168 protein-coding genes, 2 tRNA genes and 3 rRNA genes (2 of these 173 only partly in view) are annotated in these 230,686 nt (G+C 60.9%); 96 read left to right on the top strand and 77 right to left on the bottom strand.

Annotation, left to right across the window (positions count from 1 at the left end):
* Positions 1 to 303, bottom strand: the 5' end (the start) of a protein-coding gene (locus QMK54_RS22745) for a pyridoxal phosphate-dependent aminotransferase (protein ID WP_007973513.1). Its footprint begins 909 nt before the window's first position; 303 of the gene's 1,212 nt are visible here — the first part of the coding sequence; it begins with the start codon at positions 301 to 303; its stop codon lies off the left edge, out of view.
* A gap of 226 nt (positions 304 to 529) precedes the next feature.
* On the opposite strand from QMK54_RS22745, the gene msrB reads away from it, so the two are divergent.
* From msrB to QMK54_RS22730, 3 genes are all read left to right on the top strand, one after another.
* Complete coding sequence (gene msrB / locus QMK54_RS22740) at positions 530 to 925, top strand: peptide-methionine (R)-S-oxide reductase MsrB (RefSeq protein WP_110659423.1); 396 nt, start codon at positions 530 to 532, stop codon at positions 923 to 925.
* A gap of 192 nt (positions 926 to 1,117) precedes the next feature.
* Complete coding sequence (locus QMK54_RS22735) at positions 1,118 to 1,603, top strand: glutathione peroxidase (RefSeq protein WP_110659420.1); 486 nt, start codon at positions 1,118 to 1,120, stop codon at positions 1,601 to 1,603.
* On the top strand, positions 1,600 to 2,061 hold the full coding sequence (locus QMK54_RS22730; RefSeq protein ID WP_007983496.1) for a MarR family winged helix-turn-helix transcriptional regulator: 462 nt from the start codon (positions 1,600 to 1,602) through the stop codon (positions 2,059 to 2,061). Before QMK54_RS22735 ends, QMK54_RS22730 begins: the two co-directional genes overlap by 4 nt.
* Here QMK54_RS22730 and QMK54_RS22725 read toward each other — a convergent pair.
* The gene (locus QMK54_RS22725) at positions 2,045 to 4,408 is read right to left on the bottom strand and encodes a response regulator (RefSeq protein ID WP_413787345.1); all 2,364 of its coding nucleotides are present in this window, start codon (positions 4,406 to 4,408) and stop codon (positions 2,045 to 2,047) included. The genes QMK54_RS22730 and QMK54_RS22725 overlap by 17 nt on opposite strands.
* 123 nt (positions 4,409 to 4,531) lie before the next feature.
* Here QMK54_RS22725 and QMK54_RS22720 point away from each other — a divergent pair, with 123 nt between their 5' ends.
* Together QMK54_RS22720 and QMK54_RS22715 are read left to right on the top strand one after the other, a co-directional pair.
* Complete coding sequence (locus QMK54_RS22720) at positions 4,532 to 5,422, top strand: ATP-binding protein (protein WP_110663273.1); 891 nt, start codon at positions 4,532 to 4,534, stop codon at positions 5,420 to 5,422.
* Positions 5,419 to 5,901 (top strand): GAF domain-containing protein, encoded by a 483-nt coding sequence (locus QMK54_RS22715; RefSeq protein ID WP_110663191.1) that lies wholly within the window; start codon positions 5,419 to 5,421, stop codon positions 5,899 to 5,901. Before QMK54_RS22720 ends, QMK54_RS22715 begins: the two co-directional genes overlap by 4 nt.
* Here the strand turns inward: QMK54_RS22715 and QMK54_RS22710 are convergent, their stop codons facing one another.
* The 9 genes from QMK54_RS22710 to QMK54_RS22670 form a co-directional block, all read right to left on the bottom strand.
* Entirely contained in the window at positions 5,902 to 8,847 is a 2,946-nt protein-coding gene (locus QMK54_RS22710; RefSeq protein WP_223591078.1) for an HD domain-containing phosphohydrolase, read from the bottom strand.
* Between the two features lie 49 nt (positions 8,848 to 8,896).
* Positions 8,897 to 12,538: a transporter substrate-binding domain-containing protein gene (locus QMK54_RS22705; RefSeq protein WP_320401386.1), complete on the bottom strand. Its 3,642-nt coding sequence runs from the start codon at positions 12,536 to 12,538 to the stop codon at positions 8,897 to 8,899.
* Between the two features lie 8 nt (positions 12,539 to 12,546).
* Positions 12,547 to 13,173 carry a response regulator transcription factor gene (locus QMK54_RS22700; RefSeq protein WP_008002663.1) on the bottom strand — a complete coding sequence of 209 codons (627 nt, stop codon included), beginning with the start codon at positions 13,171 to 13,173 and terminating at the stop codon, positions 12,547 to 12,549.
* 201 nt (positions 13,174 to 13,374) lie between these two features.
* Complete coding sequence (locus QMK54_RS22695) at positions 13,375 to 13,812, bottom strand: response regulator (protein ID WP_110660605.1); 438 nt, start codon at positions 13,810 to 13,812, stop codon at positions 13,375 to 13,377.
* A 177-nt stretch (positions 13,813 to 13,989) separates the two neighbouring features.
* Positions 13,990 to 15,318, bottom strand: coding sequence for a deoxyguanosinetriphosphate triphosphohydrolase (locus tag QMK54_RS22690; RefSeq protein ID WP_110660604.1), 1,329 nt, complete (start codon positions 15,316 to 15,318; stop codon positions 13,990 to 13,992).
* Between the two features lie 68 nt (positions 15,319 to 15,386).
* On the bottom strand, positions 15,387 to 16,550 hold the full coding sequence (locus QMK54_RS22685) for an EAL domain-containing protein (RefSeq protein ID WP_320401385.1): 1,164 nt from the start codon (positions 16,548 to 16,550) through the stop codon (positions 15,387 to 15,389).
* A 126-nt stretch (positions 16,551 to 16,676) separates the two neighbouring features.
* A complete protein-coding gene (locus tag QMK54_RS22680) occupies positions 16,677 to 17,021 on the bottom strand; it encodes a hypothetical protein (protein ID WP_110657421.1) in 345 nt (114 codons plus the stop codon).
* Complete coding sequence (locus QMK54_RS22675) at positions 17,018 to 17,407, bottom strand: phage holin family protein (protein ID WP_223591045.1); 390 nt, start codon at positions 17,405 to 17,407, stop codon at positions 17,018 to 17,020. The genes QMK54_RS22680 and QMK54_RS22675 overlap by 4 nt, the downstream gene beginning before the upstream one ends.
* 1 nt (position 17,408) lies before the next feature.
* Positions 17,409 to 17,723, bottom strand: coding sequence for a DUF883 family protein (locus tag QMK54_RS22670; RefSeq protein ID WP_110657425.1), 315 nt, complete (start codon positions 17,721 to 17,723; stop codon positions 17,409 to 17,411).
* Between the two features lie 328 nt (positions 17,724 to 18,051).
* On the opposite strand from QMK54_RS22670, the gene QMK54_RS22665 reads away from it, so the two are divergent.
* From QMK54_RS22665 to QMK54_RS22650, 4 genes are all read left to right on the top strand, one after another.
* Entirely contained in the window at positions 18,052 to 19,260 is a 1,209-nt protein-coding gene (locus QMK54_RS22665; RefSeq protein WP_110657427.1) for an ammonium transporter, read from the top strand.
* Between the two features lie 105 nt (positions 19,261 to 19,365).
* Positions 19,366 to 19,602, top strand: coding sequence for a glutaredoxin family protein (locus QMK54_RS22660; RefSeq protein WP_110657429.1), 237 nt, complete (start codon positions 19,366 to 19,368; stop codon positions 19,600 to 19,602).
* A gap of 171 nt (positions 19,603 to 19,773) precedes the next feature.
* The gene (locus tag QMK54_RS22655) at positions 19,774 to 20,091 is read left to right on the top strand and encodes a transcriptional regulator (RefSeq protein ID WP_110657431.1); all 318 of its coding nucleotides are present in this window, start codon (positions 19,774 to 19,776) and stop codon (positions 20,089 to 20,091) included.
* A gap of 71 nt (positions 20,092 to 20,162) precedes the next feature.
* On the top strand, positions 20,163 to 21,053 hold the full coding sequence (locus QMK54_RS22650; RefSeq protein WP_110657433.1) for a pseudouridine synthase: 891 nt from the start codon (positions 20,163 to 20,165) through the stop codon (positions 21,051 to 21,053).
* 84 nt (positions 21,054 to 21,137) lie between these two features.
* On the opposite strand, the gene QMK54_RS22645 is transcribed toward QMK54_RS22650, so the two are convergent.
* Positions 21,138 to 21,359 (bottom strand): YgdI/YgdR family lipoprotein, encoded by a 222-nt coding sequence (locus tag QMK54_RS22645; protein WP_007994800.1) that lies wholly within the window; start codon positions 21,357 to 21,359, stop codon positions 21,138 to 21,140.
* A 78-nt stretch (positions 21,360 to 21,437) separates the two neighbouring features.
* Positions 21,438 to 22,040, bottom strand: a complete 603-nt coding sequence (gene mobA / locus QMK54_RS22640) for a molybdenum cofactor guanylyltransferase MobA (RefSeq protein WP_223591035.1) — start codon at positions 22,038 to 22,040, stop codon at positions 21,438 to 21,440.
* Positions 22,041 to 22,121: 81 nt separating this feature from the next.
* Between mobA and moaB the strand changes: the two genes are divergently transcribed.
* Positions 22,122 to 22,661, top strand: coding sequence for a molybdenum cofactor biosynthesis protein B (moaB, locus tag QMK54_RS22635; protein WP_085725009.1), 540 nt, complete (start codon positions 22,122 to 22,124; stop codon positions 22,659 to 22,661).
* Positions 22,645 to 23,871, top strand: a complete 1,227-nt coding sequence (glp, locus tag QMK54_RS22630; protein ID WP_320401384.1) for a gephyrin-like molybdotransferase Glp — start codon at positions 22,645 to 22,647, stop codon at positions 23,869 to 23,871. Before moaB ends, glp begins: the two co-directional genes overlap by 17 nt.
* A 64-nt stretch (positions 23,872 to 23,935) precedes the next feature.
* On the opposite strand, the gene QMK54_RS22625 is transcribed toward glp, so the two are convergent.
* The gene (locus QMK54_RS22625) at positions 23,936 to 24,250 is read right to left on the bottom strand and encodes a hypothetical protein (RefSeq protein WP_223591029.1); all 315 of its coding nucleotides are present in this window, start codon (positions 24,248 to 24,250) and stop codon (positions 23,936 to 23,938) included.
* Between the two features lie 205 nt (positions 24,251 to 24,455).
* Between QMK54_RS22625 and yegS the strand changes: the two genes are divergently transcribed.
* Positions 24,456 to 25,373 carry a lipid kinase YegS gene (gene yegS, locus QMK54_RS22620; RefSeq protein WP_223591027.1) on the top strand — a complete coding sequence of 306 codons (918 nt, stop codon included), beginning with the start codon at positions 24,456 to 24,458 and terminating at the stop codon, positions 25,371 to 25,373.
* Here the strand turns inward: yegS and QMK54_RS22615 are convergent.
* From QMK54_RS22615 to QMK54_RS22605, 3 genes are all read right to left on the bottom strand, one after another.
* On the bottom strand, positions 25,357 to 26,016 hold the full coding sequence (locus tag QMK54_RS22615) for a response regulator transcription factor (protein ID WP_320401383.1): 660 nt from the start codon (positions 26,014 to 26,016) through the stop codon (positions 25,357 to 25,359). The genes yegS and QMK54_RS22615 overlap by 17 nt on opposite strands.
* Positions 26,013 to 26,906: a sensor histidine kinase gene (locus tag QMK54_RS22610; RefSeq protein WP_110657445.1), complete on the bottom strand. Its 894-nt coding sequence runs from the start codon at positions 26,904 to 26,906 to the stop codon at positions 26,013 to 26,015. The genes QMK54_RS22615 and QMK54_RS22610 overlap by 4 nt, the downstream gene beginning before the upstream one ends.
* A 500-nt stretch (positions 26,907 to 27,406) precedes the next feature.
* Positions 27,407 to 27,877: a hypothetical protein gene (locus QMK54_RS22605; protein ID WP_110657447.1), complete on the bottom strand. Its 471-nt coding sequence runs from the start codon at positions 27,875 to 27,877 to the stop codon at positions 27,407 to 27,409.
* A gap of 464 nt (positions 27,878 to 28,341) precedes the next feature.
* Between QMK54_RS22605 and QMK54_RS22600 the strand changes: the two genes are divergently transcribed.
* Both QMK54_RS22600 and QMK54_RS22595 read left to right on the top strand, forming a co-directional pair.
* Positions 28,342 to 29,277 (top strand): chemotaxis protein CheV, encoded by a 936-nt coding sequence (locus tag QMK54_RS22600; RefSeq protein WP_110657449.1) that lies wholly within the window; start codon positions 28,342 to 28,344, stop codon positions 29,275 to 29,277.
* Positions 29,278 to 29,561: 284 nt separating this feature from the next.
* Positions 29,562 to 30,368 carry an MOSC domain-containing protein gene (locus QMK54_RS22595; protein ID WP_110657451.1) on the top strand — a complete coding sequence of 269 codons (807 nt, stop codon included), beginning with the start codon at positions 29,562 to 29,564 and terminating at the stop codon, positions 30,366 to 30,368.
* 84 nt (positions 30,369 to 30,452) lie between these two features.
* Here QMK54_RS22595 and QMK54_RS22590 read toward each other — a convergent pair whose 3' ends face one another.
* From QMK54_RS22590 to QMK54_RS22555, 8 genes are all read right to left on the bottom strand, one after another.
* Complete coding sequence (locus QMK54_RS22590; RefSeq protein ID WP_007940055.1) at positions 30,453 to 30,737, bottom strand: pyrimidine/purine nucleoside phosphorylase; 285 nt, start codon at positions 30,735 to 30,737, stop codon at positions 30,453 to 30,455.
* A 69-nt stretch (positions 30,738 to 30,806) separates the two neighbouring features.
* A complete protein-coding gene (locus QMK54_RS22585; RefSeq protein WP_110657453.1) occupies positions 30,807 to 31,349 on the bottom strand; it encodes an exonuclease domain-containing protein in 543 nt (180 codons plus the stop codon).
* Positions 31,350 to 31,419: 70 nt separating this feature from the next.
* Positions 31,420 to 33,381 carry an acetyl/propionyl/methylcrotonyl-CoA carboxylase subunit alpha gene (locus QMK54_RS22580; RefSeq protein WP_110657455.1) on the bottom strand — a complete coding sequence of 654 codons (1,962 nt, stop codon included), beginning with the start codon at positions 33,379 to 33,381 and terminating at the stop codon, positions 31,420 to 31,422.
* A gap of 109 nt (positions 33,382 to 33,490) precedes the next feature.
* Positions 33,491 to 34,288, bottom strand: coding sequence for an enoyl-CoA hydratase/isomerase family protein (locus QMK54_RS22575; RefSeq protein WP_110657457.1), 798 nt, complete (start codon positions 34,286 to 34,288; stop codon positions 33,491 to 33,493).
* On the bottom strand, positions 34,285 to 35,442 hold the full coding sequence (gene atuD, locus QMK54_RS22570) for a citronellyl-CoA dehydrogenase (protein WP_110657459.1): 1,158 nt from the start codon (positions 35,440 to 35,442) through the stop codon (positions 34,285 to 34,287). The genes QMK54_RS22575 and atuD overlap by 4 nt, the downstream gene beginning before the upstream one ends.
* A gap of 24 nt (positions 35,443 to 35,466) precedes the next feature.
* Entirely contained in the window at positions 35,467 to 37,083 is a 1,617-nt protein-coding gene (atuC, locus tag QMK54_RS22565; RefSeq protein WP_320401382.1) for a geranyl-CoA carboxylase subunit beta, read from the bottom strand.
* Positions 37,084 to 37,086: 3 nt separating this feature from the next.
* Positions 37,087 to 37,956, bottom strand: a complete 870-nt coding sequence (locus QMK54_RS22560) for an SDR family oxidoreductase (protein WP_320401381.1) — start codon at positions 37,954 to 37,956, stop codon at positions 37,087 to 37,089.
* A gap of 12 nt (positions 37,957 to 37,968) precedes the next feature.
* Positions 37,969 to 39,771, bottom strand: coding sequence for an acyclic terpene utilization AtuA family protein (locus QMK54_RS22555; RefSeq protein ID WP_320401380.1), 1,803 nt, complete (start codon positions 39,769 to 39,771; stop codon positions 37,969 to 37,971).
* 178 nt (positions 39,772 to 39,949) lie between these two features.
* On the opposite strand from QMK54_RS22555, the gene QMK54_RS22550 reads away from it, so the two are divergent.
* The 3 genes from QMK54_RS22550 to QMK54_RS22540 all read left to right on the top strand — a co-directional run bounded on the left by QMK54_RS22550 (position 39,950) and on the right by QMK54_RS22540 (position 42,577).
* Positions 39,950 to 40,576: a TetR/AcrR family transcriptional regulator gene (locus tag QMK54_RS22550; RefSeq protein WP_110657467.1), complete on the top strand. Its 627-nt coding sequence runs from the start codon at positions 39,950 to 39,952 to the stop codon at positions 40,574 to 40,576.
* 93 nt (positions 40,577 to 40,669) lie between these two features.
* Positions 40,670 to 41,488, top strand: coding sequence for a transporter substrate-binding domain-containing protein (locus QMK54_RS22545; protein ID WP_320401379.1), 819 nt, complete (start codon positions 40,670 to 40,672; stop codon positions 41,486 to 41,488).
* Positions 41,489 to 41,563: 75 nt separating this feature from the next.
* Positions 41,564 to 42,577 (top strand): GNAT family N-acetyltransferase, encoded by a 1,014-nt coding sequence (locus QMK54_RS22540; RefSeq protein ID WP_320401378.1) that lies wholly within the window; start codon positions 41,564 to 41,566, stop codon positions 42,575 to 42,577.
* Between the two features lie 127 nt (positions 42,578 to 42,704).
* Here the strand turns inward: QMK54_RS22540 and QMK54_RS22535 are convergent, their stop codons facing one another.
* Positions 42,705 to 43,253: an RNA polymerase factor sigma-70 gene (locus QMK54_RS22535; protein ID WP_095946262.1), complete on the bottom strand. Its 549-nt coding sequence runs from the start codon at positions 43,251 to 43,253 to the stop codon at positions 42,705 to 42,707.
* Positions 43,254 to 43,636: 383 nt separating this feature from the next.
* Here QMK54_RS22535 and QMK54_RS22525 point away from each other — a divergent pair, with 383 nt between their 5' ends.
* On the top strand, positions 43,637 to 56,635 hold the full coding sequence (locus tag QMK54_RS22525; RefSeq protein ID WP_320401377.1) for a non-ribosomal peptide synthetase: 12,999 nt from the start codon (positions 43,637 to 43,639) through the stop codon (positions 56,633 to 56,635).
* Positions 56,636 to 56,889: 254 nt separating this feature from the next.
* Here the strand turns inward: QMK54_RS22525 and QMK54_RS22520 are convergent, their stop codons facing one another.
* Positions 56,890 to 57,216, bottom strand: coding sequence for a helix-turn-helix domain-containing protein (locus QMK54_RS22520; protein WP_317851667.1), 327 nt, complete (start codon positions 57,214 to 57,216; stop codon positions 56,890 to 56,892).
* A 414-nt stretch (positions 57,217 to 57,630) separates the two neighbouring features.
* Here QMK54_RS22520 and QMK54_RS22515 point away from each other — a divergent pair, with 414 nt between their 5' ends.
* The 6 genes from QMK54_RS22515 (at position 57,631) to QMK54_RS22490 (ending at position 65,478) form a co-directional block, all read left to right on the top strand.
* Positions 57,631 to 58,455 carry a fibronectin type III domain-containing protein gene (locus tag QMK54_RS22515; RefSeq protein ID WP_320401376.1) on the top strand — a complete coding sequence of 275 codons (825 nt, stop codon included), beginning with the start codon at positions 57,631 to 57,633 and terminating at the stop codon, positions 58,453 to 58,455.
* Positions 58,456 to 59,001: 546 nt separating this feature from the next.
* Positions 59,002 to 59,490 (top strand): CS1 type fimbrial major subunit, encoded by a 489-nt coding sequence (locus tag QMK54_RS22510; protein WP_110658347.1) that lies wholly within the window; start codon positions 59,002 to 59,004, stop codon positions 59,488 to 59,490.
* A gap of 103 nt (positions 59,491 to 59,593) precedes the next feature.
* Positions 59,594 to 62,116, top strand: a complete 2,523-nt coding sequence (locus QMK54_RS22505; RefSeq protein ID WP_320401375.1) for a TcfC E-set like domain-containing protein — start codon at positions 59,594 to 59,596, stop codon at positions 62,114 to 62,116.
* 50 nt (positions 62,117 to 62,166) lie between these two features.
* Positions 62,167 to 63,387 (top strand): hypothetical protein, encoded by a 1,221-nt coding sequence (locus QMK54_RS22500; RefSeq protein ID WP_223590980.1) that lies wholly within the window; start codon positions 62,167 to 62,169, stop codon positions 63,385 to 63,387.
* 59 nt (positions 63,388 to 63,446) lie between these two features.
* Positions 63,447 to 64,184, top strand: a complete 738-nt coding sequence (locus tag QMK54_RS22495; protein WP_110658350.1) for a molecular chaperone — start codon at positions 63,447 to 63,449, stop codon at positions 64,182 to 64,184.
* A 481-nt stretch (positions 64,185 to 64,665) separates the two neighbouring features.
* Positions 64,666 to 65,478: an alpha/beta fold hydrolase gene (locus QMK54_RS22490; RefSeq protein WP_110658351.1), complete on the top strand. Its 813-nt coding sequence runs from the start codon at positions 64,666 to 64,668 to the stop codon at positions 65,476 to 65,478.
* 117 nt (positions 65,479 to 65,595) lie between these two features.
* On the opposite strand, the gene dsbG is transcribed toward QMK54_RS22490, so the two are convergent.
* From dsbG to dsbD, 3 genes are read right to left on the bottom strand one after another with little or no spacing between them, the layout of a single operon-like run.
* Positions 65,596 to 66,363, bottom strand: a complete 768-nt coding sequence (gene dsbG, locus QMK54_RS22485; protein ID WP_110658352.1) for a thiol:disulfide interchange protein DsbG — start codon at positions 66,361 to 66,363, stop codon at positions 65,596 to 65,598.
* Complete coding sequence (locus QMK54_RS22480) at positions 66,339 to 67,193, bottom strand: TlpA disulfide reductase family protein (RefSeq protein WP_110658353.1); 855 nt, start codon at positions 67,191 to 67,193, stop codon at positions 66,339 to 66,341. Before QMK54_RS22480 ends, dsbG begins: the two co-directional genes overlap by 25 nt.
* Entirely contained in the window at positions 67,193 to 68,929 is a 1,737-nt protein-coding gene (gene dsbD / locus QMK54_RS22475; RefSeq protein ID WP_110658354.1) for a protein-disulfide reductase DsbD, read from the bottom strand. The genes QMK54_RS22480 and dsbD overlap by 1 nt, the downstream gene beginning before the upstream one ends.
* A gap of 154 nt (positions 68,930 to 69,083) precedes the next feature.
* Here dsbD and QMK54_RS22470 point away from each other — a divergent pair, with 154 nt between their 5' ends.
* From QMK54_RS22470 to QMK54_RS22455, 4 genes are all read left to right on the top strand, one after another.
* The gene (locus tag QMK54_RS22470; protein WP_110658355.1) at positions 69,084 to 69,764 is read left to right on the top strand and encodes a response regulator; all 681 of its coding nucleotides are present in this window, start codon (positions 69,084 to 69,086) and stop codon (positions 69,762 to 69,764) included.
* Positions 69,761 to 71,086 (top strand): ATP-binding protein, encoded by a 1,326-nt coding sequence (locus QMK54_RS22465; RefSeq protein WP_223590974.1) that lies wholly within the window; start codon positions 69,761 to 69,763, stop codon positions 71,084 to 71,086. Before QMK54_RS22470 ends, QMK54_RS22465 begins: the two co-directional genes overlap by 4 nt.
* 199 nt (positions 71,087 to 71,285) lie before the next feature.
* A complete protein-coding gene (locus QMK54_RS22460) occupies positions 71,286 to 72,686 on the top strand; it encodes an aspartate aminotransferase family protein (RefSeq protein WP_110661987.1) in 1,401 nt (466 codons plus the stop codon).
* An 81-nt stretch (positions 72,687 to 72,767) separates the two neighbouring features.
* Entirely contained in the window at positions 72,768 to 72,995 is a 228-nt protein-coding gene (locus QMK54_RS22455) for an MbtH family protein (RefSeq protein ID WP_057713869.1), read from the top strand.
* 176 nt (positions 72,996 to 73,171) lie between these two features.
* Here QMK54_RS22455 and QMK54_RS22450 read toward each other — a convergent pair whose 3' ends face one another.
* The 11 genes from QMK54_RS22450 to soxR form a co-directional block, all read right to left on the bottom strand.
* Positions 73,172 to 74,074: a metal ABC transporter substrate-binding protein gene (locus QMK54_RS22450; protein ID WP_320401374.1), complete on the bottom strand. Its 903-nt coding sequence runs from the start codon at positions 74,072 to 74,074 to the stop codon at positions 73,172 to 73,174.
* A complete protein-coding gene (locus tag QMK54_RS22445; protein WP_056727050.1) occupies positions 74,075 to 74,974 on the bottom strand; it encodes a metal ABC transporter permease in 900 nt (299 codons plus the stop codon).
* Complete coding sequence (locus QMK54_RS22440; protein WP_223590960.1) at positions 74,974 to 75,735, bottom strand: metal ABC transporter ATP-binding protein; 762 nt, start codon at positions 75,733 to 75,735, stop codon at positions 74,974 to 74,976. Before QMK54_RS22440 ends, QMK54_RS22445 begins: the two co-directional genes overlap by 1 nt.
* Entirely contained in the window at positions 75,732 to 76,661 is a 930-nt protein-coding gene (locus tag QMK54_RS22435) for a metal ABC transporter substrate-binding protein (RefSeq protein WP_223590958.1), read from the bottom strand. The genes QMK54_RS22440 and QMK54_RS22435 overlap by 4 nt, the downstream gene beginning before the upstream one ends.
* A 34-nt stretch (positions 76,662 to 76,695) precedes the next feature.
* Entirely contained in the window at positions 76,696 to 77,268 is a 573-nt protein-coding gene (locus QMK54_RS22430) for a DUF6162 family protein (protein ID WP_110661843.1), read from the bottom strand.
* Positions 77,265 to 77,594 (bottom strand): hypothetical protein, encoded by a 330-nt coding sequence (locus QMK54_RS22425; protein ID WP_110661842.1) that lies wholly within the window; start codon positions 77,592 to 77,594, stop codon positions 77,265 to 77,267. Before QMK54_RS22425 ends, QMK54_RS22430 begins: the two co-directional genes overlap by 4 nt.
* The gene (locus tag QMK54_RS22420; RefSeq protein WP_320401373.1) at positions 77,591 to 78,133 is read right to left on the bottom strand and encodes a thiamine pyrophosphate-binding protein; all 543 of its coding nucleotides are present in this window, start codon (positions 78,131 to 78,133) and stop codon (positions 77,591 to 77,593) included. The genes QMK54_RS22425 and QMK54_RS22420 overlap by 4 nt, the downstream gene beginning before the upstream one ends.
* Positions 78,130 to 79,332 carry a PepSY domain-containing protein gene (locus tag QMK54_RS22415; protein ID WP_320401372.1) on the bottom strand — a complete coding sequence of 401 codons (1,203 nt, stop codon included), beginning with the start codon at positions 79,330 to 79,332 and terminating at the stop codon, positions 78,130 to 78,132. The genes QMK54_RS22420 and QMK54_RS22415 overlap by 4 nt, the downstream gene beginning before the upstream one ends.
* Before the next feature lie 292 nt (positions 79,333 to 79,624).
* A complete protein-coding gene (locus tag QMK54_RS22410; RefSeq protein ID WP_223590951.1) occupies positions 79,625 to 80,500 on the bottom strand; it encodes an alpha/beta fold hydrolase in 876 nt (291 codons plus the stop codon).
* Between the two features lie 156 nt (positions 80,501 to 80,656).
* The gene (locus QMK54_RS22405) at positions 80,657 to 81,115 is read right to left on the bottom strand and encodes a VOC family protein (RefSeq protein ID WP_110659940.1); all 459 of its coding nucleotides are present in this window, start codon (positions 81,113 to 81,115) and stop codon (positions 80,657 to 80,659) included.
* A gap of 126 nt (positions 81,116 to 81,241) precedes the next feature.
* A complete protein-coding gene (soxR, locus tag QMK54_RS22400) occupies positions 81,242 to 81,697 on the bottom strand; it encodes a redox-sensitive transcriptional activator SoxR (protein WP_110659941.1) in 456 nt (151 codons plus the stop codon).
* Between the two features lie 95 nt (positions 81,698 to 81,792).
* Here soxR and QMK54_RS22395 point away from each other — a divergent pair, with 95 nt between their 5' ends.
* The 5 genes from QMK54_RS22395 to QMK54_RS22375 all read left to right on the top strand — a co-directional run bounded on the left by QMK54_RS22395 (position 81,793) and on the right by QMK54_RS22375 (position 86,504).
* The gene (locus tag QMK54_RS22395) at positions 81,793 to 82,158 is read left to right on the top strand and encodes an antibiotic biosynthesis monooxygenase (RefSeq protein ID WP_223590949.1); all 366 of its coding nucleotides are present in this window, start codon (positions 81,793 to 81,795) and stop codon (positions 82,156 to 82,158) included.
* Positions 82,159 to 82,281: 123 nt separating this feature from the next.
* On the top strand, positions 82,282 to 82,551 hold the full coding sequence (locus QMK54_RS22390) for a hypothetical protein (protein ID WP_223590947.1): 270 nt from the start codon (positions 82,282 to 82,284) through the stop codon (positions 82,549 to 82,551).
* A gap of 101 nt (positions 82,552 to 82,652) precedes the next feature.
* The gene (locus QMK54_RS22385) at positions 82,653 to 83,267 is read left to right on the top strand and encodes a LysE family translocator (protein WP_110659943.1); all 615 of its coding nucleotides are present in this window, start codon (positions 82,653 to 82,655) and stop codon (positions 83,265 to 83,267) included.
* Positions 83,268 to 83,472: 205 nt separating this feature from the next.
* A complete protein-coding gene (locus QMK54_RS22380; protein WP_110659944.1) occupies positions 83,473 to 84,630 on the top strand; it encodes a cysteine desulfurase family protein in 1,158 nt (385 codons plus the stop codon).
* A gap of 65 nt (positions 84,631 to 84,695) precedes the next feature.
* Positions 84,696 to 86,504 carry an aminopeptidase P family protein gene (locus QMK54_RS22375; protein WP_320401371.1) on the top strand — a complete coding sequence of 603 codons (1,809 nt, stop codon included), beginning with the start codon at positions 84,696 to 84,698 and terminating at the stop codon, positions 86,502 to 86,504.
* On the opposite strand, the gene QMK54_RS22370 is transcribed toward QMK54_RS22375, so the two are convergent.
* Positions 86,497 to 87,414 carry a LysR family transcriptional regulator gene (locus QMK54_RS22370; RefSeq protein ID WP_320401370.1) on the bottom strand — a complete coding sequence of 306 codons (918 nt, stop codon included), beginning with the start codon at positions 87,412 to 87,414 and terminating at the stop codon, positions 86,497 to 86,499. The genes QMK54_RS22375 and QMK54_RS22370 overlap by 8 nt on opposite strands.
* A gap of 104 nt (positions 87,415 to 87,518) precedes the next feature.
* On the opposite strand from QMK54_RS22370, the gene QMK54_RS22365 reads away from it, so the two are divergent.
* Complete coding sequence (locus QMK54_RS22365; RefSeq protein WP_223591082.1) at positions 87,519 to 88,517, top strand: zinc-dependent alcohol dehydrogenase family protein; 999 nt, start codon at positions 87,519 to 87,521, stop codon at positions 88,515 to 88,517.
* On the opposite strand, the gene QMK54_RS22360 is transcribed toward QMK54_RS22365, so the two are convergent.
* The gene (locus QMK54_RS22360; protein WP_223590942.1) at positions 88,514 to 89,104 is read right to left on the bottom strand and encodes a 2-hydroxychromene-2-carboxylate isomerase; all 591 of its coding nucleotides are present in this window, start codon (positions 89,102 to 89,104) and stop codon (positions 88,514 to 88,516) included. The two genes, QMK54_RS22365 and QMK54_RS22360, sit on opposite strands and share 4 nt — an antisense overlap.
* Positions 89,105 to 89,141: 37 nt before the next feature.
* Entirely contained in the window at positions 89,142 to 89,870 is a 729-nt protein-coding gene (locus QMK54_RS22355) for an SDR family oxidoreductase (RefSeq protein WP_110659948.1), read from the bottom strand.
* Positions 89,871 to 89,963: 93 nt separating this feature from the next.
* Here QMK54_RS22355 and QMK54_RS22350 point away from each other — a divergent pair, with 93 nt between their 5' ends.
* Positions 89,964 to 90,524, top strand: a complete 561-nt coding sequence (locus QMK54_RS22350) for a TetR/AcrR family transcriptional regulator (protein WP_110659949.1) — start codon at positions 89,964 to 89,966, stop codon at positions 90,522 to 90,524.
* Between the two features lie 14 nt (positions 90,525 to 90,538).
* Here the strand turns inward: QMK54_RS22350 and QMK54_RS22345 are convergent, their stop codons facing one another.
* A complete protein-coding gene (locus tag QMK54_RS22345; RefSeq protein WP_110659950.1) occupies positions 90,539 to 90,820 on the bottom strand; it encodes a hypothetical protein in 282 nt (93 codons plus the stop codon).
* A gap of 169 nt (positions 90,821 to 90,989) precedes the next feature.
* Positions 90,990 to 91,877, bottom strand: coding sequence for a threonine/homoserine exporter RhtA (rhtA, locus tag QMK54_RS22340; protein ID WP_110659951.1), 888 nt, complete (start codon positions 91,875 to 91,877; stop codon positions 90,990 to 90,992).
* A gap of 614 nt (positions 91,878 to 92,491) precedes the next feature.
* On the opposite strand from rhtA, the gene QMK54_RS22335 reads away from it, so the two are divergent.
* The 6 genes from QMK54_RS22335 to mrdA all read left to right on the top strand — a co-directional run bounded on the left by QMK54_RS22335 (position 92,492) and on the right by mrdA (position 99,805).
* Positions 92,492 to 94,028 (top strand): 16S ribosomal RNA (locus tag QMK54_RS22335).
* A 121-nt stretch (positions 94,029 to 94,149) separates the two neighbouring features.
* A tRNA-Ile gene (locus QMK54_RS22330) sits at positions 94,150 to 94,226 on the top strand.
* A gap of 10 nt (positions 94,227 to 94,236) precedes the next feature.
* A tRNA-Ala gene (locus tag QMK54_RS22325) sits at positions 94,237 to 94,312 on the top strand.
* A gap of 239 nt (positions 94,313 to 94,551) precedes the next feature.
* Positions 94,552 to 97,443: ribosomal RNA gene (locus QMK54_RS22320) — 23S ribosomal RNA — on the top strand.
* 156 nt (positions 97,444 to 97,599) lie between these two features.
* Positions 97,600 to 97,715: ribosomal RNA gene (gene rrf, locus QMK54_RS22315) — 5S ribosomal RNA — on the top strand.
* Together the 16S, 23S and 5S rRNA genes with 2 tRNA genes alongside form the textbook arrangement of a ribosomal RNA operon.
* Positions 97,716 to 97,912: 197 nt before the next feature.
* Positions 97,913 to 99,805 carry a penicillin-binding protein 2 gene (gene mrdA, locus QMK54_RS22310; protein ID WP_320401369.1) on the top strand — a complete coding sequence of 631 codons (1,893 nt, stop codon included), beginning with the start codon at positions 97,913 to 97,915 and terminating at the stop codon, positions 99,803 to 99,805.
* Positions 99,806 to 99,817: 12 nt separating this feature from the next.
* On the opposite strand, the gene QMK54_RS22305 is transcribed toward mrdA, so the two are convergent.
* Positions 99,818 to 100,777 (bottom strand): LysR family transcriptional regulator, encoded by a 960-nt coding sequence (locus tag QMK54_RS22305; protein ID WP_110661558.1) that lies wholly within the window; start codon positions 100,775 to 100,777, stop codon positions 99,818 to 99,820.
* A gap of 151 nt (positions 100,778 to 100,928) precedes the next feature.
* On the opposite strand from QMK54_RS22305, the gene QMK54_RS22300 reads away from it, so the two are divergent.
* The 6 genes from QMK54_RS22300 (at position 100,929) to QMK54_RS22275 (ending at position 107,108) form a co-directional block, all read left to right on the top strand.
* The gene (locus tag QMK54_RS22300; RefSeq protein ID WP_110661560.1) at positions 100,929 to 102,230 is read left to right on the top strand and encodes an MFS transporter; all 1,302 of its coding nucleotides are present in this window, start codon (positions 100,929 to 100,931) and stop codon (positions 102,228 to 102,230) included.
* On the top strand, positions 102,227 to 102,982 hold the full coding sequence (locus QMK54_RS22295) for a class II aldolase/adducin family protein (protein ID WP_110661562.1): 756 nt from the start codon (positions 102,227 to 102,229) through the stop codon (positions 102,980 to 102,982). The genes QMK54_RS22300 and QMK54_RS22295 overlap by 4 nt, the downstream gene beginning before the upstream one ends.
* Positions 102,979 to 103,908, top strand: coding sequence for a 2-hydroxyacid dehydrogenase (locus QMK54_RS22290; RefSeq protein ID WP_110661564.1), 930 nt, complete (start codon positions 102,979 to 102,981; stop codon positions 103,906 to 103,908). The genes QMK54_RS22295 and QMK54_RS22290 overlap by 4 nt, the downstream gene beginning before the upstream one ends.
* Before the next feature lie 806 nt (positions 103,909 to 104,714).
* Positions 104,715 to 106,094, top strand: a complete 1,380-nt coding sequence (locus tag QMK54_RS22285) for an MFS transporter (RefSeq protein WP_320401368.1) — start codon at positions 104,715 to 104,717, stop codon at positions 106,092 to 106,094.
* A gap of 17 nt (positions 106,095 to 106,111) precedes the next feature.
* Positions 106,112 to 106,504, top strand: coding sequence for a RidA family protein (locus QMK54_RS22280; protein WP_223593373.1), 393 nt, complete (start codon positions 106,112 to 106,114; stop codon positions 106,502 to 106,504).
* On the top strand, positions 106,497 to 107,108 hold the full coding sequence (locus QMK54_RS22275; RefSeq protein WP_320401367.1) for an RraA family protein: 612 nt from the start codon (positions 106,497 to 106,499) through the stop codon (positions 107,106 to 107,108). Before QMK54_RS22280 ends, QMK54_RS22275 begins: the two co-directional genes overlap by 8 nt.
* Here the strand turns inward: QMK54_RS22275 and QMK54_RS22270 are convergent.
* The 9 genes from QMK54_RS22270 to QMK54_RS22230 form a co-directional block, all read right to left on the bottom strand.
* Complete coding sequence (locus QMK54_RS22270) at positions 107,105 to 108,022, bottom strand: LysR family transcriptional regulator (protein ID WP_110659464.1); 918 nt, start codon at positions 108,020 to 108,022, stop codon at positions 107,105 to 107,107. The genes QMK54_RS22275 and QMK54_RS22270 overlap by 4 nt on opposite strands.
* Positions 108,023 to 108,117: 95 nt before the next feature.
* Positions 108,118 to 109,248, bottom strand: a complete 1,131-nt coding sequence (locus QMK54_RS22265) for a glycosyltransferase family 4 protein (protein ID WP_223593379.1) — start codon at positions 109,246 to 109,248, stop codon at positions 108,118 to 108,120.
* A 1-nt stretch (position 109,249) separates the two neighbouring features.
* Positions 109,250 to 110,380: a glycosyltransferase family 4 protein gene (locus QMK54_RS22260; protein ID WP_110659466.1), complete on the bottom strand. Its 1,131-nt coding sequence runs from the start codon at positions 110,378 to 110,380 to the stop codon at positions 109,250 to 109,252.
* Complete coding sequence (locus tag QMK54_RS22255) at positions 110,364 to 111,731, bottom strand: glycosyltransferase family 1 protein (protein WP_320401366.1); 1,368 nt, start codon at positions 111,729 to 111,731, stop codon at positions 110,364 to 110,366. The genes QMK54_RS22260 and QMK54_RS22255 overlap by 17 nt, the downstream gene beginning before the upstream one ends.
* Complete coding sequence (locus QMK54_RS22250; protein WP_223593384.1) at positions 111,728 to 112,981, bottom strand: ABC transporter ATP-binding protein; 1,254 nt, start codon at positions 112,979 to 112,981, stop codon at positions 111,728 to 111,730. The genes QMK54_RS22255 and QMK54_RS22250 overlap by 4 nt, the downstream gene beginning before the upstream one ends.
* Positions 112,981 to 113,778: an ABC transporter permease gene (locus tag QMK54_RS22245; protein WP_110659469.1), complete on the bottom strand. Its 798-nt coding sequence runs from the start codon at positions 113,776 to 113,778 to the stop codon at positions 112,981 to 112,983. Before QMK54_RS22245 ends, QMK54_RS22250 begins: the two co-directional genes overlap by 1 nt.
* Positions 113,779 to 115,221: a mannose-1-phosphate guanylyltransferase/mannose-6-phosphate isomerase gene (locus tag QMK54_RS22240; protein WP_110659470.1), complete on the bottom strand. Its 1,443-nt coding sequence runs from the start codon at positions 115,219 to 115,221 to the stop codon at positions 113,779 to 113,781.
* Positions 115,222 to 115,224: 3 nt separating this feature from the next.
* Entirely contained in the window at positions 115,225 to 116,196 is a 972-nt protein-coding gene (gmd, locus tag QMK54_RS22235; RefSeq protein ID WP_056722724.1) for a GDP-mannose 4,6-dehydratase, read from the bottom strand.
* Positions 116,193 to 117,107: a GDP-mannose 4,6-dehydratase gene (locus QMK54_RS22230; RefSeq protein WP_110659471.1), complete on the bottom strand. Its 915-nt coding sequence runs from the start codon at positions 117,105 to 117,107 to the stop codon at positions 116,193 to 116,195. The genes gmd and QMK54_RS22230 overlap by 4 nt, the downstream gene beginning before the upstream one ends.
* A 423-nt stretch (positions 117,108 to 117,530) precedes the next feature.
* On the opposite strand from QMK54_RS22230, the gene QMK54_RS22225 reads away from it, so the two are divergent.
* The 6 genes from QMK54_RS22225 to QMK54_RS22200 all read left to right on the top strand — a co-directional run bounded on the left by QMK54_RS22225 (position 117,531) and on the right by QMK54_RS22200 (position 124,404).
* Positions 117,531 to 119,108 carry a glycosyltransferase gene (locus tag QMK54_RS22225; protein WP_223593386.1) on the top strand — a complete coding sequence of 526 codons (1,578 nt, stop codon included), beginning with the start codon at positions 117,531 to 117,533 and terminating at the stop codon, positions 119,106 to 119,108.
* Positions 119,102 to 120,397, top strand: a complete 1,296-nt coding sequence (locus QMK54_RS22220; RefSeq protein WP_320401365.1) for a glycosyltransferase — start codon at positions 119,102 to 119,104, stop codon at positions 120,395 to 120,397. Before QMK54_RS22225 ends, QMK54_RS22220 begins: the two co-directional genes overlap by 7 nt.
* Positions 120,394 to 121,278 carry a class I SAM-dependent methyltransferase gene (locus QMK54_RS22215; RefSeq protein WP_223593393.1) on the top strand — a complete coding sequence of 295 codons (885 nt, stop codon included), beginning with the start codon at positions 120,394 to 120,396 and terminating at the stop codon, positions 121,276 to 121,278. Before QMK54_RS22220 ends, QMK54_RS22215 begins: the two co-directional genes overlap by 4 nt.
* Positions 121,275 to 122,432 (top strand): acyltransferase family protein, encoded by a 1,158-nt coding sequence (locus tag QMK54_RS22210; RefSeq protein ID WP_223593395.1) that lies wholly within the window; start codon positions 121,275 to 121,277, stop codon positions 122,430 to 122,432. Before QMK54_RS22215 ends, QMK54_RS22210 begins: the two co-directional genes overlap by 4 nt.
* Positions 122,426 to 123,259, top strand: coding sequence for a class I SAM-dependent methyltransferase (locus QMK54_RS22205; protein ID WP_110659476.1), 834 nt, complete (start codon positions 122,426 to 122,428; stop codon positions 123,257 to 123,259). Before QMK54_RS22210 ends, QMK54_RS22205 begins: the two co-directional genes overlap by 7 nt.
* Before the next feature lie 449 nt (positions 123,260 to 123,708).
* Complete coding sequence (locus QMK54_RS22200; RefSeq protein WP_110659477.1) at positions 123,709 to 124,404, top strand: response regulator; 696 nt, start codon at positions 123,709 to 123,711, stop codon at positions 124,402 to 124,404.
* Between the two features lie 56 nt (positions 124,405 to 124,460).
* On the opposite strand, the gene QMK54_RS22195 is transcribed toward QMK54_RS22200, so the two are convergent.
* Positions 124,461 to 125,969: a sensor histidine kinase gene (locus QMK54_RS22195; protein ID WP_223593399.1), complete on the bottom strand. Its 1,509-nt coding sequence runs from the start codon at positions 125,967 to 125,969 to the stop codon at positions 124,461 to 124,463.
* A gap of 72 nt (positions 125,970 to 126,041) precedes the next feature.
* On the opposite strand from QMK54_RS22195, the gene QMK54_RS22190 reads away from it, so the two are divergent.
* Positions 126,042 to 126,383, top strand: a complete 342-nt coding sequence (locus QMK54_RS22190) for a hypothetical protein (RefSeq protein WP_223593401.1) — start codon at positions 126,042 to 126,044, stop codon at positions 126,381 to 126,383.
* Between the two features lie 135 nt (positions 126,384 to 126,518).
* On the opposite strand, the gene QMK54_RS22185 is transcribed toward QMK54_RS22190, so the two are convergent.
* Positions 126,519 to 126,707: a hypothetical protein gene (locus QMK54_RS22185; RefSeq protein WP_223593403.1), complete on the bottom strand. Its 189-nt coding sequence runs from the start codon at positions 126,705 to 126,707 to the stop codon at positions 126,519 to 126,521.
* Here QMK54_RS22185 and QMK54_RS22180 point away from each other — a divergent pair.
* From QMK54_RS22180 to QMK54_RS22140, 9 genes are all read left to right on the top strand, one after another.
* Positions 126,694 to 137,670, top strand: a complete 10,977-nt coding sequence (locus tag QMK54_RS22180; protein ID WP_320401364.1) for a peroxidase family protein — start codon at positions 126,694 to 126,696, stop codon at positions 137,668 to 137,670. The two genes, QMK54_RS22185 and QMK54_RS22180, sit on opposite strands and share 14 nt — an antisense overlap.
* Before the next feature lie 344 nt (positions 137,671 to 138,014).
* Positions 138,015 to 139,325, top strand: a complete 1,311-nt coding sequence (locus QMK54_RS22175; protein ID WP_320401363.1) for an MFS transporter — start codon at positions 138,015 to 138,017, stop codon at positions 139,323 to 139,325.
* Between the two features lie 126 nt (positions 139,326 to 139,451).
* Positions 139,452 to 140,681 carry a Zn-dependent hydrolase gene (locus QMK54_RS22170; protein WP_320401362.1) on the top strand — a complete coding sequence of 410 codons (1,230 nt, stop codon included), beginning with the start codon at positions 139,452 to 139,454 and terminating at the stop codon, positions 140,679 to 140,681.
* 153 nt (positions 140,682 to 140,834) lie between these two features.
* Entirely contained in the window at positions 140,835 to 141,860 is a 1,026-nt protein-coding gene (locus QMK54_RS22165; RefSeq protein ID WP_320401361.1) for a histone deacetylase family protein, read from the top strand.
* Positions 141,861 to 142,082: 222 nt separating this feature from the next.
* A complete protein-coding gene (locus tag QMK54_RS22160) occupies positions 142,083 to 143,987 on the top strand; it encodes a sigma-54-dependent Fis family transcriptional regulator (protein ID WP_110661056.1) in 1,905 nt (634 codons plus the stop codon).
* Complete coding sequence (locus tag QMK54_RS22155) at positions 143,987 to 145,705, top strand: ABC transporter ATP-binding protein (protein ID WP_223593411.1); 1,719 nt, start codon at positions 143,987 to 143,989, stop codon at positions 145,703 to 145,705. Before QMK54_RS22160 ends, QMK54_RS22155 begins: the two co-directional genes overlap by 1 nt.
* A complete protein-coding gene (locus tag QMK54_RS22150) occupies positions 145,695 to 146,372 on the top strand; it encodes a S8 family serine peptidase (RefSeq protein WP_320401360.1) in 678 nt (225 codons plus the stop codon). The genes QMK54_RS22155 and QMK54_RS22150 overlap by 11 nt, the downstream gene beginning before the upstream one ends.
* Entirely contained in the window at positions 146,369 to 147,664 is a 1,296-nt protein-coding gene (locus QMK54_RS22145) for an NAD(P)/FAD-dependent oxidoreductase (RefSeq protein ID WP_223593425.1), read from the top strand. The genes QMK54_RS22150 and QMK54_RS22145 overlap by 4 nt, the downstream gene beginning before the upstream one ends.
* 93 nt (positions 147,665 to 147,757) lie before the next feature.
* Positions 147,758 to 148,756 carry an acyltransferase gene (locus tag QMK54_RS22140; RefSeq protein ID WP_320401359.1) on the top strand — a complete coding sequence of 333 codons (999 nt, stop codon included), beginning with the start codon at positions 147,758 to 147,760 and terminating at the stop codon, positions 148,754 to 148,756.
* Positions 148,757 to 148,858: 102 nt separating this feature from the next.
* Here QMK54_RS22140 and QMK54_RS22135 read toward each other — a convergent pair whose 3' ends face one another.
* Positions 148,859 to 150,349 carry an aldehyde dehydrogenase family protein gene (locus QMK54_RS22135; RefSeq protein ID WP_223593429.1) on the bottom strand — a complete coding sequence of 497 codons (1,491 nt, stop codon included), beginning with the start codon at positions 150,347 to 150,349 and terminating at the stop codon, positions 148,859 to 148,861.
* A 550-nt stretch (positions 150,350 to 150,899) separates the two neighbouring features.
* Between QMK54_RS22135 and peaA the strand changes: the two genes are divergently transcribed.
* The 4 genes from peaA to peaD all read left to right on the top strand — a co-directional run bounded on the left by peaA (position 150,900) and on the right by peaD (position 155,461).
* A complete protein-coding gene (gene peaA, locus QMK54_RS22130; protein WP_223593432.1) occupies positions 150,900 to 152,480 on the top strand; it encodes a quinohemoprotein amine dehydrogenase subunit alpha in 1,581 nt (526 codons plus the stop codon).
* Between the two features lie 82 nt (positions 152,481 to 152,562).
* Positions 152,563 to 153,993 (top strand): quinohemoprotein amine dehydrogenase maturation protein, encoded by a 1,431-nt coding sequence (gene peaB, locus QMK54_RS22125; RefSeq protein ID WP_320401358.1) that lies wholly within the window; start codon positions 152,563 to 152,565, stop codon positions 153,991 to 153,993.
* Between the two features lies 1 nt (position 153,994).
* Positions 153,995 to 154,318, top strand: a complete 324-nt coding sequence (qhpC, locus tag QMK54_RS22120; RefSeq protein ID WP_008016081.1) for a quinohemoprotein amine dehydrogenase subunit gamma — start codon at positions 153,995 to 153,997, stop codon at positions 154,316 to 154,318.
* Positions 154,319 to 154,342: 24 nt separating this feature from the next.
* On the top strand, positions 154,343 to 155,461 hold the full coding sequence (gene peaD / locus QMK54_RS22115) for a quinohemoprotein amine dehydrogenase subunit beta (protein ID WP_110660860.1): 1,119 nt from the start codon (positions 154,343 to 154,345) through the stop codon (positions 155,459 to 155,461).
* Positions 155,462 to 155,598: 137 nt separating this feature from the next.
* Here the strand turns inward: peaD and QMK54_RS22110 are convergent, their stop codons facing one another.
* Entirely contained in the window at positions 155,599 to 156,003 is a 405-nt protein-coding gene (locus QMK54_RS22110) for a lysozyme inhibitor LprI family protein (protein ID WP_110660859.1), read from the bottom strand.
* 79 nt (positions 156,004 to 156,082) lie between these two features.
* Complete coding sequence (locus QMK54_RS22105; RefSeq protein WP_320401357.1) at positions 156,083 to 156,484, bottom strand: GFA family protein; 402 nt, start codon at positions 156,482 to 156,484, stop codon at positions 156,083 to 156,085.
* 198 nt (positions 156,485 to 156,682) lie between these two features.
* On the opposite strand from QMK54_RS22105, the gene QMK54_RS22100 reads away from it, so the two are divergent.
* Complete coding sequence (locus QMK54_RS22100; RefSeq protein ID WP_110660857.1) at positions 156,683 to 157,171, top strand: SRPBCC family protein; 489 nt, start codon at positions 156,683 to 156,685, stop codon at positions 157,169 to 157,171.
* A gap of 7 nt (positions 157,172 to 157,178) precedes the next feature.
* Positions 157,179 to 157,979: an aminoglycoside phosphotransferase family protein gene (locus tag QMK54_RS22095; protein ID WP_320402941.1), complete on the top strand. Its 801-nt coding sequence runs from the start codon at positions 157,179 to 157,181 to the stop codon at positions 157,977 to 157,979.
* A gap of 267 nt (positions 157,980 to 158,246) precedes the next feature.
* On the opposite strand, the gene inhA is transcribed toward QMK54_RS22095, so the two are convergent.
* Positions 158,247 to 158,933 (bottom strand): isonitrile hydratase, encoded by a 687-nt coding sequence (inhA, locus tag QMK54_RS22090; protein ID WP_320401356.1) that lies wholly within the window; start codon positions 158,931 to 158,933, stop codon positions 158,247 to 158,249.
* Positions 158,934 to 159,021: 88 nt separating this feature from the next.
* Here inhA and QMK54_RS22085 point away from each other — a divergent pair, with 88 nt between their 5' ends.
* Positions 159,022 to 160,005 carry a GlxA family transcriptional regulator gene (locus QMK54_RS22085; protein WP_320401355.1) on the top strand — a complete coding sequence of 328 codons (984 nt, stop codon included), beginning with the start codon at positions 159,022 to 159,024 and terminating at the stop codon, positions 160,003 to 160,005.
* Here the strand turns inward: QMK54_RS22085 and QMK54_RS22080 are convergent.
* The 3 genes from QMK54_RS22080 to QMK54_RS22070 form a co-directional block, all read right to left on the bottom strand.
* Complete coding sequence (locus QMK54_RS22080) at positions 159,974 to 160,873, bottom strand: alpha/beta fold hydrolase (RefSeq protein WP_223593449.1); 900 nt, start codon at positions 160,871 to 160,873, stop codon at positions 159,974 to 159,976. The two genes, QMK54_RS22085 and QMK54_RS22080, sit on opposite strands and share 32 nt — an antisense overlap.
* A 27-nt stretch (positions 160,874 to 160,900) precedes the next feature.
* Complete coding sequence (locus tag QMK54_RS22075; protein ID WP_223593451.1) at positions 160,901 to 161,245, bottom strand: hypothetical protein; 345 nt, start codon at positions 161,243 to 161,245, stop codon at positions 160,901 to 160,903.
* A 312-nt stretch (positions 161,246 to 161,557) separates the two neighbouring features.
* Complete coding sequence (locus QMK54_RS22070) at positions 161,558 to 163,381, bottom strand: glycoside hydrolase family 15 protein (protein ID WP_110662782.1); 1,824 nt, start codon at positions 163,379 to 163,381, stop codon at positions 161,558 to 161,560.
* A 256-nt stretch (positions 163,382 to 163,637) separates the two neighbouring features.
* Here QMK54_RS22070 and QMK54_RS22065 point away from each other — a divergent pair, with 256 nt between their 5' ends.
* The 7 genes from QMK54_RS22065 (at position 163,638) to QMK54_RS22035 (ending at position 192,477) form a co-directional block, all read left to right on the top strand.
* Positions 163,638 to 164,810, top strand: coding sequence for an MFS transporter (locus tag QMK54_RS22065; protein ID WP_320401354.1), 1,173 nt, complete (start codon positions 163,638 to 163,640; stop codon positions 164,808 to 164,810).
* A 198-nt stretch (positions 164,811 to 165,008) separates the two neighbouring features.
* Entirely contained in the window at positions 165,009 to 165,743 is a 735-nt protein-coding gene (locus tag QMK54_RS22060; RefSeq protein ID WP_110663293.1) for a thioesterase II family protein, read from the top strand.
* Positions 165,744 to 165,984: 241 nt separating this feature from the next.
* Complete coding sequence (locus QMK54_RS22055; RefSeq protein ID WP_320401353.1) at positions 165,985 to 175,218, top strand: non-ribosomal peptide synthetase; 9,234 nt, start codon at positions 165,985 to 165,987, stop codon at positions 175,216 to 175,218.
* A gap of 52 nt (positions 175,219 to 175,270) precedes the next feature.
* Positions 175,271 to 176,329: a TauD/TfdA family dioxygenase gene (locus QMK54_RS22050; RefSeq protein WP_320401352.1), complete on the top strand. Its 1,059-nt coding sequence runs from the start codon at positions 175,271 to 175,273 to the stop codon at positions 176,327 to 176,329.
* Between the two features lie 11 nt (positions 176,330 to 176,340).
* Positions 176,341 to 179,439 carry an amino acid adenylation domain-containing protein gene (locus tag QMK54_RS22045; protein ID WP_320401351.1) on the top strand — a complete coding sequence of 1,033 codons (3,099 nt, stop codon included), beginning with the start codon at positions 176,341 to 176,343 and terminating at the stop codon, positions 179,437 to 179,439.
* Positions 179,436 to 191,240, top strand: a complete 11,805-nt coding sequence (locus QMK54_RS22040; RefSeq protein ID WP_320401350.1) for a non-ribosomal peptide synthetase — start codon at positions 179,436 to 179,438, stop codon at positions 191,238 to 191,240. Before QMK54_RS22045 ends, QMK54_RS22040 begins: the two co-directional genes overlap by 4 nt.
* Before the next feature lie 271 nt (positions 191,241 to 191,511).
* Positions 191,512 to 192,477: an alpha/beta hydrolase gene (locus QMK54_RS22035; RefSeq protein ID WP_320401349.1), complete on the top strand. Its 966-nt coding sequence runs from the start codon at positions 191,512 to 191,514 to the stop codon at positions 192,475 to 192,477.
* A 192-nt stretch (positions 192,478 to 192,669) separates the two neighbouring features.
* Here the strand turns inward: QMK54_RS22035 and QMK54_RS22030 are convergent, their stop codons facing one another.
* Positions 192,670 to 193,017, bottom strand: coding sequence for a DUF6124 family protein (locus QMK54_RS22030; RefSeq protein ID WP_320401348.1), 348 nt, complete (start codon positions 193,015 to 193,017; stop codon positions 192,670 to 192,672).
* A 536-nt stretch (positions 193,018 to 193,553) separates the two neighbouring features.
* Here QMK54_RS22030 and QMK54_RS22025 point away from each other — a divergent pair.
* The 6 genes from QMK54_RS22025 (at position 193,554) to QMK54_RS22000 (ending at position 196,569) form a co-directional block, all read left to right on the top strand.
* Positions 193,554 to 193,754 (top strand): antitoxin, encoded by a 201-nt coding sequence (locus QMK54_RS22025; RefSeq protein ID WP_110663123.1) that lies wholly within the window; start codon positions 193,554 to 193,556, stop codon positions 193,752 to 193,754.
* Positions 193,732 to 194,181 (top strand): GNAT family N-acetyltransferase, encoded by a 450-nt coding sequence (locus tag QMK54_RS22020; protein WP_160387738.1) that lies wholly within the window; start codon positions 193,732 to 193,734, stop codon positions 194,179 to 194,181. Before QMK54_RS22025 ends, QMK54_RS22020 begins: the two co-directional genes overlap by 23 nt.
* Before the next feature lie 238 nt (positions 194,182 to 194,419).
* Positions 194,420 to 194,884 carry a hypothetical protein gene (locus QMK54_RS22015; protein ID WP_320401347.1) on the top strand — a complete coding sequence of 155 codons (465 nt, stop codon included), beginning with the start codon at positions 194,420 to 194,422 and terminating at the stop codon, positions 194,882 to 194,884.
* A 207-nt stretch (positions 194,885 to 195,091) separates the two neighbouring features.
* Positions 195,092 to 195,628: a glyoxalase superfamily protein gene (locus QMK54_RS22010; RefSeq protein WP_110660903.1), complete on the top strand. Its 537-nt coding sequence runs from the start codon at positions 195,092 to 195,094 to the stop codon at positions 195,626 to 195,628.
* A 66-nt stretch (positions 195,629 to 195,694) separates the two neighbouring features.
* On the top strand, positions 195,695 to 196,201 hold the full coding sequence (locus QMK54_RS22005) for a PaaI family thioesterase (RefSeq protein ID WP_320401346.1): 507 nt from the start codon (positions 195,695 to 195,697) through the stop codon (positions 196,199 to 196,201).
* A gap of 89 nt (positions 196,202 to 196,290) precedes the next feature.
* Entirely contained in the window at positions 196,291 to 196,569 is a 279-nt protein-coding gene (locus QMK54_RS22000; protein WP_320402940.1) for a hypothetical protein, read from the top strand.
* A gap of 29 nt (positions 196,570 to 196,598) precedes the next feature.
* On the opposite strand, the gene QMK54_RS21995 is transcribed toward QMK54_RS22000, so the two are convergent.
* From QMK54_RS21995 to pvdM, 6 genes are all read right to left on the bottom strand, one after another.
* Complete coding sequence (locus QMK54_RS21995) at positions 196,599 to 198,212, bottom strand: sensor domain-containing diguanylate cyclase (protein WP_320401345.1); 1,614 nt, start codon at positions 198,210 to 198,212, stop codon at positions 196,599 to 196,601.
* Positions 198,213 to 198,462: 250 nt separating this feature from the next.
* Positions 198,463 to 200,880, bottom strand: coding sequence for a TonB-dependent siderophore receptor (locus QMK54_RS21990; protein WP_320401344.1), 2,418 nt, complete (start codon positions 200,878 to 200,880; stop codon positions 198,463 to 198,465).
* 125 nt (positions 200,881 to 201,005) lie between these two features.
* Positions 201,006 to 202,655 carry a cyclic peptide export ABC transporter gene (locus tag QMK54_RS21985; RefSeq protein ID WP_320401343.1) on the bottom strand — a complete coding sequence of 550 codons (1,650 nt, stop codon included), beginning with the start codon at positions 202,653 to 202,655 and terminating at the stop codon, positions 201,006 to 201,008.
* Between the two features lie 214 nt (positions 202,656 to 202,869).
* A complete protein-coding gene (locus QMK54_RS21980; RefSeq protein ID WP_320401342.1) occupies positions 202,870 to 203,754 on the bottom strand; it encodes a formylglycine-generating enzyme family protein in 885 nt (294 codons plus the stop codon).
* A 30-nt stretch (positions 203,755 to 203,784) separates the two neighbouring features.
* Positions 203,785 to 205,065 (bottom strand): aminotransferase class V-fold PLP-dependent enzyme, encoded by a 1,281-nt coding sequence (locus QMK54_RS21975; RefSeq protein ID WP_110660309.1) that lies wholly within the window; start codon positions 205,063 to 205,065, stop codon positions 203,785 to 203,787.
* Positions 205,066 to 205,095: 30 nt separating this feature from the next.
* Positions 205,096 to 206,445, bottom strand: a complete 1,350-nt coding sequence (pvdM, locus tag QMK54_RS21970; RefSeq protein ID WP_320401341.1) for a pyoverdine-tailoring dipeptidase-like protein PvdM — start codon at positions 206,443 to 206,445, stop codon at positions 205,096 to 205,098.
* A 242-nt stretch (positions 206,446 to 206,687) separates the two neighbouring features.
* Here pvdM and QMK54_RS21965 point away from each other — a divergent pair, with 242 nt between their 5' ends.
* Complete coding sequence (locus tag QMK54_RS21965; protein WP_320401340.1) at positions 206,688 to 208,307, top strand: PvdJ/PvdD/PvdP-like protein; 1,620 nt, start codon at positions 206,688 to 206,690, stop codon at positions 208,305 to 208,307.
* A 216-nt stretch (positions 208,308 to 208,523) separates the two neighbouring features.
* Here the strand turns inward: QMK54_RS21965 and QMK54_RS21960 are convergent, their stop codons facing one another.
* Genes QMK54_RS21960 through QMK54_RS21950 form a run of 3 tightly spaced genes read right to left on the bottom strand, consistent with a single transcriptional unit; the run spans position 208,524 to position 213,072 of the window.
* Positions 208,524 to 209,918: an efflux transporter outer membrane subunit gene (locus QMK54_RS21960; RefSeq protein ID WP_320401339.1), complete on the bottom strand. Its 1,395-nt coding sequence runs from the start codon at positions 209,916 to 209,918 to the stop codon at positions 208,524 to 208,526.
* Between the two features lie 7 nt (positions 209,919 to 209,925).
* A complete protein-coding gene (locus tag QMK54_RS21955) occupies positions 209,926 to 211,899 on the bottom strand; it encodes a MacB family efflux pump subunit (RefSeq protein WP_320401338.1) in 1,974 nt (657 codons plus the stop codon).
* Complete coding sequence (locus tag QMK54_RS21950; protein ID WP_223592107.1) at positions 211,900 to 213,072, bottom strand: efflux RND transporter periplasmic adaptor subunit; 1,173 nt, start codon at positions 213,070 to 213,072, stop codon at positions 211,900 to 211,902.
* Between the two features lie 373 nt (positions 213,073 to 213,445).
* Between QMK54_RS21950 and QMK54_RS21945 the strand changes: the two genes are divergently transcribed.
* The 7 genes from QMK54_RS21945 to QMK54_RS21915 all read left to right on the top strand — a co-directional run bounded on the left by QMK54_RS21945 (position 213,446) and on the right by QMK54_RS21915 (position 224,053).
* The gene (locus QMK54_RS21945) at positions 213,446 to 213,928 is read left to right on the top strand and encodes a sigma-70 family RNA polymerase sigma factor (RefSeq protein ID WP_110662640.1); all 483 of its coding nucleotides are present in this window, start codon (positions 213,446 to 213,448) and stop codon (positions 213,926 to 213,928) included.
* 133 nt (positions 213,929 to 214,061) lie between these two features.
* Positions 214,062 to 215,399: a lysine N(6)-hydroxylase/L-ornithine N(5)-oxygenase family protein gene (locus tag QMK54_RS21940; protein ID WP_320401337.1), complete on the top strand. Its 1,338-nt coding sequence runs from the start codon at positions 214,062 to 214,064 to the stop codon at positions 215,397 to 215,399.
* 599 nt (positions 215,400 to 215,998) lie between these two features.
* On the top strand, positions 215,999 to 218,713 hold the full coding sequence (mgtA, locus tag QMK54_RS21935; protein ID WP_320401336.1) for a magnesium-translocating P-type ATPase: 2,715 nt from the start codon (positions 215,999 to 216,001) through the stop codon (positions 218,711 to 218,713).
* A 131-nt stretch (positions 218,714 to 218,844) separates the two neighbouring features.
* On the top strand, positions 218,845 to 219,561 hold the full coding sequence (locus tag QMK54_RS21930) for an MgtC/SapB family protein (RefSeq protein WP_110660419.1): 717 nt from the start codon (positions 218,845 to 218,847) through the stop codon (positions 219,559 to 219,561).
* A gap of 127 nt (positions 219,562 to 219,688) precedes the next feature.
* The gene (locus QMK54_RS21925; protein ID WP_320401335.1) at positions 219,689 to 220,090 is read left to right on the top strand and encodes a chemotaxis protein CheY; all 402 of its coding nucleotides are present in this window, start codon (positions 219,689 to 219,691) and stop codon (positions 220,088 to 220,090) included.
* Between the two features lie 108 nt (positions 220,091 to 220,198).
* Entirely contained in the window at positions 220,199 to 220,825 is a 627-nt protein-coding gene (locus QMK54_RS21920; protein WP_320401334.1) for a response regulator transcription factor, read from the top strand.
* The gene (locus tag QMK54_RS21915; protein ID WP_320401333.1) at positions 220,826 to 224,053 is read left to right on the top strand and encodes a transporter substrate-binding domain-containing protein; all 3,228 of its coding nucleotides are present in this window, start codon (positions 220,826 to 220,828) and stop codon (positions 224,051 to 224,053) included.
* A 3-nt stretch (positions 224,054 to 224,056) separates the two neighbouring features.
* Here the strand turns inward: QMK54_RS21915 and dkgB are convergent, their stop codons facing one another.
* The gene (dkgB, locus tag QMK54_RS21910; protein WP_110660416.1) at positions 224,057 to 224,860 is read right to left on the bottom strand and encodes a 2,5-didehydrogluconate reductase DkgB; all 804 of its coding nucleotides are present in this window, start codon (positions 224,858 to 224,860) and stop codon (positions 224,057 to 224,059) included.
* 271 nt (positions 224,861 to 225,131) lie between these two features.
* Complete coding sequence (locus QMK54_RS21905; protein WP_110660415.1) at positions 225,132 to 226,040, bottom strand: LysR family transcriptional regulator; 909 nt, start codon at positions 226,038 to 226,040, stop codon at positions 225,132 to 225,134.
* A gap of 104 nt (positions 226,041 to 226,144) precedes the next feature.
* Between QMK54_RS21905 and QMK54_RS21900 the strand changes: the two genes are divergently transcribed.
* The 5 genes from QMK54_RS21900 to QMK54_RS21880 form a co-directional block, all read left to right on the top strand.
* A complete protein-coding gene (locus QMK54_RS21900; RefSeq protein WP_110660414.1) occupies positions 226,145 to 227,011 on the top strand; it encodes a pirin family protein in 867 nt (288 codons plus the stop codon).
* Positions 227,012 to 227,104: 93 nt separating this feature from the next.
* Complete coding sequence (locus QMK54_RS21895) at positions 227,105 to 227,788, top strand: isochorismatase family protein (protein WP_110660420.1); 684 nt, start codon at positions 227,105 to 227,107, stop codon at positions 227,786 to 227,788.
* A 56-nt stretch (positions 227,789 to 227,844) separates the two neighbouring features.
* Entirely contained in the window at positions 227,845 to 228,471 is a 627-nt protein-coding gene (ycaC, locus tag QMK54_RS21890) for an isochorismate family cysteine hydrolase YcaC (protein WP_007977984.1), read from the top strand.
* A gap of 222 nt (positions 228,472 to 228,693) precedes the next feature.
* A complete protein-coding gene (locus QMK54_RS21885) occupies positions 228,694 to 230,136 on the top strand; it encodes a mechanosensitive ion channel domain-containing protein (protein WP_110661476.1) in 1,443 nt (480 codons plus the stop codon).
* A 242-nt stretch (positions 230,137 to 230,378) separates the two neighbouring features.
* Positions 230,379 to 230,686, top strand: partial view of a carboxymuconolactone decarboxylase family protein gene (locus tag QMK54_RS21880; RefSeq protein ID WP_046043133.1) — the 5' portion only. 133 nt of this gene lie beyond the right edge of the window; 308 of the gene's 441 nt are visible here — the first part of the coding sequence; its start codon is at positions 230,379 to 230,381; its stop codon lies beyond the right edge, outside the window.

The following is a 230,686-nucleotide window of genomic DNA, read 5'->3' as shown; positions in this document are numbered from 1 at the left end:
GTTACCCAGGTAGATGTCTTCAATGCCGACACCTTCTACCTGCTTTTGCTGGTAGTACTGCATCACGGCCTTGCGCGCGCTGAACAGGCCCTTGGAGTCGCTATAGCCCTGGGCGGTCGGCAGGTTGCGGATCACGTCCTGGAGGATTTCATCCGGTGCTTCGAAACCAAAAGGCGCCGGGTTGCCGATGTTCAGCTTGAGGATGCGATGGCCTTCCTCTTCCAGGCGCTTGGCGTGCTTGAGCACCGGGCCGCGAATGTCGTAGCAGACGTTGGCGAGCTTGTTCGATTTGCTGACCTGCATGGCGATGTGTTCCCGAAAATGAACGATCCAGTCGGCGTTTGGACAACCGTACTGGGAATCCTGCGTATTCACACAGGCCTGACGCCTTGAGATGCAGCACCCATATTTCCGTTTGAATGCGCGTGGTCTGGCTGCCAGACTGGCGTTTGACGAGGCGCAATCATACGTGCCGCCCGATCCGTGGAAAAGGTACAGATCGGGCTTTTTCAGCCGCTGAGGTGTGATGATGGAAAAGTTGGAAAAAACCCTGGAAGAATGGAAGGCGATGCTCGATCCAGAGCAGTACAACGTGTGTCGTCTCAAGGGCACCGAACGACCGTTTTCCGGCAAGTACAACGCCACCAAGACCGACGGTATCTACCACTGCATCTGCTGTAACGAGCCGCTGTTCGACTCAACGACCAAGTTCGACTCCGGTTGCGGCTGGCCGAGCTTCTATGCGCCGATCGGCGACAACGCCATGACCGAAATCCGGGATGTCAGCCACGGCATGATCCGCACCGAAGTGGTCTGCGCCAAATGCGATGCGCACCTGGGGCACGTATTCCCTGATGGTCCGCCGCCGACGGGCCTGCGGTATTGCATCAATTCGGTGTGTCTGGACCTCGTTCCACGCGAATAATCCGACGCCCCGCAATTCCCCTGTAGGAGCTGGCTTGCCAGCGATGGCGTCCTTGAATGCGATGCAATACTTGAGGGCCCCTTCGCTGGCAAGCCAGCTCCTACAGTTGATCGTCTGTGCAATTATTTAAATTGCACACAATTCAATTGCTCGCTATTTTGTTTTCTCTGGCATTCACTCGGAACCTCGAACATGAGCGACAACCTGCTGAGCATCCCTTGCACCACGATCAAGGGTGAGCAAAAGACTCTGGCGGATTTCGCCGGCAAAGCCGTGCTGGTGGTCAACACGGCCAGCAAGTGCGGTTTCACTCCGCAGTACAAAGGCCTGGAAGAGCTGTGGCAGACCTACAAGGACCAGGGGCTGGTGGTGCTCGGTTTTCCCTGCAATCAGTTCGGCAAGCAGGAGCCGGGCAATGAAGGGGCGATCTCCGAGTTCTGCGAGCTGAACTTCGGTGTCAGCTTCCCGCTGTTCAAAAAGATCGACGTCAACGGCGCCGACGCCCATCCGCTGTTCGTGCAGTTGAAAAAGCGCGCACCGGGTGTGTTGGGCTCCCAGGGCATCAAGTGGAACTTCACCAAGTTCCTGATCGGCAAGGACGGGCAACTGGTCAAGCGCTTCGCCCCGGCGACCAAGCCGCAGGACCTGACCCAAGAGATCGAAGCCCTGCTCAAATGAACACCTTGTCAGTCGATTCCCTGAAGCTCGACAGCCAGCTGTGTTTCAAGCTGTATGCGGCTTCCCGGGCGGTAATTCGGGCCTACAAGCCAATGCTCGATCAGTTGGGCCTGACCTACCCTCAATACCTGGCGATGCTGGTGTTGTGGGAGTGGCAGGAAGCGGCTCCGGAGCAACCGACCGTCAAGGCGTTGGGCGAGCGTCTGGCCCTGGATTCCGGCACGCTGACACCCTTGCTCAAGCGCCTCGAACAACTGCAACTGGTGCAGCGCCAGCGTTCGGCGCGCGATGAGCGTGAAGTGCACCTGAGCCTGTCGCCGGCTGGCATGGCCTTGCGCGATCAAGTCGGGCCACTCAAGGCGCGCCTGTTGTGCGACAGCGGGGTCGATCTGAATCGTCTCAACGACTTGCGCGACGGTCTCGATCACCTGTTGGGGCAGATCAAGGCGCTGTCGTAGCGGGAATCCACAAGTCCAGCAGGGCGGCCAGTTCTTCGCGCCGGAAGGGTTTGGCCAGGTAGTCGCTCATGCCGGCGGCACGACAGCGTTCGCGTTCCTCTGACATGGCGTTGGCCGTCAGGGCGACGATTGGCAGTTGGGGCCAGCGCCCGCTGCGGCGGATTTGCCGGCTGGCTTCGTAGCCGTCCATCACCGGCATGTTGCAGTCCATCAGCACCAGGTCGAAATCCCGTTGCTCGAGTTGATCCAGGGCCTCGCCACCATGGGACGCGGTGGTCACCTCGCAGCCGAGTTTGCCGAGCATGCCCTTGGCCACCAACTGGTTGACCGGGTTGTCTTCCACGAGCAGCACGCGCCCGCGGCATTGCGGGGATTGTGCGTCGGGCGGAGCATCGTTGATCGGGTGGGTTTGCGGTTGCAGGATCCGCCGCAAGGACTGATACAGCGTATTGCGGGCCAGGGGGCGGGCCTGTTGTTGCAGGGGCGCGAGGGCATTGACCTCTTCGCCGGGCATGAAGTTGCCATAAGCGGTGATCAGCAGGATCGGCGCGCTGAGGGCGGGGCGCAAATTGAACAGGCATTCGGGGCAGTCAGTGATGAGCACATCGGCTGCCAGGCCAAGCAGTGGGTCATCCATGGAGCGGCGTTCATAGTCCAGCCCCCAGCCAGGTAACAGACTGTTCAGCAGTTCGCCCAGCCCGCTGCTGGCGGCCGTGATGGCGATGACTTTGCCCTTGAGCAAAACGACAGGCATTGCACGGGTGTGGCTGGGCAATGGCAGATCCGCGTAGAACTGGCTGCCAAAACCCGGCTCGGAGCTGATCGTCAGGCGCCCTTGCATGGCTTCGCAAAGATTGTAGGTCAGCGCCAGGCCCAACCCGGTACCGCCAAATTGGCGGGTAATACCGGCGCCAGCCTGGGTGAACGGCTGGAAGATTTTGAACTGGGCATCCCGGGGGATGCCGATGCCGGTGTCGCAGACCTCGATTCTGACGCCGTCCTCGAAGGTCGACAGGCGCACGTCGACACGCCCGAAACGGGTGAACTTGAGGGCGTTGGACAGCAGGTTACTGACGATCTGTCGCACCCGGGTCGGATCGCCGAGCACCAGTGCCGGGAAGTGCGGATCGATCAGGCAGGTCAGTTCGACGCTGGGGGCGGCGTTCTGCGACAACAGGTTGGCGGTGTCCTCGATCAGCGAGCCGAGGTCGAAGGGGATGTGTTCGAGTTCGAGTTGACCGGCATCGAACTTCGACAAATCGAGAATATCGTTGAGCAGTTCCACCAGCACTTTGCCCGAGTCATGAGCGATCGACAGTTGCTGCTGTTGTTCGGCATTCAGTGGTCCATCGAGGGACAGTGCGATCATCCCGAGCAAGCCATTGAGGGGCGTGCGGATTTCATGGCTCATGTTGGCCAGGAACACCGATCGGGCTTCGGCCATGTCCAGTGCGGTACTGCGGGCGGCTTCCAGTTCCTCATTGGATTGGCTCAGTCGGGTATTGATCGCCTTGAGTTCGGCGGTGCGGGCCGAGACGATGTTTTCCAGTTGACCGAGGTACTCGGTCAGGCGATTTTCCGCGTTGCGCCGTTGCTGGATTTCGGTGGCGATGTTTTTGAACTGCTGGTTGGCAACCTTGACCAGCACGCCGATCTCATCGTTGGCATGCCCGGCGGGACATTCCAGCGACGTCGGCTCGGTACTGCTCGGGTCGCGGCCGCTGAGTTCACGGATGACCCGCACCAGAGGCTTGGTCAGCATCACATAGAACAGCGCCAGCAGGATGCCGGACAGCAGCAGGCTGCGGGCGAAACCGTTGAGCAGGGTCACTTCGGCCCGGCGCAGGAAGCGGTTGCCGAAGGCGTAGGTGTCGACGTTCAGCCGCAGTGTTCCCAGGGATTCGTTGGGTAAATGATCCAGGTAAAGCCGGTCTTCGAACTGTCGATTGGCGCCGAACAGGAAGTCACTGAACAGCCGGTAGCCGTTTTGCATGCCGGGTCGCTTGACGTTGGCCAGCACGGTGCCGTTGTTGTCGGTCAGTTTCACACCGATGATCGCCGGCGAGCGCAGCAGACCCTGGGTCAGTTCCTTGGCGAGTTCGGCGTCGATGTTGTAGGCGATTCGCGAAGCCGGGTTGTGGCTGATTTCAAGTAATGAAAGGATTTCACGATTGATGGAAGCGTCTTCACTGGCATAATCGATGCCTATTTGCAGCAGGCTGAGCAGCGTGCCCAAAATGAAACCGACCAGCACGGTAAGCCGGGCTTGCTTGAATGACAGCCGGTTGGTGAATTTGATGTCCATGGGGGGGTGAACCACTTCCGTTTCCTTTCGCTGCTCAAGCATAGTCGATCATGCCTGTCTGCTGATGCTCTCGTGAGGCCTGTACCGCGGGGGCAGCCACTTGTCTGACGCTGTGTTTCGTCGCTGTATCACCATCATTACTGTGAACGTGCCCGAGGAGAAGTCGTGGATTCCCGATTGAATGCTTTTCTTGAACGCGCCGATGCCGTTCTGGCCCGAATCGAGCCGTTGCTGCCGGCACCCAGGCCAGCCATCGACTGGACGCATTGCCTGGCCGCGCGCTGGCAGCGTGAGTCGCGCGGCGGTTATCTGATGCCGCTGGAGGTCAGCCTCGACATGCGCCTGTCGGACCTGATCGGCGTCGACCGGCAAGTCGAGCAGCTTGGGCGCAATACCCAACAATTCCTCGATGGCATGCCCGCCAACCACGCCTTGCTCTGGGGTTCACGCGGCACCGGCAAATCGTCGCTGGTGCGCGCCTTGTTGGCCGAACACGCTCACGCCGGTTTGCGTTTGATCGAGATTGAACGTGATCATCTGGCAGACCTGCCGCGAGTGGTCGAACAGATCGGCAAGCTTCCCCAGCGCTTCGTGCTGTTTTGCGATGACCTCTCGTTCGAGTCGGGCGAGGGCGATTACCGAGTGCTCAAAAGCGTCCTTGATGGCTCACTGGAACAGGCTCCGGACAACGTTTTGCTGTACGCCACGTCCAACCGTCGCCATCTGGTGCCGGAAAAGGAAAGTGACAACGAAAACTGGAAACGGGTCGACGGCGAACTGCATCCCAGCGAGGCGGTTGAAGACAAGATCGCGCTGTCGGACCGCTTCGGTTTGTGGCTGTCGTTCTATCCGTTTACCCAGGAACACTTCCTCAACGTCGTCGAGCACTGGATCGGCCAGTTGGCCGGCAAGGCCGGACTGGCGTGGCAGCGCAGCGAAGAACTGGACATTCTGGCGGTACGTTGGGCCACTGGCCGAGGCAATCGCAATGGACGTTGCGCCTATCAATTTGCCCGTTACTGGGTCGGGCTGAAACTGTTGGAGCACAAGGCATGATCGATTTACAAAAGAGCGGCCAGGGCCTCGAAGGCTACGGCATGCTGCATGCGCAACTGGAGTCCTTGCTGGCGGACGAGCGGGACTTCATCGCCAATGCCGCTCAGTTCTCGGCGTTTCTGTTCAATCAGCTCGAAGACCTGAACTGGGCCGGTTTTTACCTCAACCGCAATGAGGAACTGGTGCTGGGCCCGTTTCAGGGGCAGATCGCTTGCGTGCGGATTCCGTTCGGGCGTGGCGTCTGCGGAACCGCAGCCGCGACCTTGCAGACTCAGTTGGTCGAAGATGTGCACGCGTTCCCCGGTCACATTGCCTGCGACAGCGCATCGAACAGCGAACTGGTGGTGCCGTTGGTCAAGGATGGCCGATTGATCGGCGTGCTCGATCTCGACAGTCCGAAGCTCGCGCGTTTTACCGCGCAGGACCAGGCCGGAATCGAACAGCTGGCGGCAATTTTCCTGCGCCTGACCGACTGCTGATCAAGACGCCAGGCCTGCCTTGGCCAGCAGGCCCGACGCGTCTACCGTATCGATCTGCTGCGGGTCGAGAAAGCGTCTGGCGTATTGCAAATAGATCTGTGCCTTGATGAACAGGCCGAACAGCTCCGGGTCGATGTGGGCATCACGGCACATGAAGGCCATGATGCCCAGCGCCTCGCTCAAGGTCTTGGCTTTTTTGTAGGGGCGGTCGGCGGCCGTCAACGCTTCGAAAATATCGGCTATCGCCATCATCCGCGCCGGCAGGCTCATTTCTTCGCGTTTCAAACGTTTCGGGTAACCGCTGCCGTCCATTTTCTCGTGATGCCCACCGGCTATTTCCGCGACGTTGCGCAAGTGCGCGGGGAACGGCAGATGGTTGAGCATCAGGATCGTCTGGACGATGTGGTTATTGATGACATAACGCTCTTCGCTCGTCAGGGTGCCGCGGACAATGCTCAGGTTGTACAGCTCACCCCGGTTGTATTTGTGGGGCGGCACATCGAGTTTGAAGCCCAGGGGATTATCTTGCGGTATCACTTCGTGTTCACTGCGTTCGAACAGATGCTCAGGCTTGTCCGCCAGTAAGGGTTCACTGACGGGCAGGGTGGGGGCGGGTGTTCGGGCCTGACGCCGGTTCTCCTCCCAGGACACGCCCAGCCGGTCATCCAGGGTTCGGGTCCAGGTGCGTTCAGCCACGCTGCGCAGACGTTGCAGATCAGCGTCGGCCATGGCTTCGCCACCAAGATTGCAGCGGGCAACGAAGGCGAAATCATCATCCAGCCCGGCCAGGCTGGCATTGCGCAGTTCTGCCAGCGATTGCTCATCACCGCCCAGGGCGATGGCCTGCCAGTAGCTGATCCAGGCATCGCGCTTGAGTACCTCGAAGCGGGTGCGGATTTCGTGGATGCGATCGGTCAGGGTTTCCAGCTTCGTGGCTTTGTCGACGACGTATTCCGGCGTGGTGACCTTGCCGCAATCGTGCAGCCAGGCGGCGATGTGCAGTGCCTCCCATTCATCTTCGGTTGGCCGATAGGCGCTGAAGGCAGGCTCCTGGCTGGCCGCCGCCGCATGGGCGAGCATCAGGGTCAGTTCCGGCACGCGTTGGCAATGGCCGCCGGTGTAGGGACTTTTGGCGTCGATGGCGCCGGCCAGCAGTTGAATGAAGGCGTCCAGCAGTTGTTTTTGCCGGGCTTGCAGGCGCTGGCTTTCGATGCACACGGCAGCCGCGCCGGACACCGCCTGGAGAAACGCAATGCGGTCCGGTCGCAGTTTGTCCAGGTCGCTTTGCTCGCCACTGTCGGCCAGCAGCAGCACCAGCAGGCCCACGGTTTCGTTGTGACGATTGTGCAGGCGGATTCCGATCAGATGAACCCGGGGACTTTTCAGCGCGAGCAAGACTTTCTGCAGATCACCCGCCTGCTCGAACCCCAGGTTGCTGACGACATTGTCGACGATTGCCAGTTGCTGTAGCCATGTGGGGCTTTGCGGGTTCTCGAGCGAGTGTCCGCGAATGTCGAAGGATTGCAGGTCTTCGGCGGTGTCATTGATGACCAGGCCGTGGGGTTCCATTTGCTCACCATCACCTTCGCGCAGATAGATCAGGCCGGCCTGGGCCTGACCGATTTTCACGGTTTCAAACAACACCCGTTCCAGCAGCGGGGCGAAACGGGTTTCGGCGCTGAGGCTGTCAGTGATCTGGAAGAAACTCGCCAGTGTGTCCTTCATCCGTGCCATCGACACACTCAGCTGGTCGACTTCGAGCACCGGCGAGCGACGGGAAAGCGGGAAATTGAAATCGAAACTGCGAATCGCATCGGCCTCCTGCACCAGGGCGCGCAAGGGTTTGACCAGGACTCTTGATGTCAGCCAACCCAACGGCACGCATAACAACAGTGTTGCCAGGGTAATGAGCGCGCCTTGCCAGCGCATCCGGTAAGCGTCGACGAGCAACTCGTCTTCCGGTACCAGCAGAGCCAGTTGCAGGCCTTGGGGGCCGCCTTCCTGCATGCTGCTGCGGGCCACGATCCACTGTCGGCCGCTGGCGTTCAGGCGGTTGCCTTGAGACGGACTGTTGAGCAACGCGCCCAGGCTGGGGTTGAGGTCCGCTGCCTTGATCAGGCGGGAGGTCTGGTCATCGACGATCAGCCTGCGGCTATCGGGGTAGGCAATGGCATTGCCCTGCGCATCGAACAGCACGATTTCGGTATTGGGGGTCACGACATGCTTGGCCAGGGTCGCGCTGAGTTCGGCCAGGGTCAGGTCGGCGGCCAGGATTGCCTTGTCACCGCTGCGGCGTGCCAGCGTCGTGCCAATGTCGTGGGTGGAAAAAAAGATATAGGGTTCGGTCGTGATCTGGTCATTGTCGCCGCGGGCGCTGGTAAACCAGGCACGGTTACGTGGGTCGTACGTGTCGTTCAGGTTGTCCTGATGGCTGACCAGTGCCAGGTTCCGGTCGAAGAACAAAGACTGGGAACGGACCTGGCCGCTGCTGTTGTGTTCGATGCTCCAGACTTGATAAGCCGCGGTGTCCGGGGCCTTTACCAGGGCCTTGACCTCTGGGGTACGCAGCGGGCGGACCATGAAAAAGTCACCATTGTCGTAGCCCAGGTACAGCGAAGCCAGATTGGGGTTGTCCTCGAGTGACTGGCTGAACGGTTCGAGCAGTGCCAGGCGTTGTTCCAGATCAGTGGACTGGCCCGCCGGATTGAGTGCCAACAGGCTCAACAGATGACGAATGGGCTCATAGGTCGCATGCAGGTCCAGTCGGACATCCTGCTCAATGCGGTTGAAGAGTTTTTCACTGCTCGACAGTATGATTTGTGTGGTTTGCCGGTAGTTGAAAAGTCCCAGCACTACCCCGGTCAGCAACAACAAAAAGGTGAACATCACGCTGATATGGACATGCAGTGGAAACCGGCGTGGATCGGGGCGCAGTGGGTTAGGCATTGCGGGTTTCTCCATGATGGTCAACACACTGCCAAGGGGCCAAGCATAGTTAAGGCTCTGTCACTTTGCCTTCGTCGTAATGGTCAATCTGACGCAGTAACGCGTCGTCCAACTCAAGCATGGCGCACTCCATGGATTTGCAGCATCCAGCCACTTTTTCGCGATCGAAATCCTCATGGCAGGCAGCTTCAAGTGCCTCGCAGCTGTCGATCAAGCGAGAGGCCTGCACTATCCGGGCTGCGCCTTTGATTTTGTGGGCAATATCCTGCAGCGCCTGCCTATCCCCGGAACTGGATAGCGTCAACAGTGTTTGCAGATCCTGGCGGTTGCTGCTCACCAATTCGTTCAGCAATCGCCGGTTCAACATCGGATTGTCCCCGGTCAGCTGTTTCAACCCGCGGAGGCTGAACGCCGGGGTTGCATGGCTGGGTTCAATGCCTTCTACCCATAGACTCAAGGCGCCGAGGCTGAGGGGTTTGAACAGGCAGTCGTCCATTCCGGCTTGCTTGCAGCGTTGAACCTCTTCCGGTTGGGCATTGGCGGTAAAGCCGACAACGGTGCAGGGAGGACGATGGTTTTGTCTTTCATGCTGGCGAATGGCACGGGCCAGCTCGTAACCGTTCATGACGGGCATGTTGCAATCGGCAATCACCAGATCAAACGGGTGGTCTTTCCAGACCTCCAGTCCCTCCTGGCCATCGGCCGCGACGGAAAATCGATGCCCAAGAAACTCCAGTTGCTGGCACGTGAGCAAACGATTGGCCGAGTGATCGTCGACCACCAGGACATTTAATGGGGTTGTGGCGACGACGATTTGGGTTTCGGCCACCTGGGCTGACTGTTGCAGCGGCAACGTTTCCAGCTGCAGCAGCACCTCTACTTGAGTGCCGGCACCCGACTCGCTGCGCAATTGCAGACTACCGCCCATCATCTCGCAGAGATTGCGGCTGATCACCAGCCCCAGCCCCGCGCCTCCCCTGGCCGATTGCATGGTGTGGTCGGCCTGGGCGAAGGGTTCGAACAGGCGCTGTTGCTCCTGTTCGCTGATCCCGATACCACTGTCGTGAACCTGCACCCGCATCTGCGCATGATCGGGTTGTGTTGCCGGCTGCAGGTCGACAATGACCCGGACCTGGCCTTGCTCGGTAAATTTTATGGCATTGCTGATCAGGTTGGATAGCACCTGTTTGAAGCGCAAAGGGTCCAGCAACACATCGAAGGGCGGGTTGGCCGATGAAAACTCCAGCACCAGCTCGAGTTCCTTCTGTCGGGCCAGGCCATCGAAGATCCGCACGACCGAGGCCACGAGTTCACCCGGATTGACGCGCTCCGGGCTCAGGCTCAAGCGCCCTGATTCGATTCTGGCAATGTCGAGGATGTCGCCAATCAGCTCCAGCAAGCCTTTCGCCGAGTTATACGCGACATCGATGGCCGGACGCTCCGCGTGCTGATGATCAAGACGCTTGAGTGCCAGCTCAAGCATGCCGATGATTGCATTCATCGGTGTGCGGATCTCATGGCTCATCGTGGCCAGAAACGTGCTTTTGGCCCGGTTGGCGTTATCGGCGCGTTCTTTCGCGCAACGCAGATCATCGAGCAGTTGCCGCCGATCGCTGATGTCGATCCAGCCACCGATAATGCCTTGCACTTTCGCGCTGGAATCCCGATAGGGAAGAATCCAGTGATAGATCGTCAGCCGCCGGCCGCCAATGTGCAGTTCGCGATCGACGATCAACGGCCTGCCCTCGGTCACCACGCGTTGGTAGTCAGCCTGGTACTCCCGGGCTTCGAACACATTGCTCATCGCTCCCTGCATCACGCTTTTGCCGATGACATCTTCACGCCTGGCGCAGAACGCTTGCAGGTAACTGTCATTGCAACTTTGCAGTAGCCCCTGGCGATCACGTACATAGATCGGATGGGGCGTGCCATTGACCAGTGATCGCATGAACTCGAACTGATCGCTCAACGCACGCTCGGCAGCCTTGCGTTGCTTGATCTGGCGTCGCATGTAGTCGTTCCACGCAACGGAAATCAGCAACAGCACGCCAGCACCGATGACAATTTGGTAGAACAGTCTTTGATAATTGCGCCAGGTGCTTTGCGACGATGCCGAATAGCCGCGCCAGCGACTGTTGATGATACCCAGCTCCTCCGGCGAGATGCTCAGAAGCGCCTTGTCGAGAATGGCGTTCAACTCCTTGGCATTCCGAGCGGTGGCAAGGGAAAACGCCGCCTGCTCGGTGCCGATGGTGGTGCTGATTTGCAATGTGTGCTCGAAGAGACTCGATGAGGTGAAGTAGTTGGCAATGATCAGTGAATTCACCGAGCCGTCGGCCTGGCCTTCGGCGAGCATCTCTACGGCGCTGAAGGTGTCCGGGGTTTCGATCAGCTTGATACGGGGAAACTCTCTGCGCAGGTAATCCATGAGTGGATTGCCGCGGGCAATGGCCAGGCGCTTGTCCTGCAACTGCTCGAGGTTGGTCGGGCTGTCGGCGGCTTTACGGGTCAGTAGGACGTAGGAATTTTCCAGAAAGGGGCGGGTAAAGTTCAGTTGGGTTTGACGCTGGGCGCTGGGGAGTAGCGCGCCGATCACATCGGCCTGGTTGTCCCTGATCTGTTTGATCATCTCGTCATCGTTCCGACTGCGCTGGATGTCAAAGCGCAAGCCGGTGCGCAACCTGATCAGCTCAAGCAAATCCGCGCTGACCCCGCGAAAGTTGCCATTGCTATCGAAAAACGTCAGTGGCGCGAAGGCTTCGTTGACGACGACGCGCACTATCGGGTGGTGTGCCAGCCAGCGTTCTTCCCGGTCAGTGAGTTGCAGCTTTTGATCGGTTAGCAGAATGTCGCTGCCGGCGCTCCAGCGTTTGGCGATGTTTTCTCGTTCACTGGAGGGGATGGCCCTGATCATTGCGTTGATGATGCCGAGCAGCTCGGGGTTGTTCCTGTTAACGGCGAAGCTGAAACCAAAGGCTTCATGTTTGCCGAAGTTGGCCATGCGGATGTTGTTCAGGTACCCCTTGTTGATCATGTAGTGAGTTGAAATGGTGTCACCGAGAAACACGTCGGCCTGATCGAAAGCAACGGCATTGATCGCATTCTGGTAGGACGGATAGGACGTAATGATCGCCTTCGGGTACAACGCCTTGACTTCCGCCAGCGGCAAGTAGTGATACACCATGCTCAGGCGCAATCCGGCCAGGCCATCGGTGAGGGATCGGGTTTCCCCTTCGCGGGTCACCAGTACGGGTTGGTCGACGGCATAGGGTATGGACAGAGCAATGTCGGTATTGTCCGCTTCGAATCCATTGGCGGTGCCAAGCAGATCGACATCGCCGTTCTGCAGCGCGGCGATCGCGGCCCCTCGAGAGTCAAAACGCCGAACCTTGACAGACAATCCAGTCGCTTCTCCCAGAAGACCTGCGTAATCGGCGGTAAACCCTTCATAGTCCTGACCGCTGGTGGTCAGGTCGAAAGGGGGGTAGTCGGGGGCCGACGTACCGAGCGTCAGTTGATTTTTTTGGGTTAACCATTGTCGCTGGGTTTCATCCAGTCGAATCTCCAGCGTCCCGGCCTTCGAGCGGCTGAGCAGCGTGTAGTGTTCATTGCCCGGTGCCCCGAACAACGAGGTGCTCACGCATAGACCTGCGGTCACTTGAATCAGATAGACCTTCAAACGGCTGGGCATCCAGGTTCTCACACGAGTGCGTTACGTTTTGCCATCTCAATGAGTTCAACCAGGGATTTGGCTTTGAGTTTCTGCATGAGGCGCTTTTTGTAGGTGCTCACGGTCTTGTTGCTCAGAAACATGCCCTTGGCGATTTCCTTGTTTGTGCGACCTTGGGCAAAAAGTTGCAAGACCATCAACTCCCGGTCGTTTACGGATTTGAACAATTCCAGTTCGATGCAGCGTGTTTCATCTCCTCGGACGGGGTTCAGGGCCTCGCTCGGGAAATAGTTGTAACCGGCAAATACCGCTTTTATGGCGCTGACCAGTTCACTGATGTCCTCTTGTTTGCAGACATAGCCCGATGCACCGGATTGCATGCAACGAATGCCGAAAAGTGTCGGGCATTGTGCTGTCAGTACCAGCGTTTTAAGAGGGGTACTCATTGCGTTGAATCGGGATAGCACTTCCAGGCCATCAAGTTTTGGAATGCTGATGTCGAGAATCACCAGGTCCGGCATGCATTCGCGGACCATCTGCATGGCGTCGACCCCATTATCGGTTTCGCCGACGACTTTGTAACCTTCATGTTCCAGTAACATTCGAACGGCAAGGCGGATAACCGGGTGATCATCGACAATAAAAACGGAGTTCATAATAAAATCCCATGCGAGCTCAAACAAAGCGCGCACCTTAGCTCAGATACTTGGAGGGACGCATGAACTGACCGAGCTGTAGCCGCAATATAGGAAAAATCCTACACATTAAAAAGAATAGGACTACGTAGTAGTTGGGATTCTTATTAGGAAGGCCAAGAAAATTCGATGTCCGGATGAACTTTGGCGGCAGGTCTTTTATCAGTTTTTCATTGTATTTTTATTTGTTTTTATATGTGTTTTTTCCTGTGTTTGAGTTGTAGTCAACAACTCTCTGAATTCAGATTGTTTCAACGGTTTTATCAAATAGCCCAATAATGGCAACCCGTGTTCAGTGGCCGTTTTTACAAGTTCATCCAATTCAGACATCGTCAGGCTACTCAGGATGATCGCCCGTCTGATCAGCCCTCGCCGGCTGGCGAACCGGACCAGATCGAGCCCTGTCAGATCGGGCAGGCATTGATCGCATAAAAGGATGTCGAACGGCTGGTCGGCCCTGAGCATTTGCTGCATGGCGCCTTTGGCGCTGTCGGTGGTCGTCAGCCGAGTGAAGCCATAACTTTCCAGCAGGCATTGAGTCGCTATCAGTTGGAAGGGGTGGTCCTCCACCACGAGAATGCGTAGATCGTCTTCGGCCATGGGCGCACTTCAACTGTCAAACAGAAGGGAGGGCGATTGTTTCGCGAGAGTGTCAGGCAAGCGATCAGTTTGCTCGCCATGTGCTGTAGGGCGATTCGCCGATACTTGAGCGCTGTTGGATGTTGAAGGGGGGATCAGCCATAACGAATGTCGTAATGGCTGACCAATCGATACACCTCAGTGGCTAGCGCGTCCGGTCATCTCCAGGGCCATGTCGCTTGCATAGCTGTCGGTCATTCCGGCGATGAAATCAATCATGCGTAAAAACGAAGTGTGCAACGGGCCGTGTGGATCGGGTGCATTGTTGCCCAGCAGGTCAAGGATGCGACGGCTTTTGAACGACGGCGTACGTCCGTTGTGCTGCTCCAGCGCTGCACCACAAAAGGCGTTGAGCAGGATTTCCAGTGTGGTATAGGCTCCGATCTCGTGCAGGGTCTTGCGCTTGTCCTGGAAGATTTTCTTGCGGGCCATGTCCTTGGCGTTCAGCACGCAACGCTTGGCGGGCCCGTGCATATGCTCCACCAGATCGCCGGGCAAGGTACCAGCCAACAGCGCGTCCTGTTGCTCGACAAAGGCGCGGGCCGCGGCGTTGGTCAAGTGCTCGATGGCCTTGCCGCGCAGGATCGCCAGTTTGCGTCGGCGCGAATCACCGGGACCGAGCTGGCGATAGGTCTCCGGCAAGTCATCGCCCACCAGGTCCAGCAACAGGGACTCGACTTCAGCGTATTCCAGCAACTCCATTTCCAGGCCGTCTTCCAGGTCGATAAGCGCATAGCAGATGTCGTCGGCGGCCTCCATCAGGTACACCAGCGGATGCCGCGCCCAGCGTTGCTCCTCCAGTTGTGGCAGGCCGAGTTTATTCGCGATCTGCTCCAGTAGCGCAAGCTCGCTCTGATAGCAGCCGAACTTGTGTTTCTTGTAGCCCAGCGAGTCGGCGTGCCTGGCCGTCCATGGATACTTCAGGTACGTGCCCAGCGTTGCATAGGTCAGTCGGGTGCCGCCGTCGAACTGGTGATACTCGAGTTGCGTGAGTACCCGAAAGCCCTGGGCATTGCCTTCGAAATTCAGGAAGTCATTGCGCTCGGCTTCACTCATTGCATCCAGCCAGCCACGGCCGGCCGCTTGCTGGAACCAGTGACGGATCGCGTCTTCACCGGAATGGCCGAAAGGCGGGTTGCCGATGTCGTGTGCCAGGCAGGCCGATTGCACCACCATCCCCAGGTCGCTGGGTTCGCACCAGTCGGGCAGGGCGCTGCGGATGGTTTCGCCGACCCGCATGCCCAGTGAGCGACCCACGCAACTGACTTCCAGCGAGTGGGTCAGGCGCGTATGAATGTGATCATTGCTGGACACCGGATGGACCTGGGTCTTGCGCCCGAGGCGGCGGAAAGCCCCCGAGAAAATGATGCGGTCGTGGTCTTTGTGAAAAGGGCTGCGGCCGAGCTCTTCAGGGCTGTGCAGAGGCTTTCCGAGGCGTTCGCGGGTGAGCAGGGTGTGCCAATCCAAGGCGGGGTCTCTCCGTCAGGTGACTGATGGCCTAGCTTCCCGGTTCGCGCCATGACCTGCAAGCGGAACTACAAGCCGGCTGCGTCGATATCCATGAGTAGCAGGCGATCACCATTGTCGAAAAACTGCCCGGCGGTCAGGCAGTACTGGTTACTCGTGGCGTCGCGATAGATGTTGGACAGGGTCAGGCGGCGCTCTTCCAAGCCTTGCGCCAGCAGGTGATAAAAGTAGGGGCGCCAGGACCAGTTGTGGCCCAGGTAGCGAGTGTCGGCTTCCCAACGGTTATTGCGCCACTCAAGATTCGGGGTCAGTTGCGTGCCGTGTCGGTCGCACTGATAAAAGCGCAGCAGCCATGGGAAGGCGTTGAGCTGCGGCAGGGCATTGAGCGGTGCACGTGCCTCGGCCCAGGATTGTAGAATGGCCATCAGTTCGCTGAGCTGCTGGCGCATGATCATCAGGCGGCCATGCTCGGTGAGTTTCTGTTGAACGTAACGCTGGCGCAGTTGTGCGAATCGTTCGACAAAGGCGTCTGTGGCAAAGAACGCTTCTTGCGCCCGGGCGAACAGAAAGCCTTGTACGTAGCGCGAACCGCATTCCAGGGCAAAATTCAACTGAGCTTCGGTTTCCACGCCTTCGGCAATGATCCAGCAGCCGGTCTTTTCTGCCATCTGCGCCAGCGCCTTGACCACGTCGCTGCTTGGGCCTCCCAGTGCCGCGGCCTGGAACAGTCGCATGTCGAGCTTGAGAATGTCCGGCTGCAGGGCCAATACGCGATCGAGTTGCGAGTAACCAGCGCCGAAATCATCGATAGCTATCCGCGCGCCAGCTTGCCGGTAACGTGCCACCACCTGTGCCAGGCGCTGGGTGTCGCCACCCAACTCGGTGATTTCGAAAACGATGCGCCGTGGGTCGACAGCTTGCCGGCTCAATTGCTTGAGGCTCGGCAGCGGCTGCTCCGCACGCAAGCGACTGATCCAGCGCGGGGAGATGTTCAGGCTGAGAAACCAGTCGGATGGCGCCTCATGCAGGCGACTCAAGGCATCCTCGCGTACTTGTCGGTCCAGGCGACGAAGGGCGGCAGCGTTGGTGCGCGGGTTGGCAAACAGCGGCCCCACCGAGGCCAGTCGACCATCGGCCTGGCGCAAACGGCCCAGCGCCTCGACGCCGGCGATACGGCCGGTGGCGGTATCGATGAACGGCTGAAAACAGGCGAGCGGTTGCCCGTCGATCACGAGACCTCCTTGGTAGATCTTGTTTTTGGATGGTGCCTGTAGACCGGGTAGGCGCACAGGATTGCGCCCCTCGATAGAGGGGCGCATCCGGTCGACGTTGCAAGAATGCAGCCAGCTAGAAACCGATCAGTCTTTGCGTGAAGAACCTTGCATGATCAGTTTGATCAGCGGCACCAGTGTGGTGCCGAGGCGGATCATCCGGGTCAGGCTGCTGAGGCCACCCCCGTTTTTTGCCCCCTTGCCGGTCAGGAAGCCCAGCAAGGTGACGGCGGCCACGCCCCAGAGTGGAGCGTGCTTGATGCCGAAACCGTCCTGCAGGTTTTGCGTCATTCCACGTACCCGTTGCAAAGGTTGCAGCAGTTGCGCGGATTCGTGGCGGATTTCCTGACGATGCATTTCCATGCGCAGGCGGATCAGGGCCTTGCGCATTTCCGTGCGCGAGCTGTTGTGTGGCAGTTCAGGCAGGCTCATGGCAGCAGGCGCTCCCGATCGTTGGCCAGCTCTTCCAGCGTGCCGTGGAAGGGCGAGGACTCATCGAAAATCGCCGCTCTCAAGCGCATCGCGCAGAAGATGGCGGCGAGGGTATAGAACACACAGAGCCCGATGATGGCGGCCAGGCGATAGGTGTCCCAGAACACGATAAGCACCAGCGTCGACAGTCCTACCAACAGCAGCAACGCAAACACCAGCGCCAGACCGGCAAACAGCAACAGGCTGACGGTACGGGCTTTCTGTTCCTGCAATTCGATGCCGAACAATTCGACATGGCTGTGCAGCAACCCAAGGAAGGCAGCGCCCAGGCGCCGCGATGAGGAGCTGGTTCCCGCTACAGACGGGCCGGATTCGCCGATCGACATATCAGCGCCGGCTGGCCAGCAGGCCGATCAGGAAACCCACGCCGGCCGCGATCCCGACGGACTGCCAGGGGTTGGCCTGGACATAGTCTTCGGTGGCGGTCACAGCCGCCTGGCCGCGTTCACGCAGGGAGTCTTCGGTCAGTTTCAGCGTTTCACGGGCACGCAAGAGACTGTCGTGAATCTGCTCGCGCAACTCGTCGGCCTGGTCACCGGCCAGGGTCGCTGTGTGTTCCAGCAACCGTTCGGTGTCACTGACCAGTGTCTGAAAGTCGTTCATCAGGATTTCTTGAGCAGTCTTTGCCTGGGGGCGGGCCATGGTGGATCTCCTTAAGTGGCTTTCTGATGGGTTCGAGTATGAGCCTTCATCGAAGGTTCAGTACAAATGACTGGTACAACTTTTGCTGTGTCGTGGTGCGCCGGTCCGCACCATTGCGCTATAGCCGGGCATGATTTCAGTAAAACCGTAGGACCAACAATCAAAAACTCGCGTAAACGTCCCGGGCGCGTTTTTCCTGGACGGTGTCCGTGCGCCAAAACGGTTCAACAAGTTCAGCACGCTGATACTTCGAAGCCGCAACTTGGTGCATGGGCGCAAATAGCGAACTGCTTTGGTGCTTTTTTCTGCCATAAGGTCTGCCCATCCCATGGAAAACCTGCAAAGCGCTGTGGACACCCTGGTCCATAGCTCCAACACGCTGTTCATTCTGATCGGTGCGGTCATGGTTCTGGCCATGCACGCCGGTTTTGCCTTTCTCGAAGTCGGCACCGTGCGCCAGAAAAACCAGGTCAATGCGTTGTCGAAGATCCTCAGCGACTTCGCTGTTTCGACACTGGCCTACTTCTTTATAGGCTATTGGATTTCCTATGGCGTAACGTTCATGCAACCAGCGGCCGTGCTCAATGCCGACCACGGCTATGGACTGGTGAAGTTTTTCTTCCTGCTGACCTTTGCCGCGGCGATCCCGGCGATCATTTCCGGAGGGATCGCCGAGCGCGCCCGGTTTGTTCCGCAACTGTGCGCAACCGCGTTGATTGTCGCGTTCATCTATCCGTTCTTCGAAGGCATGGTCTGGAACGGCAACCTGGGTTTTCAGGCCTGGTTGCTGGAGCGCTTTGGCGCCGGTTTCCATGATTTCGCAGGCTCAGTGGTGGTGCATGCGATGGGCGGTTGGCTGGCACTGGCGGCCGTGCTGTTGCTCGGGCCGCGTAACGGCCGATATCGCGACGGTCGGCTGGTCGCGTTCGCGCCATCGAGCATCCCGTTTCTGGCGTTGGGCTCGTGGATCCTGATCGTCGGCTGGTTCGGCTTCAACGTCATGAGCGCGCAAACCCTGCAAGGTGTCAGCGGACTGGTGGCAGTGAACTCTCTGATGGCCATGGTTGGCGGTACGGTGGCGGCGTTGATTGTCGGGCGCAACGACCCCGGCTTTCTGCACAACGGCCCGTTGGCGGGGCTCGTGGCAATCTGTGCCGGGTCCGACCTGATGCATCCTGTGGGGGCGTTGGTCACTGGCGCCGTCGCGGGCGCCTTGTTTGTCTGGTGCTTTACCGCAGCCCAGGTCAAATGGCGCATCGACGATGTGTTGGGTGTGTGGCCATTGCATGGCTTGTGCGGTGTATGGGGCGGCATTGCCTGCGGCATCTTCGGCCAGAGTGCCTTGGGCGGTCTGGGTGGGGTCAGTCTGATCAGCCAGTTGATCGGCACTGCACTGGGCGTGACCGTGGCGTTGACCGGCGGCTTCGCGGTGTATGGCGTGATCAAGGCGTTGCATGGATTGCGCCTGAGCCAGGAGCAGGAGTATTACGGCGCGGACCTGTCGATTCACAAGATCGGCGCGGTGAGCCAGGACTGACTCGGGTCTGTTCATCGTCGGTGGAATCAGGGCAGGGGGCTCAATGGCTCGACGGTTTTTCGGGGCAGGCCTAGAATGGTCACTTCATTTTTTGGTTGAGCACTCATGCTTCCCGAATGTCAGCTGTTCGGCACCCTTGGATGCCATCTCTGTGAAGTAGCCGAAGCCATGTTGATGGAGTTTGTCGAGCGCGGTCTGCTGGTGGAACTGGTGGATATCGCTGACGATGAAACGTGGTTCGCCGCTTACAGCCTGCGTATTCCCGTGTTGCGGCGGGTCGACACTGGCGCTGAACTGGGCTGGCCGTTCAGTGCCGATCAGGTGGTGACGTTCCTGAGTTAAGCGGCTTTTGCGCTGGTAGCATGTCCCGCCTGTCGAACTTTGCGATTGATCCCCTTGGCTTAACCAGTGCTGATCGGATACTGTATGCGCATACAGTTATTCGCGGTGCATGCATTGCCGTTCCTGATTTTGGGAGTGAGCAGGCGAGCCCGGGTGTGAGAGGGATGAATTGTGGTCAATGTCGAACAGTTGAAGAACAGCGTGAACCGGATGTCCGCAGACGTCGTGCGCGAGGCCGTCCAGGAGTTGCGTCTGGATGGTCTGGTGACGGAGGGGAAAACGCCCTTCAACAAAACCCATTTCAATACCTGTTTCGCAGAAATCGAAGCCTTGTTCCAACGCGCCGGTTATCACCGGCAACTCGATGTCGTGGGTTATCAGGGATTGTTGTACGCCCTGTATGACCCCGCTCGCTGGGAAGCGGTTGATGTACTGCGCTGGCTCAAGGAGTACACCGAAGCGGCGGCGCGCACGCAGATCCCGGCTTGAGGAATCTCCTCTAGGTTCCTTTCCGCTGCTGTTGGATAATGCCGCCCTGCATTGAGGGTTAGAGCTTTCGTATGTCCACTTCTTCTTTTTCCGCGGCACACAGTCAGGCCAGTACGCTCTACTTGCCACCTGGCCCGTGGCACACCGTTGTCGATTGCCTGTGTGAGCATTTCAGCGCCATCGGTCGTGAACAATGGCTGGACAGAATCGCCCGTGGCCGGGTCCTTGATGGGCAGGGCATGCCGATCGCCCTCGATTTGGCCTACAAGGAAGGTTTGCGGATCCATTATTTTCGCGAAGTGCCGGATGAAAGGCCGATCCCGGTGACCGAGTCGATCCTGTACGCGGACGAGCATCTGGTGGTGGCCGACAAGCCGCATTTCCTGCCTGTGACGCCCGCCGGCGAATACGTCGAACAGACGCTGCTCCGGCGCTTGATCCGCCGCCTGGACAATCCGCATCTGGTGCCTTTGCATCGCATCGATCGGCACACCGCAGGGTTGGTGCTGTTTTCCGCCAATCCGCAGAGTCGTTCGGCTTATCAGTCGTTGTTTCCAACCCGGCAGATCGAAAAGCGCTACGAGGCCATTGCAGCGGCGTTGCCTGACGTTGCTTTCCCGCTGGTTCATAAAAGCCGACTGGTCGAAGGCGAACCGTTCTTCCGCATGCAGGAAGGGCCGGGGGCCAGCAACACCGAGACTGCGGTCGAAGTCAGGGAGAAGCAGGGGGAGCTCTGGCGTTATGGTCTTTACCCGGTGACGGGCAAGAAGCATCAACTGCGGGTACATATGGCAGCGCTGGGAGCCGCTATCTGCAACGACCCGTTTTACCCCGAGGTGCTCAAGGATGCGCAGGATGACTACGCCAATCCTTTGAAACTGCTGGCGCAGGGTCTGAAATTTATCGATCCGGTCACGGGCCAGGGGCGAGCGTTCGAGAGTGAAATCACCCTGCAATGGTGATCATGAAGCGATCCTGAAGCGCTGTTCTTCAGGCATGAAAAAGCCCGCATCAAGCGGGCTTTTTCGTATCCGGCAGCGCCAGGTTTACAGCTCTTTGACGGTACGGACCTGGTCTTTGTTGATGCGGGTCTGTTTACCGTCGAGCTGTTCGAATTCGTAGAAGCCGGAGTCCTTGTCGAACTGTGGCGTGTCGACGGCCTGGATTTCGCGACCGTCATTCAAGGTGATCACCGTAGGCGATGCGCAACCGGCGAGGGTGGCGAGGCCGAGTGCGAGCATGAAAGTGGCGAGGGTCCGTTGAGTCATGAGTGTGTGTCTCCGAATAAAAAATCTTTGGTTACTGAACTTGAGACGTGCACCGTCCGCGCAAGTTCCTGATCAATCTCAGTCTGACACAGAGTCATGACCGCTTAACAGTTCCGGCGTGTTGAGGTTGGCCAGCCGAGGGTCATTGTCGGGGCATTGCAGTGCGGTCGCACCGAGCTTGCGCATCAACCGGCCAGGGCTGCGCTCACCTTCGTTCCAGGCATCTTCAAAGGCTGCCCTGTGTAGCACAGGAATCACACACAACAACGGTTCCCAGTGGCCGTCATGCCGCACCATCAGCGGCTTGTCCGGATGCAGGTTGGCGGCCTCGCGCATGTTGCCGATCAGCGCCGCATCAATGCCCGGAACGTCACATGGCAAGATCAGCAGGTGAGTATGGCGAGCTGCTTTCAGGCCTGCGCGAATACCGGCCAGAGGCCCGGGGAAGTCACCCTCATCATCGTGGACCAACTGGTCGGCGTAGGGCTCGTACTTCTCAAGGTTGCGATTGCAGGAGATGATCAGGTCATCGGTCAGCGGGCGGGTCTTGCGGTGCAAGTGCGCAATCAGGGGTTCGCCACGCCAGTTCAGCAACCCTTTGTCCTGACCACCCATACGTTGGCCGCGCCCGCCCGCCAGGAGCAGAATGGAGCAGGGTGGTAATTGTGAATTCGTGGTCATGGCAGGTCTCCATGGGAGCGGCGAAAAAACGGAGCGCTGTGATATAACACCGGGCTGTTTCTCCTACAACTGGACGAGCCTATGAAAGCCAAGGCTGATGTACCTTTCGCACCGCTGAACATTGCCGTGCTGACTGTCAGCGACACCCGCACACTGGAAACCGATACCTCGGGCCAGCTCTTTGTCGACCGCTTGACCGCTGCCGGTCATAACCTGGCAGCCCGGGTGTTGCTCAAAGATGACCTCTACAAAATTCGCGCGCAAGTCGCCAACTGGATTGCCGACGATGTCGTGCAGGTTGTGCTGATCACCGGCGGCACCGGTTTTACCGGGCGTGATAGCACACCGGAAGCCGTCAGCTGCCTGCTGGACAAGCAGGTTGATGGATTTGGTGAATTGTTCCGACAGATCTCGGTTGCCGATATCGGCACTTCGACCGTTCAGTCCCGGACGTTGGCCGGTCTGGCCAATGGCACGCTGGTTTGCTGTTTGCCGGGCTCGACCAATGCCGTGCGCACCGGTTGGGACGGCATACTGGCCGAGCAACTGGACGCACGCCATCGCCCGTGCAATTTCGTGCCTCACTTGAAACAGGCAGCGCCTTGTGAATCCCGTGGGTAAGCCCGGCAAGACTGGCAGCCTGATGCCTGTCGAGGCGGCTTTGGCGCGCTTGCTGGAAATGGCCGAGGCTTCAAGGATTGTCGAGCGTGAACGCCTGCCGTTGGCGCAGGTACAGGGGCGTGTACTGGCTGAAGATCTGGTGTCGACCCTTGACCTGCCACCCTGGCCCAACAGTGCCATGGACGGTTATGCCTTGCGCATGGCGGACTGGACGGGAGAGCCGTTGGTGGTCAGTCAGAAGGTGTTTGCCGGCCAGGCCCCCGATCCGTTGCAGCCAGGCACCTGTGCGCGCATTTTCACCGGGGCACCTGTTCCCGCTGGTGCCGATTGCGTCGAGATGCAGGAAAACGCCGAGGTTCAGGCCGATGAGCGAGTACGTTTCACCGAAGCCTTGACCCAGGGCCAGAACATCCGCCCACAAGGCCAGGAAACCACCGTCGGTGAATTGATTCTGCCAGCAGGTACGCGGCTGGGACCGATCGAGCAAGGATTGGCTGCCTCATTGGGGTGTGCTGAGCTGGAGGTGGTTCGCAAGGTGCGTGTGGCGGTGCTGTCTACCGGTGACGAATTGATTGAGCCGGGGCAGGCGCTGGGGCCGGGACAGATCTACAACAGCAACCGGGTGTTGTTGTGTAGCTGGTTGCAGCGTTTGGGGTGTGAGGTCGTCGACGCGGGCATTCTTCCGGACAATCTGCAAACCACTCGCTCCCGATTGGGTGAGCTGAAGGATGTCGACCTGATCCTCTCGACCGGTGGCGTATCGGTAGGAGAAGCCGACTTTCTGGGCATCGCCTTGCGTGAAGAGGGCGAACTGACGCTGTGGAAGCTCGCCATCAAACCCGGTAAACCGCTGACGTTCGGGCATTTCCGCGGTGTACCGGTGATTGGCTTGCCGGGCAATCCGGCATCGACCCTGGTGACTTTTGCCTTGTTGACCAGGCCCTATCTGTTGCGCCGTCAGGGTGTGCAAGACGTTGAGCCGCTGAAGGTGCAGGTGCCGGCAGGGTTTGACTGGCTCCAACCCGGCAATCGGCGTGAGTATTTGCGCGGAAGGCTGGAAAACGGCCGGGCGACGATCTACAGAAACCAGAGTTCCGGCGTACTGCGTAGCGCTGCCTGGGCTGATGGACTGGTAGAAGTCCTGGAAGGTCGAACGCTGGTTCAGGGCGATAGCGTTTTCTTCATTCCGCTGAGCGAAGTCTTGAGCTGATAATTTCAGCGGCCATGTCACACAGAACCCGGTTGATTGCACCGGGTTCTGTGTGGATGGCAACTCAATGTGCCAGAAGCAATGAAATAACCTGCTCGAAACGGCTATTGGCGATCCAGCCAAGGAGACCGAGGATTACCGCTGTTCCTCCGGCGGAATAGGCAAGCCTGTGCTTGATGGTTTTGACGTCACCCCGGACTTCGTCCATGTCCCTGCGTATGCTCTTGAGGTGTGTTTCCAGCTCGGTGACGCGAGGATCCATATCAACTTCTCCCGTGGCTTTTGCGCTGTTGCTGCATTCAGCTCGATGGCCTGCTTTTTTATTATCCGTGTGCGGCAAGACCGAAATGGCCGGTGGTGCGAGGTGTTGGCATTGCATGGCACGTCCTTGTGATGTCCTGCAGCCCAAGGTCTACCAATTCAGATTTATGGTCAATTGAGCCGATTCCTCACGTTTTGTAAGAAAAATCCTGTTGTGTAGGGATCAAATCCTCGCGCCCGGAAATAATTCGTTTTCTTTCGACCTTTAGCGGCAGCTTCGCGGTCAACATCTCCCAGACGCCATTCATACCGGGAGTGAAGTAATGAGCGATCGCAAGGCGTTATTGATTCTGCATGGCAAGCAGGCGCTCAACGAGGCGGTTCGCGCCGCCGTCGAAAGCCGGCGTGAGCGAGGTTGGGAGCTGGCGGTTCGATTGACCTGGGAAGCCGGCGATGCGCAGAGGTTGGTGGGCGAGGCGTTGGCGGCTGGTTATCGACACATCATTGCCGGTGGCGGCGATGGCACCTTGCGCGATATCGCCGAAGCCATGGCGGAGCATTCGAAAAAGGCCAGCCTGGTGTTGATGCCGCTGGGAACCGCCAACGATTTTGCCCGTGCGGCAGGCGTCCCCCTGGAGCCCGGTCAGGCGCTGGAGCTGCTGGATACCGCGCCGACTGCCATTGATCTGGGGGAGGTTGATGGGCAGATATTCCTGAACATGGCGACCGGTGGGTTTGGCAGTCATGTCACGGCGAACACCCCGGAGGATCTGAAGAAAATCCTCGGCGGTGCGGCCTATCTGTTCACCGGTTTGTCGCGCTTCAACGAGCTGCATACCGCCTATGGTGAATTACACGGACCGGAATTTCACTGGAGCGGCGATCTGCTGGCGCTGGGCATCGGTAATGGCCGGCAGGCGGGTGGCGGGCGGGTGTTGTGCCCGCAGGCGCTGGTAGATGATGGTTTGCTGGATATCAGTATCTTGCCGGCACCGCAGGAGGTGGTCGGTACATTGAAAAACCTGCTCACCGAAGGCTTTGGTATCGAAAATATGTTTGTCCGTGCACGCCTGCCCTGGGTCGAGATCAGGGTCTCGGAAGGGCTTTACATCAACCTTGACGGTGAACCGCTGAAAGGCGACAACCTGCGCTTCTCGGTTCGCCCTGCGGCGTTACTCGTGCATCTGCCCGAGGATTCGCCGCTGTTACGGGCCAGTGAAATGCCTAGTCGTCAAGGCTGATGATTTGTTCGCGTACGGCAAACAGCACCAGGCCGGCCACATCGTAAATCTGCAGGCGCTTCATGATCTGCGAGCGGTGGGTTTCGACGGTCTTGACGCTCAGTCCAAGGCCGTTGGCGATCTCTCGGGTAGATTTTCCGCGAACGATCAACCGCAGGATTTCCAGCTGGCGCGCCGTCAGGTTGTGCGAGTCGGCAGGTTCGGGTTGGTGTTTCTGGTTTCGAGTCAGCGCCTGATTGATCACCGTGTGGGCAATGGCCGGGCTCAGGTAGCGCTCGTTGTTGCGCAAGGCCTCCAGCGCCTGCTCGAGTTCGGTTGCCGTGGTGTCCTTGAGCAGGTAGCCATGGGCCCCGGATTCCAGCGCCTGCATGATGAGGGCCGGATCGGTATGCATCGACAGGATCAGGACCTTGCTCTGCGGGCGCACCCGCTTGAGCTGCTGCAAGGCCTTGAGGCCGCCGGTCTGGCGCATCGAAATATCCAGCAGAACAATATCCGGGGACAGATGCTCGACCATTTCGAGCAACTGCGAGCCGTCATTGGCCTCGCCGATGACGGCATAGCCGGGCAGGTCCATTACCAGGGCGCGCACGCCAGCCCTGATCAGCGAGTGGTCATCCACTAGTAGTAAATTACAAGTCAATGCATAACCTTATTCGAACTGGCCCGTTCGAGCGCACGGGGCGCCCAGGGAAATAGAGCTTCGATTTGAGTGCCTTTGCCCGGCTCGCTGGTGACGCTCAGTGTGCCGCCCAGTTGATCGATCCGTTCCGACATCCCGGCCATACCGCGTTGTCCTTCGCGACCGGGGTCGGTTGCGGGTGCGAATCCCTGGCCGTCGTCGCTGATCTGCAGCTTCAGGCCTTGTGGCAGACGCTGCAGGCAGACCAGCAGGTTCTTGGCCTGGGCATGTCGCAAGATGTTGGTGACTGCTTCCTGGGTGATGCGGAACGCTGCCACCGCCATTTCCTCCGGTATGCCGGTCAGGCGCTGCTGGCATTCCAGGCTCCAGTGCACCGGGGTGTTGGCCAGGGTCTTGAGCAGGTGCGCGCGCAGACTGGCCTCCAGCCCGAGGCTGGCCAACTGCCGGGGATTGAGAATGGCGGATACGTCGCGAACTTTCGCCAGGGTTTCCTCCAGCGTGTCGCAGAGGACCGAGCATTGCCCCTGGAGTTCTTCGGGCATCCGGCGTTTGAGCCAGTCGCTTTGCAGTTTGGCGGCGGTCAGCAATTGACCGATGTCGTCGTGCAGTTCCCGGCTCAACCGGTGACGCTCGTTTTCCTGAACCTGCAACAGCCGGTCGGCCAGTTCCTGGGGCTGGAATTTGATGGATTTGCGCGAGAGGTAGTACTGCACGGCAACACTGGTCAGCGCCGCAACGTCAAGCGCCAGCAATGACAGGGGCAACGGGATGGACAAGCCATAGGCCAGTAAACTGCCGAGCGTCGAGCAGGCGCATAGCAACAGCGTGAACGTGCGCGCATTTTCTCGGGAGGGTGGCCACTTGGCAATTGACTTGAGGCTGGCGTGCATAGCGGATGGAGCCAATGGATGTTCGCTGCGGGCTGACCGGTCATGCAGGCTGACAGGCCCCTGTTTTTTAATGTGGAGCGTCGACTTCAACGGGGTGTACTTTTTTGTTGGAGAGTTCAGCTCCGGACTGGAGCGAGCTGTGTCCGGCTGCAACCACACTGCCATTAATTGGCGCCAACTAACAGGCGGCATAGTAGCACTTAAGATACCGTTGGTCGCGTTTGTATATATGTCTGAAAGGTCAGGAATCCAGTCGTTTGGACGAGGGTTCCATAATGGGGCAAGTTGGTGTTGCCGGCGAAAATGCCGATTATCCCTGGGGGTGTTGTTGATACCAGGCAATGCCCTGGTCAGGGCAGGCGTGCAATTGCCGATGGGCAAAAGTGGTTGTTGAAAGATGTCGCTTATAGATATGAAATATTCATTTGCGACATGTGCGCACTCAAGTTACAGCGCGGTACAGATAACCCAATCACGCCACACGGCTTAGTTGAGTAAGTTCAGGCCTGCCGTTTCGAATAGGACACGAGGGTGAACGGTCTGGAATTGACCGGCGGTTGAAATCGGCTTTGCCCGACCTGAAAGGCAAAGGCTTCGATCAGGGTGACCTGCTCGCTGTCGTCGAGACTGAGTTGCCCGGTGGTCTGGTCGATGAGTTCGAGTTGCCAGGCAATCAGGGTCAGGCAGTCTTTCAGGGCGTTCAGCGCCTCGTCGTGCAGGCTCATGGTGTTCTGTGCGTGGTTCAGCAGGCCATATATATGCAGGGAGAATTCAGACACGGCCGCCAAGGCCAGGGCGTCGGCTTTGTTAGCCAGTTTGAGCAGGGTGCTGAGCAAGCAGTCGATGGCGTCCTTGTCATTGCTGATCAGTTGCAGATGATTCAGGCATTCCTCGGTTTTAGCCAGGAGTGTTTCAGCCTCGAGGAGGAACTCCGGGAGCCGTCGGGCCCACTCTTTATGGTCGTTCGGCATACTTATCTCCACAACGTCATGTCAAATGAGGGGATGTCGTGTGTGTCGACGAGGGCGGTCGGGACCCCGGCATTGCCGAGTCGTCGGGTCAACGAGCTTCGGCTGGTCCGCAGGCAGGCTGGGGAACACGAGAGGGTGGTTGGCCACTTACTTGCGATCGCACACAAAAGCCTGACTCCGTTCATGCAATGAGAATGGCGTCACATTAATGGCTATTGGATATTGCGAATATCAGGTTGCACCTGATTGTTGATAGGGGAATCCCTTACGCAGCGGAACCTATCACGTGAACTGTGGTCGCGTGGCGCAGAAGTACGGCAGATGGAATCGCAGCGCCAGTAAAGCATGATGTTAATATGACATCAATGCCTTGGCGTGGCATTTTAGAGGGGGGTCAAGCTTCGGCCAAAACAGCCGATAACCTTCTTTAAGTGAATTCATCCGAACAAGACCAGGAGTCATTGATGGCCGGCATTCTCGACACAGTAGACCAACGCACGCAACTGGTGGGTGAGAATCGCCTGGAAATTCTCATGTTCCGGCTCGCCGGACGGCAATTGTTCGCGATCAACGTCTTTAAAGTGCAGGAAGTCTTGCAACTGCCAAAGTTGACGCTGATGCCGCAGCGCCATCCTTTTGTGTGCGGCGTGGTCAACCTGCGTGGCCAGACCTTGCCGGTGATCGACCTGTCCCAGGCCATTGGCATGCGCCCGCTGGTGCCGGGGCCTGGCAGCACGATTATCGTCACAGAGTACAACCGTTCGGTTCAGGCCTTCCTGGTCGGTGGCGTGGACCGGATCGTCAACATGAACTGGGAAGCCATCCTGCCGCCACCGACCAGTGCCGGCCGCCAGCATTACCTGACGGCCATCAGTAAAGTCGATGATCAACTGGTGGAAATCATCGACGTCGAAAAGGTCCTGGCCGAAATCGTCCCGTACAACGCCAAAGTCTCTCGCGAAAAGCTCGAAGATCCGGTGCTGGAACGTGCCCGTGGCCGTGAAGTGCTGCTGGTGGATGACTCGAACGTGGCCCTGGCGCAGTTGCGCGATACCCTGGGACAGTTGGGCGTGAAGATGCACATCGCCAGCGACGGGTTGAAGGCCTTGAACATGCTCAAGGGCTGGGCCGACACTGGCGTGGACATGACCGAAAAATTGCTGATGGTCTTCACCGATGCGGAAATGCCGGAAATGGATGGCTATCGCCTGACCACCGAAATTCGCAATGACCCGCGCCTGCGTGGCTTGTACGTGGTGCTGCACACCTCGTTGTCCGGCAGCTTCAACGACTCGATGGTGAAAAAGGTCGGCTGCGACAATTTCCTCTCCAAATTCCAGCCGGACAAACTCGTCGACGTGGTGCGCCAGCGCCTGATGCTGGACGAAGTACCGGCCTGAGCGGGTCCGCACAACTGTGGGAGTGGGGTGTGATGGTTCGATCGTGTCAGTCGCCGTCGATGTAAACCGATAGACCGCCTTCGCGAGCAAGCCCGCTCCCACATTAGATCAGCTATGCCCCCGGATTTGCCGGTCAACCCGCCTCCACTGTGGGAGCGGGCTTGCTCGCGAAGGCGGTGTATCTGTTGGCCAGGTTCTCGAAGCCCGCTCCCTTAGATCGTCAGACTTTGATTCGGCCTTCAAGCTCGTATAGGGTGGCGTTTTTACCTACCAGGGAGCTGGCCATGTTGCGTCTGAGCGCGCTGTATCGTTATCCGTTGAAGTCCGCCAGAGGCGAGACGCTGCAACAGATCGGTCTCGATAAACTCGGGCTGGACGGTGATCGCCGCTGGATGCTGGTGGATGAGGCCAGCGGTCGTTTCCTGACCCAGCGTGCGGTGGCGCAGATGAGCCAGTTGTCAGCGTTGTGGAATGCCGAAGGTGGCTTGACCCTCAACGCGCCCGGCCATTCGCCGATCGACATTGCCTTGCCTGGTAACGATGCAGAGTTGCGTGGCGTGACCATCTGGCGCGATACCTTGCGAGTCCCCGATGCAGGCGATGAAGCAGGGGCCTGGGTCAGCCAGTTCATTGGCAAGCCGACACGTCTGGTGCAAGTGCCGCTTGATCGGGCGCGGATGACCGAGGCCGGGTACGGCAAGGATGACGATCAGGTGGCGTTCGCCGATGGCTATCCGCTGTTGCTGATTGGCCAGGCCTCCCTCGAAGACCTGTCGCAACGGGTTGGACGCCCGTTGGAGATGCTGCGTTTCCGGCCGAACCTGGTGATCGAAGGCAGCGAAGCCTTCGCCGAAGACGGCTGGAAGCGCATCCGCATCGGCGAGGTCGAGTTCCGCGTGGTCAAGTCGTGTTCACGTTGCATCCTGACCACCATCGACCCGCAAACCGGGGAGCGTAGCGACGATCGCGAACCCTTGGCTACCTTGCAGAAGTACCGCGCCCAGGCCGACGGCGCCATGTTCGGCCAGAACCTGGTCAATGACGGCAACGGTCGACTCGAAGTCGGTATGCCGGTGGAGATCCTCGAGTAATTTTGCGCAGAATAAAAAATGCCCGTGTCTGACAACACGGGCATTTTTATTGCGGCGACTTTTTTTGGAAGAGGCCGCGCAGGTTTAGCCGCGGTATTCGCACAGGTAGGCAGTGTCGACGGCGACTTTCAGTTGGAACTTGCTGTTGGCCGGCACGTTGAACTGGCTGCCGGCGGCGAAGGTTTCCCAGTCGCTGCTGTCTGGCAGTTTGACGGTCAATGCGCCGCTGACCACGTGCATGATTTCACGCTGGCTGGTGCCGAATTCGTATTCGCCCGGAGCCATGACGCCGATGGTCGCTGGACCTTCTGCGGTGCCAAAGGCGATCGACTTGACGGTGCCGTCGAAGTACTCGTTGACTTTAAACATGGGCGATTCCTCGAAAAGGGCTAAAAAGGGCCGGCCAGTATGCACAAGGCCCTTGGTGTCGTCACCTGTCTAAAGCGGAAGAACCAGCGGCAGCAGGCGTGCAGTATTGCGCGCATCTTCCAGTGCCCGGTGTTGCTGGCCGGTGAACTGCAGGCCGGCCAGTTGCAGGGCGCCGTTGAGCCCCAGCGGGCGTTCCAGGCGTCGGGCCTTGGCAAAGCGCTGTTTGAGGTTCATGTGCGGCACGGTGGCCAGCACGCTGGCGAGTCCCAGGCGCTGCCATTCCTGAAGCAGTTGTTTACGATCGTAATCGCCCCAGCTGGCCCAGCCTTCAAGTCGCGTGTGGTGTTGGCCGAGCCAGCGTTCAAACGCCGGCCAGACTTCGCCCAGCGGTTGCGCGGCATCGATGTTGGCTTGGGTGATGTGTGTCAGCTCGCGGCAAAACGGCGTCAGCAACGGCCGCCGCAACGGGCGGACGAAGCGCTGGAACTGGTCCAGTTCGCGTCCCTTGCGATCCACCAGGGTGGCGCCGATTTCAATGATTTCCATATCCGTTACGGGCCATCCCCCTTCATCGGTGGTGGCCTCCAGATCAATGACCAGCCAATGAGGCATTGCAGGTTTCCTGGTATCCGCGTCCTGTAGGGTTTGAGCGTAGCCAAACCCGGAGGTTCCGCCTAGCGGCTTATTCGACCTCCAACAGAATCTGCCGGTTTTTTACCTGATCCCCGACTTTGACTTGCAGGCGTTTGAGCACACCGTCGATGCCCGATTTCAACGGGTGCTCCATTTTCATCGCCTCCAGTACTACCAGCAATTGGCCCTTGCTCACGGGGCTGCCTTCATTGACCAGGACGTCGACAATCGCCCCGTCCATCGGTGCCTTGAGGGTGCCGGAGCTGACACTGGCCTGGCTGGAAACCTGCGCCTGAGTGCGATCCGCAAACTGCAAGCTGCCCGGACGGGTAAACAGCCAGAGTTGCCCGGCCTCCAGGCGATAGGCGTGGCGCTGGCGGATACCATCGATTTCGAGGGAAACCCTGCGCCCGTCGCTGTGAAGGCCCTTCAGTTCGAGGTTGTGCCCGGCGACCTGAATGCGCAACGGCTCGCCCGGGATTGCCTGCAACGTCACCATCCAGTCCTGATCCTCAAGGCCGATGCGATAGTGCAGCGGCACGCTGGCGTTGTTGCGCCAACCGCAAAGCGGGGCCGGATGGGCCTGCGCTGAAGCCTGATAGAAGAGGGCGGCGGCAATGGCCAGGTGGTGCGCAGCGGGGGCGTGGGGGTGCAGGCAGGCATGCCCGGAAAAATGCTGTGCGATGAACCCGGTACTGAATTCACCGCAGGCGAACTGCGGGTGCTCCAGCAGGCTGGCGAGCAAGCGCTGATTGCTTTGCACGCCCAACAGCACGCTGTCTTGAACCGCCCGCAGCAGTTTGCGTCGGGCTTCCTCGCGGGTGGCGCCGTGGGCGATGAGCTTGCCGAGCATCGGGTCGTAGAAGGGACTGATGACCTGGCCTTCGATCAAGCCATGGTCGATTCGAATGCCGTCCTGCAATGCCGGTTCCCAGGCCATGACGCGCCCGGTTTGCGGCAGGAAACCCTGAGCCGGATCTTCGGCATACAGGCGCACTTCCATGGCGTGCCCGTGCAGTTGCACCTGTTCCTGGCGCAATGGCAGCGGCTGCCCTTCGGCGATGTTCAACTGCCAGGCCACCAGGTCCAGCCCGGTGATCAATTCGGTCACCGGGTGTTCCACTTGCAGACGGGTGTTCATCTCCAGGAAGTAAAACTGGCCCCGGGCATCCAGCAAAAACTCTACGGTGCCCGCGCCGATGTACTGCACCGCCCGCCCGGCCTTGAGCGCCGCTTCGCCCATGGCTTGGCGCAGTTCAGGCGTCATCACCGGGCAGGGGGCCTCTTCGATGACTTTCTGATGTCGGCGCTGCACCGAGCAATCGCGCTCGCCGAGGTAAATCAGGTTGCCATGCCGGTCACCGAACAGTTGGATCTCGACGTGACGGGGTTCGATCAGTGCCTGTTCAAGAATCAGTTCGCCGCTGCCAAAACCGTTCAAGGCTTCGGAGCGCGCGGTGCGAATCTGTTCCAGCAAGTCGCCAGCGTCGTGTACCAGGCGCATGCCGCGTCCACCGCCGCCAGCGCTGGCCTTGATCATCAACGGATAGCCGATGCGCTCGGCTTCGCGGCTCAGGGTCGCGTCGTCCTGCTTGGCGCCTTGATAACCGTTGATGCAGGGCACACCGGCTTCGAGCATGGCGATCTTCGACAGGCGCTTGCTGCCCATCAGTTCGATGGCCTCGGGGCTGGGGCCGATGAAGGTGATGCCGGCGTCCCGGCAGGCGATGGCAAACCCGGCGTTTTCCGAGAGGAAGCCGTAGCCCGGGTGGATGGCATCCGCGCCGGTGCGCCGGGCGGCGTCGAGGATGGCCAGGATGTTCAGATAAGACTGTTGCACCGCGGCCGGGCCGATGTTGACGGCTTCGTCGGCCATCCGCACGTGCAGGGCATCGGCGTCGGCATCGCTGAACACGGCGACGGTGCGATAGCCCAGTGCCTGGGCCGTGCGCTGGATGCGGCAGGCGATTTCACCGCGGTTGGCGATGAGGATTTTTTTGAGTCCGGGCATGGGTTGTTCCCTTGGTTTTGCGATGTCTGTTCGGGCCTCTTCGCGAGCAAGCCCGCTCCCACAGGGGAATGCATTTCAAATGTGGGAGCGGGCTTGCTCGCGAAGCTTTTCAGGGGGCCCACCCCGGTTTGCGTTTTTGCACGAAGGCCATCGTTCCCTCGATGCCTTCGGCTCCGGTCACCGCTTCGCTGAACCATTGCGCCGCTTGATCAAGCAACTCATCCGGCGGTTGTCCGGCACTGGCCAGCAAGAGTTTCTTGGTCATCGCATTCGCCTCGGGTGCACAACACAACACATGGGCCAAGACCTCATCGAGACGCTCGGCCAAGGCCTGTGGATCATGCTCGACAAAATGCACCAGCCCCATGCGGCGCGCCTGGGTACCATCAAAACGCGCTGCCGTCAGGGCCAGGCGCCGGGTCTGGGTCAGGCCGATGCGTTGCACCACGAACGGTACGATCTGTGCCGGCAACAGGCCGAGGCTGGTTTCCGGCAGGCCGAATTGCGCCTGGTGATCGGCCAGGGCGATATCGCTGACACAGGCCAGGCCGAAACCGCCGCCGAGCACCGCACCTTGCAGTACGGTAATTACCACTTGTGGCGCCTGTTGCACCTCTTGCAGGAGCGCACCGAACACTCGATTCGTGTCGCGGTGTGCGCTCGCGCCCTGAGCACGGGCACTGGCCATATCCTTGATGTCACCGCCGGCACAGAAGTGCCCACCGACGCCGCCGATCACCAGGGCGCGAACCCCTGGTCTATCGCGTACCGCGGCCAGCACCGAGCGCAGTTCGGCGACCATCTGCAAGCTCATCGCATTGCGGCATTCCGGACGGTTGAGGGTGATGTGCAACACGCCGTTGTGCAGTTCCAGCAACAAGGTCTGGCAAACCGGCAGGCTGCTCATTTCTTTTTCCCCGGCAAAATGCCCATCAGTTTGCAGATGATTCCCAGCATGATTTCGTCGGCGCCGCCGCCAATCGACACCAGCCGTACGTCACGGTAGGCACGGGCCACCGGGTTGTCCCACATGAAGCCCATGCCGCCCCAATACTGCAGGCAACTGTCGCTGACTTCGCGGCCCAGGCGCCCGGCCTTGAGCTTGGCCATCGACGCCAGGCGCGTGACGTCCTGGCCCTTGATGTATTGCTCGGTGGCCTGATAGACCAGCGCCCGCAGGCATTCGATTTCGGTCTGCAGTTCAGCCAGGCGGAAGTGGATCACCTGATTGTCGATCAGCGCGTTACCGAAGGTCTTGCGCTCCTTGCAGTATTCGATGGTGCTGTCGACGCAATACTCCAGGCCCTTGATCATGTTGGCCGCGCCGAACAGGCGTTCCTCCTGGAACTGCAACATCTGCATCATGAACCCCGCGCCTTCATGGCCGATGCGGTTGCGCTGCGGCACGCGCACATTGTCGAAAAACACCTGGGCGGTTTCCGAACTGCGCATGCCGAGCTTGTCCAGGTGCGAGCTCAGGCTAATGCCCGGAGTCTTCATCGGCACCATGATCAGCGACTTGTTGATGTGCGGTTTGTCGTCCGAGGTGTTGGCCAGCAGGCAGATGAAGTCGGCGCTCGGCGAGTTGGTGATCCACATCTTGCTGCCGTTGATCACGTAGTCGTCGCCGTCTTTGCGTGCGGTGGTTTTCAGCCCGGCGACGTCGGAGCCGGCGCCGACTTCGGAGACGCCGATGCAGCCGACCTGATCGCCACTGATGGCCGGGCGCAGGAATTCGTCGCGCAGTTCATCGGAGCCGAAGCGTGCCAGTGCCGGGGTGCACATGTCGGTCTGCACGCCGATGGACATCGGGATGCCGCCGCAATGGATGGTGCCGAACTCTTCGGCGGCGACGATCGAGTAGCTGTAGTCGAGCCCCATGCCGCCGAATTTTTCCGGCTTGGAAATGCCCAGCAAGCCGAGGTCGCCGGCCTTGCGGAAGATGTCGTGGATGGGGAAGCGTCCGGCCTTTTCCCACTCCTCGACGTAAGGGTTGATGTCGTGCTCGACGAATTGACGCACGGTGCGGCGCAGTGCTTCGTGTTCCTGGGTGAAAATCATTTTTATTGTTCTCCTTGAGCCGGCCTAGAACCGGGCTACGCCAAAACTGTTGGCTTGCAATGGCCGCACCTCGGCCTCGTGACAGACGTCCAGCAAGTAACCCAGCAAGGTCCTTGTATCGCGCGGGTCGATCAAGCCGTCGTCCCACAGGTTGGCGCTGCCGTAGAGCGCCGTGGACTGGCTGTCGAGTTTCTGCGCGGTGACCTGTTCGAGCATGTCGAGCATTTTCGGATCGGGCACCAGGCCGTCCTTGGCCTGTTTGGCTTCGGTGACGATACGCAGCACTTTGCCCGCTTGCGCGCCGCCCATCACGGCGGTGCGGCTGTTGGGCCAGGCGAAGATGAAGCGCGGGTCGAGGCCACGTCCGCACATCGCATAGTTGCCAGCACCGTAGGAGCCACCGACGACGATGGTCAGCTTCGGTACCCGGGCGTTGGCCACCGCTTGAATCATCTTCGCGCCGTGTTTGATCACACCTTGCTGTTCCGATTCGGTGCCGACCATGAACCCGGTGGTGTTGTGGAAAAACAGCAGCGGCGTCTGGCTCTGGTCGCACAGCTGGATGAACTGCGCGGCCTTGCTCGCGCCTTTTGGCGTGATCGGGCCGTTGTTGCCGATGAAGCCACAGGCGCGGCCCTGAATTTTCAGGTGACCGCAGACGGTTTGCTGATCGAACTCGCCCTTGAATTCAAGAAAGTTCGAAGCGTCGGCAATCCGCGCGATGATCTCGCGCACGTCGTAGGGTTTTTTCGGGTCATCCGGGATCAGGCCGAGCAGTTCGTCGATGGGGTAGAGCGGTTCGTCCCAACGCCGTTCGGGGCGTTGCGGCAGCTGTTCGCTCCACGGCAGCAAAGCGACGATCTCGCGTACCTGGCGCACACCGTCGGCGTCGTTTTCAGCCAGGTATTCGGCGGTGCCGGCGGTTTGTGCGTGCATCTCGGCGCCGCCCAGTTCTTCATCGGTGGCGACTTCGCCGGTGGCGGCCTTGAGCAGTGGGGGGCCTGCGAGAAACAGTTTGGCCTTGCCACGCACTACCACCACGTAATCCGACAGCCCCGGCTGATAGGCACCGCCCGCCGTGGCCGAGCCGTGCACCACGGTGACTTGCGGCAAACCCATGGCCGACATCCGCGCCTGATTGGCAAAGCTGCGCGCGCCTTCGACGAAAATCTCCGCCGCGTAGTTGAGGTTGGCGCCACCGCTTTCGGCAAGGGTGATCACCGGCAGTTTGTTTTCCATGGCGATCTGTTGCAGGCGCAGGGATTTTTTCAAACCGCTGGGGGAAATGGTCCCGCCCTTGATGGCGCTGTTGTTCGCCACCACCAGCACGCGCACGCCGGACACGTAGCCGATGCCGGCGATCAAGCCACCACCGGCGGAACTGCCGTCCTTGTCGTCGTGCAGCTTGTAGCCGGCCAGGCTGGCTAGCTCGAGAAACGGCGCGCCGGGGTCGAGCAGTAGATTCAGACGCTCGCGGGGCAGTAACTGACCGCGCTTTTCGAATTTTGATTTGGCTTCGGCCGCCTTGTTCAGCAAGTTCAGTTCGAGCGCGCGGACTTGCTCGATGGCGTTCAGCATCGCCGAACGGTTCTGGGCGAACTGCTCGCTGTGGGGATCGAGTAGCGACTGAATCACTGGCATGGATTATTCCTTGTCCTTCAGTACGTCGGGTATGTAGGCGCGGTGGAACCCGTTGTACGACTCGCTGTTGGTCGCCTTGTGGATCGGCCAGGCGCGCCCGCCGAGGCTGGCGGCGCCGTCGATGCGCAGGGTGCTGCCGCTGACGAACGCCGCTGCCGGGCTGAGCAGGAAAACAATCGCCGCGCTGACTTCCGATTCGCTGCCGATGCGCTTGAGCGGCACGTGTTCACGCAGGGTCGGGATCACGGCCTTGAAGGCGCCTTCGTAGGTGTCCATGCCGCTGGAGGCAATCCAGCCCGGCGCCACGGCGTTGACCCGCACTCCGGCATGACCCCATTCGTACGCGGCGGTCTTGGTCAGGTTGTCCATGCCCGAACGTGCCGCGCCGGAGTGACCCATGCCGGGCATGCCGCCCCACATGTCGGCGAGCATGTTGACGATGGCGCCGCCGTGCTTGCTCATGGACTGGTTGAAGACTTCCCGGGCCATCAGGAAACCGCCCACCAGATTGGTGCGCATCACGGTTTCGAAACCCTTCTGGTTGATCGAGGCCAAGGGCGAGGGGTATTGCCCGCCCGCATTGTTGACCAGGCCGTGAATGGGGCCAAACTTGCGGATCAGCTCACTGACCAGATGCGTCACGGCTTCTTCCTCGCGGATGTCGCACACCGCCCAATCGGCCTTGCCGCCGTCGTCGGTGATCTCTGCCGCAACGGTTTTGAGCTTGTCGGCCTTGCGCCCGACCAGCAGCACATGGGCGCCGAGGGTCGCCAGTTCGTGGGCGGTGCAGCGGCCGATGCCACTGCCGCCACCGGTGACGATGATGTTTTGGCCGGCAAACAAATCGGCTTTGAAAATCGAGTCGTAGGCCATGGCGGCAATCCTCTAGTTGAACTGGTCGGCGATGCGCTGCGGCACCGGAATCTGGATTTCCAGCAGTTGCTGGGCGAAGGCTTTGCCTTGCGGATCGATTCGCAGGCTGGCGACACCGCCGCCGCCGAGGGCGTTTTCCAGCAGGAAATTCAGGCTGTGGCTGGCGGGCAAGTACCAGCGCTCGACTCGCCCGTGGATGGGATCGAGGACGTGGCCCATCCAGTCGACGATCACTTCCGGGGTCAAGGCTTCAGCGATCCAGGGCAGGAATTCGGGCGCGCGGGCCATGACGCCGATGTTGCTGTGGTTGCCCTTGTCACCGGAACGGGCGACCGCCAGTTTGACCAGGGCCACGCTGGCGTCGGCCAGGCCAGCCGGTTTTGGTGGAGTGAGCGGGGCTGGCAGGTCCAGCGGGTCGAGGACATCGAGGGCGGGCAGGGCACACCGGTGGCGCTGGCCCATGCAATCAATGTCCAGCGTGCAGGCGGTTTTGTCGATGAGGAACGAGAACAGCCGGATCAGCGGATACACCGTCGGCCGGCCCCCGACAATGCCGGTCAGCCCCGGTGCCATGCCGGTGGCGGCCTGGGCAATTTCCCGGGAGAACACGATCAATGCGCGCTTGTCCGGATGGCGCACCGCGAGTTTGATCACCACTTCGCGGCTGTCCTGGCGCTGGCCGTGGGGGCCGTAGGTGGCCTCGCTGCCCAGTAACTCGATATTCACGTCGCTATAGGGTGCCCAGCCGCGCTGGTGGAACATTTCCGAGGTCTTGTTGATGATCGCAGCGCTGACCCGCCGCGCCTTGTCGACGGCATCGATGCCGGCAATCAGGCAACTGGCGGTGCAGCGAAAACCATCGGGGTACGTGGCGCTGACCTTGTACTGAGCGGTCGGCGGCAGGCCTTTGGCGCCGTGCACCTGCACCGCGTTCTTGCCTTGCTGCAGCAGTTTGACCTGAGTGAAATCGCATACCACGTCGGGCAGCAGGTACGCCCGCGGGTCACCGATTTCATACAACATCTGTTCGCCCACCGTCAGCGGCGTGACCAGCCCGCCGGTCCCTTCGGGTTTGCTGACGATGAACTGGCTGTCGGCGCTGACTTCGACGATGGGAAAGCCGATGTGTTCGTAGTCGGGGACGTCGCGCCAGTCAGTGAAATTGCCGCCGGTGCACTGGGCGCCGCATTCGATGATGTGCCCGGCCAACGCGGCCTGGGCGAGCTTGTCGTAGTCGTGCCACGACCAGCCGAACTCATGCACCAATGCAGCGCTGACCACCGCACTGTCGACCACGCGCCCGGTGATCACGATGTCTGCCCCCAGGCGCAAGGCTTCGACGATGCCGGGTGCGCCGAGGTAGGCATTGGTCGAGACGCACATCGCTGGCAGGGGCGCGCCGCTGAACATTTCATGAATGCCCAGGTTGCCCAGCTGTTTGAATTGCGGTTGCAGGTCATCACCCAGCAGCACGGCGATCTTCAGCGCCACCCCGGCTTTGTCGCAGGCCGCTTGCAGGGCGGCGGCGCACGCTTGGGGATTGACCCCACCAGCATTGCTGATAACCCGGATGTTGTGCTGCGCGAGTTGCGGCAGCAAGGGCGCGAGCACTTCGATGAAATCGCCCGCGTAGCCGGCCTGGGGATCTTTCATCCGCGCGCCGGCCATGATCGACAGGGTGATCTCGGCCAGGTAATCGAAGACCAGATAGTCCAGATGCCCGTGTTCCACCAGTTGCGCGGCAGCGGTCGAGGTATCGCCCCAGAAGGCGCTGGCGCAACCGATGCGAATTGTTTTTGGCGCAGTCCGTTCCATAGCCACCTCCAACCGAAGTGCATCGACATTACCAAGCAAGCGCTTGGTTTGTAAATGACTTGATTATCTTCTGCCCAAGCGCTTGCTTGGTTGCATCCATGAGCTTAAATTGCCCGCGCAACCCCGCTGTTTTCGGGGGGATCGGCGTTATTGATTGATCGACTGTAGGAGAGAACGGGTGGACGAGCAAAAAGCCCTGAGGGTCATGCGCGAATTGGTGGACGACGGCCAATTGACCGATCCGGACAGCGCCCGGGGCAAGCTGCTGCAAGTGGCGGCCCACCTGTTCCGCAATAAAGGCTATGAGCGCACGACCGTGCGCGACCTGGCCGGGGCCGTGGGCATTCAGTCCGGGAGTATTTTCCATCACTTCAAAAGCAAGGACGAAATCCTGCGCGCCGTGATGGAAGAAACCATCCGCTACAACACCGCGTTGATGCGTGCGGCCATCGCCGAGGCCGGCAATGTGCGCGAGCGGGTGCTGGCGCTGATCCGCTGTGAATTGCAGTCGATCATGGGCGGCAGCGGCGAGGCCATGGCGGTGCTGGTCTACGAATGGCGCTCGCTGTCCGAAGACGGCCAGGCCAAGGTCCTGGCGCTGCGCGATGTCTACGAAGACATCTGGCTGCAAGTACTGGGCGAAGCCAAGGCCGCCGGGTTTATCCGCGGTGATGTGTTCATTACCCGACGCTTCCTGACCGGTGCATTGTCCTGGACCACCACCTGGTTTCGCGCCGGCGGTAGCATGAGCCTTGATCAGTTGGCCGATGAAGCGTTGATTCTGGTGCTGGAAGACCGGCAATAAGCTTGTATTGGCCAGCATTAAACTGGCTAACTGGACAAAAGCGCCTAGCTTGAAGGCATTGATGCCGTTTTACTGGGGAGTGGGGTTGTTTTGATGGGTTCGCCAATTCGGATGGCCTCGCGGCTTTTGCTGGCGATGCTTGCGGTGTCAGCGATGGTGCCGTCCCAGGCTGCGCAACAGGTGCGCATTGGTGCCGCGCACTTTCCGCCCTACACCGTGCGCCCGGAATCCGGGGCGGACACCGGGTTGCTGCCGCAACTGGTCGAAGCCCTGAACGCATCGCAAAGTGACTACCGGTTTGTCCTGGTGCCCACGTCCATACCCCGGCGCTTCGGTGACTTCAAGCAGGGCCGGATCGACATGGCCATCTTCGAAAATCCTGCCTGGGGTTGGGAAGACATTCCCCATACAGCCGTCGACATGGGGCTGGAAGACGCCGAGATTTTTGTCGCGCAACGCTTGCCCGACCGGCAGCAAAGCTATTTTGCCGACTTGAGCGGCAAGCGCCTGGCACTGTTCAGCGGCTATCACTACGAGTTCGCCAACTTCAACGCCGAGCCGCAGTACCTGACGAAAAACTACAACGCCACGCTGACCTATTCCCATGACAGTAATCTGCTGATGGTGTTGCGCGGGCGGGCCGACATCGCCCTGGTTACGCGCTCTTATCTGAACGACTACTTTTTGCGCAATCTGAAAGTCGCCAACGAGTTACTGGTGTCCGATCGCATCGATCAGATCTATCACCACTACGCCATTGTGCGTCCGGCCGCGCCCATCAGTGGTGAAGCCTTCGGCAAGTTGTTGCAAGGCTTGCGGGACAACGGCCAGATGCTGAGGATTTTCGATCCGTACAAGATTGCGGTGGTGCCTGTCCCGCACAGCGAATCGGCGCCACAAGTCGCCAATTGACGGACTTTGCCTAAATTTCCCATCGTGGCTCACGTCACCTCGTTGAACTGTCGACGATTATCGTGAGCCCGCCCCATGTCCAATCTGAATGACCTGACTGCCCTGTGCCTGCCCAATGGCAGTCGTCTTGCTGCTGATGAAAGCGAAAGCCGCCTGAGCCTCAGTCTGGAGGGGCAACCGTTGCTCACCCTGCGGCTGGTTCGTGGCCCCGAGTTGCACGTGCACCTGCAAGAGCGATTCAACCGCCCTGAAGGACAGGCGTTGTGGGCGGCCTGTTACTGGTTGTTTTCCCGCGACCCGGACTGTCAGCGCCTGGTCTGGCAGCTGCAGGACGTGCCAACCGAAGTCGTGTTGAGCGGCTTGCTGGTCTCGACTTCCGTCAGCGGCCAGTATCACTGCGAGCGCACTTTGTTCTGGCAGTTGCCGCAGCCGTGGCTGGGGCACTCCCTGACCGGCAGTTATCCGCAGCAAATGGTGATCACCGGCGGCAAGCGTCATCCGTTGCGACCGGTCAAGCCCCGGGGTGAAGTGTATCGACGCTTCGATGCGCGGCTGGGGGCCTGGGTTTCTTTGCGTACGCTGGAAATCGAGCAAGACCTGGCGCGCTTCAATCGCTGGCAGAACAGCCCGCGTGTCGCCAGTTTCTGGCAGGAGGAGGGCAGCCTCGAACAGCATCGCGAGTACCTGGGCAAACTCGAGACCGATCCGCACACCCTGACGCTGATCGGTTGTTTCGACGATCAACCGTTTGCTTACTTCGAAGCCTACTGGGCCAAGGAAGATCGCATCGCGCCGTTCTACGCGACCGGCGATTACGACCGTGGCATCCACATGCTGGTGGGCGAGGAAAACCATCGTGGTCCGCACAAGGTGGCGAGCTGGTTATCGGCGCTGGTGCACTACCTGTTTCTCGATGATCCGCGTACGCAGCGCGTGGTTGCCGAACCTCGGGCCGATAACGCGAAGATGATCGGGTACATGCAGAACCAGTGCTTTCACTGCGAGAAAGAGTTCGACTTCCCGCACAAGCGCGCGGCCTTGATGATGTTGGGGCGGGAGCGGTTTTTTGATCGTTGTGAGTTGGCGTGATGTTTGAGGCTCAAGATTTGTTGCGGTCTTGAGTCAGCCTTCGCGAGCAAGCCCGCTCCCACATTTGAAATGCATTCCCTTGTGGGAGCGGGCTTGCTCGCGAAGGGAGCTCCGCCGATTTCAGATCTTACTGGCGGGCAGCCATATCTCCACGATTGCCCGACACCTTGCGGCAGTGCACCAGCGCATCGCGGATCATGAAGTTCACCAGGGTCGGCGATACACCGAGCTCCTTGGCGATGTCTTTTTGCGGTACGCCGTGCAGGCGATACATCTCGAAGGCATAGCGGGTGCGACTCGGTAACTCGGTCAACGCGTCGGCGATGTGCTCCAGCGTCGAGAAATTGATATGCGACGTTTCCGGTGACGCACCCTGGATCACCACATTCAACCCTTCTTCTTCAGGACCGGAATACTTCTGCTCCAGCGCCTGCTTGCGGTAGTGGTCGATCGCCAGGTTGCGCACGATCTGGAACAGGTAGCTGAGCTGAGCCTTGATCGAGCTGGTGATGGGCGGGGCCGATTGCAGCCGGAAGAACGCGTCCTGCACAACATCCTCGGCGCGTGAACGGCAACCGGTAATTCGGGCTGCGATCTTCACCAGAATCAGTCGATTGTCGACGAATGCCTGAAGTAGCGGTGTATCGCACCTGCTTGTGGACACTGGTTCCATCATGGAAATCACCCTGCTGCCAAAAGGTTAGTGGGACGGGGGATAAACCGGGGGGCCGTCCTGCACAATCGAGCGACAAATTAGGCTTAATGATAATGATTGTCAAATGAGAAAAAGAACTAATGCGCTACAAAAGTGCAGAGTGAGAACTGCGACACGCTGACGCACCACAGCCCGCTTGGTGTTCCAGCCTGGCGACTAATTATTTCCAGACGTCATCCGTTCTCATTGGTGAATTGCACAGCGCAACCTTCATCACCCTGTAGGAGCGAGCTCGCTCGCGATGGTCGTCAACGATGACGATGGGCGCCTGACACCCCGCGGTGTTCTCCGGATTTTCGCGAGCAGGCTCGCTCCTACCAAGCCGAAATCAGGCAGGAAACCTCATGACCGACGCGTTCGAACTCCCCAGCACAATGGTCCAAGCCCTTCAGCGCCGAGCGGCCCTGACGCCGGATCGGGTGGCCTTGCGCTTTCTCGCCGAGACCCCGGATCAGGCTGTGGTGCTCACCTATCGCGAGCTGGATCTGCGGGCGCGGACGATTGCCGGCGCATTGCAGGCTCAAGCGGATATTGGCGACCGTGCCGTATTGCTGTTCCCCAGCGGCCCGGATTACGTCGCGGCATTTTTCGGTTGCCTGTACGCCGGGGTGATCGCGGTGCCGGCCTATCCGCCGGAGTCGACGCGCCGTCATCATCAGGAGCGGCTGTTGTCGATCATCAGCGATGCCCAGCCGCGCTTGCTGCTGACCAGTGCCGGCCTGCGCGACGCCTTGCTGCAAATCGAAGGGGCGCCACCGTTGCTGTGTGTCGATACCCTTGACGCTGCGCTGGCCGAGCGCTGGGTCGCGGCGGATTTGCAGAACGATCACATCGCCTTCCTGCAATACACCTCCGGCTCCACCGCGCTGCCCAAAGGCGTGGAGGTCAGCCACGGCAACCTGGTGGCCAACGAGCTGTTGATTCGCCACGGTTTCGGCATCGATCTGAACCCCGACGACGTGATCGTCAGCTGGCTGCCGCTGTACCACGACATGGGCCTGATTGGTGGCCTGCTGCAGCCGATTTTCAGCGGCGTGCCTTGCGTATTGATGTCGCCGGCGTACTTCCTTGGCCGGCCGTTGCGCTGGCTGGAGGCGATCAGTGAATACGGCGGCACCATCAGCGGCGGGCCGGATTTTGCCTATCGCCTGTGCAGCGAGCGGGTCAGCGAGTCGGCCCTGGAACGGCTTGACCTGAGTGGCTGGCGCGTGGCGTATTCCGGTTCCGAACCGATTCGCCTCGACACCCTGGAACGCTTCGCCGAGAAGTTCGCGACCTGCGGCTTCACCGCGGACAACTTCATGGCCTCCTACGGTCTGGCCGAAGCCACGCTGTTCGTGGCCGGTACAGCCCGTGGCCAAGGCATTGGCAATCTGCGGGTGGACGATCTGGCCCTTACGCAAAACCGCGCCGAACCGGGCGAAGGCAGCCCGATCATGAGTTGCGGCGTCAGCCAGCCTGAACACGCCGTGCTGATTGTCGATCCGGCGTCGCTCACTGCGATGGGCGACAACGCAGTCGGCGAAGTCTGGGCCGCAGGGCCGAGCATCGCCCACGGCTACTGGCGCAACCCTGAAGCCTCCGCCAAGACCTTCGTCCAGCATGCCGACCAGACCTGGCTGCGCACCGGTGACCTGGGCTTCATGCGCAACGGCGAGCTGTTCATCACCGGTCGCTTGAAAGACATGCTGATCGTGCGCGGGCACAACCTGTACCCACAAGACATCGAGCAGACCGTCGAACGTGAAGTGGAGGTGGTGCGCAAAGGGCGCGTCGCCGCGTTCGCCGTCAACGTGGACGGTCAGGAAGGCATCGGCATCGCCGCGGAAATCAGCCGCAGCGTACAGAAAATCCTGCCGCCCGAAGCGTTGATCAAAGCCATCCGCCAGGCCGTTGCCGAGGCGTATCAGGAAGCACCGAGCGTGGTGGTGCTGCTCAATCCGGGCGCTCTGCCGAAGACCTCCAGCGGCAAACTGCAACGCTCGGCGTGCCGCAATCGCCTGGTGGACGGTAGCCTCGACAGCTATGCGGTGTTCCCGCCGGCCAGCTCCGAAAGCGCAGGTCAGATCGAGTCGGGCTCGGAACTGCAAAGCCTGATCGGCCGGATCTGGTGCGAGCAGTTGCAGGTCAAGCAGGTGGGCGCCGACGATCACTTCTTCCTGCTCGGCGGCAACTCCATTGCAGCCACGCAAGTGGTCGCGCGCCTGCGTGAAGAACTGGGGCTGGAGTTGAACCTGCGCCTGCTCTTCGAAGCCCCGACCCTGGAGGCTTTCGCCGATGGAGTGGCCCGCCAGCAACAGGACGGTGGCCTGGCGCAGGGCGCGATCACTGCGCTGTCGCGCCAGCAACCGATGCCGCAATCGCTGGCACAAAACCGTCTGTGGATCACCTGGCAACTCGACCCGCAGAGCAGCGCCTACAACATTCCAGGTGGCTTGCGTCTGCGTGGCGAGCTGGATGAAGACGCCTTGCGCGTGAGTTTCCAGCAGTTGATCGAGCGTCATGAATCCCTGCGCACACGCTTTTTCGAGCGTGACGGCGTGGCGTTGCAGCAGGTCGATCCGGCCGCCGGGTTCAACCTGCAAATGATCGACATCAGCGACCTGCCGGTTGCCGAGCGAGAAGCCCGAGCGCTGCAAATCCGCGAGGATGAAGCGCGTACCCGGTTCGATCTGGAGCAAGGCCCGCTGCTGTGGGTGACGCTCGTGCGCCTCGACGACGAGGATCACCAGTTGCTGGTGACCCTGCACCACATCATTGCCGATGGCTGGTCGTTGAATGTGCTGATCGACGAGTTCTCGCGGTTGTACGCGGCCGCTTCCCAGGGCCAGCAAGCGCTGCTGGCGCCATTGCCGACGCAGTACGCCGATTACGGCAGCTGGCAGCGCCAATGGCTGGCGCAAGGGGAAGGCGAACGGCAACTGGCTTACTGGAAAGCCCGGTTGGGCGACGAGCATCCAGTGTTGAGCCTGGCCACCGATCATCCGCGCTCGGCACAACAACTGCGCAGTGCAGCGCGCCACAGGGTGCGCCTGGGGGCGACTTTCAGCGATGCCATTCGCCAGACCGCCCAGGCCCATGAATCCACGCCGTTCATGCTGTTGCTCGCGGCGTTTCAGGGACTGTTGCACCGCTACAGCGGCCAGCGTGATATTCGCATCGGCGTGCCCAATGCCAACCGTCCGCGCCTGGAAACCCAAGGGCTGATTGGCTTCTTCATCAATACCCAGGTGCTGCGCGCGCAGGTGGATTCGCGCCTGCCATTCGTTGAGCTGCTGGCACAAACCCGACTCGCCGCGCTGGATGCCCAGGCCCATCAGGACCTGCCGTTCGAACAACTGCTCGAAGCCTTCCCGCAGGCCCGCGAGCAGGGTCTGTTCCAGGTCATGTTCAACCACCAGCAACGCGACCTCAGTGCCTTCAAACGCCTGCCGGGCTTGTTGGCCGAAGAGCTGCCGTGGCATAGCCGCGAAGCCAAGTTCGATTTGCAATTGCACAGCGAAGAAGACCGTAACGGTCGCCTGACCTTGTCCTTCGATTACGCCAGCGAGCTGTTCGATACCGCGACCATCGAGCGTCTGGCCGAGCATTTCAGCAACCTGCTGCAAGCCATCTGCGAGCAACCGGCCACCGCCATTGGTGACCTGCCATTGTTGACGGCCGCCGAGCAGCATCAGCAATCGGGCTGGGCGAGCGCGGTGCGCGCAGCGGCCGATCAATGGCTGCCCGAACGGCTCAACGAGCAGGCACGCCAGACGCCACAGCGCACCGCGCTGCTGTGGGACGGCGGCAGCCTGGACTTCGCCGAACTGCACACCCGGGCCAATCGCCTGGCCCATTACCTGCGTGACAAAGGTGTCGGCCCGGATGTCTGTGTGGCGATCGCCTGCGAGCGTTCGCCGCAACTGCTGATCGGCCTCCTTGCGATCATCAAGGCCGGTGGCGCCTATGTGCCGCTCGATCCGGACTACCCGGCCGAGCGCCTGGCCTACATGCTCAGCGACAGCGGCGTCGAATTGCTGCTGACGCAAACCCCATTGCTGGAGCGCTTGCCGGCGACGGATGGCGTCAGCGTGATCGCCATGGACGCCCTGCATCTGGAGAGCTGGCCAAGCCATGCGCCGGGGTTGCATCTGCATGGCGACAACCTCGCCTATGTGATTTACACCTCCGGTTCCACCGGCCAGCCAAAAGGCGTCGGCAACACCCACGCGGCGCTGGCCGAGCGCCTGCAATGGATGCAGGCCAGCTATCGCCTGAACGAAACCGACGTGCTGATGCAAAAGGCGCCGATCAGTTTCGACGTGTCGGTGTGGGAGTGCTTCTGGCCGCTGATCACCGGTGCACGTTTGTTGATTGCCGGTCCCGGTGAACACCGCGATCCGCATCGCATCGCGCAGCTTGTGCAAGCCTACGGCGTGACCACGTTGCACTTCGTGCCGCCACTGCTTTCGTTGTTCATCGACGAACCCCTCAGCGCGCAATGCTCCAGCCTGCGCCGGGTATTCTCCGGTGGCGAAGCCTTGCCCGCGGAGCTGCGCAACCGGGTGTTGGCGCAACTGCCGGCGGTGCAATTGCACAACCGCTACGGACCGACCGAAACCGCGATCAACGTCACCCATTGGCATTGCTCCAGCGCCGACGGCGAACGCTCACCGATTGGCCGACCACTGGGCAACGTGATCTGCCGCGTGCTCGACAGCGATCTCAATCCGGTTCCGGCCGGTGTGCCGGGTGAGTTGTGCATCAGCGGCGTTGGTCTGGCCCGTGGTTACCTCGGTCGCCCGGCGTTGACCGCTGAACGATTCGTGGTCGACCCATTGGGTGAGCCGGGCACGCGCCTGTATCGCACCGGCGACCGGGCGCGCTGGACGGCGGACGGCGTGATCGAATACCTCGGCCGTCTCGATCAGCAGGTCAAGCTGCGCGGGTTCCGCGTTGAGCCGCAGGAAATCGAAGCGCGACTGCTGGCCCAGGACGGCGTTGCGCAGGCCGTGGTGCTGGTGCGCGAAACCGTGGCCGGTGCGCAGCTGATTGGTTACTACACCGCGGCGGACAATGCCGGGGATGAAGGCGGGCAGACCGCCCGCCTGAAAAGCGCACTGGCCGCCGAACTGCCGGAATACATGGTCCCCGCGCAACTGATGCGCCTGAATGCAATGCCCCTCAGCCCAAGTGGCAAACTCGACCGCCGCGCCTTGCCGGAACCGCAGTGGCAGGTGCGCGAACATGTCGAGCCAGTGACTGAGCTGGAACGACACATCGCCGGTATCTGGCGCGAAGTGCTGGGCCTGGCACAAGTCGGCCTGCGCGATGATTTCTTTGCCTTGGGCGGCCACTCGCTGCTCGCCACGCAAATCATCTCCCGCACCCGCCAGGCCTGCGACGTCGAATTGCCGCTGCGGGCGCTGTTCGAGCACAGCGAACTCGGTGCATTTGCCGAACAGGTTCGCTTGATCCAGGCCAGCGGCAGCACCAATAAACAGCCGTCGATTGAAAAAGTCGACCGCAACCAAGTAATACCGCTGTCCTATTCCCAGCAGCGCATGTGGTTCCTCTGGCAGATGGAGCCGGACAGCCCGGCCTACAACGTCGGCGGCATGGCGCGCCTGCGCGGCGTGCTGGATGTCGCGCGTTTTGAAGCTGCGCTGCAAGCCTTGATCATGCGCCACGAAACCCTGCGCACCACCTTCCTGAGCATTGACGGCGTCGCCCGTCAACATGTGCACGGGCAATCCGATGTGCGCATGGCGTGGAAGGATTTCACCGCGCTGGATGCCGAAGGCCGCGAGTGGCAGGTCCAGCAACTGGCCGACGACGAAGCGCACCAGCCGTTCGACCTGGAAACCGGGCCGTTGCTGCGCGCATGCCTGGTCAAGACTGCCGAGCAAGAACACTACCTGGTGCTGACCTTGCACCACATCGTCACCGAAGGCTGGGCGATGGATATTTTCGCCCGGGAACTCAGCGCGCTGTACGAAGCCTTTGTCGATGACCGTGAATCGCCGCTCGCGCCTTTGCCGGTGCAGTACCTGGATTACTGTGTGTGGCAGCGTCAGTGGCTGGAGTCCGGCGAGCGTCAGCGCCAGCTCGATTACTGGACCACGCAACTGGGTCGCGAACACCCGCTGCTGGAGTTGCCGGCCGACCGTCCGCGTCCGCCGGTGCAAAGCCACCAGGGTGAGTTGTACCGTTTTGACCTGAGCGACGACCTCGCCGCACGAGTCCGCGCCTTCAATGCGCAGCATGGCCTGACATTGTTCATGACCATGACCGCCGCCCTGGCTGCAGTGCTGTATCGCTATAGCGGCCAGACCGATTTGCGCATCGGCGCGCCGGTGGCCAACCGCATTCGCCCGGAAAGCGAAGGGCTGATCGGGGCGTTCCTCAACACCCAGGTGCTGCGTTGCCAGCTCGACGGGCAAATGTCCGTGAGTGAACTGTTCGAGCAGGTTCGCCACACGGTGATCGAAGGCCAGTCCCACCAGGACCTGCCGTTCGATCATCTGGTGGAAGCCTTGCAGCCACCGCGCAGCGCCGCCTACAACCCGCTGTTCCAGGTGATGTGCAACGTACAGCGCTGGGAGTTCCAGCAAAGCCGCACCCTGGCCGGCATGACAGTCGAGTACCTGGTCAACGATGCACGGGCGACCAAGTTCGACCTTAACCTGGAAGTCACCGACCTCGACCATCGCCTCGGTTGCTGCCTGACCTACAGCACCGATCTGTTCGACGAGCCGCGCATCGCCCGCATGGCTACGCATTGGCGCAACCTGCTGGAGGCGCTGATTGCCGATCCGCAGCAACGCTTGAGCGAATTGCCGCTACTGGACGCTGGCGAACGGCAACATCTGCTCGACAGCCTCGCTGTCGAACCGGGCGAACATCGACTGGATCAGTGCATCCATCACCTGTTCGCCGAGCAAGCCCTGCTGCGCAAGGACGCTCCGGCCCTGACCTTCGCCGGGCAGACCCTGAGCTATGCCGAGCTCGACAGCCGTGCCAATCGCCTTGCATGGATGTTGCGCGAGCGCGGTGTCGGGCCGCAGGTTCGCGTGGGGCTGGCACTGGAGCGTTCGCTGGAAATGGTTGTCGGCCTGCTGGCGATCCTCAAGGCCGGCGGCGCCTATGTGCCGCTTGATCCGGAATATCCGCTGGACCGTTTGCATTACATGATCGAAGACAGCGGCATCGGTCTGCTGCTCAGCGATGCCGCGATGTTCAAGGCCCTCGGTGAGTTGCCGTCATCGGTTGGCCGCTGGTGCGTGGAAGAAGACGCGGCCGCGCTTGCCAATTACCCAGCCTCCGAGCTGCCGCTGATCAGCCTGGCACAGCATCACGCCTACCTGATTTACACCTCGGGCTCGACCGGTAAACCCAAAGGCGTGGTGGTGTCCCACGGCGAAATCGCCATGCATTGCCGCGCGGTGATCGAGCGCTTCGGCATGCGCCCGGACGACTGTGAACTGCACTTCTACTCGATCAACTTCGACGCCGCCACCGAACGTTTGCTGGTGCCGCTGCTCAGCGGCGCGCAGGTGGTGTTGCGGGCGCAAGGGCAGTGGGACGCGCAAGAAATCTGCGGCCTGATCCGTCGTCATCAGATCAACGTCCTGGGTTTCACCCCGAGCTACGGCAGCCAGTTGGCGCAGTGGCTGGCAACGCAAAATGAAGTCTTGCCGGTGCGCATGATCATCACCGGCGGCGAAGCGCTGACCGGTGAACACCTGGCGCGCATTCGTGCAGCATTCACGCCGAACCTGTTCTTCAACGCCTACGGCCCGACCGAAACCGTGGTCATGCCGCTGGCCAGCCTCGCGCCTGAAGTGCTGGAAGAGGGCGCCGGCAGTGTGCCGATCGGCAGCGTGATCGGCGACCGCGTGGCCTACATCCTCGATGCCGATCTGGCGTTGGTGCCGCAGGGTTCGACTGGCGAGTTGTACGTGGGTGGCGCTGGCCTGGCGCAGGGTTATCACCAGCGGCCGGGCATGTCCGCGGAGCGCTTCGTGGCCGACCCGTTTGCCGCCAATGGCGGGCGTATCTACCGCACCGGCGACCTGGTACGCCAGCGCGACGATGGCCTGGTGGAATACCTGGGACGGATCGACCATCAGGTGAAGATTCGCGGCTTCCGCATCGAATTGGGCGAGATCGAAACCCGTTTGCTGGAGCACGAGTCGGTCCGTGAAGCGGTGGTGCTGGCCCTCGATGCTCCGAGTGGCAAGCAACTGGTCGGTTACCTGGTCAGTGACATCGCCGGGCAGAGCGAAGCGCAACACAGCGTATTGCGCGAAGCCCTCAAGGCACACTTGAAGTCGCAGCTGCCGGACTACATGGTGCCCACGCACTTGATCCTGCTGGAGTGCATGCCGCTGACCGCCAACGGCAAACTCGACCGTCGTGCACTGCCGGCACCGGACCCGGAGCTGAACCGCCAGCAGTACGTGGCGCCGAGCAACGAGCTCGAACTCACGCTGGCGCAGATCTGGTGCGAAGTGCTGAACGTCGAACAGGTCGGCCTCAACGACAACTTCTTCGAACTGGGCGGCGACTCGATCCTGTCGATCCAGGTGGTCAGCCGGGCGCGGCAGCAGGGTATTCACTTCAGCCCGCGCGACCTGTTCCAGCACCAGACGGTGCAGACCCTCGCCGCCGTGGCCACGCGCACCGAGCAGGTCAGCGCCGAACAAGGCCTGATCATGGGCGAGTCGCGACTGACACCGATCCAGCACTGGTTCTTCGACACCGATATTGCGCAACGCCAACACTGGAACCAGGCAGTGTTGCTGCAACCGACCGCACCTCTGGAGTCCCATCGCCTGGAGCAAGCGCTGCTGGCGGTCATCGAGCAGCACGATGCCTTGCGCCTGCGCTTCAGTAAGGTCGCCGGTCAGTGGCAAGCACAGCATCAGGCGATTTCCGACGCGGCGGTGCTGTGGCAGGTGCGTGTTTCGTCGATGGATAAATGCCCCGCCCTGTTCGCCGATGCCCAACGCAGCCTCGACCTCGAAGAAGGACCGCTGATGCGTGTGCTGCTGGTCGACGGTCCCGAGGGCCAGCAACGGCTGTTCATCGCGATTCACCACTTGGTGGTCGATGGCGTTTCATGGCGCGTGCTGCTGGACGACCTGCAAACTGTGTACCGCCAACTCGACGCGCAGCAGTCCGTGAAACTGCCGGCGAAAACCAGCGCCTTCAAGGATTGGGCCGCACGCTTGCAGGCTTATGCCGGCAGCGAGTCCCTGCGTGAGGAACTGGGCTGGTGGCAGACGCAATTGGCCGGACCGAGCGCCGAACTGCCGTGCGATCGCCCGGACGGCGGTCGACAGAATCGTCATGCGCAAACCGTCAGCGTGCGCCTCGACAGCGAGCGCACTCGGCAATTGCTGCAACAGTCGCCGAGTGCCTATCGCACTCAGGTCAACGACCTGTTGCTGACCGCATTGGCCCGGGTGCTGTGCCGCTGGAGCGGTCACGCATCGGCGTTGATCCAACTGGAAGGTCACGGCCGCGAAGCGTTGTTCGAGGAAATCGACCTGACCCGCAGCGTGGGCTGGTTCACCAGCGCCTACCCGTTGCGCCTGACCCCGTCGAACATTGAAGAAGCCGCCGGGCAGGGCGCTTCGATCAAGGCGATCAAGGAGCAACTGCGCGCCGTGCCGCACAAAGGTTTGGGTTATGGCGTGCTGCGGTATCTCGCCGATGACCTGAGTCGCCAGAGCATGACCGGGTTGCCGGTGGCGCCGATCACCTTCAACTACTTGGGCCAGTTCGACCAGAGCTTTGGAGCCGATGCGTTGTTCCATCCGTTGGACGAAGCCATCGGCGCGGCCCACGATGCCAATGCACCGTTGCCCAGCGAGCTGAGCGTCGACAGTCAGGTGTATGGCGGTGAACTGGTGCTGCGCTGGACGTTCAGCGCCGAACGCTTCGATGCGCAAACCATCAACGATCTGGCCGACGCTTACTTGGGCGAGCTGCAAAGCCTGATCGAACATTGCCTGCGTGACGATGCCGGTGGCCTGACGCCGTCTGACTTCCCGCTGGCGCAGCTCAACCAGACGCAACTGGATGCGCTGCCGGTTCCGGCCGCTGTCATAGAAGACGTCTACCCGTTGACGCCAATGCAGGAAGGCATGCTGTTGCATACCTTGCTGGAGCCTGGCACCGGCCTGTACTACATGCAGGACCGCTACCGCATCAACAGCGAGCTCGATCCGCAGCGTTTCGCCCAGGCCTGGCAAGCGGTGATCGCCCGCCACGAAGCGTTGCGCGCGTCGTTCTGCTGGAACGTCGGCGAAGAGATGCTGCAAGTGATCCACAAACCAGGCAGCACGCCGATCGAGTACCTCGACTGGGGCGACATGGCCGAAGCCGGGCAAGAGCCGAAGCTGCAAACCCTGCTCAAGACCGAACGCGAGGCGGGTTTCGATCTGCTCAACCAGGCACCGTTCCACTTACGTCTGATCCGGGTCGGTGCGGCGCGCTACTGGTTCATGATGAGCAACCACCACATCCTCATCGATGCCTGGTGCCGTTCGCTGTTGATGAACGATTTCTTCGAAATCTATAGCGCCCTCGGCGAAGGCCGCGACACTCAGTTGGCCGTGCCGCCGCGTTATCGCGACTACATCGGCTGGCTGCAACGCCAGAGCCTGGCCGAAGCGCGGCAATGGTGGAAAACCAACCTGCAAGGCTTCGAACGGACCACGCCGATCCCGAGCGACCGGCCAATCCTGCGCGAACACGCTGACGACAGCGGCGGCATGATCGTCGGCGACTGCTACACAAGGCTCGATGCCCGTGACGGTGCGCAATTGCGCGAACTGGCCCAGGCCCATCAGTTGACCATCAACACCTTCGCCCAGGCGGCGTGGGCGCTGGTGCTGCGGCGTTTGAGCGGCGATCGCGACGTGCTGTTCGGCGTCACCGTGGCCGGGCGTCCGGTGGACATGCCGCAGATGCAGCGCACCGTCGGCCTGTTCATCAACAGCATCGCGCTGCGGGTGAAAATGCCCGAGGACGGCCAGCGCTGCAGCGTGCGCCAGTGGCTCAGCGGTCTGCTCGACAACAACATGCAACTGCGCGAGTACGAATTCCTGCCGCTGGTGAACATCCAGGAGCAAAGCGAACTGCCCAAAGGCCAGCCGCTGTTCGACAGCCTGTTCGTGTTCGAAAACGCCCCGGTGGAAACCTCGGTGCTGGACCGTGCGCAGAGCCTCAACGCGACCTCGGACTCTGGCCGCACCCACACCAACTTCCCGTTGACGGCGGTGTGCTATCCAGGTGATGACCTGGGCTTGCACCTGTCCTACGACCAGCGCTACTTCGATGAGCCGACGGTCGAGCGCATGCTCGGCGAGTTCAAGCGTTTGCTGCTGGCGCTGGTGGATGGCTTCCATGGCGACATGGCCGACCTGCCGTTGTTGGGTACCGAGGAGCAGGACTTCCTCCTCCATGGCTGCAACCAGAGCGAACACGACTATCCGCTGGAACAGAGCTACGTTGCGATGTTCGAAGCCCAGGTCGCGATGCACCCGCAGCGGATTGCCGCCAGTTGTCTGGACCGCCAGTACAGCTATCTTGAACTGAACCAGCGCAGCAACCGTCTCGGTCATGCGTTGATTGCCGCCGGTGTCGGTCGGGATCAACCGGTAGCCTTGCTGGCCGAACGCAGCCTCGAATTGCTGGGCATGATCATCGGCAGCTTCAAGGCCGGGGCGGGCTACCTGCCGCTGGACCCGGGTTTGCCGAGCCAGCGTCTGAATCGGATCATCGATCTGAGCCGCACGCCATTGCTGGTGTGCACGCAAGCGTGCCGTGAGCAGGCGCAGGCCCTGCTCGACGAGTTCGGCTGCTCCAGCCGGCCACGGCTGCTGGTCTGGGAGGAAGTCCAGGCCCTTGCGCTGCCGGCGGACAATCCTGGGCGTTACAGTAGCCCGGATAACCTGGCCTACGTGATCTACACCTCCGGCTCCACCGGTTTGCCGAAGGGTGTCATGGTTGAACAGCGCGGCATGCTCAACAACCAGTTGAGCAAGGTGCCGTACCTGAACCTGAGCGACGCCGATGTGATCGCGCAAACCGCCTCGCAAAGCTTCGACATTTCCGTGTGGCAGTTCCTCGCCGCGCCGTTGTTCGGTGCACGGGTGGACATCGTGCCGAACACCATCGCCCATGATCCCCAGGGCTTGCTGGCGCATGTCGCGACCCAGGGCATCACCGTGCTGGAAAGCGTGCCGTCGCTGATCCAGGGCATGCTCGCCCAGGAGCGCATGAGCCTCGACGGCCTGCGCTGGATGCTGCCGACCGGTGAGGCAATGCCCCCGGAGCTGGCGCATCAATGGTTGCAGCACTATCCGCAGATCGGCCTGGTAAACGCCTACGGCCCGGCGGAGTGCTCGGATGATGTGGCGTTCTTCCGTGTCGACCTGGCCTCGACCCGCGGCAGCTTTTTGCCGATCGGTACGCCGACCGACAACAACCGTCTGTACCTGCTCGACGGGGCGCTGGAGCTGGTGCCACTGGGGGCGGTGGGTGAGTTATGCGTCGCCGGCACTGGAGTCGGCCGCGGCTATGTCAGCGATCCATTGCGCACGGCACCGGTGTTTGTGCCGAACCCGTTCGGCGCGCCGGGCGAGCGGCTGTATCGCACCGGTGACCTGGCCCGCCGTCGCAGCGATGGTGTGCTGGAATACGTCGGTCGTGTCGACCATCAGGTGAAGATCCGTGGTTACCGCATCGAACTGGGTGAAATCGAGGCTCGCCTGCATGAACAACCGGACGTCCGCGATGCGGCGATTGCCGTGCAGGAGGGCGTCAACGGCAAGCACCTGGTTGGCTATCTGGTCGCAGGCGATGCTTCGCTTGATTCAAGCGAGCGACTGGAGCGAATCAAGCTGCGACTGCGTGCCGAACTGCCGGAGTACATGGTGCCGCTGCATTGGTTGTGGCTGGACAAACTGCCGCTCAATGCCAACGGCAAACTGGATCGCAAGGCACTGCCGGCGCTAGAGATCGGCCAGATTGGCAGTCAGGATTACCTGGCACCGCGCAATGACCTGGAGCAGACCCTGGCCGACATTTGGGCCGAGATGTTGAAGGTCGAACGGGTGGGCGTTCGCGACAACTTCTTCGAGTTGGGCGGGCATTCGCTGCTGGCCACGCAAATCGCTTCGCGGGTGCAGAAAACCCTGCAACGGGACGTGCCGCTGCGGGCGATGTTCGAGTGCAGCACGGTGGAGGAACTGGCCGGGTATATCGATGGATTGGCGGCGAGTGAGATCACCGAGGAGAAGGTGGATCGCTTGAATGATTTGATGGCGGAGCTGGAGGGGTTTTGATTCTCTAGCGTTTATGGGGCTTCTTCGCGGGCCCCGCTCCCACAATGGCTTGTGGTGGATACATCATTTGTGGCCACCATTGATCCCTAAGGGAGCGGGCTTGCCCGGGTAGAATCCGCAGACATGCGCCGCTGTGGGCGATGTATTAGGGCAGCGCGGTGGAGGAGCTGGCCGGGTTCGACCACGGGTTAGTGGCGAGCCGGACTCTGCCGAGTCACCTTGTGCACATTGGGGCGCTACAACCGTCTTGATGGTCATCGAGTTATCTGTGCAACCGTTAGATGAAGCTCTGCCTCTCCCTCCAAATGGATCATTCCCATTTCCACTGCTTTGATCAGCGCTAGCCAGCGTGAGCTGACGCCGAATTTTCGACGAATATTGCAGAAGTGATAATTCACTCCTGCCTCCGAGCAATTGAGGATCCGTCCGATCTCCCAGGACGATTTTCCCATGGCACACCACTTCAGGATTTCCTGCTCTTTGGCGGAGAGTTTCGGGGGGATATGAGGTGTATCCGCGTAGCCGTGTGGCTTGGCGTGCAGTCTTTCAGATCGGAGCTGGGTTGGGCTCGCAGTGTACATGGCTGGTCTCCCGGGGTAGGGGCGCCCTGGAGGGCGGTGAGTAACTCCAGGGCTCTTTTATAGCGCGATTCAGAGTCTTTGGAACCTGTAAGAAATAACAGGTTGGTGCGCGGCATTCGTAGGCTGGTTGCGAATGCAAGTTAAGGGAAAAACGTAGGCTAACTGACTCGATAGTGTTTTTTGTTTTGTTGTTCGCGATTGTATTCGTGTGCAGCGATTGGGTTTGTCAAGGCGAATGGGGGTAAGTGTTAAGCTTATGAAAAGTAGAAGTTTTTGCGCGAGTTGGAAGTGATTTTTAGAGTGTCCTAGCAGTTCTGCTAGTGTGTTGGTGGGTTTTTTTATGGATTAATACAGGTGCAGAGTGTTTTTATGGAAAAGCACTGTAGTTGTAAAAATTTCTCGGTGGGGTGGTAAATGAATAAGCCAAATTTTGATGATTCAGCTCTCTCTCATAAGGTTGTCTCTACGACAAGAAATTCTATCGAGTTGTCGTGGGAGAATCGCGAAGTTCTAGTGAAATATATTCTTACCTCTGCAGGCGAAGGCTCTGGTCGAGTGATATATGAAGGGCCCGCTACAGTGTTTACTCACGGGGCGCTTAGGTCAAATACTGAATATTCTTATTTTATTGTTGGAGTAAATGCTGAAGGGAAGAGGACCAAGCCGGCCTTGATCCTCACTCGCACGGCTGTTAGAGTGATCCCACAAGCACCAGATTTTTTCCAGGCATACAATCAAACACCCAACTCAGTATCTTTTTTTTGGAATGACGGGGTAGTGGATGGTGGTCGGCGTACTTATGAGATACGACCAGACGGAGAATTGCTTGATACGCCTTCAGCACCTCCCTATACAGATACGCGTCCTCTGGAGGGAAGGGATCATGTTTACTGCATTCGTACAGTTGATGATGAGTTTTATAAGTCGGAACCTCACTGTATAGTCGTCAACTTTCCAGACTTTACCGCACCTACAAACCCTGAGAACTTACGTACCAGCAATGTTGGTGTGATATTTGGTTGGGAGAAGTCGTACGACAGTTCCGGTACCGTTGAGTATGAAATTGATCTAGACGGTGATCGATTGGGGACAACAACGGAAACGGAGTTTGCTATTGCCGGATTGGATTCGGGGCGGCAATATGTACTTGGCGTTACCGCCTTCGATAAATCGGGTCATCATTCGGACAGGGTGACCATTCAGTATCCAGGGCAGGGTGTTCCTCCTCAGAGGAAATAGTCGTTTTCCTGTGTCGCTGACTACTCGTGCACAAAAAAGTCCCGATGCCTTGCATCGGGACTTTTTTATGGGCGTAGCGCAGGCTTCATTACAAGCAAATTTTCCGGGTGGCAATCACCCATGTGATCAATTTTTTTCAGCCTGACTTCTGTAAACGGCCGGCAGACTGTTTCGTCAGAACAGGCTAACAACACCCTATCCTTCTCCCTTGGGCGCCGGCCATGTGTTTGCTCGTGGTTTCGCTCTGCATAATCCTGATCACCTCAAATGCCCTTGAAAACTGGTTGGAGACAACTGGATCGGATCAGTCATTTCAAAAAAATGCTTCCTACAAGCTTTGGCCGGTGGGCTGCATCAATGTCCCAGTGGGGATAAATCCTACAGATACTGCAGATAGATCTTGCATACCATTCCTACAGAAAACGAGAAGATGCGCGCCGTTGAAACGCAACATCTATTTACTGATGTTGATCAATAACCCGGTGCCTGACTTTTGTCGTTTGGCCGAAGCACGCACTATTAATCAGATGTTTAAAGGTGAATCCAATGTTCAAGAAAATTGCAATTTCGGCCCCGGTGCTTGCTTTGGCTTTTGTTTCCTCGGCTGCCCTGGCTACTCCACAAACTCATACAATTCAAGTCTACGCTGATATTCCGAGCGCCGACTTCTATGTGCAGCCAGTCAACATCGACACTGTAATCATGCCTCAACAATTGGCCTGGAATACTACAACTTCAGAGCTGGAAGGCATCAGCCGTAATTTCAAGGTGAAAAGCGCCGTTGACGCTGGTCCTGCCATCAAGGCAACCCTGCTGGACCCAGCGGTCATGAGCTCTGGCACAGAAGAAATTACGTTGGACATTAAGTTCAATGGCATTCAGTTGGCTTTGGGTAGCGATGTGGAAGTTGTTGGTGCTGGCGCTGCAACCTCTGAAATTATCGCTCCCCTGAGCATTACGCCAAACGAGCCGAGCGGCGGTTACCAGGAAGGTAACTACACCGGTAACGTTCGTGTGCTGTTCGACGCGCCTTGATAGTTACTGAATAGTTGTAACTAACGGTATGTCCTTTATGTGGCCGGCGCAGCCGGTCGCATTCTTTCTTGCACATGCAAGCGCTAACTTGAGATATTGATCAATGTTTCCGACGACTCCTATCGCAGGAGCGCTTGCGCTTATTATTTGCGCAGGTGCGCTTGCCAATGAAAGCCAGCCTGCGAACAAGTCCATAAGTTTGCTCCAGCAGGCTGAAGGTTTGCCTGCAGAGTTTCATGAATTTTTCTTTGATGTTCCCTTGGCTGTTCGAGTCGAAGTCGATCGACAGTTCCTGGGGGAAGCCATGATCCTGTTGACCCGCGATGAGCGAGTGACGCTGATCAACTTTACGGACACACGCAACAGTGACCTTACTGCGAGCGAGCGTGATGAGTGGGCGGCTTTCCTGACGCAGGGCGCGGCGTTGGGTGCCTGTAATAGTGGCTGCCCTCGGCAATTGCAATCGGTTCACTACAGCCTGGAAGACTCCATGGTGTCGTTGGTGACGGCGAACGCCGAGCGCGATCCGCAAGCACGACTGTTTCATGATCAGCCTGAAGGCGGCAGCCACGGCATGATTGTGCGCAATCAACTGAACATCAGCGGCGGTCAGCAGCAGAATATCGCCGGCCGTTATGGCCTGGACGCAACCGCGAGCCTGGGCAACTGGACGAACACGTTCAATGCTCAACTGTCGCGCATGTCAGGGATGGACACTGGCATCAAGCATGCTGTCCATGAATTGCATACCCAACGGGAACTGGAGGGCAGCTTCATCCGTGCCGGGTATTTCACGCCCAGCGCCCAAGGTCTGACTCGATCTGTGCGCACCATCGGGCGAGGTCCCGACACGGTAATGGGACTGATGTACGGCAGTTCCGATAGCCTGGCGATCGACAACGCCAACCCTAGTCTCTATCCCATTACGGTGACCGCCAACCGACAAGCGATGGTGGAAATCTATCGCAACGGTGTGCTGATCAACAGTCAGCAAGTGGCGAGCGGTCTGCAGACGCTCGATACGCGTCCGCTGCCCGGCGGAATCTACGAAGTGGAAGTGCGCTTGGTCGAAGACGGTCAAGTGATTACCACCACTTCGGAACTTATTTACAAGCCCAATAACTGGCGCAACCCGGAAAATCGCTGGCGCTACAACCTGTTCGCCGGTCGCGAGAGCAAACTGCTCAGTAATTGGCAGGAGCGCGATGACGGTGATCTGACGGCAGGCGCAGCCTTTAATTTCTTGCTGCATCCGCGAGTTGTCCTGGGGCTTTCCGCCCGTCAGGTCAAGGAGCAGATGCAGTTGGGCACCTCCGCCGACTGGACGGTGGGTGAGAAAACATCCCTTTACACCAGCCTTTCCCAGACCAAAGGAGAAGGCACGGGGATGGAGGTGCAAGGTGTGCATCGCTACAACGGCGGCAGTGTGGTGTTGCGTCATCAGCGCAGCTGGCTGGACACCCGTAATACTTACGAAGTGCTGCCGGACGGGACGCACATCCGTCAACGCAACACCTACAACGGACAAACCAGCAATACCTCGCTGTCAGTGAATCAGCGCCTGAACAGCAAGAGTTCGCTCAGCGCGCAAGTGTCTCAAAGCCAGGGTTACAACGAAGGATTGGGCATCGACCTGAGCTGGACCCGCAACGCGCAGTTGTTCGGCAACAACGCGGACTGGCGCGTGGCGGTGTTCGATCGACCGGGCACGGTGGGCACTGCCGACCAGCGCAACCGCGGGATCGATATCAGCCTGCGCATGGCACTGGGTTCCGACGGTCATCAGGTGACCGGTAGCGTCGGTCAACGTACATCGCGTGACGGTGGGCGGGACCCCAACGCGTCCGTTACCTATCGTCGCGACCTCAAGGATCACGTCCTGCAAAGTGTTTCTGCAACCGTCAGTCAAGACGTATACGGGACAGGTCAGGCGGGCACGGCTGATTTCAAGACTGACCAGGTCAGCGGTTCGATGCATGCGCAACGTTCCTCCTTCAACGGTCAGATCAGCGGCGGTTTGAATCTGGACAGTACCTTGGCGGTCAGTGGCAAAAAACTTGTATTGAGTAGCCAGGCCTCAACCGGAGAGGCGGGAATGATCGTCGATGTCGAAAGCGATCTCGATGATATCGAACTGCGGGCCGACGACTTCGCCGGTACCCACGCCACATTGCGGCCGGGGCGCAATTTTATTCCCGTTTCTGCATACAAGAACGGCACGGTGAATTTTGATTTCAAGGGCACTGATGTTCCCGCGGCGGCAATCCAGCCTGCGCGCACCACCTATCACTTGAACAAGGGAGGGGTGGATTATCGCCAGGTTCGCATTCTGAAGACTGTAACCGTGATGGGGCGGCTGTTGGATGCCAGTGGAAAACCGTTGAAAGGCCACCACGTAATCAACCATGCCAGTCGTGGCGTCAGCGAAGTCGATGGATTCTTTTCAATGGAACTTAGCGAGAACTCTCCTACACTTGAAGTGCGGCACGACAGTCAGTTGTTATGCCAGTTCAGGCTCGATCCGGCCTCCCAGCGTCGAGAGAATGATGTGCTGATGGTAGGGGATCTGCGGTGTCATCCGGACACCTTGGCCGAAGCTGCTTATAAGTCTGAGAAAGCCAGTTGATGGGCACTTATACAACAGCAGCGAGAACATGGCGTACACAGGACAGTCAAATGAACAAGTTAATCAACCGTCTGGTGCTGGGATCGGCACTTTGCGGGTTTGCAAGTTTAGCCAATGCAGCGGTATTGGACGTACAAGCCGAGATTAGGCCGGATCCGATTAGTCCGGGGAACGCGGAGATTATCAATCTAACTCCTATTACCGGTTATTGCGCGGAATTTCCGGGTAATTGCAGTAGCAGGAATATTCGAAGTAACAGCTTTCCTATTGTTTTTACGTCGTCAGGGGTCATTCCCAGGGATCATGTGATCCCCTTTGGTTTTCCGGCGACATGGCGCAGATTTACTGTCGAGCATGCGGTGATTCCTGGCGAAACGGCGGAAGTCGAAATTCGCATTGCCGGAGTGGGGACCCGTTATCGCTTGAATAATACAGCGCAAGCGATAATCGGACATCCGGGGGGAGTGCCTGTGTTTGATTATCATGCCTTTCTCTGGCAACCCTCGTGGGCTGAGGCAATTGCTCCCTGCCAGCAAATAAATGCTACTTCCCAGGGGGCTGATCCTAATGGAACAGACTTTACGACATTTTGGTTGACACCGCAGAACGTCACCACTTGCTCAAGGAGTCCGAAATACAACATTCCCGGCATGTCCTTGCAAAGGCTCGATGTACATTATGAGTTGCGAGCTGTTCGACCGGAGCAGTTGATAAGTGGCGACTATCAAGGGGCGTATACTTATTCCACCAGCGGCGATTTCGATATGGGTGTCTTGAACCCCAATGACGCTGTAATGACATTCAATTTAAACCTGGCGGTAAGGCAGGACGTCAACGTAAAAATGTCCGCAGACAGTGTTGCCCTGGCGCCCAAAGGCGGCTGGATGGAGTGGATCAATCATGGAAGACGACCCGAGAAAATATTGGGTGACTTGCGGTTTTTCATCTTGACTTCTACGCCGTTTAAGATGGATCTCAGTTGCAGTCGAATGGGAATTGGAACCTGTCTGATCAGCAACGGAGCTCACGAAGTACCTGTCGATATCCGTGTCAGCCTGCCAAGTCCCTGGGTGGACAGTACAGGTCAGTCGGTAGTACGGCGTCCACTGACGATAGGAGGTGCTGGCCTGGAGCATTTAGTACCTTCAGGGTTACCCACCCGAGAGCCTGGCCTGCTGCATTTTGAAGTGCCGTCAGATTCAGTTGAAACGATGCATGACGATAGCAGCTATCAAGGAACCATCAATGTAACTTTTGATTCCGATATCTAATCGCAGTAGCAAAGCCTGAGGCTGACTCAGGCTGTTGTCCCAGTACGAGGTTTTATCTCATGAAATTTATTTATATGTTTTTGTGCACATTTTTTTTCAGTCTGTGCGCGCACGCCGGTCCTAGCCTGCAAATTGGTACCTTCTATGACTTTATGAAGGGCAATCAAAGTACTTATCTGAAACGTATTCACAACGGTGGTACTTCAACGGCGTTCGTCAAGGTTGAGATCAAGGAGATTTTTTATCAGCAGAATGGAACTTCCCGTGAAGAGCCCTTGAAGAGTGTCGGTGGCAGTACCCGTGACGGTCTGGTCGCCAGCCCGGCCAGGCTGATCGTACCGGCCAAAGGAACTCAGGGTACTCGCCTGTTGTATACCGGTGATCGTAGTAAAGAACGCTATTTCCGGGTTCGCTTTTTACCCGTCGTTCCAGAAAAGGAAGACAGGTTCGCCGTCTCGGACACTGAGCGGGACACTTATGAAAAGGAAATGTCTGCCGGTTTCAACGTAATGGCCGGTTATGGCATGGTGTTTTTTGTTCGCCCGGCCACTACCCGTTTTGATACCAAGATAGACAACACTGCAAATCGCTACCAGTTGAAAAACAATGGCAATAGCGTCGTAGTCATCGACGCGTTCAAGGATTGCGCGGCCAAGAACGAAGATGATTGCAAACCGACCAAAAAAGTACACTTGATTCCAGGTCATGATTTCGCGTTCGACAAACAAGCGGGTCGAGTCTATCGCTACAGCCTGATCGAGGACGAAAAGAAAACACCTGTGGAAGTGAAGGGGTAGTCAGCGTATATCGAGGGGTTGTAAATCGCCAGCACCGTGAAGTAAGCATCTGACCGTACGTCGATATGCACTGTATCAACGTACGGTCAGATACTTACACAGGAATAGATGGTCAGTTTATCTATCGAATCGTGTTGCGTACTTTCCACCTTGGTGCCATTCATGGACTCCAGGGATAGAGCAGGTTTCACTGATTGCGTACTTGACCTTGGGGGACGGCAATTCCGGCAATCTTTTTTTAGCCATGTTAACCACTCCTGTGTGTACATCGGCCATTCAGGCAATGGTTAGTTATCCTCTCGAAACAGGGCAATGGCTACTGTCAGACTTGACAGTTTTACTGGCCAGAAAAGACGTTTCCGACCAATGGCTCCGAGCGCCAGCTCGTGATGGCGGTTATACAAACGCATACAATCGTGCGATTGACTGCGATCCGTCAGCTGCTCAGTCTTGCGGTTCAATTTTTCCGAGGAGACAGTCGATGCCCTTCGTGACGATAGACGGACAGGCCCTTCACTACATCGATCAGGGCACCGGCCCAGCAGTGCTGCTGGCCGGTAGCTACCTGTGGGACCAGGCCATGTGGGCGCCGCAGATTGCCGCGCTGACGCAACAGTATCGGGTGGTCGCCCTGGACCTGTGGGGCCACGGTGAATCCGGGCCGTTGCCAGTCGGTACGACTTCGCTGGATGACATTGCACGTCAGGCTCTGGTCCTGCTCGATCATCTGGATATCGAGCGGGTCACGCTGGTCGGATTGTCGGTCGGTGGCATGTGGGGAGTGCGGCTGGCCTTATCGGCAGCGCAGCGAATCAACGGGCTGGTGCTGATGGACACCTATGTAGGCGCCGAACCGGAGCCGACTCGCCAGTATTACTTTTCACTGTTGAAGCAGATCGAAGAGGCCGGTGTCATCACTCCAGCGCTGCTCGATATCGTGGTGCCGATTTTCTTCCGGCCGGGCATTGATCCGCAGTCGGCGCTTTATCGGGATTTTCGTGCTTCCCTGGCGGCTCTGCCCTCGGAGCGCCTGCGTGAAAGCATCGTGCCGATGGGGCGGATTACGTTTGGGCGGGATGATCTGTTTCCGCGTCTGGGCGAATTGGACGCTGCGACCACACTGGTGATGTGCGGCGATCAGGACCAGCCGCGCCCACCCTCGGAAGCACGAGAAATGGCTGAGTCGATTGGCTGCCCATGGCTGCTGGTGCCGGGGGCGGGGCATATTTCCAATCTGGAAAATCCTGAATTTGTGACCAAAACCCTGCTGGAATTCTTGGCTGACAGAGCTTAGTCGAATCTATCGACGCCATTGCGAGCAAGGTAGCTCCCACAGGTAATCGACTATCCCTGTAGGAGCGAGCTTGCTCGCGATGGCGCCAGTACAGTCGCTACCCGTTAAAGCAAAAACCTACTTCGGCCCGAGAATCTTCGCCAGTTTGTCCGGTGACGGTGCGCCTTGCTGCTGTTGCAATTCCCCTTTGTCATCCATGTAGAAAATCGCCGGCGTCGCCTGCAACTCCAGTTCTTCCATCAATTGCATGTTGGCCGCGAGTTTCGCCTGAACGGCTGGCGGTACTTCCTTCAAGGCCTTGAGCGAACTGCCCTTGCCAGCGGCTTCGTGATCCTGCAGGGCTTTTTCCGGGTCTTTGGCGGCGAGCAGTGCGGCGGATTTCCCCGGGCTGTCTTCGCGGATGATACCGACCATGATGTGGCGCAACTGCACCTTGCCCGCCTTGACCCACGGTCGGGCCTGCTCCCAGAACATGTTGCAGTACGGGCAGTTCGGATCACTGAACAGGTACACCACGCGCGGCGCATCCTTTTTGCCGTCGCCGATCCAGTTGCTGGTTTCGAACTTGGCCCAGACTTCCTTGGCCATCGGCGCATACACCAGCTTCTGCAACGGTGCGCTGCTCAGGTCATTGCCCTCGGCGTCATACAAGTTGCCCAGCAATACGTGTTTGCCATCCGGGGTCAGGTACAGAGCCATGCCGCGGCTCTGGTACTGCGCGGCATAACCGCGCAAACCGTCGGGGGCGTCGAACTGGCCGACGATTTTCGCGCCCTTGGCCTCGATTTTCTTGATCGCATCGGGCAACTCTTCAGCCTGCACCGTTGGCAGGTGAATCAGGGCCGCACCGAGGCTCAGGGTTAGCAGGTGGCGGAGGCGGGGCATGGCAGTTTCCTTGAAGAGGTGGCGGGTACAGTGTCGAAGTTTTCCAGAGCGCGGGCCAGGCTGGCGTCCGACAACTCGCCCAGATGGCTGCCCAGCAGGCGACCTTCGGGGCTATAGAACAGCGTAGTCGGCAATGCCATGGAACCGACGGCCTGGCCCAGTCGTCCGCCGCCGTCGAACAGCACGTTGGACAGGCTCAGGCCCTGGGTTTCCAGAAAGGTCGCGACGCTCTGCATGCTTTCCGCTTGATTGACGAACAGGAACGTCAGGTCCGGCCTTTGTTGCTGGGCGTTTTCCAGCACCGGCATTTCCCGGCGGCACGGCGGGCACCAGGTGGCCCAGAGATTGATCACCAACGGACCGCCCTTGTAGTCGGCCAATTGCACGACTTCACCGGCGGCATTTTTCAGGACGATTTCCGGCAGGCGCGTGCCTTGTTCATAAATCGACAGGGAGAACGTTGCCAATAGCCAGAACGCCAGGCCGCTGGCCACGCCAAAGCCCAATGGACGGCGCAAACCCGGGCGACGCCAGGCGCGATACAGTGTGGCAAGCAAAACGACGATCACCCCCGGCCAGGCGAGGAAACCGCCATCGCGCAGGTCGATGACCTGCCACGGATCGTTGCGATAGTGGGCCCAATAGACGGCCACGAAACTGATTCGGGCCGCCAGCATGCCCAGCAGAAACAGGCTGAACAGTACTGACTCAGGGTTGTCACCGCTACGCTTGGCAACCCGCCAGCCGACAAAAGTGGCCAGCGCCAGCGCACTGATCAGCAGCAGGTGATTAAGCGCGATGGCAAAGGTGCCAAGGGTAAAGGTCAGCATTAACGGGCGTCTCGGGTAGTAGTCCAGCGTTGCAGGAAAGTATCGGCATCGACCTCGCCAGTAATGCGCTGGCTACGACGCTCCTCGCCATCAGCGCCGATCCACAGCAGGCTCGGTGGCCCCGGCACTTTGTAACGAGCGAGCAACTCGCGGCTGGCGGCATTGTCGGCGGTCACGTCCAATCGGAGCATGCGCACGTCACTCAGGGCTTGCATGACATTGGCTTTGCCGAACACCTGTTTTTCCATGACCTTGCACGACACGCACCAGTCAGCGTAGTAGTCCAGCAGCACCCACTGGCCCTGAGCCTGCGCAGTGTCGAGTTCCTGTTGCAGTGCCTGCGGATCCTTGATGGTGGTGAAGGCATCGTGGCCAACCGGCACGGCGGCCACCGCCTGGTTCGAGGCACGAAAGACCTGCAACGGCTTGAACGGATCGTCACTGCCACCGGCCGCCCCGATCACCAGCAGGCTGCCCCACAAACCGAGCAACAACGAACTGGCGCCAAACAGATGCGCGATACGGCCGAAACCTTCCGACTGCTTCCAGGCACTGTAGGCGGCGATCAGCAGCAGCGCACCACACAAGCCGACCCACAGGGATTCGTCCAGCACCGGGCGCAGCATCAGTAACGCGGTGGCGAGGAACAGGAAGCCGAAAATACCTTTGACCAGGTTCATCCAGGCGCCAGGCTTGGGCATGAAGCGATTGCCGACGGTCACCAGTAACAGCAGCGGCACGCCGATACCGATGCCCATGGCAAACAGGATCAATCCGCCGTGCAACGCATTACCGCTTTGCGCGATGTAGAGCAGGGCTCCGGCCAGCGGCGCGGTCATGCAGGGCCCGACCAGCAGGCCGGACAGGGCACCCAGCACACCCGCGCCGATCAGGCTGCCGCCGCGCTGATTGCGCGAGACGTTTTCCAGGCGATCGCGCACGGCCACCGGCAGTTGCAGTTCGAAGTAGCCGAACATCGGCAGCGCCAGCAGCACGAAAATCGCTGCGAAGCTGCCCAGCAGCCAGGGGTTTTGCAACCAGGCTTGCAGGTTCGCCCCGAGGGAGGCGGCCAGAACGCCCATCGCGGCATACACCAGCGCCATGCTGATCACGTAGCTGCTGGCCAGGGCGAAGCCGCGTCTGGGCGTGGCGCCGCTGCCGACGATCAACCCCGCCAGAATCGGCAGCATCGGCAATGAACACGGGGTGAAGGCCAGCAACAGGCCCAGGCCGAAGAACAGCAAAAGGCTCCAGCCCAACGCCCGTTGTTGCAGGCTGCTGGCCAGTGCCTGGTCCGGTGCTTCATTGGCCGCGCTTTGCGCACTGGCGTTGCCCAGGTCCACAACTCTGGTTTGCGGCGGATAACACAAGCCGGCATCGGCACAACCCTGGTAGCTGACCTTGATCTGGCCGCTGGCACCTGCAGGTATCTTCAGTTCCAGACCCTGGCGGTAGACTTGCTGCTCACCAAAAAACTCGTCACTGTGGGCTTCACCTTCGGGCAGCGCGGGATGCTGCGCGACAGGCAAACCGTCGAACTTCAAGCGTTTCTGGTACAGGTAATAGCCGTCGGTGATTTGCCAATAGAGCTGGGTTTCCCCGGATTCCAGGCGTTCAGAGGTAAAGGTGAATGCCTTATCGACCGGGAGAAACTCTGGTTTGGTGTCGAACGGATTGCTTGCCGCCTGGGCCAGGCCCGCGATCAGAAGGGTAAACAGTAAAAACAGACGATGCATGGATAAGCCTTTGCCCAGTGCTAGTGACGTGCACAGTGGCGGGTTGCGATTAACCGATGATTAACCGCCCCGGCCTTGTGGCGCTAGCGCGTACGGCATAATGTCGGCTTAATCGGTCAAAGGCTTAATCAGCTTTATTTCTACGAGGCTCCCCATGCACGTACTGGTTTGCGAAGACGATGAGCTGATCGCTAGCGGCATTGTCGCCGGCCTGACCGCCCAGGGCCTGACCGTGGAGCACGTTGCCACGGCGTCCTCCGCCCGGGCGATGCTCAAGGTGGCGGAGTTTGACGTGATGGTGCTCGACCTTGGCCTGCCGGACGAAGATGGCCTCAAGCTGCTGCAGCAGTTGCGCCATCAAGGCCTGGAACTGCCGGTCCTGATCCTCACCGCGCGTGACTCGGTCACCGACCGCGTCGATGGCCTGCAAGCCGGTGCCGATGATTACCTGCTCAAACCGTTCGACTTGCGTGAACTCGCTGCACGCCTGCATACGCTGTTGCGACGGGTGGCGGGGCGCAGCGTCAACCTGATCGAACATGGTGCCCTGACCTACGACCCGAGCAGCCGCGAAACCATGCTCGCGGGGCAGCCGGTGGACCTGTCGCGCCGCGAGCAGTCACTGCTGCAAGCCTTGTTGCATAACCGTGGCCGGGTGCTGTCCACCGAGCAACTGAAGGACAGCGTCTACGGCTTCAACGACGAACTGGAGAGCAACGCCCTCAACGTCCATATCCATCACCTGCGGCGCAAGCTTGGCAATGGCATTGTCGAGACCGTGCGCGGCCTGGGCTATCGCCTGGGGCCGGCTGATGGCGGAGAAGAATCGAAGTGATGAGTCTGCGTTTGCGCCTGAGCCTGACGCTCGGCGCCGCATTTGCGCTGATCTGGGCCCTGGCCGCGGCCTGGATGCTCAGCGATCTGCGCAATCAAATGATGTTTTCCCTCGACCAGCGCCTGGTGGCGTCGGCACGCATGGTCGCCGGCCTGATGGAGCAACTGCCGCCCGTGCCGAGCAAGGGCGAGGGTACCCATTTCAGCGCCGAACAATTGAACATTCCCGGTGGCATGGCGTGCCAGGTCAGCTCGTTGCGTGGTGAAATCCTTGCCCGCAGCCACAGCGATCCCCAGCAAGCCCTGGAGGCCGAGAAACTGGGGTTTCACGATCAGATGATCGACGGCGCGCCGTGGCGCAGTTTCACATTGGCCCGGGGCGATCTGCGCATCACCACCGCCGACCGGCAGATCGAGCGCGAGGCGTTGAACATGTCGATCCTGCTGGCCGCTTCGGTACCGGTGGGCGTGGCCTTGCTCGGATGCCTGTGCCTGCTCTGGCTGGGTATCGGCCAGGGGCTGGCGCCGCTCAACCGCATGCGCGATGCGTTGATGCGCCGCAGCGCCGACTCCCTCGAGCCCTTGCAGATCCAGCCGCTGCCCAGCGAGCTGCAACCCTTGCTGGAAACCCAGAACCAGTTGCTCCAGCGCATCGGCAAGACCATCGAGCGTGAGCGGCGCCTGACCGGTGATGCGGCCCACGAGTTGCGCAGCCCGCTGACCGCGATCAAGACCCACCTGCAAGTGGCGCGCATGACCGACGGCAATGCCCGGGATCAGTCCCTGGCCCGGGCCGAAGAGGGCGCGGATCGCATGCATCGTACCCTTGAGCAATTGCTGTTGCTGGCGCGAGTCGAGGGCAGCCTGTCGTTTGACGACGGTGTGCAGTGCAACGCCGAGCAAGTGGCGAAACTGGCGATCCAGGACGCGGCGAGCGGCGATCGTCAACGCATCAAATTCCAGGCGCCGGGCAAGGTCTCCGCTGCGCCTGTGCAAATGCCCGCGGTGCTGTCGATTGCCGCACTGCGCAACTTGCTCGACAACGCACTGCGGCATACCCCTGCCGACAAAGCGGTGGAGTTGAGCCTGGAAACCACCGGCAATCGTGTGCAGTTCGTGGTGCGCGACCATGGCCCGGGGATCGCCGAAGAGGATCTGCAACATCTGACCCAGCGTTTCTGGCGCAACGGCCAGAGCACCGGTTGTGGTCTGGGGCTGGCGATTGTCCAGGCCATCGTCCAGCGTTGCGGCTGCACGTTGCATTTCGATAGCCGTCCGGACGGCTTGCGGGTAGAGCTGACGATGCCGCTGCAATCTATCTGAAAATCACCACATGCCAATGTAGGAGCGAGCTCTGCTCGCGATGGTCGATAACGAAAACGCGTGCTTTCTGAATGCACGCGGTGTTCTTGAGTCCATCGCGAGCAGAGCTCGCTCCTACAGAGGTTTGCGTGTTACCGCCTAAATCCCTCAAGCGCTGATGCGTTTCCAGAACAGGAAAACTTTACTGAGGGTTAGAGAGATGTCAGTCGCTACCAGCCTTATCGAAGAGCAGCCGGTGACGTCCGCCGAGACGCTTTATCAGTTCAACGAATCGCCATTGCTCGCCCGTCAGAGCCAGCAGGAATCCAACGCCCGCAGCTATCCGCGACGCATTCCCCTGGCGCTCAAGCGCGCCAAGGGTATTTACGTCGAAGACGTCGAAGGCCGCACCTTCATCGACTGCCTGGCCGGTGCCGGGACCCTGGCCCTGGGGCACAACCACCCGGTGGTGATCGAAGCCATCCAACAAGTGCTGACCGATGAACTGCCGCTGCATACCCTGGACCTGACCACGCCGGTCAAGGACCAGTTCGTCCAGGATCTGTTCGGCCTGCTGCCGACTGCCCTGGCTGCTGAAGCAAAGATCCAGTTCTGCGGCCCGACCGGCACCGATGCCGTGGAAGCTGCGCTGAAACTGGTGCGTACCGCCACCGGTCGCAGCACCGTGATCTCGTTCCAGGGCGGTTATCACGGGATGAGCCAGGGCGCGTTGAGCCTGATGGGCAGCCTCGGGCCGAAAAAACCGCTGGGCGCCTTGCTCGGCAGCGGCGTGCAGTTCATGCCGTACCCTTACGATTACCGCTGCCCGTTCGGGCTGGGTGGTGCACAAGGGGTCAAAGCCAACCTGAGCTACCTGGAAAACCTGCTCAACGATCCCGAGGCCGGCGTGCAATTGCCGGCGGCGGTGATCGTGGAAGTGGTGCAGGGCGAGGGCGGGGTGATTCCGGCTGACCTGGACTGGTTGCGCGGAGTGCGCCGGATCACCGAAAAGGCGGGCGTCGCACTGATCGTCGATGAAATCCAGAGCGGTTTCGCCCGCACCGGCAAGATGTTCGCCTTCGAGCACGCCGGGATCATTCCCGATGTCGTGGTCATGTCCAAGGCCATCGGCGGGAGCCTGCCGTTGGCGGTGGTGGTCTATCGCGACTGGCTCGACACCTGGCTGCCGGGTGCCCATGCGGGGACGTTCCGTGGCAACCAGATGGCCATGGCCGCCGGTTCCGCCGTGATGCGTTATCTGGTCGAACACAAGGTCTGCGAGCATGCCGCCGCGATGGGCGAGCGCCTGGCCGAGCACTTGCGCATCCTGCAGCGGGACTTCCCGCAACTGGGTGATATTCGTGGGCGTGGCTTGATGCTCGGAGTCGAACTGGTCGACCCGACGGGCGCGCTGGATGCCCAGGGTCACCCGCCGGCCTTTGCCCGCCTGGCTCCGTTGGTGCAGCGCGAATGCCTCAAGCGTGGCTTGATCCTGGAACTGGGTGGCCGCCATGGCGCGGTGGTGCGCTTTCTGCCGCCACTGGTGATTACCGCTGCGCAAATCGATCGTGTGGCCGAGATTTTTGGTCGGGCCCTGGCCGCTGCCATCGCCAATCCCTAAATTTTTCGCCCCGGGGAACGTTCCTTCTACATAACGGCTGCGCACACAGCGCAGCCCGCCCTACAACGATGGAGAGACACCATGACGTCAGTATTCGACCGCGAGGACATCCTCTTTCAGGTCGTGGTCAACCACGAAGAGCAATACTCGATCTGGCCCGACTACAAAGCCGTGCCACAAGGCTGGCGCACCGTGGGCAAAAGCGGGCTGAAAAAAGAATGCCTGGCTTACATCGAAGAGACTTGGACCGATATGCGTCCGTTGAGCTTGCGGCAAAAGATGGATGAGCAGGCGGCTGTGGCGCACTGAGTCGTCATGCAAAAAGAAGCCCGCTGGACCGGTGACAGTCAGCGGGCTTTTTCATGCATGGAGTTTGTGTTGTCTGTCCGGCTGCCTTCGCGGACAAGCCCGCTCCCACATTTGGAATGCGGTCCCCTGTGGGAGCGGGCTTGCTCGCGAAGAACGATAACGCGGTCCAACCGAGGTTACGCGCCGCCAAGTCCCTTGATGAGTAAATCCACATTCCCCTCCAGTTCAGCCACCGGATTCTCGGCATCGGTGCTCAACACCACCAACCGGCTACCCGACCCGGCAATCACGGCTTTGAGCGCCTCCGACGGTTGCCGGTGATGCAGCACCACCGCCACATCATTGTCCTTGAGCGTTGTGCCCAATTGCTTGAGCGCCTCGGCTGTCCACTCGGCGTCGGGGCGCGGGTCCTGACCGATCAATTCCAGATTGAGACCACCAATCAGGTAGCCGAAATGATCGCTCAGGCTCATCACACTGAGGTTGTCCGCACTGGCCAGCCGCGCTTCGCTGGTGGCGCTGAGCTTGAGCAGGCGTTGCTTGAGCGCTGCCAGGTTGGCGTCGATTTTCGGCTTGGCCTCGGGGGCCAGGCGCACCAGGTCCGCCGCCATCACATCGGCCATGCGCCCCATGTTGTTGCTGGAGAACCATGGCTGACTGTTCAGCCCGTCGACCTTGCTGCCGGGTTGCACGGCAATACCGGGCAGGGCGCCGTCCACCGGGCGGGCGGCATCGACTTCGATGATGCGGATATTGCTGCGCCGGGAGATCGGGTACAGCGGGTCGTCTGGCCACAGTGAACGCAGGCCGATCACCGCATCGGCATCATTTGCCAGCTTGGCCAGCGCCGGGGCGCCACGCCCGGTGAAGTAGGCGGTCTGGCGGCTGCCGGGCAGGTTGGCCGGCGCGGCGCGTTCGAGGCTGACATCGGTGCCTTTGAGCAGCACTTCACCGAGACCATAGGTAATCGGCAAGGAGGCCAGTACGCGCAGCGGTTTGCCGCTGCCGGCGGCGACGGCCGTGGTGGTCAGACCGCACAGGGCAACGGCGAGGGTCAGTTGGCGCAGTGAAAAATTCATTTATCCAAGGTTCCCTTTCAGGCTGGGGACGACGCCGCGCGCGAGGGCGGCCAGGGCGAAGGCGATACCGGCCACGAGGATGATCGCGGCACCGGACGGGATCGGCAGGTCGAAGACGATCGGCGCAAGAATCCCGCACAGCGTGCTGACGGTGGCGATCAGCACCGAACACCAGAAAAAGCCCTTCAGCGATTGGCTGAGCAAACGCGCCGCCGCTGCCGGAATCACCAGCAGGGCACCGACCAGAATCGCGCCGATGACCTTCACGGCGGCGACGGTGATCAGCGTCACCAGAATCACGAACAGATAATCCAGGGTCTTCACCGCCACGCCGCGCACCGCCGCCAGTTGTGGATTGAAACTGGCGAGCATGATGCGGTTGTACAAAGGCAAGGCCAGGGCCATCACCAGCGAACCGACGATGGCCAATACCAGCAGGTCATTGCCGTTGACCGTCAGCACTGAACCGAACAGCACGTTTTCCAGGATGTGCACGTTGATCTTGCCCGCCAGAATCAACAGCAGGCTGGCGCCCAGGGCGAGCGACACCGAAAGGAACACGCCGATCAAGGTGTCCGGCGCCAGGCCGGTGCGGTTGCGCAGGTAGTTGAGCAAAATGCCGAACAGCAGGCAGTAGCCGAACAGGCTGCCGTAGGGGCCGGTGTAGGGTTCGCCGAGCAAAATGCCGATGGCCACGCCGGTCAACGCGGCATGGCCGACGGCTTCGGAGAAAAACGCGAAGCGCTTGACCACCACCAGCGTCCCCAGGCCGCCCAGCACCGGGCCGATCAGCAGCCCGGCAATCAACGCGTTGACTACAAACCCATAGGCTAGCGCCTCGGGCAGATAACCCGACGACGCCCAGCCCTGGACCATCAGGCGAAAAGCTTCGTAACTCATCAGGCAAGGCTCCGTGGGTGGGTCGAGAACAGCGTCAACAGACGCTCCGGTGTCAGCGCCTGTTGCGGCGTGGCATCGAACAGCACCCGGCGATTGAGCCCGGTGACGTGATCGGCCAGGCGCCCGACCGCTTCCAGGTCATGCTCGATCCACAGCACGGTGATGCCCGCCGCTCGCCAGTCGCCGAGCAAGCGTTCGAACACTTGAATGCCGGCCTCATCGAGGGCCGACATCGGCTCGTCGAGCACCAGTAATTGCGGAGGCGGGATCAGTCCCTGGGCCAGCAACACCCGTTGCCGCTCACCGCCGGACAGCGCGCCCATGCGGCGCTTGCGTTTGTCCTGCATGCCGACCCGTTCAAGGGCCTCGCCAATCGCCGCCGCGTAGTGTTTGCTCAAACCGAGAAACGCCGGGCGACGCTGGCACATGGCGGCCATGAAATCGTCGACGGTCATCGGCAGGCCCCGGTCGAACTCCAGTGCCTGTGGTACATAGCCGATGGTGCCGGGCTCGCCCGGCCATTGCAGGCTCAAGCGGCCTTGATGCGGCATTTGCCCGAGCAGGGTCTTGATCAACGAACTCTTGCCACCGCCATTGGGACCAACCAACGCGTGCACGCTGCCGGGACGGACCTGGAAGGTCACCTTGTCGAGGATCGTCGTGCGCCCGAGGGTCAGGCTGACATCGGCAAACTCCAAGGCCGGCCCCGCTCCCACAGGGTATTCGGCGCTTGGGGTGGTGAGCGTTTCTTTCGATGTCATGCGCCGGACTCCTGAATCGCCCGCACCACGGTGTTGAGGTTGCCGGTCATTTCCTTTTCGTACTTGTCGGCGGTGTATTCGCCGTAGGAGATGTGCGACAGCGGATACAGCTTCACCCCGGACTCACGCTGGATGGTGTCGACGTAGGTGGAGGGAAAGTCCATCTCCGAGAAGATCACTTTCACGTCCAGCTCACGCAGTTGATCGATGGTCTTTTTCAGCTGGCTCGGGCTCGGCTCGATGCCATGGGCCGGCTCGACCACTGCAGTCACTTCCAGGCCGAACTCACGCAGCAGGTAGTCGTACGCCGCGTGCACTGTGGCCACCCGCAGCTCGGCGTTCGGTGCCTGGGTCAGTTTGGCCAGGGCGTCGGCGCGCATCTTGCGCAGGCGCTTGCCGTAGGCGCGGGCGTTCTCGGTGTAGGTCTTGGCATTGGCCGGATCAAGCTTGCCCAGCTCCCGGGCGATGTTGTTGACCTGGGCAATCGAGGCACTGATCGACAGGAAGGTGTGCGGGTTTACCACTTTGCCGGCACCACGAGCGGCAACGCCGGTGGCCGCCAACAGCGGCACGTTTTCGTTGGCTTCGATCACCGGCACGTTCGGGGTTTCGCTGGCCGCGATCATGCGGTCGGCGAAATCGTCATGGCCTACGCCGTTGAGCACGATGACGTCCAGCCCGCTGATGCGCTTGATGTCTTCGGCGCGGGGTTCGTAGGCATGCGGGTTGAAACCGGCCGGGATCAGCGGCACCACTTCGGCCTTGTCGCCGACGATGTTCGCCACGTAGCTGTAATAGGGATGCAGGGTGATGCCGATGCGCAGGCGTTTGGCTGCGTCGTCGGCACTGGCGAGGGATGGCAGCAGGCAGGCCAGCAGGCCGACCAGCAGCAAGCGCAAGATAGAGCGTTGAGATGAAATGGGCATGGGAAAGCGGTCTTCTCTCGAGTGGGGCGAGGGTTCAGTGCCGGTGCTGGCGGGTCACGCCAGCATCGAATTGCGCGACGATCTGTTGCCAGCCTGTGCTTTCGAGCGAGGCATCGCTGAGGTCAGCCGGAGCCGTGGGCGTGCCGGCGCGGTTGAGCCAGATGTCCGGGGCGGCATCGGTGGCGGTCAGGCGCATCAGGAATGAACCGGCGACCGTCGGCACCTGGCTCTGGCCGAAGTAGGCCTTGGCGTTGAGCAATTGCCAGGCATGGCCGCCACGGCTGACGGAACTGGCGTCCTGGGCAAATGGGGCAAAGCCTTCCTCAGCGAGGACCTCGGGAGTCGGCAGGGTTTGCTGTTCCTGGCGCAGCCAATGAATCTCGTCCAGCGTCACCCGCAAATCGGCATAGATACCTTGCTCAGAGGCACTGAGGTCGCGGCGGGCATCCAGTTGATGGCTGTTGACGCTGCTGACCTCATGGGATTCGCCGCGCCAGAGCACCACAGTCCCTGCGACTGCGAGGATCACCAGGCACATCAGCAGAACGTAGAGGGTTTCGTGGCCGGCACCGGCCGGGCGTACGACTTGGGTTGTTGGAGTGCTCATGGCGCTTCGATGTCCGCTTGGTCGATTTCCACCACGTGACCGGGGCCTGCGTCGAACAGCACGTAGAACTCGGCGCCGGGTTTCTTGAAGGTCAGGGTCGAATCGGCGCCGAGTTTGCCCGGCACCAGAATGGTTTCGTCGTAGCCGATCACATCGAGGGTCACGCCCGGCGCGCCGCTGCCGTCGGAAAAACCGCCGGTGCATTTGATCTGCTCGGCGTCGATGGCCTTGCATTCGCACATCGGGTTGTGGGCCAGGGCGCTGGCGCTGAATCCGCCGCAGAGCACCAGCAACAGGGCTTTGAGCGGGCGAAGTGGGGGGATCATGGTTTGCCTCCTTGTTTGTTCAGCCAGGCGATGGTGGCGGGGGAGGCCTGGCTCAAAGGTATGAATGCCTGATACATGGAGCCGTCCCAGCCTTCCATGGTGATCCACAGCTCGGCGTCGGCCGTGGTTTTTTCCGGGACGGGCAGCGAAGCGCCCATGCGATACGGGGTGCCGAAGAAAATCACCCCGGCAGCACGCAGACTGCGGGGCTTGCCGATGCGCAGGTACGTAGCCTTGACCTGTCCGATGCAGGCATCGCACAGCGCGGCGTTGAAGCCCTTCATGTAGCCGGCCGGGCCATCGAGCGTGGGCGCGGCATTGCGCAGCTCCGCCAGGCGCAGGCTCCAGGGGCCGACCTGGACTTCACCGATTTCCCGTTCGCCCAGGCCACTGTCACCACGCATCAGCGCCTCGTCCGCGAAGTACTTGGGCATGAAACCGAGTGGAATCAGCAGCAACAGGACATTCAGGTGAAAGCGCCATTTGTGCCAGAAAACGCTCAGGCGCGAAGGTTGTGAGGCCGCAATGACTTTGCTCACAGGTTGACCTCCGACGGTTCATTGTTCGTGGCCGGTTGCGCAGCGGTACCACGCGGTTTTTTGTTGCTGCGCTTGAAGGCATTGGCGGTGGCCAGCGCCGTGCGCTTGGTCCAGATCAGCAAGCCGCTGAGCACCATCATGCTCAGCAGCAGACCGAAGAACGCCCAGATCAGCTTGATCCACAGGCCACCGAAGTCCCCGGTGTGCAGCGGGCGCATGGATTCGGTGACGAACTCCAGGGTCGAACGGTCCGAAATCAGGCGCGTGGCGGCGATTTCGCCGTTATACGGGTTGATGGTCGCGGTCTGGAACATCAGCGGATACCAGCCGCGTCCGCCGACATCCAGATGGCTGTAGGCATTGCCTGGCAGGCTGACGAAGCTGGCCTCCAGCCCGGAGATTTTCTGCGTGGCAATTGCAATCGCGCGGTCAAGGTCGATGCGCGGCGCAGGCGAACCATCGGGCGACAGCGGCACCGCTTCACGGGACATCGCCGGAATGATCTTTTCCGTGGATATGGAAATCTGGTTATCGAACAGCAGCGCCTGGATCAGGAACCAGGTACCGGTGATGGAAATGACCGCGATGAACCAGATCGACCAGATGCCGCTCAAGCGGTGGAAGTCGCCCCAGAAAATCCGCGCGCCGTGGCGAATACGCAGGGTCGGGCGGAAAAAACCTTTCCAGAAACGTTTGTAGACCACCAGCCCCGTGACCAGTGAAGCCAGTAGCGGCAGGCCGAGAAACGACACCAGGTACCAGCCCCAGCTATAGCCATTGGTGAACGGCACCAGCCACCAACCGTGCAGGGCGCGGGTGAACGCGCGAAAGTTGAATTCCGGCGCGACACCCTGGATAACGCCGCTGTACGGATTGACGTAAATCACCACCGAGCGCCCATCGGGGTAGCTGACTTCGACATCCAGCGCGAAGTGCGACTCGTCGGGCCGACTGATGCTCTGCACCACGGTCTGCGGCTCGGCCTTGTCGATGGCCTCGATGACCTGCTGATAACTGAGCAGCGGTGCATCGTCCGAGGGCTGGCTGGCGCGCATGGACGGGTTGGCCAGCCAGACGATTTCCTGGCTGAGCACCGCCAGGGTGCCGGTCACGCAGACGATCAGCACGAAAAACCAGATCGGCAACGCCAGCCAGCTATGGACCAGGAACCAGATTTTTGAACGGGACTTCTTTGACATATTGGAGGTCTTGCCTGGATGAGAGGCTGCTCGGCTGCGGGCTTCGCAGGATTGAGGGCCCTGAAGGTCCAGTCGTGGCTTTTGCCTACGCGAAAGGACTGCATCTAGGTAGGACGGATGAGCAGGGGAAATCCCGAACGGAGAAATGAAAGAAAATGTTTCGCATTACCGGAAGCCTGGATTGGGCTTGCTTGCGAAAGTGCCTTGAGGTCAGCGCAGTTGTTGAGGGCGAGGCAGAGAGGGGGAGCGCGGAACAACCCGCGCGCGGTGAGCCCGGCGCGGGAACGAAGACTCAGCGCAGGAAGTCGAGCGCCTCGGCGAGCAACAGTTCAGGGGCTTCTTCGGCAATGTAATGGCCGGCCGGCAAGGCTTTGCCGCGCACGTCGGTTGCCACGTGCTGCCACTCCTCGAGCGGTTCGAAGCAGCGCCCGACCGTACCTTCGGCGCCCCACAACACCAGCAGGGGCAGATTCAGCTGATGGCCGGACTCGATATCGGCGCGGTCGTGGTCCAGGTCAATGCTGGCGCTGGCGCGATAGTCCTCGCAGATGCCGCGTGCAGCCCCTGGCTGTTTCAGGCAGCGCAGGTATTCGCCGAAGGCTTCGTCGGTAAAGGGTTTGAGCCCGGCGCTACGGCTGCCCATGACGCTGCGCAGATAGGACTCCGGATCAGCTTCGATCAGGGTTTCCGGCAATGGTGCCGGACGAATCAGGAAGAACCAGTGCCAATAGGCGCGGGCAAAGGCTTCGTTGGTTTGCGCGTACATCGACAGGGTCGGGGCGATGTCGAGCAGTACCATGCGCCGCACGGCATCTGGATGGTCGAGCGCCAGGCGATGGGCAACCCGGGCACCACGATCGTGGGCGAGGATCGAGAAATGCTCGAACCCCAGGGACTTCATCAACTCGACGGCGTCCCGGGCCATCTCCCGTTTTGAATAGTGGTTATGGTGCTCGTCCGCCGACGGCTTGCCGCTATCGCCGTAACCGCGCAGGTCGGCGGCCACCACGGTGAAGTGTTTGGCCAGTTGCCCGGCGACCTTGTGCCAGATGACATGGGTCTGTGGATGGCCGTGCAGCAACAGCAGGGCAGGCCCGTTACCGCCGATGCGGTAGGCGATATCCACACCGTTGACGTGGCACTGGTCTTTGCGGAATCCGGCAAACATGGGTGACTCCTTGTAATGGTTGCCGCCATCCTGAAATCCCCGGAGGCCGAGAGCAAGGCTCAAAGTGTGGTGTGTTTGTTCATGAACCGTGTACGGCAAGCGGGATCAATGTGGGAGCGGGCTTGCTCGCGAAGAGGCCCGCTCCAACACCGAAGATCAACCCTGCGAAAACATCTCCTTCGCCCGTTGCTCGATCTGTTCCTGGGTCAGGTCTTCCTTGCGAGTGGCGAGGAACCACAGGTGACCGTAGGGATCTTTCAAGGTGCCCGAACGGTCGCCGTAGAATTGATCCTTGACCTCGGACACCACCGTTGCACCGGCATCGATGGCCTGTTTGTAGGACTTGTCGACATCCGTAACGTACAAATGCAGACCCACGGACGGCGAATTGTCCGGATTGCGCAGTGGTCCTTGATCGCAAGGTGTGCCCAGCATGATCGGGCAGTCGCCGATACGCAGTTCGGCGTGACCGACACCGCCATCGGGCATGTTCAGGCGCATGACTTCGATGGCACCGAAGGCTTTTTTGTAGAAGGCGATGGCTTCGGCGGCTTTGTTGATGCCCAGGTAGGGGGTGATGCTGTGATACCCCTCCGGAATGGGTTTGACGCTCATGATGGATCTCCCTGTTCTTGTTGTGTGAATGGAAAGTGCCTGTGCCGTTATACGACCGAATAAATATAGGCCAGTCTCTTTCGCCTCACCGAGCGCCCGACGAGCAGCAACGCCACACAAATGCCATCAGGTCGGCTCCAGCCAGTGCGCCCCCGGCCCGCGTTCCCCCAGCACGTCGCCGGCATTGCGCAATGGACAAGCCTCCATCGACAGGCAACCACAACCGATACAGCCGTTGAGACGATCGCGCAGCAGGGTCAATTGGTTGATGCGCTCATCCAGTTCCCGACTCCATTGCGCCGACAGGATTTTCCAGTCCGCCGCCGTCGGCGCCCGATTGTCGGGCAGACTCTTGAGCGCTTCGCCAATCTCCGCCAAAGGGATCCCCAGGCGCTGGGCAACCTTGATCAACGCCACCCGTCGCAACACTTCCCTCGGATAGCGGCGCTGGTTGCCCTGATTGCGATTGCTTTTGATCAGCCCCCTGGACTCATAGAAGTGCAGCGCCGTGACTGCCACACCGCTGCGCGCCGCGACCTGGCCGACGGTGAGTTCCTTGTGCAGGTTTTCCGGGGTGATCATTTAAAAATTGCCTCTTGACCTCTAGTTAACTAGAGGTTTTACCCTGCACACCTTCGGATCGCAAGATTCGCCTTACATGTGAGTGGGGACATTTCATGCAAGCCTCAGAGAACAATCGCAGCTTTGCCCAACTGATCGAATTCGAGATCGAGCCGCATCAACAGCCCGCGCTGGTGTTGGCCCTGTCGGCCCAGACCGAGCATCTGGCCCGGCAGCACCGTGGCTTTCTCAGTGCCAGTATCCAGGCCAGCGACGATGGCCGACGCGTACTCAATTATCTGCAATGGCAAACCCGAGAAGCAGGGGAGGCCGCGTTCCGGGCCTTTGAAAGCGGCGAAGTGGATTTCTGGCAGTTGATCCGCGCCCATCAGGCGAAGGCGGTGACCTTCGGATCGTTCCAGGTGCTGCACAGTCTGCAGCGCAGCCACGACAACGCACTGCATTGCAGTCTGGTCGGCTGATACAGGCAAGGACAATGATCGCCATTTGCTGATAGGCACTATTGAAAGCGTTGATTTCTGCTGCCCGGGAGGCGCGGGTAGCCTGTGTTCATTGCCTCGAACCCAGTCGCCAGGACGCCAGAAATGAAACCGATGATTGCCACTTTGCTGATGCTCGCCGTCTCTGTACTCGCCGGATGTGCCAGCCATGTTTCCCCGGAGCTTCGTCCTTACACGGCTGAAGAAAGCAAGGAACTGGCGCTGGAAGCGCTGAACCGCCGTGGACTGTCCTTCGATGAATACCACGCGAAGAAAGCCGAACTGCTCGGCCAGCCGCAGAAGTCGTTCGGCTTCGACAACCAGGGTGAAATGAACGCCGGGCGATCTGTACAGCTGCACGGTCGTCCTAGCTGAGGCAAAACTGTACTGCTCCAAGTTTCGCGCAACTGTCCATGGGTTTCGCCCAAGGTGTGCGGTAGGGTCAATACCTGACTGACCCTGACGGACTGCCACCCATGACGCTCTCACTCGATCTGCTGCTGGGCTTCGCCCTGTTTGCCCTCGTCACTTCGATCACGCCCGGCCCGAACAACACCATGTTGCTGGCATCCGGGGTGAACTTCGGCTTCAACCGCACGATTCCGCACATGCTCGGTATCACTTGTGGCTTCTTTGTACTGGTGGTGGCGGTCGGCTTTGGCCTGGGCGCGGTGTTCCAGACTTACCCGTTGCTCTACACCGTGCTGCGTTACGTGGGGGCGGCGTATCTGCTGTATCTGGCGTGGAAAATCGCCCATTCCGGACCGGTCTCGGAGAGCCAGCAAGGCGAGGCGAAACCGATCAGTTATCTGGGCGCCGCCGCGTTCCAATGGGTCAATCCCAAGGCCTGGATCATGGCCATTGGCGCCATCAGCACCTACACGCCGATGCAAGGTTACTTCACTAATGTGATCGTGATCGCTGCCGTCTTTGCCATCATCAACCTGCCGAGTGTCGGTGTCTGGGCCGCTTGCGGCACGCTGTTGCGCAATGTCCTGAAGGACCGTCGCTGGCTGCGCCTGTTCAATTGGGGCATGGCCGCGCTGCTGGTGGTCTCGCTGTATCCGCTGATGCTCGAAAGCTTTAGCTGACGCATTGCTTCAACCGGTTGCCCGATGCCTGTTAAGCTGACTTTTCAGGAGCGTTCCTACGCACTTTTAAATGAAGTAGTTCTTCTTTAACGGCATCCGATCAGGTATTGGTACGTTCTGAAAACAGCGCGCAGCTCACAAGGCTGCGCTTTGCCGTTTGCAGTTACGAGCTTCCTGATCCCGGAACACGCTCTGCGAGTCTTTTATGAATAAACGTCCGTTGTATTTCGATTACGCCGCCACCACGCCGGTGGATGAGCGGGTCATCAAGGTGATGGTCGAATGTCTGGGCTTTACCGGCAATTTCGGCAACCCGGCCTCCAGTTCCCACGTCTTCGGCCAGCAGGCCCGGCAATCGGTCGAACAGGCGCGACGCCAGGTCGCCGAACTGGTCGGCGCGACGCCTGGGCAGATCGTCTGGACCTCCGGCGCCACTGAATCCAACAACCTCGCGCTCAAAGGCGTGGCCCAGGCCCGCGGTACTGGCGGCGGCCATATCATCACCAGCCAGATCGAACACAAGGCCATCCTCGATACCGCCAAACAATTGCAGGATGCCGGTGTCGCCGTGACGTACCTGGTGCCGGACGCCGAGGGGCTGATTACCGCGCAAGCGGTCAGCGAAGCCATGCGCGAGGACACTTTCCTGGTGTCGCTGATGCTGGTCAACAACGAGCTGGGCACCCTCAACGATATTCCCGCCATCGGTCAGGTCGTGCGTGATCGCGGGGCGTTGTTCCATGTCGACGCCGCACAGGGCGCGGGCAAAGTGGCGATCGACCTCGCGCAGTGGGCAGTGGACCTGATGTCGTTTTCCGCGCACAAGCTCTATGGCCCCAAAGGCATCGGTGCGTTGTACGTCGGTCCGCGCGCCCAGCAGCGTTTGCAGGCGCAGATCCATGGTGGCGGGCATGAGGGCGGTTTGCGATCCGGTACTCTGGCGACCCATCAGATTGTCGCCATGGGCTCGGCTTTCGCCTTGGCGGCCGCCTCTTTTGATGAAGAGAAAGCCGTTATCGTGTATTTGCGTGAGCGCTTGCTCGAGCAGTTGTCGAGCATTCCCGGCGTGCGGCTCAATGGCAGCCCGACCCGGCGCATCCCCCATACCCTGAGCCTGACCTTCGCAGAAGGTGAGTTCAACCCGGCAGCGTTGCAGGCCTCGATTGCGTTTTCCGCGACCTCGGCCTGCAACTCCGCGAGCAATGCCCCATCCCATGTACTGCTGGCCCTGGGGCACGACGCCCGCTCGGCCAGTCGCACCATCCGCTTGAGTCTCGGGCGTTTTACCACCGAGCAGGACATCGACCAGGCGGTTCAACTGATCAAGGCGGCCTGCGCCAGTGCTCCGGCATTCTGGCAGTAGGGCGACGAAGCGCCGGCGCTGATCGGCACTCAACAATAATGATGAAGTGGTTAGCAGGAGACACGATGAATACGCAGCTTTCGATCAATGGATCGGTGCCCCAGCGCCTGGCGCAAACCCGCGAGCTGATGAGCCGGGAAGGCATTCACGCCTTGCTGGTGCCGTCGGCCGACCCGCACCTGTCCGAGTACCTGCCGGGTTACTGGCAGGGGCGCCAGTGGTTGTCGGGCTTCCATGGTTCGGTCGGCACGCTGATCGTGACCCCGGATTTTGCCGGCGTCTGGGCCGACAGCCGTTACTGGGAGCAGGCGACCAAGGAACTCAAGGGCAGCGGCATTGACCTGGTCAAGCTGCAACCGGGTCAACCCGGGCCACTGGAATGGCTAGCCGAGCAAACTCCCGAGGGTGGCGTTGTGGCAGTCGATGGCGCGGTCATGGCCGTGGCTTCGGCACGGACCCTGGGCAGCAAACTTGAAGAGCGTGGCGCCCGTCTGCGCACCGACATCGACCTGTTGAGCGGTGTCTGGAGCGACCGCCCAGGTCTGCCGAACGAACCGATCTATCAACACCTGCCACCGCAAGCGACGGTCAGTCGTGGCGAAAAACTCGCCCAACTGCGTGAAACCCTTCAGGCGCGGGGTGCCGACTGGCATTTCATCGCCACACTGGATGACATCGCCTGGCTGTTCAACCTGCGCGGCGGCGACGTGTCGTTCAACCCGGTATTCGTTTCCTTTGCCCTGATCAATCAGCAACAGGCCACGCTGTTCGTGGCCTTGAGCAAGGTCAGCGCCGAGTTGCGTGCAGTCCTCGAACAGGACGGCGTGACCTTGCGCGACTACAGCGAAGTTGCCGCTGCACTGCGCGCCGTGCCGAGTGGCGCGAGCCTGCAAGTCGACCCTGCGCGGGTCACGGCGGGGTTGCTGGACAACCTCGACAGCGGGGTGAAACTGATCGAAGGGCTGAACCCGACCACCCTGGCCAAATCGCAAAAAAGCCTGGCCGATGCCGAACACATCCGTCAGGCCATGGAACAGGACGGTGCAGCGCTGTGCGAATTCTTCGCCTGGCTGGACTCGGCACTGGGGCGCGAGCGCATCACCGAACTGACCATTGATGAAAAACTCACCGCCGCCCGTGAGCGCCGTCCGGACTACGTGTCGCTGAGCTTCAACACCATCGCCGCGTACAACGCCAATGGCGCGATGCCGCACTACCACGCCACCGAAGAAGAGCACGCGGTGGTCGAAGGCGACGGTCTGTTGCTGATCGACTCCGGCGGCCAGTACCTGGGGGGCACTACCGACATCACGCGGATGGTCGCGGTGGGCACTCCGACCGATGAGCAAAAGCGCGATTGCACCCGCGTGCTCAAGGGCGTGATTGCCCTGTCCCGCGCGCAGTTCCCCAAAGGCATTCTGTCGCCGCTGCTCGATGCCATCGCCCGCGCGCCTATCTGGGCGGAAAGTGTCGACTACGGTCATGGCACCGGTCATGGCGTTGGCTACTTCCTGAACGTCCACGAAGGTCCGCAAGTCATCGCTTACCAGGCTGCACCTGCACCGCAAACCGCGATGCAACCCGGCATGATCACCTCCATTGAACCGGGCACCTATCGTCCGGGTCGTTGGGGTGTGCGGATCGAAAACCTGGCGATGAACCGTGAGGCGGGTAAAAGCGAATTCGGCGAGTTCCTGAAGTTTGAAACGCTGACCCTGTGCCCGATCGATACGCGTTGCCTGGAAACGTCGCTGCTGAGCGAAGACGAAAAGCAGTGGTTCAACGCCTACCACGCCGAAGTGCGCGAGCGTCTGAGCCCGTTGGTCGAGGGCGCTGCGCTGGATTGGTTGAATACCCGTACTGCGGCTATCTGATGTGAAGCTCGGGCGCGTTATCCAGCGCCTGAGTCATGTAGTCGACAAAGGCTTTGACCCTGGCGGATTGGCGACGATTCGCCGGGGATACGGCATAAATTGGCAGCGACAACGTACTGTAATCCTGCAAAATCGCGCTCACCCGGCCGGCGCCCAGGTCTTCGCTGAACAGCCACACCGGTGACAGCGCAATCCCCAATCCCCCCAGCACCATTTCGCGGATCGCCTCGGAACTGTTGCTCTGCGCATTGCCCTTGATCCGCACTTCGTAGCGTTGGGCGTCTTTTGTGTACACCCACAGGTTTTGGCTATTCAGCAGGTTGAACATCAGGCAGTTGTGCCTGCCCAGTTCCTGCGGTGTTTGCGGTTGGCCGTTTTGCCTGACGTAGTCAGGTGAGGCGACGGTTACCCGATGGGTCGTGCCGACAAGGCGAGCGATCAGGCCGTTGTCGTTCAGGGCACCGATCCGGAATGTCACGTCCAGCCCCTCGCTGACCAGGTCCTGGTTCTGATCACTCAATTGCAAATCTATCTGTACGTCGGGGTAGTGTTTGAGAAATTCCGGTAACCGGGGGGCGATCTGCAAGCGGCCGAAACTGACCGACGAGCCGATTTTCAACGGACCGACGACCCTTTCCCGACCGGATTGAAAGCTATGTTCCGCCGCGTCCACGGCGGCGAGGATGAGTCGGCATTCGTTGTAGTACCGCTGACCTTCGTCCGTCAGGGATAGCTTGCGCGTACTGCGGGCAATCAGCTTTCCGCCCAATCGGGTTTCCAGTGCTTGCAACACTTTGCTGATGGTCGGCTGGCTGGTCTGCATCTCCCGGGCTACGGCGGAAAAACTGCCCCGTTCGACCACCCGCACGAAAACCGCCATTGCATTGAGTTTGTCCACGGAACTTCTCATTGATGCCGTAATGGAATGGTCACTATAGCGATATGGCGTCTTATCGGCATGAATTGAGCAAGACAAAATCAGTCCTGCATTCACTACTGATGGGACATGGCGAAATGACTGACTCACTGAATATGCGCGCTTTGATGGTCGACTCGGCCAATGCGCCTTTACGTCTGGTTTCGATCCCACGGCCCGTGCCGCAGGCGGGGCAGGTATTGGTCAGGATCAAGGCCAGTGGTGTCAATCCGCTGGATGGCAAAATCCGCTCCGGGCAGGCGGCCCATGCGGCTCAACCATTGCCGGCGATACTGGGGATGGATCTGGCTGGAACCGTAGAGGCGTTGGGGGAGGACGTCAGAGGCTGGCTGCCGGGGGACGAGGTGTACACCATGGCCACCGGTATTGGTGGTGTTCAAGGATCATTGGCCGAGTACGCGGTGGTCGACGCACGACTGTTGGCTCGAAAACCACACAACCTGAGCATGCGTGAGGCTGCCGGTTTGCCGCTGGTGCTGATCACCGCCTGGGAAGGTCTGGTGGACAGGGCTCGTGTTCGGCCCGGGCAGAAGGTATTGATCCATGGTGGCGCCGGTGGTGTTGGCCATGTTGCGGTGCAAATCGCCCGCGCTTTTGGCGCAGAAGTTTTTGCCACGGGCTCTGCGGGGCAGCAATCGATCATCGAAGGGGTCGGCGCGACGTTTATCGATTACCGCAAGTCTTCGGTTGCAGACTATGTGGCTGAGCATACGACGGGCGAGGGCTTCGACATTGTCTATGACACCGTGGGGGGTGAAACGCTGGATGCGTCATTCAAGGCGGCACGGATGTATCACGGTCATGTGCTCAGTTGCCTGGGGTGGGGGCAGCACAGCCTGGCACCGCTTTCCTTTCGCGGGGCGTCTTACTCCGGTGTCTTCACTTTGCTGCCGCTTCTGACCGGCAAGGGGCGTGAGCATCACGGAGAGATTCTGCACGAGGCGGCGCGGTTGATTGAGGCGGGCAAGCTCATGCCGTTGCTTGACCCGCACTCCTTCACGCTGGAATCGGCAGAAACCGCCCATGAACTGCTCTTGTCGGGAGCGGCAAAGGGGCGGTTGGTGGTCGAGATTTAACTCAGGGCCTCGAGTACGAAGTCCAGTCGATCCTGGCCGAAGTACAGCTGGTTATCGACAAACATGCTCGGTACGCCGAACACGCCGCGCTGCACCGCTTTCTCGGTATTGTCCTTGAGGGTTGCCTTGACTGTTTCGTCGGCGGTCAGTGCGAGCACTTCATTGGGATCGAAACCGTTGCCGCTCAGCACCGCCGCTACGGTTTCCGGGTCATTGAGGTTGCGGCCGTCGACCCACAGGGCGTTGAACAGGCAGTCAATGAAGGCGATAAAGCGCTCGGGATGGTGCAACTGAATGCCGGTCACGGCACGCATCAGCATGAGGGTGTTGATCGGGAAATGCGGATTGAATTTCAGTGGCACGCCGTAGCGCCGGGCATAACGGTCGAGGTCCTGAATCATGTGGCGGCCCTTGGCCGGAATGGTCGCCGGGGAGGCGTTGCCGGTGGCCTTGAACACACCGCCAAGCAGAATCGGAATGTAGATCAACTGGCTGTCAGTTTGCTTACAGATTGCCGGTAGCTGGGTATACGCCAGGTAGGTGGTGGGGCTGCCCAGGTCAAAAAGGAATTCCACGGTTTTGCTCATGGTCGGTGCGCTCTGCTTATTGTTGTAGGGGGAGGGCTTACCAGCGTTCGCTCCAGGGGCGAAGGTCCAACTCGAAGGTCCAGGCATCGCGGGGCTGGCTGTGCAGGTACCAGTAGTTTTCGGCAATGTGTTCGGGGTTGAGGATGCCGTCCTGATCCTTGGTCGCGTATTTCTCGGGGAAGCTGTCGCGGATGAAGTCCGTATCGATGGCGCCATCGACGACGACATGGGCAACGTGAATGTTCATCGGCCCCAGTTCACGAGCCATGCTCTGCGCCAATGCACGGATCCCGTGCTTGGCGCCGGCGAATGCGGCAAAGCCGGCGGCACCGCGCAGGCCGGCGGTGGCACCGGTGAACAGGATCGTGCCGCGTTGGCGCTTGGCCATGCGTTTGGCCACTTCCCGGGCATTGAGAAACCCCGAGAAACAGGCCATTTCCCAGATCTTGAAATACTTGCGGGCGGTTTCTTCGAGAATGCTGCACGGCACGTTGGCGCCGATGTTGAACACGAACGCCTCGATGGGCCCGATCTCGCTCTCAATCTGCTCAACCAACGCAATTACGTCTTCCTCCTTGCGTGCATCGCAGGCAAAACCATGGGCCTCGCCGCCAAAGGCCGTGATGGCATCCACCAGTGGCTGGAGCTTGTCCGCGCTGCGGCGGGTGACACAGGCGACAAATCCCTCCTGGGCAAAACGCTTGGCAATGGCGCCGCCCGTGGCATCACCTGCACCGACGACCAGTACGACCTTCTTGTTATTCATGGGTAGATCCCTTTTGGTAAACGATCGTTAACTAAACGAACGTTATGCTATGATTCGACAGGCGTCAAGATGAGCAATTTAAGGGGAAGGGCAATGCGTTATTCGGCCAATCACAAGCTGGAAACCAGACAAAGGCTGCTGGAAAGCAGTGCGGTATCGGCCAAGAAATCGGGATTTTCAACGGTGGGCGTGGACGGCCTGATGAAAGCGATTGGCTTGAGCGGCGGCGCTTTCTACAGCCACTTCTCGTCTAAGGATGAGTTGTTTGCGAGCATTGTCGAGCGTGAGCTGTGCCAAAGCATGGCGCGACTGGGGGAAGGGCAGGACCGTGACAAGCTTGAGCGTTGCTTGAAGCAGTACCTGAGCATGTCTCACGTCGAGAATCCTGAATCCGGTTGTGCATTGCCGGCATTGGGGGCGGAAATTGCCCGCTCCGACGTGACTGTCCGTCAGCAGGCGGAGCACTGGATTTGTCGGCTACAGGAAAGTTGGGCGGGGGTTCTGCAAAGCGACAGCCTGGCGTGGGCAATTCTGTCGCAATGTATTGGCGCGCTGGTCGTGGCGCGCATGCTGGCTAGTCCGGATATCCAGCGCACAGTGCTGAAGTCCAGCTACGAGGAAATTGGCCGTCAGATCGCAAGTCCGAGAACCTGACGCGACGGCCCTGCCTATTTGCAGATGACAATCATGCTGCGGCTGGTATAGCCCGCAGGATTGAGGCCAAACGGGTAGTCGCCGGGTTCTTCCACGGCATCTCCCGACTTGGCAATGACCTTGTATCCCTTGGGTGCGCAGGAGTTGGCGGCGCTGGCGTAGCACTTGTCCCAGGACGAAGACAGTCCGGAACAGTTGATATGTAGCCCTTTCTTGCCATGCTTGATCTGTGTTTCCGAGGTCGCTGCGCAGCCCGCAATTGCAAGTACGGCGATCAGTATCAAAAATCGTTTCATTACTGTCCTTATAGCGTCCCCGGATCTTGTGCCCGAGTCTGGCTGCATTCGCTTTCGCTTGAAGCGTACCGACATCCCTATCTGAAATAGTCCATGGTATGACTCTGGGTTGCGGGGCTAAACATGGCCTAATTGATCGGTAAATACCAGACCTTCGTCATATCAACTATCAATCTGCCGCTACTGCTGGCCTGGTGGAAGTGCTCATGGTCATGGTTGCGCCAACGGATGCCAGAATGATGCACATGATTGCCATCCACTGCGACAGCGAGAGGTATTCATGAAGGAACAGCAAGCCCGATAAGGCGCCGAAGGCGGGCTCGATGCTCATCAGCGTGCCGAAGGTGCGGGCCGGCATGCGGGTCAGGGCGACCATCTCGAGGGTATAGGGGAGGGCTGTGGACAAGACGGCGACGCCGAGGGCCACGGGGATCAATGAAGGCGTCAGCAAAGCGGAACCCGCATGGACGATGCCGATAGGGGCGACGAAGAGCGCAGCGATCATTACCCCCAGTGCGGCGGTTTGCACACCATTATCGGCCCCCGCTTTTTGGCCGAACAAAATGTACAGTGCCCAGCAGACGCCTGCTCCCAAGGCATAACCGGCGCCTACCAGATCGATTCCCGCGCTCGCCTCTCCCGTCGGTATCAGTAGCAGCAAACCGACGGCAGCCAGGGCGATCCACAAAAAGTCGATCGCGCGACGCGAGGCGTAGATCGCCACAGCCAGAGGGCCGGTGAATTCAAGCGCCACTGCGATGCCCAGCGGGACTGTTTGCAAGGACATATAGAAGAGGAAGTTCATTCCACCCAGCGCCATCCCGTAGACGATGACGGTGCGCAGGGATCTGGCGGTGAGTTTTGCCCGCCATGGACGCAGTATCAGCATCATGATCACGCTGGCAAAAATCAGCCGCAACGTTGTCGTCCCTTGAGGACCAACAACGGAGAACATGCTTTTGGCCAGGGAGGCTCCGGACTGGATCGACGCCATGGCTATGAGCAGCAGTCCGACCGAGAACAGTGTGGAGGCTAGGCTGCGAGGCTGATCATTCATTGCGTGGCATCGTCCGAAATATGGGAATCAAGGTCGTTTCTAATTGTGTTGGGCAATATACTGCGCATTCCCTGCAGGCGCGTCTATATATAAGCAGTGTTTTTGCACATATCGATAGAAACCTGAATCAGTGCTTGACGGCAGATTTCAGATCTCTATAATTCGCCCCACTTCCGGCGCAGTCGAAACGGAAAACTCCTTGGTAAACAACGAGTTACGCAGTTTTTGACAGCAGGTTGCTTCAGTTCATCGAAGCCAAAAGGAAGTTGAAAAAGAGGTGTTGACAGCAGCGTGTAACGCTGTAGAATTCGCCTCCCGCTGATGAGAGATCTGAAGCGCAAGTGGTTGAAGTTGTTAAGGAAATCCTTGAAAACTTCTGAAAAATACCACTTGACAGCAAATGAGGCTGCTGTAGAATGCGCGCCTCGGTTGAGATGAAAGATCTTAACCAACCGCTCTTTAACAACTGAATCAAGCAATTCGTGTGGGTGCTTGTGGAGTCAGACTGCTAGTCAACAGATTATCAGCATCACAAGTTACTCCGCGAGAAATCAAAGATGTAACCAACGATTGCTGAGCCAAGTTTAGGGTTTTCTCAAAACCCAAAGATGTTTGAACTGAAGAGTTTGATCATGGCTCAGATTGAACGCTGGCGGCAGGCCTAACACATGCAAGTCGAGCGGATGACGGGAGCTTGCTCCTGAATTCAGCGGCGGACGGGTGAGTAATGCCTAGGAATCTGCCTGGTAGTGGGGGACAACGTTTCGAAAGGAACGCTAATACCGCATACGTCCTACGGGAGAAAGCAGGGGACCTTCGGGCCTTGCGCTATCAGATGAGCCTAGGTCGGATTAGCTAGTTGGTGAGGTAATGGCTCACCAAGGCGACGATCCGTAACTGGTCTGAGAGGATGATCAGTCACACTGGAACTGAGACACGGTCCAGACTCCTACGGGAGGCAGCAGTGGGGAATATTGGACAATGGGCGAAAGCCTGATCCAGCCATGCCGCGTGTGTGAAGAAGGTCTTCGGATTGTAAAGCACTTTAAGTTGGGAGGAAGGGCATTAACCTAATACGTTAGTGTTTTGACGTTACCGACAGAATAAGCACCGGCTAACTCTGTGCCAGCAGCCGCGGTAATACAGAGGGTGCAAGCGTTAATCGGAATTACTGGGCGTAAAGCGCGCGTAGGTGGTTTGTTAAGTTGGATGTGAAAGCCCCGGGCTCAACCTGGGAACTGCATTCAAAACTGACAAGCTAGAGTATGGTAGAGGGTGGTGGAATTTCCTGTGTAGCGGTGAAATGCGTAGATATAGGAAGGAACACCAGTGGCGAAGGCGACCACCTGGACTGATACTGACACTGAGGTGCGAAAGCGTGGGGAGCAAACAGGATTAGATACCCTGGTAGTCCACGCCGTAAACGATGTCAACTAGCCGTTGGGAGCCTTGAGCTCTTAGTGGCGCAGCTAACGCATTAAGTTGACCGCCTGGGGAGTACGGCCGCAAGGTTAAAACTCAAATGAATTGACGGGGGCCCGCACAAGCGGTGGAGCATGTGGTTTAATTCGAAGCAACGCGAAGAACCTTACCAGGCCTTGACATCCAATGAACTTTCCAGAGATGGATTGGTGCCTTCGGGAACATTGAGACAGGTGCTGCATGGCTGTCGTCAGCTCGTGTCGTGAGATGTTGGGTTAAGTCCCGTAACGAGCGCAACCCTTGTCCTTAGTTACCAGCGCGTTATGGTGGGCACTCTAAGGAGACTGCCGGTGACAAACCGGAGGAAGGTGGGGATGACGTCAAGTCATCATGGCCCTTACGGCCTGGGCTACACACGTGCTACAATGGTCGGTACAGAGGGTTGCCAAGCCGCGAGGTGGAGCTAATCCCACAAAACCGATCGTAGTCCGGATCGCAGTCTGCAACTCGACTGCGTGAAGTCGGAATCGCTAGTAATCGCGAATCAGAATGTCGCGGTGAATACGTTCCCGGGCCTTGTACACACCGCCCGTCACACCATGGGAGTGGGTTGCACCAGAAGTAGCTAGTCTAACCTTCGGGAGGACGGTTACCACGGTGTGATTCATGACTGGGGTGAAGTCGTAACAAGGTAGCCGTAGGGGAACCTGCGGCTGGATCACCTCCTTAATCGACGACTCAGCTGCTCCATGAGCTCCCACACGAATTGCTTGATTCATTGAAGAAGACGATAGAAGCAGCTTTAAGCTCCAAGCTGATAGCTCACGCTAACAGTTACAAGCTCGAAATTGGGTCTGTAGCTCAGTTGGTTAGAGCGCACCCCTGATAAGGGTGAGGTCGGCAGTTCGAATCTGCCCAGACCCACCAATTTTGTTATGGGGCCATAGCTCAGCTGGGAGAGCGCCTGCCTTGCACGCAGGAGGTCAACGGTTCGATCCCGTTTGGCTCCACCATAAACTGCTTCGAAGTTTAAGAGTTTAGAAATGAATATTCGGTAATGAATATTGATTTCTAGTCTTTTGATTAGATCGTTCTTTAAAAATTTGGGTATGTGATAGAAAGATAGACTGAACGTTACTTTCACTGGTAACGGATCAGGCTAAGGTAAAATTTGTGAGTTCTCTTAGTTGAGAAATTCGAATTTTCGGCGAATGTCGTCTTCACAGTATAACCAGATTGCTTGGGGTTATATGGTCAAGTGAAGAAGCGCATACGGTGGATGCCTTGGCAGTCAGAGGCGATGAAAGACGTGGTAGCCTGCGAAAAGCTTCGGGGAGTCGGCAAACAGACTTTGATCCGGAGATGTCTGAATGGGGGAACCCAGCCATCATAAGATGGTTATCTTGTACTGAATACATAGGTGCAAGAGGCGAACCAGGGGAACTGAAACATCTAAGTACCCTGAGGAAAAGAAATCAACCGAGATTCCCTTAGTAGTGGCGAGCGAACGGGGACTAGCCCTTAAGTGGCTTTGAGATTAGCGGAACGCTCTGGAAAGTGCGGCCATAGTGGGTGATAGCCCTGTACGCGAAAATCTCTTAGTCATGAAATCGAGTAGGACGGAGCACGAGAAACTTTGTCTGAATATGGGGGGACCATCCTCCAAGGCTAAATACTACTGACTGACCGATAGTGAACTAGTACCGTGAGGGAAAGGCGAAAAGAACCCCGGAGAGGGGAGTGAAATAGATCCTGAAACCGTATGCGTACAAGCAGTGGGAGCCCACTTTGTTGGGTGACTGCGTACCTTTTGTATAATGGGTCAGCGACTTATTTTCAGTGGCGAGCTTAACCGAATAGGGGAGGCGTAGCGAAAGCGAGTCTTAATAGGGCGTCTAGTCGCTGGGAATAGACCCGAAACCGGGCGATCTATCCATGGGCAGGTTGAAGGTTAGGTAACACTGACTGGAGGACCGAACCGACTACCGTTGAAAAGTTAGCGGATGACCTGTGGATCGGAGTGAAAGGCTAATCAAGCTCGGAGATAGCTGGTTCTCCTCGAAAGCTATTTAGGTAGCGCCTCATGTATCACTGTAGGGGGTAGAGCACTGTTTCGGCTAGGGGGTCATCCCGACTTACCAAACCGATGCAAACTCCGAATACCTACAAGTGCCGAGCATGGGAGACACACGGCGGGTGCTAACGTCCGTCGTGAAAAGGGAAACAACCCAGACCGTCAGCTAAGGTCCCAAAGTTATGGTTAAGTGGGAAACGATGTGGGAAGGCTTAGACAGCTAGGAGGTTGGCTTAGAAGCAGCCACCCTTTAAAGAAAGCGTAATAGCTCACTAGTCGAGTCGGCCTGCGCGGAAGATGTAACGGGGCTCAAACCATACACCGAAGCTACGGGTATCACTTAGGTGATGCGGTAGAGGAGCGTTCTGTAAGCCTGTGAAGGTGAGTTGAGAAGCTTGCTGGAGGTATCAGAAGTGCGAATGCTGACATGAGTAACGACAATGGGTGTGAAAAACACCCACGCCGAAAGACCAAGGTTTCCTGCGCAACGTTAATCGACGCAGGGTTAGTCGGTCCCTAAGGCGAGGCTGAAAAGCGTAGTCGATGGAAAACAGGTTAATATTCCTGTACTTCTGGTTATTGCGATGGAGGGACGGAGAAGGCTAGGCCAGCTTGGCGTTGGTTGTCCAAGTTTAAGGTGGTAGGCTGGAATCTTAGGTAAATCCGGGATTCTAAGGCCGAGAGCTGATGACGAGTGTTCTTTTAGAACACGAAGTGGTTGATGCCATGCTTCCAAGAAAAGCTTCTAAGCTTCAGGTAACCAGGAACCGTACCCCAAACCGACACAGGTGGTTGGGTAGAGAATACCAAGGCGCTTGAGAGAACTCGGGTGAAGGAACTAGGCAAAATGGCACCGTAACTTCGGGAGAAGGTGCGCCGGTGAGGGTGAAGCATTTACTGCGTAAGCCCACGCCGGTCGAAGATACCAGGCCGCTGCGACTGTTTATTAAAAACACAGCACTCTGCAAACACGAAAGTGGACGTATAGGGTGTGACGCCTGCCCGGTGCCGGAAGGTTAATTGATGGGGTTAGCTAACGCGAAGCTCTTGATCGAAGCCCCGGTAAACGGCGGCCGTAACTATAACGGTCCTAAGGTAGCGAAATTCCTTGTCGGGTAAGTTCCGACCTGCACGAATGGCGTAACGATGGCGGCGCTGTCTCCACCCGAGACTCAGTGAAATTGAAATCGCTGTGAAGATGCAGTGTATCCGCGGCTAGACGGAAAGACCCCGTGAACCTTTACTATAGCTTTGCACTGGACTTTGAATTTGCTTGTGTAGGATAGGTGGGAGGCTTTGAAGCGTGGACGCCAGTTCGCGTGGAGCCAACCTTGAAATACCACCCTGGCAACTTTGAGGTTCTAACTCAGGTCCGTTATCCGGATCGAGGACAGTGTATGGTGGGTAGTTTGACTGGGGCGGTCTCCTCCTAAAGAGTAACGGAGGAGTACGAAGGTGCGCTCAGACCGGTCGGAAATCGGTCGTAGAGTATAAAGGCAAAAGCGCGCTTGACTGCGAGACAGACACGTCGAGCAGGTACGAAAGTAGGTCTTAGTGATCCGGTGGTTCTGTATGGAAGGGCCATCGCTCAACGGATAAAAGGTACTCCGGGGATAACAGGCTGATACCGCCCAAGAGTTCATATCGACGGCGGTGTTTGGCACCTCGATGTCGGCTCATCACATCCTGGGGCTGAAGCCGGTCCCAAGGGTATGGCTGTTCGCCATTTAAAGTGGTACGCGAGCTGGGTTTAGAACGTCGTGAGACAGTTCGGTCCCTATCTGCCGTGGACGTTTGAGATTTGAGAGGGGCTGCTCCTAGTACGAGAGGACCGGAGTGGACGAACCTCTGGTGTTCCGGTTGTCACGCCAGTGGCATTGCCGGGTAGCTATGTTCGGAAAAGATAACCGCTGAAAGCATCTAAGCGGGAAACTTGCCTCAAGATGAGATCTCACTGGGACCTTGAGTCCCCTGAAGGGCCGTCGAAGACTACGACGTTGATAGGTTGGGTGTGTAAGCGCTGTGAGGCGTTGAGCTAACCAATACTAATTGCCCGTGAGGCTTGACCATATAACACCCAAGCAATTTGACTACTCGAAAGAGCATCAGATTGCGGTGTGTGAAGACGAAAGAACCGAAAGTTCGAAATGCTCACAAAACACCAAGCTATCACATACCCAATTTGCTGAAGCGCGGCCAGCTGGCCACGACTCAGTACCCGAATTTCTTGACGACCATAGAGCGTTGGAACCACCTGATCCCATCCCGAACTCAGCAGTGAAACGATGCATCGCCGATGGTAGTGTGGGGTTTCCCCATGTGAGAGTAGGTCATCGTCAAGATTAAATTCCGAAACCCCAATTGCGAAAGCAGTTGGGGTTTTGTTTTTGCGCTCGAAAAAAGAGCCGAGCCAGCCAAGGTCAATTGTGAAAAAAATCACACGAACCAGGCTCCACGCTTTTGGTATGGTGCAGCTCATTTTTAATGGACTGAGTTTGCGCCCACGGATCGGCGTTCTTTTCAAAGAGTTGCTGTACAAGTGCCTGAACCGATACCGATCAAGGACCATGAAAAAGAAACACGCCTGGTCAACAAGAGACTCATGGCCTGCGCCCTGTTCGTTGCCGCCATTACCTGTGCGCTGGTGGTACGTCTGTATGTCCTGCAGGTAGTCGAGTTCGACTATCACTCCACCATCTCCGAAAACAACCGCGTCCACGTCCTGCCGATTACACCTACCCGCGGATTGATCTATGACCGCAACGGCGTACTCCTTGCGGACAACCGTCCTAGCTTCAACCTGACCATCACCCGCGAACTCGCCACCGATGTTAAAAGCGAGCTGGACGAGGTGGTCAATCTCCTGCACTTGCCCGCCGAAGACCGCTCGCAGTTCGACAAGGCGATGAAGCAGGCACGTCACCCCTTCGTACCCGTGACGTTGTTCTATGAACTGAGCGAAGAACAGATCGCGGTTCTGGCCGTCAATGAGTTCCGTTTGCCGGGCCTCGATGTCGAGCCGCAATTCGTTCGACACTACCCATTGGGCGCGCACTTCGCTCATTCGGTCGGCTACGTCGGACGTATCAACGAAAAAGAGTCAAAGGCTCTGGATACGGTCGAGTACCGAGGCACCCAATCGATCGGCAAGACCGGCATCGAAAAGTTCTACGAGGCGCAACTGCACGGCCATGTCGGTTATGAGGAGGTCGAAACCAATGCTCAGGGACGTGTGCTGCGGGTGCTCAAGCACACTGACCCGGTGCCGGGCGAGAACATTGTCCTTAGCCTCGACGTCAAGCTTCAGGAGGCCGCCGAACAAGCCCTGGGTGATCGTCGAGGCTCGGTAGTCGCGCTGGACCCGTCGACCGGTGAAGTGCTGGCGATGGTCAGCAATCCGAGTTTCGATCCTAACCTGTTCGTCACCGGCATCAGCTCCAAGGAATACTCAACGCTGCGTGACTCCATCGACCGACCACTGTTCAACCGTGTGCTGCGCGGCCTGTACGCGCCAGGTTCGACCATCAAACCGGAAGTGGCAATCGCCGGCCTCGATACCGGTGTCGTCACGCCACAGACTCGTGTGTTCGACCCCGGTTACTACCAACTACCGGATTTCGATCACAAGTACCGCAACTGGAACCACAGCGGCGATGGTTGGGTGGATATGGATGCGGCGATCATGCGTTCCAACGACACCTACTTCTATGACCTGGCACATAAGCTGGGGATCGACCGCCTGCACGACTACATGGCCATGTTCGGACTCGGTGAGAAAGTCTCCCTGGACATGAACGAAGAAGCCTCCGGCCTGATGCCATCCCAGGCCTGGAAGCGCGCCACCCGTCGTCAGGCCTGGTTTCCGGGCGAGACGGTGATTCTCGGCATCGGCCAGGGCTACATGCAGGTCACGCCGCTGCAATTGGCCCAGGCTACGGCGCTGATTGCCAACAAAGGCGTGTGGAATCGCCCGCACCTGGCCAAAACCGTGGATGGCGTCGCGCCGGTGGATGAGCATCCCGTGCCGAACATCCTGCTCAAGGATCCGCGCGACTGGGAGCAGGTCAATCATGGCATGCAGATGGTGATGCATGATGCCCGCGGGATTGCCCGGGCCGCAGCGGCAGGGGCGCAGTATCGTATTGCCGGCAAGAGTGGTACCGCGCAGGTCGTGGCGATCAAGCAGGGCGAACGTTACAACCGCGAGAAAACCCGCGAGCGTAACCGCGACAATGCCTTGTTCGTCGGTTTCGCCCCGGCCGAGCACCCGAAAATCGTGATCTCGGTGATGATCGAAAACGGCGAGGCGGGCGGTCGTGTCGCCGGACCGGTCGTACGGCAGATCATGGACGCCTGGCTACTCGATCAGGACGGGCACCTGAAGCCGCAGTACGCCGCGCCGAGCAAGGCGCCGGGCGATCCCCACGTCTGAATCAGCAGGGCTTCACAGCACAGGCTCACGGATGCTGAGCATGTGCTGGAAGCTCTCGAGGAACACCGTTTCGGCCTGGCTCATCTTCTGTTCGCGATTCCACAACAGCTGGATATCGAAATCCACCACCCCGTCTTCCGGTGGCAAGCGCCAGAGCAGGCCTTGCTCGACATCCCGGTGCACCAAATGCGTGGGCAAGGCGCCAATGCCGTAACCTGCACAGATCAGGCGGTAAATTTCTTCGAAACTGGTGGATGATGCGACGATCTTACCGGTGAAACCTTGCTGGTCGCGGAACAGCGTCAAGGGTGAAAGATTGCCGCCCAATTGATCGCTGGTGAAGCTGACGAAATTTTCCGCAGCGAGCTGCTCCAGGGTCAGGTTCTCTTGCCCGAACAACCGATGCCGCTGACCGCAAAAGTAAGCGTAGGTCTCGCGAAACAGCACCCGTTGTTCCAGCCGTGGCTGTGGCAAACGGCACAATCCGACGCCGATCGTCGCAGTCTTTTGCAGCAGCGAGCTGATGATGTTCGAACTGCCCATCACCTCGACTTCCAGCTCGATTTTCGGGTGGGTTTCATGGAAGTCAGCGAGGAAATCATCGTAATGCCGAGCCTGAACACCGCTGACGGTGAGAATACGAATCTTGCCCACCAAGTCGTCATGACGGCTCTCCACCACTGTCCCCAGGCGTGAAATATCACCGTAGATATCCGCCGCTATGCGCAGGACTTCTTCCCCGGTTTCCGTCAGTTCAAAGCGTCGCCCACTGCGGGCAATCAACACACATTCCAGTTGTTCTTCCAGGCGTTTCAGCGCCTGGCTGACGGCCGACTGGGTGATGTGCAGTCGCGCGGCGGCACGACTCATGCTGCCCTCCTGGCCGATGACCAGATAGGTGCGCAGCAGGTTCCAGTCGAGGCGGTCATTGAGAAAGCGCCGGCCGACCCAAGGGTTGGAAGTGGAGGGCATAAAACCTCATGCAGTAGCAGCGCTAATAGTAAAGATAAGAATTTGAAAATTGACTAATCCTGGCACGGAAGCGATAAAGCCCACAAGCGCCACAGAGCGCAACCGTCACCCTCAACACCTGCCCAAAACTATAAGTACACAGGGTCCTTGTATGCACACTACCGCCCAACCGCGCCGAGCCGCGGCCGCTGCCTTCATTGGCACGACCATCGAGTTCTACGACTTCTACATCTACGCCACCGCGGCGGCATTGGTGCTCGGGCAAGTATTCTTCCCCAGCAGCGACCCGGTCATGAGTACCCTCGCCGCGTTCGGCAGTTTCGCTGTCGGCTTCATTGCCCGTCCCATGGCCGGCATGGTGTTCGGTCATCTGGGCGATCGTCTCGGGCGCAAGAAAATGCTGCTGGTGACCATGGCCCTGATGGGCATCGCCACCGCCGGGATTGGCCTGTTGCCGAGTTATGCCAGCGCCGGTATCTGGGCACCCATCGGGCTGATCGTCCTGCGTGTGATCCAGGGCATCTCGGTCGGTGGCGAGTGGGGTGGGGCGGTGCTGATGGCCAGCGAGCATGCGCCGGCCAAGCGCAAGACGTTCTATGCCTCGTTCGCCCAACTCGGCAGCCCGGCCGGATTGTTGCTGGCCCTGATCGCTTTCCGTCTGGTGACGTCCCTTGAGCCAGAGGAGTTCCTCGCTTGGGGTTGGCGCCTGCCGTTCCTCGCCAGCGGCGTGTTGATGATGGTCGGCCTGTTGATCCGTTCCGGGGTTCACGAGTCGCCGGAATTCGCCAAGGTCCAGGACAATAACGAAACCGCCAAGTATCCGGTGATGGAGGTGATCCGCACCTGCTGGCGGCAGATCCTGTTCGCCGCCGCGGCGGTGACCATCGGCTCGGCCGGGTTCTTCTTCACCAATACTTTCATGATTACCTACGTCACCCAATACCAGGGCATTGCCCGGTCGACGATTCTCGATTGCCTGTTTCTGGTGACCGTCATCCAGTTGCTCTCGCAACCGGTCTCGGCGCTGCTGGCTGAACGCATTGGCGAAGCGCGTTTTCTCAAGATGGTCGCGCTGCTGTGCATGGTCACCCCGTATCCGATGTTCCTGTTGGTCGGCACGCAGAACATTCTGTTGATGACCCTCGGCATCGCCTTGGCCGTGGTGATTCTCTCGGCGCTGTACGCGGTGATCGCCGGCTACATGACCCAGGCCTTCCCGGTGCACCTGCGCTACTCGGGCATTTCCATCGCTTATCAACTGGCTTGCGCCGTGGCCGGGGGCACCACGCCGCTGATCGGCACCCTGCTGGCCAGCAAGTTTTCCGGACAATGGTTGCCCCTGGCGGTGTTCTTCACCTTGCTCTCGGCCCTGTCCCTGATCGGTGTTTGCGGCCTGGCCCGCCTGCGCGCCAACCCGGTCGTCACCCACGCTGCTAAAGAGGTGTATTCGTGAGTAAACCTGCACACATCGACCCGGTTGAATGGCAAGCCCGTTGTGAACTGGCGGCACTGTATCGACTGGTTGCGCACTTTCGCATGACCGACCTGATCGACACCCACATCACCCTGCGGATTCCGGGACCTGAACACCACTTCCTGATCAATCGCTACGGGGTGATCTTTGACCGTATGCGCGCCTCGGACCTGGTGCGTATCGATCAGGAAGGGCGGGTGGTCGATCCAGAGTACGCAGGCCATCGGGTCAACGCAGCAGGCTTCGTGATTCACTCGGCGATCCACATGGCGCGCCCGGACTTGAACTGCGTGATCCACACCCATACCGCGGCCGGCATGGCGGTTGCGGCACAGAAACAAGGCTTGCTGCCGATCAGCCAGCACGCGCTGAAGTTCTACGGCAAGCTGGCCTATCACACCTACGAGGGCATCGCGCTGTCGCTGGATGAGCGCGAGCGCCTGATTGCCGACCTCGGTCCGCACCGGGCGATGATCCTGCGCAATCACGGCCTGCTGGTTGGTGGTTCGGGGGTGGCCCAGGCGTTCCAGGAAATCCACTTCCTGGAGCGCGCCTGCCAGGCCCAGGTGCAGGCCCTGGCCGGTGGTTCGGCATTGCATTACCCGTCACCGCAAGTGTGCGCGCACACTGCCGAGCAGTTTGACCGTGATGAGCAGGACAACATCATCGACCTGGCCTGGGAGGCCGCCCTGACCCTGATCGAATCCCAGCGCGAGTCCTATCTGTCATGAACACTGTGGTTCTGTTGTCCCGCGACACCTTGCTGCTCAAGCAATTGCAGGCCGCGTTTGCCCGCAGCGCGCCGCAGCTCACTGCCGTGCTGGCCGACGATTCCCGGGCAGCCGATGCGCAGATGGCGGCGTGCTGGTTTCCGTTGCCGGGCAGTCTCGGCGAGTTGCCGAACCTGCAGGTGATTCACTCCGTGGCCGCCGGCATCGATCACCTCGATCACGACCCGTCGTGTCCGGATCTACCGATCTGCCGCGTGGTCGACCCGGGCCATCGCCAGGGCATGACCGAGTACGTGCGTTGGGCGGTGATTCACTATCATCGTGGTTTCGACCAAGTGCTGTCGCAGCAACCGAAACAGCACTGGGAGCGGCCGCTGCAACGGGCGGCGGGGCAGTTCAAGGTTGGTGTGATGGGGCTCGGCTCGCTGGGCAGCGCAATTGCCCTGGATCTGGTCGCGGCGGGCTATGACGTGCGCGGCTGGGCGCGGCGCAGCAAGGACTTGCCGGGTGTGCGCACCTGCGCCGGAGCGGAGGCGTTGAACCCGTTTCTCGACGGCGTCGAGTTGCTGATCAACCTGCTACCGCTGACCAGTGAAACCCGCGGCATCCTCGGCCGTGCCACTTTCGGACAGCTCGCCAACGGTGCGGCACTGGTCAACTGTGGGCGCGGCGCTCATTTGAATATCGATGACCTCGAACGGGCCTTGGCGAAAGGGCAATTACGCGGTGCCTTGCTGGATGTCTTCGAGCAGGAACCGCTACCGGCCGATCACCGGCTGTGGACGATGCCCGGCGTCACCATCACCCCGCACATGGCCTCGGCGGCTTCCCATGACTGTATTGCCGAACAAGTAGCGGAGAACTTCCGTCGATTGAATGCCAGCGAAGCGTTATTGAACTGTGCCGACCGATTGCTGGGTTATTAAGCCAACCGCTATCCCGTTAAAAATGGATCTTCACGCAATCCCGGAAAACACTGATTACGCAATATCTGTAGGAGCTGGCTTGCCAGCGATGGTCGTTAACGATAACGCGTGTAAACCGGATAAACGCGGCGTACTGGAGTCCATCGCCGGCAAGCCGGCTCCTACAGGGTTTGGAGCTCACGCGGTCTCGTGTAGGAGCTGGCTTGCCAGCGATGGTCGTTAACGATAACGCGTGTAAACCGGATAAACGCGGCGCACTGGAGTCCATCGCCGGCAAGCCGGCTCCTACAGGGTTTGGAGCTCACGCGGTCTCGTGTAGGAGCTGGCTTGCCAGCGATGGTCGTTAACGATAACGCGTGTAAACCGGATAAACGCGGCGCACTGGAGTCCATCGCCGGCAAGCCGGCTCCTACAGGGTTTGGAGGTCACGTGGTCTTTTGTAGGAGCTGGCTTGCCAGCGATGGTCGTTAACGATAACGCGTGTAAGCCGGATAAACGCGGCGTACTGGAGTCCATCGCCGGCAAGCCGGCTCCTACAGGGTTTGGAGGTCACGTGGTCTTTTGTAGGAGCTGGCTTGCCAGCGATGGTCGTTAACGATAACGCGTGTAAACCGGATAAACGCGGCGTACTGGAGTCCATCGCCGGCAAGCCGGCTCCTACAAGAGACCGGTTCCAAGCCCCAAAAAGGCCCTGCGAACTCGCCCGCTCAATTGGGCGAGCCATAACAACAACCTTCGCCTCAACCGTTTTACTGCCAGTCAAAACAATTAAATAACGAGTTCTTGAAGAATTCCTGGAGACAGTGATGAGCGATCTATCGTCCGCAGAAAAGTCCGGCGCACCACCGGAAGTTGCAATCAGCATGAAAAAAGTCGCGGTGGCCAGCGTGATCGGCACCACCGTGGAATGGTACGACCTGTTCGTGTTTGCCACCGCGTCGGCGCTGGTGTTCAACAAAGTGTTCTTCCCGGATTTCGTGCCGCTGATCGGTACGTTGCTGGCTTTCGGCACCTTCGCTTCGGCGTATCTGGCGCGTATTGTCGGTGCGGCGTTGTTCGGGCATTTCGGGGATCGCCTGGGACGCAAGTCGATGCTGTTGATCTCGCTGTTGACCATGGGCGCGGCCACCTTCGCCATCGGCTTGTTGCCGGACTTTGCCACTATCGGTATCTGGGCGCCGATCCTGTTGTTGCTACTCAGGGTCGTGCAAGGCCTGGCATTGGGTGGCGAGTGGGGCGGGGCGGTGTTGATGGCGGTGGAACATGCGCCGGCCAACAAGCGCGGCCTGTACGGTTCCTGGGTGCAGATCGGCGTGCCGGCCGGCACCATGATTGCCAACCTGGCTTTCTTGTTGATCGCGGCGTGGCTGTCCCCCGAGGACCTGTTGGCCTGGGGCTGGCGCATTCCCTTCCTGGCCAGCGTATTGCTGATCGCCGTCGGCTTGTACATCCGTCTGAACATCTCGGAAACCCCGGCCTTCAACAAGGTCAAGGAAGCCGAAGTGCAAGTGAAAATGCCGCTGGCGGAAGTGTTCCGCAAGTACTGGAAGCAAGTGGTGCTGGGCGGTATTGCCACCATGTCCACGGGGGCTTCGTTCAATATTATCGTCGCGTTCGGTTTGACTTACGGCACGCAGAACCTTGGTTTCAGCCGCAGTGTGATGCTCGGTGTGGTGCTGTTGTCCTGCGCCTGGTGCATCCTCATGTTGCCGGTATTCGGCGCGCTCTCGGATCGTGTCGGGCGTAAGCCGATCATTGTCGGCGGCATCATCGCCGAAGCACTGGTGGCGTTCCCCATGTTCTGGTTGATGGACACCAAAGAGCTGTCGATGGTGGTGTTCGGTTACCTGTTGTTGATGACCGCGTTCGCCGCCAACTACGGGCCGATCGCGACTTTCCTCGCTGAACTGTTCGGCACTCGCGTGCGGTATTCCGGGTTGTCGATCAGCTACATGTTGTCCGGTCTGCTCGGCAGCGCGGCAACGCCGATTGTCACCACGGCATTGCTGGCCGCGACGGGCAAAGGCTCTTCGGTGGCCTGGTACATGATCGGCGCAGCCCTGATTTCCCTGGTGGCGTTATTGCTGCTGACCGAGACCTTCAAGAAAGACATCAGCGAAGTTCCCGGCGTTGTCCCGACAAACGATCCGGCCCCCGGCAAACCCTTCAAATCCGCTACGGCCTGATCCCAGGAGTAAAAAACATGCGCAGAATTCAATCGGCCCCGGGCTACATCGGCCCGGTCGGCCCTTACTCCCAGGCCGTGGTCAGCGGCCACCTGGTGTTCACCGCCGGGCAGATTCCGGCCCAAGGCAGTCTCGACGACCAGCCTGCTGATTTTCCCGAGCAAGTACGGCAAACCTTGCACAACCTTGAAGCGATCCTGATTGAAGCCGGGTCCGGTTTCAGCCACGTGATCAAGGTCAATGCCTACCTGACCGATCCCGCGCAACTGGAGCCGTTCAACGCCGTGTACCGCGAGTTCCTCGGCCATGCGCCGCCAGCTCGCACCACGGTGTGCGTGGCACTGTGGGGCGTATCGCTGGAGATCGACTGCGTTGCCGAACTGATAACCAGGGAGCCGCAACATGGATGAAGCACAACTGATCGAACAGTTCAACGCGGTGAGCTTTCCGACCCTCGGGCATTTTCTCGAAGAGGGATTTGCCGACCCGCAATTGCGGGCCATGGTGCCCAATGTGAAAGTCGTTGGCCGTGCGTTGACCCTGAAACTGGTGGGCGCCGATGCCATTGCCGTCAACCAGGCCCTGGCGCGGATCAGGCCGGGCGACGTGCTGGTGATCGACACCGGGGGCGACGATCGGCACGCGCCGGTCGGGGCGGTGACGAGCTGCGCGGCACGCTGCGCCGGGGCGGTGGCCATTGTCGTGGACGGCGCGGTGACTGATCTGCTGGAGCTGCGCGAAGCCGGGTTACCGGTGTTCGCCCGTGGCACCAGCCTGTTGACCACCAAGCTGCACGGTCGCGGCGACAGTGCAATCAATCAGCCCATCCACTGCGCCGGGGTGAGGGTGCAACCGGGGGATTGGGTGCTGGCGGACGATAACGGCGTGTTGTTTCTTGACACGGCATCGGCGGTGGCTGTCATCGAGCAGGCGCTGGCTTCGGATCGCGCCGAGCCGCGCCTGCTTGAACGCCTGCGCGCCGGTGAGAAGGTCGCACAGGTCTTGCGCGTCTAGTCCGTCAGCCGTTGTTGCAGGGTTTCGAGAAAGATCGTCTCGGCCCGGCTCATGCGCTGTTCGCGGTTCCACAGCAAATGAATGTCGACATCGGCAATCCCTTCGTGGGGCGGCAGGCGCCAGAGCAATCCGGCGTCGACGTCGGCCGCCACCACGTGCTCGGGCAAACAGCCGATACCGAAGCCGGCGATCACCAATCGCCGGACTTCCTCCAGGCTCGGTGATGAGGCGACGATGCGGCCGCTGAAACCCTGCTGATCGCGGAAAATCGTCAGTGGCGAGAGCATGCCGCCGATCTGGTCGCTGGTGAAACTGACGAAGTTCTCCCGTTGCAAATCCCCTTCGGCGACGTCCTGTTGGCCGAACATCGCATGATGCTTGCCGCAGAAAAACGCATAGCGCTGACGCAGGAACAAGCGCTGCTGCAGGCGTGGCTGCGGGCGCCGATTGAGGCTGAGGCCCAAGGTCGCGGTTTTTTCCTGGAGGGCGCTGACGATGTCGGAGCTGCGCATCACATCGACTTCCAGATCCACTCGCGGGTATTGGCGATGGAAGTCGGCGAGGAAGTCATCAAAGCGTTCGGAGAAGATCCGGCTGATGATCAGCAAGCGCACTTTGCCGATCACTTCGTCGGCCGGTTGTTCCAGCACGCTGCTGACCTGGGACATTTGCCCGTAGATCTCCCCGGCCAGGGCGAAGATCTGCTCGCCGACTTCGGTCAGGGCAAAGCGTGGCCCGCGGCGGGCAATCAACTGGCGGCCCAGTTGTTCTTCCAGGCGCTTGAGGGCCTGGCTCACGGCCGGTTGCGTCAGGTGCAGGCGGGCGGCGGCGCGGCTGATGCTCAGCTCCTGGCCAATCACCCGAAAGGTGCGCAGCAGGTTCCAGTCCAGACGGTCATTGAGCAGGCGTTGCATAGGCGGTCAGCAGTCAGGAAAAGGTTGATAGAGAAAGTCGACGGCCTGCACACGTCGTGCGCAAGCCATGGAAATTCTACATCGCCGGATCGGCGTCATGCGTAGGCGAGGGCTTTTTCTTCCAGCAGCTCCTCATACAAGGCCGCCCATTTGCGGCCCATTTCGTCCGCGGTAAACAGATTTTGATAGCGGGCCTGCGCCTTCTCGCCCATTTGTGCTGCCAGCAGCGGGTTTTCCCAAAGCGTGCGCATCGCCTCGCGGAACGCCAATGGATTGCTCGGCGGCACCACCAGCCCGGTCTCGTTGTGGATGTTGATGTAACTGGTGCCCGTGCCAATCTCACTGGAGATCATCGGTTTGCCATACATCGCGCCCTCCAGCAGAGAAATGCCAAAGGCTTCGGAGCGCAGGTGTGACGGGAACACCACCGCATAACTCAGCTCGAGCAGGGCGACCTTGTCTTCGTCACCGAGGAAGCCGAGGAAGTGCAGGTTCTGCAGGCCCAGCGCCCTGGCCTGGGCATGCAGTTCTGCTTCCAGCGGGCCGGCGCCGACTATTACCACGGGATAGTTCAGCCCCTGCATCGCTTCGAGCAGGATGTGCAGCCCTTTGTAATAGCGCATCACCCCGACGAACAGGAAGAACTTGTCCCCCAGCTTCTGGCGCCAGCGCTCGGTCCGTGCCGCGTCGTGCTTCGGATAACCCGACTTGTCCAGGCCGTAGGTAATGACCCGGGTCTTGTCCCGGTAGTCCTTGAGCACATCGCTGGTGTGAAAGTAGTTGGGGGACGCCACGGCGATTCGATCCGCGCTGTCCAGGAACCGGCGCATCAATGGACGGTACAGTTTGAGCAGATGACGCTGGCGAATGATGTCGGAGTGGTAACTCACCACGCAGGGTTTTTTGCTGGCACTGACAAAGTGCACCAGGTCCATGAAGGGCCAGGGGAAGTGGTAGTTGACCACGTCGGCCTCAGCCGCGAGCTCACGAAACTGCTTGAACACGCTGTAGGAAAAACCCGTGGAGGCGAGTTGAAAGTCCATCCTGGCCTGTCGCACCTGGTGCTCGCGGATCTGCAACACGTCCGGCGCCGGGTTATTGCTCAGGGTCAGTACCGTGCTGTCGACACCATGGCGCGCACCGCTTTCGCTCATCTGGAAAATGACTTGCTCGATGCCACCCATGGAGTCGGGCAAGTAGGTTTTGTAAAAGTGCAGAACGCGCATATCAGTTCTCCATAGCCTGGCGGTAGGCGCGGGCAGTCACCGTCGCGCAACGCTCCCAGGAAAAAAGCTTCGTCCTTTGCAAACCCGCCTCGCGACAGGCCTGCCAGTGCGCCGGGTCGTCGATCAATCGCTGCATGGCATCGCGCAACGTGTCCGGATCGTGGGTTTCGATATAGTTGCCGGCATCGCCAGCCACTTCCGGCATCGCCGATTCGCCCGTCAGAATCACCGGGGTGCCACTCGCCATGGCTTCCAGCACCGGCAGGCCGAACCCTTCGTACAACGAGGGGAAGACCAGTGCCCGGGCACCGGCCAGCAGCTGCGCCAGATCCTCATCGGGCAGGTACCCCAGAAGGCACACATGACCTGAGGCGAGGGCCGAACGTAGTTCGTCGTTGAACTGCTCACGCTGCCAGCCGGCCATGCCAGCGATCAGCAACGGAAAACGCTGGCGCACGGTTTCCGGCAGTCGGGCATGGGCACGCAGGGCCAGGGTCAGGTTCTTGCGCGGCTCCAGGGTGCCGACGCAGAGAAAATACTCCCGCGTTTCGACGCCATGGCTTTTGAGTACGGCGTCGATAGCCTCGGGGGAGCGCGGGTGAAAACGCGCGGCTACACCGAGAGGGGCGACGACAAAACGCTCGGCCGGTAACCCGAAATGTGCCTGGGCTTCGCCAGCAATGAACTGCGAGTCGGTAAGAATCAGGCTTGCCTGTCGCACGCCGTCGGCCACGCGCCGTTCGATTTCTCGCAAGCGCGCCGGTGGCTGCGTTTCGGGATAGTGCAGGTGAGTCAGGTCATGCAGGGTGATGACGGTCGGGCCATCGAATGACAACGGCCACAAACTCGGTTCGTGGTAGAGGTCGATGGCTTGCGCGCGACCTTGATCGAAGCGTTTCTGCTCCAGCCACCGTCGGGCCTGATAGGCACCCGGAATCTGCCGCAGCAATGGTGTCAGTCGGGAATAACCGGGCATGGCCGCTTCAGGCAGCACAGTACTCCAGCCCCAGCCATGAAACAGCGCCAGTTCAATATCCGGTTCACCTGCCAGGGCGTTCGCAAGTTCAGCGACGTAGTGGCCGATGCCGGTTCGCGGTGCCTGGAGAATCCGGGCGTTAAGGGCAATGCGCATGTTGCCTCTCTTGTATGAGCGGCACGTCCGAGAGATTGCGCAGTGTGCGTTCGGCCAATTGCGCACTGGCTTCACGCCAGCCGATCCAGCGCCAATCCGCGACGTCGCGAGTGGCCGGGAATTGACCGCTGTTCTCGAAACGAATGACCAGATCAGCCAGGCTTTGTGGCTCGGCCAGATCGAAGTACGCCATGAACTCACCGCCGATTTCGCGAAAGACCGCAATGTCACTGCCCATGGCCGGCAGTCCACGCTGCATGGCTTCTACCAGCGGCAGGCCGAAGCCTTCCACAAAAGACGGAAACACCAGTGAGCTGGCGTGGGTGTAGGCATGTTCGAGGCTGGTATCGCTCAGGTCATTGAACATGAACAGTCGTTGGTTCAGCTGCGGGTGATTACGGACCCGGGCCAGCAGTGCATCGCATTTCCAGCCGACGCGCCCGGCAATGCACAGCCGGGCATTGGAGCCTGCCGCCCAGACCCGCTCGAAGGCGTCCAGCAGGTAGTCGTGGTTTTTGCGCGGCTCGATGGTACTGACCATCAAAAACACCGGTTCTGGCGTTTTGAAAATGCGCGTCAGGCGGGGCTCGGCGTCGGCTGTGGCTTCGCTCAGATCCAGTTCGGAGCCGAGGTGGAAATAGTCGAACCACAATTCACTGGTCTTGGCAGGACCCAGGCGGCGCTGCAATTCCTCACGCACCTGGTCACGCACAGTGGCGGAAATGGCCACGTAGCCATCAGCGGTTTGAGTGATCCAGTCGAACCACTCGTTGAATACCTGCACCAGCCGTGTGTCGTAGAACTGTGGGTGAGTCAGGGGAATCAAATCGTAGATCACTGAAACAATGCCCACGCCTTGACGTTTGAGCTGTTCGGCAAACGGGAAAAAGTCGGTGTGCCAGGACGAATCCAGCAACACCAGTTGATCTCCCGGTTGGTGCTGCAGCGGCGTGCAACGTTTGGGCAATTGATACCGGTTGATGCCCTCGATCACACGCAGTGGAAGGCCGAAGCAGGTAACCGCGGTCACCCGGTAAGCCACGTGCAGCAGGCGCTTGATCACCCGCGAGTTGCTTCGGTTGTGCAGGCGCTGATGCAGTTGCCAGAAGCGGTGAGCCAAGCGCCCAAGTCGTCCGCCAAAGATCATCAAGGCATCGAAAAACGGAATGTTCAGCGCGCCGAGTTTCAGTACCCGATAGAGTTTGCCGTTAAGCAACACAACCGGGATGCATTCAACGCCGTCGACAGACTCCGGTAGCTGATTGACGACGTTGCGCACCACTCGCTGAATGCCCGAATTGACCTTGGGGTGCTGGAATACGTGCGTGCACTCCACCAAAAGACGCGTCATGGCGTGATCTCCGGAGTGACCGGCGCGCCCGAGCGCGTGACAGTGGTCTTCGCGGCCAGCCACGAGCAGCCGACAAAATCTTCGTGCCGGTTGTTGATCACATGGAACACCAACCCGTAATCGCGCCACTCGAAGTTGCGGTCCAGGTGCGAATCCAGGCGTGACAAGCTCAACGCCACGGAATAGTTACCCTTGCCCAACCCCATGACGAAAGCAAAGCGATAGGTCACGCGCTCGCCAGCTTGCAGATCGGTCAGCGCCTGATCCAGGCGATGGGTGTTGATGCCGTACATGGCCTGGCCCAGGCGATCCTTGATCATGAAGCCCAGTACCAGCCGTTCGATGTCCTGGCGAACCTCGACATTCACCTCCAGCACGACCGGCTGGCCGACTTCGGCGGCGTCGATGGGGCGTTCATGTTTGTCGAGCAAGCGCACGGTCAGAATCCTGGCTTCACCCGTACCCGAAATGGTACTGACCTGGCCGCCAGCGAGGGCTTCCTGGCGCACGGTCTGTCCTTCACGCTCGGCGAGCAGGGCGTTGTAGTAATCCATGACGGCTTCGGGTGTGTCGTGCATGGCCATGTGGCCGTTTTCCAGGAGGATCGCCGAGTCGCAGATCGACTGAATCGCCCCTCGGTCATGGGAGACGATCAGCAGCGTGGTACCGGCTTTGCGAAAGCTGCGGATGCGGTCGAAACTTTTGTGCTGAAAGTAGGCGTCGCCCACCGACAGTGCTTCGTCGACGATCAATATGTCCGGGCGCCGCGCGGTGGCCACGCTGAACGCCAGACGCATTTGCATACCGCTGGAATAGGTGCGCACCGGGTGGTCGATGGCGTCGCCTATTTCCGCGAAACGTTCGATTTCCGGCATCAACGCTTCTATCTCTTCGACCTGCATACCCAGCAGTTGCCCGGCCATGACCGCATTCTGCCGACCGGTAAAGTCCGCATGAAAACCCATGCCCAATTCCAGCAGGGCGGCGACGCGGCCTTCGAGCTCAATAGTGCCGCAGGTGGGTTGGGTGGTGCCGGTGATCATCTTCAACAAGGTGCTCTTGCCGGCACCGTTGATCCCGACGATACCCACCGATTCTCCGGGGGCAATCTGGAAGGTCACGTCCTGTAGCACCCAGTGCTGACGATGGCGGATCGGCGAGAACGGGACCAGCCATTCAACCAGTCGACTCCAGCGTGTAGGGTATTGTTTATAGGCCTTGCCCAGGCCGGTGACGCGTATGTGCCCCATCAGAGTTCATCCACCATTTCACCGACCCTCTGGCGAAACAGCCGCAGCCCGAAGGCGAAGAGCAATACGCTGGCGACCATGATCGGCAGCAGCGAACTCCAGACGGGCCATTGGCCGTACAGGAAGATGTTCTGGTAGCTGGTGATCAGGTTGGTCAGGGGATTGAGTTGCAACAAGCGCTGCACCCAATCGGGCAGGATGCTCATCGGGTAAACGATTGGCGTCAACCAGAACCAGAACTGCAGACAGATGGCGAAAAATTGCCCGACATCGCGAAAAAACACATTCAATACGCCAAGAATAATCCCCAGCCCGGTACAGAACATCACCTGTAACGCCAGCAGAGGAATGAGCGCCAACAGCGCCAGGCCCGGTAGTCGACCGGTGATCAACAGAAAACCGAGGAACAGGCTGATGATGATTGCGAAGTTGATACCGGCATTCAACAGCACGATCACTGGCAAGCAGATCCGTGGGAAGCTGATTTTCTTTAGCAGGTTGGCGTTATCCAGAAACATGTTCTGGCTGCGCACCGTGATTTCCGCGAACAGGCCCCAGGTCAACAACCCGGCGCAGAGATAGATGCTGTAGGCCATGCCGTCATCTACCCCTGGCAAACGGGCACGCATGATGTGGGAAAAAATCACGGTGTAGACAATGATCATCGACAGCGGATTGAGCACGGTCCACAGGGCACCGAACAACGAATTGCGATAACGAGCCTGAAACTCTCGCTGGACGCTACCGAGGATGAACCCCCGATAGCTGCTCAGCGTGCGGTAAAGGGAAAGCAGCATTCAAACCGTCCGGCCGTATTGATCTTCGAAGCGGACGATGTCGTCCTCTCCCAGGTATTCGCCGCTTTGCACTTCGATGATCACAAGGTCGATCACGCCGGGGTTCTCCAGGCGATGCTTGTGACCGGCGGCAATGAAGGTCGACTCGTTCTTGGCCACCAGGTGAGTGCCGGTGCCGTTGTTGGTGACCTTGGCCATGCCTTCGACCACCACCCAGTGTTCATTGCGATGGTGGTGCATCTGCAACGACAACTTGGCGCCTGGCTTGACCACGATGCGCTTGATCTTGAAGCGCGGGCCTTCCTCGAGCACGGTGTAGGTGCCCCAAGGCCGGCTGACCGTACGGTGCAGGCGATAGGCTTCGTGCTCTTTGTCCTTGAGTTGCCTGGCCACCCGACGCACATCCTGGGCGCGATCGGCGTGGGCCACCAGCACCGCGTCGGCGGTGTCGACGATGATCAGGTTGTCCACGCCCACGGTCGCGACCAGGCGGTTATCGCTCTGGACGAAATTGTTGTGGCTGTCGATGAAAATCGACTCGCCGACGGTGCGGTTGTTCTGTGCGTCCGCCGGTACCAGCGCGGCTACCGCACCCCAGGAGCCGATGTCGCTCCAGTCGAAACGGGCCGGCACGACGACCACCTTGTCGGAGCGCTCCATCAACGCGTAGTCGATGGAAATGTCCATGATCTCGCCAAACAATACCGGTGACAGTTCCTGTTGCACGCTCCCGGCGTTTTCCACCGCAGCGCTGGCGGTCATGCAGGTTTGCGTCTGCTCCAGCAACGTGGGCGCATGAATTTGCAGTTCGGCCAGCAGGGTGGCGACCGAGAAGCAGAACATCCCGGAGTTCCACAGGAAGTTGCCGCTTTCCACGTAATGCGTCGCGGTTTGCAGGTCGGGCTTTTCGACGAAGCGCCGCACGCTGGCAGCGCCTTTGTCGTCCAGCGGTGTGCCGGCCTCAATGTAGCCAAAACCGGTTTCCGGCGCCGTCGGCACCACACCGAAGGTCACCAGGTGACCGCGCCTGGCCAGCGTCACGGCATGCTCGACCGCGTCCTTCAACGCCTCGACATTGACGATCAGATGGTCGGCGGGCATGACCAGCATGATCGCGTCGTCGCCGTGAAGGGCCTGGAGGGAGAGGGCGGCGGCGGCAATCGCCGGCGCCGTATTGCGCCCCGTCGGCTCCAGCAGGAAGTGGCCGCGATGGCGGCCAAGGTGTGCGTCCCGAAAATGATCCTTGCTCTGGAAGTAGTACTCGCGGTTGGTCACCGTGACGATATCGCCCCAGCCGTCGAGCAGCTCGGCGGCACGCCGATAGGTCTTGCCCAGCAGCGACTGGCCGTCAGGCAAGGCCATGAACGGTTTGGGATGGCCTTCACGCGATACCGGCCACAACCTTGTCCCGGCACCGCCGGAGAGAATCACGGGAATCAGCATGGCCTACTCCTTGGCGACGCGTTTCATGTCCGCATCCATCATCATGCGGATCAAGGTGTCCAGGTCTGTCTTGGGTTTCCAGCCCAGCACTCGCTGGGCCTTGGCCGGGTTGCCGAGCAGCACTTCAACTTCGGCCGGGCGGAAGAACGCCGGGTCGATCTTCACGAAATCGCGGTAGTTCAGGCCCACGTGATCGAAGGCGATCCGGCACATCTCGCGCACGGTGGTGGTCACGCCGGTGGCGACCACGAAGTCGTCGGGTTTGTCCTGTTGCAGCATCAGCCACATGGCTTCGACGTAGTCCCCGGCAAAACCCCAGTCGCGCTTGGCGTCGATGTTGCCCAGGCGCAGTTCCTGCTGCTTGCCCTGCTTGATGCGGGCGGCGGCGTCGGTGACTTTGCGTGTCACGAACTCAATGCCGCGCAACGGTGATTCATGGTTGAACAGAATGCCGCTGCTGGCGTGCAGGTTGAAGCTTTCTCGATAGTTCACGGTGATCCAGTGGCCATACAGCTTGGCCACGCCATAAGGGCTGCGCGGATAGAACGGCGTGTTCTCGTCCTGCTGCTCGGCCTGGATCAGGCCGAACATTTCGCTGGTGGATGCCTGGTAGAAACGCGTGTGCGGACTGAACTGGCGGATCGCTTCGAGCAGGTGGGTAACGCCCAGGCCGTCGACGATGCCGGTGGTCACCGGTTGATCCCAGGAGGCCGCGACAAAGCTTTGCGCGGCGAGATTGTAGACCTCGTCCGGCGCCGACTTGATCACCGCGCGCTGCACTGAACAGGCATCGGCCATGTCGCCGTCCAGGTAGACGATGTCCGCCTCGACGCCCATCTCGCGCAGGCGCCAGCGTGAGTCGCTGCTGCGACGCGCGACCAGGCCGTGGACTTTGTAACCCTTGTCGAGCAGCAGTTTGGCCAGATACGCGCCATCCTGGCCGGTGATCCCCGTGATCAATGCACTTTTAGTCATTCTTGTCGTACTCGCTTCTCCCAGTCGGACAGGATCGCCCGCAGGGATTGTTGTGTTGTGATTTCAGACTTCCATCCGGTGGTTTGGGCCAGCCTGGCTGGGCTGCCACACACCCGACGCTGATCCGCGCGGCGAAGTCGCGCAGGGTCCTGGACCAGTTGCAGATCGACCTGGGCAAGATCTGCCAGTTGTTCGATCAAACTGCGAATGCTCTGCTCGCGCCCCGAGCAAATGTTGTAGACCTGCCCCGGCGTGCCTTTGTCCAGCAAGGCCAGGTAGGCCGAGACCACGTCCCCGACATCGAGGAAATCGCGCGTGACGTCGACGTCCCCGACCTCCAGTCGTGGTGCCTGCAGGCCTTGTTTGATCCGGCAGATCTGACGCGCGGCGCCGGCGATGACGAAGCTGTCTTTCTGCCCGCTGCCGATATGGTTGAACGGGCGGGCGACCAGTACCGGCCAGCCTTCGCTCAGGCCCCACTGCAAACTCAGGAACTCTGCCGACAGTTTGCTCACGGCATAGGGATTGCGCGGGCAGGGTGGTTGCAATTCAGTGATGGGCAGATGCTCTTGCGCGACCTGGCCATAGACATCGCCGGAGCTGACGTACAAAAACGTGCCGCTGAAGCCGCGTGCCTTGAGGGCTTGCAGCAGGTTCAGGGTGCCCAGCAGATTGATATTCAGGGTAGCGGCCGGATCACGAAAAGCCTGCGGGACGAACGTCTGGCCGGCCAGGTGAATCACCGCATCTGGCATGACCGGCCACAAGCCTTCGAGGCTATCCGGCGCGGCAAGATCGTATCGCCCGGGAACAGGCAACAGTTCCCATTCCGAGGCGTCAGCTTGCAAACGCGATTGGATGTGTTGTCCTACGAATCCACTCAGACCCGTGACAAACAGACGTTTTTTCAAACAGCGGCCCCTTGGTCATACATTTCATCCAGTTCCCACAGGCTTTATGGAAAGTTTCATGAGTCAAAAGGATGGCTCGAAAGACGGCTGAAATGTTTGTTGTAGTTGTTTGGTAGCCAATCTGTGCCATTTGCTCGGTAATTTCAACAAGTCCAATCGTGACCGGTCAGTTCTCCTCAGCGTAGCCTGATTTATTCTCGTCGGACGGTTCACGAACCCTCGATGGATGTGTTTAGAATGCCCCTCGTCACGATTACCCGGGGTTCGTGTGGATTGCTCCGAGACTCCGCGAATCTGTCCTTTAAAACAAGAACGTAGACGGGCAAAAAGACGATGGACGAGGACTGGCGCATGCCCACTCGATCCATGGCTTTACCGTCACAGAGTGAGGCTGTCGGGATGGCGGTTTCATCGTGGGATGCCATGAATTTCATTCTTTACTCGGATATCAACGACGGCTCCATCAGCCAGAGCCTCGGTCGTCCCGAATACAGTTATTACTTCGTGCTCAAGGCCTATCGCCCTGTGCTCGAAAGCCTTGGGCGAGTGCATGTGGTGTCCTCCACCGCCGAGGTCGATCCGCTCTACAAACAATTGTTGGCCGCTGGCGAAGACAGTCTGTTCCTGTCGTTTACGCCGCCGCAGAAAACCCCGAACGACCTTGAGTGCCCGACGATCTGTGTGGTGGCCTGGGAGTTTGATTCGATTCCCGATGAACAATGGGATAACGACCCGCGCCAGGACTGGACGCAAATGCTGGCGCGGCAGGGGCGGGTGATCACACTCTCCAGCCATACCGCCCGGGCCATTCGTCGGGCCATGGGTGAAGACTTTCCCGTGCTGGTGTTGCCGACGCCGTTGTGGGAAAGCTTCGCCGACATCCGGAGTCGCCAGACCGGCGTCCCGATCAGCACCGGCTCGACCCTGGACATCAAGGGTTGCATCTTCGATACACGCACACTCGGACTGAGCGCTGATGCACTGATTCCCGTCGTGCCGACCGCCGAGGAACTGGCGGCGCTCGAGGCCGAGCTGGAGGCATTGAAGCCACCGCCGCTGACGCTCAAGCGCCGCTTGGTGATTGCTCGCCATTACCTACACATGTGGCGCCTGGACAAAGGCAAATCGCTGCCGGTCCCGGTGCATCGCACTCATTTTCTAAGCCAGTGGTATTGGGAAGGGATTCGTGACTTGTTGTCGGAAGCCGCCCATGAGCGTCTTGCTGACTGGTTGCCGTCCATCGCCGGCCCGCAGACGATCGCAATGCCCGAGCCGGAACCGCGACAGTGGCCGGACACCACCGCCCAAGTCGAAACACAGGTTGACGGTGTGGTGTACGTCACCGTGTTCAACCCGCGTGACGGTCGCAAGAACTGGCATCAACTGATCACCGCATTCTGCTGGGCGTTCCGCGAAACGCCTGACGCGACGCTGGTGCTGAAGATTACCCAAAGCGATCTGTCGTCCTACCACGATGAACTGATGACGTTGCTTGCGCAGCTGTCCCCGTTCGCCTGTCGGGTGGTGGTCATGCACGGCTACCTGGACGACCCGCAATATGCCCGGCTGTACGAAGCTGCCAGTTACTACGTCAATGCCTCGCGCTGCGAGGGGCTGTGCCTGCCGTTGATGGAGTTCATGGCCAGCGGTAAACCGGTGATTGCCCCGGATCACACGGCCATGGAGGACTACATCGATGAGCGCGTGGCGTTTGTGGTCAAGTCCAGCGAAGAGCTGACCATCTGGCCGCAGGACACTCGCATCATTTACCGCACCCTGCGTTATCGGCCGGATTGGGGTTCGCTGAAAACCGCTTACGAAAACAGCTACCGTCTGGCCAAGGAGCAACCGCTGGAGTATCAGCGCATGTCCCTCGCCGCCGTCGAACGCATGCACGGTTACTGCGCTTTCGACCCGGTGCAGAAGCGCATGGCGGATTTTTTCGGGCTGGCGCCACAGGCTTTGCCGACAGCAACCGTGACGGATAACGCCTCATGCTGATCATCATTCATTCGGAAACCAACCAGTACACCATTGCCCAGAACCTTGGCCGCTCGGAGTACAGCTATTACTTCGTGCTCAAGGAGTACCGCCCCGTGCTGGAGCGGCTGGGGCGAGTGGTAGAGGTCAGCGACCCGCAGGTCGAAGTCGATGCCTTGTACAAGGATTGTTTATCCCGTGGTGAAGCGTGCGTGTTCCTGTCGTTCTCACCGCCTCATCGTACGCCGGTCAATTTCACCTGCCCGACGCTGCCGGTGTTCGCGTGGGAATTCAGCACCATCCCCAACGAACCCTTTGCCGGAGACCCGCTCAACGACTGGCGCACGGTGTTGCGGGCAGCGGGTGCGGCGATTACACATTCCAGTTACACCGTGAATGCGGTGCGCGATGCGATGGGCGCCGACTTTCCGATCATCGCGGTACCAGCCCCTGTATGGGACCGTTTTTCCGAGCGCGGCGTCCACTTGCAACGTCAGCCCTTGGCCAATCAGGTGCGGTTGACGCTCAAGGGGTTGTTGGCAGACAGCCGTGAACTCGACTTGCGAGCCTTCGGCCCCGTGGCAACCCGCGAAGGCGTGGGGATTGATTTCGAGGCCCCGGCGAGTGAACACGAGTTGGTTCTCGATGGCGTTATTTACACCTCGGTGTTCAACCCCGGTGATGGACGCAAGAATTGGGAAGACATGCTCAGTGCCTTTTGCGTGACGTTTCGCGAGGTGGAGGACGCAACGCTGGTGCTCAAATTGACGCACCACGATGCCGAAGAAGCGCTGACTGACATCCTTCACCACTTGTACAAAAACCAGTCTTACCGCTGCCGGGTCGTGCTGATTTACGGTTATCTGGCTGACGCGGACTATGAGCAACTGGTGCAAGCCACGAGTTACGTGGTCAACACGTCCTACGGCGAAGGCCAATGTCTTCCGCTGATGGAGTTCATGTCCTGTGGCAAACCGGCGGTGGCGCCACGAACTACGGCGATGATCGATTATCTGGATGCCGATAATGCATTCCTGATTGACTCCACCGACGAGCTGACGGCCTGGCCACATGATCCGCGCAGGGCGTTTCGTACCTTGCGCTACGTCACCAATTGGGCGTCTTTGTGCAGGGCTTACCAATCAAGCTATGACGTGGCCAAGGGTGATCCCGAGCGTTATGCACAGATGTCCGTGCACGCAGTGACCAGCCTCAGGAAATTCTGCAGCCAGGCCACTGCCGAGCAGCGGCTTGCCGTTTTTTTTGAGCGTCTGTTCGAGAACCGTGCCGTGGAAACCCCTGAGGCATGATTCGCGCATTGGTCAGACGTTTCTTTCCAGAGACGAAACCCGAGCCCCAGCCCGCGCCGTTGCCGGTCGAGCAATCCCGCGTGTCACCAAGAGATGTGGGCTTGCACGATGCAATGCATGACGGGTGGTTTTCAGGCGACAGCGGCGAATTGCTCAAGGGCTTTGCCATCACTGCCGACGACACCTTGCTGGATGTCGGTTGCGGCGAAGGCGTGGCCACCTTGTTCGCGGTCCGCCAGGGCGCTTCGGTGATCTTCACCGACAGTGAGCACGACAAGGTCCGCGAGCTTGCCCGGCAAGTGGCCGCGCAATCGGACAAACCGAACCTGGGACTGGTCAGCAACAGTTTGCCGCTGCCCTTGGCCGGTGGCTGCGCCAGTAAAGTCGTGTGCATGGAAGTGCTCGAACACATCGATCAGCCAGAGCCTTTCATGGCCGAACTGGTGCGCATGGGCCGCCCCGGTGCGTTGTACCTGCTGAGCGTGCCGTCCCCGGTGGGCGAGCATTTGCAGAAGGGCATCGCCCCGGCCAGCTATTTTCAATCGCCCAATCACGTGCAGATTTTCAGCGCCGAGCGATTCGCCGCCCTGGTGGAAGACGCGGGCCTGGTCATCGAGCATCGCCAGGCCACTGGTTTTTTCTGGGTCATGGGCATGATCTTTTTCTGGGCCAGCGAGCGGGCCGCCGGGCGTGATTTGGGTGGTGCGGTTCGCGACCGGATCCAGGCGCCGTATCCGCCGCTGATGGAGAGCTGGGCGAAAACCTGGCAGGACTTGTTGGCCCAGCCGGACGGCTTGGCGATCAAGCAGATGCTCGACCGGTTCATGCCCAAGAGCCAGGTGATCATTGCCCGCAAACCTCATGTCCAGGAGGGCGCATGAGCAACGAAAAACGGATCATGGACATCGAGTTGTTGCGCGGCATTGCGGTGCTTGGCGTGCTGTTTCATCACCTGCAGGACAGCCTGTTCGCGGCGGCTGTGCCGTTGTTGCAGAGCATCACGCCGTACGGCCAGCCGTGGTGGGGCGTGGATCTGTTTTTCGCGATCTCGGGCTTCGTCATTGCCCGCAGCCTGATCCCGGCCATGCGCCGCTGCACAACGCGCCGGGAATATTGGCAGCAGACGCGCAACTTCTGGTTACGCCGGGCCTTTCGTTTGCTGCCGTCGGCCTGGTTATGGCTGGCCCTGATGTTACTGGCGTGCCTTTTTCTCAACCGCTCCGGCGCGTTCGGCACGCTGCACGCAAACATTCAGGCGACCCTGGCCGGCGTCGCGCAGTACGCCAATTTCCGCTTTGCCGACAGTTTCTATCGCTATGAGTACGGCACCAGCTTCGTGTACTGGAGCCTGGCGCTGGAAGAGCAGTTCTACCTGCTGTTTCCGCTGATGATCGTGCTGTTTCGCAAACACCTGGTCTGGGCGTTGCTGGCGTTGGTGGCGCTGCAATTGTTCACCCTGCGCACGCCGATCCTGATGGTGGTGCGCACCGACGCGCTGGCCCTTGGCGTGCTGTTGGCGATGTGGAGTACGCAACCGTCGTACCTGCGCTGGGAACCAACATGCTTGCGTCGTCCATGGGCGGGTGTTGCCGCACTGGTCGCGGTGGCGCTGCTGCTCAGCTTCATGGCAACGGATCGTTTCACCTTCACTTCTTACCGGATCGGCGTGATTGCGGTGCTGTGCGCGGTGCTCGTCTGGATCGCGTCCTACAACCGCGATTACCTGTTGCCGCGCGGCATGTTCAAGAACCTGATGACGTGGGTCGGCAGCCGTTCCTACGGGATTTACCTGATCCATATCCCGGCCTACTTGCTGGTCCGCGAATTCATTTTCCGTTTACAGGCTGCCGGGCTGCCCAGTCCGGCTGGCCATCCGATTCTGATGTTGCTGATGGCTGGCGGCCTGATCGTGCTGCTGAGCGAACTCAACTATCGCTACATCGAAATGCCCATGCGCAACCGCGGCGCCTCGCTGGTCAAGCGCCTGGGCACCTCCCGAACAGCCGTCTCATCCTCTGGAGCCACCTCATGCTGAGCCTTTTGAAGAAACTCACGGCGGGCACGCCCGCGCCTGTGCAGCCAGAGACACCGCCCGTGGCGCCAGTGGCGGAGAAGGTCGATCCCTATATGCTCGGCCTGCACGACGCGATGCTCAGTGGCTGGTTCAATCAGCAGACGGGCGAGCTGTTCACCGGCTTTCCGGTGACCCCCGAGGACACACTGCTGGATGTGGGCTGTGGCGACGGCGGCAACGTGCATTTCTGCGGGATGCGCGGGGCGAAGATCATCATCGCCGATATCGACGCGGCCAAGGTCGAAGCGACCCGCCAGCGCCTGGGCGATACACCGGCCCGCGACGTCGAATGCCATGTCACCGACTGCAACCCGCTGCCGATTGCCGACGCGACCGCCACGCGGGTGGTGTCGACCGAGGTCATCGAGCACGTGGACGATCCGGCGCAGTTTCTCGCTGAACTGGTGCGCGTCGGTAAACCGGGCGCGCTGTACCTGCTGAGCGTCCCGCATCCAAGCTCTGAAGACCTGCAGAAAGACATCGCGGCGGCCGAGTATTTCCAGAAGCCCAACCACATTCGCATCATCAGCGAAGAGCAGTTCAAGGCCATGGTCAGCGATGCCGGCCTGGAAGTGATCAGCCACAGCCAGTACGGATTCTACTGGTCGATGTGGATGTTGTTGTTCTGGGAAGCCAAGGTCGATTTCAGCAACCCGGACCATCCGTTGCTCAACCACTGGGCGGATACCTGGCAGGCGATCCTGGCTTCGCCACGGGGCGCACAGATCAAGCAGGCGCTGGATGCCGTGGTGGCGAAGAGCCAGGTGATCATTGCGCGCAAACCCTGATTAGCCAACTGTGGGAGTGACGGTCTGCAACAGACCGTCCGGCACCGCCATGGGCGCCGTCCCGCAGCATTGCATCGAGCCAGATCAGCAAAATCCGCCAGGCTGCGAGGGCAAGCAAATCCCGCCAAAAGCGGCCGGGTGAACAGTCTCCATAAATGGGGCATTTCACCCACCCCAACGGGCGGTTACCACCAGATTTGAGGAAAATTCCCCCCTCACCCTTTCTCTCGTTTGAAATATTAAGAAATATCCTCTTCATTAATCTGAGCTTTTTCTTCGCCCTGGGGTAATGGCTCATTTGTTGCAGCCCCTCTGGAGCCCGCAACATCTGTCGTCCCGGGCATCATGGAGACGAGGGGGCTTGTCGGACTCGGCATGACGCGAGGGGTAAAAAAATGATACGCGCGACGCCAGCATGCGGCTCCATCGCCTCTGATGAGGAGCTTCTTATGAATTCCATGATCAAGATTGGCATTGTTGACGATCACCCGCTGTTAAGGGATGGAGTCACAATGGCGCTGAAGAAAATAGCTGACTTTGAGGTGGTCGAGCAGGGCGGGTCTGCCGATGATGCCCTGGAAATTGCCGCTCGTTTTACCCCGAATGTTTTGCTGATGGATGTAAATATGCCGGGCGATAGCTTTGCTGCCGTGCGAGCGATCTCGGCTTCTTCGCCGGCCGTTAAAATTTTGATGCTGACGGTATCCGAGTCCATCGAAGACGCCTATTCCGCCCTCGAAGCGGGCGCGCAGGGGTATGCGTTGAAAGGCATAAGCGGTCCTGAGCTGGTACAAGCCATCAGAAATGTTGCCGGGGGTGAAACCTTCATTACAACCAAACTGGCCGGCAAGCTGTTAAGCAATATCAGGAAGCACGCGGGGGACAAGCAAAAAATCGAGCTGACCCATCGCGAAGAACAGGTTATCCGGGAGGTATCGAAGGGCCTGACTAACCGCGAAGTTGCCATCAAGCTCGAGCTCTGCGAGAAGACCATCAAGCACTACATGACGAATGTCATGTACAAGCTGCACGTTCGTAACCGCACGCAGGCGGTCGCAGCAGTGCTACGGCATTGGGAAGGTGACCATATATCCAGCCTGTGTGGTGCTCTTCAACGCCGCGACTTGAATGACAGCGGACGCTGAGTAGCGAGCCATAAGCGCTTGCGATGGCTTGAGCACAACGATCATTCGGGTCCAGATCAGATTTTGAACTGCGCCCTGGCTTTGGTTCCGGCATGGGGCGCCGATTCAATGATGAATACGCCGCCGAGGGATTCGACGCGATAGCGCATGCCGACAAGGCCCAGACGAGTTCTACCTCGGCCTGGCACACTCGGTTTCTCGCTTGAAATACCCACTCCCGCGTCCTCGACTTGTACTTCCAGTAGCCCTTCGGTATGAGAGGCGCTGAGTTTTTGGCCTTTTCCTCCTGCGTGAATATAGGCATTGTTCAACGCTTCCTGGGCGAAGCGGTAAATGCCAATTTTAAGCGCGATCGGTATGTCGTCCGGAAGAGTGTCCAGCGCCAGATCAACGCGCGTCTCGGTTCGCTCTTCGTGCCGCTCGGCAAGCAATACCAGCGCATCGTGCAGGGTCAGGTCATTGACTTCCGGAAGTGCCAGGCCGAGTGATATTTCCCGCACTTCGTTTAAAGCATCTTCACCGGCACGCTTGATCATTTCGAGGGCTTCTGCATCGGCCCCTCCTTGCGAATCTGCGAGCTCCTCAAGGCGCAGCAGAATCAGTGACAACAGCTGGGCAGGACCATCATGAAGATCCGCCCCGATCCGGCGCAGGGTGAGTTCATTGATTCTGGAGAATTCGCGATTGGCTTTAGTGACTTTGCGCTGAAGGGCCGCATTGTTTGAGTGCAACCTGGCTTGTTCATTCATTCGCCATTTAAGGGCTGCCTCATGCTGTTTTATTATCTTGTCGCCACGCCGAACGATAAAAAACAACAGCAAAATCATAGCCGTCGTTGCCGCGCCAACAATTGCCCATACTTTCTTGCGAACGTTATTGATTTCGCGCTGTAACGCTTCCGCGGTTTCGTAGAACTCGCCCACCGCAATAATCTTTCCAGTCCCCGCTTCGCGCAATGGAGCAAAAATTTCATAGAGCGGAATATTCAGGCTTCGCTCAAAGGCATCCTCAATATCATCCACCGTATTACCTTCAAAATCATTGTCCAACTCTGTATAGATCTTGCCCGCCAAGGCCTGTGAGATCTCTTCTGTCGGGAAGGTTTTCTGGACTGTGGATTTATCGGTGCTGTAGACAATCGTGCCGTCTGGAAGCCAGATTTTCACCGAGAGGACGTGTGTACTGAGCGAGGTGCTGGACAGCAAATGATCGATGGTCTGAATCGTTTCATCGGGGAGTCCCTTTGCAGTGGTTAATCCCTGGACGAATGGTTCGAGAAAGTTCTGCATGTAACGCGCGCCCGTCTCTGCCGCCGTTTGCAGCGTCGCCTCTTCGATGCTCTGGCTGACGAGGTTTCCAACGAACGTCATGGTCAGGCCCAGAATGATTGTGGCGCAGATTACGAACTGGGTTGAGCGGCTTAAATGGCGCAGTTTCGCACTGGCGCCCTGTCTCCCTGGCAGTGCGCCACTGGACTTTTGGTCAGTGTCTGATTCGACCAAGGTCTGATCCGTTTCGTTGACCAAAGTCTCGGAATTTGACTGGGCTTTCGTCTCTGTACACATCCGGGTGGCACCTCAATACTCAATTTTAAAGGCGTGCAATGCGGGCGTTTGAGGTTAAAGGCGGGAGGCGCGATGAGTATTTTAAAAAGATTCTCAATCAGTCTGGATAATCGCTATTTCCGGCAACAACAGCCGGGGGCCATGACCAATAGTGTGGCTTTTAATGATTTCCTGACGCCTCCACCAGACATGTGGAACCACGCTCCAATACATACTAGTCAATTCGTAGTCGATACCGGTTTTCTCATGGATAAAAGGCTTGTTGACGAAGCCGCATGGACGCAGAACCGTGCCATCACCCCTCGAGATGTCCCGGACCATGGCGATCTTCGCGAGCCTGTTCCGGCCAATGACTCTGATCGCTGGATGTGTGGCATCTGTGACAAGCCCCCTATGCCTGAGAGCGCTTCATGAACAGATGCATAGAGCCCCGATACGTGACGGGGCCTTTAGCAAGTTGCACCTTCTGTTCAATCCGCGCTCATGGGCCGTCGCCTCCTTGAGGCGCAATACCCGCCTGTAGATACGGTTGTCATGGGGAATTGATCCTCAGTCGAGCACTGCTGATTGCACGCAATTTGGCAAGGGTTCGGTGCGCCCGTAGTACCAGGTTCCGACGTTCAACTTTCGATTTTCATCTATGGGGTTCAGCACTAAACCACGCGTTTGCAGCCGGGTTTTATGCGCGTGGTTTCCTGATTGGTTAAGCATCGAGGAAACAGCCATGGCCAGCTTCATCAAGTCCGATCTTGAATTCATTCTCGAACAAATTTTCATCGCGGAACGGCATGCATCAGGCGCGAGTCTGGCTGACTTGCTGCAGAACGTAGAAGTACCCTTCGGCCTGCGCACCGTCTCCGGCATCGACAACAACCTGGCCAATCCCCAGTTCGGTGCCGCCGACAATTTCTTTCCGCGCATGACGACGCCGGTGTTCAATACCGCGCAGGTTCAGCCGGTCGGTTTCTTCGGTCCTACCGATCCTGGCGGTACCACGCCGACCTCCTATCAGCAAACCAGCGGTTTTGTCTTCGATTCGCAGCCGCGCACCATCAGCAACCTGATCGTCGACCAGACCCCCAACAATCCGGCGGCGGTCGCGGCCGCAGCGGCCAATCCGGATTCGCAGCTCGTCACCAGCCCTGGTCTGGATGGCCTGTTCGGCACCGCTGACGATGTCTCCGTCTTCCAGATCCCCAACATCACGCCGGACGCGGGCCTGACCGTGCCGTTCAACCAGTGGATGACTTTCTTTGGCCAGTTCTTCGACCATGGCCTGGACCTCGTCACCAAGGGCGGTAGCGGCACAGTCTTCATTCCGTTGCAGCCCGACGATCCGCTTTTCGTGCCGGGCAGCCCGACCAACTTCATGGTGCTGACGCGCGCCACCAATCTGCCCGGTGCAGACGGCATCCTCGGCACCGCCGATGACATCCACGAGCAGAGCAACACTACCTCACCCTTTGTCGACCAGAACCAGACCTACAGCTCGCATCCCTCGCATCAGGTATTCCTGCGCGCCTATGAACTCAACGCCGCCGGTGATCCGGTCGCCACCGGCAAGCTGATCACCAATCGTGACCTGGGCGTCGATGGGCATTTCGGCACCGCTGACGACGTCGAAATCGGCGGCATGGCCACCTGGGCAACCGTCAAGGCCCAGGCCCGTGATCTGCTCGGCATCAACCTGACCGATGCTGACGTGTTCGATGTACCGCTGCTGGCGACCGATGAGTACGGCAACTTCATCAAGGGCCCCAACGGCCTCCCGCAAGTCGTGATGAAGGGCGCGGACGGCATTGCCGGCACGGCCGATGACGTGCTCGTGGAAGGTAATCGGGCCGCGCCCATCAGCCTGACGAACGCCGTGCGCACCGGTCACCAGTTCCTCATCGACATCGCCCACAGCGCCGATCCGACTGGCGGCCTGACGGCTGACGCAGACTCCGTCATTGGTGGCCCGCAAGCCCCCGGCACTTACGACAACGAGCTGCTCGACAAGCACTACATCGCCGGCGATGGCCGGGTCAACGAGAACATCGGCCTGACCACGGTGCATTCCGTTTTTCATAGCGAACACAACCGCTTGGTCGACCAGACCAAGGAGACGATACTGGCCTCCGCCGACCTCGATTTCCTGAACAAGTGGCTGATGCCCGACGCCCAACTGGCGGCGTTGCCGGTGACGCCCGCCGATATCGCGGGCCTGCACTGGAACGGCGAACGGTTGTTCCAGGCCGCCAAGTTCGGCACCGAGATGCAATACCAGCACCTGGTGTTCGAGGAGTTCGCGCGCACCATCCAGCCGCAAGTGGACGTCTTCCTGGCGCCTATGGGCAATGACACCACGGTCAATCCGGCGATCGTCGCCGAGTTCGCGCACACAGTGTTTCGCTTCGGCCATTCGATGCTGCTGGAGACGGTCGATCGTTTCGACCCCAACTTCAACGTCGTCGGCGACGGCAATCCGGCTGACCCGGGCAATCAACAGACCGGCCTGATCGCGGCCTTCCTCAACCCGCTGGAATTTGCTGCGAGCGGCCCCACTCCTGAGGAGGCGGCTGGCGCCATCGTGCGCGGCATCACGCGGCAAGTCGGCAACGAGATCGACGAGTTCGTCACTGACGCTCTGCGCAACAACCTGGTCGGCTTGCCGCTCGACCTGGCCGCGCTCAACCTGGCGCGCGGCCGCGAAGTCGGCATCCCGTCGCTGAACGAGGCGCGGCGCGAGTTCTACCACATGACCGGCGACAGCCAGTTGACCCCCTACACGAGCTGGGCCGATTTCGTGCAGCACATGAAGCACCCGGAATCGCTGATCAACTTCATCGCCGCCTACGGCACGCATTCAAGCATCACTGGCGCTACGACGCTGGCGGAAAAGCGCGCCGCGGCTGCGGATCTTGTGCTCGGCGGCGCCACGGCGCCGGCTGATCGCCTGGACTTCCTCAACAGTACCGGCGTCTGGGCCAGCAACGCCGGCGCGGACGGTATCCTGCACACCGCAGACGACGTGACCACCACCGGCCTTGACACCATCGACTTCTGGATCGGCGGGCTGGCCGAGGAGAAGATGCCCTTTGGCGGCCTGCTGGGTTCGAGCTTCAACTTCGTCTTCGAAACCCAGTTGGAAAACCTGCAGAATGGCGATCGCTTCTACTATCTGGCCCGCACCGCGGGACTCAACTTCGGCACTGAGCTTGAGAACAATTCGTTTGCCAATCTGGTGATGCTCAACACCGATGCAACACACCTGCCGGCCAACATATTCCAGACGCCGGCCTTCATCCTGGAGGTCGACCCGACGCACCAGTTCAACCAGAGCGTGGTGGCCGGCCCGGACGGCATCGTCGGCACGCTCGACGATCTGCCAGCCAACGCGGATCCCTTTGGCCCGTCGGACCACCCGATTGGCTCACCACGGATTGACCATTTCACGCCGCTGGTGATCCGCGACAACCCTGACACAGTGGGCCCGGATACCAACTATCTGCACTACACCGGCGGCGATACGGTCGTGCTGGGCGGCACGGCCGGCAACGACATCCTCATTGCCGGCGACTCGGACGACGACACCGTCTATGGCGACGCCGGCAACGATCGGCTCGACGGCGGCTACGGCAACGACAACGTCTTTGGCGGTACCGGCGACGACATCATCACCGACATCGGCGGCAGCGACACCCTGCGCGGCGAGGACGGCAACGACGTCATCCAGGCTGGCAACTCGACCCTCGGCCTCAACAACCTGGTCTTCGGCGGCGATGGCAAAGACTTCATCATCACCACCGAAGACATCACCATGACCTTCGGCGGTGCGGGCGACGATTTCATCCTCGGCGCCAAGGTCAACCTCGCGCCGACCGGCAACGAAGGCAATGACTGGATCGAAGGCGGCACCCAGGACGGTGCGCCCGGCGATAACATGAGCCCGACACTGACCGACGATGTGCCCGGCAACGACATCTTCATCGGCACTGGCGGATTCGATGAAATGATCGGTGAGGGCGGCGACGACATCTTCGTCGCCAGCGACGCCCAGGACAAGATGGACGGCATGTCCGGGTTCGACTGGACCTCCTACAAGAATGACAAGTACGGCGTGACCGTCGACATGGTCGTTCCTTTCTTCAGTCCGTATCACGCGGTGCCCAATGCGGCGGGCGATATCGTGGGCGCAGTGGCGCAATCGGCCGATTCGGTCTATGACCGGTTCGCGGAAGTGGAGGGCCTGTCGGGGTCGGCCTTCGCCGACTTCCTGCGCGGCGATGAACAAAACGCGGCCATCATCGCCAACATCACGGCCAGGGGCAGCATCCTCACCAACTTCGATCTCGTCAGCGGCCTGCGGGCCTTCGTCGGCAGCGCCGGTTTTGGTGCCGATGGTGTTGGCGGGACGGCCGACGATCAATTCGGCGCGGGCAACATCATCCTCGGCGGCGATGGCAGCGACATCATCGAAGGCCGTGGCGGCAGCGACCTCATCGACGGCGACAGTTGGCTCAACGTGCGCATCAGCGTGCGTCAGAACATCGATGGCACCGGGCCGGAGATCGCCACCTTCGACAGCATGACGCCGATGATCCCGCTCATGCTCAACGGCACCTACAACCCCGGCCAGCTCGTCGCCGTGCGCGAAATCCTGCCCGGTACATCCACAGGCGGGGCTGCGTTCGACACCGTCAACTTCCTGGGCCCTCAGGCGAACTACACGATCGCCGTCAACGGCATCGTCGTCGATCCCACCGTTCCCCTCAATATCGTCGGCACCGACGTCGTCACCGTGACCGACAATGTCGGCAAGGAAGAAACCGACCGTCTCACCCACATCGAGCGGCTGCAGTTCTCCGATCAGGCAGTGGTCCTCGTGCAGGGGGTCAACGCTGAGCCGGTAGGCGCGCTGACGGTGGATAACACCACGCCGACCGTTGGCCAGGTATTGACCGTGTCGGCGGCCGGCCTCACCGATGGCGACAACGTGGGCGGGGCGATCCACAATTCCATCAGTTACATATGGCAGTCTGAAGCGACACCGGGCTCGGGCGTCTTCGAGGACATCATCCTCGGGCCAGGCCGCATCGGTATCGGATTTACCAGAGCAGACACGCCCACTTTAACGGTGACGTCGGATCTTGCCGGCCTGGCCGTGCGCGTCAAAGCCATCTATGCGGACGATCACGGCGTGACCGAGCAGGTATTCTCGGCACCGACTACGTTAGTAGCGGCCGCGGCACCGGCCCCCGCGCCGGCGCCTTCGCTGATCGATCCGCAGACCACGGCCCCCAGCAACGGTGTGCGTTACACACAATCGGACCTGGCGTTCATCCTTGACCAGATCAAGATTGCCGAGCACAACGCGGCCGGTGAGAACATGAACTCGCTGCTCGATAACATACGAGTGCCGTACGGTTTGCGCACGGTCGAAGGGACGGAAAACAACCTGCTCCATCCCGAGTTCGGTGCCGCCGATAACGTATTCCCACGCCTGACCACGCCGGACTTCCGCCCGGCCGATGCCGGCACGAGCTACACCCAGACCAGCGGCCTGGTGATCGACTCGGCGCCGCGCACCATCAGTAACCTGATCGTCGACCAGACTGCGAACAACCCGGCAGCGGTCGCGGCCACCTTCGATCCCGGCCTGGATGGCGTCCTCGGCACCGCTGACGACGTGCTCAAGGCCGGTGCGCAAGTGGTGACCGGAACTCGCACCGACGGCACGACGTTCGAGACCTTCTTCGACCCGAACGTGAGCCCCGACGCGGGCCTGACCGCGCCCTTCAACCAATGGATGACCTTCTTCGGGCAGTTTTTCGACCATGGCCTGGACCTCGTCACCAAGGGCGGCTCGGGCACCGTGTTCATTCCGCTGCAGCCGGATGACCCGTTGTTCGTGCCGGGTAGCCCGACCAACTTCATGGTGCTGACGCGCGCCACCAATCAACCCGGCCCCGACGGCATCCTGGGTACGGCCGACGACATCCACGAGAACACCAACACCACCTCGCCGTTTGTCGACCAGAACCAGACCTACAGCTCGCATCCTTCGCACCAGGTGTTCCTGCGCGCCTATGAGCTCAACGCAGCGGGCGATCCGGTGGCCACCGGCAAACTGATCGAGAACCGGGCGGCCGGTGCCGACGGCATCCTGTTTACCGCTGACGACAGTCTGACGGGCGGCATGGCCACCTGGAAGGTGGTCAAGGCGCAAGCCCATGATCTGCTCGGGATCAATCTCACCGATGCCGATTTCAACAACGTGCCATTGCTGGCGACTGACGCCTACGGCAATTTCATCAAGGGTCCGAACGGCTTTCCGCAGGTGGTGATGCTGGGCCCGGACGGCATTGCCGGCACGGCCGACGATGTGCTCGTTGAAGGTAATCCGGCGGCGCCCATCAGCCTGGCCAACGCCGCGCGCACCGGCCATGCCTTCCTCAATGACATTGCCAACAGTGCCATTCCGGTGGACAGCCAGACGGGCGCAGCGCTCCTGCCTGACGTCGACACCGTTATCGGCGGGCCGGTAGCCGCCGGCTTCTACGACAACGAACTGCTGGACGCGCACTACATTGCCGGCGACGGCCGGGTCAACGAGAACATCGGCCTGACCACCGTCCATTCGATCTTCCACCATGAGCACAACCGCCTGGTCGACCACACCAAGGAGGTGGTCCTGGCGACAGCGGCAAGCGGCGATGTGTCGTTCCTCAACGAGTGGCTGCTGACGCCCGTCACTGCCCTTCCTGCCGACACCTCGACCCTGGACTGGAACGGCGAGCGCCTGTTCCAGACGGCGAAGTTCGGTACCGAAATGCAGTACCAGCACCTGGTGTTCGAGGAGTTCGCGCGGACCATCCAGCCGATGGTCGATCCCTTCTTCGCCCCGGGCCAGGTGTACGACACCGCGATCGATCCGAGCATCGTTGCCGAGTTCGCCCACACCGTGTATCGCTTCGGGCACTCGATGCTGCTGGAGCAGGTCGACCGGCTGGATCCGAACTTCGCTTCGAGCGATATCGGGCTGATCCAGGCCTTCCTCAACCCGCTCGAGTTCGCGGGCAGCGGCGCCACTCCGGAGGAGGCGGCCGGTGCCATCGTGCGCGGCGTAACCCGCCAGGTGGGCAACGAGATCGATGAGTTCGTCACCGAAGCCCTGCGCAACAACCTGCTCGGCCTGCCGCTCGACCTGCCCGCCATCAACCTGGCGCGCGGCCGCGATACCGGGATTCCGTCCCTGAACGCGGCGCGGCGGGAGTTCTATGTGCCCACCGGCGACGCAGAGCTCAAGCCCTACACGAGTTGGGCCGATTTCGTGCAGCACATAAAACACCCGGAATCGCTGATCAACTTCATCGCCGCCTACGGCACGCACTCGACCATCACCGGCGCCACCACGCTGGCGGAAAAGCGCGCCGCCGCTGCGGACCTGGTGCTCGGCGGCGCGACCGCGCCGGCCGACCGCGTCGACTTCCTCAACAGCACGGGTGCCTGGGCCAGCAACGCTGGTGCGGACGGCGTGTTGCACACGGCAGACGATGTGACCATCACCGGGCTGGATGCCGTCGACTTCTGGGTTGGCGGGCTGGCCGAGGAGAAGATGCCCTTTGGCGGCATGCTCGGCTCGACCTTCAACTTCGTCTTCGAGAACCAGATGGAGAAGCTCCAGGACGGTGACCGCTTCTACTATCTGGAACGCACCGCCTCGATGGACTTTGGCGCTGAACTGGAGAACAACACGTTCGCCAATCTGGTGATGGCCAATACCGACGCAACACACCTTTCGGGCAGGGTTTTCCTGACACCGGCCTACACCCTGGAGGTCAACCAGGCGCACCAGTACAACCCGAGCGTGATTGCCGGTCCCGACGGTATTGTCGGCACCCTCGACGATCTGCCGGCGAATGCCGATCCCTTTGGTCCGTCGGACCACCCGATTGGCTCACCGCGCACGGACTTCCTCACGCCGCTGGTGATCCGCGACAACCCCAACACAACGGGCCCGGATACCAACTACCTGCACTACACCGGCGCCGATACGGTCGTGCTGGGCGGCACGCCCGGCAATGACATCCTCATTGCCGGCGACTCGGACGACGACACCGTCTATGGCGATGCCGGTAACGACCGGATCGATGGCGGCTACGGCAACGACCAACTCTTTGGCGGTACCGGTGACGACATCATCACGGACATGGGTGGCGACGACGTCATCCACGGCGAGGACGGCAACGACGTCATCCAGGGCGGCAACGGTCTCAACCTGATCCTCGGCCAGGCCGGCCAGGACTTCATCATCACCGGCGAGGACGCGGCCGACACCAGCGGCGGCCTGGGCAACGACTTCATCCTCGGCAGCAAGGCGAACGAATTTGCGCGCGGCGGTGAGGGTGACGACTGGATCCAGGGTGGATCCGCCGATGGTGTTGCCGGCGACAACTTCGACCCGTTCGGCAACGACCCGATCAATGGCAACGACGTCTTCATGGGCGATGGCGGACCGGACAACTTCGACGGGGAGGGCGGTGATGACATCATGATCGGCAGCCCCAGCGAGGCGGACCGTTTCATCGGGTTCTCCGGGTACGACTGGGCGGACTACAAGGACGATTCTGCCGGCGTGACCATGGGCCTCAACTCCAGGCTGCGCTTCTTCGATCAGCCGGCGGTGCCTGGTTCCAACGCGTCGATCCTGGCCCGGCTGGACCTGGTGGAAGGGCTGTCGGGATCGGCCCACGCCGACTTCCTCAGCGGCGATGACTCCACTGCCGACTTGCTCGCCGTCGCTGGCGCCAAGGGCAGCGTGCTCACCAACTTCGACCTCATCAGCGGTCTGCGGGACTTGGTCGGTAGCGCCGGCAACGGCGCGGATGGTATCGCCGGCACCGCCGACGATAAATTCGACGGTGGCAACATCATCCTGGGTGGCGCTGGCAGCGATTTCATCGAAGGCCGCGGCGGCGATGACATCATCGACGGCGACAAGTGGCTCAACGTGCGCATCAGCGTGCGGCAGAACATCGATGGCAGCGGGCCGGAAATCGCTACCTTCGACAGCATGACGCCCCTGGTCCCGCTCATGGTGAACGGCACCTATAACCCCGGCCAGCTCCAGATCGTGCGCGAAATCCTAACGGCGACCGGTCCCGCCTTCGACACGGCGCTGTTCTCCGGCAATCGGGTGGATTACACCGTGGTCGAAAACGCCAACGGCACCGTTACGGTCACCGACAGTGTCGCTGGCAGGGACGGGACCGACACCCTCAGCCATATCGAGCGGGTGCAGTTCTCTGACCAGTCGATCGTGCTTGGCGGTTTGAACTCGGGGCCAGTCGGTTTGTTGCGGATCGACGATCCCACGCCCGCCACCGGCCAGGTGCTGACGGTATCGGCCGCCGACATCACGGATGCCGACAACACGGCGACCGGCGGCGCAATCACCGGCCCCATCAGTTACTTCTGGCAGTTCGAAGCGCGTCCGGGCTCGGGGGTCTTCGAAGACATCACCTTCTTTGCCGCCGGCGAGGTCGCGCGCGCGGAAGGCACGACCGTCACGGTGGGCTCGGAACTCAGGATCGCACCACCGGCGACCCTCATTGGCGCCGTGCCGGCTATCCCGGAACTCGTTGTGGCAGCCGGGCTGGCCCTGCGCGTCAGGGCGGTCTACAAGGACGCCAATGGCGTGCTGGAAGAGGTGTTCTCGGCGCCGACCGCACCGATCACTGCGGCCGGTACTGGTACCGTCAATGTCCTGCCGGTCGGAACGATACTGATCAGCGATACGACCCCGGCGAAAGACTCGGGCTTGACCGCCACGGATGCGTTCACCGACGCCAACGGGACCACGACCTCGGTGATTGCCCATCAGTGGCAAATGGGCAGCGGTGCGATCTTCACCGACATCGCCGGCGCGACGGGCACGACCTTCACGCCCGGCCAGGCGCAGGTCGGTCAGCAACTGCGTGTCGTCGCGACTTACACCGATGACCTCGGCACACTTGAGCGAGTCACCTCTGCTGCAACGTTCGTGGTCAGTGATGTGTTTGTCGGTACCGCCGGTGTCGATGTATGGACCGGCACGGCAGGCGACGACGTGGCCAGCGGAGCTGCTGGCAACGATATCCTGAGCGGCTTGGGCGGCAACGACATCCTCCATGGTGACGCGGGCAACGACTTCCTCATTGGCGGTACGGGTAATGACCAGATGCTGGGCGGAACCGGCAACGATACCTACCGCGTCGATTCAGTCGGGGACGTAGTGACCGAGTTGACGGGTGAGGGGCAGGACTCCGTACAGACCACGCTGGGCAGCTACACACTGGGCGCCAATGTCGAACATCTGCTCTACCTCGGGGCCGGAAACTTTGTCGGCAATGGCAACGCGTTGAACAACGTCATCACCGGCGGGGTGGGTAATGACACCCTCAACGGCGGTGACGGCAACGACACACTGGTGGGGGGCGCCGGCAACGACGTCCTCACCGGCGGTGCGGGCAATGACGCGATGGTCGGCGGAGCTGGCAACGATACCTTCCGTGTCGATTCAGCCGGGGACCTGGTGGTCGAGACGGCGGGTGGCGGTGTGGACTCCGTACAGACCACGCTGACCAGCTACACACTGGGCGCCAATGTCGAGCATCTGCTCTACCTCGGAACCGGCAACTTCGTCGGCACCGGCAACGCGTTGAACAACGTCATCACCGGTGGGGTGGGTAATGACACCCTCAATGGCGGCGACGGCAACGACACTTTGATGGGTAGCGCTGGCAACGACGTCCTCACGGGCGGTGCGGGTAATGACGCGATGGTCGGCGCAGCCGGCAACGATACCTACCGTGTCGATTCGGCCGGGGACCTGGTGGTCGAGGCGTCGGGCGCGGGTGCCGATTCCGTACAAACGACGCTCAACAGCTACACACTGGGTGCCAATGTCGAGCACATGCTCTTCACCGGCGTCGGCAACTTCACCGGCAATGGCAACGCGTTGAACAACATCATTACCGCCGGGGCCGGTAATGACACGCTCAACGGCGGTGACGGTAACGACACCTTGCTGGGTGGCCTGGGCAACGACGTCATCGATGGTGGTGTGGGGGCCGACCGCTTGGAAGGCGGACTCGGCAATGACACCTACCGCGTCGATTCAGCCGCGGACGGGGTCATCGAGCTGGCGGGTGAGGGGCAGGACTCGATACAGACCTCGCTGTCCAGCTACACACTGGGTGCCAATACCGAGCATCTGCTCTACACCGGCGTCGGCAACTTCGTCGGCACCGGCAACGCGTCGAACAACGTCATCACCGGTGGGGCGGGTAATGACACCTTCAACGGTGCCGACGGCAACGACACATTGCTCGGGGGCGCCGGCAACGACCTCATCGATGGCGGTGCCGGCAACGACAGTATTGTTGGTGGTGCCGGCAACGACTCGATGTTTGCCAGCACTGGCGACGATATCTTCTCGTTCGCAGCGGCCTTCGGCAACGATCGGATCATCGGCTTCGATACCGATGCGGCGGGTGGCCAGGATCTGCTCAATATCGCCGCGATGAACATCACCGCCGCGAACTTTGGCAGCAGTGTCAACATCGTCGACCTCGGTGCGGATACGTTGGTCAACTTCGGCGCGGACTCCATCACCCTGGTCGGTGTGGCCGACGCAACAACCGTCACTGCCTCGGACTTCATTCTGGCCTCTTGAGGTCCTGACAAGTCCTGTCGCAGGGAGCGTGCACAGCGGAGGGGAGGGCAAGGGATGCCCTCCCTTTCTCATGCCGTTCAATTGCTGGGACCGAACTCCTGGGTTGGCTCGCGCATTTTAAATTCCGGTGATTCCCTTTGACTGTCTGCTGAACCCCTACGCGTTGCACGTCTTGTTCGGCTGCCGCTGCCTTCAATTATAAGTTTTCGTAATACTTCGAATAATAAATAGAAAATTGACTAATCATGGTCCCGGAACGAAAAATCATCCCCAGACCGACGCCGCCAGAGCGCCGCGGATTTGCCGTTCCTCTCCTGCCAGAAAAATAACCAAAGGAGTCCCCCATGAAGCCTCAAGCTTCGTCCCAGCCGCGCCGTGCGGCAGCCGCTGCCTTCATTGGCACCATGATCGAGTGGTACGACTTTTACATCTACGCCACTGCTGCCGCGCTGGTGTTCGGCGCGCTGTTCTTCCCCTCCGACGACAAGCTGTTCAGCACCATGGCCGCGTTCGGCACCTTCGCCGTGGGTTTCTTTGCGCGGCCTTTGGGCGGGATTGTCTTCGGTCATATCGGCGACCGCATCGGCCGTAAGAAGTCGCTGATCATCACCTTGTTGATGATGGGCGTGGTCACGGTGTGCATCGGCTTGCTGCCGACCTACGCGCAGATCGGCGCCGCAGCGCCGGTGCTGCTGATCTTGCTGCGCATCGTCCAGGGCATCGCCGTCGGTGGCGAATGGGGCGGGGCGGTGTTGATGGCCGGCGAGCATGCGCCGAAAGGCCGACGCAATTTCTTTGCCTCGTTTGCGCAACTGGGCAGTCCGGCGGGTTTGATCCTGTCGCTGCTGGCGTTCAGTTCGGTCACCCGTTTGCCGGAAGAAGACCTGATGAGCTGGGGCTGGCGCTTGCCGTTCCTCGCGAGTTCGCTGTTGCTGCTGGTGGGCCTGGCGATTCGTCTGGGGGTGAATGAATCGCCGGAGTTTCTCGCCAGCCGCGAGCAGGCCAGCAAAAGCCAGCGCAAGGAGCAGGCGCCGGTCATGGAGGTGCTGCGCACCGCGTGGCGTCCGCTGCTGTTGTGCATCGGCGCCAACACCCTGGGGATCGCCGGGGTGTATTTCACCAACACGTTCATGATCGCCTACACCACCCAGCAACTCGCACTTCCACGCTCGCTGATCCTGGAGTGCCTGTTCTTCGTCGCGATCATCCAGTTCTGCATCCAGCCGCTGGCGGCCTGGGTTGCCGAGAAGATCGGCGCGACCCGCTTCCTGTGCCTGGTGTCGCTGCTGGCCATGGCCTCGCCATACCCGATGTTCGTGCTGGTGAGCTCCGCCCAGGCGCCGCTGATCATCCTCGGCATTGCCCTGGCGGTGGTGTGCATGGCGTCGTTCTATGCGGTGATCGCCGGCTACGTCAGCGGCATGTTCGAGACCCGCGTGCGCTACACCGCGATTTCCCTGGCTTACCAGATTTGCGGCGCGCTGGCCGGTGGCCTGACGCCGCTGATCGGTACCCTGCTGGCGCACAAGTTCGCCGGCCAGTGGTGGCCGATGGCGGTGTTCTACAGCTTGATCGCCGCCACTTCGCTGGTCTGCGTATTGTCCCTTGCCCGTCGCCATGCCAGCGCTGAACGCGTTGAACTAGCCACCCATTGACCCTGTAGGAGCCGGCTTGCTGGCGATAGCGGTGCGTCAGTCGACATGTCTATTGACTGGACGGGCGCGTTCGCCAGCAAGCCGGCTCCTACAAAGATCGTCGTTTCTAATTTGCAGGAGAAACTCATGTTGAAGATTAATGGCGAACGCCTCTGGGCGAGTCTGATGGCCATGGCCGAAATCGGTGCCACCGCCCGTGGCGGCAGCTGCCGCCTGGCCCTGAGCGACGAGGACAAGGCCGGTCGCGAACTGTTTGCCCACTGGTGCCGCGAAGCCGGCATGACCCTGAGCGTGGATGCCATCGGCAACCTGTTCGCCCGTCGCGCCGGCACTGATCCTGACGCGGCACCCGTGATGATGGGCAGCCACCTCGATACCCAGCCCGAAGGCGGGCGGTTCGATGGCGTGTACGGCGTGCTCGCCGGCCTGGAAGTGGTGCGCTGCCTGAACGACCTGGGCATCCAGACCCGCAAGCCGCTGGAAGTGGCGGTGTGGACCAACGAGGAAGGCGCACGCTTCACCCCGGCGATGTTCGGCTCGGCGGTGTTCACCGGCATCATGGCGCTGGACGCCGCGCTGGCGGTGCGCGACATCGATGGCATCAGCGTTGCCGAGGCCCTGCAGCGTAGCGGTTATGCCGGCGAGCGCCCGCTGGGTGGCGCGGTGGATGCGTACTTTGAAGCCCATATCGAGCAGGGGCCGATCCTCGAAGACAACGCCAAGAGCATCGGCGTGGTCAGTGGCGGCCAGGCCATTCGCTGGCTCGACGTGCGGGTCGAAGGCATGGCGGCCCACGCCGGCACCACGCCTATGCCGCTGCGCAAGGATGCCCTGTACGGTGTGGCGCCGATGATCCAGGTCATCGAAAGCCTGGCGGCGGACTTCGCCCCCGAAGGCCTGACCACGGTCGGTGAGTTGAGCATCAACAAGTCGTCGCGCAACACCATTCCGGGGCTGGTGAACTTCACCGTCGACCTGCGTCATCACCGCGATGCAACCATCGAGGCCATGGAGCACCAGGTCCGCGAGCGGCTTCAGGAAATTGCCGACGCTCGCGGCTTGCATCTGACGATCACCCCGCATTGGATCAGCCCGGCGACGCCGTTCGACGCTGATTGCGTAGCGGCGGTGCAACAGGCCGTGGACGCCCTGGGCTACGCTCAGCAATCGATCATCAGCGGCGCCGGGCATGACGCGATCCACCTGGCGCGATACTGCCCGACGGCCATGGTGTTCATCCCGTGCGTGGGGGGCTTGAGCCACAACGAAGCGGAAGACGTGCTGCCTGAAGATGTGCGCCAGGGTACGGATGTGTTGCTCAATGCGGTGCTGTCGCGCGCCGAAAAAGTCGCCTAGACGCAGGCCCATGTGGGAGCGGGCTTGCTCGCGAAGGCGGAGTATCAGCCACCTTCATTGCTGAATGACACACCGCTTTCGCGAGCAAGCCCGCTCCCACAGTGGGGCTGCGTCCGGTTTCAAGATTTTCGTTAACTGACAGGTATTCACTCCATGCGCAGTTTTTTCCACCCCGAACAATTGCTCCACCATCCACGCAGCTACTACTCCCGTGGCCAGATGCGTACGCCACAGGAAGTGCCGGAGCGTGCGCAGCGCCTGGTGCAGGCGTCTCATGCCTTGGGTTTCAAGGTCGAGCAACCGGCCGATGCCGGGCTTGATCCGCTGCTGGCGGTGCACGGCGCAGTGTACCTGGCGTTCCTGCAAGAAGCCCATCAGCGCTGGAAAGAGATTCCCGAGGATTGGGGCGATGAGGTGATGTCGAACATCTTCGTCCGTGAACCCAACGCCCTGCGCGGGATTCTCGCGCAAGCCGCGCGCTACCTGGCCGATGGCAGTTGCCCGGTGGGCGAGCAGACCTGGCGTTCGGCCTACTGGTCGGCGCAAAGCGCCATCGCCGGTGCCCAGGCGTTGCTCGATGGCGAGCCCGCAGCCTATGCCTTGTGCCGTCCACCGGGTCACCACGCCCGGGCCGAAGCGGCGGGTGGTTTCTGTTATGTGAACAACGCGGCGGTGGCGGCGCAGGTACTGCGTGCCGGTTTTGCGCGGGTGGCGGTGCTGGATACCGACATGCACCACGGGCAAGGGATCCAGGAGATTTTCTACGACCGCGATGATGTGCTCTACGTTTCGGTGCACGGCGATCCGACCAACTTCTATCCAGGCGTCGCAGGCTTTGCCGAAGAACGCGGTGCCGGGGCGGGCGAGGGTTTCAACCTCAACCTGCCGATGGCTCATGGCGCCAGCGAGGCGGATTTCCTCGGGCAATTGGATGTAGCACTCAAGGCGGTGACGGACTTTGGCGCCGAGGTGCTGGTGCTGTCCCTGGGCTTCGATATTTTCGAACTGGACCCGCAAAGCAAAGTGGCAGTGACCCGTGCAGGGTTCGGCGCGCTCGGCGAGCGGATTCGCAGCCTCGGGTTGCCGTGCCTGATCGTGCAGGAGGGCGGGTATCACCTGGAGAGTCTGGAGGATAATGCGCGGGCGTTTTTTGTGAGTCCTGAGGTGTGGCAGCTTTGAATTGTGGCGAGGGGGCTTGCCCCCGTTGGGCTGCGCAGCAGCCCCAAAACCAACGACCTTATATTCCCGGAAATACTACGTTCGTCGGTTTACGACTGCTGCGCAGCCGAACGGGGGCAAGCCCCCTCGCCACAGGACTTGCCATCGCCCTTACGTTAACGTAAAGATTGCGGCAGGGCGCCGACGTATGAAGGCGCAAGGGCGGACGACCCGGAGCGCTTGATGACGCTAATAAAAACAAACTCCCCCAAACAGCATCGCGAAGCCCGGCTGGCCCGGGAAAAGCTGCACCTGGAAGGCGAAGTGCCGGATGGCGTCCTGCGAGCGGAAATCGATGCTTCGTGGCGGCGCAGCCTGAGCCATGGCGTGCATTTCAATGCCAAGCACGAGCTGGCGCTGGAATCGAGCGCCAGCCTCGACGTGTTGCTGGCCAGTAATCGCCTGCTGATCGACGCCGCGTTGCCGGCCATCGATTACCTGGCTGAGCGTCAAGGCAAGGAAGGGCTGATCATCCTGGCCAATTCCGACGCCACCATCCTCGCCGTCGAAGGCCGCGCCGACCGTCTCAAGGGCAGTGGCCTGCAGGACATCACCCTCGGCGCCTGCTGGAGCGAAGCGGTACGCGGCACCAACGCCCTCGGCACCGCGCTGGTGGAGGCGCGGCCGACCCTGATCGATTGCGGCGAACATTACCTGGACCGCCTCAGTGATTTTTCCTGCACCTCGGTGCCGATCCATTGCCCCCAGGGCGACATCCTCGGCGTCCTTGACCTGACCCGCGAAGGCCCGCTCGGCCGCGCCCACGACAGCACGGCGCTGCTGGCCATGGCGGTCAGCCAGATCGAAAGCCGGGTGTTCAACGCCAGCTATCCGGACGAAATCGTCCTGGCTTTCCACAGCCGCAGGCAATATCTGGAGTCCCCGTGGCAAGGCCTGCTGGCGGTGAGCCTCGGCGGGCAGATCCTCGCGGTCAGCGCCCAGGCCTGCCAGTTGCTCCACGCCGAGCGCTCGGCCCTGGTCGGTCGGCGCTGCGAGGAGTTTCTCGGAGTCGACGGCCTGCAATTGTTGGCGCGTCTGCATCAGGGCGGTGTCGGCAGCCTGCAAACCGCCAAGGGTGAATTCTTCTACAAAACCCTGCGCGCGCCGCAACGCACGATCAACGTCAGCAGCCCACCGCGCACTTCGGCGAAAACAGCCAAGGCGCAACCGGATCTGGAGTCGCTGGCCGGCAGCAACACGCGCTACGCCCGTGCCTTGCGCATGGCCCGCCAAGGCCTGGCCAATGAACTGCCGGTCTTGTTGCTGGGTGAAACCGGCACCGGTAAAGAGGTCATCGCCCGCGCCCTGCACATGGCCGGAGCGCGTTGCGACAAACCCTTCGTGGCGGTGAACTGCGCGGCCATTCCCGAAGGCCTGATCGAGTCCGAACTGTTCGGCTACCGCGAAGGCGCGTTCACCGGTTCACGCCGCGGCGGCATGGTCGGGCGCTTGCAGCAGGCCCATGGCGGCACCTTGTTCCTCGATGAAATCGGCGACATGCCACTGGCCTTGCAAGCCCGACTGTTGCGCGTATTGCAGGATCGCAAGGTCGCGCCCCTGGGCGCAGGCGAAGAGCAGGACATCGACGTTGCGCTGATCTGCGCCACCCACCGCGACCTCAAGCGCCTGGTGGAGGAAAAACACTTTCGCGAAGACCTGTTCTACCGGGTCAACGGCATCAGCGTGATGCTCCCGGCCCTGCGAGAACGCGAGGATTTCGGCGCGCTGGTCACTCGCATGCTGACGACACTGGGCGCACCCACCGTGGTCCTGCACGACGATCTCGATCGCTTGCTCAGCGGTTATCACTGGCCGGGCAACATCCGCCAACTGGAAATGGTCCTGCGCACCGCGCTGGCCATGCGCGAGCCGGGTGAAACCGTGTTGACCCTCGACCACTTGCCCGACAGCATGCTCGACGAGCTGACTGCCAGCGAACGGCCGCAGGCCGGCAGCATCCGGGAAAACGAACTGGAGCTGATCCGTCAGTCCCTGGACACGCACCAGGGCAACGTCTCGGCCGCCGCCGACGCCCTGGGCATCAGCCGCGCGACCCTGTATCGCAAGCTCAAACAGTTGCGTTCGTGATGCAGCGCCTGATCGTTCGGCTGATCGACAGCCAGAACCCCGAGGCCCTGCAAGCGTCGCTGCGCTGGCTGTACAGCTTTGTTCGCCCCCATCGCCTGGCGATTGCCGGACTGCTGGGCCTGTCGGTCTGCGCCTCGGCGCTGGTGCTGGTGCAACCCTGGCTGACCAAACTGTTGATCGATGACGGCCTGCTGGCGCGCAACTTCCCGACGCTGGTGTTGATCGCCGGGCTGATGATCGTCGCCGGGTTGCTGGGCACGGCGCTGTCGGGCATCAACCGCTACCTGCACACGCGCCTGTCCGGGCGCATGCTGTTTGCCCTGCGCGATGACCTCTATCGGCATTTGCAAACCCTGTCGCCGGGTTTTTACGGGCAGCGACGGATCGGCGATCTGATGTCGCGCCTCGATGGTGACGTCGCGGAAATCCAGCGCTTTGCCGTGGACTCGCTGTTCTCGGCGGTGTCGAGCGTGATCGGCCTGGTGGTTGCCATCGCCATGCTGGTGACGTTGTCCTGGAAACTCTCGTTGCTGGCCCTGGTGTTAATCCCTCTCGATGTCCTCTGGCTGCGCTGGATGCGGCGCAAGGTCGAGCGCGATGTGCGGCAATTGCGCGAGCGTTCGGCGGACATGTCGTCGTTCATGGTCGAGACGTTGCCGGTGATGAAGTTCATCCAGTCCGCCGGTCAGCAGCAACGCGAAGCACGGCGCCTCGAGGCGCTGGGCCAGGGCTACATGAGCCAGTTGCTGCGCCTGCAGGTCACCGAGTTTTTCACCCAGGCCGTGCCCGGCACGCTGACCTCGCTGTCCCGGGCCTGCGCATTCTTGATCGGCGGTTACTGGGTGGTGCAGGGCACCTGGCAGCTCGGTGCGCTGATTGCGTTTTCCACCTACCTGGGGATGGCCGTGGGGCCGGTGCAGAGCCTGCTCGGGCTTTACGTCGCGGTTCAGCGGATGACCGTCAGCCTCGGCCGGGTCATGGAGCTGCGCGGCGAACAACCGACCGTACTGACGCCCGTCACGCCACGTCCGATGCCCAATGGCGGGGATCTCTGGTTCGACAACGTGCACTTCGCTCATCCCGGCCGCCAATCGACCCTGCGCGGCATCGAGGCGCGGATCCCCTACGGCATGAAAGTGGCCCTCAGCGGCGGCTCGGGCGTGGGTAAATCCACCCTGATCGACCTGCTGCAACGTCATCACGATCCGCAATCGGGCCGGGTCCTGCTGGGTGACGTCGATCTGCGCGAACTGGATCTGTTCCAGCTGCGTCGGCGCATTGCCATCGTCAGCCAGGACATCGTGCTGTTTCGCGGCAGCCTCGCCGACAACCTGGCCTACGCGGTGCCGGACGCCAGCCGCGAGGCGATTGCCGACGTGGCGCGGCTGGCGCAACTCGACAGCCTGATCGAGTCCTTGCCCGAAGGTCTCGACAGTCCGCTGGGCGAGCGCGGCCAGCAGTTGTCCGGTGGGCAGAAGCAACGTATCGCGATTGCCCGGGCACTGTTGCAGGACCCTCTGATCCTGGTGCTCGATGAAGCCACCTCCGCGGTGGATGAAGCCACCGAGCGCGAAGTCATCGACGCCATCGACCGCTTGTTTGCCGGGCGTACACGCATTCTGATCAGCCATCGACCTTCAACCCTGGCCGATGCCGATCTGCGTTTCGAACTGCTCGATGGCGTGCTCACCTCGAAAACGGTGCTGCATGAAATCTGAACTGCGCATTGGTGTGGTGGACAGCGGCCACTCGGCAGCACAGCGGGTGCAGGTGATCGCCGGTCGGCGCTTTTCATTGCTGGAAGACGGCCTGGCCGAGGGCGACTTGCGCGACGATCCACTGGGGCATGGCAGTGCCGTGATCGAGGCAATTGGCCGCCGCGCACCCTCGGCGCTGTTTTGCGTGGCGCAGGTGTTCGACCAGCGCGGTGTCACCAGCGCCTTGCAGATCGCCACGGCGATTGACTGGCTGCTGGCGCAGGATGTGCGACTGATCAACTTGAGCCTTGGCCTGCGCCAGGATCGCAGCCTGTTGCGCGCGGCCTGCGCGGCAGCGGGGGCGCGGGGCGTGCTGCTGTGTGCGTCGAGTCCCGCCCAGGGGGAAGGGGTGTTTCCGGCCAACTATCCGCAGGTGTTGCGGGTGACCGGCGATGCGCGCTGCGCCGAGCAGGAATGGTCGTGGCTCAACAGCGCTCAGGCGGATTTCGCCGCCTGTGTGCATGGCACCTACCCGGGGCAATCCGGGGCGAGCCTCGGTTGTGCCGCCTTGAGCGGGCACATCGCCGGGTTCCTCGCCGAACAACCTGACGCCAGCAATGCGCAAGTCATCGAATGGTTGCGCGAGCATGCCCGTTACCGTGGCCCTGAACGGCGCTTCGGGCCATGACCGACATCGTCATTCTGGGTGCCGGACCGGCGGGGGCGGCGGTCGCATTGGGGCTACGGCGGCTGGGCCATGGCGTCACGCTGATCAGCGAATGGCGCCGGTTTGCGGCACTCGAAGGGGTATCCGTGCGGGTGCTGGAGGCCTTGCGCAGCGCCGGCCTGCAGCATGCACTGGCGGATGCGGCCTTGCCGTCCCAGCGACAGGTCTCGTGGAATGGCCAGCAACATGCGCAGAACATCGAGTATCTGCTTGACCGGCCGGTTTTTGATCAGGGCCTGCGCGAGGATTTGCGCCTGGCGGGGGTTGAGCTGATCGAAGGCCGGGTGCTCACGGTTCAGTCATCGGCCAATGGTCATCGAATCGAAATTGACGGACGCGAACCGCTGCTCACTGCGTTTCTCGTCGAAGCCCGCGGACGCCAGGCCCCGACAATCGGCAAAGGCCTGCGCGGCCCCGAGACCGTCAGCTTGCTCAATCGCTGGCAGGGTTCGCCGGGCAGTACCGCCAGTGCCGTGGAAAGCCTTGAGGACGGCTGGGCATGGATGGCGCGGCGCGCCGACGGTCAGTGTTACTGGCAATGGACGGTGGACGTGGCCACTGCCGGGTTGCCGGGCAAGGCCATGTTGCTCGATTACTGCCGGCAGCGGCGCCAGGGTTCGACGCTGGCCACGGCATTTTTTGCAGGCGTTGCAGAAACTGATCTACAGCTGCACGCCCGCAGCAGCACGGCGATTCTGAGCCCACAGGTGTGTGGCGAAAACTGGATTCGGGTCGGCGATGCGGCAATGGCCGTCGACCCGCTGTCGGGCAACGGGATCTTTCAATCGTTGTCCTCGGCGTTGCAGGCGCCAGCGGTGATCAACACGCTGTTGTGCAAGCCCGAACGCGCGGCGCTGGCCCAGCGTTTTCACCAGCAGCGGGTGGAACAGCTGTTTTTGCGTTTTGCGCGGATCGGCCGGGATTTTTATGCCGATGAGCAGCGCTGGCTGGATCAGCCGTTCTGGCAGGCGCGACGGAACTGGCCGGACGCCGAGGTGGCCCATGCCGAGGCGGATTTTGCAGCCCTGAAAATCGAACGGGCGCCGGTGCTGCGTGACGGTTTTGTCGATGAGGCCGAGGTGGTGATCACGTCGGATCAGCCGTTGGGGATCTGGCATGTGCAGGGGATTGAGCTGGCGCCGTTGGTGCGGCGCTTGCGTAGCGAGCCGGCGGAGCAGGCGTTGGCCGGTTTGACGGTGGAGCAGGGGCGGATGGTTCGCAGCTGGTTGCTGGGTCAGGGTTTCAAACCCTGAATGAAGAACGTCCGGACCCGGCGAAAAGCCTGTTCTCCCAGCGCAAAGCATCGTAATTTACGCGCCATAACGACAAGGAATTTTGGGGTGTAAGTGGGAGTCTATCGTCTGCTGTTGGCCGTTCTGGTGGCCGTTTCTCATATGGGCAAGACGTTCATGGGGCTAAACCCCGGCGTGATTGCCGTGATTTCCTTCCTGATCATCAGCGGTTTCGTGATGACCTCGCTGATCGAGCGCAACTACAAGGCGCCGGGGAAAGTCGGCCTGTTCTACCTGGACCGCGCCCTGCGGCTCTACCCGCAATTCCTGTTCTACTTCGCAGTTTCCTGTGCGGTGATCTATTTCCTGCTGCCCGGTACGCCTCAAGCCGCCGAGCTGACGCTGCGCAACATCGCCGCAAGCCTGACTATCGTACCCCTCGGCTTCTACATGTTCGGCGCGGCGGGATCGTGGATCTTGCCGCCGGCCTGGTCCCTGGGGCTTGAGATGTGCTTCTACCTGGTGATCCCTTTCCTGATCATCTACAGGGCGCGGGGCGTTGCGTTTGCTTTATCCGTCGTGGTCTTCATGGCCGCGTGCCTGGGTTTCATCAACACCGACCTGTACGGCTACCGGCTATTGCCGGGCGTGCTGTTCACGTTCCTGTGCGGCAGCTACCTGTACAAAGCGCGGCCGAAGGGTTTAGCGATCGCTGCCGGTACCGCCTTGTCGGCGGCCCTGATGTTTGCGGCCATCATGGCGGGATGGATAGAGCGCCGGCCGTTCAATGCCGAAGTGACCCTCGGCATAGCGCTGGGCGTGCCCGCCGTGTACCTGCTGACAAAGCTCAAGTTTCACCGGATTGACGAGTTCCTCGGCAATATCAGCTACGGCGTATTCCTGAATCACTTTGTGGTGATGTACTTCCTGCACGCTATCTGGTCGGTTGCCTACGATGGGGCCATTGTTGCAACAGTGCTGGCCTTGTCGTTGCTGCTCAGCGGCGTTTCGTACTACTGCGTCGAACGGCCGGCCCTGAAGCTTCGTCACGCGCTTCGGGCCGGCGCAAACAGTCGGGTGGGTCAACCGCGGGGCCGCGAAACAGTAGCGTAGTGGCTGGGGGGCGCCTTTGCGGGCAAGCTCGCTCCCACCGAGGAACGCATTCCAATGTGGGCGCGGGCTTGCCCGCGAAGGCGGTCTAAAGGACGCTACAAATCACAACTTGATCAACACCGACTTCAACTCCGTGTAATGCTCGATCGCCGCATACCCCATCTCACGCCCGACCCCGGACATCTTGTAGCCGCCGAACGGCAGCGCCGGGTCCAGGGCGCTGTGGCAGTTGACCCACACCGAGCCTGACTTGATGCGCGGAATCATCCGGTGTACCGCCGCCAGGTCATTGGACCAGATGCTCGCCCCCAACCCGTAGGGGCTGTCGTTGGCCATGCGCAGTGCATCGGCCTCGTCATCGAACGGGATGGCCACCAGCACCGGGCCGAAGATTTCTTCCTGCACCAGCGAGTGCTTCTGATCGACGTCGACAATCACCGTCGGCTTGACGAAGAAGCCCGGGCCAAACTGCTCGCCACCGCAGGCAATGGTCGCACCGCTTTCCCGACCCTTTTCGATGTAGCCGTAGACGCGCTCCTGCTGCCGCGCCGAGATCAGCGGGCCCATGTCGACGCTCGGGTCCAGGCCGTTGCCGAGTTTCATGGCGTTGGCGATGTCGCTGATGTCCGCCACCACATTGTCGAAATGCTTGCGCTGCACATACAGCCTGGAACCTGCGCAGCAGACCTGGCCCTGATTGAAGAAAATCGCGCTGGCGGCCCCGGCCGCGGCGGTTTTCAGGTCGGCGTCGGCCATGACGATGGTCGGTGACTTGCCGCCCAGTTCCAGGGTGACCCGGGTCATGGAGTCCATGGCGATCTTGCCGATCTGCTTGCCCACGGCGGTGGAGCCGGTGAAGGTCAGCTTGTCCACCAGCGGGTTGTGGGTCAGGGCTGAACCGGCGGTGATGCCGGTGCCGGTGACCACGTTGAACACGCCTTCGGGATACCCGGCTTCCAGCACCAGCTCGGCGAGTTTCAGTGCGGTCAGCGGGGTCTCGTCGGCGGGCTTGAGCACCACGGTGCAGCCGGTGGCCAGGGCCGGGCCGAGTTTCCAGCAGGCCAGCAGCAGCGGGAAGTTCCAGGCGACGATGGCACCGACTACGCCCACCGCTTCACGACGGATGAAACTGTGGAACTGGTCGTTGGGCATCAGCGGTGCCGACACGTCAACCGTGGAGCCTTCGATCTTGGTCGCCCAGCCGGCCATGTAGCGCAGGAAGTCGATGGATAGTTGCACGTCCATCACCTGGGCCACGGCCGCGCTTTTCCCGTTGTTCAGGCATTCCAGTTGCGCCAGCAGTTCGGCGTCGCGCTGCATCAGGTCGGCGAGTTTCCACAACAGGTTCTGCCGCTCCCGGGGACGGGTGCGGGTCCAGGCCGAATTGTCGAACGCCTGGCGAGCGGCGAGTACCGCGCGGTCGACATCCTCCGGCGTGGCCCGTGGCACCACGCACAACACCTCACCGGTGGCCGGGTTGTGCAAGGGCATGGTCTGGCCATCGGCGGCCTCGACCCAGTCGCCGCCGATGAGCATGCGCGGGGCGCGCTGGATGAACGCCGAAGTGGCGGGAAGCAGGTTTGGGAGCGACATGTTGAAACCTCGTCTTGTTCGTGTGGCGAGGTCTTTCGCAACGGTTGTGCCAGTTTGCCCAAAGCGCCGTGTTAGCAGGCTTGGGCGGAAAAAGCGGCTCATGAACGAGCGCAGGACTGTCGCAAACTGAGACGCCGCTGACACACTCGTTGCGCCCCTGTAGGAGCTGGCTTGCCAGCGATGGACTCGAATGCGCCGCGTTTATCCAGTCATCACGCGTTTTCGTTAACGACCATCGCTGGCAAGCCAGCTCCTACAGGGCGCAAAACGATCATTGGTCATCACCCATTGGCGTGGCTCACCTATGCTCGTCTCAGAGTGCAACAGTTGTCGCGAAATTGAACGTGTTGCCGCGATGGCATCACTGGAAAAACACCCGCCGATTCCGGCAAATCATTGATTCATTGAGGTATTCGTAAGCTGGCACGCTCCGTGTATTGCTCATCGCAGACGTTTCTCTTGCCTCCGTCAGCGGTTCTCCGCAGGCGGCAGAAACCATAAAAACGATAAGCCACAACAATAAGAACGCACCGTGCGAGGTTCGACGTTGATGAAGAGAAAACTCCGATCAGGCATGAGCGCCAGCCTGCTGGCCGTAGCCGCTTGTGTAGCGCTGCATTCGCCTCATAGCCTGGCAGCCCGAGACGCCCAGACCATCCTCAAGGAAACCTGTCAGGGCTGTCACACCCCCGAAGCCGATAACGCCCTCAGCCGCATCAGCCACCAGCGCAAAACGCCGGAAGGCTGGTTGATGAGCATCGCCCGGATGCAGACCATGCACGGTTTGCAGATCAGTGATGACGACCGTCGCACGCTGGTCAAATACCTGGCCGACACCCAGGGCCTGGCGCCGAGCGAAACCGATGGCGTGCGTTATGCGCTGGAGCGCCGGCTCAATACCGTCGAGCACTTCGACGACCCAACCCGCCAGATGTGCGGCCGCTGCCACTCCGGTGCGCGGGTCGCCCTGCAACGGCGTCCGGCGCAGGAGTGGGAACGCCTGGTGAACTTCCACCTCGGTCAGTGGCCGTCGCTGGAATACCAGGCGCTGGCCCGGGACCGCGACTGGTTCGACCTTGCCCGCAAAGACATGGTGCCGCTGCTGGCCAAGCGTTATCCGCTGGATAACCCCGCCTGGAAAAAATGGCAGAGCGTGGCGCCCAAAGCCGATGCGCTGGTGGGCGACTGGAGTTTCAGCGGCCACTTGCCGGGCAAGGGTGAACTGGCGGGTGTCATGAGCGTGAGTGCCGATGGCAGCGACACCTTCAAGGTCAGCGTCAAAGGACAGTACGCCGACGGCAGCCCGTTCAATGGCGAGGGCAGTGCGATTCTCTACACCGGCTACGAATGGCGCGGCAACGTGACTATCGATGGCGTGACCATGCGCCAGGTGTTCGCCGCCCAGGGCAATGCCATGCAGGGCCGGATGTTCGAGGCCGAACACGATGAACGCGGTCTGGACTTTGTTGCTGCCAAGCAGGGTTCCCAGCGTTTGCTGGCGGTGCAGCCGGGTTACCTGAAGGCTGGCAGTGAAACTGAAGTGACATTGGTCGGCAGTGGCCTGACCGGCAAGCCGAACTTCGGCAAAGGCGTGGAAGTGGTCGAAGTCGTCGAGCAGAGCCCTGAGCGGATCAAGGTCAAGCTCAAGGCTGCCGCCAATGCCCAGCCGGGTGTACGTGCAGTCTCCGTTGGTGCGTTGAAAGGCCCGAGCCTGTCGGTCTACAGCAAAATCGATGCGGTCAAAGTCGTGCCTGAATTCTCCGTGGCGCGGATCGGCGAAGGCGGCGGTTCGACACCGAAAGTCCAGGGCCGTTTTGATGCCGAGGCCTGGGGCAAGGGCGTCGATGGCAAGCCGTACCGCATCGGCGTGTTCCCGGCGCAATGGAAAGTCGAGGCCTTCGACGACCGTGCCAAGGAAGACGAAGACGTCAAGTTCGCCGGCACCATGCAGGCCGACGCCGGCGTGTTCACCCCGGGCGATGCCGGGCCGAACCCGGCGCGCAAGATGTCCACCAACAATGCCGGCAATCTCAAGGTGATCGCCGCCGTCGACGACGCAGGGAAATCCCTGACCGGCGAAGGCCACATGATCGTGACCGTGCAACGCTGGAACAACCCACCCATTCCGTGATGCTCGCTGAAACCCAAGGCTTCAGACACTTTTCGGAATGACCGCACGCCCCGCAATCCGGGGCCTGCACAGGAGGTTTGCAATGGGCGCTATCTTGAATCTGGTCGAACGTAACCTGCACGAAGTGCAGGTCGATGCCGACCGCATGCTGTTTCACATCCCCAGCAGTTCGCTGTTCGCCAGCGATGAACTGACGGGCACCATCATCGATACCCTGCGCGGCCCCGGCTGCTCCTCGGACGACCTGATCCAGCGCCTGGCCGCGCGTTTCAATGGCGAGGAAATCACCGAGACCCTGCGCGAGCTGATGGCCCTGGAACTGGTCAGCGACGGTTCGCCGCTGACCCCGGACATCGCCACCAAGCGGGTCGAGCGCACGGCAATCAATACCGTGGTGCTCAACGTCAACACTGGCTGCAACCTGAGTTGCACCTATTGCTACAAGGAAGACCTCGACAAGCCGTCGGCCGGCAAGAAAATGGACGTCGAAACGGCGATTGCCTCGGTGGAAATGCTGCTGCGCGAATCCCCGGACGAAGAGCGTTTCACCGTGGTGTTCTTCGGCGGCGAACCGTTGAGCAACCGCAAGCTGATCGAGTACATGGTCGACTACTGTGAGAAGCGTTTTCGCGAGGCCGGCAAGTTCGTCGAGTTCGTGATGACCACCAACGCCACGCTGCTCACCGAAGAAACCGTGGACTATCTCAACGCTCACCGCTTCGGTTTGTCCGTGAGCATCGATGGCCCGAAAACCGTGCACGACCGCAACCGCATTACCGTGGGCGGGCAGGGCACTTATGACGTGGTGCGACGCAAGGCCGAGATGCTGCTGTCGCGCTACAACAGCCGTCCGGTGGGCGCGCGGGTAACGTTGACCACTGGCGTCACTGACGTCGAAACCATCTGGGATCACCTGTTCAACGAACTGGGTTTCGCCGAAGTCGGCTTTGCCCCGGTGACGTCGGGCGACATCAGCAGCTTCAACCTCACCAGCGACGAGCTGATCGAAGTCTTTGCCAGCATGAAACGCCTCGGTCGGCGTTATCTGGAAGCGGCGCTGGAGCACCGCAACATCGGTTTCTCCAACCTGCACCAGCTCATCACCGACATCCACGAAGGCCACAAGAAAGCCCTGCCATGCGGCGCGGGCCTGAAGATGCTGGCGGTCGATCACAAGGGCGAGCTGAACCTGTGCCACCGCTTTACCGGTTCGAGCCTGCCGACCTTCGGCAATGTCCACAGCGGTGTGAAACAGGTGGAGTTGAACGACTTTCTGTCCCAGCGCCTGGACCGCACCAACACCGGCTGCGAAGACTGCCAGATCCGCAACCTGTGTTCCGGCGGCTGCTACCACGAGAGCTACGCCCGCTATGGCGACCCGACTCATCCGACCTATCACTACTGCGAACTGATGCGTGACTGGGTCGACTTCGGCATCGAGGTCTACACCCGGATCATAGCCAACAACCCTGCGTTCATCAGCAGTTACATCACTCCGCGCAAGGCTCACTGATATGAAACATCTCAAGGCAATCAATAACAAAGCGTTGAAGCTGGATCAGGCCGCGGACGAAAACCGCATTGAAGAAGTGGTGGCCATGAGCTCCGTGGCGGGCTGTGCCTCGACCACCGACCCGGGCTGGGAAATCGATGCGTTCGGCGGTGTGTCGTCGCTGTGCCAGCCGATGGAGGCCGACCTCTACGGTTGCTCCGACCCTTGCTGGTGGCCGGCCCAGGTGCCCGACATGATGAGCACCTACCCGGACTGGAACAAGGATGCCCAGGCGTCCAACGATAACTGGCGCAACCTCGGCACTGTCTTCCCCAAGGACAAGTGATCAGATAACAAGAAGGATTCCAGCATGCACAGCATCAAAGCCTGCGGCCTGGCCGCTTTCGCCGTCCTGAGCAGTTGTTCGGTCAGTGTCCTGGCCGATGAAAACAGCGCACTGCAAGACGGTCACGAATACATGTTGACCACCAATTACCCAAACAACCTGCACGTGATCGACCTGGCCACCGACTCCTTGTTCAAGACCTGCAAGATGCCCGATGCCTTTGGCCCCGGCACTGTGCAGCTGTCGCCGGACCGCAAGACCGCCTACGTGCTGAACAACCACTATGCGGATGTCTATGGCGTCGAACTGGACAGCTGCAAACAGGTGTTCCACGCCAGCATCACCCAGAAGCCGGGGGAGAAAGCGAAGTCGATGTTCGCCTTCACCCTCAGCCACGACGGCAAGGAACTGTTCACCATCGCCAATCCGACGCTGATGATGAACGATCGTTATGAAGTGCAGCAGCCTCGACTGGATGTGTACGCCACTGACGCCGGAATGGATGCCAAGCCTGTGCGCAGTTTTCCGGCACCTCGGCAGCTGACCATCATGCAGAGTGGCGACGACGGCACCTTGTATGTGGCGGGGGCGGACGTCTACAAGGTCAATGTGAAAACCGGCAAATTCGACGTGCTGATCCCCAGCCGTCACTGGAAACGCCCGAACTACAGTGCGCCGGACGTGCTTTATGTGTGGAATCAGCAGACTTATCGGCATGACTTCTCGTTGCTCTACACCGCGGCGAAGTTCAAGGACAAGAAACAGGACCCGGCCACCGCCGAATACCTGTACGGCCTGTTCAGTGTCGACCTGAAGACCGGCAAGACCGAAACCACCGATTTCGGCCCTTTGACGGAGATCTACTTCAGCGGCATGCGCTCGCCCAAGGACCCGAACCTGATGTTTGGCGTGCTCAACCGCCTGGCCAAGTACGACATCAAACAGAAGAAAATGCTCCAGTCCGCCACGCTCGATCACTCGTACTACTGCATTTCCTTCAACAAGGACGGCAGCAAGATCTACCTGGCGGGGACGTTCAACGACGTGGCGATCTTCGATGCCGACAGCCTGAAGCAGACGGGCAGCATCAAGTTGCCGGGTGGGGACATGGCGATTACCACGGCGCAGATTTTTGTCCGGTAAATTGCGGCGTCTGGACTGACGCCTTCGCGGGCAAGCCCGCTCCCACAGTTGACCGGGTTGGAAGGCATATTTGCATTCACACCGGTCCATGTGGGAGCGGGCTTGCCCGCGAAGAGACCCTCAAGAACACTGCAAAATCAAACCCCCGGCACCGGACACCCCAAATCCCCCTCCTGACACTTCAGGTAAGTCTTGAACGTCTCCACCCGCGCCTTGGTCAATTCCGTCACACAATTGCTGTAGATCAGCGGATACACACTCCCGCCTTCCACCCCGGACGCCGAGAACTTGCACTCGGCATCGCGAAACGCAACCCACGACCGCTGCGCACCCACCAGCAAATTCTTGCCGTCGGGATTGCCCTTCAGGCGCGAGGTGATCTGCTGGTAAAGCGTATTCAACTCCTTATCGGCGGCCGCATTCTGCTGCGCCGCGCACTGGTTCATCGTGGCCTGGTCGGTGGCGTTGTCGCAGTTCACGGCAGCATGGGCCAGGGAGGTGAACAACAAAGGCGTCAGCGCCAGGAAAAAACGTGCGTGCATGGCAGTAACTCGCTGTGACAGTGGAAAGTTTGGGATGCAGGTTTGGGATGCAGTGTAGCGCTGTGGGGCGTTCAGCCAGCTACGTCTGCCATTGCGGGTACTTTTTTACCGACTCATGTTCAAGCCAAGGCTGCTCATGGGATGTCCAGATATGCGCCTGTGGCGTCATTTTCGGGTCATCATCCAGTGTTGCTACCCGGACAATCACGTGAGGCTGGGCCAATCGCTCCGCCATCAAGTGCGAGCCGCAGTCCGGGCAGAAATACCGAAATTTGCCCGGCGACGATTCGTAGCGGCTCAGGCGATCCTCGCCCTTGATCCAGCGAAAGTGCTCGCGCATGACCCCGGCGGTCGATGCAAACGCCGCCGCGTGTGCCTTGCGGCAGGTTTGGCAATGGCAGTGGCTGATGGGCATGTCCAGGCTGTCGACTTCATATTCGATGGCCTTGCACAGGCAACTGCCGCGCAGTTTTTCTTTCATGTCGCTATCCTTTTCGAGGCTGTTGCGAGGGACAACGTTAGCAGTTTCGACCCCCTGACTTTGCGGTTGCCCCAGAACTTATCCGCGCAAATGCAACCGAATATCTCAGGCATGGTTGATTGCACATCCCGATTGGTACAACTTTAGGGTTGGTCGTGTGGTCTTACTGACCTACTGTTCAAGTACAGGAGGTGACTTATGAACCCAGCATCTGATCGCATAGAAAGGAAAGTCCTGCTCAAGGCCAAGCGTTCACAGGTCTGGCGTGTGCTGGCCAATGCCGAAATGTTCGGACAGTGGTTTGGCGTGGCGCTGGAGGACAAGCGTTTTGTCGCAGGCGAGTGGACCCAGGGGCAGATTACCTATCCCGGTTATGAGCATTTGCGCTGGAACGTACTGGTAGAGCGGGTCGAGCCGGAGCGGCTGTTTTCGTTTCGCTGGCACCCTTATGCCGTGAACCCGGAAGTCGATTACTCCCAGGAACCCACCACCCTGGTGAAATTCGAGCTCGAAGACATGGACGACGGCACACTGCTCAAGGTCTCCGAGTCCGGTTTCGATCACGTTCCCCAGGCCCGTCGCGAAAAAGCGTTCCGCATGGACAGTCGTGGCTGGGAGGAGCAAATGAACAATATCGAGCAGTTCTTGATCGACAATGCCAAAGCCCACGAGCAACAGAGTGGCTGAAGTCGACCTGTTCGATTCATGGTTGAAACGCTGGGCGCTGGTGTCGGACGGTGAGCCGATCATCACGCCTGGCAGTCGTTTGCTACCGGTACGCCAAGGCGATGTGCCGGCCATGTTGAAAATCGCCGTGGATACCGAGGAGAAATTAGGCAACCTGCTGATGACCTGGTGGGATGGCGACGGTGCCGCCCGGGTCTATGCCCATCACGGCGACGGGCTGCTGATGGAGCGCGCCATGGGCCGGCGATCACTGATGCACATGGCCCTCAGCGGTCAGGACGATGACGCCAGCCGCATCCTGTGTGCGGCGCTGGCACGGCTGCATGCCCCACGTGGCACTGCGCTACCACCGCTGGTGCCTCTGACGCGCTGGTTTGCCTCGTTGCGAGTGGCGGCCGTACAACAGGGCGGTGCGTTTTCCCTCAGTCTGGCGAGCGCCGAGGCCCTGCTGGCCACCCCACAGGACGAGGTGGTGCTGCACGGCGATATGCATCACGACAATGTCCTCGATTTCGGCGCACGCGGCTGGCTGGCCATCGACCCCAAGCGGGTGAGCGGCGAGCGCGGCTTCGATTACGCCAACCTGATCTGCAATCCCGACCTGCCCACGGCGACCGATCCCCGGCGTTTTGATCGGCAGCTCGCCGTCGTGGCGCAGGCCGCCGACCTTGATCCGCGACGTTTGCTGCAATGGGTGCTGGCATTTGCCGGGCTGTCGGCGGCCTGGTTTCTCGAAGACGGCGACAGCCTGGCGGCGCAAGGTCAGCTGGAGGTCGCAAAACTCGCGGCTTCAAGGCTCGAAGCCTGAGGCGTCTAAGGGTTTTCAGAAGGTTGCTTATAGCGAATGTCTTACACGCGATGGTAGTGATATCGCCTGTTACAATTTGGATCCTATGCGTATTCTGAGCCTACCCACTGAAGCACAGGATGTGCTCAGGATCACGGATGATCGACCATATGCAAGGAACGCTGCGACAAGGAGTCGTCATGGTCTTGGAAAAACCCGCTTCGGCGGGTTTTTTTGTGGGCGCAGAAAAACCGCGGCGGCAGGAACCAGATTCCTGCCGCCGTTATTTCACTGTTGGTCGAGTTTCGCCGCCGCCCGCTCGGTGATTTCCGCCCGCAGCTTCAATGAACTGGCAGCCCGCTGGCGAGCCTCTACCAGCACACTGGCCGGAGCCGTCTCGGGGCTGCCGGCGCTAAATGGCGGGGCAGGGGCGTACTCCAGTTGCAGTTGCACCAGCTCGGCGGTGGCCTGGTCGAACAACTCGGCGGCCAGGGTCAGGGCGAAGTCGATTCCGGCAGTAATTCCGCCACCGGTCAGCAGATTGCCGTCGCGAACCACCCGATCTTTCACCGCGATTGCGCCCAGCGGCTTGAGCAGTTCGTGATACGCCCAGTGAGTGGTGGCGCGTTTACCCTTGAGCAATCCCGCCGCGCCCAACACCAGCGAACCGGTGCATACCGAAGTGATGTATCGGGCGTTGGCGGCCTGGGTCTTGAGGAAGTCCAGGGTCTGTTCATCTTCCATCAACGGCCCGACGCCGCCACCACCAGGCACACAGATCACGTCCAGCGCCGGGCAATCGTCGAAGGTGATGGTCGGTTTCAGCAACAAGCCGGTGCTGGCGGTGACCGGCATCAGGTCTTTCCAGATCAGATGCACTTTCACATCCGGCAGCGAGGCCAGCACGTCATACGGGCCGGTCAGGTCCAGTTGCTGAACCTGAGGAAACAACAGAAAACCGATATGCAACGTCATGGTGTTTTTCTCGTGAGGTGGGTGGACGGCTTCACTGTAGGCTCGTAGGATTTGGCGTATACGCCAATATCCCCACGAATTACGCCAAATGTCGAAAACCATCCATGTACTCGCTTTCGCCAACGTGCAATTGCTCGACGTCACCGGGCCGCTGCAGGTGTTCGCCTCGGCCAACGACATTGCCCGTCAGCAAGGTCTGCCGCCGCCCTATGCGCCGACAGTGATTGCCAGCGGCGGCGGGGCGGTGATGTCCTCGGCGGGGTTGGCGCTGTTGGCCGAACCGTTGCCGGATGATGGCACCGATACCCTGATCATCGCCGGTGGCTGGGGTGTCTACGCAGCGGCGCAAGATGCGCCGTTGGTCGCCTGGGTGCGCGAGCATGCCCGTGGCTGCCGACGGGTTTCCTCGGTGTGCACCGGTGCGTTCCTGCTGGCAGCCAGCGGCTGGCTCGATGGCCGGCGCGTGGTCACCCACTGGACCCGCTGCGAGCAACTGGCGCAGCAGCATCCGCGTTTGCAGGTCGAGCCCAACCCGATCTTCATCAATGACGGCCCGATCTGGACCTCGGCCGGAGTGACCGCCGGCATCGACCTGGCGCTGGCCATGGTCGAACAGGACCTGGGGCGCAACATGGCCCTGGAAGTTGCCCGGCAACTGGTGGTGTTTCTCAAGCGCCCGGGTGGCCAGTCGCAATTCAGCGTGACCCTGTCCCTGCAACAGGAAGGCAACCGTTTCGACGAACTTCACGCCTGGATCAGCGAAAACCTCACCCAGGACCTGGGCATCCCGACCTTGGCCCTGCAGGCCGGCATGAGCGAACGCAGCTTCGTACGCCACTACCGCGCCGACACCGGCCAGACCCCGGCCCGGGCCATCGAACTGATCCGCGTCGAAACCGCACGGCGCCTGCTCAGCGATACCGGCGTACCGATCAAACGGGTGGCGGTGCAATGCGGCTTCGGCAGCGAAGAAACCCTGCGCCGCAGCTTCCTGCGGGCCATGGGCGTGACGCCGCAGGCTTATCGGGAGCGGTTTTCGGTTAGTGCCGCAGTAGATCCAGTAACGCCTTGAGTGTTGCTTCTGGCGCTTCTTCGGGAATGTTGTGGCCAACGCCTGCCAAAATCCGACGTTCATAGGTACCGGTGAAATGCCCGATATCTTCGTCGATGTCTTGCGCAGGCCCAACACCGTCATCGGCACCGCACAGTGAAATCGTTGGTACGCTGATGCCCGGTTGTTTGCTCAGGGCCTGCTCTATCCATTCCAGCGCCGGGTCGCCAGGGGCGTACATAAAGCGGTGGCGGTAGGAGTGAATCACCACGTCAACGAAATCCGGGTTATCGAAGGCCGGGGCGCTCAACGGATAGCGTGTCGCATTTTCGGCCCAGGTCGGTGACCAGAGATTCCAGAGCAATTTGCACAAGCCCCGGCGATTTTCAGTCAGGCCCGCGACGCCACGAGGCGTGTGGAAATAGTACTGATACCAATAGCGATGCTCGGTCTCCGGAGCCAATGGCTGTATCGAATGGGGGATGTCCTGAAGGTTATAGCCGTCGCCCGTCACCAGGCAGCGCACCCGTTCCGGCCACAGCGCCGCCACAATGCACGCCGCTCGCCCACCCCAATCGTAGCCACACAGGGACGCCTGTTTGATGGCAAGGGCATCCATCAGGTCAAGCAAATCCTGGGCAAGGGCGGCTTGCTGGCCGGAGCGCAGTGTATCGGTGCTGATGAAGCGCGTCGGACCGTAACCCCGCAGATACGGGACGATCACGCGGTAACCGGTAGCGGCGAGAGCGGGGGCGATTTCGTCGTAGGCGCGTGGCGAATAGGGAAAACCATGGAGCAGAATGACCGGGTCGCCGGTGGCGGGGCCGTGTTCTTCGTAGGCAATGTCGAGTTGTGCCGTGCGGACGGTCTTTAGCGGTTGCTCAATCATCACATCCCCCCGGTTGTCTGGACACTCTTACAAGCCTGGCGCATTGTTCAAGCTCTTTGCCTGAATCCGATGCAATTGCCCCGCCAGGTCCACGTCCAGGTCTTCCCCACGCAACCCTTGCCACTGCGCGAGGTACTTGAGGGAGCCGTATTTTTCGAGTTTCTTCAGGCTGCGGCTGACGCCACCTTTCCAGCCCAGTACCGGCAACTCGCCGGCGAGGCACTGTCGGGCGAGGTCGGGGAAGCGGGCGGCGCGCTGGCGGCCGACTTCCCAGCATTTGATCAGGCCCTTGTCACCGGCCTCCCAGAGTTCTTCGCGGTTCAAACCGGTTCGGAGCGGGGAGTCGATGCTGCGTTGGATGTGTTGGGTCATTCAGGTTCCTTGAATTCGGGGGGGTCTGGACAGCTCCGCTGTACCCGTTGTGCAAAGATGTTAGGTGGGGATGTAGCGGCTGGCAACAGGCTATTTTCGGGGTGTTGCAAGCGGTTTTGTTTAAGAAGCGTAGGGCTCGGATTGCACAAGACCTGTGGCGAGGGGGCTTGCCCCCGTTCGGCTGCGCAGCAGTCGTAAAGTCAGGCAACACTGTCTTTGCGAGAGACTCGATAGGCCGTTTTGGGGCCGCTGCGCAGCCCAACGGGGGCAAGCCCCCTCGCCACAGGTATGGGTAGTGTTGGAAGTTGGTGTTCAAGGCTGCCAGACAACCTTCTCCCCACTCAACCTCCGATCCAGAAAGCAAGCCGCACTGATCAACGCCAGATGCGTCAATGCCTGCGGCGTGTTGCCCATATGCCGCCCATGGCTGTCGAACTCTTCGGCGTACAGCCCCAGCGGGTTGGCGTACCTGAGCAACTGTTCGAACTCCAGATGGGCCTTGTCCAACTGGCCGGCGCGGGCCAGGCATTCGACGTACCAGAACGAGCACGCGGCGAAGGCGCCTTCGCTGCCGGGCAGGCCGTCGATCTGGCTGTCGTCGTTGCGGTAGCGGTAGATCATGCCGTCGCGCACCAGGCTCTTTTCGATGGCTTGCAGGGTCGCCAGCCAACGCGGGTCGCGGGCGCTGACGAAGCGCACCAGCGGCATCAGCAGCATCGAACCGTCCAGGCCGCTGCCGCCGATGTGCTGGACGAAATGCCCACGCTCTTCATTCCAGAAGTTCTCCCAGATGTCGGCATGGATCGCCTGGCGCGTCTGATCCCAGCGGGCGAACGGGGCGGGCAGTGAGCGTTTTGACGCGAGGCGGATGGCGCGGTCCAGGGCGACCCAGCACATCAGCCGTGAATGCAGGAAATGGTACTGCTCGCCGCGCATCTCCCAGATGCCGACATCCTTTTGCTCCCAGGTTTCGCAGACCTGATCGACCACCTCCACGGTGTGTTTCCAGCCTTCATGGGAGATGGCTTCGCCGTATTTGTTGACCAGGTAAATCGCGTCCATCAGCTCGCCAAAGATGTCGAGCTGGACCTGTTCATAGGCCTGATTGCCGATGCGCACCGGTTGTGCGCCACCATGACCGGACAGATGCGCCAGCTCTATCTCCGGCAACTCCTGGCGACCGTCGATGGCGTAGAGAATGTTGAGCTTCATCGGCTTGCCCTGACAGTCGCTGACCCGTCCGCGCAACCAGCGCATGTAGGCGTTGGCCTCTTCGACGAAACCCAGGCGCATGAACGCATAGACGGTGAACGAGGCGTCGCGGATCCAGGTGAAGCGGTAGTCCCAGTTGCGCTCGCCGCCGGGGCTTTCCGGCAGGCCGAAGGTCGCGGCAGCGAGAATGGCGCCGTGTTTGCGCGAGGTCAGCAGCTTCATTGCCAGGGCCGAGCGGTTGACCATCTCGCGCCAGCGGCCGCGGTAGTTGGACTGGCCGATCCAGTCGCGCCAGAACTTTAGGGTGCGCTCCAGGCACAGCTGTGCGGCGCCGTCCTTGAAGCGCGGATCGTCGAGGGCGCCGAGGAGGAATTCGCTCGTCTGGTCTTGTTCGAGGGTGAATTCGGCTACGGCCGCGTTGGCGTCGATGCGCAGGGTCTGATCCGATGAGAGCCGCAGCGACGGTTGATCGGCAGCGTCGAAGATCACGTCCTGCTTGTCCATGCGTGCGCGAGTATTGGCGCGGGCGTAGTCATGGCGTACAGCGCAACGCATGTGGAAAGTGGCGCGGCCGCTGACCACGCGGATCCGCCGCATCAGCAGCGGCAGGTCGTCCTCGGTGTCGCCGACGGGCAGCAGGTCGGTGACTTCGACCACCGCCCGGTCACTGAGCCAGCGGGTTTGCAGCACATTGGTGTCGGGCAGGTAGATCTGTTCGCGACGGGCGTCGGGCAAATCCGGCGACAACTGGAAAATACCCGCTTCGGGGGTGTCCAGCAGCGAACAGAAAATCGTCGGGCTGTCGAATTCCGGCCAGCAGAAAAAATCCACGCTGCCCTTGTCGTTGACCAGCGCCGCGCTGCGCATGTCACCGATGATGCCGTGGGCGTCGATGGGGCTTTGGCGTTCGGGGTGATCAGCCATTGTCGTGAAACTCCGGGAGCCTGGGGCGTAAATAGCTGACTGGTCTGGACGGCCGAGAGTTCATTTGGCGGGGTGGTTGTGGTGGTTTTGCTGGCCTCTTCGCGAGCAAGCCTGCTCCCACAATTGAGCGGTGTACGCCGGCCAGTGTGGGAGCGGGCTTGCTCGCGAAGGGGCCTTCACATTCAACCAACAATTCCACGCTTCCCCGGCAATCAGCCGTTATGGCAACGTGCAGTCCCCTGATGAGACCAGATCCATGGCAAACCCCTATCGCGAGTTGTTCAAAGCCCCCGGCAGCGGCGCCTTCGTACTGACCGGAATGATCGCGCGCATGCCGATTTCCATGACCGGTATCGGCCTGATCACCATGCTTTCGCAGTTGCAGGGTGGCTACGGTCTGGCGGGTGCGGTGGCGGCGACGTTCGCCCTGGCCACGGCGTTTTGTGCGCCGCAGGTTTCCCGATTGGTGGATCGATATGGCCAGGGGCGGATCTTGCCGGCGGCGGCGTTGCTTGGCGGCGGGGCGCTGTTGCTGCTGTTGCTGTGCACGCGATTGCAGGCGCCACACTGGACGCTGTTTTTCTTCGCCGCGCTGGCCGGTTGCATGCCGAGCATGTCGGCGATGGTGCGGGCGCGCTGGACCGAGGTGTATCGCGGCCGCCCTGAGCTGCAAACCGCCTACGCCCTGGAATCGGTACTGGATGAAGTCTGCTTCATCGTCGGGCCGCCGCTGTCAGTGGGCCTGTGCGTGGTGGCATTCCCCGAGGCCGGGCCGTTGGCGGCCTTGCTGGCACTGGCCATCGGCGTCACCGCGTTCGTCTTGCAGCGCAGCACGGAGCCGCCGGTGCATCCCCATGAGGAACATCAGCAAGGCTCGATCATTCGTTCCCGCGATATTCAATTGCTGATGCTGTTGATGGTGGCCATGGGCACCATCGTCGGCGTGGTGGACGTGGTCAGCGTCGCCTTCGCCCAGCATCAGGGCCAGCCGGCGGCGGCGAGCATGGTGCTGTCGGTGTACGCCATCGGCTCGTGCCTGGCCGGGCTGGCGTTCGGCGCACTACGCTCAAAAGTGCCGCTGGCGCGGCTGTTCTTGTATGGCGGGGTGGCAACGGCTGTGACGACCTTGCCGTTATTGTTGGCGTCGAACATTTTCGGCTTGTCCCTGGCGGTGTTTGTCGCGGGGCTGTTTTTTGCACCGACGCTGATCGTAGCCATGGCCCTGGTGGAGCAAATCGTGCCGCCGGCCAAACTCACCGAAGGCCTGACCTGGCTGGTCACCGGCCTGAGCATCGGCGTGGCGATCGGCGCCGCCGGCTCCGGCTGGCTGGTGGACGGCTTCGGTGCGCGCAGCGGGTTCTGGCTGGCGATTGCGGCGGGAGCGGTGGTGCTCGGTTCCGCGATTCCGAGCTATCGTCATTTGAAATGAAGATCCAATGCTGGAAACAGCCCCCTGTAGGAGCGAGCCTGCTCGCGATGGACTAAAGAGCACTGCGTTTAGCCGGTAAGCACGCGTAATCGTTAACGACCATCGCGAGCAGGCTCGCTCCTACAAGGGATCTCTGTACGACTAATTCTCGGCGCACCTCATCCGTTCTCTTTACAGACAACTTTCGAGGAAAGCCCGGTGCCCCAGCTGACATTGCTGTGCCTGCCCTATTCGGGCGCGAGTGCCATGGTCTATAGCCGTTGGCGGCGCAAGCTGCCGCAGTGGCTCACGCTGCAACCGGTGGAGCTGCCGGGCCGTGGCGCGCGCTACGGCGAGCCCTTGCACACCGACATGCGCCGCCTGGCGCTGCAACTGGCCCATGAACAGAAAGCCACGCTCAAGACGCCATACGCGCTGTTCGGCCACAGCATGGGCGCGTTGCTGGCCTGTGAGATGGCCCACGCATTTCGCGCGCTGGGTTGCCCGGAACCGGTGGCGCTGTTCGCCTCGGGTACCGCCGCGCCAACCCTGCGCGCCGACTACGACCGCGGCTTTGCCCAGCCCAAGACCGACGCCGAACTGATCGAACAACTGCGCACCCTCAACGGCACCAGCGAAGAGATCCTCGCCAATGAAGAGTTGATGAGCCTGACCCTGCCGGTCCTGCGCGCGGACTTCCTGTTGTGCGGGCGTTTCGAACCGATCCAGCGCCCGTTGCTCAAATGCCCGGTGCACGTGCTCGGCGGCAAGGCCGACCGCGCCACCACCGAGCAGCTGATCGGCTGGAGCCAGGAAAGCCACGGCAGTTTCTCGGTGGACATGCTGGCTGGCGGCCACTTCTTCATCCATGAGCAAGAGGCCAAGGTGCTGCGGGTGATCAAGGATCAGCTTGAGGTGCATCATCGGAGGCATGCCATGGCTGTCAGTGCCTGACTCGGTCAGTGTGGGAGCGGGCTTGCTCGCGAAGACGGTGTATCAGGTGCCAGATGGGTGACTGACACACCGCCTTCGCGAGCAAGCCCGCTCCCACATTTTTGATTTTCTGCAGCCTTCGATTTCGCGTTTCACCCTCTTCCTGATACTTGTTCCCATCCGCTAATTTTTCCCGTCTGCATTCGTTTTATAGGGACGACGCGCCTTTGCGCCTGCTGCCTACTGATGCGGATGCCGATAGATGAATGCTGAAGACTCCTTGAAACTTGCTCGCCGGTTTATCGGGCTGCCCCTGGAAAAGCGCCAGATGTTCCTTGCGGCCTTGCACAAGGAGGGCGTGGATTTCGCCCGTTTCCCGATTCCGGCCGGCATTGAGGCCGAGGATCGCCAGGCGTTGTCGTACGCCCAGCAACGCATGTGGTTCCTCTGGCAACTGGACCCGCACAGTGGCGCCTACAACCTGCCGGGCGCGGTGCGGCTGAGCGGGCACTTGAATCTGCCGGCGCTGGAGCAGGCGTTCGCCAGCCAGGTGGCGCGGCATGAAACCCTGCGCACGGTATTCCAGCGTCAGGCCGACGACAGCTTGCAGCAAGTCCCCGCCACGGCGCCGCTGCTGATCGAACACGTGGATTTCAGCGCGCTGCCCGCCGAAGAGCGCGAACGGACCGTGGCGCAAACCGCAGAGCAGCAATCGATGCTGCCCTTCGATCTGTCGAGCGGACCGCTGCTGCGGGTCACCCTGCTCAAGCTCGCCGACCAAGAGCACGTGCTGTTGCTGACCCTGCACCACATCGTGTCCGATGGCTGGTCGATGAATGTGCTGATCGATGAATTCATTCGCTGCTACGACGCCTTCGATGCGGGCACCCAACCGAATTTGCCGCCTCTGCCGATCCAATACAGTGACTACGCCCTGTGGCAGCGCCGCTGGCTGGAGGCGGGCGAGCAGGCACGGCAACTGGCGTACTGGCAGGCACAGTTGGGCGACGATCATCCGGTGCTGGAATTGCCCCTGGATCATTCGCGCCCGGCGATGCCGAGTTATCGCGGCACCCGCTACGAATTCGCGGTCGAGGCGCAACTGGCCGAGCAACTGCGCGGCACCGCGCAGAAGCACAACATCACCCTGTTCATGCTGTTGCTCGGCGCTTTCAATGCGTTGCTGCATCGCTACACCGGGCAAACCGACATCCGCGTCGGCGTGCCCATCGCCAACCGCAACCGTGCGGAAATCGAAGGGCTGATCGGCTTCTTCGTCAACACCCAGGTGCTGCGTACCCAGCTGGACGGCCAGACCCGGGTCGACGACCTGCTGCGCTCCGTCAAGGAAACCGCCCTCGGCGCCCAGGCCCATCAGGACCTGCCGTTCGAGCGCCTGGTCGAAGCGCTGAAGCTTGAGCGCAGTCTCAGCCACACGCCGTTGTTCCAGGTGATGTACAACCACCAACCGCAGGTGGCTGACATGGCTTCGGTCAGCACCGCCTCCGGCCTGGTGCTGGGCAGCATCGACTGGCAAAGCCGCACCACCCAGTTCGACCTGACCCTCGACACCTGGGAAAAGGGTGGCAAGCTGCACGCCGCGCTGACCTATGCCAATGACCTGTTCGAGGCCGATACCATCTCGCGCATGGCCCGGCACTGGACGCGCCTGTTGCAGGCGTTAGTCGACGACTCGACGCAAAAAATCGGCGAATTGCCGATGCTGACGGCCGATGAGCAACAGGTGCTGGTGCACGACTGGAACCGCACCGCCGAGGTCTATCCGGTCGAGCAGTGCATGCATCAGCTGATCCAGGCCCAGGCCCGACGCACCCCCGAGGCGCCGGCGCTGGTGTTTGGCGAACGCCAACTCAGCTACGCGCAACTCGATGCCCGCACCAACCAATTGGCGAACTACTTGCGCGAGCAGGGCGTCGGCCCGGATGTGTTGGTGGGCATCTGCGTCGAGCGTTCGCTGGAAATGGTCATCGGCCTGCTGGCGATTCACAAGGCCGGTGGCGCTTACGTGCCACTGGACCCGGAGTACCCGGCCGAACGCCTGGCCTACATGATCGACGACAGCGCGATTGGCCTGCTGCTTACGCAGAGCTCCCTGCTCGGCGCCTTGCCCGCCGAACGCATCAAGGTCATCGCCCTGGATCAGGAGCAAGACTGGCTCGACGGCTACAGCGACACCTGCCCGCAGGTGGACGTGCATCCATTGAACCTGGCCTATGTGATCTACACCTCCGGTTCTACCGGCAAACCAAAAGGCGCGGGCAACAGTCACGCGGCGCTGGTCAACCGTTTGTGCTGGATGCAGCAGGCCTACGCAATCGATGGCAGCGACTCGGTGTTGCAGAAAACCCCGTTCAGTTTCGACGTGTCGGTCTGGGAGTTCTTCTGGCCGCTGATGACCGGCGCGCGCCTGGTGGTGGCGCCGCCGGGCGCGCATCGTGAACCGGCGCAGTTGATCCGCCTCATCGCGGACTACGGCATCAGCACGCTGCACTTCGTGCCGTCGATGCTCCAGGCGTTCATCCACGAGCCGGGTGTTGAAGCCTGCACCAGCCTCAAGCGCATCGCCTGCAGCGGTGAAGCCTTGCCGCTGGATGCGCAATTGCAGGTGTTCAAAAAGCTGCCGGGTGCAGGCTTGTACAACCTGTACGGTCCGACCGAGGCGGCCATCGACGTGACTCACTGGACCTGCATCGATGAAGGCGCCGACAGCGTGCCCATCGGCCGGCCCATCGCCAACATGCGCACCCATGTGCTGGATGCGCAACTGCTGCCGGTTCCGGCCGGCGTGGCGGGGGAGTTGTACCTTGGCGGTGCCGGGCTGGCGCGCAGTTATCACCGGCGCCCGGCGCTCACCGCCGAGCGTTTCGTGCCGTGCCCGTTCCACGACGGCGCGCGCTTGTACCGCACCGGCGACCGCGTACGCCAACGTGCGGACGGCGTGATCGAATACCTCGGGCGCCTCGATCATCAAGTCAAATTGCGCGGCCTGCGCATCGAGCTGGGGGAAATCGAAACGCGCCTGATGCAGCACGCGCTGGTGCGTGAAGCCGTGGTGCTGGTGCAGGGCGGCAAGCATCTGGTGGCGTATCTGGTGCTGGAAAACGCCGATGCCGATGGGCTGTGGCCGCAAACCCTCAAGGCCTGGTTGCTCGGCAGCCTGCCGGAATACATGGTGCCCACCTACCTGATGCCGCTGGACGCCTTGCCGGTGACCGCCAACGGCAAGCTCGACCGCAAGGCCTTGCCGCAACCCGACGCCGCGCCGCAACAGGCATTCGTCGCACCGCAGGATGCAATGCAGGCTGCGCTGGCGCAGATCTGGCAAGCGGTGCTGGGCGTTGAACGTGTAGGGCTTGAAGACAACTTCTTCGAACTCGGTGGCGACTCGATCATTTCCATCCAAGTGGTCAGCCGTGCCCGTCAGGCCGGTATCCGTCTCAGTCCGCGGGACTTGTTCCAGTACCAGACCGTGCGCAGCCTGGCGCTGGTCGCGGCATTCGACAGCTGCAGCCGCATCGATCAAGGCCCGGTCAGCGGCGAGGTGATCCTCACCCCGGCGCAGCATTACTTCTTCGAACAGGCCATCACCCGGCGTCAGCACTGGAATCAGTCGTTGTTGCTGACGCCTCGGGAAGCACTGGATCCGCAAGCGTTGGAGCGGGCGCTGGTCGCCGTCATCAACCACCATGACGCCTTGCGCCTGCGCTTTGTTGAGGGCGCTGAAGACTGGCAGCAGCGCCATGCAGCGCCAGTCGAGTCCGCTGAGTTGTGGTTGCGCAATGCGTCTTCGACCGAAGCCTTGACCGTTCTCTGTGATGAAGCGCAACGCAGCCTCGATCTGGCAAACGGTCCGCTGCTGCGCGCCTTGCTGGCCAGCCTCGACGATGGCAGCCAGCGCCTGCTGCTGGTGGTCCATCACCTGGCGGTGGACGGGGTGTCGTGGCGGGTGTTGCTCGAAGACCTGCAACAAGCTTACCGGCAAGTGGCCTTGCCCGAGAAAACCAGCGCTTATCAAGCCTGGGCGGCGCACTTGCAACAGCATGCCGGTACCATCCTTGCGCAAATGCCGTACTGGCAGGCGCAACTGGCGGATGCCCGGGACCTGCCATGCGACAACCCGCAGGGCAGCTTGCAGCAGCGCCACGAGCACAAGGTCGAAACGAAACTGGACGCCGGGCTGACCCGCCAATTGCTGCAACAGGCACCAGCGGCCTATCGCACCCAGGTCAACGATCTGTTGCTCACGGCGTTGGCGCGGGTCATCTGCCGCTGGATCGGGCAGGGCTCGACGCTGATCCAGCTCGAAGGCCACGGCCGCGAAGACCTGGGCGATGACCTCGACCTGAGCCGCACCGTCGGCTGGTTCACCAGCCTGTTTCCAGTGCGCCTGCAACCCGAGGCGGGGGCGGCGAATTCGATCAAGTCGATCAAGGAACAACTGCGCGCCGTTCCCGGCAAAGGCCTGGGCTATGGACTGCTGCGCTACCTCGGCGAACCGGCGCAACGCGAGCTCCTGCAAGGCTTGCCGGCGCCCCGGATCACCTTCAACTACCTGGGGCAGTTCGACCGTCAGTTCGATGACGCAGCGCTGCTCAAACCGGCTGCGGAAAGCGGCGGCCAGGCTCAGGGCGATGATGCGCCGCTGGCCAACTGGCTGACCGTGGAAGGCCAGGTCTATGGCGGGCAACTCTCGCTGCAATGGGGCTTCAGCCGCGAGATGTTTGCCGAGTCCACCGTGCAACGACTGGCCGATGCCTACACCGAAGAACTCAAGACGCTGATCGAACATTGCTGCACGACAGCGACAGGCCAGGTCACGCCGTCGGACTTCCCGCTGGCGCGCATCACCCAGGCACAACTCGATGCCTTGCCCGTTGCGGCGCCGGCCATCGAGGACATTTACCCGCTGACACCGATGCAGCAGGGCATGCTGTTCCACACCCTGTACGAGCCTCAGGCCGAGGCCTACATCAATCAGTTGCGCCTGGACCTCCAGGGGCTGGAGCTGGCGGCGTTCGGTCGTGCCTGGCAGGCGGCGATCAACCGTCACGACATCCTGCGCAGCAGCTTCCACTGGCTGGGGCTTGAGTGCGCGCACCAGGTGATTCATCGCCAGGTCGACCTGCAACTGCAAGTGGTCGAGGCGGCTGACATCGACCTCGATGCTTTGGCGGCTGAAGAGCGCAGTCGCGGCTTCGAACTCGGCACCGCGCCGTTGTTCCGCCTGTTGCTGGTGCGCCGGGGCGCGCAAGACTGGCACCTGATCCATACCAGCCATCACATCCTCATGGACGGCTGGAGCAACGCGCAATTACTCGGCGAAGTGATCCAGCACTATGCAGGCCAGTCGCTGAACAAACCGTTGGGGCAATACCGCGACTACCTCGGCTGGATTCAACAGCAGCCGCTGCTGGCCGCCGAGCAGTTCTGGAAACAAGCGCTGGCGCCGCTGGAAACGCCAACGCTGCTGGCGCAAGCCTTGCCGACGCCCGCCGACGGGCGCGGCATGGGCGAACATCAATTGACCCTCGAGAGCGCCGCGCTGCAGCGCCTGAGCGATTTCGCCCGCCAGCAGAAAGTCACCCTCAATACGCTGCTGCAAGGCGCCTGGGGCCTGTTGTTGCAGCGCTATACCAGCCAGTCCTGTGTGGCGTTCGGCGCAACGATTGCCGGACGCTCGGCGCCATTGCCGGGTATCGAGCAGCAGTTGGGGCTGTTCATCAACACCTTGCCGATCATCGCGGCGCCGCAGGCAGGGCTCTCGGTGACCCAGTGGCTCAACGACCTGCAAGCCCTGAACCTGAGTCTGCGCGAATTCGAGCACGTGCCGCTGTACGACATTCAAGGCTGGGCCGGGCAACAGGGGGCGCTGTTCGACAGTCTGCTGGTGTTCGAGAACTTCCCGGTGGCCGAAGCCCTCAAGCAAGCGGCGCCGGCGGGCCTGACCTTCGGCGCGTTGCACAATCACGAAATCACCAGCTACCCGCTGACTCTCGGCATTGAAGTCGGCGTGAGCCTGCGTCTGGATTTCAGTTTCGACCGAACCCGGTTCAGTGTCGCGCAGATCAGCCAGTTGGGCGCCAGCCTGTTGCACGTACTGGAGCAATTCGTCGCGCAACCGCAACAGTCACTGGGTGCGATCAGCCTGCTCGACCCTATCGCGCAAGCCAAGGTGTTGGCAGGTTCGCGTCCGCCTGCGCCGCCAATCGACAGCCCGTTGCTGGCCCATCAGCGTTTCGAGCAACAAGCAGCTCGCACACCCGATGCGCTGGCCGTGATCGTCGGTGAGGAGCGCCTGACCTACGCCCAACTCAATGCGCAGGCCAACCAACTCGCCCATCGCCTGCGCGCCCAGGGTGTGGCGCCGGGGCAACGGGTCGGCCTGGCGGTGCGGCGCAATGCACAGATGATCGTCAGCCTGATGGCGATCCTCAAGGCCGGCGCCGGATATGTACCGCTTGATCCGGATTACCCGGCCGAGCGCCTGGCCTACATGATTGAAGACAGCGGCATGGACTTGCTGCTGGCGCAACCGGGGCTGCTGACCGATGTCGCGCTGCCACAAGGTTTGCCACGTCTGGCACTGGAGGCGAACGCCGACGGTTACTCCACGGAAAACCCGGAAAACCTCGCCAGCGCCGAAGACCTTGCCTACCTGATCTACACCTCCGGCTCCACCGGACGCCCGAAAGGCGTATGCCTGGCCCACGCCGCACTGCGCGAGTTCTGCGTGATTGCGTCGGACTATTCGCAACTGGTCCCTGAAGACCGCGTCCTGCAGTTCGCCACCTTCAGCTTCGACGGCTTTGTCGAGCAGTGCTACCCGCCACTGTGCGTGGGCGCGGCGCTGGTGATGCGCGGCGATGAGTTGTGGGACACCGACACCCTCTATCGCCAGATCATCGAACAGGGCGTGACCCTGGCGGATTTGCCGGCCGCCTACTGGTTCCTGTTGTCCCAGGAGTGGGCCGCGCAATCGCAGCGTGACAAGGGCCGTCTGCGTCAGGTCCACGTCGGCGGCGAGGCCATGTCGCTGGAAGGCCTGAAGCTGTGGCACGCCGCCGGTCTGGGCGATGTGCGCCTGCTCAATACCTATGGCCCGACCGAAGCCACGGTCGTTTCCAGCACCCACGAATGCACGCTGGCCGATACCCGCAATCACATTGGCGTGCCCATCGGCAAAGCGCTGCCTGGGCGTGCGTTGTATGTGCTGGACAGCGAAGGGCACCTGCTGCCGAGCGGTTGCGTCGGCGAATTGTGCATCGGCGGCGACGCCGGCCTGGCCCAGCGCTACCACCAGCGTCCAGGCTTGAGTGCCGAGCGCTTCATTGCCGATGCGTTTTCCGCCACACCGGGCGCGCGGCTGTACCGCAGCGGCGACCTGGCGCGCTATCGCGAAGACGGTGCGCTGGAGTACCTGGGGCGTATCGATCACCAGGTGAAAATTCGCGGCTTCCGGGTCGAGCTGGGTGAGCTGGAAGCGCACCTGCAAGGCCTGCCGATGATCAGCGAAGCCGCGGTGCTGGTGCACGAAGGCGTCGGCGGCAAGCAGTTGATTGGCTATGTGGTGCCGGCCAGTGATGAGCTGCTGGCGGCGGATGCGCGGCAACTCACCGACACCGTGCGCCGCGCCCTGGGCGAGCGCCTGCCGGACTACATGCTCCCGGCGCAACTGGTGTTGCTGGCCGCGTTGCCGCTCAACCGCAACGGCAAGCTCGACCGCGCCGCGTTGCCGCCACCGCAAGTATGGGAAGCCGAAGCCGGCAGCGCGCCGCAAGGTGTACTGGAAATCGAACTGGCGCAGATCTGGCAGCAGGTGTTGCAGGTCAACCGCGTCGACCGCGAAAACAGCTTCTTCGAACTGGGCGGGCACTCGTTGCTGGCGACGCAAATCGTCTCGCAGATCCGCCAGCGCCTGGGTCTGTCGGTGAGCCTGCGCAGCCTGTTCGAACATCCGCGCCTCGAGGATTTCGCCGCCCGGGTGCAGGCGCTGCAACACAGCTGTGAACGCCCGGCGCTGGTGGCCGACACCTCTGGCGAACGCCAGCCGTTGTCCTTTGCCCAGCAGCGCTTGTGGTTCCTGTGGAACCTGGAGCCGGACAGTTCGATGTACAACATGCCGGGTGCCTTGCGCCTGCGGGGCGAGTTGAACCTCGATGCCCTGCGCCAGACCTTCGAAACCCTGGTGCAGCGTCACGCGGTATTGCGCACCACCTTCTACGAAGAAGACGGCCAGACCTGGCAACGGGTGCATCCGCAACTGCCGTTGAGTTTTGTCGACAGCGACCTGCGGCATCTGCCGGCGCCGGATCTCGAAGCACAACAGCTGGCCCGCGAGGAAGTCGCCGGGCCATTCGACCTGCGCCACGGTCCGTTGCTGCGGGTGCGGGCGCTGCGGGTCGCGGAGGATGAGCACGTGCTGTTGCTGACGGTGCATCACATCGTCGCCGATGACGGTTCGTTCCGCGTCCTGATCAATGAATTCGTCACGCTCTATCCAACCCTCAACCGTGGCGAAATCCCGCAACTGCCGGCGCACAGCGTGCAGTACGCCGACTTCGCCAAATGGCAGCGCCAGTGGCTGGAGCAGGGCGGCGAATTGCAACGCCAGCTCGACTACTGGCAGCAGCGCCTCGCTGAGCCACAAGCCGTGCTGGAGTTGCCCGCCGATGGTGACCAGCGCACCGCGCAAGCCGGTGCCGGTGCGCATTTCACCTTCAGTGCCGAACTGAGCCAGCAGTTGCGCGACTTTGCCCGGCAACGCGATCTGTCGCTGTTCATGCTGCTGCTGAGTGGTTTCACCCTGGTCCTGCGCCAGCGTACCGAGGTCAGTCGTGTGCGCATCGGCACCGATATCGCCAACCGAAATCAAGCCGGGCTTGAAGAAATGGTCGGCTTCTTCGTTAACCAACTAGTACTGCAAGTGGAAGTCGATGCCGAACAGTCGGCGGCGCAGTTGCTGGACGCTTGTCGCCGGGCGGTGCTGGAGGCTTCGGACCATCAGGACCTGCCGTTCGAGCGCCTGGTGGAAGCCTTGCGCTTGCCGCGCCGGGCCGGACGTTCGCCGCTGTTCGACATCAAGCTGATTTACCAGGAAGGCGTCGGTCGCCTGCCGTCGATGGAGGGCCTGCAAGTCGAGGACTTCCCGTCCGGGCGCCAGGCCGCCGAGATCGGCATGGTCGCTGCGTTCTACAACGACGCACAGCACATCCACCTGAGCTTCGAGACACCGGCCGGTCAGTACCTGCCGAGCACGCTTGAGTGTTTGTCCGAACAGGTTCAGGCGGTGCTCGCAGCGTTGATTGGCACTGATGGATTGCAAGTCGGCGATTTGCTCAACCTGGCCAGCGATGTCCAGCGCGGTGCCGACGCGCGCTTGAGCGAGCAACGCAAGGCCTTGCTCGGCGGTGCCATGGCGATCAAGCGCCGCTCGGCGAACCGGGCTGCGCCGACAGCGAAAATCGCAGCGGACTGATTCAGGCGGCGGCGCCCTTTAGCGCCGCCGTGATCATTTTCTGGAGGGGTTTATGACCGTTTCAACGACCAAGTCCATTCCCAAGATGGGTCGTGGTGCCCGCAAAAGCCTGTCCACCGATCCGACGCGGCTGGTGAGTTTTGCGCCGATGTTCGAAGGCCAGAGCATGCCGCTGGTGTGCCGTCCGGCCGTGTCCGGCGTGAGCCTGGTGGAATGGGCGAGCCAGAACCGCGCGTTGATCGAAAGCAAGCTGCTGGAGCACGCGGTGATTCTGTTCCGTGACTTCCAGGTGGCCGATATCGGCGAGTTCAACCGCTGTGTCGATGCGATTTCCGGCGGTGCGCTGGAGTATCTGTTCCGCGCCTCGCCACGGACCCAGATCACTGGCCAGTTCAAGATCTACAGCTCCACCGATTACCCGGCGCCGGAGAAGATCTTCCCGCACAACGAACACTCGTATTCGCCGGTGTTCCCGCGTCACCTGTACTTCTACTGCGACACCCCGTCGGCCACCGGCGGTGAAACACCGTTCGGCGACACCCGGCAGATCCTCGCGCGGATTGACCCGGCGGTGCGCGAAGCGTTTGCCCGCAAACGCATCATGTACGTGCGTAACTACGGCGACGGCATGGGCCTGCCATGGCAGACCGTGTTCCAGAGCGAGGATCGCGCCGAGGTCGAAGCCTACTGCGCCAAAATCGGCATCCAGGCCGAGTGGAAACCCGGCAACCGCCTGCGCACCCGGCAGAACGGCCCGGCCATCGTGCGCCACCCGCTGAGCGGCGAGCGCATCTGGTTCAACCACGGCACCTTCTTCAATGCGCTGACCCTGCCGGACAGCATCCGCGACAACCTGCTGCGTGAGTTCGGTCCGCAGGATTTGCCGCAGAACACCTTCTTCGGCGACGGCTCGCCGATTCCCGACGATGTCATCCGCCACCTGCAAGGCATCTACCGCGAGGTGATGGTGGAGTTCGCCTGGGAGAAAGGCGACGTGGTCCTGCTCGACAACATCCTCAGCGTGCATGCGCGCAACGAATTCACCGGCTACAGAAAAATCCTCACGGCCATGGCCATCGCACAGAAAAGCGCCGACCTGGATCAGGAATAAGGACACCCGACATGAACACCACCGCCCTCGAACCTTCGGTAGACGTATTCCAGACTTCGGCCCAGCAGGCCTTTTATTTGCGGGTCCAGGAGCTGGGCGCCCGGCCACTGTTCGCCGCGCTGACATTGCCGCTCGCCAGGCCGGTGCAAGCTCAGGCGTTGCACCGAGCCGTGGAAACGCTCGGCCGGCGCCATGAAATCCTGCGCACGCTGTACCGTCGCTTGCCGGGCATGAAATGGCCGGTGCAGAGCCTGTGCGATGCGCTGCCGGTCACGCTGTTGGGCAACCAGCCTTCGGTGGCCGAGGCCTTGAGCCGCAGTCGCGAAGTCATGGTTGAAGATTCGAGCAAGGCGCTGGTGGTGGCGCAGGTCGAAGGCGAAGCAGGGCAGCATTTCATCACACTGCTGACCCCGGCCAGCAGCTTCGATGAAGCCTCGTTGCGGCTGCTGTCGAGTGAACTCGCCAGCCTGCTGCGCGGCGAAACCCTGGTCGAACACGAGGACGCGCTGCAATACCTGGACTACACCGCGTGGCAGGAAGAACTGCGCGAAGAAGACATCGGCCACCAGGGCGCGGCGTTCTGGCGCAACCAGCAACAGCAGTTCGCCGTGGCTCATCGCTTGCCGTTCGAAAAAGCTGCCGACGTGTCCCTGGCTCGCCGTCTGACTACGCTCACCGACACCACCTGGTTCACCGAAGTGCAACGGGCCGCTGGTGAAACTGGCGTTGAGACAGGGCAATTGGCGTTATTGCTGTGGACCGCGTTCGTCGCGCGCATTGGCCAGCAGGAAAAGCTGCTGATGGGGTGGCAGGTGGACGGGCGCAACGAGCAAACCGCCGCCACCCTCGGCCGTTTCGCCCGGCGCTTGCCGGTGGCGTTCGAGCACCGTAGCCAGCAGACACTGGCGCAAGCTTTGGCAAGTTTTGCAGTCAGCGTCGAACAGTCGCTGTCCTGGCTCGACTGCCTCAACGAGTTCGAGTTGAGCGCCGAAGGCACCGCGCCATTGCGCTACGGCTTCGTCTATCAGGCCGGTATCGAGGCCGGTATCGAGGTGGACGACGCCAACCCCGAAGTCCTGCGCCTGCGTGTGCAGGGTGATCAATTGCAGTTGTCGTGCCTTGACGGTGCACTGCCCGAATCGATGCTGGCCGAGTGGCTGGAGCAGTTCGCCGAATTCAGCCGCCAGCTACTGGCGTCGCCCGAACTGACCCTGGCTCAGGCTGATCTGGTCAGTGCCGCACAACGAACCCGCCTGATCGAAGAATTCAACCCGAACGCCACCGAGCAGGCATTGCCGTGCCGGTTCCTGCAGGAGTTGTTCAGCGAACAGGCGCGCCTGCATCCGCAACACATCGCCCTGAGCGTCAACGGTCAGCGCCTGAGCTATGCCGAACTGGATGCGCGCTCCAACCAGGTGGCCAATACCTTGCGCGCCCAAGGCGTGGCGCCGGATGCAATTGTTGCGGTCTACGGCCAACGCTCGCTGGAAATGGTCATCGCCTTGTTGGGCACGCTCAAGGCCGGCGCGGCGTACTTGCCGCTGGACCCGAACTACCCGATCGAGCGTCTGGCGTTCATGCTCGCCGACACCGGCGCGCGTCAGGTGCTGGCCTGCCAGCCGCTGCCCGAAGCGTTGCACAGTGAACGTGTGGTTTCCTTGATGGCGGGGGCCGAAGTCTGGTCCGCCGCGCAAACCGAACCTGCATCTCAGGGCGACAGCGCCAACCTGGCCTACGTCATCTACACCTCCGGCTCCACCGGCCAACCCAAGGGCGTGATGATCAGCCATGCCAACGCCGTGGCCTCGACCCTGGCGCGCAATGCTTTCTATCGCCAGCCGCTGCGCGCATTCCTGATGCTCTCGTCGTTCTCTTTCGACAGTTCGGTGGCCGGGGTTTTCTGGGCGCTGGGGCAGGGCGCGACCCTGTGCCTGCCGGACGAAGACAGCTACAAGGATCCGGCCCGACTGGCCGAATTGATCCAGCGCGAAGAGATTTCCCACTACCTGACCTTGCCGTCCTACCACGCGCAGATTCTCGAACACCTCGACCAACAGGCCCTGGCCTGCGTCATCGTGGCCGGCGAAGCCTGCAGCCATGCGCTGGTGCAGCGACATCGCGAAGCGCTGCCGGGGGTGACGCTGGTCAACGAATACGGCCCGACCGAAGGCACCGTGTGGTGCTCGGCCTGGGAACTGCCGCTTGACCAGGACGATGACAGCATCCCGATCGGCCAGCCGATTGCCGGCATGCGCATCCACGTACTCGGCCCGGACCTGCAACCGGTGGCCGTGGGCGTCGAAGGTGAGCTGTACGTCGGCGGCGCCGGCATTGCCCGGGGCTATTTGCAGCGCGCCACGCTGACGGCCGAGCGCTTTGTTGCGGACCCATTCAGCGCCAGCACGGGCCAGCGCCTGTACCGCACCGGCGACCTGGCGCGCTATCGCGCCGATGGCGTGCTGGAGTATCTGGGCCGGGTCGATCACCAGGTGAAGAACCGTGGTTTCCGTATCGAGTTGGGCGAGATCGAAGCGGCCATGCGCAGCGCGCCGGGCATCGAGGACGCCGCCGTGATTGCCCACCAAACCCCTAACGGCCCGCAACTGCTGGGTTTCGTGGTGTCCCCGGCCGACACCGCCGACATCCGCCTCAACGAGTTGCGCAGCCATCTCGGGCAGACGCTGCCCGGGCACATGCAGCCGGCGCGCTTGCAGGTGCTGGAGCGTTTCCCGCTGATGCCCAACGGCAAACTCAATCGCCAGGCGCTGCTTGATCTCGACGTGCGTCGCAGCGCCTTCGTTGCCCCGCGCAACGACCTGGAAAAAACCCTGGCGGCGATCTGGGCCGAAGCGCTGCAGGTGGAGCGCGTCGGCGCGCACGACAACTTCTTCGAACTCGGCGGACACTCGCTGCTGGCCACGCGCATTCGTGCGCGGATCCAGGAAGAACTGAACCTGGCGATCCCGCTCAAGCTGTTTTTCGACGGCGATACCCTGGAACGCCTGGCGGCGGAAATCGAGCAGTTCCGCCAGCAAAGCGAGCACCAGGAAAACGATGTAGACGCCCTCGAAGCGTTGTTCGACGAAGTGGATGAGGAACACGCGCGATGAGTGCTGCACCGGACAGAATGATGACCCTGGCCCAGCGTTTCTGCGGCTTGAGCGCGGACGCCCGGCGTGCGTTGCAAGAAAAGATGCACGCTCAGGGGCTGACCCTGGAACTGCTGCCGATCCCGCCACGGGACCGCAGCGTCGATACGTTGCCAGCGTCTTACGCGCAACAGCGCTTGTGGTTTCTCTGGCAGATGCAGCCCCAGGCCACGGCCTACAACCTGACCGGTGCCTTTCGCCTGAACGGCGAGCTGAACCGCGACGCACTGGCGCAAACCCTTAGCGCACTGGTGCAGCGGCATGAGGTGTTGCGCACCACGTTCGTCTTCGACGAACAGCAAGTGCTGCAAAAGATTCACCCGCAGATGGACACCCCGCTGGTCGAGGCCACTGCCGCCGACGACATCGAGCTGCAACGCCAGATCGCCCTCAACGCCGAGCAGCCGTTCGACCTGCAGCACGGCCCGTTGATGCGTTGCCACCTGATCCGCCTCGATGCCCGGCAACATGTGCTGGTGCTGACCTTTCATCACATCGTCACCGATGGCGGTTCGTTGCCGATCCTGCTGCAAGAGTTTACGCAGCTTTATGCACAGCTCAGTGCCGGGCAGGCCACGCAGCTGCCGCCGTTGGGCATTCAATATGCCGATTTCGCCCGCTGGCAGCGCCTGTGGCTGGAGGCCGGCGAGGCCGAGCGCCAGCTTGATTACTGGCGCGGGCAGTTGGGCAACGAGCACCCGCCGCTGACCCTGCCGAGCGACCGCCGTCGCCCGGCGATCCCGAGCCAGCAGGGCGCCAGCCTCGAACTGCAAATTTGCGCCGAGTTGACCACTCGCCTGCGCGAGCTGGCCCGCCGCGAAGGCTGCACCCTGTTCATGCTGCTGATGGCCGCCTTGCAGACGCTGTTGCACCGCTACAGCGGCGAGCAGGACATTCGCGTCGGCGTGCCGATTGCCAACCGCACCCGCCAGGACGTGGAAAACCTGTTGGGCTTTTTCGTCAACACCCAGGTGCTGCGCAGCCAGCCCCGGGCCGACCAGCCGTTTGTGCAATTGCTGGCCGAGATCAAGGCCGCGGCACTCGGCGCGCAGGCCCATCAGGACCTGCCGTTCGAGCAACTGGTCGATGGCCTGGGCGTCGAACGCAGCCTGAGCCACACGCCACTGTTCCAGGTGATGTTCAACCACCAGCGCGACAGCGGCGATCCACAACGCTGGGATTTGCCGGGCCTGAGCGTCGAACCGCTGATCTGGGACGAAAAGACCACCAAGTTCGATCTGATGCTCGACACCGTCGAAAGCGACGAGGGCATCCACGCCTCGTTCGTGTATGCCACCGAACTGTTCGACGCCTCGACCATCGAGCGCCTCGGCCGGCACTGGAGGAACCTGTTGCAGGCGATCTGCGCCGACAGCACGGTTGCCCTGGCGGACCTGTGCATGCTCGACGCTTGCGAGCAGCAGAGCACATTGCTCGACTGGAACCGCAGCGCCGTATTGAACGTCGATCAGGCGAACGCTTTGTGCGCCCATCAACTGATCGAAGCCCAGGCCGCCGCGCACCCGCACAACATTGCCGTGACCTGCGACGGCATCACCCTCACTTACGCAGAGCTGAACCGTCGCGCCAACCGCATCGCTCATCGCCTGCGCGAGCGCGGCGTCGGCCCGGATGTGTTGGTGGGCATCGCCCTGGAGCGTTCACTGGAAATGATCGTCAGCCTGCTGGCGATCCTCAAGGCCGGTGGCGCCTACGTGCCGCTGGACCCGGATTACCCGCAGGATCGCCTGGCCTACATGCTCGCCGACAGCGGTACGCGCCTGCTGCTGACCGATTCGGCGCTGATGCCACGTCTGCCGTTGCACGAAGGCATTGAAGTGATCTGCCTCGATCACGCCAGCGACTGGCTCGATGAGGCCTGCGCCGATAACCTGCCGAACCTGACTGCTGAAGAGAACCTGGCCTACGTCATCTACACCTCCGGTTCCACCGGCAAACCCAAAGGCACGCTGCTGCCCCACAGCAACCTGACCCGGCTGTTCAGCGCCACCGAACACTGGTTCGGCTTCAATGCGAACGATGTCTGGAGCCTGTTCCACTCCTATGCCTTCGACTTTTCCGTGTGGGAAATCTTTGGCGCGTTGTTCTACGGCGGCAAGCTGGTGGTGGTGCCCCACGCGGTCAGCCGCTCCCCGGAAGACTTCGCCCGCTTGCTGAAAGATGAGCGCGTCACCGTGCTGAACCAGACCCCCTCGGCCTTCCGCCAATTGATGCCGTTTGCCTGCGCCAACGCGCCAGGCATGGCCCTGCGTTACGTGGTGTTCGGTGGCGAGGCGCTGGACGTGGCCAGCCTGCGGCCGTGGTACGACGCCTTCGACGACGAGCAACCGCTGTTGATCAACATGTACGGCATCACCGAAACCACGGTGCATGTGACTTACCGTCCGCTGTCCCGCGCCGATCTCGATGGCGCCAACAGCTCGCCGCTGGGCGAACCGATCGCCGACCTGCGCTGGTACGTGCTCGACCCGTGCCTGAACCCGGTGGCCAAGGGCTGCGTCGGTGAGCTGTACGTCGGCGGTGCCGGCCTGGCCCGTGGTTATCACCAGCGTCCCGACTTGACCGTCACGCGGTTTGTGCCGGACCTGTTCGCCACCGAGCCGGGTGCACGCCTGTATCGCACCGGCGACCTGGCGCGTTACTGCGCCGATGGCAGCATCGAGTACGCCGGGCGCATCGACCATCAAGTGAAGATCCGTGGCTTCCGCATCGAGCTGGGAGAAATCCAGGATCGCCTGCAAAGCCATCCGGCCATCGAGCAGGCACTGGTGCTGGCCCCGTCGGTCAACGGCAGCCAGCAACTGGTCGCATGGTTCACGGCTAGCGGCGACGACAAGGATGTGCGCCAGTCCCTGCGCGAACACTTGCAGGCCGGTTTACCGGACTACATGGTGCCAGCGCACTTGATCAAGCTCGACCACTGGCCGCTGACCAGCAACGGCAAGCTTGATCGCAACGCGCTGCCCAAGCCCGACGCGGCACTGGCGCAGCAGGCTTACACGGCGCCGATGGATGACTTGCAGAGCGAGTTGGCGGCGATCTGGCAAGACGTGCTCAAGCTCGAGCGCGTGGGCATCGACGACAACTTCTTCGAGCTGGGCGGCGACTCGATCATCTCGATCCAGGTGGTCAGCCGTGCGCGTCAGGCCGGAATCCGCATCACCCCGCGTGACCTGTTCCAGCACCAGACCGTGCAGAGCCTGGCGAAGGTCGCGGTACGCAGCGCCGGGCTGATCATCGACCAGGGGCCGGTACGCGGCGAGGTGCTGCTGACACCGATCCAGCACTGGTTCTTCGAACAGCAGATCGACGCTCGTCATCACTGGAACCAGTCGCTGTTGCTGGAACTGCGCGAGCCGCTCGACAGCGGCTGCCTGCAGCAAGCGCTGGCGGCCTTGCTGGAACACCACGATGCCCTGCGTTTGCGCTGGCATCAGGTCGACGGCGTGTGGCGGCAAGCGCAAGCCGAGCAATGGAGTAGCGCCGAAGTACTGTGGCAGCGTCAGGCGGCAGACGCCGATGAACTGCTGACGCTGTGCAACGCCGCACAGGCCAGCCTGAATTTGCAGGACGGCCCGTTGCTGCGAACCATGCTGGTGGACATGGGCGTGGCAGGCCAGCGCCTGCTGCTGGTGGTGCATCACCTGGCGGTGGACGGCGTGTCCTGGCGTCTGCTGCTCGAAGACCTGCAAACCGCTTACGCTCAGGCACGTCAGGCCGAACCGCTGCGTTTGCCAGCCAAGACCAGCGCCTATCAAGCCTGGGCCGCACGTTTGCAAAAACATGCGCAAAGCCCGGAACTGGCGACGCAAGCCGCTTACTGGCAAGCGCAATACCACGACGTGGCGGTGCAGCTGCCTGCCGATAACCCGCAAGGCAGCGTGGCCAGCCAGCATGCCGTGAGCGTGGAAACCGTGCTCGACAGCACCTTCACCCGCCAACTGCTGCAAGACGCCCCGGCGGCGTACCGCACCCAGGTCAACGACCTGTTGCTGACGGCGCTGGCGCGAGTGCTGGGCCAATGGACCGGTCAGCCTTCAACGCTGGTCAAACTGGAAGGCCACGGCCGCGAAGACCTGTTCGATGACATCGACCTGACCCGCACCCTCGGCTGGTTCACCTCGATTTTCCCGGTCAAGCTCAGCCCGGTCGGCGACCTGGCCGACAGAGTCAAGGCGGTCAAGGAGCAGCTGCGTGCGGTGCCTGACAAAGGCATCGGGTTCGGCATCCTGCGTTATCTGGCCAATGTCGGCCTTGAGGATCTGCCATCGCCACAAATCACCTTCAACTACATGGGCCAGTTCGATGCCAGCTTCGACGAGCAAGCGCCATGGCGCCCGGCGAAGGAAGGCGGTGGCGCCGAGCAGGGCGCGTCTGCCGAACTGGACCGTGGCTTGAGCATCAACGGCCAGGTCTACGCCGGGCAATTGCGCCTGAGCTGGACCTTCAGCGGCGAAGTGTTCAAAGCGCAAACCGTGCAGCGCCTGGCCGATGCCTACGCCCTGGAACTGCAACGGCTGATCGAACATTGCCTGGGCGGTGCCGGCGGCCTGACCCCGAGCGACGTGCCGCTGGTGCGCGTCGATCAGGCGCAACTGGATGCCTTGCCGCTCGCGGCCAGCCAGATCCAGGACATCCTGCCGCTGTCTCCGATGCAACAGGGCATGTTGTTCCACAGCCTGTTCGCCCCGGATGCCGGTGCCTACGTGCCGCAGATGCGCGTGGACGTGCAGGGGCTGGACGTCGAGGCGTTCGGCAATGCCTGGCAGCAGACGCTGGCGCGCCATGAAGTGCTGCGCGCGGCGTTCTTCAGCGAAAGCAACGGTTCGCGTCCGCTGCAAGTGATCGTGGCCGACGCCACGCTGCCGCTGACCGTGCTCGACTGGCGCGATCAGTCGGGCCTGCCCCAGGCGCTGGATCAATTGGCGGATGAAGATCGCCTGCGCGGTTTCGACCTGACGGCGGCGCCGTTGCTGCGCCTGACTCTGGTACGGACTGCCAGCGATATTCATCACCTGATCTTCACCAACCACCACATCCTGCTGGACGGCTGGAGCACCTCGCAGTTGTTCGGCGAAGTGCTGCAACGCTACTCGGGCGTCATGCCGGCGCCCGGTGTTGGCCGCTATCGCGACTACATGAGCTGGCTGGGCACGCGCGATCGTGCCGCCTGCGAGGCGTTCTGGCTGGAGCAATTGCACTCGTTCGCCGAGCCGACCCGCTTGGCCGGCGCCTTGCCGGCGCCGGTCGCAGGGCAGGGCGGCGGTCATCGCACCTTGCACCTGAGCCTCGACCGCGCAGCCACCGAGCGCCTGAGCGGGTTCACCCGTCAGGCCCGCGTCACGCCCAACACCCTGCTGCAAGCGGCGTGGCTGTTGCTGTTGCAACGCTACACCGGCCAGCAAACGGTGGCGTTCGGCGCCACCGTGTCAGGTCGTCCAAGCGAACTGCAAGGCATCGAGCAGCAGATCGGTCTGTTCATCAACACCTTGCCGGTGATCGCCACGCCGCACCCTGAGCGTACGGTCAGCCAATGGATCGATGAAGTCCAGGCGCTCAACCTCAAGTTGCGCGACGTCGAATACACACCGCTGGCGGACGTGCAGCGCTGGGCCGGGAACGCCGGCGAGGCGCTGTTCGACACCTTGCTGGTGTTCGAGAACTACCCGGTGGCGCAAGCGCTGGAGGAGGGCAACACCAGCGCGCTGAAGTTCTCTGGTATCAGTCATCACGACCAGACCAGCTTCCCCTTGGCCATCGCCGCCGAACTGGGCGAATGCCTGGACCTGCGCTTCAACTACGACACGGCGCTGTTCAGCGCCGAGGCCATCGCCGGATTGAGCGCACGTCTGCTGGCGCTGCTCGATGCCATGGTCAGCGCGCCGCAACAGCCATTGGGCCGGTTGAGCCTGCTCGATGCCGCGCAAACCGCTCGGCAGGTCGAAGGCTTCAACCGCACCGCACAGACCTGGGCGGATGTGCGCCCGGTCTACCAGTGCTTCGAAGCCCAGGTCCTGCAAACCCCGGAGGCGCCGGCCCTGGTGTTTGCCGGCCAGACCCTCAGCTATCGCCAGCTCAACCAACAGGCCAACCAACTGGCGCATCATCTGCGCAGCCAGGGCGTCGGCGCCGAAGTGTTGGTGGGCATTGCCGCCGAGCGTTCGCTGGAACTGGTGATCGGCCTGCTGGCGATCATGAAGGCCGGCGGCGCCTACGTGCCGCTGGACCCGGACTACCCGCGCGAACGTCTGGAACACATGTTCGACGACAGCGGCGTGCACCTGCTGCTGACCCAGCGTCATCTGCTTGGGCAGTTGCCGATTCCGCCCGCCACCACGGCGATCTGCCTCGACGACATGGGCGGACTGCTGGACGGCCTGAGCGAAGCAAACCTGCCCTGCGTGGTCGGGCCGCAATCGCTGGCCTACATGATCTACACCTCCGGTTCCACCGGCAAACCCAAGGGCGCGGCCAACCACCATGAAGCCTTGTACAACCGCCTGGCGTGGATGCAGGGCGCCTATCCGCTGGACGGGCGCGACACCGTGTTGCAGAAAACCCCGTTCAGTTTCGACGTGTCGGTCTGGGAGTTTTTCTGGCCATTGATGACCGGCGCGCGCCTGGCGGTAGCCGCACCGGGTGCCCATCGCGATCCGGCGCAACTGGTCAGCCTGATCGAGCAGTACCAGGTCAGCACCCTGCATTTCGTGCCGTCGATGTTGCAGGCGTTTGTCCAGGGCGAAGGCTTCGAGCATTGCGCCAGCCTGCGGCAGATCATGTGCAGTGGCGAAGCCTTGTCGGCGGATTTGCAGCACAGCCTGTTCCGCGTGCTGCCGAACGTTGGCCTGTACAACCTGTACGGCCCGACCGAAGCAGCCATCGACGTGACCCACTGGACCTGCATCGACGACGGTGGCATCAGCGTGCCGATCGGTTATCCGATTGCCAACCTGGTGACCTACATCCTCGACGACAGCCTGCAACCGCAAGTGCAGGGTTGCGTGGGCGAGTTGTACCTGGGCGGCATCGGTCTGGCTCGCGGCTATCACCATCGTCCGGAGCTGACGGCCGAGCGTTTTGTCGCCAGCCCGTTCGGTGAGCGGGGCGAGCGCCTGTACCGCACCGGCGACCTGGCGCGCTACCGCGAAGACGGCGTGATCGAATACGTCGGGCGCATCGACCATCAAGTGAAGATCCGCGGCTTGCGCATCGAGCTCGGGGAAATCGAAGCCTGCCTGCTGGAGCACCCAGCAGTGCGCGAAGCGGTGGTGATCGCCCTCGACGTCGGCAAATCCAAACACTTGGTGGCTTACGTCGTAGGTGATGCCGCCCTCGACCTACTCAAACAACACCTGCGCAACGCGCTGCCCGAGCACATGCAGCCAAGCCATGTGCTGCTGCTCGATCAGTTGCCGGTGACGCCCAACGGCAAGCTCGACCGCCGTGCGCTGCCGCAGCCGGAACAGCAAGTGCGCGAGTACGTGGCGCCGCGCAATACGGTGGAGGCGACATTGCAAGCGGTGTGGCAGGCGTTGTTCGAAGTGCCGCAAGTGGGCATGCACGACAACTTCTTCGAACTGGGCGGCGATTCCATCGTCTCGATCCAGGCCGTCAGCCGCGCACGCAAGGCCGGCTTGAGCATTTCGCCCAAGCACGTGTTCAGCCATCCGACCCTGGCCGAACTGGCCACGGTGGCCCAACCGGTCGTGGCGGATGAACCCGTGCCGGCGTTGGTTGCACCGGCAGTGAAAATCGAGCTGAGTGACGCGCAGTATCAGGCGCTGGCGTTGACGGCGGACGAAGTCGAGGACGTCTATCCGCTGTCGCCGATGCAGCAGGGCATGTTGTTCCATTCGGTGCAGGACGGTGATTCGGGGCTGTACGTCAATCAGATCGAAGTGGGCGTGCGCGGCGTTGATGGCCCGCGTTTCCGTGAAGCCTGGGCCGATGCCGCCCGGCGTCACGCGATTCTGCGCACGGCATTCCTCTGGGAAGGCGACAAGGAGCCGCTGCAAGTGATGTTGCGCGATGCGCCTACGCTATTGACCGAACTGGACTGGCGCGGGCTGGATGATCAGCCTGCACGCGTCCGCCAACTGGCCCTGGAGGAGCGCGAACGCGGTTTCTCGCTGAATCGCGCACCCTTGTTGCGCCTGTTGCTGGTGCGTCTGGAAGACGATCGTTATCGCCTGATCTGGACCTACCACCACATCCTCATGGACGGCTGGAGCGTGTCGCGCCTGATCGGTGAAGTGTTGCGTCACTACAGCGGCGCGGAGCACGAGCCGGTGGCCGCCTATCGCGACTACATCGACTGGCTCGGCCAGCAAGTCGCCGAGGCCAGCGAGGCGTTCTGGAAAGGCAAACTCAGCAACCTCGAAGGCGCCACGCACCTGGCTCGCGCCTTGCCGGTCAAGGCGCCGCAAGCGGGTTATCACGCGATCTACACACACCTGAGTGCCGGGCAGACCGCACGTTTGCAGGCCTTTGCCCAGCAACAGCAAGTGACTCTCAACACCCTGGTGCAAGCCGCGTGGCTGTTGCTGTTGCAGCGCTACACCGGCCAGCGCACGGTGACGTTCGGCGCCACGGTGTCCGGGCGTCCGGAAACCCTCAACGGCTCGGAGAACATGCTCGGCCTGTTCATCAACACCTTGCCGGTGGTCAATAGTGTGCCGACTGAGGTCAGCGTCGGTGACTGGCTGCGGGACATCCAGGCCTACAACCTCGACATCCGCGACTTCCAGCAAACCCCGCTGAGCGATATCCAGCGCTGGGCCGGGCAGGGCGGGCAGTCGTTGTTCGACAGCATCATCGTCTTCGAAAACCAGCCGGTGGACCGCACCCTGCGCGAGTGGAACGGCGACTCGCTGCGCTTCGAGGACGTTTCCGATTTCGGCCTGACCAGTTTCGCCATGGACCTGATGGTCAGCCTCGATGAAGGGCTGCGCATCGAGTACATGCACCAGCGCGATCAGTTCGACCTGGCCACCGTGGAAATCCTGCGCAGCCATATGGAAAGCCTGATGCAGCGCCTGTGCGACGACGCCGGGCGCGCCGTCGGTGAGCTGGGCCTGCTGACCCTGGACGAAGGCCGGGCGCTGGACGGCGAACTGCCGGTGGTGGCTGAAGGTGACGAGACGCCGGTGCACGAACTGATCCGTCAGCGTGCGCGACTGCAACCGGAGCACACGGCGCTGGTCCTGAGTTATGCCGAGCGTGACGCCGAGCACTTGAGCTACGCCGAACTGGACCGGCGTTCCGATGCCCTGGCGGTGCATCTGCTGGAACAGGGCGTGCAGGCCGAAGACGTAATCGGCGTGTTCATGGAGCGCTCGCTGGAACTGGTGGTGTCGTTGCTGGCGGTGATGAAATGCGGCGCTGCCTATGTGCCGCTGGACCCGCAATACCCGCAGGAACGCCTGCGCTACATGATGGCCGACAGCGACATGCGCCTGCTGCTGACCCAGGAACGACTGCGCGATTCGGCGCAGCTCAACCCCGGCACGGCCATGGTCGCGGTCGACCGATTGAATCTCGACGTCGATGTGGCGGCCCCATCGTGCGCGGTGCACGCCGAGCAACTGGCCTACCTGATCTACACCTCGGGCTCCACCGGCAAACCGAAAAGCGTCGCCGTGGCCCACGGGCCGCTGAGCATGCACGTGCAAGCCATCTCTGAGTTGTACGAGATGGACGCTGGCAATCGCGAACTGCATTTCATGTCGTTCGCCTTCGACGGTGCCCATGAACGCTGGATTACCGCGTTGATCAGCGGCTCGACCCTGGTGATCCGCGATAACACCTTGTGGACCGCCGAACAGACCCTGGCCGTGCTGCAACGCCAGCGCATCAGCGTCGCCTGCTTCCCGCCGGCGTACCTGCTGCAACTGGCCGAACACGCCGAGTTGCAGGGCGGTGATCCGCCGCCGGTGCGCATCTACTGCTTCGGTGGCGATGCGGTGCCGGACGCCACGTTCGAGCGGGTCAAGCACAGGCTCAAGCCGCAATACCTGGTCAACGGCTACGGCCCGACGGAAACCGTGGTCACGCCGCTGCTGTGGAAAATCGCCGTCGACGGCCACTGCCAGGCGATGTACGCGCCGATTGGCCAACGCGTCGGCACTCGCAGCCTGCACGTGCTGGACATGGACCTCAACCCGCTGCCGGTGGGCATGGTCGGTGAGCTGTACATCGGCGGGCGCGGTGTCGCGCGCGGCTACCATCGTCACCCGTGGCAGAGCGCCGAGCGCTTCGTTGCCGATCCGTTCAGCGCCGAAGGCGGGCGCCTGTATCGCACCGGTGACCTGGTGCGCCGTCGCGAGGATGGCGTGTTCGACTACGTCGGGCGCATCGACCATCAGGTCAAGGTGCGCGGTTTCCGCGTCGAACTGGGCGAAATCGAAGCCCGCCTGCGCGAGCAGGCCGGGGTCAACGATGCGTTGGTGGTGGTACGTGACAACGGCCAGGGGCCTCAACTGGTGGGCTATGTGGTGGCGACGCAAGACGATGGCCTCGGTCCGCGTTGCCAGGCGGCATTGCGCGAAAGCCTGCCCGATTACATGGTACCGACGCAGGTCGTGGTGTTGCCGCGCTTCCCGCTGACCCCCAACGGCAAGCTCGACCGCAAGGCCTTGCCGGCCCCGGCCTTCAGCGGCCGCGACTACGTGGCACCGCGCACGCCGCTGGAATGGGCGTTGGCGGACATCTGGCAGCAGGTGCTGGGCATCGAGAAGGTCGGCATCACCGACAACTTCTTCGAGTTGGGTGGCGATTCGTTGCGCACCCTCAAGGTGATCTCGAAAGTCCGCGCCCTGAACGAGCCGGGCTTCCAGTTGAAACTGCGCGACATGATGGCCAAGCCAACGATTGCCGGGTTGTCCGGTGTCGATGAGCAACCCGTGCGCCAGAGTCCGCAACCGCTGTTGTTGCTCAATCAACCGGTGGGCGACCAGCCGGCGCTGTTTTGCCTGCACGCCGGTTTCGGCACGGTGTTCGACTACGAACCGCTGGCCCGGCGCCTGGATGGCGAGCGCACGGTGTACGGCGTGCAATGCCGGATGCTGCTCGACCGCCAATGGCACGACACCTCGCTCGCGCAGATGGCCGCCGACTACGTCGAGGCGATCCGCGCCCGGCAACCCCAGGGCCCGTACCACGTGCTGGGCTGGTCGCTGGGCGGGGCGTTGGCGATGCTGGTCAGTGACTTGTTCGAACAGCAGGGCCAGCGTGTGGCGTTCGTAGGCCTGGTGGACAGCTTTGTGCCGACCCAGGCCAATGCTGTCGCCAGCGCGGATGAGTGGCGTGTGGATCTGGCCGAGTTCCTCGGTGCGGCGTTGGGCATGGATGGTGAGGTGATTGCCCGGGCGTTGAGCAGCGAGTCGACGGGGGACTTTGATGCGGTGGCGCGGATCATTCGCGCGGTGATCGACAGCCAAAGCGATCAGGCCAGCGGTTATGCGCTGCTCGGTGCCGATGAGCTGGCCCAGACGTTCATGGTCAGCACACGCTTGAAGGCGCTGTCGCGGCAGGTCGAAACCCTGCCGATCCCGCAAGCCGGGCTGCATTGCTGGTGGGCCGATGGCAACCCGACGGCCGAACGCGCGACTTTGGAGCGCCAGCAACCACGGCTGCGTAAGGTGCAAACGGTGACGGCCGGGCACTTCGACATCCTGCAAATGGATGAGTGTCTGGACGCCGTGGTGACGGCGCTTGCGCGGGAGGTGGTGGCAGAGTTCTAAGCCGATAAATTGGTGAACTGGCTTCTCTGTGGCGAGGGGGCTTGCCCCCGTTCGGCTGCGAAGCAGTCGTAAACCCGAACATCGCGGTACGCCTGAATAACCGCGATGGCCGGCTTTGGGGCCGCTTCGCGACCCAACGGGGGCAAGCCCCCTCGCCACAGGTTTCATGTTCGGTCAGGGAGATTCTTCATTGATCAGGATGACGCCCTAATGAACAGCCCTCCCGGTTCGTTTATTGGGCGAGCCTGTTTATTTTTGGAGACCCCCGCCCATGGCACTGCACCCGGACATCGAAGGTTTTCTAGAGCTGGCCGAGTTCGGCCGCCTCAGCGGCAAAAGCCAACCCATGCATGAGCTGAGCCCTCGGGACGCGCGACAGCAATTCGAACAGACCTCACAATTGCTCGATGCGGCCCCGACGGGCGCGTTGACGGTGACGGCGGTCAGCATCCCTGCGCGGGACGGGCATTTGCTCAATGCGCGGCTGTACGCCAAACCGCAACCGGGCAGCGAACCGCGCCCGCTGTTGTTGTACTTCCATGGCGGCGGCTACGTAGTCGGCAGCCTCGATTCCCACGACACCCTGTGCCGGCGCCTGGCATTGGCGGGGGAGTTTGCCGTGTTGTCGGCGGACTATCGCCTGGCACCGGAACACCGTTTCCCCACCGCCTACAACGATGCCGAAGACATCACCCGTTGGCTGGCCATCACCGGAGCCAAGGCGCTGGGGCTGGATGCCAATCGTGTAGCGCTGGCGGGGGACAGCGTCGGCGGCAGCCTGGTGGCTTCACTGTGTATCGCCATCGCCCAGGACCCATTGGGCTGGCCGCTTGTGCCGCGCCTGCAAGTGTTGCTGTACCCGGTGATCGACGCGGTAAAAAAACGTCCGTCTCTTGCGCGGTTCGCCGAAGGCTATCTGCTCGAAGCCACCACGCTGGAGTGGTTCTACCAGCAATACCAACGCAGTGAAGCGGATCGTGCCGACTGGCGTTTTTCACCCCTGTACGCCGAGGGCCTGCAACGGCTGACGCCGACGGTGCTGTGGCTGGCCGAGTACGATCCGTTGCTCGATGAAGGTCTGGCCTGGGCCGAGAAACTGCGTGCCGCGGGGCAACCCCTGGTGCTGGAGGTCAAGGCCGGCATGACCCACGACTTTGCGCGCATGGGCGAGATGGTCCAGGAAGTGCCGGGGATGCTGGTGCAACTGGCGGCGCAGATCGACGAGGGGCTGGCCTGACCGCTGAATTCTCCTTGGTCGGGCTTTTGTGGCGAGGGGGCTTGCCCCCGTTCGGCTGCGCAGCAGCCGTAAACCCGAACAGCGCGGTATGCCTGAAGAACCGCGATGGCTGGTTTTGGGGCCGCTTCGCGACCCAACGGGGGCAAGCCCCCTCGCCACAGGTGACTGCCTTCACCATCAGTGTGATGGCTACTAAGGCGGATCAAGCCGATCCAGCGCCCGATTCACCGCCAGTTCCCCCAGCATGATCACCTGCGCAATCCCCAACAGCGCATTGCGACTCGTCCCCTGCAGATGATCCACCAGATCGTTGGCCATGACATTGGCCGACGCCAGCGATTCGCAGGCGTGCACCAGCAGGGTTTCGGTACTGAGTTCGGGATTGACGATGAACATGGAGCTCGGTGTGCGCGGGGTGGCCATGATCTTGGGGCCGGGATCGAGGGCTCGTTCGGCGGTTTCGTGGAGTTGTGTTGAGTCGGGGCTTTCGTACGGCGAGGCCGGGTCGGAGTCCGGCGGATTTGGAGTGACCTTGAACATAAAAATCTTCCTCTAGTAGTGAGCCCACAACCATCTCGCTACTAAACGAAAGGGTGGCGGCTGTGCGCAAGTTAGTAGACCGGTGAGGAAGCGAACCGGCGCGCCCGAGGGCGCCATGCACACAGCCACCATCAAGTGCAGACGAATGTCCGACTGGATGAAACTTGTGCAACCGTTCAACCTCATCGGGCTACTAAACCCGATCACTGACAATCAGTGACGGACTCAAGTTACCGACACCCCCCAAGGCGCACAAGCCGGCGGATTCTGGCGTACCTGTAGGCAACGACGCAAGGCGTTGTGGCTTTCATGAAGTAACCTGTAGGCCGCTTAAACAAGCACTATCGAGTGGTCTTTAACCTGCTGTTTTACCTTGTCAAAGAGCGTTGAACTCCTCGGAGTCGGCAGGAAGAGTCCTACGAAAGTTTGCGGTTGGCCCTCGGACGTACAGCCCTTACGATCTGACGCGACGCAATGGTCGGTTAATCCAATGACATTCATCATTGCCAATGACGACAGCGGCTCTGGAGGCCAAAATGAACGCCGAACTTTCCCCCATCGTTTCCGGGCTGGAGACCGAAGAGCAAGTCGCCAGCCATGACCGTTGGTTCCGCGCCAAGGTGCAAGCTTCGATTGACGACCCGCGCCCGAATGTCCCGCATAATCGGATGATGGAAGATATGCGAGCCCTCATCGAGTCAAAGAGCAATATCAATGGACGAATGGGTGATATGTAAAATCTCCGGGCTCGCACCGCAAATTCGCGAGCTGGAAGAGCAGGCGGTTGCAGAAGGCTTCAGGTTCCTCACCCGATTGATTGCGGAATGGGAAAGCGGCGCCAATCGATTCGATCAGCAAGGTGAGTGCCTTTTGGGGGTGTTTCGCAACGGACGGCTGATAGCCGTTGGAGGTCTTTCATCCGATCCATTTTCCGAACCGGGCGTAGGAAGATTACGGCGGGTGTACGTCGCCCCTGCATCAAGGGGCCGGAATGTGGGCAAAGCGCTGGTGCAGCAGCTACTGGAACTGGCGTCTGGGCATTTTCGCGTTGTGCGACTGTCCACGGACACGCCCGAGGGCGCTGCCTTTTACCTTCGCTGCGGGTTCCAGCCGATACACGCTGAACATGCGACGCATATGAAGTCATTGGTTGAGATCACATAGCCAATACGACGTCACCGATCAAGTGCCTTGCCAGAGGCAAAGCACTGCGAAGTACGAAAAAACTGCCCGTTAATTGGCGGTATCAAAAAAGGTTTTCACGCAATTCCGGGAAACACCGATAACGCAATGCCTGTAGGAGCCGGCTTGCCGGCGATGGACTCAAGTGCACCGCGTTTATCCAGTTCACACGCGTTATCGTTAACGACCATCGCTGGCAAGCCAGCTCCTACAAGATCAAGTGACCTCCAAACCAGTGAAAGCCCTAAAAAACCTCATCAGTTGCCTGATATTCCCCATCGCCCCTGTCGCCGTCATTTATCTTACTTTCGCCCTGTGCAAGGATATCTGGATGGAAAGCTTCTACACGCCCGGCGAGGACGGCGGCGAAGTGGAGCCCACGCTGGCGCTCGTTATCATTCCTATCCTGCTGGTAATTGCCGCACCGCTGCTGGCGGGGCTGACAGCGTTGACTCGTTGGGGCACGCGGCGCTTTGAACCCGGTGCCTGGTGGCGATGGTTGATGGCGATTCCACGCGTCGCGTTGGCGGCAGTTGCGTTGTTTCTGTTTGTGCTTTCGAGCGGTTTCCTGATGGGCGATACGTTCGGTCCGCTCAGGCATTGGCAGGTGGCTTGCGCATGGGCAGCCAGCGCAGTGACCGTCGGGGCATTTTTGGTTCAGCAACTTTCACGTCTGAGGGAATAGTCCTCAGGGCTCGGACAGGGTACTGCCGTGAACATCTTCCGCATCCCCTGTCGGCTATGTATCATCGACCCCGGCCCGATGCTGCCGGCCGCTCGCTCCCGTTGGGAAAGGTGAAAGCATCTCCGCTTCATACGAACCCAATCGCCTCTCTTGACGGTCGAGGTTTGGCAATGCGAGCACCAGAGCATCTCGGCCACAGGAGTAGCCATGTTTTCAATCGAGCAAGCCAAGCAAATGGCCAAGCAGTTGCGCGCCTCGCTGGAGGAGCGCAATCAGGCGGTGACTCATGCCACCGCGCTGGAACTGGTCGCGCAGCAACTGGGCTACAAGGACTGGAACACCGCATCGGCGTTGCTGGCCCAGGCCAATACCCCGTCAGCACCGAGCATTACCTTCGATAGACCGATCCCCATCTTGCGCAGTTTCGACGAAGCCAAGGCGCGGGAGTTCTATCTGGATTTCCTCGGTTTCAGCGTCGAGTTCGAGCACCGCTTCGAGGCTGATCTGCCGCTGTACCTGGGCATCAGTCGCGATGGGCTGCAACTGCACCTTTCCGAACATCACGGCGATGCCAGCCCGGGTTCGACGGTGTTCGTGCCGACGCACAACATCGAACTGCTCAGGGACGAGTTGCAGGGCAAGCGCTACGGCTACGGACGCCCGGATATTGTTCAGCAGGGCTGGGGCAAGGAGCTGCAAGTCTACGATCCGTTCGGTAATCGGATTCGCTTTTGCCAATATTGATCAGGCGCAGCGGACCGGGGCGACCCGGTCCGCTTTCAATCACCCGGCATTAAGGATGGAAAGGCAATGACCACGCAGGACACCTCGCTTCAAGACATCGCCGCGCCTGAAGGCGTTTGTTATGGCTGCGGCAGCCAGAATCCGCACGGGCTGCACATCAAGAGCTTCTGGCATGAGGACGGGGTGCATGTCATGGCGCAGCATATGCCCGATGACAAGTATTGCGGCTGGCCGGACCTGGTCTACGGCGGTTTGATTGCGATGCTGGTCGATTGTCATTCCAACTGGGCGGCGATGGCTTATCACTACCGCGCGGAACAACGCGAAGTGGGCAGCTCGCCGCACATCACCTGCGTCACCGGCAACCTCGGCATCAAGTTCATCAAGCCTACGCCAATGGGCGTTCTGCTGACATTGCGGGCGAAGGTCGAAGGTGAGGTCGGGCGCAAGAGCCGGGTCATCTGCGAGGTCTTCGCCGGGGATGTCCTGACCGCTGTCGGCGACTCGGTTTTCGTTCGCGTCGACACCGAGCAACTGCGGGCCGACGCGCACGACAACAAGGCAGATCTCTAAACCCGACCTTTGCCGTTCGTCAGAGCGTCTGCACCTTTGCCGAAGCCGGGTCTTCCAAGGTTTTATACCTCACCGGGAAGACCTCAATGATCAACAGAAAAATGCTCGCGCTCATGGCGGCGGGCCTGCTGTCGACGGCTTCGTCTTTTGCACTGGTCATCGAGAACGCGATGGCGGGCTCAGCCGCACCACCGGCTGCCATTCCCGGTATCAACCAGCCTCGGGGCGATGAACCCAAAAACGAGAAGGCCGATAAAAAGGGCGAGGAGGCCTCGGGTTCAAACTCCGGCGCCGAATCCCATGAGATGGAAAAGGACGCAGCGACCTCAAGCGGCTCGATGGACGATGAAAAACAGCCCAAACCGTAGAGGCCTGAGTCGCCGGTTTCGCGCAGCGCCTAGGCCATCACGCGGTTACGCCCGCTCTGCTTGGCAAGGTAGAGACGCTCATCGGCGCGTTTGAGCACGCTTTCGGGCGTCGGGGTGTCTGCGTCCCGGCAAGCCGCGCCGATGGACATGGTCAGCCAGCCAACCTGCGGTACGTCGGTCTGCTCGATGTGTTCGCGTATCCGTTCGGCAATGGTCCTGGCGGTATCCAGCGACGTGTCCGGCAGGATCAGCGCGAACTCTTCACCACCGGAGCGGCAGGCGAGGTCGCCGGTCCGCGAGTTTTGCTTGAGGATGTCGGCGACCGTTTTCAGTGCTACGTCACCGGCGTCATGGCCGAAGGTGTCGTTGACCTTTTTGAAGTGATCGATATCCAGCGCCAGCACCGAATACGCTTGCCCGGTTTTTTCCAGCAGTTCGAGAACGCTGCCCATGGCCCTTCGATTTGCCAGGCCGGTCAGGGGATCGCTTTGCGCTTCATGGCTGAGCTGGCCGAGCTTTTGCTGGAGTAGCTGCACGCCGGTCAGCATTGCCTGGCGAATCGCCGACGCATCGCGGTACCAGGCATGGATCTGTTGCAGTTGCCTGGTCGTTTGCGGCGCGGCCAACTGGTCGGCGGCGAGCGATAACTGGCGCAGCGGGCGAGCGATCAATGCCGTACCCGCCAGAATCAGCCCGAGACCCAACAGCCCGGCGGGAATCATGCCCAGCACCATGTCGCGCATGAGTTGGCCCAGCGGGGCGAGGCTGCGGTCCCTGGGTTGTTGCACGACGACCGCCCAGTTGGCGTCCGGCACCTGGGCAAAACCGGCGAGCATGGGAACACCTTTGTAGTTCGGGCCTTCCAGGGAGCCACGTTCGCCGCGCAAGGCCGCATCGACCGTCAGGCTCCAGCCGAGGACTTCACCGATGCGCTTCTGGTCCGGGTGATACAGCAGCCGGCGATTGCCGTCGGCGACGAAAGCAAAGGTCCCTTCGTGATGAAAATGCCGGCTGATGACCGTATGAAAGGCACTTTGCTTGAGCAGGTAGACGGAGCCGCCGACGACGCCGAGGAATTCCCCCGAAGCGTTGAAAACCGGCTGTGAAATGAACACCACCAGGTTGCCTGCCATGGAGATATAGGCCGCGCTGACCGATGGGCGGCGCTCCTTGAGTAGCTGCTGGACGCCCTGCGAAGTCAACGTGGCGCCGACAATCTGCGCGGTGTCGGGATAGGCCTGCAGCACCTTGCCGGTTGCATCCATGATTGCGATGGAGTTGAAATCGGAGTCCTGGGCTTGCAGGCGAATGGCTTCCTTGCGCAGCACTTCGGGGTCGCTCCAGTGCTGGCCAAGCGTATTGGCGCTGTAGTTCAAGCGACTGTGCGCCGAGTTCAGAAACTCACCGATGCTGGAGGCGACCTTGGCTGCGTAGGCTGCGTTGGCCTCAAGCGTCGTATGGATCAGGGACTGACGCTGCACCCGGTAAGCGACGTAGAGGCTGTTGCACAGCGTCGCCAGGACCGACAGCAGGACGAAGAAAAGAATCAGTCCTCGCAGGTCGATGGGCAAGGGCCTGGACAGCTTCGCGCGGTTACCTTGCTCGTTGATGGCGCGGTTGGGGGCATCAGCTGGCGTCGCCATTTTCGATCCATGAATGGGAGTGTCGTGAGGGGGCAATGACTGCCTTGCAGGATAGGCAGAGAGCGCCCAGTTGTCACATACACACCGCAGAAAACAGAACCGGAAAGTGATCCACACTGTAGGAGCGAGCTTGCTCACGATGGTCTCAAAGGCGTTGCGTTTATCCAGTCAACACGCGTCTTCGTTAACGACCATCGCGAGCAAGCTCGCTCCTACAAAATCAAACGGCCCGGCGGGGTGCTGCCGGTAATCAGTACTGCGCGCGCAGGCTCAGGGTCACGGTGCGTGGGTCGCCGTAGAAGTTGGTGCCCCAGGAGGCATCGACACGATCGTAGTACTTGCGGTCGAACAGGTTGTTGGCGGTCAGTGTCGACGACAGGTTTTCGTTGAACTTGTAGCCGACCTGCGCCGTGGTAATGGCATAACCGCCTTGCTGGAACTTCACGTCACGCTGGTAGTAGGTGTCGCTGACCGCACGCACGCCGCCGCCGACGCTGAAGTCCTTGAGCGGACCGTCGGTGAACTCGTACTTGGTCCACAGGTTGAAGTTGTGTTTGGGCGTGATGGTGCTGAAGGTCTTGCCTTTGTTGGCGTCGTCACCGTCGAGGAACTTGGTGGAGGTGTAGGCGTAACCGGTGACGATGCTCCAGTTTTCGGTCAGGTTCCCGCTCAGCTCGGTTTCCCAACCCTCGCTGCGTGCCCGCCCTTCGGTCATGTAGGCGCCGGAGTTGTTGTCGTATTCGGCGCGGTTTTCATCGTAGATGCGGAAGGCGGCGATGCTGGCGTTCAGGCGACCGTCGTAGAACTCGCGCTTGAGGCCGATCTCGTACTGCTTGCCTTTGCGCGGGCCGACCGGCTCGCCGTCTGTGCCGATTTCGCTCTGCGGTTTGAACACGCCGGTGTAGCTGAAGTAGGTCGACAGTTGCGGGGTGATCTTGCCGATAATAGCGCCGTATGGCACGACCTTGTGGTTGATGCTGGTGTGGGCTTCGCCGAAGTTGTTGAAGAAGGCGTTGGCGTTCTTCGCATCGCTTTCGTACCAGGTCACACGGCTGCCGCCGATGACGTCGAGCCAGTCGGTGACGTTGAACTTGGCGCGGGTGTAGACACCGTACTGGTCGGACTTGGACCAGTTGCCGTTGACGTGCGCATAGTCGTTGCGGGGAATGTCGATGCTGCCCGGATCAAACACGTTGATCGGAAAGTACTCGCCACCGCCGTAGGTGAAGTCCTTGTCCAGGTGCTGGTACTCGGCGCCCACGGTGAACTCGTGCTGACGATCGGCAAAGTCGAAAGGCGTGGTGACGAAGCTGTCGACGCCAATGGACTTGATGTGGGTGTAGTAGTCGTAGGCCACGGCCCAGCTGTCACCGGTGGCCGGGTCGACAGCGCCGTCGGCCCAGGTGAAGTTACGCTGCGGGGTTTCGGCGTCGCGGTAGGTCAGGGTGGTCTTGAACTGGCCACCGTTGTCCAGCGCGTGGTCAACTTCGGCAAAGGATTCCCAGACCTTCTCGTTCAGGGTGTTCCACTTGGCGTCGACGAAGGTCGAGCGCGGAACGTCCAGCAAACTGCCGTCGGCATAGGCCGGCAAGCCGAACGCCGGGGTGGAGTTGTTTTTCTGGTAAGCGCCGCCGACCGACAATGTGGTGGACGGGTCGAGGTCGAATTCCAGGCGACCGTAGATCATCGGGCGTTCGTTTTGCGCGTAGTCGACGAAGGACTTGTTGTTCTCGTAGGCGGTGATGAAGCGACCGCGCACGGTGCCCTGGTCGTTCAGCGGGCCGGTAACGTCCACCGAGGAACGGTAGTGATCGTAGGAGCCTGCGGCCAGTTCGCCACCTAAGGCGAATTTACCCAAGGCGCGCTTGCGCACCACGTTGATCGTACCACCGGGTTCACCCGCGCCCTGGTACAGGCCCGACGGGCCGCGCAGCACTTCGATGCGGTCGTACATCGCCAGGTCGAAACTGGTGGCCATGTCGCCCTGGCCGGTCGGCTGCGAAACGCCGTCGACCTGCACCTGGTCGACGAGGAAGCCGCGCATGTAGACGTCGTTGAGGCTGGAGCCGGAGTTGTAGGTCTTGATGGTCACGCCGGTGACCTGACGCATGGCGTCCTGCAGGCTGTTCATGTTCTGGTCGTCCATGCGCTGGCGCGTGACGACGGACACCGACTGTGGGATGTCCTTGAGCTTGATGTTGCCTTTGCCGATGGTCACTTCATCGCTGGTGTAGGAGTGCGAACCTTCGGTGGTCGGCCCCAGCGCCACGCCAGTGATGGACGTTGCGCCCAACTGCAATGCACTGGAGTCACCGACCGCTGGCACCAGCGACACGGTGTTGCCATTCAACTGAAAATTGATGCCGCTCCCCAGCAGCAAGGTTTTCAGTGCCTGTTCCGGTTCCATGCTGCCGGACACCGCCGTGGACTTGATGCCATTGACCATGTCCTGGCTATAGAGAATCTGCAGGTTGGTCTGCTGGCCCAGTTGGCGCAATGCACTGGCCAGCGATTGGGCCGGCACATTGACGTTCACCGGGGCTGCCTCGACCTGGGAGGTCCCCAACAGCAACAGGGTCAGCAGCGCACCCGGCACGACCGTGCGGAATTTCTTTTGCCGTTCGATGGCTAATGCCAACGGTGCGCGGGACAGAGTAAGGCTTTGCATTGCTCGAATCGCTCCAGAATGGTGTGTGCAGTTTTTAGTTAATGATAATTATTATTAGACGGACCACTTTGGCTAAACCGGAAAACAAACTTCAAAAAACAACAACCTGCGTGCCGTGATCGCTGTCAGGCGGTGGCGCGCTCGGTGACGACCCGGCCCGATTCCATGCGCACCAGTTGATCGGCCATGTCGAAATAGCGGTCGTCGTGGGAGATCACGATGATGGTTTTGCCCAGGCGTTTGAGGTCCGGCAGCAGCTCGGTGTAGAAGATGCGGCGGAAGGTCGGGTCCTGATCGGCGGCCCACTCGTCGAACACCAGCACCGGGCGTTCTTCCAGCCAGGCATTGACCAGCGCCAGGCGCTTGCGCTGGCCGGTGGACAGGTCGGTGGTGGTGAAGCAGCCGTCCCGGACGCTGACCTTGTGGGCAATCTCCAGGCGTTGCAGATATTTGTTGGCGTCTTCGGGAATGTGCTGGTCGCCCTGCACCACGTCATCGAACAGGTAGTAGTCGGCAAAGATCGTGGTGAACAACTGGCGGTAGTCGTCGCGATTCTGCGCATCGATGCCTAGGCCGTTGAGCAGGATTTCGCCCTGTTGCGGCGCGTAGAGGCCCAGCAGCAACTTGATCAGGGTGGTCTTGCCGCAGCCGTTTTCGCCGACGATGAAAATGATGTCGCCTTGCTCGATGGTCAGGTTCACCGGCCCCAGGCGAAACGCCTCGCTACCCGGTGCGGCCGGGAAGGCGTAGCTGACGTTGTCCAGTTGCAGGCTGTTGACCACGGTCGGTTGGGTCCCCTGTTCGTTGAGCAACAGGTGCGGCTCGGGCGAGGAGAACTGGCTCGACAGTTCGGCGATGCGACGGAAGGCAATGCGCGCCCGGCTGACGATCGGCAAGGTGCTGACCAGGTGTTCGATCGGGCCTTTCATGTACAGCAACACCAGCACGAAGCCGCTCATCACCGCCTTGTCGGCGCTGGGCCAGAACGATTGCAGGGCCAGCGCCAGGCCGATGACCACGAAGAACAGCATCGAGCCGAGGGTCTTGGCGATCACGAAGGTGTTGATCGAACGCACCTGGGTGTCACAGATGAAATCGGCGGTGCCCTGGATGCCCTTGACGAACATGCGCTGGCGGCGCGGGCGGTGGATGCGCAACTCCTTGGCGCCGTCGGCAATGGCGTTGTAGTGCTTTTGCAAATCGTCTTCGGCGTCGCGGGCGGCCATGAAACCCTGGATGCCCTTGCCCTGCGCGTAGAACTGGATGCCGGTGCCGATGGCAATCGCCAGCACCATCATCAGGAACATCGGCCACGACAGCATCGCCAGGTAACCCATGCAGCCGAGGGTCACGGTCAGGGAAATGGCGAGCGGCGCGAAGGCGAAGGCGAAGTCGCTGATGGTGTCGACGTCGTGGGTCAGCACCGGGATCAACCGGTGGCTGCGGTAGCGCTCGATCTGCTCGATGGGCGCTGAAAGGACTTTCTCCCCCAGCGTTTTGCGCAGCCTGGCAATGATGTGCTGGCCGACGTAGTTGGTGCCGATGTCCGAGCAGATCGAACTGCCCAGGGCCAGCACGCACAGGCCGGCGAACAGCGCGACCACGCCCTGGGTCAGGCCGTCCGGCGAATGCAGCGCGTTGTTGATGGTGGCCAGCAGCACCGTCACACTCAGGCCACCGACCATGCCCAGGAGGATCGACAGACTGACGACGAGCCGGAACGGTTTCAGGAGGCTGAACAATTCATGAATTGCACCGCGCGTTGGCTGGGTCATGAGCAGAGGGTTCCTTGGGTCGTGAGGCAGATACCCAGTAGAACGTCTGGTGGAGGGCTTAATTTAAAGGGTGGGCGACTGGTGGTGGGGGAGATATGTAACCTGTGGGAGCGGGCTTGCTCGCGAAAGCGGTTTGTCAGTCACATAGATGTTGGATGTGCTGCCGCCTTCGCGAGCAAGCCCACTCCCACAGGGGTTCGGGTTGGGGATGGAGTCAGAGGTTGGGTGTCAGGTCGCGTACGACACGGAAACCGATCCAGTCGCCACGGGTCTGCGGGTCGATGTCATTGCGGTTGCCCGAGCGGGAAAACACCGGCGCTTCGCCCCAGTCGTTGCCACGGATGCGCAGGGTGTCGCAGTTCGGTTCGGTCCAGGCGCTGCCATCGGTAGGTGCGCCGACGTAGTCCGGGTGGTAGCAGTCGGCAATCCATTCATAGACGTTGCCATGCACGTCGTACATGCCGAAGGCGTTGGGTGGATAGCTGCCGGCCGGCGAGCTGTAGCTGTAGCCATCGGTCGGGCCGTAGGTGTTGGCGTGGGTGGCGATGCTGTACTCGGTGCCGGGGTCGAACGGGAAGGGGAACGGTCCCGTCGAGCCGCCACGGGCGGCGTATTCGCGTTGGGCCTCGCTGACGATGTGGTAGTGCTGGCCGGTTTTCATCGATAGCCAGGCGACGTAGGCGCTGACTTCGACAAAGTTCATGCACACCGCCGGCTGGCGCGGGCCCTGGGGATAACTCGGTTTGCCGTTGGTGCATGCCCGGCCGGGGCGGGTGTCGCCATCGGGCAGGGTAATACCGGTTTCCTGCATGTATTGGTTCCATTCGCCGGCGGTGATCTGGTAACGGCTCATGGCAAACGGCTTGTCGAATGTCACTTCATGCATCGGGCCTTCATCGGGCTCGCGGCCGACTTCGTCTTCCGGGGTGCCCATGGTGAAGGTGCCGGCGGGCAGTACCACCATTTCCGGGCAATTACGGCAATCCTTGAAGACCTTGCCCGGCAGCGGTGCCGTGTAGGCCTGGGCGAGGCCGGGCACGGCGCTGCCGAGCAACCCCAGCAGCATCAGGGCGCCGAGGTTTTTCAGGGTGTTTTTCATAAAAAATTTTCGTCCATTTAAATCGGTGGGTCAGAGCTTGCTCGCCATCAGTTCCATCAACCGGTCGATGTGCGCCTCGGTATTGAGCAGCCCCGGCGATACACGAATGATCGGCCCGACATCGCGGTCCACGGCGTCACACACCACGCGCTGATCCATCAGGTAATTGGCGACTTCCTCGCAGTCCCGGTCCTTGATGCGGAAAAAGGTGAAACCGGCGGAATACTCCGGTGACAGCGGCGTGACCAGCTCCACCGACGGGTGCTGCTGCAAACGCTTCTTCAGGTAGCTGTTGATGTCATGGATGCGTGTCGCGACCTCGGCCTTGCCCAGGTCCAGGTGCAATTTGAAGGCTTCGGTCAGCGCCCAGCGGTGTTCGAAGGAGTGGTAGCCGCCATAGGTCATCACCGTGGAAAACTGGGTGGCTTCGGAGAAGGTCGGGATGGTCGGGGTCACGTCCTTGAGCTCGTCGGAACGGGCACAGATGATCCCGGTGCCCCGTGGGCCGAACATCCATTTGTGAGTGCCGGCAATGAAAAAGTCGCAGTGCATGTCCGGGAAGTCGACGTTCTCCACACCGAAGCCGTGTACGCCATCGATGACGTAGAGGATGCGGTCCTTGTCGGCGCGACCACGGTTTTTCTCTTCCACCAGTTTGCCGATTTCGCCAATGGGCAACTTCACACCGCTGCCGGAATGCACCCAGGTCATGCCCAGTACGCGGGTTTCGGGGCGGATGTTGCGTTCGATCGAGGCCAGCACTTCGGCGGTCGAAACCTTGTAGGGGTCTTCGAACAATTTGATCTTGCGAACCTGGGTGCCGTCCTTCTGGGTGCGGTATTCGAACACGCTGTTGGCGGCGTAGTGCTCGTGTTCGCTGGTGAGGATTTCCTGGTCCGGGCGCACGTGGATGCCGGCGTAGATCATCGCCAGGCCTTCGGTGGTGCTGCCGGTGAGGGCGATCTGCGACGGCTTGGCTTTCAAGTAACGGCCGGCCCACACGCGCACGTCTTCTTCGCGGCGTTCGGTTTCGCCGCGATGCCAGTCCATGGCCAGGCCCGGGTTGCGATCAAGGTTCAGGCGATGCATCTCGATGGCCTCACGCACCGGAAGCGGGTGCGAGGTCACGAGGAAGTTGGCGAAGTGCAGGTAATTCGGGTCCTGGGTGAACAGTTGGCGCAACTGGTCCCATTTGTCCCTGGGCAACGGCGCCGGGCTTGCGGCCCGTGCGGGCAAGCTGACGGCCGAGGCCAGGGGAATGCCGGCCGCCAGAATGCCGGCCTGCTTGAGGAATGAACGACGGTTGGTCATGGTTCGGTTCGCTTTGGCAAAAGGAAAAAATCAGTTCTGGACCACAGGTCGGGAGGACTTCTGCACCTGGTCCCAGACCCGCAGGAAGTTGCCGCCCCAGAGCTTGGCGATATCGGCCTCGCTGTAGCCACGGCTGATGAGTTCGGCGGTCACGTTGCGGGCCTCGCTGACGTCTTTCCAACCGTCGAGGCCGCCACCGTCGTTGAAGTCGGAACTGATGCCGACGTGGTCGAGGCCGATTTTCTTCACGGCGTAATCGATCGCGTCGCCGTAGTCCTTGAGGGAGGCCTTGGGTTCTTCGTCGAGGATCGAATAGAGCTGGCTGGCGTACTCGCCGAAGCGTTGCTCGGGCCAGACGGTGATCACCGGGTCGCCCGGCATCAAGGCCATCTCCAGGCCTTGCAGCGGTTGCAGGTCGAAGCGCGCGCGCAGGGCGTTGAGCTTGTCCAGGGTGGCCTGGCTCAGCGGGCGGATGTAGGTCGGGAACGCGACAATCTGCACCACGCCGCCGCTGTTCTTGATCAGCTGCATTTCCGCATCGCTGAGGTTGCGTGGGATATCCACCAGGGCACGCGGTGCCGAGTGCGAGGCGACCATCGGCGTGCGGCTCAGTTGTGCGACTTGCTCCAGGGCCTTGGTCGACATCTGCGACACATCGATGATCACGCCCAGGTCGTTGAGGCGCTGCACCGCTTGCTTGCCAATGTCCGACAGCCCGCCGAGGGCGTCGCGCGAGTCGTTGAAAAATGGCAGCGGCCGCGACGAGTCGGCCCAGGCGTTGTTGCCCACGTAGCTGAAGCCGAACATGCGCATGCCGCGCGCGGCCCACGTATTCAGGGCGTTGAGGTCATTGCCCAGCGGGTAGGCGTTGAGCATGCTGATGAAGATCGCGAACTTGCCTTCGCCGTGCAGGCGACGGAAGTCGTCGGCGGTATAGGCGATGGCCACCTGGTTAGGGAAGTCACGGACCATGGCGCTGATGATCTTGTAGCGGGTTTCCTGCTCAAGGCGAGCCTCGTCGACGAACCCTTCGGTAGGGCGGTGGGGCGCGTTGGGGCCGTTCCAGATTTCCGGCCAGCCGAAGATCGTTAGCGCCGCCCCGGACAGGCGCCCGCGCGCGGTCTTGATCAGGTCGAACTGGCCTTCGCCGTCCTTGTCGACTTCGTTGCCGGCGGTGCCGAAGTCCATTGGCACGGTGATGTGGCTGTCGAACGAGAGGATGCGCTCCTGCAGTTGATCGGCCTGTTTCATCACCTTGACCGGGTAGCCGGGGTTGTCCTTGAACCAGTAATCCCAGGCCGCGAAGCCTGCGCCCGCGCTGATCGCCAGGGCCAGCGGCAGGCCGATGAAAAGAGCCTTTTTCGAACGTGGTTTTGTCATTGCCGTCTCAGTCAGGTTCGCCGTCGAGGATCAGGCGCGGGGGCCTTTGCTATCTGGGGGGAACGAGTGGCTGATCGAATAATTTAGGTGTTTGTACCGGCCTCTTCGCGAGCAAGCCCGCTCCCACAGGTGACCGCATTCCAATGTGGGAGCGGGGTTGCTCGCGAAGCTTTTAAATTTATGCGGGTAACAAACGTTCTAGCTTGGACAAAGCCTGCTCCATGGCTGACACAGGTAGGGCAATGACGATTTCTCGACGATGGTTCCTCGCGGGCCTGGCGCTCACCGGTGCCGCCGTGCCGGCGGTGTATTACGGGCATCGCGAACTGACCAGGCCGGACCCGACGATCACCCCCGGCGAAGCCTCGTTCGACGTGGCCGATGTTGCCGGTCAGCGCTTGGCCGATACCTTGCGCGGGGTCTGGCAGATTCGTTTCGACGGTCGTGACGGCGGTATCGAAGGCTTACCGCGAGAAGGCCTGGAAGTATTTATCGACATCGGCCACAAAGGTCGCGGCGTCGTGGGTTTCCTCGACACCGCCGAGCGTTTGCGCTCTGCCGAAGAGCCTCGTTACCGGGTGCTCGGCGATTTGTCCGCGGCCAACCCGAAACAGCTGAGTTGGCGATTGCTGGGCGCCAGCGGCTGTTGCGAATACGAATTCGACATGAGCCTGGACGAGGTCTGGGCCGGTTTCGGTAACGCCGGCAGCGGCAGTCTCAGTGGGCGCGTGTTGGACCTCAATCGCCCGCTGATGCTGACGGCCCAGGACAATCGCTTCATCGCGGTCAAACGGGTATTCCCCGAAGCCCGTGAGCGCACCGGCCTCAATCCGACCCTGCTCGCCTGGCTGGTATCACCGCAGCACCGATTGTTTCACCAGCTCTGGCATGCCACTCGGGACAAGTGGCACAAGCTGTCCGAAGACCAGCGCGGCGCCTTGCGCGGGCTCGGCTGGCAACCCGGCCCTCGGGACCAGGAGCGCGATGCCCGGGGCGAGCGCAAGGATCGCAACGGTTCGGGCGTGGACTTTTTCTTCATGCACCGGCACATGCTCGGCACGGCGCGGTCGATGCAGGATTTGCCGTCCTGGACGCACTTCCCGTTGCCGCAGCCGGAACTGGCGCGGGACCGGCCCGGTTTTGCGCGCTACTTCGACAACCACGACGGCACGGCGCTGCCGCCGACCTGGCTGGCCGAGGACGATGACGAGTACACGCAATGGGTCAGCGACATCAAGACCAGCGAGACCTATCACAGTAATTTCCAGGTCTGGGAATCGCAGTACCGTGACCCGCGTTACCTGTCGAAGCTGACCCTCGGTCAGTTCGGCTCGGAGGTTGAACTGGGCCTGCACGACTGGCTGCACATGCGCTGGGCTTCGGTGCCGCGCGATCCGTCCAACGGTCAGCCAGTGCCGTTCGCCCGCGATCCATCGGATTTTTCCGCACGCTGGTTCGCCGCGGAAAACGACTTCCTCGGCGACCCGTTTTCCTCCCATGTGAACCCGATGTTCTGGCATTTCCACGGCTGGATCGATGATCGCCTCGAGGACTGGTTCCGCGCCCACGAGCGCTTCCATCCGGGGCAGGTCAGTCGGCGGGAGGTCAATGGCGTGCAGTGGTTCGCGCCGGGGCGCTGGGTGGAAATCGATGACCCGTGGCTCGGTCCGGGCACACATGGCTGCAGCACCACACCGGGGTTGCAGGCGGGCAAGTCCGTGGAAATGGACCCGGAAACCATGAAGCTGGCGCTGCGCATCACCTTTGGTGAGGACGAGAAGAAGCTGAAGGACCTGTTCCGCAAGGTGCCGCAGCGGCCGTGGTATGCGCGTCATCTGAGGGCTAAACAGAGCCAAGCTTGATCTTGGCCGTACACAGATTTTGTGTTCACTGAAGATCCACTGTGGGAGCGGGCTTGCTCGCGAAGGCGGTGTGGCAGACGACATAGATGTTGAATGTACTGGCCCCTTCGCGAGCAAGCCCGCTCCCACATTTGATCCTGGTTGTACGCAGGTTTTATGTCCGCTGAAGATCCCTGTGGGAGCGAGCTCGCGATGGCGTCCTCTCAGACACCGCAACTACAAAACCTGCCACCCCCCACCCAACGCCTTGTACAACGCAATACTCGCCTGCATGCGCGACAACCGCAGTTGCACATTCAAATCCTGCGCCGCATACAGCGTGCGCTGCGTCTCCAGCACTGTCAGCAGATCCTCCGCCCCAGCCTGGTAGCGGCTTTGCGCGATGTTGAACGCAGTCTGTGCCTGGCTCAGTTCTTCACTCTGCCAGCCGCGCTGTTGATCCAGCCCGCGAATGCTGTTGAGGGCTTTTTCGACGTCGGCGAAGCCATTGATGATCGCGCCGCGATAGGTCTCCAGCAGTTCTTCCTGGCGCGCCGTGGCCTTGTCGCGCTGGGCACCGAGGCGGCCGTTGTTGAACACCGGCGCGAGCAGTCCGGCGGTGAGGTTGTAGAAGGGGCTGCGCAGAATATCGTCGGCCCGGTCGGCGCCGGAGCCGATTTCGGCGGTGAGGGTCACAGTCGGCAGCATCGCGGCACGGGCGACGGTGACGTCGGCTTGGGCGGCGGCCAGTTGCGCCTCGGCCCGGGCAATGTCCGGACGGCGGCTGAGCAACTGGCTGGGCACGCCGGCGTCGATGGCGGGCCAGGTCAGTTGATCGAAGCGTTCCTGACCCAGCGACAGCGCCTGAACCGGTCGGCCGAGCAGGGTGGCGAGGCTGATTCGCGCATCCTCGGCCTGTTGCTGCACCAGCGGCAGCTGGCGTTGCTGCGCTGCCACCAGGCTTTTTTGCTGGGCCAGTTCAAGGGCCGTGGCCGAGCCCGAATCGAAACGGGTCTGCACCAGTTTCAGCACGCTCTGGGCGTTGGCCAGGTTCAACTTGGCGATGCGGCCCTGCTCCTGCAACGACAAGGTTTGCGCATAGCCGTTGGCCACGCCACTGAGCAAGGTCAATTCCACGGTGGCCTGATCGAACTCGCTGGCTTTCAGGCTGATTTGCGCGCGGTCGCGGCCGGCCCGCTGGCCACCCCAGAAATCGATTTCGTAGCTGGCGGTAAGGTTCGCCGTGAAGTAGTCGACGGCGTCGTTATCGCTGTCGGCATCGAGCTGACTGTAGCCGTTGCCGCGCAGCAGTTTCTGGCGATTGGCGTTGACCCCGGCCTTGACCTCCGGCAGTTGCGAACCGCCGGCAATCACCGTATCGGCCTGGGCCTGGCGCACTCTCGCGATGGCCGCGGCCAGATCGTAACTGCCAAGCCGTGCCTGTTCGATCAGGCGACCCAGTTGCGGGCTGCCGAAGCGGTTCCACCACTGCTGATTGTCATGGGCGGCGCCTGCGGTGTGCGGCGATTGCCAGGCGGCCGGCGGCCGGATGCCGCTGTCGGGGCGCTGGGCCGGGCTGCCGCAGGCGCCGAGCAGCAGGCACAGGGTTAACACACTGAGTGTCGGCTTCATGGATAGATCATTCACTGGTAAGGGCCGTGACCGGGTCGAGTCGGGCAGCTTTGCGGGCCGGCATGTAGCCGAAAACGACACCGGTGACCAGGGCGCAGCCGAAGGCGCCCAGCACCGCTATCAGGGAGAACGCGACAGCCACTTCGCTGAAAATCAGCACGCCTCCGACGATCAGCGCCAGGGCGATACCGGTGAGGCCGCCCACCACCGAGAGCATCACCGCTTCGGTGAGGAACTGGCGCAGGATGTCGCGCTGGCGGGCGCCGGTGGCCATGCGGATGCCGATCTCGCGGGTCCGTTCGCGCACGGTCATGAGCATGATGTTCATCACGCCGATCCCGCCCACCAGCAGCGAAATCGCCGCAATCGAGCCGAGCATCAGCGACAGGGTGTTTTGCGTGCGGGCCTCGGCCTGGATCATCGCCGCGTTGTTGGTCAGTTCGAAATCGTGCTTGCCGTCGTGCAGGCGCAGCATCAGTTGCTCGATGGCTTTTTCGGTTTCCTTGACCTTGCGCGCGTCCGCGGCGGCGATGGCGATGTACTCCGGATTGTGCGTGCCGAACAGGCGCACGCTCGCGGCGGAGTAGGGGATGGCGATGCGGTCGTCGCTGTCGGAGTCGCCGGAGCTGGCGCCTTTTTCGGCGAGCACGCCGACCACCTGGAAGGGTACGTTTTCGATCAGGATGTACTGGCCGATCGGGTTGGCCACGTCCTTGAGCAGCTTGGTCCGCACCTTGTGCCCGATCACCGCGACCGCCGCAGCGTTTTGTTCGTCGGCGTGGGTGAAGTAGCTGCCTTCGACCACCGGCCAGTTGAAGATCGTCGGAAAATTGGTGTCATTGCCGCCGACATAACTCAAATGGTCGAGGTTGCCAAAGCGCACCCCGGCTTCCTGGCCAATCACCGGCATGATCCGCGTCACTTGCGGCAAGCTTGCAATCGCCGCGACCTCATCGAGGGTGACGATGCCCATCGGCGTGCGCGGGTTGGGCGCCGAGCCGCTGAGGTAAATGATGTTGGAACCGAACGCGCCCATCTGCGCCATCACCTGGCGCTTGCTGCCTTCGCCCACGGCCAGCATCACCACCACCGAGGCCACGCCGATGATGATCCCGAGCAGGGTCAGCGCGGTGCGGAACTTGTTGATCCACATCACCCGCCACGCTGCGTGCACGGCATCGACCAGTTCGCCTTTCCAGGCGCCGGTGGCTTCGGCGCCCTCGCTCAGGCGCTTGCGCAAATCGACGGCTTGCAGGGCGCCGGGGTTGGCCGAGTTTTGCGCGGCGGGATTGTCCCGGGCACTGTCGCTGATGATCTCGCCGTCGCGAATCTCGATGATGCGTTTGGCCCGGGCCGCCACTTCGCGGTCATGGGTGATGAGGATCACCACGTGACCCTGGCTCGCCAGTTCGTCGAGCAAGGCCATGACCTCGGCGCCGCTGTGGCTGTCGAGGGCGCCGGTGGGTTCGTCGGCAAGAATGATGTGGCCGCCGTTCATCAGCGCGCGGGCAATCGACACCCGTTGCTGCTGACCGCCGGAGAGCTGATGCGGACGGTTGCCGGTGCGCGAAGCCAGGCCAAGGCGGTCGAGCAGGGCGGCGGCGCGGGCGTGGCGTTCGGCGGCGGGGGTGCCGGCATAGATGGCCGGCATCTCGACGTTCTCCTGGGCCGAACCCGACGGAATCAGGTGATAGCCCTGGAACACGAAACCGAAGGCTTCGCGACGCAGCCAGGCCAGTTCGTCACTGTCCAGGGCGGCGACGTTTTCCCCGGCGAAGCGGTATTCGCCCGAGGTCGGGCGGTCGAGGCAGCCGAGGATGTTCATCAGCGTCGATTTGCCGGAACCGGAAGCGCCGACAATCGCCACGAACTCACCGGCATGGATCGACAGGTCGATGCCGCGCAACACGTGAACTTCAGGCGCGTCGCCACCGCCGTAGGCTTTGCGGATGTCCGAAAGGTCGATCAGGGGCGTCAGCATTCAGCCGTCACTCCCGTCGACCGGGCCGATCAACAGGTGATCGCCTTCTTGCAGGCCATCGAGGATCTGCACCCGCAGGCGGTCACTGATGCCGGTGCGCACGTTGCGCTGTTCGATGCGGCCATTGCTGGCGACCACTTGTGCGGTCTGCAGGTCTGGCTGCGCGCCCGCCTGGAGGGCGGCGATCGGCGCGGTGAGCACGTTCTGCGCCTGGTTGGCGACGAAAAACACCTGGGTGGTCATTTCCGCCATCAGCGCGTTGTCGGCGTTGTCGACGTCCAGCAACACGGTGTACAGCACCACGCGGGCACTCCCGCTTTTGCTGGTGCTGGCGGGGCTGCCACCGCCCTGGCTGGTCTGGTCCAGCGGTTTGGGCGGGACGGGAAGGATCTGCCGCACGGTGCTGGTCCAGCGCCGGGTGCCGCCGCTCAGGGTGGTGAACCAGGCGTGCATGCCGGGTTTGACGTGGCCGATGTCGGCCTCCGAGACCTCGGCCCATACGGTCATGGGCGACAGCTTGGCGATGCGCAGGATCAGCGGCGTCTGCTGCTGGGCGTTGAGGGTCTGGCCTTCACGGGCATCCAGCGCGACCACGGTGCCGGCCATGGGGGCATAAATCCGCGTGTAGCCGAGCTCCGCCTGATCGCTGCGCAGGCTGGCTTCGGCCTGGCGGATCTGTGCCTGGAACATGTCGATGCGCGCCTGGGTCACGCGCAATTCAGCCTGGGCGGTCTGCACGTCTTCATCACGGGTGGCACCGCCAGCGGCGAGGTTCTGTTGGCGCTGGTATTTCTGCCGGGCCAGTTCGTGTTGCGCCCGTTGTTCCTGCAGCTGCGCCTTGAGGTTTTCGATGGAGAACCGCCCGGCATCGAGTTTGGCCTGTTGCGTGGACGGATCGATCTCCACCAGCAACTGGCCTTCCTTGACCACGTCACCGACTTCCACGTGGATCTTGTGGATCTGCCCGGAGGCCTGGGCGCCGACGTCGACATAGCGCCGCGGTTGCAGGGTGCCCAATGCCGTGACGCTGCTTTCGATGTCGGCGCGGCTGACCTGGACGGTGGCGAACTGGTCGCGGCCCGGCGGGATGAACTGCCAGGCGGCGACGGCAACTACAGGGATCAGGCAAAGTGCTGCGAGCAGGGCGCGTCGGGTCTGTCGGGGACGTTTCATGCAGGGTTCCGGCCAAAGGATATCGGCCCGTCGTTGAGCGGCGCAGAGACGGGAAGCTGTCCTGTAGACGTTGAACGGAGCAGAGAATTTAGCCGACAACACAAACCACTGTAGGAGCGAGCTTGCTCGCGATGGCCGCAAGGACGACGCGTTAAATTAGAAAGTACGCATCATCGTTCACGCCCATCGCGAGCAAGCTCGCTCCCACATAGTTCACGACTATTTATCGGGCAAGGCGACGCGGTACTTTAAATCTATATGAGAATTACTATAAATTACGCGATACGAATTGCCACTATCGTGCCACCGTTTATTTCAACGCTGGCACAAAGGGCTCAAGGACAGAAACCGCACCCCCGTGCGGACGGGAGTCATGTTGGAAAACTACTATCGTGAGCTGGTGTGTTTCCTGAACGCCAGGCTGGGCAACCGTCAGGTGGCCGAAGATGTGGTGCATGACGCTTACCTGCGGGTCCTGGAGCGTTCCAGCGAGACGCCGATCGAGCAGCCCCGGGCATTCCTTTATCGCACCGCTCTGAACCTGGTCGTCGATGACCACCGGCGCAATGCCTTGCGGCGCGCCGAGCCGCTGGACGTACTCGATAGCGAAGAAAGCTGTTTCACGCCTTCGCCGCACAAGGCCCTCGATCACGGCCAGCGCCTGGACATGCTCCAGCGTGCCCTGGCGGAACTGCCACGGCTGTGCCGCGAGAGCTTTCTGCTGCGCAAGATCGAGGGGCTGTCCCATTCGGAAATCGCCGGGCAACTGGGTATTTCCAAGGCCCTGGTCGAAAAGCACATTGTTAATGCCATGAAGCATTGCCGTATACGAATGCGACAGTGGGATGCCCACTGAGCCCGCACGGCTAAATTTTTTTTCATTGTCCTCGTTCCTACTCAACAGACGACCTGTTGTGCGGCCCACGGCCTGTCAGGTCACTTAGGTTCAATGCCCCGCTTTTGCGGGGAACATCCAGAGGACACTGGAAATGACACAGGCAATTGCATCGCCCCTCGTTCACGACCTGATCGGCGTCGGATTCGGCCCGTCGAACCTGGCACTGGCCATCGCGCTGCAAGAGCGCGGGGCGAGCCAGGGCAATCTGGATGTGCTGTTTCTCGACAAGCAGGCCGACTACCGCTGGCACGGCAACACCCTGGTGACCCAGAGCGAGTTGCAGATTTCCTTCCTCAAGGACCTGGTGACCCTGCGCAATCCGACCAGCCCTTACTCGTTCGTCAATTATCTCAAGGCCCACGGGCGCCTGGTGGACTTCATCAACCTGGGCACCTTCTATCCGTGCCGCATGGAGTACAACGACTACCTGCGCTGGGTCGCCGGGCAGTTCACCGCGCAAAGCCGTTACGGCGAAGAAGTGCTGACCATCGAGCCGGTGCTGCACAACCATCAGGTCGAGGCGCTGCGGGTGATTTCCCGCGATACGAGCGGGCACCAGCATGTGCGCACCACCCGTTCGGTGGTGGTCAGCGCCGGTGGCACGCCACGTATTCCCGAGGTGTTCAAGGCGCTCAAGGATGACGGCCGGGTGTTCCACCATTCCCAGTACCTGGCGCAGATGGCCAAGCAGCCGTGCGTGAACAACCAGCCGATGAGCATTGCGATCATCGGTGGCGGACAGAGCGCGGCGGAGGCCTTCATCGATCTGAACGACAGCTTCCCGTCGGTGCAGGTGGACATGATCCTGCGCGGCTCGGCACTCAAGCCGGCCGATGACAGCCCCTTCGTCAACGAAGTGTTTTCGCCGGAGTTCACTGACCTGGTGTTCCAGCAGCCCGACAGCGAGCGCGAGCGACTGGTGAACGAGTACCACAACACCAACTATTCGGTGGTGGACATCGACCTGATCGAGCGCATCTACGGCATCTTCTACCGGCAGAAGGTCTCGGGCATCGCCCGGCATGCGTTCCACACCCTGACCACTATCGAAAAAGCCACCGCCAACGAGCGCGGCGTCGAACTGCTGTTGCGCAACAACGCCACCGGTGAAGTCTCGGTGCGTCACTACGACGCCGTGGTCCTGGCCACCGGTTACGAGCGGCAGATGCACCGCAAGTTGCTGGCGCCGCTTGAGGAGTACCTGGGCGATTTCGAGGTCGATCGCAACTACAAACTGATCACCGACGAGCGCTGCAAGGCCGGTCTCTACATGCAGGGCTTCTGCCAGGCCAGCCACGGGCTGAGCGACACCTTGCTGTCGATCCTGCCGATCCGTGCCGATGAAATTGCCGGCTCCTTGTATGAGCACGGCAAGCATCGCGGGCATGGGCGGTCGGTGGTGGATTTGTTGTTGGCGACGGCCAGCTGACGTAGGTGAACTTGTGGCGAGGGGGCTTGCCCCCGTTCGGCTGCGCAGCAGTCGCAAATCCGTCGAATGCGGTCTGTCTGAAAAACCGAGTTAACCGGGTTTTGGGGGCGCTTCGCACCCCAACGGGGGCAAGCCCCCTCGCCACAGTTTTTCGCAATCCTGAACCCTTCCTGAAGAACCCCGAGATTGCCCCGGCAAGATTTTGTAACGGGTTTACTCTGCAAACATCGGGGCGTAAGCTTCGCGCGTTTTCATCCATTACGGAGACCCACAGTGGGTACTTGTTCGAGTGACAGTTGTCGGCCGGTCTCGGTAACCGGCATTTTCTCGGCAAGATAACGCGCAGTCTCCTGTGCCGTTGTCTCGCCGACAAGCGAGCAGCGGCATCCCGTTCATGGCCAGTCCCGGCCGTGTCCCGACGTCCCTCTCATCGACGCTGAACAGTGCGTGGTTTCGACTTTTTGTCGTGGCCGCCGCTCTATCGACACGCCTGTCATTCGTGACCGGCGCGCCAGGCCTTGCTTTGCCGGTTGTTCCGGCGGCAGCGGCGTGGACCTGCCTGCTCGACGGTTTCCCGGCTGACCAAAGGGGCACCAGCCATGAAACTTACCCTCAAGGAATTCTTCGCGGGTTTCCTGCGTAACCGCCACATCGCCCGGCACTTCCGTCGCCTGGCGTTGCTGGAAACCCTCACCGACACCACGGTCAGCCGTGAAGTCCCACCCACCCTGGCGCAAACCCTGGTGGCCGCTGCCGGCAGCGACACCGGTCAATTGCTCAACACCCTGGGCAGTCACACCGACGGCTTGAGCGAGTTCGAAGCCGATGCCCTGCGCGAGCAATTCGGTCTCAATGAAGTCGAGCACGAACAACCGCTGCCCTGGTGGACGCACCTGTGGCACTGCTACAAGAATCCGTTCAACCTGCTGCTGACGTTGCTGGCGGTGATCTCCTGGCTGACCGAAGACATGAAAGCCGCCATCGTGATTTTCTCCATGGTGGTGCTGTCGACCTTGCTGCGTTTCTGGCAGGAAACCAAATCCAACCAGGCTGCCGATGCCCTCAAGGCCATGGTCAGCAACACCGCCACGGTGATGCGCCGGGACGTGGAGGACCACAGCGCGCAGCGGATCGAATTGCCGATCAAGCAACTGGTACCAGGCGACCTGATCGTGCTGTCGGCCGGGGACATGATTCCCGCCGATTGCCGGGTGCTCAGCGCCAAGGACCTGTTCGTCAGCCAGGCAGCCATGACCGGTGAATCGATGCCGGTGGAAAAATTCCCCCGCCAGCAGGACCGCGACACGCTCAATCCGCTGGACCTGGACAACATCCTGTTCATGGGCACCAATGTGGTGTCCGGCACGGCCATGGCGGTGATTCTCACCACTGGCAACAGCACCTATTTCGGTGCCCTGGCCCAGCGCGTCGGCGCCACTGACCGGGCGCCGACTTCGTTCCAGACCGGGGTCAACAAAGTCAGCTGGCTGCTGATCCGCTTCATGTTCGTGATGGCACCGCTGGTGTTGTTCATCAACGGTTTCACCAAAGGCGACTGGACCGAGGCGCTGCTGTTTGCGTTGTCGATTGCCGTGGGCCTGACCCCGGAAATGCTGCCGATGATCGTCACCTCGACCCTGGCCAAGGGCGCGGTGTTCCTGTCGCGCAAAAAAGTCATCGTCAAGCGTCTCGACGCCATCCAGAACTTCGGCGCCATGGACGTGCTGTGCACCGACAAGACCGGCACCCTGACCCAGGACAAGATCTTCCTGGCGCGCAACGTCGATGTCTGGGGCAATGATTCCGACGACGTGCTGGAAATGGCCTACCTCAACAGCTACTACCAGACCGGCCTGAAAAACCTACTGGATGTGGCGGTGCTCGAACACGTCGAAATCCACCGTGAATTGAAAGTCGGCACGGCATTTCGCAAGGTTGACGAGATCCCGTTCGACTTCACTCGCCGACGCATGTCGGTGGTGGTCGCCGGGCACGATCAACCGCACCTGCTGATCTGCAAGGGCGCGGTGGAAGAGGTGCTCGCGGTCTGCTCACGGGTACGTCACGGTGAAGTCGATGAAGCCCTGACCGAAGAACTGCTGGCGCGAATCCGCCAGGTCACGGCCGCGTTCAACGCGGAAGGCTTGCGGGTGGTTGCGGTAGCGGCACGGCCGATGATCGAAGGACGCGACACCTACAGCCTGGCCGATGAGCAGGCACTGACGTTGATCGGCTACGTAGCGTTCCTCGATCCGCCGAAAGAAAGCACCGCACCGGCCCTCAAGGCTCTGGCCGCCCATGGCGTGGCGGTGAAAGTGCTGACCGGCGACAACGAACGGGTGACGGCGAAGATCTGCCGCGAAGTCGGCCTGGAGCAGCAAGGCCTGCTGATGGGCAACGACATCGAGCGCATGACGGATGCCGAACTGGCGAAAGCCGTGGAGACCACCAACGTCTTCGCCAAACTGACTCCCTCGCACAAGGAGCGCATCGTCCGGCTGCTCAAGGGCAACGGCCATGTGGTCGGTTTCATGGGCGACGGCATCAACGACGCCCCGGCCCTGCGCACCGCCGACATCGGTATTTCGGTGGACAGCGCTGTGGACATCGCCAAGGAAGCAGCCGACATCATCCTCCTGGAAAAGAGCCTGATGGTGCTGGAGGAGGGCGTGCTGGAAGGCCGCCGCACCTTCGCCAACATGCTCAAGTACATCAAGATGACCGCCAGTTCGAACTTCGGCAACGTCTTCTCGGTGCTGGTGGCCAGTGCGTTCATCCCGTTCCTGCCGATGCTGCCGATGCACCTGCTGGTGCAGAACCTGCTCTACGACATTTCGCAGATCGCCATTCCGTTCGATAACGTCGACGAGGAAATGCTCAAGCAACCGCAGCGCTGGCAGCCGGGCGACGTCGGGCGCTTCATGCTGTTCTTCGGGCCGATCAGTTCGATCTTCGACATCACCACGTTCGCCTTGATGTGGTACGTGTTCGATGCCAACACCCCGGATCACCAGACCCTGTTCCAGTCCGGCTGGTTCGTGGTCGGACTGCTGACCCAGACCCTGATCGTGCACATGATCCGCACGCCGAAGATCCCCTTCCTGCAAAGCCGCGCGGCCATGCCGTTGCTGGTGATGACCGGGCTGATCATGGCCGTGGGGATTTTCCTGCCGATGGGACCGCTGGCGCACTACTTCAAATTGCAGGCGTTGCCATCGCTGTACTTCGTGTTCCTGCCGGTGATCCTGCTGGCATACATGGCGCTGACCCAGGCGGTGAAGGGGTTCTACATTCGCCGGTTTGGCTGGCAATAAGGCCGCAAAACCTGTGGGAGCGGGCTTGCTCGCGAATGCGATGTATCCGTCACCATCATCATCGACTGACCCACCGCTTTCGAGCAAGCCCGCTCCCACAAGGGGATCGTGTGTTTTTCAAGGAGTTTTATATGCAAGCCATCGACAACCTCAACCTGAGCTCCCTGCTCGATACCCTGGTCAGCCTCAGCGCGGCTTTCATCCTCGGTGGCCTGATCGGTTTCGAGCGCCAGTACCGGCAACGCACTGCCGGCCTGCGCACCAATGTGCTGGTGGCAGTGGGTGCGGCAATTTTCGTCGACATGGCCAACCGTCTCGCCGGTGCCGAAGGCGCCGTGCGGGTCGTAGCCTACGTGGTTTCCGGCATCGGCTTTCTCGGTGCCGGGGTGATCATGCGCGAAGAGGGCAATGTACGCGGCCTCAATACGGCCGCCACGCTCTGGACCTCGGCGGCAGTCGGTGCCTGCGCCGGTGCCGACCTGCTGGCCGAGGCCTTGCTCGGCACGCTGTTCGTGCTCGCGGCCAACACCTTGCTGCGGCCAATCGTCAACAACATCAACCGTCAGCCGCTGGATGTGATTTCGGCGGAAGTCACCAACATCGTCTATGTCATTGCCCGGCGTACGCAGCAGAAAACCGTGCTGGCCCTGCTCGAAGCCGAGCTTGCGCGCTGCAACTATCCGGCCAGCGATGTCGATGTGCACGCCTTCGGCACGGATGAAATTGAAATCGAAGCCACCTTGGCGACTACCTCGGTCGATGGTGATGAGCTGGATGCGCTGGTGGCACGGATTTCGACGTCGACCTTGGTGGTGCAGGCGTTCTGGAGTCCGAGTACTTCGGAGTAAAGGTCAAGGTTTCCCGGGCAAGAGTCAGACTAACCGGCATTTATTTAGGAATTGTCCTACATAAACCTGGGAGGGGCTTCCGTAGGCTTTGCGACCTCTTGAAACCGACATCCTTTTGGAGGTCACCTTGCCGAACAAATCCTTGCGCATCCTGATCGCTGATGCACAGCACTTCAACCGCCTGCGGATCGAGCGGCTGTTCAATCAGCTCGGCTATTTCCGGGTGGCGCCGGTGCAGAGCCTCGACGAGCTCCTTCCCCTGGTGGAGTACGGTTGCGAGCCACTGGACCTGGTGCTCGTCAATGAGTCGATGGCCCGCGGAGCGCTGGACCTGTTCAATTACTTTGCCGACAACCCGCAGGTCCATCACGCGTTTATCTTCAATGAACAGCAGGCGCAGTCGCAGCCAGTCGTGGGCAAAGTCCAGTTCAGCCAGGCCGCTCTGCCTGACCTTGCGTCAATTACGCAGTTGATGAGCGTCGTTGATCCTCGGTTACCGTTTGTCGGAACTGTCATTTCTGTCAGGTAGTTCCTTGCAGCCTTCCATGCAAAAGTCTATGCGCAGCGTTGTGCCCAATCGCTGCGGTACCTGGAGGGCATTTTTTGCCCGATCGTGTTGTTTTGCACGGGAGTAGTCATGAAGTCAGCACTGATTGTGGAAGATCATCCGGTGGTTCGCTCCATGATCAAACTTGTACTCAGGGGCGAAGGATTCACGCAGATTTACGAGGCCGCCCGTGGCGATGAAGTCCTGTCGTTGCTCCGGGAGCATCAACCGGATGTCCTGCTGCTTGATCTGGGTCTTCCGGGGGTGGCGGGGCTGGAGGTGATGAATCGCATCAAGGCCGAAAACACGCGATGTCGCGTGGTGGTGTTCACTTCGCTGGAGGCCCAGTTTTATCAGGACCGCTGCATGCGTGCCGGGGCTGCCGCCTATGTTTCCAAGAGCAAGGACCTGGATGACTTGAAGGCGGCCGTGAATTCGGTGATGGCCGGCTACACCTATTTCGCCCAGATCCCCTCGAGTTCCGTGTCGATGGGGGATTTTCAACGCAGTGAAAAGCAGTTGATCGACAGCCTCTCCAATCGTGAGCTGACCATTCTGCAGTATCTGGCCCGGGGTTCGAAAAACCTGGAAATCGCCGAGATCATGCATCTGAGCTACAAGACCGTCAGTACCTACAAGACCCGGCTCATCGTCAAGCTCAATGTGAGCTCATCGGTGCACTTGAGGGATTTCGCCTTGCGCAATCATTTGATCTGAATGAACGCGCTCCGACGATTGTCCGGTTGGCTGCTGATGGGCCTGTTTTTTTGGGCATCGACGGTCTGCGCGCAACAGTCGTTGACCCTGCTGGGGCGTTCGAGTGCCGAGGGTTTGAGCGTCAGGTTGTCGGACACCGAGTCGCGCTGGCTGCAGCAAAAGCGCCGATTGGTGCTGGCTGTCTCTGCACCGGACTATCCACCCTTCGAGTTCAACACGGCGGGCAAGGTGTTCGAAGGCCTGACAGCCGATTACGCCGGATTGCTCGAACAATTGTTGAACGTTGTCATTGAAGTTCATTGTTTTCCGTCGCGGGCCGATGCGGTGCAGGCCATCAAGGACGGGCGGGCAGACCTGTTGGGGACGGCCAATCGGTTTGAAGCCGAAGATCCACAACTACAGATGTCCAGCGCGTATGCGGTCGATCAACCGGTGCTGGTCACGCGGACCGATTTCCCTCCGGTGGTCGACCCGACACTGGCCGGCAAGCGGCTGGTGATGCTGTATCACTACTTGCCCGAATACAGCGTGCAACAGTTCTACTCCAAGGCGCAGGTCCAGCTGTTTCCCTCGACACTGGCGGCGATGGGCGCCGTGGCGTTCGGCCAGGCCGATGTCTATCTGGGCGATGCGATCAATGCTCACTATCTGATCAGCAAGAACTACCTGAACAACGTGCAACTGACGGACTTCTCGCCCATGGAGTCCGGGCGTTTTGCCTTTGCGATGACCCGCGACAACGTTTCGCTATTGCGTATCGTCAACAAGGCGCTGGCGGCCATCACCACCAACAAGCAACAGAACATCCTGCGTCGCTGGGGGGCCAACGGGGTGTCTATCCCGGGCACCCAGTCATTGCAGTTGAGCGTGGCCGAACAACACTGGCTCGAACGCCACCCACGGGTAAAGGTCGCGATCAACGATAACATCCCGCCGATTTCATTTATCGACAGCGAAGGCCACTTTCGCGGCATTGGTGTCGATTTGCTGGCGAAAATCAGTTTGCGCACCGGGCTGCAGTTTGACATCCAGAGCATGAAGTCGATCGCCGAAATGATAGCCAGCGTCAAGAGCGGGCAAGTCGATGTGCTGGCCGGTATCGGCCTCAGTTCCCAGCGTGAAGATGAACTGTTGTTCACCCGCGCGTTTCTGAGCAGCCCTTCGGTGCTGGTGACCCGTACGGCCGCGGACAGCCCCAGGACGCTGGATGACATGGCGGGAAAAACCCTGGCGCTGACCCAGGGCAACATTGCCGGCGAGTACATTCGCCAGCACTATCCGCTGATCCAACCGGTGGATGCACCACTGTCGACGGACGCCATGGAGATGGTCGCCCAGGGCAAGGCCCATGGCAGCATCAACTCGTTGATCAGTGCCCGTTACCTGATTTCCCGGCAGTATCGCGATCGTCTGCAAGTGACCAGTACCGTGGGCACCGATCCTGCCCGAAGCACCCTGGCAACCAGTCGCGAGGCGACTGAACTGCATTCGATTCTGGACAAGGCGCTGTTGAGTATCCCTCCCGAGGAAATTGACGAACTGACCCAACCCTGGCGCTATGACTCGATGGTCGAGCAGAGTTACTGGCTGCGACACCGACAGGCGATCGTGCAGGCGTTCGCGGTGGCGGGTGTCTTGCTGTTGCTCGCGTTGGCCGGGATCGTCTGGCAGCGCCGGCAGATTCGCCAGCGTCAGCTTTTGCTCGGGCAATTGCAGGAAGCCAAGGATGCGGCGGACGACGCCAACCGGGCCAAGACGACGTTCCTGGCCACCATGAGCCATGAAATCCGCACGCCGATGAACGCGTTGATCGGCATGCTCGAACTGGCGCTGAAACGGGCCGATGAAGGGGAGACCGACCGCGCCGCCATCGAGGTGGCGTCCAACGCCGGGCAGCAACTGCTGGATTTGATCGGCGACATTCTGGACGTCGCGCGGATCGAGTCCGGGCATTTGTCGCTGGCGCCGGAACGGGTCAACCTGCACGCGCTGGTGACATCGGTCTGCCGGGTTTTCGAAGGGCTGGCGATGCAGAAGAATCTGCAATGGCGGGTCGAGCTGGACGAACACAGTGACTGCGACGTGATGCTCGATCCCACGCGCTTCAAACAGGTGCTGTCCAATCTGCTGAGCAATGCGATCAAGTTCACCCGTGAAGGTCAGGTGAGCCTGGCATTGCGAGCACGGCCTCAAGCCCCGGCGCACCTCGCTGTCAGCGTACAGATTGAAGACAGCGGCATCGGTATCAGCGCTTTCGACCAGCAACGCCTGTTCAGCCCGTTCGTGCAGGCGGGTAACAGTCAGCAGACCGCCCGGCAAGGCTCCGGCCTGGGCCTGGTGATCAGTCGAACCCTGTGCGAAACGATGGGCGGCCAGTTGCAACTCGACAGTGAGCTTGGACGCGGGACGCGGGTGGACATCAGCCTGGTGCTGCCGGCCCTGCAAGCGTTGCCCGAGGGAGAGATGCTCCAGGACTCGGCGCAGCTCACCACCCGGGCGTTGTCGATTCTGGTGGTCGACGATTATCCGGCCAATCGCCTGTTGCTCTCACGGCAGCTGAGTTACCTGGGCCACCATGTGGTGATGGCTGAAGACGGCGCGCAGGGGCTGGAACAGTGGCGCGGGCACGGGTTCGACCTGGTCATTACCGACTGCAACATGCCGGTGCTCAGTGGTTACGAACTGGCGGGCGCGATGCGTGAGCAGGAGCGGCTGCAGGGACTGTCACCGATGCTGATTCTGGGTTTTACCGCCAACGCGCAGGCCGAGGAGAAAGCCCGGTGTCGGGCGGCGGGCATGGACGATTGCCTGTTCAAACCCATTCGCCTGGTGGATTTGCAGGCCTGGCTGGCCCAGCGGTTCTCCAGCGCTCCTTTGGTGGCAATCGACGATCCTGGCTTCGCCGAGTTTGATTTGAGCGAGCTGGAACGCTATGCGGATTCGGACCGTGAGCTGATCGATCAACTGATGCTCGATCTGGCGTTGACCAACCGCGAGGACCGCGTGCATTTGCTGGCGTTGCACGCCAGCGGCAATCGCCCGGAATTGCAGGCGCTGGCACACCGGATCAAGGGTGGCGCGCTGATGGTGCGAGCACTTGCCCTGGTCGAGTGTTGCGAACAACTGGAGCAGGCGTGCAATGACGGCCGCGCGGCACTGATCGACGATGCCGTCGACCAGTTGCAGCAAGCCATGACCCGTTTGGAACAGCGTCTGGGGCAGGATTGAGGCTCAATCCCAGTTCGGTGCGATGCCTTTTGGGCTGGTCAAGCGGTGGCCGCGATCCAGCGTTGCGATCAAGGCCATGTCGCTCTCACTCAAGGTCAGCTCGCGAGCCTTCAAGTTGCTTTCGAGGTTGCCCCGGCGAGTGGAAGACGGGATCACCGCGTAACCCGATTGCATGGCCCAGGCTAGGGTGACCTGAGCCGGGGTCACTTGCAGACGTTCGGCGATTTGCTGGATGAGCGGGTCCTTGAGGACTTCACCGTAAGCCAGGGTCATGTACGACGTGATGCCGATACCCTGGCTCTGCGCGAACGCGACGACGTTGCGGTTTTGCAGGTACGGGTGCAGTTCGATCTGGTTGGTGGCGATGTGCTCGGCACCGATGGCTGCAATCGCTTGCTGCATCAGGTCGATGGTGAAGTTGGACACGCCGATCTGTCGGGTCAGGCCCAGGCGCTTGGCTTCGAGCAGAGCGCCCATGAATTGCGCGACGGGCACTTGATCGTCCGGCGACGGCCAGTGGATCAGGGTCAGGTCCAGGTAATCGATTTGCAGTCTGCGCAGGCTTTCCTTCAGGCTCTCGATCAGACGGTCACCCGCCAGGTTGGCGACCCAGATCTTGCTGGTGATGAACAGTTCTTCCCGGGCGATGCCGCTGGCTGCGATGGCTTCGCCGACGTCGGCTTCGTTCTCGTAGATTTGCGCGGTATCGATCACCCGGTAGCCGAGCGCCAGGGCGGTGCTCACCGAGTCGATGACCACCTGGCCTTGCAAGCGAAACGTACCCAGACCGAAGGCGGGAATAGACATTGATGACTCCAGGGGTTGCAGTAGGAATGGGCGGCAGTATCCGCGCCTGTATCCGTGAGAAAAACCGCTGGAGCGGCAAAGCAATGTTTACCGAAAGTCATGAATCGGTAGCAGTCCGGTTTCGTGAGAGTGTCTGATCTGGCGCCTTCGCGAGCAAGCCCGCTCCCACAGGGGAATGCATTCCAAATGTGGGAGCGGGCTTGCTCGCGAAGGCCGCGACTCGGTATGAAGCCTTACCCATCAACTAGCCGCTCAAAGCTTGCAGCTGCCTTCAGGCAATATCACTACGACTGAATTCCTCCCCGAGAAAATCGATCAACGTGCGCACCGACGGCAGCAAGCCCCGGCGCGAAGGGAAGATCGCATGAATCACGCCGCTCTTCGGTACCCAACCCGGCACCAGTTCCACCAGTTGCCCGGCAGCAATCTCATCACGCACCACCACACTGGGCAGGTGCACGATGCCGATCCCGGCGACCGCCGCGTGGCGCAGGGCCAGCAGGTCATCGGTGACCATGCGCGGCGCATGCCGGATCATTGCCGTGCTGCCATCGGCACCGAACAGTTCCCACTGATATTCGCGCTGTGCCGCGCCCCAGTGCAGGCTCGGCAAACCACTGAGGTCGGCCGGGGAGGCCGGTGTCGACAGACGCGATAAAAAGCTTGGGCTGCCAACCACGCTCTGGGTGCTATTGCCCAGCACCTTCATGACCATGTCGGTGTTTTCCAGCGGCGGAAAACGTACCCGCAGGGCAACGTCGAAACCTTCGTGAATCAGGTCGACCCGGCGATTGGTGCTCTCGATGAACAATTCCACCAGCGGGTACTTGAGCATGTAGCGGGTCAGCATCGGCCCGACCCAGGAATTGAGCAGCGCTGTCGGGCAACTGACGCGCACCATGCCCTGGGGCTCGGAGCGGTTGCGCTCGATCAGTTCGGCGGCGCTTTCCGCTTCCACGCGCATGGCCAGGCAGCGCTGGTAGTAGGCCTGGCCGATTTCCGTCAATGAACAATGCCGGCTGCTGCGGTGCAGCAGGCGCACGCCGAGGCGTTCTTCAAGTTCGGCAATGCGTCGGCTGAGTTTGGACTTTGGCATGTCCAGTGCCCGGCCGGCCGCGGCAAAACCGTGATGTTCCACCACTTGGGTGAAGTAGTAGAGGGTGTTGAGGTCTTCCACCATCGTTCTCCAGATAGAACGCTAAAGCTGATTTTTGCAGTCTAGCGCAGCAAAGGTCACGGTTTTAAGCTTTGTCCATGGCTTCACTCACCTCATCAGGAGACACCATGAAAAACATCATCGGTATCTACACCAGTCCACGGACCCATTGGGTTGGCGACGGCTTTCCGGTTCGCACGCTGTTTTCCTACGACAACCTGGGCAAGCACATCAGCCCGTTCCTGCTGCTGGATCACGCCGGCCCCGCTGAATTCACCCCGACCAGCGAGCGACGTGGCGTTGGTCAGCATCCTCATCGTGGCTTCGAAACCGTGACTATCGTTTACAAGGGCGAACTGGAGCACCGGGACTCCACCGGCAGTGGCGGCAAGATCGGCCCCGGCGATGTGCAATGGATGACCGCTGCCTCGGGGATCCTGCATGAAGAGTTTCACTCCGAGGGCTTCGCCAAGAGCGGCGGCACCCTGGAGATGGTGCAGCTGTGGGTCAACCTGCCGGCCAGGGACAAGATGGCCGACCCCGGCTACCAGACGATCCTCGATCGCGACATCCCGAGCATCGCCTTGAAGGACAACGCCGGCAGCCTGCGCCTGATCGCCGGTGAGTTCGACGGTCACAAGGGCGCGGCGCGCACCTTTACCCCGGTCGACGTGTGGGACATTCGTTTGAATGCCGGCAAGTTGCTCACCCTGGATCTGCATGAAGGGCGCAACACCGCGCTGGTGGTCTTGCGCGGCGCGGTTCAGGTCAATGGCCTGGAATCGGTGCGCCAGGGGCAACTGGCCCTGTTCGATCGCAAGGGCGATCGCATGACTCTCGAAGCCAGCGAAGACGCGGTGGTGCTGTTGCTCAGCGGCGAGCCGATTGACGAGCCAATCGTCGGTCACGGGCCGTTCGTGATGAACACCGAGCAGGAAATCCACCAGGCCTTCGCCGACTTCCAGTCCGGGCACTTCGGCCGGATGCACGCTTAACTCGCAGCGCTTAAACACCCGACTCTACACAGGATGAGTAGGCCGGTTTTCAGGCCAGGGATGGCTGTTGCCCAAAAGAAAGAGGAAACGCTCATGAACACTGTCTACGCGGCCAACTTCAACGGCCAGAAACCGACCATCGACCCCAACGACAGCGCCATGCTGTTGATCGATCACCAGAGCGGACTGTTCCAGATCGTCAAGGACATGGACGTGCCCCAACTGCGCGCCAACGCCATTGCCCTGGCCAAGGCCGCGACCCTGCTGAAAATGCCGGTGATTACCACTGCCTCGGTTCCGCAAGGACCGAACGGGCCGTTGATTCCGGAAATCCACGAAGCCGCACCCCATGCGCAATACGTGGCGCGCAAAGGTGAAATCAACGCCTGGGACAACCCGGAGTTTCACGCGGCGGTCAAGGCCACCGGCAAGAAAACCCTGGTGATCGCCGGCACTTTGACCAGCGTGTGCCTGGCGTTCCCGTCCATCGCCGCCGTGCATGAAGGCTACAAGGTGTTTGCGGTGGTCGACGCCTCCGGCAACCACTCGAAACTGGCCACTGATCTGACCGTCGCCCGCCTGGCCCAGGCCGGAGTGGTGCCGATCGACATCATGGCTACGCTCTCTGAGCTGCAAGGCTCGTGGAACCGCCCGGATGCCGAGCAGTGGGCCGCTGTCTACGCCCAGGCCATGCCGCATTATCAATTGCTGATCGAGAGTTACCTCAAGGCCCAGCAAGTGGCGAACGAACACGAGGTGCTGGACTCCCAGCGCTGACCGGTGACCCCACGCCGATTTTCTCTCGGCATCGATAACCTGCGAGGACTACTGCAATGACTACTTCCTACAAGCGTCTGGACAAGGACAACGCCGCCGTTCTGTTGGTGGATCATCAGACCGGCCTGCTGTCACTGGTACGCGACATCGATCCGGATCGATTCAAGAACAACGTGCTGGCCCTGGCTGACCTGGCCAAGTACTTCAAGCTGCCGACCATCCTCACCACCAGTTTCGAAACCGGTCCCAACGGCCCGCTGGTGCCCGAGCTCAAGGCACAGTTCCCGGACGCGCCGTACATCGCCCGCCCGGGCCAGATCAACGCCTGGGACAACGAAGATTTCGTCAAGGCGATCAAGGCCACCGGCAAGAAACAACTGATCATCGCCGGTGTGGTGACTGAGGTGTGCGTGGCGTTCCCGGCCCTCTCGGCGCTGGCCGAAGGTTTTGATGTGTTCGTGGTCACCGATGCGTCCGGCACCTTCAATGAGTTGACCCGCGAATCGGCGTGGAGCCGCATGACCGCCCAGGGTGCGCAATTGATGACCTGGTTCGGCCTGGCCTGTGAGCTGCACCGCGACTGGCGCAACGATATCGAAGGGTTGGGCACGCTGTTCTCCAACCATATTCCGGATTACCGCAACCTGATGACCAGCTACAGCACGCTGACCAACAGCAAATAACTTCGGCATCACGCATCCCCCCTGTGGGAGCGGGCTTGCTCGCGAAGGCGGTGTGTCAAACAACATATACGTTGCCTGACACTCTGCATTCGCGAGCAAGCCCGCTCCCACATTGGTTTTGTGGTGTTTTTGGGAGGGGGTTCATCCCGCCAAATCAATTGCTCCTACACTATGGCCAATCCATGCGATCTTCGCGTTCTTGGCCCTGGCTGGAGTTGCTTGATGCTGTCATTGCTCACTGAACACCCGTTGATCTGCGCAATGGCGCTGATCCTGATCGATCTTGGTTTGTGGTACTTGCTCAGCGCCGTTGGCAGCGCCTGGCGGCTGATGGTGCGGGTGGTGATTTTTTCGTTGTTCAGCCTCCTGCTGTTCAACGAAGGCCTGAACCCGATGGAACCGCCGCCCTGGGCCGACAACGTGCCGTTGCATCTGGCCGCCACCGGCTTGCAGATTGGCTGGTGGTTGTTCGGCGCGCGGACCCTGACCGTGCTGATCGGCGCGGTGATGATGCAACGGGTCGGGCATACCGGACGCTTGCTCCAGGATTTGCTCGGTGCGGTGATTTTCCTGATCGCGGTGATTGCCGCCCTGGCGTATGTACTCGATCTACCGGTCAAAGGCGTGCTGGCGACGTCCGGTGCGTTGGCGATCATTGTCGGTCTGGCCTTGCAAAGTACCCTCAGTGACGTGTTCTCCGGGATCGTCCTCAACACCACCAAACCCTATCAACTCGATGACTACATCTCCATCGACGGCATGGAGGGCAAGGTCACCGACATCGACTGGCGCGCCACGCGCCTGCAGACCTCCCAGGGCTGCATGGCGGTGATCCCCAACTCGCTGGCGGCCAAGGCCAAGATCATCAATTTCAGCCGGCCGAACGACATGTTCGGGATTTCCGTATCCCTGGAAGTGAGCCCCCACGCGAGGCCGAACACGGTAATCGATGCGTTGGAGCGGGCCATGCAAGGTTGCCGTGCGCTGCTGGATACACCGTCGCCCAGCGTCGGCCTGAAAACGGCCAGCAACACCGGAGCGGTCTACGAAATCAGCGGCTTTGTCGCGTCGATGGATGAGAAACGCTCGGTGCGCAATCAGCTGTACGACCTGGCCTACCGGCACTTGCAGGCGTCCGGCGTCAACCTGCTGTCGAGTGTGGAGCCCAATCCGCCGGGCAATCTGTCGCGGCCTCGGGCGCTGCTCGACAGTTCGCCGATTTTCTCCACCTTGCGCCAGGAAGAGAAAGACACCTTCAGCCAGAACATGACCCTGCAATCGTTCCGCGCCGGGGAAACGATCCTGGAGGCGGGAGAGGTCAGTGATCACCTGTTCATCATCGAGTCCGGAGTGGTCACGGTGACGCTGACCCGCCACGGCGTGCCTTTCGAATCCGGGCGCATGGGGCCGGGTGAAGTGATCGGTGAGGCCGGCATTCTTACTGACAGTTCGGTGCCCGCAAAATTTGCCGCGAAGACCTTTTGCTCTTTGTACCGGATTGAAAAGGCGTACCTGAAACCGTGCCTGGATGCCCGTCACGACATCAATGAAGCGATGAAAACCTTGCTCGATTACCGGCTGCACAAAGCGAAAACCCTGACACAGGACCTGCCAGTGCCGGAGGCGAAAAAGGGCTTTTTGCAGTGGTTGCGCAATCGGGTGTGAATGGCCACTGCGCGGAGCAACCTCGCTTCCACAGGGGGAATGCGCTCAAATGTGGGAGCGGGCTTGCTCGCGAAGGCGGCAGTGAGTTCACCAGAAATGAATGGTGAACCCCACACCCGCGCCTCCACCGATAACCAGGAAAGCACAGCCAATGGCCTCCTCGACTTCTGCAAGATTGGCTATTTGTGTAGACCGGTCGTGGGACTAACGTAGTGCCACACCCACTTGCCCTGGAGCACGCCATGAAAACCCGTATCGATTTCTACACCGCTTCCCCAGATGCCCTCAAGGCGATGATCGCCCTTGAAACAGCCGTTTCGAAACTGCCACTGGAAAAAAACCTGATCGAACTGGTCAAGCTGCGCACCTCGCAAATCAACGGCTGCGCCTTCTGCCTGGACATGCACAGTGCCGACGCGCGCAAGGGCGGTGAATCCGAGCGGCGTCTGGCCACGTTGTCGGCCTGGCGCGAAACGCCGTTCTTTACCGAACGTGAACGCGCCGCACTGGCCTGGACCGAATCCCTGACCCTGATCAGTCAGACCCATGC

Source organism: Pseudomonas sp. P5_109, assembly GCF_034009455.1.
Taxonomy (GTDB): Bacteria; Pseudomonadota; Gammaproteobacteria; order Pseudomonadales; family Pseudomonadaceae; genus Aquipseudomonas.
This window is presented reverse-complemented; position numbering and strand designations above follow the sequence as displayed.

Coding starts and splice junctions, on each gene's coding strand:
- msrB (WP_110659423.1), top strand. CDS start 530: ATGGAAAAGTTGGAAAAAACCCTGGAAGAATGGAAGGCGATGCTCGAT.
- QMK54_RS22735 (WP_110659420.1), top strand. CDS start 1,118: ATGAGCGACAACCTGCTGAGCATCCCTTGCACCACGATCAAGGGTGAG.
- QMK54_RS22730 (WP_007983496.1), top strand. CDS start 1,600: ATGAACACCTTGTCAGTCGATTCCCTGAAGCTCGACAGCCAGCTGTGT.
- QMK54_RS22725 (WP_413787345.1), bottom strand. CDS start 4,408: ATGCTTGAGCAGCGAAAGGAAACGGAAGTGGTTCACCCCCCCATGGAC.
- QMK54_RS22715 (WP_110663191.1), top strand. CDS start 5,419: ATGATCGATTTACAAAAGAGCGGCCAGGGCCTCGAAGGCTACGGCATG.
- QMK54_RS22710 (WP_223591078.1), bottom strand. CDS start 8,847: ATGCCTAACCCACTGCGCCCCGATCCACGCCGGTTTCCACTGCATGTC.
- QMK54_RS22705 (WP_320401386.1), bottom strand. CDS start 12,538: ATGCCCAGCCGTTTGAAGGTCTATCTGATTCAAGTGACCGCAGGTCTA.
- QMK54_RS22700 (WP_008002663.1), bottom strand. CDS start 13,173: ATGAACTCCGTTTTTATTGTCGATGATCACCCGGTTATCCGCCTTGCC.
- QMK54_RS22695 (WP_110660605.1), bottom strand. CDS start 13,812: ATGGCCGAAGACGATCTACGCATTCTCGTGGTGGAGGACCACCCCTTC.
- QMK54_RS22680 (WP_110657421.1), bottom strand. CDS start 17,021: ATGAGCCTGCCTGAACTGCCACACAACAGCTCGCGCACGGAAATGCGC.
- QMK54_RS22675 (WP_223591045.1), bottom strand. CDS start 17,407: ATGTCGATCGGCGAATCCGGCCCGTCTGTAGCGGGAACCAGCTCCTCA.
- QMK54_RS22670 (WP_110657425.1), bottom strand. CDS start 17,723: ATGGCCCGCCCCCAGGCAAAGACTGCTCAAGAAATCCTGATGAACGAC.
- QMK54_RS22665 (WP_110657427.1), top strand. CDS start 18,052: ATGGAAAACCTGCAAAGCGCTGTGGACACCCTGGTCCATAGCTCCAAC.
- QMK54_RS22660 (WP_110657429.1), top strand. CDS start 19,366: ATGCTTCCCGAATGTCAGCTGTTCGGCACCCTTGGATGCCATCTCTGT.
- QMK54_RS22650 (WP_110657433.1), top strand. CDS start 20,163: ATGTCCACTTCTTCTTTTTCCGCGGCACACAGTCAGGCCAGTACGCTC.
- QMK54_RS22645 (WP_007994800.1), bottom strand. CDS start 21,359: ATGACTCAACGGACCCTCGCCACTTTCATGCTCGCACTCGGCCTCGCC.
- mobA (WP_223591035.1), bottom strand. CDS start 22,040: ATGACCACGAATTCACAATTACCACCCTGCTCCATTCTGCTCCTGGCG.
- moaB (WP_085725009.1), top strand. CDS start 22,122: ATGAAAGCCAAGGCTGATGTACCTTTCGCACCGCTGAACATTGCCGTG.
- QMK54_RS22625 (WP_223591029.1), bottom strand. CDS start 24,250: ATGCAATGCCAACACCTCGCACCACCGGCCATTTCGGTCTTGCCGCAC.
- yegS (WP_223591027.1), top strand. CDS start 24,456: ATGAGCGATCGCAAGGCGTTATTGATTCTGCATGGCAAGCAGGCGCTC.
- QMK54_RS22610 (WP_110657445.1), bottom strand. CDS start 26,906: ATGCACGCCAGCCTCAAGTCAATTGCCAAGTGGCCACCCTCCCGAGAA.
- QMK54_RS22605 (WP_110657447.1), bottom strand. CDS start 27,877: ATGCCGAACGACCATAAAGAGTGGGCCCGACGGCTCCCGGAGTTCCTC.
- QMK54_RS22600 (WP_110657449.1), top strand. CDS start 28,342: ATGGCCGGCATTCTCGACACAGTAGACCAACGCACGCAACTGGTGGGT.
- QMK54_RS22595 (WP_110657451.1), top strand. CDS start 29,562: ATGTTGCGTCTGAGCGCGCTGTATCGTTATCCGTTGAAGTCCGCCAGA.
- QMK54_RS22590 (WP_007940055.1), bottom strand. CDS start 30,737: ATGTTTAAAGTCAACGAGTACTTCGACGGCACCGTCAAGTCGATCGCC.
- QMK54_RS22585 (WP_110657453.1), bottom strand. CDS start 31,349: ATGCCTCATTGGCTGGTCATTGATCTGGAGGCCACCACCGATGAAGGG.
- QMK54_RS22580 (WP_110657455.1), bottom strand. CDS start 33,381: ATGCCCGGACTCAAAAAAATCCTCATCGCCAACCGCGGTGAAATCGCC.
- QMK54_RS22575 (WP_110657457.1), bottom strand. CDS start 34,288: ATGAGCAGCCTGCCGGTTTGCCAGACCTTGTTGCTGGAACTGCACAAC.
- atuD (WP_110657459.1), bottom strand. CDS start 35,442: ATGATTTTCACCCAGGAACACGAAGCACTGCGCCGCACCGTGCGTCAA.
- atuC (WP_320401382.1), bottom strand. CDS start 37,083: ATGCCAGTGATTCAGTCGCTACTCGATCCCCACAGCGAGCAGTTCGCC.
- QMK54_RS22560 (WP_320401381.1), bottom strand. CDS start 37,956: ATGGCCTACGACTCGATTTTCAAAGCCGATTTGTTTGCCGGCCAAAAC.
- QMK54_RS22555 (WP_320401380.1), bottom strand. CDS start 39,771: ATGGAACGGACTGCGCCAAAAACAATTCGCATCGGTTGCGCCAGCGCC.
- QMK54_RS22545 (WP_320401379.1), top strand. CDS start 40,670: ATGGGTTCGCCAATTCGGATGGCCTCGCGGCTTTTGCTGGCGATGCTT.
- QMK54_RS22540 (WP_320401378.1), top strand. CDS start 41,564: ATGTCCAATCTGAATGACCTGACTGCCCTGTGCCTGCCCAATGGCAGT.
- QMK54_RS22535 (WP_095946262.1), bottom strand. CDS start 43,253: ATGATGGAACCAGTGTCCACAAGCAGGTGCGATACACCGCTACTTCAG.
- QMK54_RS22525 (WP_320401377.1), top strand. CDS start 43,637: ATGACCGACGCGTTCGAACTCCCCAGCACAATGGTCCAAGCCCTTCAG.
- QMK54_RS22520 (WP_317851667.1), bottom strand. CDS start 57,216: ATGTACACTGCGAGCCCAACCCAGCTCCGATCTGAAAGACTGCACGCC.
- QMK54_RS22515 (WP_320401376.1), top strand. CDS start 57,631: ATGAATAAGCCAAATTTTGATGATTCAGCTCTCTCTCATAAGGTTGTC.
- QMK54_RS22510 (WP_110658347.1), top strand. CDS start 59,002: ATGTTCAAGAAAATTGCAATTTCGGCCCCGGTGCTTGCTTTGGCTTTT.
- QMK54_RS22505 (WP_320401375.1), top strand. CDS start 59,594: ATGTTTCCGACGACTCCTATCGCAGGAGCGCTTGCGCTTATTATTTGC.
- QMK54_RS22500 (WP_223590980.1), top strand. CDS start 62,167: ATGAACAAGTTAATCAACCGTCTGGTGCTGGGATCGGCACTTTGCGGG.
- QMK54_RS22495 (WP_110658350.1), top strand. CDS start 63,447: ATGAAATTTATTTATATGTTTTTGTGCACATTTTTTTTCAGTCTGTGC.
- QMK54_RS22490 (WP_110658351.1), top strand. CDS start 64,666: ATGCCCTTCGTGACGATAGACGGACAGGCCCTTCACTACATCGATCAG.
- dsbG (WP_110658352.1), bottom strand. CDS start 66,363: ATGCCCCGCCTCCGCCACCTGCTAACCCTGAGCCTCGGTGCGGCCCTG.
- QMK54_RS22480 (WP_110658353.1), bottom strand. CDS start 67,193: ATGCTGACCTTTACCCTTGGCACCTTTGCCATCGCGCTTAATCACCTG.
- dsbD (WP_110658354.1), bottom strand. CDS start 68,929: ATGCATCGTCTGTTTTTACTGTTTACCCTTCTGATCGCGGGCCTGGCC.
- QMK54_RS22470 (WP_110658355.1), top strand. CDS start 69,084: ATGCACGTACTGGTTTGCGAAGACGATGAGCTGATCGCTAGCGGCATT.
- QMK54_RS22460 (WP_110661987.1), top strand. CDS start 71,286: ATGTCAGTCGCTACCAGCCTTATCGAAGAGCAGCCGGTGACGTCCGCC.
- QMK54_RS22455 (WP_057713869.1), top strand. CDS start 72,768: ATGACGTCAGTATTCGACCGCGAGGACATCCTCTTTCAGGTCGTGGTC.
- QMK54_RS22450 (WP_320401374.1), bottom strand. CDS start 74,074: ATGAATTTTTCACTGCGCCAACTGACCCTCGCCGTTGCCCTGTGCGGT.
- QMK54_RS22445 (WP_056727050.1), bottom strand. CDS start 74,974: ATGAGTTACGAAGCTTTTCGCCTGATGGTCCAGGGCTGGGCGTCGTCG.
- QMK54_RS22440 (WP_223590960.1), bottom strand. CDS start 75,735: ATGACATCGAAAGAAACGCTCACCACCCCAAGCGCCGAATACCCTGTG.
- QMK54_RS22435 (WP_223590958.1), bottom strand. CDS start 76,661: ATGCCCATTTCATCTCAACGCTCTATCTTGCGCTTGCTGCTGGTCGGC.
- QMK54_RS22430 (WP_110661843.1), bottom strand. CDS start 77,268: ATGAGCACTCCAACAACCCAAGTCGTACGCCCGGCCGGTGCCGGCCAC.
- QMK54_RS22425 (WP_110661842.1), bottom strand. CDS start 77,594: ATGATCCCCCCACTTCGCCCGCTCAAAGCCCTGTTGCTGGTGCTCTGC.
- QMK54_RS22415 (WP_320401372.1), bottom strand. CDS start 79,332: ATGTCAAAGAAGTCCCGTTCAAAAATCTGGTTCCTGGTCCATAGCTGG.
- QMK54_RS22410 (WP_223590951.1), bottom strand. CDS start 80,500: ATGTTTGCCGGATTCCGCAAAGACCAGTGCCACGTCAACGGTGTGGAT.
- QMK54_RS22405 (WP_110659940.1), bottom strand. CDS start 81,115: ATGAGCGTCAAACCCATTCCGGAGGGGTATCACAGCATCACCCCCTAC.
- soxR (WP_110659941.1), bottom strand. CDS start 81,697: ATGATCACCCCGGAAAACCTGCACAAGGAACTCACCGTCGGCCAGGTC.
- QMK54_RS22395 (WP_223590949.1), top strand. CDS start 81,793: ATGCAAGCCTCAGAGAACAATCGCAGCTTTGCCCAACTGATCGAATTC.
- QMK54_RS22390 (WP_223590947.1), top strand. CDS start 82,282: ATGAAACCGATGATTGCCACTTTGCTGATGCTCGCCGTCTCTGTACTC.
- QMK54_RS22385 (WP_110659943.1), top strand. CDS start 82,653: ATGACGCTCTCACTCGATCTGCTGCTGGGCTTCGCCCTGTTTGCCCTC.
- QMK54_RS22380 (WP_110659944.1), top strand. CDS start 83,473: ATGAATAAACGTCCGTTGTATTTCGATTACGCCGCCACCACGCCGGTG.
- QMK54_RS22375 (WP_320401371.1), top strand. CDS start 84,696: ATGAATACGCAGCTTTCGATCAATGGATCGGTGCCCCAGCGCCTGGCG.
- QMK54_RS22370 (WP_320401370.1), bottom strand. CDS start 87,414: ATGAGAAGTTCCGTGGACAAACTCAATGCAATGGCGGTTTTCGTGCGG.
- QMK54_RS22365 (WP_223591082.1), top strand. CDS start 87,519: ATGACTGACTCACTGAATATGCGCGCTTTGATGGTCGACTCGGCCAAT.
- QMK54_RS22360 (WP_223590942.1), bottom strand. CDS start 89,104: ATGAGCAAAACCGTGGAATTCCTTTTTGACCTGGGCAGCCCCACCACC.
- QMK54_RS22355 (WP_110659948.1), bottom strand. CDS start 89,870: ATGAATAACAAGAAGGTCGTACTGGTCGTCGGTGCAGGTGATGCCACG.
- QMK54_RS22350 (WP_110659949.1), top strand. CDS start 89,964: ATGCGTTATTCGGCCAATCACAAGCTGGAAACCAGACAAAGGCTGCTG.
- QMK54_RS22345 (WP_110659950.1), bottom strand. CDS start 90,820: ATGAAACGATTTTTGATACTGATCGCCGTACTTGCAATTGCGGGCTGC.
- rhtA (WP_110659951.1), bottom strand. CDS start 91,877: ATGAATGATCAGCCTCGCAGCCTAGCCTCCACACTGTTCTCGGTCGGA.
- QMK54_RS22305 (WP_110661558.1), bottom strand. CDS start 100,777: ATGCCCTCCACTTCCAACCCTTGGGTCGGCCGGCGCTTTCTCAATGAC.
- QMK54_RS22300 (WP_110661560.1), top strand. CDS start 100,929: ATGCACACTACCGCCCAACCGCGCCGAGCCGCGGCCGCTGCCTTCATT.
- QMK54_RS22290 (WP_110661564.1), top strand. CDS start 102,979: ATGAACACTGTGGTTCTGTTGTCCCGCGACACCTTGCTGCTCAAGCAA.
- QMK54_RS22285 (WP_320401368.1), top strand. CDS start 104,715: ATGAGCGATCTATCGTCCGCAGAAAAGTCCGGCGCACCACCGGAAGTT.
- QMK54_RS22280 (WP_223593373.1), top strand. CDS start 106,112: ATGCGCAGAATTCAATCGGCCCCGGGCTACATCGGCCCGGTCGGCCCT.
- QMK54_RS22275 (WP_320401367.1), top strand. CDS start 106,497: ATGGATGAAGCACAACTGATCGAACAGTTCAACGCGGTGAGCTTTCCG.
- QMK54_RS22270 (WP_110659464.1), bottom strand. CDS start 108,022: ATGCAACGCCTGCTCAATGACCGTCTGGACTGGAACCTGCTGCGCACC.
- QMK54_RS22265 (WP_223593379.1), bottom strand. CDS start 109,248: ATGCGCGTTCTGCACTTTTACAAAACCTACTTGCCCGACTCCATGGGT.
- QMK54_RS22260 (WP_110659466.1), bottom strand. CDS start 110,380: ATGCGCATTGCCCTTAACGCCCGGATTCTCCAGGCACCGCGAACCGGC.
- QMK54_RS22255 (WP_320401366.1), bottom strand. CDS start 111,731: ATGACGCGTCTTTTGGTGGAGTGCACGCACGTATTCCAGCACCCCAAG.
- QMK54_RS22250 (WP_223593384.1), bottom strand. CDS start 112,981: ATGGGGCACATACGCGTCACCGGCCTGGGCAAGGCCTATAAACAATAC.
- QMK54_RS22245 (WP_110659469.1), bottom strand. CDS start 113,778: ATGCTGCTTTCCCTTTACCGCACGCTGAGCAGCTATCGGGGGTTCATC.
- QMK54_RS22240 (WP_110659470.1), bottom strand. CDS start 115,221: ATGCTGATTCCCGTGATTCTCTCCGGCGGTGCCGGGACAAGGTTGTGG.
- gmd (WP_056722724.1), bottom strand. CDS start 116,196: ATGACTAAAAGTGCATTGATCACGGGGATCACCGGCCAGGATGGCGCG.
- QMK54_RS22225 (WP_223593386.1), top strand. CDS start 117,531: ATGAATTTCATTCTTTACTCGGATATCAACGACGGCTCCATCAGCCAG.
- QMK54_RS22220 (WP_320401365.1), top strand. CDS start 119,102: ATGCTGATCATCATTCATTCGGAAACCAACCAGTACACCATTGCCCAG.
- QMK54_RS22215 (WP_223593393.1), top strand. CDS start 120,394: ATGATTCGCGCATTGGTCAGACGTTTCTTTCCAGAGACGAAACCCGAG.
- QMK54_RS22210 (WP_223593395.1), top strand. CDS start 121,275: ATGAGCAACGAAAAACGGATCATGGACATCGAGTTGTTGCGCGGCATT.
- QMK54_RS22205 (WP_110659476.1), top strand. CDS start 122,426: ATGCTGAGCCTTTTGAAGAAACTCACGGCGGGCACGCCCGCGCCTGTG.
- QMK54_RS22200 (WP_110659477.1), top strand. CDS start 123,709: ATGAATTCCATGATCAAGATTGGCATTGTTGACGATCACCCGCTGTTA.
- QMK54_RS22195 (WP_223593399.1), bottom strand. CDS start 125,969: ATGTGTACAGAGACGAAAGCCCAGTCAAATTCCGAGACTTTGGTCAAC.
- QMK54_RS22190 (WP_223593401.1), top strand. CDS start 126,042: ATGAGTATTTTAAAAAGATTCTCAATCAGTCTGGATAATCGCTATTTC.
- QMK54_RS22180 (WP_320401364.1), top strand. CDS start 126,694: ATGGCCAGCTTCATCAAGTCCGATCTTGAATTCATTCTCGAACAAATT.
- QMK54_RS22185 (WP_223593403.1), bottom strand. CDS start 126,707: ATGAAGCTGGCCATGGCTGTTTCCTCGATGCTTAACCAATCAGGAAAC.
- QMK54_RS22175 (WP_320401363.1), top strand. CDS start 138,015: ATGAAGCCTCAAGCTTCGTCCCAGCCGCGCCGTGCGGCAGCCGCTGCC.
- QMK54_RS22170 (WP_320401362.1), top strand. CDS start 139,452: ATGTTGAAGATTAATGGCGAACGCCTCTGGGCGAGTCTGATGGCCATG.
- QMK54_RS22165 (WP_320401361.1), top strand. CDS start 140,835: ATGCGCAGTTTTTTCCACCCCGAACAATTGCTCCACCATCCACGCAGC.
- QMK54_RS22160 (WP_110661056.1), top strand. CDS start 142,083: ATGACGCTAATAAAAACAAACTCCCCCAAACAGCATCGCGAAGCCCGG.
- QMK54_RS22155 (WP_223593411.1), top strand. CDS start 143,987: ATGCAGCGCCTGATCGTTCGGCTGATCGACAGCCAGAACCCCGAGGCC.
- QMK54_RS22150 (WP_320401360.1), top strand. CDS start 145,695: ATGAAATCTGAACTGCGCATTGGTGTGGTGGACAGCGGCCACTCGGCA.
- QMK54_RS22145 (WP_223593425.1), top strand. CDS start 146,369: ATGACCGACATCGTCATTCTGGGTGCCGGACCGGCGGGGGCGGCGGTC.
- QMK54_RS22135 (WP_223593429.1), bottom strand. CDS start 150,349: ATGTCGCTCCCAAACCTGCTTCCCGCCACTTCGGCGTTCATCCAGCGC.
- peaA (WP_223593432.1), top strand. CDS start 150,900: ATGAAGAGAAAACTCCGATCAGGCATGAGCGCCAGCCTGCTGGCCGTA.
- peaB (WP_320401358.1), top strand. CDS start 152,563: ATGGGCGCTATCTTGAATCTGGTCGAACGTAACCTGCACGAAGTGCAG.
- qhpC (WP_008016081.1), top strand. CDS start 153,995: ATGAAACATCTCAAGGCAATCAATAACAAAGCGTTGAAGCTGGATCAG.
- peaD (WP_110660860.1), top strand. CDS start 154,343: ATGCACAGCATCAAAGCCTGCGGCCTGGCCGCTTTCGCCGTCCTGAGC.
- QMK54_RS22110 (WP_110660859.1), bottom strand. CDS start 156,003: ATGCACGCACGTTTTTTCCTGGCGCTGACGCCTTTGTTGTTCACCTCC.
- QMK54_RS22105 (WP_320401357.1), bottom strand. CDS start 156,484: ATGAAAGAAAAACTGCGCGGCAGTTGCCTGTGCAAGGCCATCGAATAT.
- QMK54_RS22100 (WP_110660857.1), top strand. CDS start 156,683: ATGAACCCAGCATCTGATCGCATAGAAAGGAAAGTCCTGCTCAAGGCC.
- inhA (WP_320401356.1), bottom strand. CDS start 158,933: ATGACGTTGCATATCGGTTTTCTGTTGTTTCCTCAGGTTCAGCAACTG.
- QMK54_RS22085 (WP_320401355.1), top strand. CDS start 159,022: ATGTCGAAAACCATCCATGTACTCGCTTTCGCCAACGTGCAATTGCTC.
- QMK54_RS22080 (WP_223593449.1), bottom strand. CDS start 160,873: ATGATTGAGCAACCGCTAAAGACCGTCCGCACGGCACAACTCGACATT.
- QMK54_RS22075 (WP_223593451.1), bottom strand. CDS start 161,245: ATGACCCAACACATCCAACGCAGCATCGACTCCCCGCTCCGAACCGGT.
- QMK54_RS22070 (WP_110662782.1), bottom strand. CDS start 163,381: ATGGCTGATCACCCCGAACGCCAAAGCCCCATCGACGCCCACGGCATC.
- QMK54_RS22065 (WP_320401354.1), top strand. CDS start 163,638: ATGGCAAACCCCTATCGCGAGTTGTTCAAAGCCCCCGGCAGCGGCGCC.
- QMK54_RS22055 (WP_320401353.1), top strand. CDS start 165,985: ATGAATGCTGAAGACTCCTTGAAACTTGCTCGCCGGTTTATCGGGCTG.
- QMK54_RS22050 (WP_320401352.1), top strand. CDS start 175,271: ATGACCGTTTCAACGACCAAGTCCATTCCCAAGATGGGTCGTGGTGCC.
- QMK54_RS22045 (WP_320401351.1), top strand. CDS start 176,341: ATGAACACCACCGCCCTCGAACCTTCGGTAGACGTATTCCAGACTTCG.
- QMK54_RS22040 (WP_320401350.1), top strand. CDS start 179,436: ATGAGTGCTGCACCGGACAGAATGATGACCCTGGCCCAGCGTTTCTGC.
- QMK54_RS22035 (WP_320401349.1), top strand. CDS start 191,512: ATGGCACTGCACCCGGACATCGAAGGTTTTCTAGAGCTGGCCGAGTTC.
- QMK54_RS22030 (WP_320401348.1), bottom strand. CDS start 193,017: ATGTTCAAGGTCACTCCAAATCCGCCGGACTCCGACCCGGCCTCGCCG.
- QMK54_RS22025 (WP_110663123.1), top strand. CDS start 193,554: ATGAACGCCGAACTTTCCCCCATCGTTTCCGGGCTGGAGACCGAAGAG.
- QMK54_RS22020 (WP_160387738.1), top strand. CDS start 193,732: ATGGACGAATGGGTGATATGTAAAATCTCCGGGCTCGCACCGCAAATT.
- QMK54_RS22010 (WP_110660903.1), top strand. CDS start 195,092: ATGTTTTCAATCGAGCAAGCCAAGCAAATGGCCAAGCAGTTGCGCGCC.
- QMK54_RS22005 (WP_320401346.1), top strand. CDS start 195,695: ATGACCACGCAGGACACCTCGCTTCAAGACATCGCCGCGCCTGAAGGC.
- QMK54_RS21995 (WP_320401345.1), bottom strand. CDS start 198,212: ATGGCGACGCCAGCTGATGCCCCCAACCGCGCCATCAACGAGCAAGGT.
- QMK54_RS21990 (WP_320401344.1), bottom strand. CDS start 200,880: ATGCAAAGCCTTACTCTGTCCCGCGCACCGTTGGCATTAGCCATCGAA.
- QMK54_RS21985 (WP_320401343.1), bottom strand. CDS start 202,655: ATGACCCAGCCAACGCGCGGTGCAATTCATGAATTGTTCAGCCTCCTG.
- QMK54_RS21980 (WP_320401342.1), bottom strand. CDS start 203,754: ATGAAAAACACCCTGAAAAACCTCGGCGCCCTGATGCTGCTGGGGTTG.
- QMK54_RS21975 (WP_110660309.1), bottom strand. CDS start 205,065: ATGACCAACCGTCGTTCATTCCTCAAGCAGGCCGGCATTCTGGCGGCC.
- pvdM (WP_320401341.1), bottom strand. CDS start 206,445: ATGACAAAACCACGTTCGAAAAAGGCTCTTTTCATCGGCCTGCCGCTG.
- QMK54_RS21965 (WP_320401340.1), top strand. CDS start 206,688: ATGACGATTTCTCGACGATGGTTCCTCGCGGGCCTGGCGCTCACCGGT.
- QMK54_RS21960 (WP_320401339.1), bottom strand. CDS start 209,918: ATGAAGCCGACACTCAGTGTGTTAACCCTGTGCCTGCTGCTCGGCGCC.
- QMK54_RS21955 (WP_320401338.1), bottom strand. CDS start 211,899: ATGCTGACGCCCCTGATCGACCTTTCGGACATCCGCAAAGCCTACGGC.
- QMK54_RS21950 (WP_223592107.1), bottom strand. CDS start 213,072: ATGAAACGTCCCCGACAGACCCGACGCGCCCTGCTCGCAGCACTTTGC.
- QMK54_RS21945 (WP_110662640.1), top strand. CDS start 213,446: ATGTTGGAAAACTACTATCGTGAGCTGGTGTGTTTCCTGAACGCCAGG.
- QMK54_RS21940 (WP_320401337.1), top strand. CDS start 214,062: ATGACACAGGCAATTGCATCGCCCCTCGTTCACGACCTGATCGGCGTC.
- mgtA (WP_320401336.1), top strand. CDS start 215,999: ATGAAACTTACCCTCAAGGAATTCTTCGCGGGTTTCCTGCGTAACCGC.
- QMK54_RS21930 (WP_110660419.1), top strand. CDS start 218,845: ATGCAAGCCATCGACAACCTCAACCTGAGCTCCCTGCTCGATACCCTG.
- QMK54_RS21920 (WP_320401334.1), top strand. CDS start 220,199: ATGAAGTCAGCACTGATTGTGGAAGATCATCCGGTGGTTCGCTCCATG.
- QMK54_RS21915 (WP_320401333.1), top strand. CDS start 220,826: ATGAACGCGCTCCGACGATTGTCCGGTTGGCTGCTGATGGGCCTGTTT.
- dkgB (WP_110660416.1), bottom strand. CDS start 224,860: ATGTCTATTCCCGCCTTCGGTCTGGGTACGTTTCGCTTGCAAGGCCAG.
- QMK54_RS21905 (WP_110660415.1), bottom strand. CDS start 226,040: ATGGTGGAAGACCTCAACACCCTCTACTACTTCACCCAAGTGGTGGAA.
- QMK54_RS21900 (WP_110660414.1), top strand. CDS start 226,145: ATGAAAAACATCATCGGTATCTACACCAGTCCACGGACCCATTGGGTT.
- QMK54_RS21895 (WP_110660420.1), top strand. CDS start 227,105: ATGAACACTGTCTACGCGGCCAACTTCAACGGCCAGAAACCGACCATC.
- ycaC (WP_007977984.1), top strand. CDS start 227,845: ATGACTACTTCCTACAAGCGTCTGGACAAGGACAACGCCGCCGTTCTG.
- QMK54_RS21885 (WP_110661476.1), top strand. CDS start 228,694: ATGCTGTCATTGCTCACTGAACACCCGTTGATCTGCGCAATGGCGCTG.